The following is a 230686-nucleotide window of genomic DNA, read 5'->3' as shown; positions in this document are numbered from 1 at the left end:
AACGGCCCTCGATCCGGCTCTTGTCCACGCCCTCGACGAGAGCTTCCGGCGTCGCCTCGGTGGCGCCGGTGGTCTCGATAGGTGCCGTCATGTTGTGGGGACCCCTCTCGAGCGGCGGCGTCCCGCCGTCGTCTGCCGCGGTAGCGGCTCAATCGCTTCGCTGGTGCAAGTCATGCCGTGGTGCCGTGATCCGTGGTGCCGTCGTGCCTGGTGCCCGTACCGGGTGATCGTGAAGCCCTGCCGTCGCACAGGGGAACGACAGCTTCCTGCGGGGGGAGTCTTCAATGCGCCTGCGATCACTCGCCAGACCCCAAGGGGAATGGATGCGCAAACGTGATGCGAAGCAGTGGATAACCGTTATCCGGACATCCGACCGCCGCTGAGCGGATCTTCGCCGGGCCGATATCGGGATAGTGCGGATATAACGGAGTCGGACGGGAGGGCGGGGCGGGGCCGAAGGCTCAGAACTGCGGGGCGGGTCCCGGCTGCCAGCCGGACTGCGCGGCGCCGCCCGCGGAGTGCGGCGGCGGGTAGCCGTAGCCGGCGGGCGGGGCGGCCGGGCCGCCGCCGTAGGCGCCGCGGTCGAAGAACGGCCGGGAGTTCGCCCGCATCCACATCGCCACCGGGTCGTGGTCGTCGGCCAGCGCCACCGTGGAGACCGCGAGGCCCGGGGGCACGGCGGCCACGGACTCCTGCATCATCGACTGCGCCGCGGCGACGGACTGCGCGCCCGTGTCGTACAGGTCGATGCCGATGGCGAGGTACGGCTCGCCGAGCACCGGCTGCACCCAGGCGCGGCAGAGCGTGCGCACGGCGGGGGTGCGGTGGGCGGTCTGGCCCAGCAGGGCGTAGAACTGCGCGACGTCCACGACCGGTTCCGCGATCCGCAGCGGGCCCGCGGGCAGCCGGTCCAGGCCCGTGGCCACCCGGCGCAGGTCGAGCCAGGGGACGCCGACGCCGCCGCCCGCGGCGTGCGGGTCGAGCCAGAGGCCCCAGCGGTCGGGGTAGAGCGCGGCGGCGATCTCCGCCCCGGCGACGGGCTCGTGGGCACCGGCCCAGCCGCTGGCGGCCAGCTCGCGGTCGGAGCTGAAGCAGGGCGCGTAGGCGTGGCCCTCGATCTGCATGCTGCCGTACTGCGCGTCGGGCGAGTCGGGGCGGCCCTGCCAGAGCAGCATCCACACCTGCCCGGCGGCCAGCGCGGCGAGCAGCGCCTCGTACGCGTCGTACCTGCCGGGAGCCACCTGGCGGACCAACTGGTCCACCCCCGCTCCCGGCGCCCGCCCGCTCGCGCCCCCGTTCACCCTGGGCCCCAACCCTTCGTCTCGGCTCCCGCCGCTCCCGGGCACGCGTGTACGCCCGGAAAGGTCATCAAACCAGCTTAGAGCCTGACCGCGTCAGCCGACCCGGATGTAGAACGGCTCGACCTTGGCCCGCATCCAGGTGATCACCGGGTCCACCGCGGCGTCGAGGAAGACCAGTTGGACCTTCCACGGCACCGGCTGCGCGCCCAGCGCCCGGCCCAGCGCCTCCACCGTCGCCTGCCTGCTCTCGTCGTACGTGTCCAGCAGCTCCACCCCGATGTAGAGCTGCTCCGCACCGCCCTCGACGCTCGCGAGCCCCCGGCGCGCGCTGCGTACCACCCCGATCCGCTCGAACTCCTCCCGCGCGACCGCCAGGAAGTCCACCGGGTCGTCCTGCCAGTCCGGCGTGAACAGCCGCACCCGGCCGCCGCGCGCCTCCCCCGGCAGCCGCGCCGCCCCGCGGTCCCGGCACAGCTCGGCGACCGCCGCCGGCGGCAGCGGCACGCCGACCGTGCCGCCGGGGTTGACCGCGATGCCGACCTGCGGCGGCAGCCCGCGGGCGAACTCGCGGGCGGGCGCGACGGTGAACGACATGTGGGAGCCGCTCACCCGGAGGAACTCCTCCTGCGAGGAGAACACCGGCACGTACGGCGCGCCGCCTATCTCGGTCGTCGGCACGGGGAGCGAGGGGCTGTCGGGCCCGCCGCCCGCGGGCAGCGGCACCCAGAGGCTGCTGCGGCCCAGCACCTCCAGCAGCCGCGGGGCGGCCTGCGGGTTGCCGAGCGAGGCGGCGAGCACCTCCTCCAGCTCGTTGCCGGGGAAGCCGCCCGTGGCGGGGGGCTGCGGGGAGCGGTAGTCGAAGCTCATCGGGACCAGCCAACTCTCGGGGGATGAACGTCGGCACCCTAACGGCTGCGAGCGCTCGCGGGCGAAGCCCGCACCTGCCCACGGTGGAGTCCCCTCACCCTCACGACCTCGCGACAGGGAGCCCGTTTTCCATGCGTACGAACCGAATGGCCGGCCTCGCCGCCACCGTCGTCCCCGCCGTCGCCGGCGGCGCCCTCGTGCTCGGCATGGCCGGGCCCGTCGCCGCCGCCGGGGACGGAGCCGGGGGCGGGCACCCCGGCGGCAGGACCGCGGCCTCCGTCCCGGCCGCCACCGACGTCGACCCCTCGACGCTGCACCTGCTGGGGGAGCTCGGGCAGCTCACCGCCGCCACGGTGAGGACCGTCGAGCAGGTCCAGCAGGCGGTCGCCGACGGCGGCCGGCAGAACCCGCGCACGCTGCCCGACGTGCGCGCGCACCTGGACGCGGTGGGCGCGGCGGCGGGGGCCAAGGGCACGGTGAAGTCGATGAAGGCGCGGGAGACGACCGCCCTGGCACAGGCCGTCGGCTCGCTGCGGGAGGAGCTGGCCCGCCTGGTACGGGCCGGCCGGGCGGGCGACCGGGCGGCGGTGGCCGAGCGGTCCCCGGTGACCGTGACGGCGCTGGTACGGGTCCTCTCGGCGACGGCGGCCAGCGGGCTGGTGCCGGCGGGGCAGGTGCCGCAGACGCCGCCGAACGCGGCGGTGCCGCCGAAGCTGCCGGCGCGCTCCGGCGCGTAGCGGTCCGGTGCGCAGCGGTCTGGGCGCGGGACCGGTCCGGCGGGCAGCCGCCCGCCCGAGCTCAGCCGAAGCTGATCGAGCGCAGCGCCCCGGTCGCCTCGCCGTCCAGCACCAGTACCGAGTGGCAGCCCTCCGCCGGCTGCCCGGCGCTCGCCCAGTCCAGCAGCCTGCGGTGCGCCCACCGGTGGCGGGCGAAGGCGTACCGCGAGACGGCTCGCCCGCGCCGCGCCTGCCGCTCCCGCGCCACGTCCGCGGGCACGTCGAGCACCACGACGTGCATCCCGCGCCCGTGCCGCCTGGCCTGCCTGGTCAGCCACCACCGCACCCACGGCAGCGTGCCGCAGTCGTGCACGACGAGGCTGCCGCCCGCGCGGACCGCCAGGCGCAGCCGCGCGTAGTGGTCGATGCGGACTAACGGCCGGTAGAGGGCGTACGGCAGCCGCGTGCCCAGCTTGCGCGCCCAGCGCTCGCGCACGTACTGCGAGTCGATCAGCCGGACCGCGGCCGGCGGCTGCGTGCGGCGCATGAGCGTGCTCTTGCCGCTGCCCGGCAGCCCGGAGATCACGACGATGTCCCCCTCCGGATATCGAAGCCGTTCCCTGGAGGCCGCCTGCTCCACCGTCACGCTGCCTCCCACGCCCCGCACCGCCGCCTCTTGCCGTCCACAAGCCTCGCAACAGCGGCGGGGCTCGACAAGGACGCAACGGAAGGTGGCCTCCCACTTCTTCCCCTGTCCCGCGGTCGAGGGCGCGTGCAATGATGGGCCCCGCCAACTGCATACCGGCCGTTCGAACCCGCGCGGGAGAGTCCCGGTGCCTCGTCGCACCGGGCGCCGAAGGAGCAAGTCCTCCCTTGAATCTCTCAGGCACCAGTCACCGCGCGGGCGAGGCAGATCTGAAAAGCGGGCGTGCCCGGCCGAGCGCCGGCGCCGCCCCACCCAAGGTGCAAGCCACGCTCCCGCGGGGTCGTGGCGAACCTCTCAGGTTCCGATGACAGATGGGGAGGACACGACCACCCCCTGTCCGGGAGCCTGACGATGACCACTGAGAGCCCTGCACCGCGCCGTACCGCGCTCGACGCCACGCACCGCGCCCTCGGCGCCACCATGACCGACTTCGCCGGCTGGGACATGCCGCTGCGCTACGGCAGCGAGCGCGAGGAGCACGTCGCGGTGCGCACCCGCGCCGGCCTCTTCGACCTCTCCCACATGGGCGAGATCGCCGTCACCGGCCCGCAGGCCGCGGACCTGCTGGACTACGCCCTGGTGGGCCGGCTCTCCGCGGTGCGCCCGGGCCGCGCCCGGTACACGATGATCTGCCGCGAGGACGGCGGCATCCTCGACGACCTGATCGTCTACCGGCTCGCCGACGAGGAGTACATGATCGTCGCGAACGCCGCCAACGCCCAGGTCGTCCTGGACGCCCTCGCCGAACGGGCCGCCGGCTTCCCGGGCGCCGAGGTGCGGGACGACCGGGACGCGTACGCCCTCATCGCCGTGCAGGGCCCCAGGTCGCAGGAGATCCTGGGCCGGGTCACCGACGCGGACCTGGCCGGCCTGAAGTACTACGCGGGCCTGCCCGGCACCGTCGCCGGCGCGGACGCGCTCATCGCCCGTACCGGCTACACCGGCGAGGACGGCTTCGAGCTCTTCGTACGCCCCGCGGACGCGCCCGCCGTCTGGGCCGCGCTCACCGCGGCGGGCGCGGACGACGGCCTGGTGCCGTGCGGGCTCTCCTGCCGCGACACCCTGCGTCTGGAGGCCGGCATGCCGCTCTACGGGCACGAGCTGACCACCGCGCTCACGCCCTTCGACGCCGGGCTCGGCCGGGTCGTCAAGCTCGACAAGCCCGGCGACTTCGTCGGGCGCGAGGCGCTCGAAGAGGCCGCCGGGCGCGCCGCGGCGGAGCCGCCGCGGGTGCTGGTCGGCCTGGTCGCCGAGGGCCGGCGGGTGCCGCGCGCGGGGTACGAGGTGGTGGCCGGCGGCCGGCGCATCGGCGAGGTCACCTCCGGCGCCCCCTCCCCCACCCTGGGCAAGCCGATCGCGATGGCGTACGTGGACGCCGCGCACGCCGGTTCCGGGCCCTCGGCGGCCACCGGCGTGGGCGTCGACATCCGCGGCAGCCACGAGCCGTACGAGGTCGTCGCCCTGCCGTTCTACAAGCGCCCCTGACCGGCTCCGCGAGAGCCACCGGCCCCTTCCCGCGGCGGCCCTCGACCGCGCCACCAGCGCCCCTTTACGCCTCTGACGTCCCGATCCTGGAGAATCGCCTTATGAGCAACCCTGAGCACCTGCGCTACAGCAAGGAACACGAGTGGGTCGCGATCGCCGACGGCGTCGCCACCGTCGGCATCACCGCCCACGCCGCGAACGCGCTGGGCGACGTCGTCTTCGTCCAGTTGCCGGAGGTGGGCGCCGCGGTCAACGCGGGCGAGCCCTGCGGCGAGCTGGAGTCGACGAAGTCCGTCTCCGACCTCTACGCGCCGGTGACCGGGGAGGTCACCGAGACCAACCAGGACGTCGTGGACGACCCGGCGCTGGTGAACTCCGGGCCGTATCAGGACGGCTGGCTCTTCCGGGTGCGCGTCTCGGCCGAGGCCGCCGACCTGATGTCCGCCGCCGAGTACACCGAGTTCACCGCGGGCTGAGCTCCGCCGCCGCAGCCCCGCCCGACCGCGTCCCTCTTCTTTCCCGGAAGGTCCCATGTCCCTTCTGAACGGCTCGCTCCACGAGGTCGACCCCGAGGTCGCCGCCGCCGTGGACGCCGAGCTCAAGCGCCAGCAGTCCACCCTCGAAATGATCGCCTCGGAGAACTTCGCCCCGGTCGCCGTGCTGGAGGCGCAGGGCTCGGTCCTCACCAACAAGTACGCCGAGGGCTACCCCGGCCGCCGCTACTACGGCGGCTGCGAGTACGTCGACGTCGCCGAGGAGCTGGCCCGCGAGCGGGTCAAGGCGCTCTTCGGCGCCGAGGCGGCGAACGTCCAGCCGCACTCGGGCGCGTCGGCGAACGCGGCGGCGATGTTCGCGGTGCTGAAGCCCGGCGACACGATCCTGGGCCTGGACCTGGCCCACGGCGGGCACCTGACCCACGGCATGAAGATCAACTTCTCCGGCAAGCTGTACGACGTCGCCGCCTACCACGTCGACGCCGAGACCGGCCAGGTCGACATGGCCGAGGTCGAGCGGCTGGCCAAGGAGCGGCGGCCGAAGCTGATCATCGCCGGCTGGTCGGCGTACCCCCGGCAGCTCGACTTCGCCGGCTTCCGCCGGATCGCCGACGAGGTCGACGCGCTGCTGATGGTCGACATGGCGCACTTCGCCGGTCTCGTGGCCGCGGGCCTGCACCCCAACCCCGTGCCGTACGCGGACATCGTCACCACCACGACGCACAAGACCCTCGGCGGCCCGCGCGGCGGGGTCATCCTCTCCCGCCAGGCCCTCGCCAAGAAGATCAACTCGGCGGTCTTCCCCGGCCAGCAGGGCGGCCCGCTGGAGCACGTGATCGCGGCCAAGGCGGTGTCGTTCAAGATCGCCTCGTCCGAGGAGTTCCGCGAGCGGCAGCGGCGCACGCTGGACGGCGCCCGGATCCTGGCCGAGCGGCTGCTGCGGGACGACGCCCGCGCGGCCGGCGTCTCGGTGCTCTCCGGCGGTACGGACGTCCACCTGGTCCTGGTCGACCTGCGCGCGTCCGAGCTGGACGGCCAGCAGGCCGAGGACCGGCTCCACGAGATCGGCATCACCGTCAACCGCAACGCGGTCCCGGACGACCCCCGCCCGCCCATGGTCACCTCCGGCCTGCGCATCGGCTCGCCCGCGCTGGCCACCCGCGGCTTCGCCGCCGCGGACTTCGAGGAGGTCGCCGACGTCATCGCGGAAGCCCTCCAAGCACCCCTCACCCGCTGGGGTTCCGGCGATCCGAAGACGGCCGCACTAGCCGCCCGGGTCACCGCCCTGGCGCAGAAGCACCCGCTGTACCCCGGCCTGTAGCCCGTACGGCCCGGCGGCCCGCCGCAGCGACGCGGCGGGCCGCCGGGCCCCGGGGCCGTACGCGCAAGCCGTCACCACCCGCACCACACACGCGCACGCCCCACGCAAGGACAAGGGAGTCCCGAGTGGCCATCTCCGTCTTCGACCTCTTCTCGATCGGCATCGGCCCGTCGAGCTCGCACACGGTCGGCCCGATGCGGGCCTCCCGGATGTTCGCGCGCCGGCTGAAGAACGAGGGCCTGCTGGCCCACACCGCCGCCGTACGCGCCGAACTCTTCGGCTCCCTGGGCGCCACCGGCCACGGCCACGGCACCCCCAAGGCCGTGCTTCTCGGCCTGGAGGGCCACTCGCCGCGCACCGTCGACATCGAGTGGGCCGAGGGCGAGGTGGAGCGCATCCGCGCCACCGGGCGGCTGCACCTGCTGGGCGCCGAGATAGGGCGCGACCACGAGATCCCCTTCGACGCCTCCGCCGATCTCGTCCTGCACCGGCGCCGCTCGCTGCCGTACCACGCGAACGGCATGACGCTGGCCGCGTACGACGCGGACGGCGGGACGCTGCTGGAGAAGACGTACTACTCGGTGGGCGGCGGCTTCGTCGTCGACGAGGAGGCGGTCGGCGAGGACCGGATCAAGCTCGACGACACCGTGCTGAAGCACCCGTTCCGTACCGCGGACGAGATGCTGCGCCGCACCCGCGAGACCGGCCTGTCGCTCTCCTCGCTGATGCTGGAGAACGAGCGCGCCTGGCGCACCGAGGCGGAGATCCGCGCCGGGCTGCTGGAGATCTGGCGGGTCATGCGCGAGTGCGTCGCCCGCGGGACCGGCCGGGAGGGCATCCTCCCCGGCGGCCTGAAGGTCCGCCGCCGCGCCGCCGGCGAGGCCCGCCAGCTCCGCGCGGCGGGCGACCCGGCGGCGCACGCGATGGAGTGGGTCACCCTCTACGCGATGGCGGTCAACGAGGAGAACGCCGCCGGCGGCCGCGTCGTCACCGCCCCCACCAACGGCGCGGCGGGCATCATCCCCGCGGTCCTCCACTACGCGACGGAGTTCGTACCGGGCGGGGACAGCCGCGCCGGGGAGGAAGACACCGCGGTCCGCTTCCTCCTCGCGGCCGGCGCGATCGGCATGCTCTTCAAGGAGAACGCCTCCATCTCCGGCGCCGAGGTCGGCTGCCAGGGAGAGGTGGGCTCCGCCTGCTCCATGGCCGCGGGCGGCCTCGCCGAGATCCTCGGCGGCACCCCGGAACAGGTGGAGAACGCCGCCGAGATCGGCATCGAGCACAACCTGGGCCTGACCTGCGACCCGATCGGCGGCCTGGTCCAGATCCCGTGCATCGAACGCAACGGCATGGCGGCGGTCAAGGCCATCACGGCGGCCCGCATGGCACTGCGCGGCGACGGCCGGCACTTCGTCTCCCTCGACAAGGCCATCAAGACGATGAAGGAGACGGGTGCGGACATGAAGGTCAAGTACAAGGAAACCGCCCGCGGCGGCCTCGCGGTCAACGTGGTGGAGTGCTGAGGGAGTTGGCGAGAGCCTTTCCGGCCGCAGCCGCCAACTTCCCCTCCTCCGCCCGCAATCCGGCGGCGATCCGGAAGGCGTCCTTTTCCCTTGGCCAGTTGACGCCCCTTCGCCCTCATGGGCGAACGGGTTCCCCGCGATGAATTCGTGAATTCCCCTCGCGCATACGCGCCGCCGGACGGTCAAGAACAAACGGACTTGTCGGACATTCCCCGACGAGGCGATACGTACCATTTGAAGGATTCGCCCCCGATCGCCCCGCGCCTCTGACCGATTGGCCCCCTCCGTCCGGTGACGCGAATCACGTTCGGCCGCGGGCACCGGCGGGGGGAATTCACAGTTTCCGTGTTCCGAAAGCGAGTTGCGGACTTCTCCGCTTTCCGCGGCGGCGCCCATCCGGCCTCCGAGCCGGTCCCGTATTGGCCGGACGAGTTCCGCAGCTTGTCCGGACCGGAAAGACATGCTTAAGTCTCCGCCAGCCGGGTGGACGCCGAATCCTGCCGCCATCCGGAAACCGTTCCCTAATGACACACGGCAGGAGCGGGGGACCCATAGGTAAGTCGCCGGTCCGGATTCCGGAACGGCTTGGGGTGAAGTCGCACCGCGGTGCGGCCGGGCATCTCCAGCCCGAACCCGACAGCTCACCTCGCAGGCGCAGGAGGAGAAAGACCCATGCCCGCAAGAGGTAAGCACCGCCGTCCCAAGCTGCGTCTGATCGGCCGCGGCATCACCTTCGCCGGCGTCAGCGGCGTCGCGATCGCCGCCCCGCTGATCGGCGCGTCCTCGGCATCCGCCGCCGGCTCCGTCCCCGCGTCCGCCCCCCAGACCGGCGTACGCGCCGAGGCCCCCGCCGCGGCGACCGCCGGCGCGGCAGCGGCCACCTATGCCGTGGTCGCCGGAGATTCCCTGTCGAAGATCGCCGACAAGGAAGGCGTACGCGGCGGCTGGAAGAAGCTGTACAAGGACAACCGCGAGGCCGTCGGCGACAACCCGCACTTCATCCTCCCCGGCCTTGAACTCTCGCTCGGCGCCAAGGCCGACACGAGCGAGCCGAAGGAATCCGAGTCCGGCCTGAAGACCACGAGCGCGTCCGTCACGAGCTACCCGGACAACCTCGACGGCTGGATCCGGGAGTCGCTCGACATCATGGCCGAGCACGGCATCCCGGGGACCTACGACGGCATTTACCGCAACATCATGCGGGAGTCCGCGGGCGACCCGCAGGCCATCAACAACTGGGATATCAACGCCATCAACGGCACGCCCTCCAAGGGCCTGCTCCAGGTCATCGCTCCCACCTTCGAGGCCTACCACGTACCCGGCACCTCGACCGACAGCTTCGACCCGGTCGCCAACATCACCGCCGCGTGCAACTACGCGGCCGACCGGTACGGCTCGATCGACAACGTCTACGGTCCGTACTGACCCGCCGGAGAGCGCCGGTGTCCCCACCGGCGCTCTCCGCTCCGGCGGTGAAGACCGCGGTGCGTCCGGAGGGCACGGACGCGGGAATTCGCGGCCCGTTCACCCCGTGCTCGCCGGCCGGGAGCGTTTCGCTTCTACGGTCGCGCCATGTCCGCCACCTCTCTGTCCCGACGCGGTGTCCTCGCCGGCGCCGTGGCCGGCGCCCTCGCGTCACCGCTCGCCACCGTGCCCGCGCACGCCGCCCGCACGCGCAGCCTGCTGATCTTCGTCGCCCTCGACGGCTTCGGCATCGACTACCTCGACGGCCGTGCGCCGATGCCCCACCTGACGTCGCTGGTACGGGCCGGCTCGCTGACCACCAGCACCGGCGTGATGGCCAGCATCACCAACCAGTCGTGGACGGCCGTCTCCTGCGGCGCCCACCCGGACCGCACCCGCAACGCCGCCTACTACTACGACGAGGCGGCCGGCATCGCCCGCGGCCAGAGCCGCGACAGCGCGGTCGAGGGCCTCGCCCAGGCGTGGCGGCCGCAGGGCATCCGGATCGGGTCCGCGCAGTGGTTCATCCTCCAGGACAAGGGCACCTCGTACGGCGATCCCGACGGCCTCTACACCCAGCCCGGCGGGCGCATCGGCGCGCGCGTCGACGACGCGATCGCGATGCTCACCGGGCGGCCCGTCGACAGCGGCGGCACGGCGGTGACCCTCACCCGGCGACCGGACTTCCTCGCGGTCTACTCCAGCGACCTCGACGGCGACGGGCACGCGTTCGGGCCCGACGACCCCCGGATGCTCGACACCCTGCGCGAGACCGACGCCGGGATCGGGCGGCTGATCCGGACGGTGAAGGACCTCGGCCTCTACGGCCGGACGACCTGGGTGGTCACCGGCGACCACGGCATGACGGGCTGGAAGACGCCGATGGCGGCGCAGGCGGTCGCCGCCCTCGCCACCGCGGGCTTCACGCCCGAGGTGATCGTCTCCGGCGGCCGGCCGGCGCCGGAGACCGATGCCGTCCTGGTCTCCGGCGGCAGCATCGCCTCCGTGCACCTCCTCGGCGCGGGGACCGCCGCGATCGAGCGTGCCCGCGCGGCGCTCGCGGACACCGAAGGCGTCGCGGCGGTGTTCACCAAGGCGGACCAGGCGGCGCTGCGGATGGCACCGCAGTACGGCGAGCTGGTGCTCGAACTGGCGGCGCCGTACGCGCTCTCCTTCACCCCGCCGGCCGAGGGCTTCGACGGCCGCCACGGAAGCCGCGCGGAGACCGCGGTCCCGCTCATCCTGGCCGGCCACCGGATCCGGCGCGGCCGCGCGCCGCGCGACCCGCGCCACGTCGACCTCGCGGCGACCATGTCGGCGATCCTCGGGGTCGCCCCGCCCGCGCAGTCGGAGGGCCGGGTGCTGCGGGAGTCCCTGCTGCCCTGACCCGGGCCCCCCGGACCGCCGGGTTATTCGCTGGAGCGGCGCCGCCGGGCGCTTCTAGAGTGGCCGGACCCGACCGCGTCACGGAGCCGGACCCATGCGTGTGCACTATCCCCGTACGCCGCATCTTCCCTGGTCGCCGGGGGCGGCCTCGGACGACGTCCGCGCCGGTGACCTGGCCGGGCTGCGGGGGCGCGAGGTCGTGGTCACCGAGAAGCTCGACGGGGAGAACACCACCCTCTACGCCGACGGGCTGCACGCCCGGTCGCCGGACTCGGCGCACCACCCGTCGCGGGCGTGGGTGAAGGGGCTCCAGGGGCGCATCGGCGGGGAGATACCGCCAGGTTGGCGGGTGTGCGGAGAGAACGTCTTCGCGCGGCACTCGCTCGCGTACGAGGACCTGGAGAGCTGGTTCTACGGGTTCTCGGTCTGGGACGGCGACCGGTGCCTGGACTGGGACCGGACGGTCCGGTTCTTGCGGCGGCTGGGCGTGCCGGTGCCGCCGGTGCTGTGGCGCGGGGTGTTCGACGAGCGGGCGCTGCGGGCGCTGCGGCTGGACATCGCGCGCCAGGAGGGGTACGTCGTGCGGGCCGTCGAGGGGTTCGGGCTCGGGGAGTTCGGGCAGCGGGTCGCCAAGTGGGTGCGCCGGGGGCACGTCCAGACCGGCACCCACTGGATGCACGCCGCCGTCGTGGCGAACGGGCTGGGGCCGAAGGCCGCGCTGTGGGCGGTGCGCTCGGGCGGGACCGCCGGTGCCGCGGCGCTGTCGGCGGCGGTGGGCGTCGCGCCCGGAGAGCCGTCCGCGACCGGGGCAGCAGCCGGGAGCGGCGCCGACGCCGCGGAAGCCGCCGTCGCCGACGTGTCCGCGCGGCTGGACGGGCTCGGCCGCCACGGTGACGCGCGGCTGGCCGGGGTGCTGGCGGCCCTCCTGCACGGAGAGCGCCGGGCGTCGCTCGCGCCGCGGCTCGCGGGGCCTCTGGGCCTGCCCGCCGCGCGGCGGGTCGCCGATCTGGTGGGGCTCTTCGCCGCGTTGCAGCGCCCCTGCCCGGACGGCGACCGCCGGGCCGGTCTCGTACGCCTCGCGCAAGCCGCCGACCTCGGGGTGCTGCACGCGGTCGCGGGGGCACTCGCGCGGGACGCGGAGGCGCGGGAGCAGGTGGAGTGGTCGATGCTGCACGCCGAGGACGCCGGGCTGCTCGGCCCGGCGCCGCTGGCGCCGCTGCGGGCCGGGCTGCGGGAGGCGCTCGACGGCCTCGGCTCCGATGCCGCGGACAGGTGCTGGGCCGAGGCGCGGGAGGCGTACGCGGCCGGGCGGATCGCCACCGTCGCGGAGGCGGTGGCGGCGAGTTGGCGGTGGCGCCCGGGATCGTTCCCCCGGCTGGTCCATCTGGTCGGTCCTTCCGGCAGCGGCAAGAGCACGTTCGCCAAGAGCCTCGCCGGGACCGACGCGTACGTCAGCCTGGACGACCTGCGCGAGGCCCGCGGTTCGCGCGCCGGCCAGCGGGCCAACGGCGACGTCCTGCGGGCCGGCCTGGACCGGCTCGACGCGGCGCTGGCCGGCGGCGGGACCGCGGTCTGGGACGCCACCTCCCTCAACCGGCACCAGCGCGCCGCCGTGCACCGGGTCGCGGAGCGCCGCGACGCCCTGGTCACGCACGTGGTCGCGCTGGTCGGCGAGGCCGAGCTGGCACGGCGCAACCGGGAGCGGACGCACCCGGTGCCGCCGGAGGTACTGGCCGCCCAGCTACGCCGGTTCGCCCCGCCCTACCCGGGCGAGGCGCACCGCACCTGGTACGTCGGGGCGGACGGCACGGTCGCCGACGTGAGCGGCGCCCTGGCCGGGGCGGCGGACGGAGGCGAGGCGTGATGCGTACGAGCGACGAGATATACCACCGGGTCCGCTGGGACCCGCGGTTCGATCCGGCCAGGTTCGTGCTGGGGATCAACCAGCGCGGCGCGGCGCCCAAGCGGGTCCCGCTGCCCTCCTTCGTCCCCGGCGGAGACATCCCCTGGCACCGGGTCGTGTTCGTCGAGGCGGACGGCGAACTGCTCTGGGACCGCGCCACCGGGGTGGACCGCATCGACGCCTCCGAGGCCGGCAGGAGGCGCGGCTCGCGGCTGCTGCGCGCGCCCTTCTTCACCGCCAGGACACCCTTCCGGTGGGAACCGGGGGCCGGCTGGCGCCCCGCGGACGACCCGCCGTCCGCGGCGGCGGGGAGCACGGCGCGCGTCCGGGTCCTCACCTGGAACACGCTGTGGGACCGGTACGACGGCGGCCGCATCGAGACCGCCCGGCGCCGTCCGCTGCTGCTCGCCTCCCTGGCGGAGGCCGGCGCGGACGTCATCGCGCTCCAGGAGGTCGAGCCGGACCTGCTCACGCTGCTCATGCGGGCCCCCTGGGTCCGCGCCGGCTACACCCTGGGCACCGACCCGGGCGGCACGGACGTCGCCGACTGCGGGCTGCTGCTGCTCAGCCGGCTGCCCGTACGGGAGGCGGGGTGGCACGGGCTCGGCCCGCACAAGGCCGTCACCGCCCTCACGGTGGATACCGGCGGGGAACCGCTCGTCGTGGCCACGACCCATCTGACCAGCGACCACTCCGACGACGGCCCCGCCCGGCGGCGGGCCCAACTGGGCAGGATCGCCGAGGGACTCGGCGCCGTGGCCGGCGACCTCGTCCTGGCCGGCGACTTCAACGACGGCGGCGACGCGCCCGCCGCCGCGCTCGGGCTGCGGGACGTCTGGACGGAGGTCCGCGGCCCCGGCGACCGGACGCCCACGTTCGACCCGGGCGTCAATCCGCTGGCCGCCGTCTCCTCGCTCTCCGGCCGGGCCTCCCGGCTGGACCGCGTCTTCTTCCGCCCCGGGCGGCTGCGCGCGGCGGGGGCCGTCCTGCGGGGCGATTCGCCCGCGGCGGACGGGCTGTACGTCTCGGACCACTACGGCGTGCAGGCGGACCTGGAACCGGCCGCCGCCGGACCCGCCATCGGCGCCCTCTCCCCCGGACCCGCCGCCGCCGAAGCCACCGCCGGGCGCGCCCCCGTACCGGCCGCGGCGAGCGGGGCCGAGGACGCCCGGGCACGTGCGATCGTGCGGCGCCTCTCCGAGGCGCTGGGCGAGGGCGTCGTCCACCTCGCCGGATCGCGGCGCATGGGCTGCGCCCTGGCGGGCGCGGACCTGGACCTGGTCGCGGCGCTGCCCGGCGCCGTCGATCCCGCCGCCGTACGGGCCCGGGTGACCGCCGCGCTGCCGGACGCCACCCGGGTGCGGCAGGTGACCGGCGCCCGCGTGCCGGGCCTGCGGCTGCGCGAAGGTGACCTGGACGTCGACCTGGTGGTCGTCGCCACCGGAGCCGTCGACCCCGCCGAAGCGGTCGCCCGCCGCGCCGAGTCGGGCGAGTCGGCGGCGGTCGCGCTCAGCGCGGTGAGCGACGCGGACGCGGTACGGGCCGCGGTCGCCGGCCGGCACCCCGCCTTCGCCCGGCTGGCCACCGGGGTGAAGGCGTGGGCGAGGGCCCGCGGCCTCGACTCGGCGCCGTTCGGCGGACTGCCGGGCCTGGCCTGGTCGGTGCTGGCGGCCCGTACCGTACGCGAGGCCGAGGACCCGGCCGCGCCGGACCTGCCGGCGCACTTCTTCGGGACCTGGGCCGCGTGGGACTGGCGGATTCCGGTCGCCCTCGACGCCGCGGCCGCCGCACCGCAGGCGCCGGTGGCGGTCCTCACCCCCACGGAGCCGGTCCGCACCTGCACCGGGCAGGTGACCGCCGGCTTCCGCGACCTCCTGGCCGACGAGCTGTACCGCGCCTGGGCCCTCCTGGAGCAGGCGGCGGAGACCGGCGCGGACCCCTGGCCGGAGCTGCTGGCGCCGCCGCCGCCGCTGCACCGGCGGCACGCGGCGTGGGCGGTCCTGACCGTACGCCGTGGCAGTACAGGCGAGTTCGAGGAGACCCTGGGGCGCGTACGGGGGCGGCTGCCGGCGCTGCTCACGGCGCTGGCGGACGCGGGCGCGGCCGACGTGCACGCCTGGCCGCGGCCGTTCGAGACCGGGCCGGCCCTCGCCCGGTACGCGATCGGCCTCGGCCGCACCCCGCCGGGCCCCGCCCGGCTCGCGGAGATCGCCGGCGGGTGGTGCGGCGGGCTGCGCGGGGTGGGCGTCGACTGGGCGGCGGGCGGCACCGTACCGGCGCTGCGCTGATCGCCTCGGACGTGCCGGGACCGCTACCCGTTCGGCCGCCCGCGGCTACCGCTTGCGGCCGATCCGCGCTCCGCCACACCGTGCGATGTGTCTCGTACTCCCGTTCCCCTGCGGGCAGTTGGGAACACCGCGGGACGCGCGGGGAGAAGTCCCCTGACGTCCAGTTGACAAGATGTCCTGACAAACCCCTTGCCCCCGCTCCCGGTCTGGCTTAGAAAGGGTCGGTCGTGAGCCTCATCAAGCGGGGCTCACCACGTACGTCAAGGGGAGGCCATCGGTGACGAACTCGGCGCAGGGGGACAGAACGGAGCCCGTACGGGCACAGGACGGGGACCGGTCGGGACCGAGCCGGCGGCTCGTCTCGGCCGCGCTGGTGTCCGGCATCGTCGGTACGGCGCTGGGCGCGACCGCCCCGTCCGCGTGGGCGGACGACTGGAGCGTGCCGCGCCCGCGCAAGGCGCCGCCGGGAGGGCGGGACCGCGCCCACAACGACGTGCTCTTCGTCGGCGCGCACCCGGACGACGAGTGCGGCAACCTCGCGACCTTCGGGCAGTGGCGGGAGCAGTACGGGCTCAGCACCGGCGTGCTCACCGTCACCCGCGGCGAGGGCGGCGGCAACGCGGTCGGCCCGGAGGAGGGCCCGCCGCTCGGCCAGATGCGGGAGGACGAGGAGCGCGAGGCGGTCGGCCTCGCCGGCATCGACAACATCTACTACCTGGACAAGCCCGACTTCTGGTACACCCTCTCCGGCCCGCTGACGGCCGCGATCTGGGACGTGGACGACACGCTGGAGCGCGTCGTCCGGCTGATCCGCGCCACCACGCCCGACACGGTCGTGACGATGGACCCGCGCCCCTTCAACCAGCACGGCGGCCACCAGTTGTCCGCGCGGCTGGCGATCGAGGCGTTCTTCCTCGCCGGCGACCCGCGCGCGTTCCGCTCGCAGATCACCCAGGAGGGCTACCGCCCGCACAGCCCGCGGCTGCTGCTCGCGCAGAACTACGGCTTCGGCAGCCTCCTCGGCCCGGACGCCCCGAAGCAGCGGCGCACGGACCGCGCCAGCGGGCTGCCCGTCTTCGGCGTCTTCACCGGTACGCAGAGCGAGGAGCACGGCACGAGCTGGGCGCAGGTCGAGCGGAACGCCGCCCGCAAGTACGTCACGCAGGGCTGGGCCGCGCGGCCGCCGCAGGTGCCGACCGACCCCGAGCAGTTGGGCTCCGACTGGTACACGGTCCTGGCGGCGAACGGCAAGGCCGTGAAGTCGAAGGTGCGGCCCCAGGGCGAACTGCGCCCGCTCTACGCGGAGTTCCGCGAGTGGACGGAGCGCGTCGGCCTGCCGTGGCTGGCCAACGACACCCAGCCGGCGTACCCCGCCGCCCCGGCCACGACGATCCCCGAGGTCGCCACCGCCCCCGTGCTCGACGGGGTCGAGCGCCCCGGCGAGTACCCGGGCCCGGAGCTGCCGCTGGTGCACTGGGAGGGCGAGAAGACCGGCGCGGAGGACGTCTCCGCCACGGCGAAGCTGTCGCGGCACGGTGACGACCTGTACGTGTTCGTCAAGGTCACCGACGACCGCAGGGGCACGGCGCTGGAGGAGAGCGACGCCAAGCGCCACTGGCGGACGGACGCGGTCGAGATCACCCTCGACCCGCGTGGCACGGCAGACGACACCTCGACCACGTTCAAGACGGGCATCTTCCCGTATACCGCGAACGGCGGCGGTGCGGCGGCCGAGCGCGACGGCGACAACCGGCAGGGCCCGGCGGCCGCTACGGCGCCCGGGATGCGGGTGGTCTCGGCGGTCTCGGACCCGTACCGGGGCTACACGATCGAGGCGAAGATCGCGCTGGCCGACCTGCCGGCCGCGGCGGACCCGGAGAAGTTCGCGCTCAACGTCCTCGTGTACGACTCGGACACCGACGACAAGACGGGCCAGACCCGGCTGGCGTGGTCGCCGTTCGGCAGCGCCCAGGCCGACCCGTACGTCTGGGGCACCGCGACGCTGGAGGGCTACACCCCGCCGGCGGACCGGCCCACGGAGCCGGCCGAGCCGGAGATCCCGAGGGACGCGGCACGGAGCGAGGACTCGCCGGCGTCGGTGGCGCAGTCGCGGCGTACGGGCGTCCCGCTCGCGGTCGGCCCGCGCCCCCGCGGCTGACGCGGCAGGGCACGCCACGGCAGGCTCCGGCCCGCCGGAGCACCCGGCGGGCGCGCGCCCTTGACGCGCGCCCGCCGGGCGTACGCCCCGCGCCCCGCCCGCCCCGGCGGGGCGCGGACCGCGCTCCCCGGGCGCCCCGTTCGGCCCGGTCGTGGAGGTCCCCCGCCGGTATCGTGAGCCGCATGGTCACGGACACCAGGGACGCTCAGCGCGGCGAGGAGATACTCGCCGTCTTCGACTCCGCATTCGGCGAGCTCCTCGCCGCCGATCCCGCCGCCTTCCGGCTCAAGTTCCGCAAGATGGCGGCCTCGGCGTTCGCCTTCTACCGCGGGACCGCCGCCCTCTATTACCACGACCTGGAGGCCGGCGAGCGCGGCGATCCGTTCCTCACCGAGCAGACGAGCCGGGTCTGGATCCACGGTGATCTGCACGCCGAGAACTTCGGCACGTACATGGACGCCAACGGCCGGCTCGTCTTCAACGTCAACGACTTCGACGAGGCGTTCGTCGGCCCGTTCACCTGGGACGTCAAGCGGCTGGCCGGTTCGCTGGCGCTCATCGGCTACACCAAGGCGCTCAGCGACGGGCAGATCACCGGCCTCGTCCGCGCCTACGCCGACGCCTACCGCGAGCGCATCCGCGCCCTCGCCGCCGGGGCCAAGGACGACGAGGTGCCGCCCTTCACCCTCGACACCGCCACCGGGCCGCTCCTCGGCGCACTGCGCACCGCCCGCGCGCACACCCGCTTCGGGCTGCTGGAGTCGATGACGGAGGTGCGGGACTTCGAGCGCCGCTTCACCTCCGGCGGCGGCGCCATCGAGCTGGACGCGGCCACCCGCGCCCGGGTGCTCGACGCGTTCGAGGGCTATCTGGAGACGCTGCCCTCCGGCGGCCGGGAGCGCCGTCCGGACGCGTACCGGGTGAAGGACGTGGTGGGCCGCCGGGGCATCGGGATCGGCAGCGCGGGGCTGCCGTCGTACAACATCCTCCTCGAAGGGCACAGCGACGCCCTGGAGAACGACATCGTCATCTACATGAAGCGCGGCCAGACCCCGGCGGTAGCGCGGCACGTCACCGACCCGGCGATCCGCGGCTACTTCCACCACGAGGGCCACCGCACGGTCATCTCGCAGCGCGCGCTGCAGGCCGCCTCCGACCCGTGGCTGGGCTGGACCGAGCTGGACGGGGCGGGGCAGCTGGTCGCGGAGGTGTCGCCGTACGCGGTGGACCTGGACTGGTCGGACATCGACGACCCGGAGCAGGCCGCGGCCGTCGTGGGCGACCTGGGCAGGGCCACCGCCACCATGCACGCGGCGGCGGACGTGGCGGAGAGCGGGCACTCGCTGGTGCCGTTCTCGACGGAGCAGGCGATCGACGGGGCGATCTCGGCGGACGCCGACGGGTTCACGGAGATGCTGGTCGACTTCGCGCACGACTACGGGGCACGGGCGCGGGCGGACCACCAGATCTTCGTCGACCTCTTCCGCAACGGCCGGATCTCCGGCCTCTGAGCCGGTCCCCTCCCCCACGGCCTCCTCGACGGCGGCACATCAGCGGCGGCACAGGGCGCGTACGCGGACGGCGTACGCGCCCTGACGTGTACGCGTCCCCTTGACATCATTATTGGTCTGGACCAACCTGTCCCTCGCGCATCCCCCGCCAGGCCCCAACACCCCAAGCCGTGGAGGCAGTTGTGGACCGTTTCCTGCGCTTCTCCAGACACCGCTCCGGCCGCAGCGCCCCGCTCGCGGCCCTGCTCGCCGCGCTCGCCCTGCTGGCCGGCGCGCTCTCCGGCACCGCCGCAGGGGCCACCGCGCCCGAGGCCGCCGCCGAGCCCAACCTCGTCCGCAACGGCGGCATCGAGGCCGGACTCGACGGCTGGAGCTGCTCCGCCGGCAGCGGCTCCGCGGTCTCCAGCCCCGTGCGCAGCGGGACGTCCGCGCTCCGGGTCCAGCCGTCGGGCAACGACCAGGGCCAGTGCACCCAGACCGTGTCCGTGCGCCCCAACTCGCAGTACGCGCTCAGCGGCTGGGTGCAGGGCGCGTACGCCTACCTCGGCGCCCGGGGCACCGGCACCACCGACGTCGCGGACTGGACCCCAGCCGCGAGCACCTGGACCGAGCTGAACACGTCCTTCACCACCGGGCCGAACACCACCTCGGTGACGGTCTACACCCACGGCTGGTACGGCCAGCCCGCCTACCACGCCGACGACCTCACACTCACCGGACCCGGCGGCGACCCGGGCACCGTCCCCGCCGCCCCCACGGGGCTCGCGGCCGGCTCCACCACCGCCACCTCCGTCACGCTCTCCTGGGGCGCGGTGAGCGGTGCGACCGGCTACACCGTCTACCGCGACGGCACCCGCGCCACCTCCGTGACCGGCACCTCCGCCACGATCACGGGGCTGACGCCCGCGACCTCGTACCGCTTCGAGGTGACCGCCACCAACGCCGCCGGCGAGTCCCCGAGGTCGGCCACCGTCAGCGCCACCACCGGCGACGGCGGCGGCAACCCCGGCGGCACCCTGCCGCCGCACGCCCTCGTCGGCTATCTGCACACGAGCTTCGCCAACGGCTCGGGCTACACCCGGCTCGCGGACGTCCCGGCGAGCTGGGACGTCATCAACCTCGCCTTCGGCGAGCCCACTTCGTCGACCTCCGGCGACATCCGCTTCTCGCTCTGCCCGCAGACCGAATGCCCGAACGTGGAGCCGGTGGCGGACTTCAAGGCGGCCGTCAAGGCCAAGCAGGCCGCGGGGAAGAAGGTGCTGCTCTCCATCGGCGGCCAGAACGGGCAGGTCCAGCTCACCAGCACCGCCGCGCGCGACGCCTTCGTCCGGTCGGTCGGCGGCATCATCGACGAGTACGGGCTCGACGGCGTCGACATCGATTTCGAGGGCCACTCGCTCTCCCTCGCCAGCGGCGACACCGACTTCCGGAACCCCACCACCCCGTCGATCGTCAACCTGATCTCGGCGCTGAAGACGCTCAAGGCGAAGTACGGCGAGCGCTTCGTGCTCACCATGGCGCCGGAGACGTTCTTCGTGCAGATGGGCTACCAGTTCTACGGCACCGGGCAGTGGGGCGGCCAGGACCCGCGCTGCGGCGCGTACCTGCCGGTGATCCACGCGCTGCGCGACTCGCTGACGCTGCTGCACGTCCAGGACTACAACTCCGGGCCGATCATGGGCCTGGACAACCAGTACCACACCATGGGCGGCGCCGACTTCCACATCGCGATGACGGACATGCTCCTCACCGGCTTCCCGGTCGCGGGCAACGCCGAAAGGTTCTTCCCCGCGCTCCGCCCGGACCAGGTGGCCATCGGGATGCCGGCCAGCACCCAGGCGGGCAACGGGCACGTGCCGACCGCCGAGGTGAACAAGACGCTGGACTGCCTGACGAAGGGCAGCAACTGCGGCTCGTACAAGACCCACGGCACCTGGCCCGGCATGCGCGGGCTGATGACCTGGTCGATCAACTGGGACCGGTACAACAACTGGGAGTTCAGCAGGAACTTCGACGCCTACTGGCCGTAGGAGGCCCGTTGCCAGGGACGTGCGCCGGCCCCGGGCGGCCGGACGCGCGCCGCGCCCGCCCCGCGGTCTCGCGGGGCGGGCGCGGTCGGGCCGCCGGGCACTCGGCCCGCGGGCGGCGGCCCGCCGGTCCCGTGTGGGGCCGGGACCGGGCTCGGCCGGCGGCCGGTTCCGGGCGGGGCCGGAACCGGATCCGGCTCAGCCGAAGTTGCGGTCCACGCGGGCGGCTTCGTTCGCGTTCGGGTAGGCGTTGCGGCAGGAGGTGCCGGGGCCGCCGCCGGACATCAGTTCGCTGCACGGGCCGCTGTAGTTGTCGGGCAGGCCGAGGATGTGGCCGGTCTCGTGGGCGACGACGCGCAGCGAGTAGTACTGCTGCGTCTGGCGCAGGTCCAGGAAGACGTAGCCGTGGCCGCGGCCGTCGGTCACGGCGTGGCTGCCGCGCGGGTCGTTGCCCTGGCGGTAGCTGAAGTCACCGGAGCCGGAGGTCTCGGCGAGCGTGATGTTGTTGGTGGCGTTGTTCCAGATCTGGGTGCTCTGGGCTATGTCGCCCTGGTAGTTGGGCGCACTGGCGTCGTTGTACGTGATGGTGATGGCCTGGTAGCCGGGTTCCGCCGCCTGCTTCTCGCGCGCCTTCTCCCGGATCATCTCGAAGAAGGCCCGGTTCTCCTTCTGCTGTTCCTTGTCCTGCCCGACGTACGCCGCGGAGGCGGTGGCCCGCGTCGTCTGCCGGTCGTGGTGGTCGGCCGCGGGTGCCGGGGACGCGGCCAGGCCGGTGAGCGCCAGGCCGAGGCCCAAGGCGGTGGAGACCAGTCTTCCGGAGAGCTTCATGGGGGTTTCTCCTCACGAACGATTGGTCGGTCGGTCGGTGAGGAGTCTGCGGGCGAAGAGGTGGCCGGGGGCAGATCTCATCCGGTGATAGCGGCGTGCGATCCCACCCCCCGGCGGCGCCCGCCGGCGGGGCGGAACGGCGCATAGGTGTAGTGCCCCTGACAAAAAATTGCGGCTATGCTCCCCGCGTGGAGCTGGAGTTGAGGCATCTGCGCGCGCTGTGCGCGATCTCCGACGCCGGAAGTGTGCACGGGGCGGCCAGGTGGCTCGGAGTCTCCCAGCCCGCCCTGACGGCGCAGCTGAACCGCATCGAACGGGCCGTGGGCGGCCCGCTGTTCGTCCGCGACCGCTCGGGCTGCCGCCCGACCCCGCTCGGCCGCTCCGTGACCGCCCGCGCGCGGCCGATCATCGCCGAGATGTCCACCCTGGTCAGCGAGGCACGCGAGGAGGCCCGCGCGCTGGAGAGCGGGCCCCGGCTGCGGCTGGGCAGCACCGCGAACCGGGCGGTGGCCGGCTGGCTCTGCCGGCTGCGCGGACGGTTCCCGGACACGGACGTCTCCATCCGCGTCGACCCGTCGCCGAACTCGCTGCTGCGGATGGTGGCCGACGGCCAGCTCGACGTCGCCTTCGTGCACGAGGTCACCGGCTGCCCGCTGCGCGTACCCGACGGCGTCGGCCAGCGCACGCTGCTCTGGCGCGAGCCGCAGTTCGTCGCGCTGCCCGCGGCGCACCCCGCGGCCGCGGGCGAGGAGGTGGCGCTCGCCGACCTCTGCGGGCACCCGTGGGTCGTCGACCCGCACGTGGACGGCGAGTGGCACGGCATCCGCCGGATGTTCGCCAGCGCCGGGCTGGAGCTGCGGGTCATCCAGGGCGACTACCTGACGGGCGCCGACCTGGTACGGGCCGGGGTCGCCGTCACCCCGTGCCAGCCCACCTCGACGCCGCGCCCCGGCATGGCGATCAGGCCGCTGCGCGGCGACCCGCTCACCGTACGGCTGCTGCTCGCCGCCCGGGCGGCGTCGACCACCGACGGCGAGTTCCACGCCGTCTACACCGCGCTGGAGGACGCCTACCGCGAGGCGGCGAGATCCACCGAGACGTATCTGCGCTGGCTGCACCGGAACGACGACCCGCTGCTGCTCACCTGACGCCCGCCCGCGCGCCCCCGGGATCCGCCCTCCGCGCCTGGCCACGGGCGCGCAAGCCGGTTTACTATCCCTTTACCCTGGTGTCGGGGACACTCGACAGGAGACACCCCCGGCACCCCGCCGACGATGACGAAGGAGCAGCGGTCCCGCAATGGGCGAACCTCCCAGTACCAGCCGTGCCACAGCCCACCGGAGAACGAGCGACGGGGCGGGGGTGGCACGGTGACCGAGATCCTTCTGCTGCTCGCCGCCCTGGCCCTCACCCTGGCCTGCGCCATCTTCGTGGCGGCCGAGTTCTCCCTCACCACCGTCGAGCGCGGCGACCTGGAGCGGGCCGCCGCCGCGGGCGAGCGGGGCGCGGAAGGCGCCCTGAAGGCCGTCCGCCGGCTCACCTTCCAGCTCTCCGGCGCCCAGCTCGGCATCACCGTGACCTCCCTGGTCATCGGCATGCTGGCCGAGCCTTCGCTGGCCACGCTGCTGCGCGGCCCGCTGGAGGCGACGGGCCTGGGCGGCACGGCCGCGCCGGTCGCCACGCTGCTGGGCGTGGCGCTCTCCACGGTGGTCCTCATGGTGATCGGCGAGCTGGTGCCGAAGAACTGGGCGATCGCCCGGCCGCTGGCCGTGGCGAAGGCCGTGGCCGGGCCGCAGCGCGGCTTCACCGCCGCCTTCGGCCCGTTCATCCGCCATCTGAACAGCACCGCGAACCGCGTCGTGCGCCGCGTGGGGCTGGAGCCCGCCGAGGAGCTGGCCTCGGCCCGTACCCCCGACGAGCTGGTCTCGCTGGCCCGGCACTCCGCCGAGGGCGGCGCCCTGGAGCCGGACTCCGCCGAGCTGTTCGTCCGCACCCTGCACCTCCACGAGCTGACCGCGGAGAACGTCATGACGCCCCGCGTCGACGTCAAGGCGCTGGAGTCCGGCGCCACCGCCCTCGACGCCGCGAACCTCGCGCACGCCACCGGGCTGTCCCGCTTCCCCGTCTACGCCCACAGCCTGGACGAGGTCGTCGGCACGGTCCACATCCGCGACGTGCTCGCGCTCGAACCCCGCACCCGGGCCGCGACGCGGGTCACCGAGCTGGCCACCGAGCCGCTGCTGGTGCCCGAGACGCTGCCCGCCGACCGGCTGCTGGAGCAGTTGCGCGAGCGGCGCACGATGGCCGTGGTCATCGACGAGTACGGCGGCACCGCGGGCGTGGCCACGATGGAGGACATCGTGGAGGAGGTCGTCGGCGAGGTGCGCGACGAGCACGACCCGGTCGAGCTGCCCGACCTGCAGCCGGCGGGCGTCGGCGCGGACTCCAGGCCCACCTGGGACGCGGACGGCAGCGTCCGGCTGGACCAGCTCGCGGAGCTGGGCCTGGAGGCCCCCGAGGGCCCGTACGAGACGGTCGCGGGGCTGATCGCCACGCTGCTGGCCCGCATCCCCGCCAAGGGCGACGCGGTGCACCTCGCCGGCTGGCGGCTGGACGTCCTGGCCGTCGAGCACCACCGCGCCGACCGGGTCCGGATCACCGCGCCCGCCGAGTCCGCGGCCGGCGCCGCGCCGCCGCGCCGGACCGCCGCGCCCGACCAGCGCCGGCCCGCCGAGGAGGTGCGCCGGTGACCGCGCTGCAACTGTGGATCGGCGCCCTGACGCTGGTCACGAACGCCTTCTTCGTCGGCGCGGAGTTCGCGATGATCTCCGTACGGCGCAGCCAGATCGAGCCGCAGGCCCGCCGCGGGCACAAGCGCGCCCGCATCACGCTCTACGGCCTCGAACACCTCTCCGCGATGATGGCCACGGCCCAGCTCGGCATCACCGTCTCCTCGCTGGTGCTGGGCGCGGTCGCGGAACCGGCCATCGCGCATCTGCTGGAGCCCGGCTTCGAGGCGGCGCACGTGCCGTCCGCCGCGGTGCACCCGATCGCGTTCGTGATCGCGCTGACCGTGGCGACGTACCTGCACATGCTCGTCGGCGAGATGATCCCGAAGAACATCGCGCTGGCCGCCCCCGTGCCCACGGTGCTGCTGCTGGGCCCGCCGCTGGTCGCGGTCACCCGGGCGCTGCGCCCGGTGGTCTTCGGCATCAACGCCTTCGCGAACGGGCTGCTGAAGCTGCTGCGGGTGGAGCCGAAGGACGAGGTGGCCGCGGTCTTCACCGACGACCAGCTCGCCCGGATGGTCACCGACGCCAGCCAGGCCGGGCTGCTGGAGCCGGCCGACGGCGAGCGGCTGCGGGACGCGCTGGAGCTGGGCACCCGGCCGGTCGGCGAGATCCTGGTGCCCGCGGGCACCATGACGACCGTCGAGGACACCGTCACGCCGGCCCGCCTGGAGCGGCTGGCCGCCGAGGCGGGCTTCTCCCGCTTCCCGGTCACCGACCGGGGCGGCGCGCTCCTGGGTTACCTGCACATCAAGGACACCCTCGGGGTGACGGAGCGGGACGCGCCGTTCCCGCGTACGGCGCTGCACCCGATGACGCGGGTGGCCATCGACACCCCGCTGGACGACACGCTCACCGCGCTGCGCGCCGCCGGCAGCCATCTGGCGGCCGTCACCGGCGACCAGGGGCGGGTACTGGGCTTCGTCACCATGGAGGACGTCCTGTCGGAGCTGGTGGGCCCCGCGCCGGCCGCGGCGTGAGCGCCCGCCCGCCGGTCCCGGCCACCGGCTCCCGCCGGGGGTACGGTCCGGCGGGCGGCGGCGCCGCGCGGGAAAACCCCTCGTGCGCCGGGACCCGGCGCGGTACGGTCGCGCTCTCGGCGACGGCGGGAGGCGGCTCATGCACGGTCGGCCGTCCGGCGCGCCCGCGGACGCCCCCGTACCCCCGGCCCCCGGCACCGAGCTCTTCTGCGACGAGTCCGGCTACGAGGGCGAGAACCTCGTCGGCGGCATCACCGACGTCTTCGCCCACGCCGGTGTGACGGTCCCGGCCGCGGACGCGGCGGACTGCATCCGAGAGCTGCGGGACCGCATCCGCTCCCCCGCGACCGTCTACAAGGCGAACCATCTCCAGCGCGAGAAGCACCGCGGCACGCTGCTGTGGTTCCTCGGCCCCGGCGGGCCGCTCCCCGGCCGCGCCCGCGTGCACCTGACGGAGAAGTCCTTCTTCGCCGTCGCCCGGATCGTGGACCTGCTGGTGTCGGGGACGGACCCGGCGGACGCGGCGGCGATGCTGCGCGGCGCGCACGCGCGCGGCCCCGCGGGCGAGCTGTACCGCGCGGGCCCGCGCCTCTACGGCGGCGAGCGCTGGCGGGCGTTCCTCGCCGCGTTCAACGAGCTGATGTGGATCAACACCCGCCGGGGCGCGGAGACCTCGGCGGACGGCTTCTTCGGGCTGGCCGGCGAGCTGCACCGCGCGGGGGCGCCGGGCGAGGCCGGGCGGCTGCTGGGGCTCGTACGGCAGGCGCGGCCCCGGACCGAGGCGCTGCGTGCCGCGCTCCTCGAAGACCCGCGCACCGTGCCCGCGCTGGACTCGCTGCTGCCGGCGCTGGCCGCCGCGGTCGCGTACTGGGGACGGGACGGGGCGCCGGTGACCGTCGTGCACGACCGGCAGACGGCGCTCACCGACGAGCGGGTGGCGCGGCTGTACGAGGTGTGCCGGCCGCCCCGGGCGCACCTGCGCGGGCTGCGCTTCGTCGACGCCGAGACCGATCCGCGGGTGCAGCTCGCCGACTTCCTCGCGGGGATCGCCCGCAAGCGGGCCTCCGACGCGCTGGCCGGCCTCGCCGACCCCGAACTCGACGAGCTGCTGCGCCCGTACGTCGCCCCGGACTCGGCCTGGGGCGACGCGCGGAGCTGGGCGCTGCTGGGCCCCGAACCCGCGCCCCGGGCCGGCCTCGCCCCGGCGTGACGGCGCCCGGGCCCGGGGCTCCCGGGTGCGGGCTCAGCGGGGTGTGGCCGCCAGCCGTACGGCCAGGCCCGCGAAGACCGTGCCGCTGAAGATGTTGAGCCCGCGCGACAGCCGGCGGCTGCGGCGCAGCGCCCGCGACAGCCGGCCGGAGAGAAGGCCGACCGAGCCGTCGACGCAGAAGCCGACGACCACGCCGGTGATGCCGAGGAGGAGCAACTGCAGCGGCAGATGGCCGCGGCCGGGGTCCACGAACTGCGGCAGGAACGCGATGTTGAACATGATGACCTTGGGGTTCAGCAGGTTGGTGATCATTCCCTGCCAGAACGCGCGGCGCGGGCGCGGCCCGCCGCGCCTGCCGTCGGCGCCGGCCGCCGCGTCGTCCTCGTCGCCGGGCACGGAGCGGTCCCGGAAGGCGCGGATCGCGAGGTAGAGGAGGTAGGCGGCGCCGAGCCAGCGGAGCACGTGGTAGAGCACCGGCAGCGCGCCGAAGAGGGCGGAGAGCCCGAGGGCGGCGGCGCAGGCGTGCACGAGCATGCCGCAGGCCACGCCGGCCGCGGCCATCACGCCCATGCCGGAGCCGCCGCGCCCGCCCATGGCCACGATGAACATCATGTCGGGGCCCGGGGTGATGGAGAGCACGAAGATCGCCACGACGAAGGCGGCGAGGAGGGACAGGTCGACCATGGCGGCGATACTCGCACCGCGCCGCCGGGAGGGCGACCGAATTCCGGATGCCGGGACGGCCCGTCGCGGGAGCGTCGCCCGCCCCTCGTACGCGGCGGCCCGGAGGCGCCCGTACCGCCGCGGCATATGCCATCCGCGGTCCCGTACGACCGCGGAACGCTCGCTGAACGCCCGCCTCCGCGGGGTAGCTTCGCCCCCCGTGCCACAGCCGTCTAATGTGGTCTGCCACGACCACCCCGGACCCCGGTGGGCCGTCGCCGGAGCACGAGCGAACCGCCCATCACTGGGAGCAAGTCCCCGGTGCGCGCCCACGCTCGACCGGGAAGCACTCCCGAGTTCAGCCCCACGTACCCGGATGCGGGCAGCGGGTCGCGCGTGACCTCCGGCGGCACGTCCGGCCGCACATCCGGCCGGCACAGGAGCCGTGAAACGAGGTGACGACCCCATGCCCGAGGAGTCGCGAGAGGAAGGTCTGGCCGCCGCGTTCGTGGACCTGGCCGACACCCTCGACAGCGATTTCGACGTCGAGCAGCACGCGCGCAGGCTGGCGCTGCACTGCGCCGAGCTGGTCGACGTCAGCGCCGCGGGCGTCGTCCTCGCCGCCGACGACGGTGGCGCGTTCACCGCGTCGGCCTCCGACGAGCGCGCGCACGCCCTGGAGGAGGCGGAGGCGGAGTGGGGCGAGGGCCCCGCCGTGGACTGCCTCCGCACCGCGAGACCCATGCCCGCCGTCCCGCTCGCGCACGCGCGGGCCCGCGCGGACTGGCCCCGCTTCACCGGCCGGGCGCTGGAGCTGGGCTTCGCCCTCGTCGCCTCCGCGCCGATGCAGGCGCGGGGCACGACGGTCGGCGCACTCAATCTCTTCCGGGACCGGCCCGGCACCCTGCACGCCGCGCAACTGCGGCTGGGCCAGGCGCTCGCCGGCGTGGCCACCCTCGGCATCCTCCAGCAGCGCGCGCTGGCCCGGCAGACGGCGGTCGCGGCGCAGTTGCAGACCGCGCTCAACTCCCGCATCGTCATCGAGCAGGCCAAGGGCGCCCTCGCCCAGCGCCGGAGCATCGCCGTCGACGAGGCGTTCCGCCTGCTGCGCGGGCACGCCCGCAACAACCGCAGGCCGCTCGCCGAGGTGGCCCGCGAGGTGGTCGAGGAAGGGCTCGACCCGGCGCCGCAGGACGGCTGAATCCGGCCGGTGGGACGGCCGGTTCCGGTCGGCCGGCACGCGCGCGGAGGTGCGCGTGACCGGCGCGAGCGGCCGGCGGGCGGCGGGTGGGCGGCCGGTCAGGACAGGGCGAACGTGGGCGGCACGCTGGGCAGTTCCATCGCGGCGTCCAGGAACCGGTCCTCGCGCGGCGGCAGGAACTGCAGCGTGCTCGCGTGCGCCGGGCCTTCCGCCGTCATCGCCCACATGCACAGCATCGCCGCGGGCCGCCCGGCGGGGCCGGGCGACGCCTCCAGCGTGGCATAGCGCACCGGCGCCCCCAGCGGTGCCGTCACCAGCACGAAGTGCGCCTCCGGCGGCGCCACCGCGGGCGGCGGCGTGACGAGGACGGAGTCGTGCCGGACGAGCCGGCCCACGGGCCGGTCGTCCGACTGCTCCCCGGGGGGCAGCCCCGCCCCCGCCTGCCGCCACAGCGCCCGCAGCTCGGCGTCGAGCGAGCCGTCGAGCGCGGCGGCGAGCAGGCGCTCCGGTGCGGTCAGGGCGAGGTCGCGGAGCACGGCGTGGGCGAAGGCGTAGTGCTGGCGTCGGGCATCCGTAGCATTCATACATCAGTTCTATCCGAGCCCACTGACAACGCCCCGCCGCCCGGCGGCCGTTCGCCCTGGCACGGGGCGCGGGCGCCCGCCCGCCGGCTCAGGGCAGGGTGAGCCCGTACGCCTGGAGCGCGGGGACCACCGGCTGGTAGAACGTGGCCCCGCCGGAGCTGCACGAGCCGCCGGACACGATGAGACCGAGCGCGGTGCCGCCGGACCAGGCGGGCCCGGCGCCGTCGCCCGGCTCGACGCAGACGTGGGAGCGGAAGAGGCCGGAGACCGTGCCCTCGGGGTAGCTGACGGTGTCGTTGACCGAGACGACCGTGCCGCAGTGCACCCCGGTGGTCCGGCCGGCGTGGCAGACCTGCCGCCCGACCGAGGGCTGGGCGGCGCCGGTGATCCCGATCGCGCCGATTCCGGCCGAGACCTCGCTGGGATAGCCGAAGTCCGGGTTGGTGTAGCGGATCAGGGCGAAGTCGACGCCGGGGAAGTTCACCGCCTCGGTCCTGCCGACCTCCACCGTCCTGGCGGCGTCCGCGTACCAGACCGGCCCCGCGGCGGCTGCGCAGCGGCCCTGCATCAGGGCGTAACGCTCCCCGCCGCGGCCCGCGTTGAAGCCGACCGGGCAGGACGGCCCGGTGCTGCTGTAGAGCACGTCGCCGCCGCGGACTGCCTGGTCCTGCGCCCCTGCGGCGGGCGGGGCGAGTGCGGTGAGGACGGCGAGGAGCACGGCGGCCAGGACGGCCGCCGCCGGGGTGAGCCTCAGGGGGACGGTGTGCGGGGTGAGCGGAGCGCGACGTAAGTTCACGGATCCTCCCGTCGTGGGGTCGGCGACCGCATTGTCGCGCAGGGCCGACTGCCCCGTACAGCAGAGCCGTTCGGCCCTATTCGGGTGCGTATCACCCGCGGCATGCTGGTCCCGCCTCGGCGAGCCGTGGCGTGGGGGGTGAGAGCCGATGCGGCGCGGGCTTCCGCGCCGCATCGGCTCGCCTTCGTCTTCGCCGTCCCTCCCGCACGGCCGGCCGCCGCGCGGCGCCCGCCCGGCTACCGCTCGGAGGGCCCCGCGCTTCCCTGCCGCCAGTGCGGCTCCACGCGCGCCCAGTCGCGCTCCCACTCCTCGGCCCGCCTGCGGTCGAGCCGTACGCGCACCACCGTCCTGGACCCGAACACCAGGCACCCCACCACTCCGGCCGCCCCGCCGGCGGCCACGGCGCTCTGCACGCCGGTATCGCCCGGGGGCGGCGGCGGGTCCACGGCGTGCCGGCCCGAAGCATCCGTCCAGATCTCCGCCTCGGCGCCCCTGCGCAGCCCGGCGGACACCCGGGTACGTCCCGTGTGCGCCCGCCCGTCCGCGTCCCGCCAGCGCACCTTGGTGGCCACCTCGCCACCCGCCCACGCGTCGCCCCGCAGCATCGTCAGCGGGGGCGCGTCCTCCAGCAGCACGGCCGTCGTACGCTGCCGCTCCGCGCTGCGGCTGCTCAACTCCTCGTGGACGGCGGCCGCGGACGCCCAGGCGGCCGCCGTGCCGCCGAGGGCGAACACCGCGACGGCGCCGAACGTCACCCAGCCCTCCAGCACGTCCGTACGCCGTCGGAAGGGGTTGCGCCGGCTCCACACTCTGCGTACCGGGCGGTCCCCCTCGCGCCCCATGCCCGCTCCCGCGGCCATCGGCACCCCCCATCCGCTTCCCTCGCGCCCGGGTAAAGGCTCTCGCACCGACTGTCGCACTTCGGCCCCCGGTTCGGCGAGAACCGGGCGGAGGCCGGCCCGCGGGTCGTAGCATCCGGGTGCCCCCGACGTGCCGGTCATGGGCCCGTTCGGCCCTACCCCCGGGGCACGGCGGCCGAGGACGATCGAGCCAGCCGAGCAGGACTGAAAGGTGCCCGACGTGACAGTGGAAAGGAAATTCTCGGCGGCCCGCCCCATCAGGGTCTTCCTCGTCGACGACCACGAGGTGGTCCGGCGCGGCCTGCGCGACCTGCTGGAGGCCGAGCCCGGCATCGAAGTGACCGGCGAGGCGGGCACGTTCGCCCAGGCGCTCGCCCGCGGACCCGCGCTGCGGCCCGACGTCGCCGTGCTGGACGTCCGGCTGCCGGACGGCGACGGGATCGGGGTCTGCCGCGAGCTGCGCTCGCGGATGCCCGAGCTGGCGTGCCTGATGCTGACGTCCTTCGACGACGACGATGCCCTGCTGGACGCGATCATGGCGGGCGCCTCGGGGTACGTGCTCAAGCAGATCAAGGGCGGCGACCTGGTCTCCGCGGTACGGACCGTGGCCTCGGGGCAGTCCATGCTCGACCCCGCCACCACCGCCCGGCTGATGACGAACCTGCGCCGCGACGACGTCCCCTCCGCGCCGGAGAACGAGGTGCTCGCCGGTCTCTCGCCCCGCGAACTCGACGTGCTGGAGCTGATCGGCGAGGGCCTGACGAACCGGCAGATCGGCCAGCGGCTCTACCTGTCCGAGAAGACGGTGAAGAACCACATCTCCCGGCTGCTGGCCAAGCTGGGCGTGGAGCGCCGCATACAGGCGGCGGTGCTCGCCAGCAAGGCCCACCGCCCGCCGGGCGCGTGACGCCCGCCGTACGCGCCCGCCGCGGCCCGCGCGCCGCGCCGCTCACCCCCGGCCGGGGTCCTGCCCGCTCCCGTCCGTGCCGCCCCCGCCGCCCTCCGGCCCGTCCGCCTGCTCCCCCGGGCCGCCCCGCTCCTGCGCCGCCCGGAGGTCCAGCGGCACCCGCCACACCAGGCGCGTACCACCGCCGGCCGGCGGATCGAGCATCAGCTCGCCGCCGAGTTGCCGGGCCCGCTCCGCGATGTTCGCCAGCCCGCTGCGCCGACCGCCGTCCGGCAGGCCGCGCCCGTTGTCCGTCACGGTGAGCGCGACCAGGCCCTGCCCGGCGATCACCGTGATCTCGACCGACGACGCGCCCGCGTGCCGGGCGGCATTGGACAGCGCCTCCCCGAGCACCGCCACGAGGTGGTCGGCCACCGGCGCCGGCACGTCGGTGTCGAGCAGCCCCTCGGTGCGCAGCACCGGCGTGAACCCGAGCGTGGCGACCGAGTCCTTGACCTGGCTGAGCACGCGCAGCCGCAGGCCCTGCGCGGTCGGCCCGTGCTCGTGACTGCGCAGGCCGAAAATCGTGGTTCGGATGATCTTGATGGTCTCGTCCAGATCGTCCACGGCGCGCAGCAGCCGCTCGGTCCCCTCCTCGTGGGTCACGAAGCGCACCGCGCTCTGCAGCGTCATGCCGGTGGCGAAGAGCCGCTGGATGGCCAGGTCGTGCAGGTCCCGGGCGATGCGGTCGCGGTCCTCGAAGAGCGCGAGCTGCTCGGCGTCCCGGCGCCGCTGCGCCAGCTCCATGGCGACCGCCGCCTGGCCGGCGAAGCCCACCAGGGCGTCCGTCTCCTCGGGGCCGAAGCGCTCGCCCCCCGCCTCCCGGCCGACGAGCAGCACGCCGCGCAGCCCGTCGCTGGTGCCCAGCGGTACGGCGACCGCCGGGCCGATGCCGTTCTCCGGCAGCCCGCCGTCCCGTACCCGGGGGTCCTTCGTCACGTCGTCGCTGATCGCCAGCTCCACCCGGGTGAAGGCGGCGCCGGACAGCGTGCCCTTCATGGGCAGCGTGCGCCCGGCGAGCGCGTCGGCCGCGGTGCCCTGGGCGAGGACGATACGCAGCTCGTCGGCGCCCTCGGCGGGCAGCGCGACGGTGCCGAGGTCGGCCTTGAGGATGCTGCGGGCCCGGTCGAGCATGAGGCCCAGCACCTCCTCCTCCTGGGCGCCGGAGAGCAGGGTGTTGGTCACCTCGCCGCTGGCCTCGATCCACCGCTGCCGGCGGCGGGCCTCCTCGTACAGCCGGGCGTTCTCGATCGCCACGCCCGCGGCCACGGCGAGCGTCGACAGCACGGCCTCGTCCTCGCCGTCGAACTCCTTGGCGCCGCGCTTCTCGGTGAGGTAGAGGTTGCCGAAGACCTCGTCGCGGACCCGGATGGGCACGCCGAGGAAGGAGTGCATCGGCGGGTGGTTGGCCGGGAGGCCGTACGAGGACGGGTGGTCCTGCAGCTCCTGGATGCGCAGCGCCTCCGGGTGCCGGATCAGCTCGCCGAGCACGCCGTGCCCCTGCGGCAGCGGGCCGATCTCCTCGTACTCCTCGACGGAGATCCCCACGGGGATGAACTGCGCCAGCCGCTCGCCGTGTTCGATGACGCCGAGCGCACCGTACTCGGCGTCCACGAGCACCACCGCGGCCTCCACGATCCGCCGCAGGACCTGGCGCAGGTCCAGCTCCCTGCCGACCGTGAGCACCGCCTCCAGCAGGCTGTGCACCCGGTCGCGGGTGCCGCGCACCTCGTCGATGCGCAGTTGCAGCTCGTCCAGGAGCTGGTCGAGCTGGAGGCGGGGCAGGTGCCCGCCGCCGTGTCCGCTTGTCGCCATCGCATCCCCCCACAGGACCCAGGGTGGTCAGACAGCACCTCCCCGCACCACGGTAGCCACGTCGTCACGCTCCGGGAGCCGTTCCCGGTCACCCGAATGCACGAGGCGGCACGGGACTGCGGAAAGCCTCACGGAGTGTGGGCACCGGGGAGGCCCCCGGCCGCCGGGGCGGGCGGCGGGGGCACCGCTCGGCGGGCGGGCCGCCCGGGTGCGCCCTTACCGTGGGCATATGGCAGAGAACGAGACCCTGGCCCTGCACGCCGCCGCGCTCGATCAGTTCACCCGGCACGTCCACCAGGTCGGTCCCGACCAGTGGGGTGCGGCCACGCCGTGTACGGAGTGGAGTGTGCGGGATCTCGTCAACCACATGACGGTCGAACAGCTGTGGGTGCCGCCGCTGCTCGCCGGTGACCGGCCCGAGGGGGTGGGCGACGAATACGAGGGCGACCAGCTCGGCGACGATCCGGTGGAGGTCTGGGACGGCGCCTCCGCCGAGGCCCGCGCCGCCTTCGCGGAGCCGCTCGCCCTTTCCCGCACGGTGCACCTGAGCTACGGGGACAGCTCCGCGGAGTCGTACTGCACGGAGATGGCCGTGGACGCGATCGTGCACTCCTGGGACCTGGCCCGGGGCATCGACGCGGACGACGTACTCCCCGCGGAGCTGGCGGAGTTCGCGCTGGCCCAGGTGGAACCGCAGGCCCGGATGCTGGCGGCCAGCGGGCTCTTCGCCGCCCCGGTGCCGGTGCCGCCGGACGCGGACGCGCAGACGCGGCTGCTGGGGCTCACCGGGCGCCGCCCCTGAGCCCGAGGGGCCTGCGGGCTACGCGTCCGTGCGCTGCGGGGCCGTGAGGATCGTCCCCTGCGCCACCGCGCACAGCTCGGGGCCGCGCTCGCCGTCCCCGGCGGCCCCCCTGTCCGGGGTGCCCGGGGTGCCCGCGCCGTCCGGGGTGCCGGGACCGACCGCGTAGATGTCGCAGCGGCAGACGGCCTGGCGCCGGCCCGCGTGCACCACGTACGCCTCGGCCCGCAGGGTGCCGTCCCGCGCCGGGCGCAGGTACTGGACGGAGAAGCCGCCGGTGAGGACCGCGGGACCGAGGACCGTGCCGGCGGCGAACGTCAGCGCGTTGTCGGCGGCGTAGGCGAGCAGCCCGCCGTGCGCGTAGCCGAACTGCTGGCGCAGGTCGTCGCGGATGTCCACCTCCAGCGTCGCGGCGCCGTCCGCGAACGCGGTGATCCGGGCGCCGAGCAGCCGGCTGAACGGCTGCTCGTCGAGCACCTTCTGCGCGAAGTCGATCCCGAGGTCCGTCATGTGACCCCACGGTAACGGCTGTGGGACGCCTCTAGCCCCGCTCGGGTTCGCGCAGTTCGACCCAGGTGCACTTGCCGCGGGGCAGCAGGTCCACGCCCCAGCGGTCCGCGACCTGGTCGATGAGGAACAGCCCGCGGCCGCTGGTGTCCATGTCCCGTACGGGCATCAGGCACGGCAGCGCGCGCGAGGGGTCGCGCACCTCGATGCGGATCCGGCCGCGCCGCCGCGACATGCGCAGCCCGAACGTGCGCGCCCCGGTGTGCCGTACGGCGTTGCCGACGAGTTCGGAGACCAGCAGCACGGCGTGCTCGGCGAAGCCCGGCGACATCCCCCAGTGCCGGAGGACGACGGCCTCGGTCAGCCGGCGGGCGGTCCCGGCGGACTCGGGCCGCGACGGCAGCCGCACCTCGCCGACGGCGGGGTTGCCCCAGCGCTCCATCGGGTCGGGGTCGGCGGCACCGCCGGCGGGGGCCGCGGTGGGGAAGCGCCGGTAGGCGGGCGAGGGCAGCGGCCGCAGCAGCTTCCTGCGCGGCCGCCGTCCGGCGAGGGCCTCCGGATGCGCCGGCTCGTCCCGGTGGAGTTGCTGGATGTCCTCAAGGCCCGCCATGGCCTCATGATGGCGCGGGCGGACGTCTTTGGGAGCATTTCCGCGCCAACAAGTCCCGCGGAAGCCTACATTCCGTGAGCACGCACAGGCATATGCCAGAGCTACTTCGTCCCGCCCGTACCACGCTGAACTGCGTAAACTCCCCGGTGACCGGCGTACGCGGGACCTCAAAGCACCCGGATCACCGAAGTCTTGCTTCCGGCGCCCACTACCCCCGGGCGGGGGTAGTGGTCACGGAGCGTCGCCTGGCGCCCGGGGCGGCGGAACCCGCCCGGAGGGCGCCCGCGGACCGGCTCAGCGGAACTCCGCCTTCCCCGGCCCCTTCTCCACGAAGCTGCGCATCCCGCTCTCCCGGTCCTCCGTCGCGAACAGCCCCGCGAACCAGCTCCGCTCCAGCGCGAGCCCCGTCTCCAGGTCCGTCTCCAGGCCGTGGTCCACCGACTCCTTCGCCGCCCGCAGCGCCATCGCGGGCCCCTTGGCGAGCCGCGCCGCCCAGGCGTGCGCCTGCTCGTACACCTCCGCGTCCGGCACCACCCGGTCCACCAGGCCGATCGTCAGCGCCTCCGCGGCCTTGACCATCCGGCCCGTGAAGATCAGGTCCTTGGCCCGCGAGGGCCCCACCAGCCGGGCGAGCCGCTGCGTGCCGCCCGCGCCCGGGATGAGCCCGAGGAGGATCTCCGGCTGCCCCAGCTTCGCGCCCTCGCCCGCGATCCGGATGTCGGCGCAGAGCGCCAGCTCGCAGCCGCCGCCCAGGGCGTACCCGTTCACCGCCGCGACCACCGGCTTCGGCACCCGCGCCAGCGCCGTGAACGACTCCTGCAGACCGCGGCTCCGCGCGACCATGGCCGCGTGGTCCATCGCTTGCATCTCCTTGATGTCGGCGCCGGCGGCGAAGACCTTCTCGCCGCCCCACACCACCAGGGCGCGCACGTCGTCGCGGCCGGCCGCCTCGTCGGCGAGTTCGCGGATACGGTCCTGGACGGCGATGTCCAGGGCGTTCATGGGCGGGCGGTCCAGGCGCAGCGTACCGACGCCCTCGGCGACCTCCAGGTATGCAGTCATGCCACCACACGTTAGCGCTCATTAACGCGACGGGGCCCGGTGCGCTTGCTCACACACCGGGCCCCGTGTGCCGTCCGTCCGGATCATCCGGCGGAGGGACTGCCGTCTTGCGTCACTTCTCTGCCGTCACTGCGGTGCGGTCCACTCCTCCCAGGACATGTTCCAGCCGTTCAGGCCGTTGTCCGGGGCGATGACCTCGTCCTTGGCGTTCTTCACCTCGACCACGTCGCCGATGAGGGAGTTGCGGAAGAACCAGGAGCCGGGCGTCGACTTGTCGCCGCCGCCGCGGGCGTCGTACAGGCCGATGCAGCCGTGGCTGGCGTTGGCCGAGCCGAACGTGGCCTGTCCCGACCAGTAGTTGCCGTGGATGAAGGTGCCGGAGGTGGAGAGGCGCTGCGCGTGCGGTACGTCCTTGATGTCGTACTCGCCGCCGAAGCCGACCGTGTCGCCGTCCATCCTGGTGACCTCGAGCTGCTCGGTGATCACCATCTTGCCGTTCCAGGTCGGCGTGGACGGCGCGCCCGTCGTCACCGGGATGGTCTTGATGGTCTTGCCGTTCCGCTCGACCTTCATCTTCTTGCTGTCGGCGTCGACCGTGCTCACCTGGCGGCGGCCGATCTCGAAGCCGACGTCCTTGTGCTGCTCGCCGTAGACGCCGTCCGCGCCCTCGACGCCGTCGAGGCGCAGGCTGAGGGTCACCTCCGTGCCGGGCTCCCAGTACTCCTCGGGGCGGAAGTCCAGCCGCTGGTTGCCGAACCAGTGGCCCTCGATCTCCACGTCGGGGTCGGCGGTGACCTCGATGGCCTCCTCGACCTCCTTCATGTTCGAGATCGGCTGGTTGAAGTTGAGGGACACCGGCATGCCGACGCCGACGGTGCTGCCGTCCTCGGGCGTGAAGTGGCCGATGAAGGTGTTCTCCGGCACGACGGTGGTGAAGGTGGTGTCCTTGGCGGACTCCAGCCCCTCGGAGTCCTTCGCGACGGCGTGCACCTTGTACTTGGTCTGGGTGCGCAGGTGGCCGGACGGCTTCCACTCGGCGCCGTTCTCCGAGATCTCGCCCTCGACCTCGGTGCCCTTCTCGTCCGCCACCTTCACGGAGACGAGCTTGCCCTTGTCCGCGGTCACCTTCAGGTCGCCCTGGGTGCCGACCGCGTCGGCGCCGTCCTTCGGCGTGATCTCGACGACCGCCTGCGAGACCTTCTGCTCCTTGCCGCCGGAGCCGGGACCCCCGGAACCGCCCTTGCCCCCGTCGCCGTCCCCGCCGTCGGAGCCGCCGCACGCCGTCACCACGACGAGCACGGCGCCGGTCAGCAGCGCCGCCAGGCTGTGCCGGGTACGTCCCCTTCGTATCCGCTCCACCTTCAACGCCGTATTCTCCCCTCGGCCACACCGAGCCAGAAGTCCCCCGCGCGTGGTCACATGCGCGCCTTTGCGTTCAAGGTATCCCCAGCCATGGAGATGTGACGCCGCGCGATTGTCACCGTTCGGTCCCAACTGGTGGGCGCCGCGCAGGCGCTTGCGGCGCGGTAATCCGGTGGCGCCCCCGGAGCCGCCGGGTGACACTGCAACCCGATGACCTCCTCTTCCGCATCTTCCGCACCCTCGTCCCCCGCCCACGGGATCCGGCGCGGCGCGCCCGCCCGCCGGGGACCCCCGCCCCGCCGCAGGGCGGCCCGCCGGCGCTGCCGGAGCCGCCGCGACGGCCCCTGCGCAGCCGCGAGTTCGGCCTCTTCTTCGTCGCCCGCGGCATCGCCAGGCTCGGCGACATGATGGCGCCCGTCGCACTCGCCGCCGGGCTGATCATGCACGGCTACGGCGCCGGGGCGGTCGGCCTGGCGATGGCGTCGATGACGGCGTGCTTCGCCGGGTTCGTCCTCTTCGGCGGGGTGTTCGCGGACCGGTTCAACGCCCGTGCCGTGATGATCGGCGCCGATCTCGCCCGGGTCGGCACGCAACTGGCGACGGCCGGGCTCTTCCTCTCCGGTGACGTCGTGCTCTGGCAGGTCTGCGCGCTGTCCGCGCTGAACGGCACCGCGTCCGCGATGTTCCAGCCGGGGATCGCCGGCATCATCCCGCGGATCGCCGATGACGTGCAGGGCGCCAACGCCTCGATCCGTACGGCCGAGTCGGCGATGACGCTCGCCGGCCCCGCGGCGGCGGGAGCGCTGGTCGGCCTCACCTCGCCCGGCGGCGTCTACGCCGCGCACGCCGGGACGTACGCCGTGAGCGCCCTGTGCCTGGCGCTGCTGCGGCTGCCGCCGCGCCCGGCGGACGACGCGCCGCCCGAACCGCCGGCGAAGGGCGGGCGCGGGCGCGCGCTCCGGGCCGATCTGGCGGAGGGCTGGCGCGAGTTCTCGTCCCGCACCTGGATGTGGGCGGTCATCGTGGTGTGGATGGTCTTCATGATCGGCTCCTGGGGCCCGACGGTGCCGCTGGTGGCGGCGGAGGTGGTGAGGGAGTACGGGGCCGGGGCGTACGGCGTCGTCAACTCCGTGATGGGCGCCGGGATGGTCGTCGGCGGGCTGGTCGCGATGCGGCTGCGCCCGGCGCACCCGCTGCGCGCCGGGGCGATCGCGGCGCTCGGCTTCGGCGCCCAGCCGGCGGCGGTGGGGCTCGGGCTGCCGGTGCCGGCGATCGCGGGGGCGATGGCGGTGGCCGGGGCGGCGCTCGCGTTCTGGAGCGTGATGTGGGCGACGAGCGTCCAGACGCAGGTGCCGCCCGCGGCGCTGAGCCGCGTGAACGCGTACGAGATCGCCGGCTCCGTCGCCATGCTGCCGGTGGGCAACGCGCTCGCCGGGCCGGCCGCGGGGGCGTTCGGCGCGCACGCGGTGCTGGTGTTCAACGGCGGGCTGGCGGTGCTGACGGCGTGCACACTGCTCGCCGTACCGGCGATACGCAACCTGCGCAGGGTGGACGGCATACGCAAAGATCCCGTCAAAGCGGACACCCGGCGGACGGATGGGCGCATGACCGACAGGTCAGGGAAAGGGAAAACAGGGTGAGCGGTTAGCCTGCCCTTACGTAGGCTCGGGGGCGATGCCTGCAGCCGACACACGCACCGAAGAGCCCGAGCCCGCCGACTCCCCGACCACCGCCGGTACCGGCCCCGGCCTCGCGGGACCACCCGCGGGCGGCGAGGAGGACCGCTCCGCGGTGCGCTCGCTGCTGCGCCTGTGGCCGTACGTCCGCCCGGTGCGGGTGCGGCTGTTCTCCGCGGCCGGGGTGGCGATCGTCGCGTCCTGTATCGGCCTCGTGATTCCGCTGGTGCTCAAGTGGCTCGTGGACGGCCCGGTGGCCGACCGCGACTCGGCGGGCGTGTGGCTGGGCGGCCTGCTGATCCTCGCGCTCGGCATCGCGGAGGCGGCGCTGTTCGGCTTCCGCCGCTGGCTGGTGGCGCGCCCGCTGGCCGGCGTGGAGGCGGCGATGCGGGCGAGCCTGTACCGGCACCTCCAGCGGCTGCCGGTGTCCTTCCACGACCGCTGGGCCTCCGGCCAACTGCTCTCCCGCGGCACGACGGACCTCCAGCTCATCCGGATGTTCCTGGCCTTCCCGCTGACGTTCCTGGTCGTCAACGGCACGACCATCGCGGTCGGCTGCGCGGTCCTGCTGGTGCAGGAGTGGACGCTCGGGCTGGTGCTGCTGGCGCCGGTGATCCCGCTGGTCGCGCTCTGCTCGGCGTTCGAGCGGCGCTTCTTCGGCGCCGCCCGCCGGGCGCAGGACCAGGTCGGCGACCTGACGACGGTGGTCGAGGAGGCGGTGCTCGGCATCCGCATCGTCAAGGGCTTCGGCCGGCACCGCAGCCAGGCGCAGGCGTTCCGCCGGCTCACCCACGAGCTGCGCGGCACCGAGCTGCACAAGGCGCGGCTGCTGGCCGGGATCTGGGCGCTGATCATGACGCTGCCCGAGCTGGCGATCGGCGCGGCGCTGGTGCTGGGCACGGTGCAGGTCGCGGACGGCGACCTGTCGGCGGGGACGCTGGTGGCGTTCTTGTCGACGGCGATGGCGCTGCGCTGGCCGGTGGAGTCGATCGGGTTCCTGCTGGCGATGTGCAACGAGGCGGCGACCGCGGCGGACCGCTACTTCGAGGTGCTGGACGAGCCGGAGGCCGACGCGGCGGACCGCAAGACCGCCGCGGCACCCGCTGCCCCCTCCCCCGCCGTGCCCGCGCAGCGCACCGGGCCCCCGCCGGAAGCCGCGGACGGCATCCGCTTCACCGGCGTCGTCTTCCGCCACCCCGACGCCGGCCCCGGCACCGCGCCCGTACTCGACGGCGTCGACCTGCACGTGCGCTCCGGCGAGACCCTCGCCCTCGTCGGCGCCACCGGCTGCGGCAAGACGACGCTCACGGCGCTCGTCCCGCGGCTGTACGAACCGACCGCCGGCCGCATCAGCCTCGACGGCCGCGACATCACCGCCCTCCCCCGCGACGAGCTGCGGGCGCTGGTCGCCGTCGCGTTCGAGGAGCCGACGCTCTTCTCCGCGACCGCGGGCGAGAACGTGCTCATGGGCTCGTACGAGGCCGAAGAGCACGACCTGCTGCGGGCGTTGGACATCGCGCAGGCCGACTTCGTGCACCGGCTGCCGGACGGCCACCGCACGGAAGTCGGCGAGCAGGGGCTCAGCCTCTCCGGCGGCCAGCGGCAGCGCCTCGCGCTGGCGCGGGCGATCGTGGGCAGGCCGCGCTTCCTGGTGCTCGACGACCCGCTGTCGGCGCTCGACGTGCATACCGAGGCGCTGGTCGAGGCCGCCCTGCGGCGGGTGCTTGCGACGACCACGGCGCTGGTGGTCGCGCACCGGCCGTCGACGGTGCTGCTCGCCGACCGGGTGGCGCTCCTCTCCGGCGGCCGGATCGCGGCGGTCGGGACGCACGACGAACTGCTGCACGGCAGCGCGGAGTACCGCGCGCTGATGGCGGGCGTACCGGAGGAGCGGACGGACGGCGCGGCCGGGACCGCGCACGGCGACGAGGGGGAGCGGCGATGACGGCGACGGTCACCGAGAGACCCGGCGGCGAGGAGCCGGACGACGACCGCCCGCGCCCGCGGACCGACCCGTTCGACCAGGACCTGCTGCCCGCGCCCGACGGCGCGTCCCGCACCCTGCTGGGCTCGCTGCTCGCCCCGCACCGCCGCCGGGTCGCCGCCGCGACCGTGCTGATCCTGCTCCAGCAGGCCGCCGTGCAAGCCGGTCCGCTGCTGGTCGCGTACGCCATCGACCACGCCGTGCCCGCGCTGCGGCGCGACGACCACGGCCCGCTGATCGCCGTCGGCATCGCCTACGCGGTCTGCGCGCTGGCGTCCGGGCTGCTCCAGCACACCTTCGTACGGGCCGCCGCGCGCATCAACCAGGACGTGCTGCTCGACCTGCGCGGCCGCATCTTCCGCCACGCACAGGCCCTCGACGTCGACTTCCACGACCGCTACACCTCGGGCCGGCTCATCTCCCGCTCCACCAGCGACGTGGAGTCGCTGCGCGAGCTGCTCAGCGAGGGGCTGCAGGAGCTGATCGTCGTCGTGCTCCAGGTCGTGTACATCTCCGCGCTGCTGCTCTGGCTGGACCTGGGGCTCGGCGGGGCGGCGCTGCTGTCGTTCGTGCCGCTGTACTTGCTGATCCGCAACTTCCAGCGTCGTTCGATCAAGATCTACACCAAGAGGTCGACGGCGATCGCTCGGGTGATCGTGAAGTTCGTCGAAACGATGAACGGCATCCGGCCCGTCCAGGCGTTCCGCCGGGAGCGCGCGAACGACGAGGACTTCGACCGGCTCAACGGGCACCACGAGCGGGTCAACGGCGACTCCATCCTGGAGATGGCCCGTTACGTCGTCTGCTCCCGGCTGACCGCGAACGCCTTCGTGGCGGCGATCGTGCTCTGGGGCGCGTACCGGGTGGCGGAGGACGACCTCGCGCTGGGGGTGCTGGCCGCGGCGGTGCTCTATCTGCGGCGGCTGTACGACCCGATCGACCGGCTCGGGATGTTCCTCAACTCCTACCAGTCGGCGGCGGCGTCGCTGCAGAAGATCGCCGGGCTGCTGGCGCAGCGGCCCGGCGTGGCGGAGCCGGCGGAGCCGCGGCCGCTGCCGGCGCGGCGGGAGGGGCTGCCGGGCCGGGAGGTGCGCTTCGAGGGGGTCGGCTTCTCGTACCGTACGGGCGGCGAGGTGCTGCCCCGCTTCGACCTGACGGTGCCGGCGGGGCAGACGGTGGCGGTCGTCGGCTCGACGGGGGCGGGGAAGTCGACGCTGGCCAAGCTGCTGGCGCGGTTCTACGACCCGAGCGCGGGCCGGGTGCTGCTGGACGGCGTGGACCTGCGGGAGATCGCGAACGCGGAGCTGCGGCGCGGGGTGGTGATGGTCACGCAGGAGGCGTTCCTCTTCTCGGGCACGGTGGCGGAGAACATCGCGATCGGCCGCCCGGACGCGACCCGCGAGGAGATCGAGGCGGCGGCGGAGGCGCTGGGCGCCCACGAGTTCATCACGGCGCTCCCGGACGGCTACGACACGGACGTACGCAAACGCGGCGGCCGCATCTCGGCGGGCCAGCGCCAGTTGGTGGCGTTCGCCCGCGCGCTGCTGGCGGACCCGGCGGTGGTGATCCTGGACGAGGCGACGTCGTCGCTGGACATCCCGGGCGAACAGGCGGTGCAGGAGGCGATGCGGACGGTCCTGCACGGCCGCACCGCGGTGGTCATCGCCCACCGCCTGTCGACGGTGGAGATCGCGGACCGGGTGCTGGTGATGTCCCGGGGCCGCATCGTGGAAGACGGCCCCCCGGCCACCCTCATAGCCGACCGCGGCCGCTTCGCGGCCCTCCACCAGGCCTGGCAGGACAGCACCCTCTGACCCTCCGGGGGCGGCCACGGAGGAGGGCGCCCTGCGCTAGAGGCAGCGCAGCCGGGCGGGGCGTGGTCCGTCGACGTCTCGAAAGGGGCAGCGGACGTACGAAAACGATCACGCCCGCGCGTTGACGGCTACGGCATCGGGCGCATTCCGACGCGACCGGTGGGGTGGTGGGCGGTAACGGGGTGGGTGGGGGGTGGGGTTCGGGGTGGGGATGACCGTGGGGGTGCACAGCGTGTCTAGTCTGGCACGCTCCGTGACCGGAATGCTATTCTTCGTTTCGGCTTTCACACCATGAAAGTTGACGATTTCCGCTCCGGTAACCGCAGCTCAGCGCACGCGTCACTGGACTGGACCATAAAGGGTGGCGGTCCCCCCTTCTCAGGCAGGCGTTCCTATGCGTCACTCTTGTCGTGTACGCATCAGAATTCCGGTCTGTGCGTACAAGCAGCACCCCAGCACCGCCTCTCCCCACCCCCACAGAGCACACGAGTGCCAGGAGGCCGCGATGCACCTGCCCACATCACTCACCCACCGCCTCTTCTCCCGCCGTGCCGGCCGCACCCGCGCCGGCGCCGCCGTCGTCCTCGGCGCCTCCCTCGCCCTGGTCGCGGGGCTCACCGCCCCCTCGGCCGCGTCCTCACCCGCCGCCGACAGCGACGCCAGGAAGAAGAACCCCGTGCCGCTGGGCCACGCCTACATGGGCATGGGCGTGACCTCGGACCAGTCGTCCCCCGACGTCAGCCCGATGGACCACACCACCGGTGTGCAGGGAATCGACGTCTCGCACTGGCAGGGCAGCATCAACTGGTCGTCGGTGCGCAGCGCCGGCATCCAGTTCGCCTGGATGAAGGCGACCGAGGGCACCACCTACAAGGACCCCTCGTTCAACACCAACTACCCCGCCGCCTACCGCGCCGGCGTCATCCGCGGCGCGTACCACTTCGCCCGGCCGAACTCCTCCAGCGGCGCGACCCAGGCCAACTTCTTCGCCTCCAACGGCGGCGCCTGGTCCCGCGACAACCTGACCCTTCCCGGGGTGCTGGACATCGAGAACAACCCGTCGGGCGCCACCTGCTACGGGCTCTCCCAGACCGCGATGCGCAACTGGATCCTCGACTTCTACAACACGTACAAGGCGCGGACCAGCCGTGACGTCGTCATCTACACCAGCCCGAGCTGGTGGAACACCTGCACCGGAGGCTGGAACGGCATGGCCTCGCGCAGCCCGCTGTGGGTCGCGCACTGGACCTCCGCGCACAGCCCGTCGATCCCGAACGGCTTCCCCTTCTACACGGTGTGGCAGTACACCAGCACCGGTCGGGTCGCCGGCATCTCCGGCAACGTCGACCGCGACAAGTTCAACGGCAGCCGGGACCGGCTGCTGGCGCTGGCGAACAACACCGCGTAGCCCGGGGAGATCATGCGACGAAGGGGCCAGCCGGGCTACGGCCGGCCCCTTCCGCATGGGCCCCCGCGCCCGGGGGTCACAAAAGATGAAAGTTGCTCTACTCTTCCGCCATGTCGTGGACGCGTAAGGTCCGAACGGCCCTTCTCCCGCTCGTCGCGCTGGGCGCGCTGCTCCTCACCGCCGCCCCCGCCGCCGCGCACGAGGAGCGCCCCGTCGAGTTCCCCGACGGCACCGGCAGCGTGCCGGCCTACCGCGACGAGGAGCCCGACCTGCTGGTCTGCAAACCCGGCCGGGCGGACTTCGAGGACCGCATCGCGGACTTCCCCGCCGCGCTCCGCGAGCGCAACCTCCGGCTGTACGAGCGCTGCCGCGACCGCGGTTACGAGCATCTGCAGGAGGCCGTCGACGCCGTCGACGCACCCGGTATGACCATCGCCATACTCCCGGGCGTCTATCTGGAGGAGCCCAGCCGGCCGAAGCCCACCGGGTCCTGCGCCCGGCTGAAGGCGCCGCGGTCCGACTTCGGGTACCAGATCCTGTCGTACGCGCAGCAGGAGCGCTGCCCGCACAACCAGAACCTCGTCGCCATCATGGGCAAGCGGGACCTGCAGATCGAGGGCACCGGCGCCGACCGCGGCGACGTCGTCATCGACGGCCAGTACCGCAAGCTCAACGTCATCCGCGCGGACTCCGCCGACGGCGTCTACTTCCGCAACTTCACCGCCCAGCGCTCCACCTTCAACTCGCTGTACGTGCTGGCCGCCGACGGCTTCGTCATCGACGACGTGCTCACCCGGTGGAACGACGAGTACGGCTTCCTCACCTTCGCCTCCGACCACGGCCTGTACCGCGACTGCGAGTCGTACGGCAACGGCGACTCCGGCATCTACCCGGGCAGCGCCTCCGACATCAACGACGGCCGCGGCTACGACGTCCCCCGCTACGCCATCGAGATCACCGGCTGCCGCAGCCACCACAACATGGTCGGCTACTCCGGCACCGCGGGCGACTCGGTCTGGGTGCACGACAACGAGTTCGACCACAACATGGGCGGCGCCTCCATGGACAGCGCCTTCCCCGGCCATCCGGGACTGCCGCAGAACCACGCCAGGTTCGAGCGGAACCTCATCCACGACAACAACCAGAACTACTACCCGTACGTCGCCGACGGCACCTGCGCCGAACCGCCCGCGGAGCGCGGCTACGAGCAGGGCGTCGTCTGCCCGCAGATATCCATGCCACCCGGGACCGGCATCATCACCGCGGGCGGCAACTGGAACATCTACCGGGACAACTGGATCTACGGGCACCAGCGCGCGGCGTTCTACCTCAACGCCGTGCCCGCCTTCATCCGCGGCGAGGGATCCCCCGGCAAGCAGCTCGACACCTCGCACCACAACCGCTACGCCGGCAACCACCTCGGCGTCGACCGCGCGGGCAACGAGCGGCCCAACAAGACGGACGTGTGGTGGGACGGGCAGGGCGAGGGCAACTGCTGGCAGGGCGACGCGGGGGCGAGCAACCCGCGCACGCTGCCGGAGTGCGGCTCGCGGCCCGGCGACGTCTCCGGCGGTTCCGACCGGATCGTCGGCGAGCCGGTGAAGCTGGCGCAGTTGCTGGTGTGCGCGGAGTACGACGTGCGGGCGCGGAAGCTGCCCGCGGGGTGCGACTGGTACGGGGCGCGGGGCATCGAGCGGATCGAGGTGCAGATCGCGCTGGCCGTGGCGGTGGTGCTGGGGCTGGTCGGCGGGGTGCTGTGGTGGCGGCTGCTGCGGCGGGACGCGGTGGCCGGGGGCGCCGCGGTGGCGGGGGCGGCGGGGCTGGTGCTCGACGTGGTGGGGGCGGCGAGTTCGTACGCGCACACCTGGGTACCGGTCGTCGCGCTGGTGCTGCTGGGCGCCTGGTGGACGGCGACCGGACTGCGGCTGCGCGCCCGGCTGCCGGGCGGGCGGCCCGGGTTCACGGGGGTGACGGTGGCGATGGGCGTGCTGACGCTGCTGGACGCCTTCGACAAGTCGGTGCTGCTCATCCCGTGGACACCGCTGAGCCCGGCGTGGCTGCGGACGCTGCTGGGGCTGGTCTGGGTGATCTGGGCGGTGATAGCGGTGGCCAGGCGCGTCCCCGCGCCGGACCCGGCGGCGGACCGGGAGGCGGACCCGACGGCGGAGAAGGTGGCGGAACCGGCGGGTCCGGGACCGGAGCACGCGACGCCCGCGGCGGACCCCGAGTCCGGCCGCCCCGCGGCCGGTCCCGGACCCGCGGGCCCGGCGCCGGAGGCCGGCCTCGCATGAGCCGCCTGGCTCCCGCCCCCTCTCCCACCGCCCGTCTCGCCCTCCTCGGCCTCGTCGCCGCCGTGCTCCTGGCGCTCGCCGGCGCCGGCTGCTCGCGCGGCGACACCCACCACGAGCCCGGCACCGGCCACGAGGTCGCCACCGGATCCGTGCCGCCCGCCACCGACGTGCCCGACCGCGGTGCCGACGGCTCGGACGCGGACACCGGTACGGCCACCGGCACCGTCGTCGAGATCGCCGTACGGGACGGCGAGGTCGTTCCCGCGCCCGGACGCGTCGAGGTGGCACTCGGCGAGCGCGTGACCCTCCTCGTCACCGGCGACACCGACGACGAACTCCACGTCCACGGCTACGACAAGACCGCGGAACTGCGCGCGGGACGCCCCGCCGAGCTGGCGTTCACCGCGGACCGCGCCGGGGTGTTCGACGTCGAGACGCACGGCTCCGGTCTCGTCCTCACCCAGCTCATGGTGCGCTGATGCGCCTCGCCCACGGCGTCGGCGGCACCCAGGACCTGCCGATACCCGCCTTCTACGCCTACGCCGGCGGCTTCGCCGCGCTGCTCGTCTCCTTCCTCGCGCTCGGCCTCCTCTGGCCGGAACCCCGCTACGCCGGTGCCACCGCGGGCCGCCCCCTGCCCCGCGCCGTACAGCGCCTCGCCGCCGCGCCCGCGCTGCGCCGCACCGCCGCGGGCGCCGGACTCGCCGCCGCCGCGTTCGTCGCCGGCCACCTGCTCCTCGGCCCCGACGATCCCGCCCGCAACCCCGCGCCCGGCGCGGTCTACGTGCTCCTCTGGGTCGGCCTCGTCCCCGCCTCCCTCCTCCTCGGCCCCGTCTGGCGCCTGCTCAACCCGCTCCGTACGCTCCACGCCCTGGCCTGCCGCGCCCTGGGCCGCGACCCCGCCGCCGGCCGCCCGCTGCCCGCCCGGCTCGGCCACCGGCCCGCCGCGGCCGGGCTGCTGGCGTTCACCTGGCTGGAGCTGGCCGCCCCCGAACCGGCCGCCACCGCCGCCCTGTCGGCGTTCCTCGCCGCCCACGCGGCCGTCCAGCTCACCGGCGCGGCGGTCTACGGCGACCGCTGGTTCGCGCAGTGCGACCCCTTCGAGGCGTACAGCGCGCTGCTCGCCCGGCTCGCCCCCGTCGGCCGCCGCCCCGCCGACGGCGTGCTCGTCCTGCGCTCCCCCCTCGCCGGGCTCGACGCCACCCCCGCGCTCCCGGGGCTCACCGCCGTCCTGTGCGTGCTCCTCGGCTCCACCGCCTACGACGGCTTCTCCGCGGCGCCCTCCTGGATCGACACCCTGCAGACCTCCTCCCTCGGCCGCACCGCCACCGCCACGCTCGGCCTGCTCACCGCCGTCGCCCTCGTCGCCGTCCTGTACGCCGCCTGCGCGGCGGCCGTCCGCCTGGTCTCCGGCCGTCTCGCCCACCCGCTGTCCGCCTTCGCCCACTCCCTCCTGCCGATCGCCCTCGGCTACCTCGTCGCCCACTACTTCACGCTCTTCGTCACCGAAGGCCCGCGTACCGTCACGATCGCATCCGGCACCGACGACCCGGCCCCGAACGACCCCCCGCTCTCCCCCGGCGGCCTCGCCGCGCTCCAGGTCACCGCCGTCGTCACCGGCCACGTCCTGGGCGTCGTCGCCGCCCACGACCGCGCCGTCCGCCTCTTCCCGCCGGCCCGCGCGGTCGCGGGCCAACTGCCGCTGCTGGCACTGATGGTCTGCTACACCGTCGGCGGCCTGACCCTGCTGCTGGCCGCGTGACCGTGCGGCCCGGCGGCGCGGCGGCGGAGCGGTCCGGCACCATGGACGGCGTGAGCACCCCCTCCCTCCGCCGCACCCCCGTCCAGCAGCGCAGCGCCGAGCGGCTGGCCCGGATCCTCGACGCCTGCGCGGAACTCCTCGACGAGACCGGCTACGAGGAGCTGACGACCAGCGCCGTCGCCGACCGCGCGGGCGTGCCCATCGGCTCCGTGTACCGCTTCTTCCCCAACAAGCGCGCCCTCGCCGACGCGCTCGCCGCCCGCAACCTCGACGACTTCACCGGCCGCATCACCCGCCGGCTGGCCGCCGAGCCCGCACAGGCCGGCTGGCGGCGCATCCTGGACTCGATGCTGGCGGAGTACGTCGCGATGATGCGGACGGTCCCGGGCTTCGCGCAGGTGGACTTCGAGGCCAACGACCCGGTCGCGGCCCGGCTCTGCGCCATCCTCGCGGAGCGGCTCTCTCTGCCGGTGACGCCGTCGCTCCAGCGGTCGTGCCTGGTGGCGGTCGAGGCGGCCGACGCGCTGCTCCAACTCGCGTTCCGCGCCGACCCGGAGGGCGACGCGGCACTGCTGGCGGAGACCCGGACGCTGCTGCACGCGTACCTGTCGCGCACGCTGGACTGAGGGGGCGGGGGTCAGCCTCCCAGGGCCGCCTCCGCCTCCTTCCGGCGGCGCGGTGCCTCATGGCTCTCCACGTACCACTCGTACTCCCCGCCGACCAGCTCCCGCGCCAGCGCCAGGTCCGGGCCCGCCCCTTCCTCCCGCAGGTGGTACGGGGGCGGGTAGTAGCAGTCGCCGACGAAGAGCACGCCCTCCGACGGCACCCCGACCACCGTCGAGTCCGCGGCGTGTCCCCCGCCGACGTGCCGCAGCTCGGCCGTCACGCCCCCGAGCCGGATCTCGTGCCGGCCGGTGAACGTCTCGGCGGGCGGCACGATGCGCAACGAGTCCCAGCCGTCCTCCGCCATGGCGCGCAGCCGCGCCGTATAGCTCGGGACCAGCCGCGGGTCACGGGCCATCCCGGCCCGTACGTACGCCTCCGACCACGGCTTCTCCGCCTCCGCGCGGAGCGCTTCAGCCGTCAGCTCGTGCGCGGTCACCGGCACGGCCCACTCCTGCGCGCCCCAGACGTGGTCCCAGTGGTGGTGGGTGTAGACGAGGGCCCGCGCCTTCGGCAGGCCCGCGCCGCCGAGGGCGCCCGCGATCCGGCGGGCCAGCGCGGGGCTGTGACCGGCGTCGACGAGCAGGCAGCCGTCGTCGCCGGCGATCACCCCGACGCCCGCCTGCACCCGGTCCGGGTCCGGGTGGTGCGGCCACCACCACACCCGGTCCGTGATCCGCACCAGCCCCGGCACCGCTTCCGCCATGTGCCCGCCTCCCTCTCGCCGCCCGGCGCCGACAGGCCCGGGACCCGGACTATATGCCGGGCCGCGGCGCCCCCGGGGCCCCGGCGCTACGGAGCCTCCGCCGCCGCCAGCAGCGCCCCCGTCACCGCCGCGTACGCCGCACCCACCGGAAGCGACGGCTCCGCGGCGGCGGACTCCACGGGCCCCGCAAAGTCCCCGGCAGCCGGCTCCGGCACCAGCGTGTCCAGGTCCCCCACCACCCGGACCCCCGACTTCCTGATCCCCGCGACCATCTCCGCGCTCACCTCCGCCGCCGCCCGCCGCGCCCACGCGGGCGTGGCGATCCGCTCCGCGGGGTCCTTCGGCACGTGCGCCCCGCGCAGGCAGCGCACCAGGGCCTCGCGTACCAGCTTGCGTTCCGGCGCCGGGCGTTCGGCCCTGGCCAGCTCCCTGTTCACCAGGCGCAGCACCTCCACCTCCCCGGCGGTGAGCGAGCGGTTGGTGAACCCGTCCTGCTCCGGCTCCAGCAGCCCGTCCGGCAGCCCCAGCAGCCCCTCGAACGCGCGCAGGTGCGCCAGCGGTTCCGCCGGGTCGACGACGACCACCGTGAGCCGGTCGGCGCCGACGGCGTCCGCCCAGCGCGCCACCAGCTCGTCGTGCCGGTGCCGCCGCCAGAACGACGGCGTCGGCTTCCGGTACGGCGGCCTGCGCAGCATGCCGTCGAGCCACTTGTCGTACGTGTGCTGGTGGCCGGACTTGATGTACTCCTGCCACTGCGACGGCAGGATCTTCACCAGCGGCCGCAGCGTGACGACGACGTGCACCCGCTCCCCGCCGAGCCCGTCGACCACCGCGCGCACCGCAGCGGCGTCCGCGTTGGCGAAGCGCTCGCTGCTGACGACGACCCGGCGCCGCCGCCCCGCGCCCGCGACCTCCGCGCACAGCTTCTCCCAGTGCGCCATGCTCGGCGCCTCCAGGCTGTGCACGGGGGTCCCGCCGGCGATCGCGGCGGCGGCGTGCGCGGGCTGCCGGGAGGCGCCGGCGTACCGGACGCCGTGCGCGGCCAGCGCGCGCCGGCTGCGGTGGAACGCCCCCTGCAGCGTCGTGGTGCCGGTCTTGTGCGGCCCGATGTGCACCAGCCGGGTACCCGGCGGGAGCGCGCCCTGCCGCTGAGCCATCAGCCCCGCCCGCCCCGGCCCTTGAAGACCCCGCCGAGCCGCGCCATCGGCCGCTTGTCCATGGCCGCGACGCGCCGCTCGAGACCGGAGAGCCGCTTCTCCAGCCGCTCGACCTCGCCGGCCAGCTCGTCGTTGCGCTCCTTCAGCTCCGTGGCGCGGCGCACCGCGCCGTCCAGCCGCTTGCGGGCGATGTCCGCCCGCTCGTGCAGCCACGCGAAGCGGTAGGCGTACGCCCCGTCGTCGGAGCCGTCCCACATCCGGATCGAGGGCGGCAGGTCGAGATCGGCCATGCGCTTCTCGAAGGCGGCGCCGCCGTCGCCGTGGGTGTAGGTGTTCTTCAGGTCGTTGCGGTCGAGGAAGCGGACGAAGCGGTCCCAGCGCTCCTGGTGGCCGGTGTGCAGCCCGGAGAAGTCGGCGTTCTCGTACACCTTGGCCGGGTCCATGTCGGCGGGCTGGTCGGCCAGCATCTCGTGCGGGATGCCGAAGTAGCGGCAGAGTTCCAGGGTGCGCGAGTCGTGCACGAGCACGACGGCGGGGGTGCCGGCGAGCAGCGCGGCGATGTTGCCGTGGATGCGGGTGCCGAAGGCGAAGTCGCGCTCGCGCAGCTCGGCCATCCAGCCGTACGGGTCGGTGGGCACCCGCGTCTTGTCGTCGCGCAGCAGGCCGTGCGCGCCGGCGGTCGGCAGCTCCGGGTTCAGCCCCTTCTCCACCGACGTGTCGCCCCAGAAGAGCAGTTCCGCGTCGGTGAGGTTCTGGGCGTAGTACACGAGGTCGTCGAAGCGCTCGTACGCGCGCCGCGCGATCTCCGCGATCGGGCCGACGCGGGCGGCGTCCGGCGAGACGTTGATCGCGATCCGGGAGGCGTCGGTGATGCCGGCGTCGATCGTGCGGATCGCGGGGAAGGTGTCGCCGTGGAGGAACATCGACGGGCAGCCGATGATGTCGACGTCCTTGAAGCCGAGGTCGTTCAGGTAGCCGGCGGTCAGCTCGCCGCGTACGCCCACCGACGCGGACCGCTTGAGGACCGCCTTCATGAACTTCTTCACCGACGGCTCGATGGCCTTGAGCCGCTCGGTGTCGTAGTCGGCGGCGACCTGGGCACCGACGCCGATGACGACGACGGGGATGGTCAGTTGCTCGATGAGCCTGGTGAGCCGGTTGAGGGAGGCCTCGAACGACGGCCGGAAGGCGTTGGCGAGCGGGACGACGAAGGCGTCGTACTCCTCGTTGATCCGGGCGGCGCGCTCCTTGGAGTAGTCCGTCTTGATGCCGTTGGACGTGACGTCGGTGTCCGGGGTGAGGAGCAGTTTGTGGACGGCGTCGCTGAAGAGCAGGTTCCCGGAGTTGGTGCCGATGAGGTCCTGCTGGATGACCTCCGTCGTCGTCGGGACGTGGAAGGGGCTCTTACCTGAGCGGATGAGAAGGTGCTTCATGGTGGGGGCGGTTCCGTTCGTGTGGGGGTGCTGCGGAGTGGTACGGGACGGGGTTCAGAGCGCGGGACGGCCGATGGCGCGGAAGGTCCAGCCCGCGGCGCGCCAGGGCGCCGGGTCCAGGGTGTTGCGGCCGTCGATGAGGTGCGCGGTGGCTACGGCGCGGGCGAGCCGGCGCGGGTCGAGGTTGCGGAACTCGCTCCATTCGGTGAGATGCAGCACGACATCGGCGCTGCCGACCGCGTCCTCGGCGGAGTCCGCGTAGCGCAGCGTGGGGAACTCCCGGCGGGCGTTGTCCATGCCCTTCGGGTCGTAGACGGTGACCTGGCCGCCCTGGAGGTGGATCTGCCCGGCGACGTTGAGCGCGGGGGAATCGCGCACGTCGTCGGAGTCGGGCTTGAACGCGGCGCCCAGGACGGCGATCCGGCGGCCGAGGAAGGTGCCGCCGCAGGCTTCGCGGGCGAGTTCGACCATGTGGGCGCGGCGGCGCATGTTGATCGAGTCGACCTCGCGGAGGAACGTGAGCGCCTGGTCGACGCCGAGTTCACCGGCGCGGGCCATGAACGCGCGGATGTCCTTGGGCAGGCAGCCGCCGCCGAAGCCGATCCCGGCGCGCAGGAACTTCTTCCCGATCCGGTCGTCGTAGCCGATCGCCTCGGCCAGCTTCACCACGTCACCGCCCGCCGCCTCGCAGATCTCCGCCATCGCGTTGATGAACGAGATCTTCGTGGCGAGGAAGGAGTTGGCGGCCGTCTTCACCAGCTCGGCCGTGGGGTAGTCCGTGACCACGAACGGGGCGCCGTCGCCGACCGGACCCGCGTACACCTCGCGCAGCAGTTCCTCGGCGCGCTCGCTCGCCACCCCGACGACGACGCGGTCGGGGCGCAGGGTGTCCTCGACGGCGAAGCCCTCGCGCAGGAACTCCGGGTTCCAGGCCAGCTCGGCTTCCTCGCCCGCCGGGGCCAGCTCGGCCAGCCGGCGCGCCAGCCGGGCCGCGGAACCCACCGGCACCGTCGACTTCCCGACCACCAGGCACGGGCGGTCAAGCCGCGGCGCCAGGGTGTCGATCGCGGCGTCGACATAGCTCATGTCGCAGCCGTACTCGCCCTGCTTCTGCGGCGTGTTCACGCAGACGAAGTGCACGTCGCCGAAGGCGGCCACCTCGTCCCAGTCCGTGGTGAAGCGCAGCCGCCCGGTCGCGCCCTCGACCCCCGCGACGTGCTTGCGCAGCAGCTCTTCGAGACCCGGCTCGTACATCGGCACCCTGCCCGCCGACAGCAGCTCGACCTTCTCCTTGACGACGTCCAGGCCGAGCACCTCGAAGCCCAGCTCCGCCATCGCGGCGGCGTGCGTGGCACCGAGGTACCCGGTGCCGATCACAGTGATTCTCAACGACATCCGTGCAGGTCCTTCTGGTTATCGGCGGATACGGCGAAGGCCGCGCCTGGCGGCGCTCCGCAGCGGGTTGGTGGCGCCGCCCCGGCCTCCGGCGGAGGCGTCGGCGGGCGCCGGCTCGGGCGTGGGGGCGGCCGTCCCGGTGGCGGTGGACGCGCCGGACCCGGAGGAGTTCGGCCCGGTGGCGTCCTTCGCCGCCGCGGCGGCCTTGCTATCGTGCGCGGCCGCCTCGGCGGCGGCCCTGGTATCGAGCGAGGACTGCGCGAGCAGCGCGCCGATGACGGCCTGCGCCGCCGCGGCCGCGGGGATCGTCGCCTCGGCCGGCGGCGCGGCCGGTGCGCTCGGCCGCTTCGCCAGCGACGCCAGGTCGCCGACGACGTTGACGCCGAGCGCGGCGATGGCGGTCGTCATCTCCCCGGCCAGCTCCGTGGCCTCGGCCACCGCCCACTCCGGGGTGGTGACGCGGGCCTCGTCGCGGCCGGGCTGGTACTTGTCGCGCATCCGGCGCAGCGCCCCGGCGCGTACGACCTTGCCGTGCCGCTCCACGGACCAGCCGCGGCGGTGCGACTCCTCGTTGAGGAGCCGGACCAGCTCGGCCTCACCGTGGGTCATCGACCGGTTGTCGCGCTCGTCGTAGACGAGGAACCCGGAGGGCAGCCCGGCGAACTCCTCGAAGACGCGGAGCTGCATCTGCTGGTCGGACTCGTCCTGCACCAGGACGGTGAGGTTCTCCGGGCCGGCGGCCGCCGCCCAGCGGGCGATCAGCTCGTCGTGCCGGTGCCGACGCCAGAAGCTGGGCGTCGGCTCGATACACGGCTCCCGGTGGAACATGGCCTCCAGCCAGTCCTCGTACGACGAGCGCAGCCCGTTGCGCACGTACTGCTGCCACTGCGACGGCAGGATCTTCAGCAGCGGCCGCAGCGTGACGACCACGTGCACCCGCCCCCCGCCGCCGAGTTCCGCGACGACCTCGCGGGCGGCGTCGTCACCGGCGTTGGAGAAGTACTCGGTGCTGATGACCGTGCGCCGGTCGCCGGCCTCCTCGCACTGCCGGACCAGCCGCCGCCAGCGCTCCATGCCGGGGCGGTCGCGCTGCAGGAACACGTCCAGCTCTTCGCGTACGGGCGTGCCGGCGGGCCCCGGGAACTCCACCCCGATCTTGGCGAGCGCCGCCGCGACCGGCTGCCGCTTGCTGCCGGCGTAGACCACGTCGTACGCGGGCAGCCGGTCGCGGGCGCTGTGGAACGCGCCCTGCAGCGCGGTGGTGCCGGTCTTGTGCGGACCTATGTGGAGGAGGCGGCCGCCGCGTGGCACCGTGGGCACCAGCGACGGCGGCGTTGGCTGCGTCGGCATCAGAAGTCCTTCTCTCATCCGACGCTCTCCGGCAACTGGTCGTCCAGCCAGCCCGTGAGCGTCTGCATGTACGTCTCGGTGATGTGCTCACCGGCCCGGTAGACGATCACGTTGCCGATGACGGCCGGGCAGGTACCGTCCGGGCAGAGCTCGGGCCCGAGGTCGATGACGTCGACCCCGGTCCGCTTCGCCGCCTCCGTGGTGACCTGCTCGTAATCCAGCCCTTCGCGCAGCGGGAACGCGCAGTCGGTGAGTCGGTCGGTGGCTCCCGACACGCACGAGGGTATGTCCTGCGGCGGGTACGGGATGTCGGCGAACGCTGTGACGTCCGCCCCGTTCTCCTTCAGCTCGCGCAGCGTGGCCGCCATCCCGTCGCGCAGGGCGGCGGTGTTGTCGTCGCCGTCGAGCTTGTCGCCGCCGCGCATGGCCGCCTGGTCGTCGCGGTTGCCGACGAGGACGAGGTCGGCCTTCTCCGCCGCGATGCGCTCGACGGCGGAGGCGCGCCAGTCGTCGCACTCGGTGTAGTCGCGCTCGTACTGCCGGTTGTAGATGGTGACCTTGGCGGGCGTGCAGGCGGACTTGGTGAGGACCAGCAGCCGCCAGCCGCGCTCCTCGGCGATGGTGATGAGCGCCGGGGAGAACTGCGCGGCGTGCGAGTCGCCGAAGAGCGCGACGGTGGTGTCCGACTTCTTGTCGCCGTAGACGCAGCCCTCGGCCTCGGTGTCGCGCTGCCCGGCGTGGCAGCCGTTGCCGTACACCGCGCCCTCGTCGGCGTCGGCGTCCTCGGGCAGCGGGCTGAGCACGGAGGCGGACTCCTGGACCTTCGTGGAGTCCTGCAGCGCGGCGGCGCCGACGGCCTGCGAGGGGTCGGCGAGCTTCATGGTCGGTACGGTGGCCCAGGTGAGCCAGCCCAGCAGGGCGCCGGCGGCGGTGCAGGCGAGGCCGAGCACGAGGCCGCGGCCCACGGGCGCCAGCGCGCGCGAGACCCGTACCGGGTTCTCCACCAGCTTGTGGGTGAGCGCGGCGGGCACCCAGCTCGCCGCGACCACGACCGAGAGCTGTGCGGTGGTGATGCCGGGCCACTTGACGGTCGCGAAGGCGACGGCCGGCCAGTGCCACAGGTACCAGGAGTACGAGATGCGCCCCACGTACCGCATCGGCGCGGTGCCCAGCAGCTTCGCCCCGGCCGTGTCCTGCGCCGCGGCGCCGGCCGCGATGATCGCGGCGGCGCCCAGCACGGGCAGCGCGGCGGCGGAGCCGGGGAACGGGGTCTCGTCGGAGAAGCCGAAGGCGGCCACCGCGATGGCCGCGAGCCCGGCGAGGGCCAGCCCGCCGGCGAGCCGGCCCGGCAGCCGGCGCCAGGCGTCCGCGGGCACCAGCGCCACCAGCCCGCCGACGGCCAGCTCCCAGCCGCGGGTGAAGGTGGAGAAGTACGCGGCGCCGGCCTCCTGCTCCGTGAGGTGGACCGAGTACGCGAACGAGGCCACGGCGATGGCGCCGAGCGCGACGGCCAGCCGCGGGCGCACCGCCTTGCCGCCGCGGCGCGTGCACCACCAGCCGATGGCGATGATCAGCAGCGGCCAGACCAGGTAGAACTGCTCCTCGACCGCCAGCGACCAGAAGTGCTGTACGGGGCTGGCCTCGGCACCGAGCGCCGAGTAGTCGACGGCGAGCGACGCCTGCTGCCAGTTGACGACGTACAGCGCGGCCGCGGCCAGGTCCTTGGCGACCGTCTTCCGTTCCACCGGCGACATCAGCAGCCACGCCAGCAGCGCGACCGCCGCCAGCACGACGGCGGTCGACGGCAGCAGCCGGCGGGCGCGGCGCGCGTAGAACCCGGTGAGGGAGATCCGCCCGCTGCGCTCCAGCTCGCGCACCAGCAGCCCGGTGATGAGGAAGCCGGAGATGACGAAGAAGACGTCCACGCCGACGTAGCCGCCGGAGATGAGCGGGACGCCGGCGTGGTAGAGCAGCACCACCCCGACGGCGACGGCCCGCAGGCCCTCGACGTCGGGGCGGAACCCCCGGCCGGGGCCGGCCGCGCGCTGCGCGTCCGGCTGGGACCGGCGCTCGGTCGGATCGTGCGCTTCGAGCGCCGGGGCCTGCTGGCCGTGCATCAACCCTCCGGGTAACGGTGCTGGTGGTGTGGGGTACGCCTGCCGTGCCTTGCCGTCACTTGCGCGCGGCGAGCCGGCGCAGCACCGTGACGATGTTCCGGCCGGCCGGCGGTCCCGCGTCGGCCGGGGCGGGCTCGGCGGGGGTGACGGGCACGGTCCAGGCGAGGCTCCCGGCGCGTACGGTCACCCGCGGCGTGAAGTCGTCGCGGTGCTTGCGGGCCTCGCGCGGGAGCCGCAGCCGGGCGCGGTACTTCCGGGTGGCACCGGCGGCCTTGCCCGGGTGGGCGACGGCGGAGGCGACGACGCCGGCCGGGCCCTCGACGTCGAGCCGCACCGCGTCCGCGGGCAGCCCGGAGACGGTGGCGCGCACGTCGACGACGAGTTCGTCGCGGCGCGTCACGGGCTGGGCGGCGACGTCGAACCGCTTGGCCGCGTGGTGCTTGATCTCGCCCATCTCCAGGGTGAGGTGGCCGGTGGAGCGGATCGCGTAGAGGGTGACGACCTGGCCGGAGCCGGCGTGCTTGGGCGCGGCGTGCATCGCCGGCTGCTTGGCGAGGCCCTGGTTGTTCCGGTCGCCGAACCGGGTGACGTTGGCGTCGCCTGAGGCCAGCGAGAGGTCCCAGAGCGCCTCGGCCAGCGGCTCGCCGCCGCCCGCGGTCGCCGGGTCGATGTCCAGCCGGAAGTCCTGGTAGCCGGCGTCGTCGCGGGACTCGGCCACGGTGAGCGGCAGCCGGTGCTCGACGATGCCGCCGCGCTGCCTGAGCAGCATCTCCGGCGGGGCGCTCCAGCCGCCGGGCGCGGGCGCCTTGATCTTCCCGGCGAGGTGGACGACGCCGGTGGCGGGGTCCAGCTCCGCCCTGCCGACCCGGAACGGGATGGGCAGTTCGTCCGTGATGTCGTAGAACTCGTCGGGGATGTTCCTGGCCGGGTCGCGGAAGAACGGGAACCGGGCGTAGACCCGGCCGTTCTCCGTCAGGTGCTCCGCCTCGCGGTCGCCCAGCTTCTTGTGGTACTTCGACGCCGTGAGCAGGTCGTCGAGGTCGCCGCGGCGCACCAGCTCCATCAGCAGCCGCTCCACCGCCGACAGCCGGGCCGCCATGCCCTCGCTGTAGTACTCGTCGAAGAGCCGCCGCATGTCCTGGAACGCCTCGCGCTGGTCCGAGGCGTTCTTCTCGCGGCGCAACTGCCGGATGGTGTGCGGCAGGTCGATGGTGTAGTGCCGGGCCAGCAGGTGGTGGCGGCGCGGGCCCTCCGGCACGTACTCGCCGACCAGCTCGAACATCGCGCGCAGGAAGCGGATCCGCGGCGCGGTGCCCTTGGTGACGGAGGTGTTGTTGCCGCCGTCGTCGCGCTTGACCCAGTACACGCAGTCGTAGTCGGCGATCACGCTGATGCCGTCGGCGTTCAGGTACGCGGCGCTGGTGAACGGCTGGTCCTGGCCGACCCGCAGCTCGGGCCGGAAGCGGAGCCGGTGCTTCTCGACCAGCTCGCGCCGGAAGAGCTTCATCGGGTTCAGCGTCCAGTACACGCGGGAGCTGAACACGTCGGTGCGGGCCAGGTTCTGGTGGTACATGGACGTCGGGGCGTTGCGGCCGTTGACGCCGATCATCTTGCCGACGACCACGTCGGTGCCGTGGGTGTCCGCCAGGTGGACCATCCGCTCCAGCGTCTCGCGGCCGATGTAGTCGTCGGCGTCGAGGAAGAACACGTAGCGGCCGGTGGCCCGCTCCAGACCCACGTTGCGCGGGCCGGCCGGGCCGCCGGAGTTCTCCTGGTGGATGACGGTCAGCCCCGGGTTCTCGGCCGCGAGCCGGTCCAGTTCCGCGCCGGTGCCGTCGGTGGACCCGTCGTTGATGACGAGGATCTGGAGCCGGTCGGTGCCGATGGTCTGCTCCAGCACCGAGGTGACGCTGCGGGTGATGTAGGGCATCGAGTTGTACGCGCCCGTGATCACCGTCACGTCGGGTATGGGTCCGGCCGCGGCCGTGTCCGCAGGGGTGGTCATCGTGCGGGTCTCCTTCAGACGGCGCGCTCTAGATTGCGGCGCTCGGACTTCTCCGCCAGCGCGCGCACCGCCTCGCCGAAGCGGACGACGGAGGCGGGCTCGTCGGGTCCGAGCAGGTATTCCTTCAGCTCCTCGCGCGCACCGCGCAGCGGGTCGGCCGCGGGGTCGGGGACGGCGGCGAGCAGCTCGTCGATCCTCGCGGCGTCGGGGTCGAGGATGACCGCCGCCCGTACCGCGGTGTTCTGGCGCTTGAACTCCTGCTCCCCCAGGCCCGCCGAGTCGGTCACCGCGTACGGCTTGCCGCTGGCGATGAAGTCCGACACGACGCTGGAGATGTCCGAGACCATGCCGTGCGAGGCGTTGAAGCAGTCGTACAGCCGCGGCCGGTCGCCGGTGACGACGCGGTGCTCCCACCAGCCGAAGGAGCGCCAGTAGGCGTCGTTCCACTCCTCCTTCAGCCGGGCCGCCTCCGCCTCGCGGGCCGGGTCGACCACGGCGTCGCGGGAGGTCTGCGCCTCGTCCGCGCCGTCGTCGGTGAGCCGGCCGATCCGCTCCAACTGCGCCTCGATACGGGCCAGTTCGGCCCGCGCCGCCTCGCGCTCGCCCTGCTCGGCCGCGGCGGCGCGCACCCAGCGGGGGTCGGCGGCGCGTTCCGTCCGGGCCTGCTCGACCATGGCGACGATGCGCTCGTGGGCGGCCTTGGCGAGCGGGCTGACCATGCCGGTGAACGGGTGCGGCTTGTAGAGCACGCGCACCGGCGGGTCGGCGGCGAGCAGCCGGCGCACGATGTTCTCGCCGGCCAGGATGAGCGAGGTGTTGCCCGGGTCGTCGGTCCAGCCCTCCCACGTCGGCGCGTAGAGGATGGTGGGGATGCGGCCGGCGGCGGGCGCCTCGGCGGGGCGGATCGGCGCCAGTTGCGGGCGGCCGACCTCCACGATGGCGTCGTCGCGGACGCCGACGTCGGCCAGCGCGTAGCGGTCGCGCCCGGCCCGGCCCGCGGTCCACACCTCGTCGTAGACCTTGGCGTACGGGTTGATGCTGGCGACCTTGTCGCTGTCGCCGTGGCCGATGAAGACGTGCTTCATCGTGGGCACCCGCAGCAGGTGGATGTTCTTGCCGACGTTCGCCGGGTAGAGCGCGACCCGTACCGAGGCCAGGTCCATGTTCATCAGGTGCACCGCGGACGGCACGCAGGCCACCGGCACGGTGGTGGAGGCCAGCCCCGGCAGCGTGTGCTGCTCGCGCACGATGAGCAGCGGCCGCTCGTCCAGCTCCTCCAGCGTCTCCAGCCACATGTTGATCTGGTACGTGGACTCCTTGGTGCCGGAGAAGTAGAGCACCAGGGTCGGCCGGTAGGCGCGCAGCCACTCGTCGAACCACTCCAGCACCGCGTCCCGCTTCGGCGGCAGCGCGCCGGGCCGCAGGTGGTACGCCACCACGAGGATGTAGAGCAGCGTCAGGCCCAGCGTCACGCCCATGCCGGCGTAGCCGTACACGCCCCGCCCGGTCTCGGCGGCGACGAGCACGCCCGTGACGGCGAAGAGGTCGAGGTGCTGGACCTTCTCGGCGGCCCGGTGGGTGAGCACCCGCGGCGCGGCGTCGGAGATGCCGAGCGGCGCCAGGTCGATGTTGCGGGTGACGACGGGCAGCTTGCGGCGGTTGCGCAGCAGCGTCAGCAGCCCGCTGTGCGGCGCCTGGAGCGTCGCGATGAGGGCGAAGCAGGCGATGGCCTCGTAGCCGAGGGTGTCGCCCGTGACGCCCATCCGGGCCAGCAGCAGCACGAGCAGCAGTTGCCGCAGCATGAAGCGGAGCGTCAGGCCCGCGCGGGCCCGGGAGAGCCGGGTGAGCAGGTAGACGTTGCGGCGGTGCAGGAAGTGGTCGGAGAGGTAGCTCACGGCCGCCACCGCGGCGAACATGCCGAGGCTCGGGACCAGGGCGGCCACGAGCATCAGCGGGTACGAGACCAGCATCAGGGCGGCGGCGGCGAACTCCGCGGGGCTGCCGACCCGGACCAGGCGAAGGAGTGCTCCGGTCACCGCACACCCGCCTCTGCGCCGTCCTCGCTGCGGTCGAGCACGGCGGCCAGCGCGCGGTCCACGCGCGAGCCGCGGGTCGGATCCTGCTGTCGTACGTCGATGACGTGGCCGGTCATCTCCGAGAGCAGCACGTCGAGGGAGGTGCGGGCCACGGCCTCGGAGGCCAGCAGCGAACCGGCGGGCTCCTCGCCGAACGCCTTGGTGCGCATCGGGGTGGCGGTGCGCTCGGGGTTGATGCAGTTGACGCGGACGCCGTCGCCGGCCCACTCGTCGGCGAGCGCCTGGGTGAGGTTGACGACGGCGGCCTTGGTGGAGGAGTAGAGGCTGTACTCGGCGCGGCCGCGGGTGTAGCTGCTGGAGGTGTAGAGCAGGAGCTGGCCGCGGGTCTCGGCCAGGTACTTGTGGGCGATCCTGGCTATCTGCACCGGGGCGAGGTAGTTGACGCGCAGGGCCTCTTCGAGGGCGGCGTCGTCGGTCTCGGCGAGCCGGCCGATGCGGAGCACGCCGGCGGTGTTGACGACGTAGTCGACGCGGCCGGTCTCGTCGTAGGCGCGGCGCAGCGCCGCCTCGATGTCGGCGGGGTTCTCCACGTGGGTGCCGGTGGTGGAGCGGCCGAGCGGGTAGACGTGGGCGCCGTAGCCGCGGGCCAGCTCGCAGATGTCGCCGCCGATGCCGTACGAGCCGCCGAAGACGACGAGCGTGCGGCCCTCCAGCAGGCGGCGGTGGGCCTCCTCGTCGCTGTGCTCGGGGCGGAGGTGGAGGCGAGCTGGAAGAGCTTGTCGGCGATGAAGACGTCGACGGGGTGGGTGACCTTCATGTTGTACTCGTCGCCCGCGACCACGTGGATCGGCACGTCCGGCAGGTACTTCAGCACCACCGAGCAGTCGTCGGTGGCCTGGAAGTTCGGGTCGCCCGCGGCCACCTCGTACGCCCGCCGGATGGTGGAGAGCTTGAACGCCTGCGGGGTCTGCCCGCGGCGGAGCCGGGAGCGGTCGGGGACGTCGGTGATGAACTCGCCGTCCTCGCCGTGGCGCCGGGTGACGATGATCGTGTCGGCGGAGGGGATGGCGACGTCCACGGCCTGGTAGCGCTCCAGGGCGGTGACGCAGTCGGCGATGACGCGGGCCGAGAGCAGGGGGCGTACGGCGTCGTGGAAGAGGACGTTCGCGTCCTCGCCCTCGGCGAGGTCCGCGCCGATCTCGGCGATGGCGCGCTCGGTGGTCTCGTTGCGGGTGCCGCCGCCCTCCAGCACGCGGCGGACCTTCGTCAGCCCGGCCTTGGCGACGATCCGCTCGACGTCCTCGACGTAGCCGGGGGCCATGAGGACCAGGATCTCGTCGACGCCGTCGGCCTGCTCGAAGACCGTGAGCGTGTGCTCGATGACGGTCTTCCCGGCTATCTTCAGCAGTTGCTTGGGTATGGAGAGCCCCACGCGCTGCCCCGTACCGCCCGCGAGTACCACGGCGGTGGTTCGGATGGCCTGGCCGGACGTACTCTCTGTCGGCTCCGTGGGGGCGCCTGTCGACACTGCTGCTCCTGGTGGTGATCGTGAGCGTCAGCCGAATTCGGGGTGAATTCGGCTCGACTGGAAGACATCCGAATGATGCGCAAAGTTGTACCCGGTTACGAGCTGAGCACGAGATCGTCACCTCCCCGTGATCAGGAAGCCGGGTTGACCGCCCCCCGGCTGCCCCGGGCGAGCCATCCGAGGAGCGCCCGTGCGGGGTTCGCGCTCTCCACCCGTACGGCCTGCAAAGGCAGCTCCGACCTGCTGTTTCCCGCGATCCGCAGGGCGAGGTGCCAGGTGCCGGGCTGGGGCAGCCGGATACGGGCCGTGAACGCCGGCTTGCCGCCCGTGCCGGAGGCGGATGTGGCGGTGTTCACATGCTCGTTGGCGGGTGCGGGGACGGCGACCGTGACCGTACGCCCGTCGCTCTCGCGGGTCGCCGTCAGCTCCAGCGCCACCGCGGGCAGCCGGACGCGGCGCCGGCCGCGGACCGATAACACCCGGGAGTCCCGGCGGTCCTGGGCGACGGTGACGGACCCGGGCCGGATGAAGGAGCGGGCGCCGACCTGGCGGGTGACGTCGAAGACGTCGTCGGGCAGGCCGAGGCGGGAGTCGCGGAAGTACGGGTAGTGGGCGAAGACCCGGCCGCCCTCGACGGTGAAGTCGGCGGGCGCCAGCCAGCGCACCGGCTTCGCGCCGCCCGCGCGGTCGAGTGCGTCGCGGCGCTTGCCGATGTACCGGACGACCGCCACCGCCTCGTCGTACAGCCCGCGGCGCACCAGTTCGCCCTGGAGCCGCACGATCGCCGGGAGCTTGGCGATCGCCGTCTCGCTGTACCAGCGGGCGACGGGCTCGTGCAGCGCGGCGAACATCCGGCGGGAGCGCTCCGGGTCCTTCTCGCGCTGCACACCGCGCAGGGCACGCTGGAGGTTGACCCCGAAGAGGCGGGTGAGGAGGTGGTCGCGGCGGGGGCCCGCGGGGGTGTGCTCGCCGACGAGGGCGAACATCGCGGCGAGCGTGCCGGAGCCGCCGGGGCTGCCCGGGCCGCCCGGGGCGGTGCGGGGGGTCTTGCGGACGGTGGTGGTGAGGTTGCCGCCGTCGTCGCGGAGCACGTAGTACACGCAGTCGTACGAGGCGAGCACGGAGATCTTCGCCGCGTGCAGGTACGCCTTGGTGACGAAGATCTGGTCCTCGCCGGTGCGCAGTTCCTCGGGGAAGCGCAGCCCGTGCCGCTCGATCAGCTCGCGGCGGAAGAGCTTCATGGGGTTGAGCACCCAGAAGACCCGGGAGCTGTAGAGGTCGGCGTCGGGCTGGTCGCGCTTGAACATCGACGTCGGCGGCTTCCGGCCGCCGACGCCGACGAGCTTGCCGACGACGACGTCCGAGCCGTTCTCGTCGGCCATGGCGGACATCCGCTGGAGCGCCTCGGGGCCGAGGTAGTCGTCGGCGTCGAGGAAGAACACGTACCGGCCGCGGGCCAGCGCGATGCCGGCGTTGCGGGGGGCCGCGGGGCCGCCGGAGTTCTCCTGGTGCACGACGCGGACCCGCCCCGGGTGCAGCCGGGCGAAGCGGTCCAGCTCCTCGCCGGTGCCGTCGGTCGAGCCGTCGTCGACCGCGACGATCTCGACCGCCTCCGGCGGCAGGCTCTGCCCGAGCACCGATTCGACGCACCTGGTGAGGTACGGCATGGCGTTGTACGCGGCGATGACCACGCTGACGTGCGGCTGCTCCACTGGCCCCCCAGCCCGTTCTCGATGTCGTCCAAGGAGACCGGCCCGGGGGGCGAATGGTTGTCCTGTGTTTCCGTATTCGTAACGGGTTATTCAGACCTTGACGGGCTGCGACCCGGGCTCCAGCGGCGTGTCCGCGGGCTCTCCCGGCTGCTCCGCGGGCGCGGGCGCGTGGTCGTCCACCAGGGTCGCCTCGTCGAACGGCACCCGGCCGGCGAGGACCTGCTCGACGCGGTCCTTGTCGATCTCCTTGGTCCAGGTGCCGATGAGGACCGTGGCCACGGCGTTGCCCGCGAAGTTGGTCAGCGCCCGGGCCTCGCTCATGAACCGGTCGATGCCGACGATCAGGCCGACGCCGTCGACCAGTTCCGGCCGGTGCGACTGGAGCCCGCCGGCCAGGGTCGCCAGGCCCGCGCCGGTGACGCCCGCGGCGCCCTTGGAGGCGACGATCATGAAGACGAGCAGCGAGATCTGCTGGCCGATGGTGAGCGGGTCGCCCATCGCCTCGGCGATGAAGAGCGAGGCCATGGTGAGGTAGATGGCGGTGCCGTCGAGGTTGAAGGAGTAGCCGGTCGGCACGGTGATGCCGACGACGGGCTTGGAGACCCCGAGGTGCTCCATCTTCGCGATCAGCCGCGGCAGCGCCGACTCCGAGGAGGAGGTGGAGACGATCAGCAGGAACTCCCGGGCCAGGTACTTCAGCAGCCGGAAGATGTTGATGCCGGTGAAGAACTTCAGCACGAGGCCGAGCACCACGAAGACGAAGAGCGCGCAGGTGACGTAGAAGCCGATCATGATCATGGCCAGCGACTTCAGCGCGTCCACGCCGGTCTCGCCGACGACCGCGGCGATGGCGCCGAACGCGCCCACCGGGGCCACCCACATGATCATCGCGAGCACCCGGAAGACCAGCCGCTGGATGTGCCCGATGCCGGCCAGCACCGGCTCCCCGACCCGGCCCATGGCCTGCAGCGCGAAGCCGACGAGCAGCGCCACGAAGAGCGTCTGCAGCACCTCGCCCTCGGTGAACGCGGAGACCATGGTGTGCGGGATGATCCCGAGCAGGAACTCGGTGGTCGACTCCGCGTCGCCCGCGGCGGCCTGGTCGGCGCCCACGCTGCGGGTCTCGTCGGTGATGTGCAGGCCGTCGCCGGGCTGCACGATGTTGCCGACGACCAGGCCGATGGCCAGCGCGGCGGTGGACATCACCAGGAAGTAGCCGAGCGCCAGCCCGCCGACCGCGCCGACCTTGGCGGCCTTGCGGACCGAGCCGATGCCCAGCACGATCGTGCAGAAGATGATCGGCGAGATCATCATCTTGATCAGGTTGACGAAGCCCTCGCCGATCGGCTTGAGCTCCACGGCCGCGTCCGGCGCGGCGAAGCCGACGAGGACGCCGGCGAGCACGGCGACGATCACGGCGAGGTAGAGATAATGGGTGCGGTCCCGCTTCACGCGGCCCGCCACGGGGGTGGGTGCAGCCACGTCGCTGCCTCCTCACGGCTCGGTGTCCCTGCGGTCCCGGTGAATATGTCGGCCGCCGCGGACGGCGTCACCGTTGCGTTCATTTCGTTCACGTGACCGGTCCGGCGACACTGGAGCCATGCGCCTCCCCCGTCCCCGCAGCCTGGCCGGCCAGCTCTTCGCGATGCAGGTCGTGCTGGTCACGCTCATGGTGGCCGGGGCGGCGATCTTCATGTACGTGACGGCGCACGACCGCGCGGAGGAGGCGGCGGCCCGGCAGGCGGAGTCCACGGCGCGGTCGGTGGCGGCGGCGCCGGGGGTCGCCGAGGCGATCACCGGCGGCGGGAACCCGTCCGACGTCCTGCAGCCGTACACCGAGCGCGCCCGGCGGGACACGGCGGTGACGTTCATCACGATCATGGCCCCGGACGGCACCCGCTACACCCACCCCAACCCGGACGTGATCGGCGAGGCGTTCCTCGGCCACACCGCCCGCGCGCTGCGCGGCGAGACCTTCACCGAGACGTACACCGGCACGCTCGGCCCGTCGCTGCGCGTGGTCACGCCGGTACGGGCGGACGACGGGCGGATCGTCGGGCTGGTGAGCGCGGGGATCACCGTCAAGACGATCAGCGACGAGGTGCGGCGGCAGCTCATGCCCGTGCTGTACGTCGCGGTGGGCGCGCTGGCGCTGGCGGGGCTCGCCACGTACCTGATCAACGCCCGGCTGCGGCGGCACACGCACGGCATGAACGCCGGTGAGCTGAGCCGGCTGCACGACTACCACCAGGCGACGCTGCACGCGGTCCGCGAGGGCCTGCTCATGCTTGACGGCACCGGGCGGATCGCGCTGGTCAACGACGGCGCGCGGGAACTGCTCGGCGTGGGTTCCGGCGGCGAGGTCGTGGGCCGCCCGGTCGCGGACCTCGGGCTGCCGGCGCCGCTCACGGAGGCGCTGCTGTCGCCGGGGCCGCGGGTCGACGAGGTGCACCTGACCCGGGACCGGACCGTGGTCGTCAACACCTCGCCGGTCACGGGCGGCGAGCACCGCGGCACGGTCGTCACGCTGCGGGACGTCACGGAGCTGCAGACGCTCACGGGCGAGCTGGACTCGGCCCGGGGCTTCGCGGAGGCGCTGCGCTCGCAGGCGCACGAGTCGGCGAACCGGCTGCACGCGGTGGTCTCGCTGATCGAGCTGGGGCGGACGGAGCAGGCGGTGGAGTTCGCCACGGCGGAGCTGGAGCTGGCGCAGACGCTGACGGACCGGGTGACGGGCGCGGTGACGGAACCGGTGCTCGCGGCGCTGCTGCTGGGGAAGGCCGCGCAGGCGAACGAGCAGGGGGTGGAGCTGGTGCTGAGCCCGGAGAGCCGCATCGACGACGGCGTGCTCCCGCCGACGCTGCCGCCCCGGGACCTGGTGACGGTGCTGGGCAACCTGATCGACAACGCGGTGGACGCGGCGGCGGAGGGCGCGAGGACCCGGACGGCGTCCGGGATACGGGACACGGCGCAGCCGCAGGTACGGGTCACGGCGCTGGCGGCGGACGGGGAGCTGCTGCTGCGGGTGGCGGACGACGGCCCGGGGGTGGACCCGAGCCGCGCGGAGGAGGTCTTCGCCCGCGGCTGGACCACGAAACGCGCGGGCCCCGCAGGACGCGGCCTGGGCCTGGCCCTGGTCCGCCAGGCCGCCCGCCGCCACGGCGGCGAGGCGACGCTCACCGGCGCGGAGGCCGGCGGCGCGGAGTTCACCGTCCGCCTCCCGCTGGGCCCGCCGGACGCCCCGCGCCCGCCCGTGGGTCCGTCCGGCCCGCCGCCGCCTTCCGTGCCCCGCGCCCGTGCCGCGGAGCCGGATCCCACCGCACCCGCCCGGACCGCGAACCCGCCCGGACCACCCGAGCGTTCGGCTTCCCGGACCCGCGCCGGCCACCCGTACCCCCGCCGTCCCGCGGACGCCGACCGCCCGGGGGACCGGTGACCGCCCCCGGGCGCTCCGCGCCCATCCGGGTGCTCGTCGTCGAGGACGATCCCGTCGCCGCCGACGCGCACCGGCTCTACGTCGAGCGCGTGCCCGGCTTCGCCGTCGCCGGGGCGGCGCGATCGCGCGCCGAGGCAGCCAGGGTCCTCGACCAGGTGCCCGTCGACCTGATCCTCCTCGACCTCTACCTCCCCGACGGCCACGGCCTCGCCCTGCTCCGCTCGTTGCGTGCCGCGGGGCACGCCGCCGACGTCATCGCCGTCACCTCCGCCCGCGACCTGGCCGTGGTCCGCGAGGGGGTGTCCCTCGGCGTCGTGCAGTACGTGCTGAAGCCGTTCGCCTTCGCCACCCTGCGCGACCGCCTCGTCCGCTACGCCGAGTTCCACGCGGCCGTCGGCGAGGCCGGCGGCCAGGACGAGGTGGACCGCGCGCTCGCCGCGCTCCGCGCCCCGGCGCAGGCCGCGTTGCCCAAGGGGCTGTCGGGCCCCACCCTCGCCGCCGTCACCGACGCCCTGCGCCGGGCGGGCGACGACGGCCTCACGGCCACCGCCGCCGGCGAGGCCACCGGCACGTCGCGCATCACCGCCCGCCGCTACCTGGAGCACCTGGCGGAGACCGGCCACGCCGTCCGCGCCCCGCAGTACGGCCAAGTGGGCCGCCCCGAGCTGCGCTACCGCTGGTCCGGCTCCCGCCCCTGACGGCCCGTCACACGGCTCCACGCGAAAGCTTCCGGCCCGCCGGCGGCTGAAATCAGTCGGTACAGCACGGGAAACCGTCGGTACAACAACGTTGTCACCGATACGGGACAGCCCTTGTCAGAAGGATTGACCGGACATCCGGACAGCCGTACTTTCTCCGCATCCTCGCCCGAGCCGCAGGGAGGTCCCGCCGTGCACCGCCCCGTTTCCCCCATGCTCGCCACCGCGCTCACCGCCGTCCTCGCCGCCACCGCGCTCTCCGCCTGCGGAGACTCCGGCAGCGATCCGGACACGGTCAGAGTCCAGTTCAAGAAGTCCACCGACGCCAAGAACAAGATCTTCGACCGCGAGATCGAGGCGGTGAAGAAGGAGTTCGAGGAGAAGTTCCCCGGCAAGAAGGTCGAACTGATCCCCGTTCAAGTGCCGGACGAGCAGTACTACACCAAGGTCCAGCAGATGCTGCGGTCCCCCAAGACCGCCCCCGACCTGGTCTACGAGGACACCTTCCTCATCAACTCCGATATCGCCGCGGGGCTTCTCACCCCCCTCGACGACTACCTCAAGGACTGGAAGGACTGGGGCCAGTACATCGACACGGCGAAGACCGCCGCGCAGGGCCAGGACGGCAAGACGTACGGCGTCCCCGACGGCACCGACACCCGCGGGCTCTGGTACAACAAGGACCTCTTCGCCGAGGCCGGACTCCCCACCGACTGGCAGCCGAAGACCTGGGACGACGTCCTGGAGGCCGCCCGCACCATCAAGCGCGAGCTGCCCGGCGTCATCCCGCTGAACGTCTACACCGGCAAGCCCGCGGGTGAGGCGGCGTCCATGCAGGGCTTCGAGATGCTGCTGTACGGCACGGGCGAGGACCCGCTGTACGACCCGGGGTCGAAGAAGTGGGTCGCCGGCAGCCAGGGCTTCACCGACGCCCTCGACTTCGTGCACACCGTCTACAACGACGGCCTCGGCCCCGACCCGCAGGACGCCCTCGACCCCAACGTCGGCACCAAGGTCGGCACCGAGTGGCTGCCCGAGGGCAAGCTCGCCATCGACCTCGACGGCTCCTGGATGTCGAACAACTGGCTGGAGACCGGCCCCAAGCCGTGGCCGGAGTGGACCGAGGTGCTCGGCCAGGCCGCCATGCCCACCCAGAACGGCCAGGCGCCGGGACGGGTCAGCATGTCCGGCGGCTGGGCCTGGTCCATCCCCGCCAAGGCCAACAACCCCGACTTGGCCTTCGAGTTCATGAAGGTCGCCCAGTCGCGGAAGAACAACACCCGGCTGACCATCGCCAACGGCCAGATCGCCGTCCGCGAGGACGTCGCCGCCGACCCGGAGTACCAGGCGTACGTCCCGGGCGTCGAGTTCTTCACCGGCCTGGTCGAGGACACCCACTACCGCCCGGCGCTCCCGGTCTACCCGCAGGTCTCCACCGCCATCCAGGAGGCCATGGAGCAGGTGACCACCGGCGACGCCTCCGCCGAGGAGGCCGCCAAGGGCTATGACGAACAGCTCGATTCGATCACCGACGGCGAGGTGGTCGAGAAGTAGCCGCCCGAGCAGCCCGAGAGGCCATGGTGAGCAAGCACACCCCCGCCCCCGCCGGGCCCCGGGACGCCGCCGCCGGAGCGGCGCGCGTCCCCGGCCAGGCGGGCGGCGGCCGCCGCACCGGACCGGGGAAACACCCGCAGCCGCCCAGCTCCGTGCTGCGCGCGCTGCTGCGGGCGCTGCCCGTGGGTCCTTCCGTCGTCCTGATGCTGCTGTTCCTGGCGGGCCCGATCGCGTACTGCGTGTGGATCGCCTTCACCGACCTGCAGTTGTCGGGCCAGGCCGAGTCGTCGTTCGTCGGCCTGGAGAACTTCCGCACCGCCTTCGACGACGAGGGCTTCGTCAACGCCGTCTGGCTGACGCTGGTGTTCACGATCCTGTCGTCGATCGTCGGCCAGAACACGCTCGGCCTCGCGCTCGCGTCGCTGATGCAGCGGGCCTCGAAGACGGTACGCACCGTCACCGGGGCCATCGTCATCACCGCCTGGGTCGTGCCCGAGGTCGTCGCGGGCTTCCTGCTCTACGCCTTCTTCCGCCGCGAGGGCACGCTCAACTCCGTGCTGGACTGGCTCCATCTGCCCAGCCAGAACTGGCTGTACACGCTGCCGATCCTGGCCGTGTCGTTCGCCAACATCTGGCGCGGCACGGCGTTCTCGATGCTCGTCTACTCCGCCGCGCTCTCCGAGATCCCGAAGGAGATCACGGAGGCGGCGGAGGTGGACGGCGCGGGCGGCTGGCGGAAGCTGTGGCACGTCACGCTGCCGATGATCCGGCGCTCGATCGCCACCAACCTGATGCTCAACACCCTGCAGACGCTCTCGGTCTTCGGGCTGATCTGGGCGATGACCCGCGGCGGCCCGGGCGACCGCAGCCAGACGCTGCCGCTCTTCATGTACGAGCAGGCGTTCAAGAACAACCTGCTCGGCTACGGCACGGCGGTGGCCCTGCTCCTGCTGCTGGTGGGCGCCCTGTTCTCGCTGGTGTACATGCGGATGCTGCGTACGGAGGTATGAGCGATGCCCACGTCCACGCTCACCCGCGGCACCCCGCCGCCCGGCCCTCCGGCGCCCCGCGGGCGCCGTCCGCGCCGGGGACCCGGCGCGCGCCGGAACAGCCGGCGGCTGGCGGCCGACCTGTGCCTGCTGCTGGCGGCGCTGGCGTTCGTGCTGCCGCTGGCCTGGCTGCTCTTCTCGTCCGTCGACGCGGACTCGGGCCTCACCGCCCGGCCGCCCACGGACGTCACCTGGGAGAACTTCGACGCGGTGATGACCACGGACATCACCTTCCGCCCGCTGCTCAACAGCCTGATCCTGTGCGGTTCGGCGACGGCCATCACGGTCGTCGCGGCGGCCCTTGCGGCGTACCCGCTCTCGCGCTACAGCTCACGGCTGAACCGCCCGTTCATGCTGACGATCCTCTTCACCACCAGCCTGCCGATCACCGCCATCATGGTGCCGGTCTACGGCCTCTTCGTGCAGATCAACCTCATCGACACGATGTCCGGCACGGCGTTCTTCCTGGCCAGCTCGCAACTGCCGTTCGCGATCTGGCTGATGAAGAACTTCATGGACGGGGTGCCGAAGGTGCTGGAGGAGGCGGCCTGGACGGACGGCGCGTCGTCGATGCAGGCGCTGGTGCGGGTCATCCTGCCGCTGATGGGCCCGGGTGTCGTGGTGGTGACGGTCTTCTCGTTCATCATGATGTGGGGGAACTTCTTCGTCCCCTTCATGCTGCTGCTCAGCCCGGACCAGATGCCCGCTTCCGTCTCGATCTTCGAGCTCTTCGGCAACATGGGCTCCGTGGTCTACGGGGAGCTGGCCGCCTTCTCGATCATCTACTCGGCGCCCGCGGTGCTGCTGTACGTGCTCATCGCCCGCCGCCTCGGCGGCGGCTTCGCCCTGGGCGGTGCGGTGAAGGGCTGACGGTGCGGTGCGGGGGTGCGGTGAAGGGCGGGCCGGGGCCTGGCCCGCCCTCCACCGCCGCCCGCGGCGGCCGCGCGACGCGCCCGGCGGGAAACCCCGCCGGGCGCGTCCCGTACGGCCACGGGGACGGACCCGCGAGGCGGGTGTCAGCCGCCGATGTTGACGTCGATGCAGGCGTAGAAGGCGTTGCCGGTGTCGGCCACGTTCCACACGGCGAGCACCTTCTGCTTGCCGGTGATCCCGCCGAAGTTCACGGAGTGGCTGAACTCGGCCGGCGGCTGAGCGCCGCCGTCGTCGAACTCCGCGACCTTCTGGCCGCCGACGAAGTACTGCCAGGTGCTGGTGGAATGCCGGGCAGTGATCTTCCAGTTGAACGTCGTGGTGCTGCCGACGTCCGTGACCTTCCAGCCCTTGCTGTCGTCGTCCAGCTCGGCGAAGCCCTGGTTGCCGCCGCTGCAGCTCGTCAGGCCCTTCGGCCCCTCGACGCTCTGCGGCTCGTACTTGATGGCGCCGCACTCGACGACACCCTTCGCGCACTGCTCCTGGCGGCTCGGCGGGTTGGTGATCCAGCCGTGCGCGTTCGCCTGCTGGGTGGGCAGGGCGAGGAGCAGCAGCGGGGCCACGCCGGCGCCGACGAAGGCGGCACGGGTGGCGCGGGCGGCGCGTTTGCGGGCAGGCTTGGTGCTGCGGTGCATACAACACTCCTTGCGTGGGGGGTAATTGGTCTAGACTTTAGTCATTGGCCGTCCACCGTCAACCCCTCCGGCCCCACCCGTATCCCGGTGCAGCTTCGGCGGAACGCACGGTTGATAACGGGGTGCGCCACTACCTACGGTGACGGTGTGACGACACAGGTGCCCGGCCCCGGCGCCGGCCCGCCGGAACATCCGCCACCCTTCGACCCCGCGGCGGCCCGCCGATTACGCCGCGCCCTGGGCCTGGGTCACGACCACGTCGCGTACGGCATGCGCGCCGCGTACGGCCTGGCCGTACCCGCCGCCGCGGTCGCCGACTGGGAGAAGGGCCACGCCCGCCCCACCCGCGTCGAACTCGACGCCCTGGCGGGCGCCCTGTGGTGCACGCCGGCCGACCTGATGGACACCCCCACGTCGCTCCACGCCCACCGCCGCGCCCACGGCCTGCCCCTGGACGACGTGGCCCGCCACATCGGCATGGACCCCGCCACGTACCTCAGCGCGGAGCGCACCGGCCGCTGGCCCGGCACCGAGTCCCAGGCCACCCGGCTCGCCCACCTCCTCCGCCTCCCGCTGCCCGACCTGCTGGACCTCACCGGCCGCAGCGAACCCCTGGCCCGCCACCTCCGCGACGCCGCCACCACCCGCTGGCAGCCCCAGGTCCGCCCGGTGGCCCGCCTCACCCGGTTGCCCCGCCGCCCCCTGGAACGCGCCCTGAGCGCCCTCCACGAGGAGTACCAGACCCGCAGCGCCGCGGCCCGCAACTGGGGCGAGGACCCCCGCCGGAATCCGCGGCGGGAGTGACGACGTACCTGCAGCAGGTGCTCCCGCGCTTCTGGGAACTCCTCCGCAGCTGACGGCGGCCGGCCCGACCGCCTCCGGCCGCCTGACCTCGCGGGAGGCCCCGCGACCCCGGCGTGGCGTAGCCTCGGCGGGACGGCCGGGGTCCGCGCCGCGGGCGCCGGACCGGGCCGACCGCCCTCCTGCCGCATCCGCATCCCTGGGGGTTCCGACGGACACCGAACTGACCGCCGTCGCCGGAGAGACCCTCAGGACGGCGCGGCTCGACCTGCTGCCGCTCCGCGTCGGGCACGCCGACGAGATGGCCGGGGTGCTCTCCGACCCCGCGCTCTACGCGTTCACCGGCGGCTCGCCGCCCGCGCTCGGCGAACTGCGGGCGCGCTACGCGCGGTTGGCCGCCGGCGCGCCGGGGGGCGGGACCGTGTGGGGGAACTGGGTGCTGCGGGTGCGGGCGGACGGAGGGCTCTGCGGATACGTACAGGTGACGATCCGGGAGGAGGTCGCCGAGGTCGCCTGGGTGGTGGGGACGCCGTGGCAGGGCCGCGGCTACGCCGGTGAGGCCGCCCGGGGACTCGTCGCGCGGCTGCGGAGGCTGCCGTTGCGCGCCGTCGTCGCGCACGTCCACCCCGGCCACCGCGCCTCCGCCGCCGTCGCGGCGTCGGCGGGCCTGGTGCGCACGGATCTCGTCCAGGACGACGAGGCCGTCTGGCGCCTCGACCTCACCTCACCGCCCCCGCCCCCGGCCGCCGCCGGCTAGCGGCCGATCACGTCCAGCTCCGCCATGTCCGCCCCGGAGAGCGCGAGTCCGGCCCCCGCCGTGTTCTCGCGCAGGTGCGCCACCGACGACGTACCGGGAATGAGGAGGATGTTCGGCGACCGCCGCAGCAGCCACGCCAGCGCGACCGCCATCGGCGTCGCGCCCAGCCGCGTGGCCACGGCGGAGAGCGCCGTGGACTGCAACGGGGTGAAGCCGCCGAGCGGGAAGAAGGGCACGTAGGCGATGCCCTGGGCGGCGAGTTCGTCGATCAGGTCGTCGTCCTGGCGGTGGGCGAGGTTGTACATGTTCTGTACGCACACCACCGGCGCGATCGACCGGGCCTCGGCGACCTGCCCGGCCGTCGCGTTGCTCACCCCGAGGTGCCGGATCAGGCCCTGCCGTCGCAGCTCCGCCAGGGTCTCGAATGCCTCGGCGAGCGAGCCGGGCCTGGGCCCCTGCGCGTCGCCGAGGCGGAGGTTGACCACGTCGAGGGCGTCGAGGCCGAGGTCGTCCAGGTTCTCGCGGACTGACGCGCGCAGTTCCTCGGGGCGCCGGGCCGGCGGCCAGCCGCCCTGCGCGTCGCGGACCCCGCCGACTTTGGTCACGATGTGCAGGGACGCGGGGTAGGGGTGCAGGGCCTCGCGGATGAGCTGATTGGTGACGCGCGGCCCGTACGCGCCGGCGGTGTCGATGTGGGTGATCCCGAGGGCCACCGCCTCCCGCAGGACGGCGAGTGCGCCGTCGCGGTCGGCGGGCGGCCCCATGACCCCGGGTCCCGCGAGCTGCATGGCGCCGTAGCCGACGCGGGTGACGGTCAGATCGCCGAGGGTCCAGGTGCCGCCGGGAGGCGGGGCGGAGGGGGTGTGCATGGCTGTGCCTTCGCTGTCGGGGCGGTGGCGGGCCGTCCGGCCCGTCGCCGCTGATGCTCGCGCGCCTGCGAGCGGCGCGGCCAATACCGACACGACCGCCCCTCATACCCGGCGGGTATCACCGACGTAGCCTGGAGGCGTGGACACCCTGGAGACCCGCGAGCTGCGCTACTTCGTCGCCGTGGCGGAGGAACTGCACTTCGGCCGTGCCGCCGGGCGCCTCGGCATCGCCCAGCCGCCGCTGTCCCGGGCGATCCAGCGGCTCGAACGGCGCCTCGGCGTCCGTCTGCTGGAGCGCGACCGGCGCGGCGTCGCCCTCACCGCCGCCGGGGAGACGCTGCTGTCCGAGGGCCGCGCCGCCCTCGCCGCGACCACCGCCGCCGCCCGCCGCACCCGCCGCGCGGGCGGCGCCGAAGGACCGGGGGCTTCGCGTGACCGGCTGGTGCTCGCGGTGAAGGCCGCCGCGTCCCACGAACTGCTGCACAAGCTCCTCGACACCTACGCCGCGGAACCGGGCGCCGCCGACGTCGAGGTGCTGCCCAGCGGCACCTGCGAACAGGGGGAGATGCTGCGCGACGGCCGCGCCGACGTGGCGCTCATGCACGCGCCGTTCAACTCCCTCACCGGCTTCGACAGCGAGGAGCTGACGAGCGAGGGCCAGATCGCCATCCTGCCCGCCGCCCACCCCCTCGCGGCGCGTACGGCCCTCACCCTGGCCGACGTCGCCGACGTCCCCGGCCTCCCGCTCGCCCGCTGGTCCGGCTCCGCGCCGGGAGCGGGACCCCTGATCCACGACCAGACGCAACTCGCCCAGTTGATCGCCCTCGGCCGCACCGCCGCCGTCTTCCCCGACTCCGCCCGCGCGTGGCTCTGGGCCGAGCACGCCGCCGTCCCGCTGACGGACGCACCGCCGGTCGTCACGCACCTCGCGTGGCCCGCGCACAGCCGCTCGCTCGCCCTCGCGCGGCTGGTCCGTACCGCCACCCGGCTCTGACGCGCCGCCGCCGCGCCCTACTCCTCCACCTGCCCCCGCTGCCAGGCCAGATAGTCCGCCACCAGCTCCGGCGGGTTCGCCTCCGCCGTGAGCGGGATCTGCTCCTCCGGGTCGTCCATGTCGAAGAGCACCACCGGCACCGGCCGCCCCAGCACCTCCTCGACGCGCCCGGTCTCGTGCAGATGCCGCGCAACGTCCACGCAGTCCTCGGCGAAGTCCGCGCAGAGCAGGTCGTACGCCGCGGACCACCGGTCCGAGAACCGCTCCCCGTCCTCGAACCACAGCCCCTTCGCCGTCGCCTCCGCGCGGTGCAGCACGGTCCCCACGGGATCCTCCGGCACGTGCCCGACCCGCTCGAACCCGTCGAGGATCCAGTACGCGTACGACCACCGCACCTCGCCGTCCGGATCCAGCTCCCCGCGCGCGGCCTCGCACTCGCGGCGTATCTGCGCCTCGGTGTTGTAGCCGACCTGCACGTACGGATAGCGGGCGTCCTGGTCGACGCGGTACATCTGCAGGGCGACGACGTAGATCTCGGGTCTCAGCTCCACCGGAAACGTGTCGAGGATCCGGTACGCCTCCTGCTTCAGATGCTGCCGAAACGACATCTCCCGCCCGCCTTTCCCGGCACCGCCCCTCGCACACTCACCGCCGCCGGGATGCAGTCCGGCGTCGTCGGTGCCGGAACAGCCGCCGGGCCACCCGGCCGATCGCCCCGGCTCCGCACTCCGGCACGGTAGTAGCACTCGGTGCCGTCGCGTCAATCCCCCGTCCACGTACGCCTCGACTGATCACGTCAACCGCGCGGTCAGCATGGTTACCCGGACGTCCTCACGGTAGGGGGCCGATGGCAGCGCCCGGCGGATCCGTTCGGCGAAGGCCGGCCGCTCCTGCGGGCCGGGGAGGCGGTCGGCGGGAATCGCGGAGCAGACCGAGCCGAAGACCTCGTCGAAGGCCAGCTCGACGCTGTAGTCCAGGACGTCTTCCCGTACGTCGGCGAACCCGGCGTCCGCCAGCGCCTGCGCATACCGGCGCCGGTCGTCCGCGGCGGTCCCGCACGTGGCCTCCAGCCGGGTGCCGAAGCAGTCCTCCAGACACGATCGCAGCACGCGCGACCAGTCGCTGTCCTGCAACCACAAAGGCGCGCCGTTGGCCACCACCGCGACGCCCCCGCCCCGGCGGCACAGCGGGAACAACGCCTGGAACAGCTCCTCGTGCCGCATCCAGTGCAGGGCCTGCCCGATCACGGCCATCCCCAGCGACCGCCGTCCCATCAGCCCGGCCAGTGCGGGGAGATCGGAGTCGGCACCCAGCACCCACGTCACGTTCCGCAGCCCTTGTCCTGCTGCGGCCTGCCTGGCGAGCCGGAGCATGTCCGGCTCCGGATCCATGCCGATGACCGAACCGACCCGGGACGCGAGCGGGACGGCCAACTGCCCGGTGCCGCACCCGAGATCGAGAACGGCATCCTCGGCGGACAACGCGAAGCCCGCCTGCAAGACGTCGAGAACTCCGGACGGATACCCACGGCGATACCGCGCGTAGTACTCGGCTACGTCACCACTGAACCCCACGGTCACGCGCCCACCCTGACAGAGCGGACAGCGCCGGGGCACCTCGCTCGGCTACCAGCGAAGGAGAACCCGGACCCCCGGCCGGGCAAGAACGCGGCACCGATCGAGACGCCTTCCGAGGACACCGCGTCAGAAGACGACCTCCGCCTCGTCCATCCGGTGCGCCGGCACCCGCTTCAGCTCCCGCGTCGCCTCCGCCAGCGGTGCCATCACGATGTCCGTCCCCCGCAGCGCCGTCATCTGCCCGAAGTCGCCGCGGTGCACCGCCTCCACCGCGTGCCACCCGAAGCGCGTCGCCAGCACGCGGTCGTACGCCGTCGGCGTGCCGCCGCGCTGGACGTGGCCGAGGATGACCGGCTTGGCCTCCTTGCCCAGGCGGCGCTCCAGTTCGCCGGCCAGGCGGTTGCCGATGCCGGTGAAGCGCTCGTGGCCGTACTGGTCGATCTCGCCCTTCTTGTACTCCATCGTGCCCTCCGCCGGGTGCGCGCCCTCGGCGACGCAGATGACGGCGAACTTCTTGTGCCGGTCGAAGCGCTCCTCGACCATCTTGCAGAGGCCGGCGACCTCGAAGGGACGCTCCGGCAGGCAGATGCCGTGCGCGCCGCCCGCCATGCCCGACTCCAGCGCGATCCAGCCCGCGTGCCGGCCCATGACCTCGACGACCATGACCCGCTGGTGCGACTCGGCGGTGGTCTTCAGCCGGTCCATCGCCTCGGTGGCCACGCCGACGGCCGTGTCGAAGCCGAAGGTGCGGTCGGTGGCGGAGATGTCGTTGTCGATGGTCTTCGGTACGCCGACGACCGGCATCCCCGCGTCGGCGAGCATCGCCGACGCCGTGAGAGTGCCCTCGCCGCCGATCGGGATGAGCGCGTCGAGGCCCAGCTCGCGGCTGAGCTCCTCGGTGTTCTCGCAGGCTTCGCGGAGCCGGTCGCGCTCCAGCCGGGACGAGCCGAGGACGGTGCCGCCGCGGGCGAGGATGCCGCTGACCGCGTTGAGGTCGAGCTTGCTGTACCGCCCTTCGAGCAGTCCCTTGAAGCCGTCCTCGAATCCGATCACCTCGTCGCCGTGACCGGCCACGGCCCGGTGGACCACCGACCTGATCACCGCGTTCAGGCCGGGGCAGTCTCCGCCCGCCGTGAGTACTCCGATGCGCATGTCTCTCCTGCTCGGTGCCGTCGCATGCATGCTCGATGCCGATTCTCCCATGCTCCGGGGGTCACTCGTCCGAACAGCCGGTTAACCCTCTGTCACACCCGGCGGTCACCTCGCCGTCACCCGCGGTCCGCGGAATCGCGCCCGGCCGGCCGCCGCCCTTCGCGCGCCCCGTCCCCCCGCCCGACTGTATGGTCGAACAGGACCGCGACGGACGGGACGGATGGAGTGCAGGAGTGACCCGCAGCGTCTACGTCGCCGGCATCGGCCGCGGTGACGGCCGTCAGGTCGTCGAGCTGGGCATGATGGAACTGCTCTCCCGCCAGGTCGACCGGGTGGGGATCTTCCGCCCGCTGGCGCATGCCGGCGCCGATGCCCGCGACCCCGTCTTCGACCTGCTCCGCGCCCGTTACCGGCTGAGCCAGCCGCGCGCCGGGGTGCTCGGCATGACGTACGGGCAGGCTTCCGCGCTCCAGGCCGAGGAGGGTACGGACGCGCTGGTGGCCCGGCTCGTGGGGCGGTTCCACGAGGTCGCCGCCGGCTACGAGGCCGTGCTCATCTTCGGCAGCGACTTCGCCGACACCAACATCCCGGCCGAGCTGGCGCTCAACGCCCGCCTCGCCAACGAGTGCGGCGCCGCCGTGCTGCCCGTCGTCGGCGGTGCGGAGCAGTCCGCGGAGTCGGTGCTCGCCGAGGTGCGCAACGCGCACGACGCGTACACCTCCCTCGGCTGCGACGTCCTGGCGATGATCGCCAACCGGGTAGGCCCCGACGCCGCCCCCCGGGCCCGCGCCGCCGCCGCGGACATCGGCGCCCATCTGCCCGTGCCGGTGTACGTCATCCCCGAGGACGCCGGCCTCGCCGCCCCCACCGTCGCGCAGATACGGGACGCGCTCGGCGCCGGGCTGCTGGCCGGCGACGCCGGCGGGCTGGCCCGTGACGTACGCGACTTCGTCTTCGGCGGCGCGATGCTCCCGGCGTTCCTGCCGGCCCTCAGCGAGGGCTGCATGGTGATCACCCCCGGCGACCGCGCCGACCTCGTCGTCGGCGCGCTGGCCGCCCACTCCGCCGGCTCCCCCGCCATCGCCGGGGTGCTGCTGACGCTGGACGAGCGTCCCGGCCCGGACATCATGGCGCTGGCCGAGCGGCTGGCGCCGGGGACGCCGCTGCTCACGGTCGCCGAGGGCTCGTTCCCCACCGCCGCCGCGCTGGTCGGGCTCCGCGGCGAGCTGAACGCCGCGACGCCGCGCAAGGCGGACATCGCCCTCGGCCTCTTCGAGTCGCACGTCGACTCCGCGCAGCTCACCGGGCGGCTGGCGGGGGCGGCGAGCGGGCGCGTGACGCCGATGATGTTCGAGCACATGCTGATCGAGCGGGCGCAGGCCGACCGCAGGCACGTGGTGCTGCCGGAGGGCACCGAGGAGCGGGTGCTGCTGGCGGCGGAGGTGCTGGTACGCCGCGGGGTGTGCGACCTCACCCTCCTCGGCGAGGAGCAGACGATCCGCAAGCGCGCCGCGGAGCTGGGGCTGAGCCTGCCGCTGCTGAGCGCCGACGCCCCGGCGGCACGTCCTGACGGACCGGCCACGGCCCGGATCACCGACCCCCGCGTCTCGCCGCTGCGGGAGAGCTTCGCCGAGCTGTACGCGCAGTACCGCTCGCACCGCGGCGTCAGCGTGGAGCTGGCGTACGACGTCCTGGGCAACGTCAACTACTTCGGCACCCTGATGGTCCAGCAGGGCCTGGCCGACGCGATGGTCTCCGGCGCCGCGCACTCCACGGCCGCCACCGTGCGCCCGGCGTTCGAGGTCATCAAGACCGCACCCGGGGCGGCGATCGTCTCGTCCGTCTTCTTCATGTGCCTCGCGGACCGGGTCCTGGTGTACGGGGACTGCGCGGTCAACCCCGATCCGAACGCCGAGCAGCTCGCGGACATCGCCATCCAGTCGGCGGCGACGGCCGCGCAGTTCGGCGTCGAGCCGCGGGTGGCGATGCTGTCGTACTCCACCGGCACCTCGGGCTCCGGCTCGGGCGTCGACAAGGTGCGGCGCGCGACCGAGCTGGTACGGGCCCGCCGGCCGGACCTGGAGGTGGAGGGCCCGATCCAGTACGACGCCGCGGTGGACGCCACGGTCGCCGCCGCCAAGATGCCGGACTCGCGGGTCGCCGGGCAGGCCACGGTGCTGGTCTTCCCCGACCTCAACACCGGCAACAACACGTACAAGGCGGTGCAGCGCACGGCCGGCGCGATCGCCGTGGGGCCCGTGCTCCAGGGGCTCAAGAAGCCGGTGAACGACCTCTCCCGGGGCGCGCTCGTGCAGGACATCATCAACACGGTCGCCATCACCGCCGTACAGGCGCAGGGCACCGCCGCGCCCGCGAAGGGCGGCCGCCCGTGACCGGCCCCACCCGGATCCTGGTGCTCAACTCCGGCTCCTCGTCGCTGAAGTACCAGCTCATCGAGATGGCGGGGCCGACGCCCGGCGCCGACCGGCCGGCCCGCGGCATCGTCGAGCGGATCGGCGAGCCGCAGGCCCGCGGCGGCGTGCCGGACCACGCGGCGGCGCTGCGCGCCGTCGGCGACGAGCTGGCCGCCGCGGGGCACGGTCTCGACGCGCCCGGTCTGCTGGCCATCGGCCACCGCGCCGTCCACGGCGGCACCCGCTTCACCGAGCCGGTCCTCGTCGACGACGGGGTGCTGGAGGAGATGGAGAAGCTGGTCCCGCTCGCGCCGCTGCACAACCCGGCGAACATCGCCGGCATCCGCGTCGCCCGCGAGCTCCGCCCCGACCTGCCGCAGGTCGCCGTCTTCGACACCGCCTTCCACGCCACCCTCCCGGAGCACGCCTGGCGCTACGCGCTGGACACGGCCACCGCCGACGCCCACGCCATCCGCCGCTACGGCTTCCACGGCACCTCGCACGCCTACGTCTCCCGCGCCACCGCGCGGTTGCTCGGCCGCGACCCCGCGGACCCCGGGGACTTCCACGTCATCGTGCTCCACCTCGGCAACGGCGCCAGCGTCTCCGCGGTCGCCGGCGGCCGGTGCGTGGAGACGTCGATGGGGATGACCCCGCTGGAGGGCCTGGTGATGGGGACCCGCAGCGGGGACCTCGACCCGGCGGTGATCTTCCATCTCGCCCGCGAGGCCGGCATGGGCACGGACGCGATCGACGCGCTGCTGAACAAGCGGAGCGGTCTCGTCGGCCTCTGCGGCGACAACGACATGCGGGAGATCGGCCGCCGGATCGCCGAGGGCGACGAGCGCGCGCGGCTGGCCTTCGACGTGTACGTCCACCGCATCCGCAAGTACGTCGGCGCGTACACCGCCGTGCTGGGCCGGGTGGACGCCGTCGCGTTCACCGCCGGCGTCGGCGAGAACTCCGCCGCCGTACGGGAGGCATCGCTGCGGGGTCTCGGGGGACTCGGGATCGAGCTGGATTCCGTACGCAACGCGGTCCGCGGCTCCGCACCCCGCGTGATCTCCGCGCCCGGCTCCCGGGTGACGGTCGCCGTGGTGCCCACCGACGAGGAGCTGGAGATCGCCACGCAGACCCGCGACCTGGTCCGCGGCGGCGGCCCGGCGCTCCCCCCACCGGAATAATTCCGGTCGAGAACAAACCGATAGGATGCCGCCATGCGCCGAGCGAAAATCGTCTGCACCCTGGGTCCCGCCGTCGACTCCTTCGAGCAGCTCAAAGCGCTGATCGACGCCGGCATGTCCGTGGCCCGCTTCAACATGAGCCACGGCACCCAGGCCGAGCACCAGGAGCGCTACGACCGGCTGCGCAAGGCCGCCGAGGAGACCGGGCGGCCCATCGGCGTGCTGGCCGACCTCCAGGGCCCGAAGATCCGGCTGGAGACCTTCGCCCAGGGCCCGGTGGAGCTGGCGCGCGGCGACGAGTTCACCATCACCACCGAGGACGTGCCCGGCGACCGGTCCATCTGCGGCACCACGTACAAGGGCCTGCCCGGCGACGTCTCCCCCGGCGAGCGCATCCTCGTCAACGACGGCGCGGTGGCCCTGGAGGTGCTGGAGGTGCGCGGCCCGGAGGTGCGCACCATGGTCATCGAGGGCGGCGTGGTCTCCGACCACAAGGGCATCAACCTGCCCGGGGTGGCGGTGAACGTCCCGGCGCTCTCCGAGAAGGACGTGGACGACCTGCGCTTCGCCCTGCGCATGGGCTGCGACATGGTGGCGCTCTCCTTCGTCCGCGACGCCGGCGACATCGGCGACGTGCACCGGGTGATGGACGAGGTGGGGCGGCGGGTGCCGGTCATCGCCAAGGTCGAGAAGCCGCAGGCGATCGAGCACATGGAGGAGATCGTCCTCGCCTTCGACGGCGTGATGGTGGCCCGCGGCGACCTGGCGGTGGAGTACCCGCTGGAGAAGGTGCCGATGGTGCAGAAGCGGCTGATCGAGATGTGCCGCCGCAACGCCAAGCCGGTGATCGTCGCGACCCAGATGATGGAGTCGATGATCAGCTCCTCGCGTCCGACGCGCGCCGAGGCGTCCGACGTCGCGAACGCGATCCTGGACGGCGCGGACGCGGTGATGCTGTCCGCCGAGTCGTCGGTCGGCAAGTACCCGATCGAGACGGTGAAGACGATGTCGCGGATCGTCGTGGCGGCGGAGGACGAGCTGCTGTCGCGCGGGCTGCAGCCGCTGGTGCCGGGGAAGAAGCCGCGTACGCAGGGCGGTTCCGTGGCCCGGGCGGCGTGCGAGATCGCGGACTTCCTGGACGCCCGGACGCTGGTGGCGTTCACGCAGTCCGGGGACACCGCGCGGCGGCTCTCGCGCTACCGCGCGTGCCAGCCGATCCTTGCCTTCACCACCGACGAGCACACGCGCAACCAGCTCACGCTCAGCTGGGGCGTGGAGCCGGTGCTGGTGCCGCACGTGGACAACACCGACGCGATGGTGGACCTGGTGGACGCGGAGCTGCTGAAGCTCAACCGCTTCCGCGAGGGCGACACGATGGTCATGACCGCAGGGTCGCCGCCCGGGGTGGCCGGCACCACGAACATGGTCCGCGTGCACCACCTGGGCGGCGAGCGCTGAGCCGGGCGGCGCGGCCCTGCGCTACTCGATGGTGTTCTTCAGGCCCGGCACGGTGAGCGTGCCGCCGAACTGACCGGCCTGGACGACCTGGACGTCGGTGAAGAACGCGAACGGGAGGTCCACCGGCGGCGGGCTCTCGGGGCTGAACGTCATCGGGATCAGCCCGAAGAGATTGCCCTTCAGCTCCTCGGTGTACATGGTCACCGTGCCGTCACGGATCGTGGACGTGCTGCCTTCCTCGGCGCGTACGTGCGTCGTGTTCCTGCCGGGTCCGATGACGGTCTGGTGCAGGTCGCGGATGTCGACCCCGTCGTCCGCCGTGTACTTCAGCACCTTCTTCACCTGGCCGCTGTAGGTCTTCACCTCGACGATGCCGTGGTACTTGAGCCCCTTGAGGGTGAGCTTGGTGCTCTCCAGCCGCCAGGGGTCGTCGGGCAGCAGCGGCAGCCCGGGTTCGAGCACGGCGTTCGCCAGGGCCTCGGGGTCGGGGGTGGGGCAGGGGAACGGCTCCTTGCCGTCCCCGTCCGCGGCGGCGCCGTCCCCGGCGGCCGGCTTCTCGTCCGCGGGGTCCTCGGCCGTGTCCCGCACCTTGTCGTCCAGCTCTTCCACGGTGGCGCCCGCGTCCTCGGCGGCGTCGCGGACGGCCTTCTCCTTCGCGCGCCGCTCCTCGTCCGAGGCGGCGCCGGAGCCGGACTCCTCACCGCTGTCCGGGCCCGAGCCCGAACCGGACGTGCCGGCACCGGAGTCGGCACCGTCCGAACCGTCCGGCGGCTCGGCTCCCGGCTCGGGCTCAGCGCCGGGGTCGTCCGGATCGAGCAGGCCGTCCACCGCGTCGCCGAGGCCCAGCGGGTCGTACCAGGGGCGCGACTCCGAGGGCGAAGGACTCGGCTCCGTCTCGCCGGACTCCCCGGCTCCGTCTCCGTCCGACCCGCCGCCGGAGGCACCGCCCGACCCCGAGCCCGACCCCGAGCCGTCGCCGCCACCGCCGCCCGGCCGCTCCGCCGCCGATCCGCCGTCCGTCGCCGACGGACTCGGCGAGGCACCGCCGCCCGGCTCCGCCGACTCTCCGGCGCCCGGCGCCTCTTCGCCGTCCCGGGCCTCCCCGGCGTCCGCCGTCTCCTCGTCCTCCGGCTCGTCCGACTGCTCCGCGCACGGCCCCGGCCGCCAGCGGTCCGCCGGGTCGTCCTCGGCGATCGCGGGCCGCGGCGTGAGCCCCAGCCCCAGGAAGACCGCGGTGGGCATCGCCGCCAGGGCTATCGCCTTGCCCGCCGGCACCCGGCCGAGCAGCGATCTGCGCGGCGCCGCGTGCCGCGGCCCCCCGCGTGCCGCCCTCGCGTGGTCATCCGGCCGCACGGTGCCTCCCGCCGTCGATGTCCTCCAGCACGCCCACGCCCGGCTCGCCGGCGCCGGCTCTCTCCTCCGCCGCCGCACCGTCCCCGGTGTCGTCGGCCGCCTCGTCCGCGTCGTCCGCGGCACCGGAGTCATCGGCGGCCTCCGCGGCCCCCGGCACGCCCGGCACCCACGACACGGCCAGCGCCCCGCCGATCATCGACAGCAGGAAACCCACCAGCAGGCCGCCGAAGTTGGACACCGGAATCGACACCAGCGCCAGCACGATGGAGGCGACGCCCGCGAACACCCGGACGACGGCGTGGAACCACATGGTCAGCCCGAGCGTCACCAGCAGCACGCCGATGATCAGGCCGCCCGCCCCCGCCTGCGTCGCCATCTGCAGGCTGAGGTTGCCCAGCTTGATGTTGTAGTACGGCAGCGCGCCGATGGGCACGCCGCCCGCGATGGTCAGCAGACCCGCCCAGAACGGACGGGAGCCGCGCCAGCCGCGGAATCCCAGCCGCCAGGTGTTCAGACGGTGCAGCAGGTCCGGCAACTCGGCGCTCATGAATGCAGCTCCCCGGTACGGCGGTGCGGTTCGGTCAGTGGGGGGTCCGGCGGGGAGCGGTACGCGCCTCCCCGCCGGCCGAGTGCGTGGTCAGAAGCACTCTTTGACGCCCTTGTGCAGCTTCATGCTGAGCCCGCTCAGCTTGAAGGTGCCGGCGCTGGTGGCCCAGGCGGTCTGCTTCACGTCCGTGAGGACGGCCCTGTCGGCCTCCTGCGCGAACCCGTTCGGGTTCGCCTTGTCGCCCTTGCCGATGCCCGGTCCCTTGGTGCTGGACCCGGCGGCCACACCGATGTTGATGTTCTCGAACGTCGCGTCGGCGTCGAGCTGCGCGATGTCGATGTAGAGGTTCTTCGCCTCCACCGGCTTCTCGTCACCCGCCGTCAGCATCAGGCTCACCGAGCCGATGAGCGGGACGTCGGGCGTGACGACCGACTGGCACATGCCGTTGATCTCCGCTTCCTTGAACGCGGAGATCGCGACCGGCCGGGTCGCCTCGTTGCCCTCCAGGTCGTGACCGCTGTCGACGCCGCTGTACTGGACGAAGCCGACGCCCTCCAGCCGGTCCGCCGTGACCTTGAACTCCTGGCCCGACACGCTGAACGACGCCGCCAGCGCGCCCTGGCTCAGCGCCACGCCGATCGCGGCGGTCGCCGCCAGGCTCGGCACCATGACCACGGCGAACCGCTTCCACCTGGTCCCACCACGTGCCTGGGACTCCATGCCTCTCCTCCTTCTCGGACGTACGTCCTGGACCCGTGGGCCGGTCCTCGGGAGCGAGGAGGATCCGCACGCGCTCGCGGCGCGGCTCTGCGGGTCCGGGTACGGGCGCGGACGCGCTACGTCGAAGGGGGCGTTACCCCCGAGCGACTCGTTGTCCGGACAGGCTCCGGTCCGCGGGAACGGTCCGCGGAAACGGGGAACCCCCCTGTCCGGATGGCGATCGTGGTCCATCGGAAGGGGGGCGCACAAGGGGTTCGTTACCAACGGGTAACGCGAGGGGTGCGGCAGATCCGGCCGCGGTGGCCGGATCCTGCACCCTGGGTCGCCGCCGGCCGCGGACGTACCCGATGACAAGGCATGACAAAGACGGTCATCTGACAGCGCGTCAGTTACTCCGAGTAACAGCCCTGCCCTCAGTCAATTTTTGGCAAAGCGGCACGGGCTGTCACCCTACGTCAACCTCCGCTCAGAAGAGCACGCGGGCCAGCGCCTGCCTCCCCGCCACCACCCGCGGATCGTCGCCGCCGACGACCTCGAAGAGCTCCAGCAGCCGCACCCGCGCGGCCTGCCGGTCCTCGCCCGCGGTCCGCGCCACCGTGTCGACCAGCCGCCCGAACGCGTCCTCGACGTGCCCGCCGACCAGGTCCAGGTCCGCGACCCGGATCTGCGCCGCTACGTCCGCCGGGTTGTCCGCCGCCTCCTTGCGTACGGCCGCAGGGTCGAGCCCCTCCACCCGCCGCAGCAGCTCCGCCTGCGCGAGCCCCAGTTTGGCCTCCACGTTGCCCGGGTCGTCGGAGAGCACGTTCTGGTACGCCTGGATCGCGCCGCCGAGGTCGCCCCGGTCCAGCGCGTCACCGGCCGCCGCCAGCGCGCCGTCGTACGGACCCGCCGGCTCCTCCGGCGCCTCCCGCTCGCCCGCCTCCTCGCCGGCCGCGGCGTCCTCGCCGGCCACCGCCTGCCCGACGATGCCGAACTGCTGCTCGGCGACCTTGATCAGCTCGTCCAGCACCCCGCGGATCTGCGGCTCCGGGGCGGCGCCCTGGAAGAGCGGGATGGCCTGCCCGCCGACGACCGCAAAGACCGCCGGGATGGACTGGACGCCGAACTGCTGGAAGAGCATCTGGTTCGCGTCCACGTCGATCTCGGCCAGCACGAACCGCCCGGCGTACTCCTGTGCCAGCCGCTCCAGCAGCGGGCTGAGCTGCTTGCACGGCTGGCACCACTCGGCCCAGAAGTCGACGACGACCGGGACCTCGGTGGAGCGCTGCAGGACCTCCTGCTGGAAGCCGGCCTCGTCGACGTCGATGACGAGCGCACCGGCGCCGGGCGCGGGCACCCCGTCCCGGGCGGCCTGGGCGCGGGCCGCCTCCGCCTTCTCCTTGGCCTCCGCGGCCGCCTTCACCGCGGCCAGGTCGACCGCTCCGCTCATAGACATGTTGCGTGGCTGCATACGCCCTATCCTCCCCCCTTCGCACGGTGCATTGAACGGACGGGCCGCGGATGACTCGGCGAACCCGCCCGGAAGGGTTCGTCCCGGGCGGGTTCCCAGGTGCAGCAGAAGACACCGGTCGCTCGGGGGTGACTTACGCTACGGCCCGTAGCGTAACCTACCTGCGCCCGCGGGGAGAAGGGATAAGGTCCAGCTCATGAGCCACGAGACGCCCGCCGCACGGCGCGCGGGCCGGCCGCGCAGCGCGACCGCGGACCGGGCCATCCTGGACGCCGCCCGGGCCGCGATCGCCGAGACGGGCTGGGCCGGGGTGACGCTCGGCGGCGTCGCGGCCCGCGCGGGAGTGGCGAAGACCACGCTCTACCGGCGCTGGCCGGGCAAGAACGAACTCGTCCTGGACGCGCTCGCCGACCTCTTCGACTCGCTGCGGCTGCCGGACCACGGCAGCCTGGCGCGGGACGTGGAGGGCGTGGTGCTGCAGTTCGCCGAGCTGCTGCGGGAGCCGCGCACGCGCGGCGCGCTGATGGCGGTGCTGGCCGAGGCGACGCAGGACGCGGCGCTGCGCGAGCGGATCCGCGACACGATCGTCGACCGGCAGCGGCATCTGGTGCTGCTGGGCCGCGCCCGGGCGCAGGCGCGCGGGGAGTTGCCGGTGGAACCGGACGCGGCGGCGGCGGACCGCACCGCGGACATGATCTTCGACGTGATCGCCGGTTCCGTGCTGCACCGGCTGCTGGTGAGCGCGGAGCCGGTGACGGCGGCGTGGGCGACGGCGTTCGCCACCCTGCTGACCGGAGGGCTGGCCGCCCTGACGGATCCCGCACCCGTTCCTGCGCCGGACCCGGCCGCGGGCAACCGGGACCCGGCCGCGCAATAGGTCCTTCGGGCCTGTCCCGGCCGCGCCGGGAGCGGGATGCTGGCAGCCCGCCTCGAAGGAGGGCCCATGAAGGCGATCGTCCAGGACCGCTACGGCCCGGCCGGGGTGCTGCGGCAGGCCGAGGTCGCACGGCCGGAACCGGGTGCGGGCGAGATCGTCGTACGGGTACGCGCCGCGGGGTTCGACCCCAGCGTCTGGCACCTGATGACCGGACTGCCGTACATGATGCGCCTGATGGGCTTCGGCCTGCGCAGGCCGAAGGACCGGGTGCGCGGCTGGGACGCCGCGGGGACCGTCGCGGCGGTCGGTACCGGCGTCACCCGCTTCGCGCCCGGCGACGAGGTGTTCGGCGTCGGCAGCGGCGGGACCTTCGCGGAGTACTGCCGCGGCGCCGCGGAGATGTTCGCGGCCAAGCCCGCGGACGTGGACTTCACGGCCGCCGCGGCCGTGCCCACGTCGGCGATCACCGCGCTGCGCGCGCTGCGCGACGCGGGCGGGCTGCGGACGGGCGGGCGCGTGCTGGTCCTCGGCGCCGGCGGCGGCGTGGGCACGTTCGCCGTCCAGCTCGCCAAGGCGCGGCAGGCCGAGGTCACCGGCGTCTGCGGTACGGACAAGACGGAGCTGGTCCGCTCGCTCGGCGCGGACCACGTCGTCGACTACACCGAGCGGGACGTCACCGCGGGACCCGGCCGCTACGACCTCGTCCTCGACACCGCGGGCAACCGTCCGCTCGCCGCGCTGCGCCGCGTCCTCGCCCCGCGCGGCACCGTCGTCCTCGTCGGCGGCGAGGGCGGCGGCAGGTGGGTCGGCGACCTGCGGCGCTCGCTCGGCGGCTCGGTACGCTCCCTGTTCTCCGCCCGGAAGGTGAAGGCGCCCTACGTGCGCCCCCGTCCGGAGGACGTCGAGGAGGTGCGCGGCCTGCTGGAGTCCGGCACGATCACGCCGGTCGTCGGCCGGACGTACCCGCTCGCCGAAGCCGCGGAGGCGGTCAGGGACTGGGAGAAGGGCCACACGCGCGGCAAGTCCGTCCTCGTCGTGTGACCCCGCTCCCCGCGCGCGGGGAGGCCCGTGCGCGTACGGGTCAGAAGGCCGCCGGCTCGGTGTAGACGCCCCACTCGTCGCGCAGCGCGTCGCAGATCTCGCCGAGCGTGGCCTCGGCCCGTACCGCGGCGAGCATGGGCTCGATCATGTTGCCGCCGTCCCGGGCGGCCGTGAGCATGTCCGCCAGCGCGGCGCGCACCCGCGCGTCGTCGCGGGCGCCCTTGCGGACGGCCAGCGTGCGCACCTGCTCGCGCTCCACCTCGTGGCTCACCCGCAGGATCTCCAGGTCGCCGGTGACGGAGCCGGTGTGGCAGTTGACGCCGACGATCTTCTTGTCGCCCTTCTCCAGCGACCGCTGGTAGCGGAAGGCCGACTCGGCGATCTCGCCGGTGAACCAGCCGTCCTCGATGCCGCGGAGGATCCCGGACGTGATCGGCCCGATGGGGTGCTGCCCGTCGGGGTGGGCGCGCCGGCCGCGCTCGCGGATCTGCTCGAAGATCTTCTCCGCGTCGGCCTCGATCCGGTCGGTGAGCTGCTCGACGTACCAGGAGCCGCCGAGGGGGTCGGCGACGTTCGCGACGCCGGTCTCCTCCATCAGCACCTGCTGGGTGCGGAGCGCGATCTCCGCGGCCCGCTCGCTGGGCAGCGCCAGGGTCTCGTCCAGGGCGTTGGTGTGGAGCGAGTTGGTGCCGCCGAGGACCGCGGCGAGCGCCTCGACGGCGGTGCGCACGACGTTGTTGTACGGCTGCTGGGCGGTGAGCGAGACGCCCGCGGTCTGGGTGTGGAAGCGCAGCCACTGCGCCTTCTCGCTGCGCGCCCCGTACACGTCGCGCAGCCAGCGGGCCCAGATGCGGCGCGCGGCGCGGAACTTGGCGATCTCCTCGAAGAAGTCGACGTGGGCGTCGAAGAAGAAGGAGAGGCCGGGGGCGAAGGCGTCGACGTCGAGGCCGCGGGAGAGGCCCAGCTCCACGTAGCCGAAGCCGTCGGCGAGGGTGTACGCCAGCTCCTGCGCGGCCGTCGAGCCGGCCTCGCGGATGTGGTAGCCGGAGACGGAGAGCGGCTTGTACGCGGGGATGCGCTCGGCGCAGTACTCCATCAGGTCGCCGATGAGGCGCAGATGCGGCTCGGGCTGGAAGAGCCACTCCTTCTGCGCGATGTACTCCTTGAAGATGTCGGTCTGCAGCGTGCCGTTGAGGACGCCGGGGTCGACGCCCTGGCGCTCGGCGGCGACGAGGTACATGCAGAAGACCGGGACCGCGGGGCCGCTGATCGTCATCGAGGTGGTGATGTCGCCCAGCGGGATGTCCCGGAAGAGCACCTCCATGTCGGCGGCGGAGTCGATGGCCACGCCGCAGTGCCCGACCTCGCCCAGCGCGTGCGGGTCGTCGGAGTCGCGGCCCATGAGGGTGGGCATGTCGAACGCGACGGAGAGGCCGCCGCCGCCCGCGCCGAGGATGAGCTTGTAGCGCTCGTTGGTCTGCTCGGCGTTGCCGAAGCCGGCGAACTGGCGGATGGTCCACGTCCGGCCGCGGTAGCCGGTCGCGTACAGGCCGCGGGTGTACGGGAACTCGCCGGGCCAGCCGATGCGCTCGAAGCCCTCGTAGACGTCCCCGGGGCGCGGGCCGTAGACCGGCTCGACGTCGTCGCCGGAGAGCGTGGTGAAGTCCGCCTCGCGCTTGCGGGCCGCGTCGTAACGCGCCTGCCAGCGGCGCCGGCCCTCTTCCATGGCCGCAGCATCCATGCCCGTACCGCCTCTCTCTGCGCGCGGATCGCGCGGCGCATTTAATAGGACGTCCTACTAAGTGTTGCATGCCCCGGGCCCGCGCGCGGCATACGCGGCCGGGGAGTGGGGGTGGTCACGGCGTGTCTCCGGCGGGGTTTAGGCTCGATGCCATGAAGAAGAGCGTCCTCACCCGCTACCGCACGATGGCGTACGTGACCGGCGTGCTCCTCGTCCTGCTCACCCTGGGCATGATCGGCAAGTACGCCCTGGACCTCTCCGGCGCGGACGGCTTCACGAAGGTCGTGAGCATCGCCCACGGCTGGCTGTACATCCTCTATCTGGTCTTCGCCTTCGACCTCGGCTCCAAGGCGAAGCTCCCGGTCGGCAGGCTGATCTGGGTGCTGCTCGCGGGGACGGTGCCGACGGCGGCGTTCTTCGTGGAGCGGAAGCTCACCCGGCAGGTCGAGCCGCTGGTCGTCCGCGAGGGCGAGCCCGCGGCGGCGAAGGCGTAGCGGGCGCGGGCGCCGGGCCGGCAGGCGCGGCGAGGCGGAAGGGGCGCCGGCGCGCGGCGCGGCGGGCTACTGCTCGAAGTCGCCCGCGGCTATCCGCAGCGGGCGGAGCATGGCGAAGATCTCCGCGCACTGCTCCTCGTCGTACGCGCTGAGCCCGAAGTCCATCGCCATCAGATCGCGGGTCGCCTGCTCGACGACCTCGCGGCCCCGGTCGGTGATCGACGCGAGCGTGCCGCGGCCGTCGTTGGGGTTGGGCCGCTTGGCCACGTAGCCGGACTTCACCAGCCGGTCGACGGTGTTGGTCACCGACGTCGGGTGCACCATCAGCCGCTCGCCGATCTTCGACATCGCCAGCTCGCCGGCCTTGGAGAAGGTGAGCAGCACCAGTGCCTCGTAGCGCGCGAAGGTCAGCCCGTACGGCTTGACGACGGCGTCGACCTGCGCCAGCAGGATCTGGTGGGCGCGCATCACCGACGTGATGGCTCCCATCGCGGGCACGGCTCCCCAGCGCTGGCGCCAGAGTTCATCGGCGCGCGCGATGGGGTCGAACGACAGGCTCAGCGGCTTCGGCACGTCGCCGACCCTACCGCCCGGTCACGTCGCGGTCAGCCCGGTCTCACCCTTCGGCCGGGTCCTGCGCACTTCCAGGCAGACCAGCAGCGAGCACACCGTGCCCGTCACGCCGACCGCGGCGACGGCCAGGTGCACGGGGGCGAACTCCGCGACCGCGCCCGCGCCCGCCATGCCCACCCCCTGCAACGTCATCAGCCCGGCGGTCTGCAGCGTCATCGCCCGGCCGCGCATCTCCTCGGGCACGGCCGCGACGAACCACTGGTCGAGGCCGAGGGAGTACGAGATGCCGAAGCCGGTGAGCACCAGCAGCGGCAGCGCCCAGCCGAAGGAGGGATGCGTCACGAAGCCGATCGCGGGGACCGTGCACAGCACCGCCACCGGGAAGACGATCCGTTCCCGGCCGCGCGGGCCGAGCAGCGAGCCCGCCAGGATCTCGCTGGTGACCGCGCCGATCGGCATGCCGGTCATGAGCAGGCCGAGCCCGAGGGCGCCGATGCCGAGGTCGTCCGCGTACGCGGCGGCCAGCGCCTCGGGGGCGACGACGAAGGTCGGCGGGATCCAGGTGAGCAGCAGCAGCGCGCGGATGCGGCGGTCGCGCAGGAAGGTGCCGGCGGCGGCGAGCGAGGCGCCGACGGTGCTCGCGCGGCCGGGCGTCCCCGCGGCGGTACGGGCCGGGCGGGCGCGGGTGCCGAAGCGCAGCACCAGCGCCGAGCCGAGCATCCCCAGCGCCGTCAGGGTGAGCGTCGCGCGCGGGGAGAACGCCGCCAGCAGCCCGCCGAGGGCGAAGCCGGCGAGCTGCGCCGCCTGCGCGGTGAGCCGGATGACGGAGCGGCCGAGGACGAACCGGTCGCCGGTGCCGAGGATGTCGGCCAGCGTGGCGATCCGGGTGCCGGTGAAGACCGGCGAGATGACGCCCGCGACGCAGCGCAGCGCCAGCAGCGCGGCGACGGGCATCCCGGGCAGCACCATCAGCGCGAAGCAGACGGCGGCCAGCAGGTCGCAGGTCACCAGCACCCGGCGGGCCGGGAGGCGGTCGGCGATCGAGGACAGCAGGGTCCCGCCGACGAGGTACGGCAGCAGGCCGACGCCCAGGGTGAGCGCGCTCAGCAGCGGGGATCCGGTGCGGTCGTAGACGAGGACGGTGAGCGCGATGGCGGCGACGACCTCGCCGAGGATCGACATGACGTGCGCGGCGAAGACGAAGCGGAACTCGCGGACGCGGAAGACGTCGGCGTAGCGGGCGCGAGTGCCTGCGGGGATGCCGGGGGGCGCGGCGGCGGGCGCGTCCGCGGGTGCGTCGGCGCGTACGCCGGTGCCGTCCCGGCCGGACGGCGGGGCCGCGGGCACGGGTGCGGCCGCGCCGTCCGGGGCTGTGGTGTCGCTCATCCCCGGAGCCTCGCCCGCTGCCGGTGGCGGGCCGTAGTCTTTCGGCACCAGCCGAATCAGCCAGCCGCGAGGGGGACCCGCCGTGCCGATGTACATGCGCTTCGGCCCGGAGGACCTGCTGCGCTGCCGCTTCGCGATCTCCCCGGTCTTCGAGACCCACGAGGCGATACGGACGCTGCGCCGCACCGAGCGCCACGGCTACCACCGGCCGTGGCTGCGCAGCCTCGGCGACGCCGCCGCCGGGCTCGACCTCGCCCCGCTGTGGATCTTCATGCCGAACCCCGGCCCCTCCTACACCCCGGACTTCCTCGGCGGCCCGCCGCGGGACACGTACACCTCGGTGGCCGACGGCCTCGCCCGGCTGCGCGCCACCGACCCGGCCCTCGCGCACGCCGAGATGACCATGTCGTTCGGCACCATCCCCGGCGCCGCCGAGTCCCCGCTCGGCCGCAAGCTGCTCGCCGATCCCGCCGCCGCGATCAGCCTGATGGCCGACCTCACCGAGCGCGCCTGGCACGTACTGGTCGAGCCGTTCTGGCCGCGGCTGCGCGACCTGCTGGAGGCGGACATCGACTACCGCGCCCGGCAGCTCGCCTCCGCCGGTCTCGGCGAGCTGTTCGCGCTGCTGCACCACCGGCTGTCGTACGCGGACGGCCTGCTCACCGTGAGCACCAAGAGCCGCGACCGCTACGAGCGCGACCTCGCCGGCGACGGCCTGCTGCTGATGCCCAGCGCCTTCGTCTGGCCGGACGTGGTGACCGGCTTCCAGCCGCCCTGGCAGCCCACCGTCATCTACCCCGCCCGCGGCGTCGGCAGCCTGTGGGCGGAGCCGGGCACCGGGGCGGGGCAGGCGCTGGCGAAGCTGCTCGGCGCCGGCCGGGCCGCGGTCCTCGCCGCGCTCGACGAGCCGGCCTCCACCTCCGCGCTGGCCCGCCGCCTCGGCCTGGCTCCCTCCTCGGTCTCCGCGCACCTGACCGTGCTGAAGGCGGCCGGCCTGCTGACGTCCCACCGCGAGCGCCACCGCGTGCTCTACGAGCGCACGCCGCTCGGCGGCGCGCTGGCCGCGGGCGGCTGACGCCCATCCGGACGCCTCCGGACCGCGGCACAGGCCGCGCGGGCGCGGCGTTCCGCAGGGAAAGATCCGCTCATGTCACGATCGACGCGTTCTCTTTCGTCGCCTCCCGCGGGAGAAGTGCATGTCGGCGCGGATCCGTACGCTCATCAGCCTCCTGCTCCTGGGGGTCCTGCTCGGCTGCGCGCCCGACGGCGGCGAGGGGGACGGGGACGCGGCGCGGGACGGTGAGCGGGCGCGGCCGGCCACGGCGGCGAAGACGCCGTTCTGGGTGGACCCCGGCTCCCCGGCGGCCCGCCAGGTGCAGGCGTACAAGCAGCAGGGCCGGGCGGAGGACGCCGCGCTGCTGGAGCGGATCGCGAGCCGGCCGGTCGCCGAGTGGCCCGCGGGGCACGACCCCGGCGGCGACGTGCGCAACGCGGTGAGCGGCGCGGAGGCGGACGGGCGCACCGCGGTGCTCGTGGCGTACAACATCCCGCACCGCGACTGCGGCCAGCACTCCGCGGGCGGCGCCGCGGACGCCGCCGCGTACGAGCGGTGGATCGGCTCCTTCGCCGACGGCATCGGCGACGCGAAGGCGCTGGTGATCCTCGAACCCGACGCCATCCCGCACGTCGTGGACGGCTGCACCCCGCCGGAGCTGCACGAGGAGCGCTACCGGCTGATCTCCGGCGCCATCGCCCGGCTCAAGCAGCACCCGGGCGTCAAGGTCTACCTCGACGCCGGGAACTCCTCCTGGATCGCCGACCCGGGCAAACTCGCCCATGCGCTGCGGCAGGCCGGCATCGGCGCGGCCGACGGCTTCGCGCTCAACGTCTCCAACTTCCAGCGCACCGGAGAGCAGCTCGCCTACGGGCGCCGGCTCTCCGACCACCTGGACGGCGCCCACTTCGTCGTCGACACCAGCCGCAACGGCAACGGCCCGCTCTCCGGCGCCCCGGACGAGGTGTGGTGCAACCCGCCGGGCCGGGCGCTCGGCGAGCCGCCGACGACGCGGACGGGCGACGAGCGGGCCGACGCGTTCTTGTGGGTCAAGCGCCCCGGGGAGTCGGACGGGCCGTGCCGCGGGGGCCCCGAGGCCGGCGCCTGGTGGCCGGACTACGCGCTGGGCCTGGCCCGCCGCGCGGGCTGAGCGGACCGGCGCGTACGGGCGGACCGGCGCGTCCGGCGGCAGGACGCTCCCCGTACGAGCGGCAGGCGCCCCCGGACGACGGGAAGCGCCTGCCCGCGGGGTGGTACGCCGGCGGGGCCGAGGGGCAGCGGCCCCGCCGACGGGCTTGTCAGGGCACGTGCACCCACTTCGCCTCGGACGGCACGCCCTTGCCGTCGGTGACGAAGAGCATGTACCAGCCGGGCGGTACCAGGCTCGGGTCCGCCGGCACCGTCACCGTCACCTTCCCGGCGCTCTTCTTCACGTCGAGCTGGATCGAGCGCTGCTCGACGTCCGTGACGTGGGTGACGGAGCCCGGCCGGATCAGCCGCGCCTTCGCCACCCGCCCGGCCCCCTCGACCTCGTACGTCGCCTGCTGCCCGCGGCCCGGCCGCTCGGGACCCGCGCCGATCGACAGCCGCTCGCCGTCCTCGGCCTTGTGCAGATACGGCGGCGTGAAGATCTCGATGCGCTTCTCGAAGGTGCCGGGCAGGGTGTTGGCCTTGTCGCCGAAGAGGGAGTCGGAGCCGAAGGTGGCCACCCGGCCGTCGGGCAGCAGCACGGCCTCGGAGTGGTAGTTCCGGCCGACCTTCGGATCGGCGGCGCGGGTGAAGGAGTTGGTGCCCGGGTCGTAGAACTGGGCCTTGTGGATGTCGCTGTCGCCGCGTCCGCGGTAGTCGGCGGAGCCGCCGCTGGTGAAGACGGTGTCGTCGGGCATGATCACGCTGTTGAGGTACCGGGTGCCCTGCGGCAGGTCGGGGCCGTCCGCGTACGCCGGCCGGTCCTCGGTCAGGTCGATGATCGAGGTGCGCGGCGTCGACTTCGCCGACTCCCCCACCCCGCCGCCGCCGAGCACCATGACCTTCTGGTCCTGCGCGGGCGGCAGCAGCAGCGAGCCCGCGGTCTCCAGTTGGTCGGGGTCGGTCATGCCGGGCACGGTGGTGAAGGAGTTGTCCTTCAGGTCCCAGATCCCGGGCTTGCGGCCGCGGTCGGCCGGGCCGTAGCCGGCGTTGGCGCCGGAGTAGAAGAGCTTGCCGCCCGCGGTGAGGAAGAGCGCGGGGTACGTGGGGAAGTACCGGTTCGGCGCCTTGGACCACTTCTTGGTCTCCGGGTCGTAGACCTCGTTGTCGCCGTAGAGGATCTCGCCCGACTCGTCGAGTCCCGAGACCGAGAGGACCTTGCCGTCGGGCAGCGTCACGAGGGTGGGGTACCAGCGGGCCTTGTCCATCGGGTCGACGCGCACGTAGCGCTCCCGGACCGGGTCGAACTCGAAGGTGTCCTTGATCCCCTGGAAGTCCTGCTTGTCCATGGTGAGCTTCTGCGCCAGGCCGTAGACGTTGTCGGCCTGCTTGCCCGTCAGGCCCTCGACGGCGTACTGCGCCTGCCGGTCCTGGACGTAGCCGCGGCCCTCCTCCTCGGCCTCGACGAAGACGTTGGCCTCCGCGGCGGTGACGACCGCCTTGCCGCGCTTGGCGGTCTTCTTCTGGGCGGCCGGGACGGTGACGGCGGCGGTGGTGCGGTAGACGAGCCCGGAGGGGGCGATGAAGCCGGTGCCCTTCTTCAGCCTGACGGGCTTGTCCGGGTTCTCGTTCTTCACCAGCATCCGGCCGCCGGCGCGCTCGACGTCGCCGTCGAGGAGTTCGTAGCGGGCGGTGCCGCCGGCGACGAGCAGCCGGCCGTCGGCGAGCTGGGTGTGGCCGGCGCAGAAGAGGTCGGCGGGGGTGCGTATCTCCTCGTAGCTGTTCTTCTCCGGGTCCCACAGGACTGTGCGGAAGGTGCCGGCGTCGAACTGCTTCTGGTCGTTGCCCGAGCCGGCGATGAGCAGCACCTTGCCGGTGTGCAGCAGCGTGGCGTGGATGGCGTTGAGGTGGTACGAGTCCGGGGTCTCCTGCACCTGCCAGGAGCCGTACTGCCGCTGATACCCCGGCCGGGATATTCGGTACTCGTGGTACTGCTCCTCGGCGAAGCCGATGGCGGCGGGGGCGTTGAGTGCCGCCAGCACCATGACGACGCCCGTGCCCATCGCCGCCTTCTTCAACCGTTTGCCGGGCCGGTACCCCATGGATCAGCTCCTCCCGCTCGTCGTCGCAGTGGTGGTCGCCGTCGTCGCGGTGGCCGCCGTCGCCGTCGTCGCGGTGGCCGCCGTCGCCGTCGTCACGGTGGCCGCCGTCGCCGTCGTCACGGTGGCCGTCGTCGCGGTGGTGGCGGCGGTGGGCGGTGCCGCGGTGCCGCCGGCGCCGGCGCCGGCGCCCGCGGCCGCGTCCTCGGCCGCCGCGGCCGGCTTCCACGGCCTCGTCCGCAGCCCTCTGGCCCGGCCGCGTACGGCAGCGGTGGCGGCCACCGCCGCCCGGCGCCTGACGTCCTCGCGCCGGTGCGCGCTCCGTACCTGCCACGAGGACCAGAGCCAGATCGCCGCCGGCGCGAGGGCGAGGCACACCCCGAGGACCGTCCAGGTGCGCATCGCGACGTGCGTGTGGCCCAGGACCACCGACGCCAGGAACGAGACCCCCAGGACCCCCGCCCAGAAGAAGTGGATGCGGAACGTCGCCGGCCGGTCGGGGCTCGCGTCGCCGCCCTTGGGCGTGACCACGAAGCGGCACGGCCGGCGCAGCACCGCCGCCTTGAAGGAGGTGAAGTAGATCGGCGCCGACATCGCCGACATCAGCATCCCGGCGAGGCCGCCGGAGCCCTCGGGCTCGTGCGGCGAGACGTTGTGCCGCCGGTTCCACAGGTAGAGGCCGATCTGCAGGGCCGCCGCGTCGCTGTAGAGCATCAGCCAGATCGAGGCCGGCACCTGGGTGCCGGAGGAGCCGAGCCAGAGGAAGAGGACGCAGCTCAGCGCGCCGAGGAGCCAGTTGACCGCGGTCATCGGGTAGTAGACGAGCATGAGCGAGTAGTTGAGGAGCCGCGGCAGGGGGAAACGCCCCCTGCCGCGCCCGTACTGGCCGATGAGCGTCTCGTACGTGCCGCGCGACCAGCGCAGTTGCTGGGTGAAGAAGTCGGTCCAGGAGGTGGGCCCCTCGCCGACGGCCAGCACGTCCGGGGTGTAGACCGAGGACCAGTGGCGGCCGGTGGCCGGGTTGCGGGTGCGGTGCAGCTCGAAGCCGGTGGCCATGTCCTCGGTGATCGAGTCGTAGAGGCCGCCGATCTGCCGGAGCGCGGTGATCCGCACGGCGTTGTTGGTGCCGACGAACATCGGCGAGCCGTAGGCGTTGCCGGCGCGCTGGATCAGGGCGTGGAAGAGGTACTGCTGGCTCTCCGCGAACTTGGTGACGGCGGTGTCGTAGTTCCCGTAGACCTGCGGGCCGACGACGAAGGCGACGTCGGGGTCGCGGAAGTAGCCGAGCATCCGCTCCAGGTAGTTCGGCAGCGGCACGTGGTCGGTGTCGACCGAGGCGAAGAAGTCGTAGCCGTCGCCGTAGGCGGCGAGCCAGGCGTTGTAGTTGCCGTGCTTGGTCTTCGCGCGGTGGGGGCCCTCCTCGGCGTTCCACTGCGGCACGCCCTTGCGGCTGAAGTGCCGTACGCCCAGCTCCGCGCAGAGGGCCCGGGCCTCGGGGTCGTCGCCCTCGTCCAGCAGCCAGACGTCCAGCGGCCCGTCGTGCCGCAGCGCGACCGCGGCGGTGAGCGTGGCGCGCACCATGGCGAGGGGTTCCTTGCCGGGCACGTACGTGGTGAGGAACGCGACCCGGGTGCCGGGCTCCGCGGTGACCGGGACCGGGTCCCGGGCGACCATCGTGGCGTGCGCGATCGAGACGACGTTCACCAGCCGGAACGACTCGATCAGCCCGATCGATATGAGCATCACCGCGTCCGCGGTGAGCAGCCAGGGCGGGGCGCCGGTGCGCTCGGTCCAGTGCGAGGGCCAGACGAGGTAGAGCAGCAGGGCGCAGGAGAGCACCGGCGCGAGCGCCATGAGCAGGACCGCCCGGACGCGGTGGGGCTCGCGGGAGAGCAGGCGCGTGTAGCGCACCCGGTAGGGCCGGGACGGATCGGGATCCGTCAGCGGCCCCGCGAGGCGGCTGAACTTCTCGTAGTCATAGCCTTCCGGCCGCACGGTCCCTCCGCAGATACGACAACGCCGACATATCCCACCAAAAGCGGAAATTGACTGCGTGTCGAACCGGAGAGGGCCGTGCGGGGGTTTCCGTCCCGCGAAGGGGCCGGAAGGGGAGCCGGCGGGCGGCGGTCAGGTGCCGACGACGCCCTCGCGGCGGGCGCGGTCGGCGATGATCCCGGCCTCCAGCTCGCGGCGCAGCATGCGCTCGGCGACGAAGCCGCCGCCGGGCAGCACGGCGAGGACGAAGTACAGCGCCCCGCGCTTCAGCGGCCAGCGGGTGCGGTTCCAGGCGTCGGCGAGGAAGAGCACGTACCCGATGAAGAGCAGTCCGTGGATCATGCCCATGACCGGGACCGCGTCGAAGTCCGTGGTCCGCTTCAGCACGGAGCAGACGAGCAGCAGGAGGAAGGAGACCGCCTCGGGGGCCGAGATCAGCCGGAGCCGGCGGAGTGCGGATGCGGTGTCGATGTCCACGGGAGAGCCTTAGGATCGTCCGGAATCCGGGGGATCTCCCCGGGCAAACTGGACCCCATTGTGTCAGCCGCTCATACCCGGCCTTCCGGGAGGGGTGGCCGAGCCGCTAGCGTCGCCCCGTGGCTCAGTTTCGACTGCAAGGCAGCAAGGTGCTGGCCGTGGACATGGCCGGCGACGCGGTGAAGGCGAAGAACGGCTCGATGGTCGCCTACGACGGCCAGATGGCGTTCAAGAAGCTCACGGGGGGCGGCGAGGGGATACGGGGGATGGTGACGCGCCGGCTGACCGGCGAGTCCATGGAGCTGATGGAGGTGAAGGGGCAGGGCACCTGCTACTTCGCCGACCGGGCCAGCGTGATCAATCTGGTCGGCCTCCAGGCCGACAAGCTGTACGTGGAATCGAGCAACCTGCTGGCGACCGACGGCGGGCTGAAGACGGGGACGAGCTTCACCGGGATGCGCGGCGCGAGCACCGGCACCGGGCTCTTCACCACCACGGTGGAGGGCACGGGACAGGCGGCGATCATGTCGGACGGGCCCGCGGTGGTGCTGCGGGTCACCCCGGGCACGCCGCTGGTCGTCGACCCGGGCGCGTACGTCGCGCACACCGGGCACGTGCAGCAGCACTTCCAGTCCGGCGCCACGTTCCGCACCCTCATAGGCGAGGGGGGCGGCGAGGGGTTCCAGATCCGCTTCGAGGGGGACGGGCTGGTCTACGTACAGCCCAGCGAGCGCAACACGGTGGGGGGTGCGGTCTAGATGCCGTTCCGGATGCTCAATTCGAAGATCGCCGAGGCGCAGGTGCTGCCCGGCCAGACGATGTTCAGCCAGCGGGGGGCGATGCTCGCGTACACCGGGCAGGTGAGCTTCACGCCCAACATCCAGGGCGGCCAGGGCGGGCTGACGTCGATGATCGGCCGCCGGGTGGCGAACGAGGCGACGCCGCTGATGACCGTCGAGGGCTCGGGCACGGTGATGTTCGGGCACGGCGGCCACGAGGTGCACGTGATCGAGATGGCCGGCGACACCCTCTACGTGGAGGCCGACCGGCTGCTGGCCTTCGACGGCTCGCTCCAGCAGGGCACGATGTTCATGGGCTCGCAGGGCGGCGTCATGGGCATGGTCCGCGGCCAGGTCACCGGCCAGGGCCTCTTCACCACCACCCTCGCCGGCCACGGCGCGGTGGCGGTGATGGCCCACGGCGGCGTCCTGGAACTGCCGATCACCCCGCAGCGCCCGGTGCACGTCGACCCGCAGGCGTACGTCGCCCACCGCGGCCAGGTGCAGAACAAACTCTCCACCGCCCTCGGCTGGCGCGACATGGTGGGCCGCGGCTCGGGCGAGGCGTTCCAACTGGAACTGTCGGGCAACGGCACGGTCTACGTGCAGGCATCGGAGGAGAAACTGTGACCGCCGGACCCGTCGTCCACGACATGAACACGTTGCCGCGCAACGACAACGTCCACCCGTACGCCTTCAGCGTCGCGCTCAACGGGCAGTGGTTCCTGCAGAAGGGGAAGATGATCGCCTACTACGGGCAGATCTCCTTCGAGGGCGTCGGCCACGGGGCGTTCGACGGGCTGGTCGCCGGGAGCTTCCATTCGCCGCTGCACGCCGCGGACTGGGTGGTGGCGCGGGGCAACGGCGTGATGGTGCTCGCGGACCGGGCGTTCGACGTCAACTCCTTCGACCTGGACGACGGCAACCTCACCATCCGCTCCGGGAACCTGCTCGCCTTCGAGCCGGGTCTGGAGCTGAAGCAGTCCATCGTGCCGGGCTTCCTGACGCTCATCGGCACGGGCAAGTTCGTCGCCGTCTCCAACGGCGCCGTCGTCTTCGTCGAGCCGCCGATCCGGGTGGACCCGCAGGCGCTGGTGGGGTGGGCCGACTGCCCGTCGCCGTGCCACCACTACGACCACGGGTACATGCAGGGCCTCCTCGGCGGGATCCGGGCGATGACCGGCATCGGCGGTGCGTCCGGTGAGGAGCACCAGTTCCAGTTCACGGGCGCCGGGCAGGTGCTGCTGCAGTCGACGGAGACGATGCAGGCCGGGCTGGCGACGGGGGCCGTGCCGCATCAGCAGGGCGTGCCGGGCGGCACGCCCGCGGCGTACGGCAGGTAGCGGAGGCGGCTGAGCGCGTACGGGCCGGAGGCCCGGTCCGTACGCGCCGCGGAGGGCCCCGCGCCGTCAGCCGCCGGTGAGGCCCTCCAGCAGTTCGTCGGCGGCGGCGTACGGGTCCAGCTCGCCCGCGGTGATCCGCTCGGCGAGCGCCGACAGCCGCCGGTCGCCGTGCAGGTCGGCGATCCGCTCGCGCAGCGCCGTGACCGCGATCGTCTCGACCTCCCCCGCCGCCCGCCGCAGCCGGCGCGCGGCGAGCACGCCGTGCTCCTCCATCCAGGCCCGGTGCTTCTCCAGCGCCTCGACGACCTCGTCGGTGCCCTCGTCGCGGGCGGCGACGGCCTTGACGATGGGCGGGCGCCAGTCGCCGGGGGCGCGGGCCTCGCCGAGGCCGAGCATGTGGTTCAGCTCGCGGGCGGTGGCGTCGGCGCCGTCGCGGTCGGCCTTGTTCACCACGTACACGTCGCCGATCTCCAGGATCCCGGCCTTGGCCGCCTGGATGCCGTCGCCCATGCCGGGCGCCAGCAGCACCACGCAGGTGTCGGCCTGCCCGGCGATGTCCACCTCCGACTGCCCGACGCCGACGGTCTCCACCAGCACCACGTCGCAGCCGGCGGCGTCCAGCACGCGGATCGCCTGCGGCGCGGACCAGGCGAGCCCGCCGAGGTGGCCGCGGGTGGCCATGGAGCGGATGTAGACGCCCGGGTCGGAGGCGTGCACACCCATCCGCACCCGGTCGCCGAGGAGCGCCCCGCCGGAGAACGGCGAGGAGGGGTCGACGGCCAGCACGCCGACCCGCTTGCCGCGCCTGCGGTACGCGGTGACCAGGGCGGAGGTGGACGTGGACTTGCCGACGCCGGGCGCTCCGGTGAGCCCGACGACGTAGGCGCGGCCGGCCAGCGGGGCGAGGGCGGCCATCACCTCCCGCAGGTGCGGCGACGCGCCCTCGACCAGGGTGATGAGCCGGGCGACGGCCCGCGGGCCGCCCTCGCGGGCGGCGGCCACGAGCGCGGCTACGTCTGCGGCTGGCATGTGTGATCGCTCCTTGCGTCCGTACGGGGCCTGCTCCCCGGCCCCTCCCCTGCCCCGGTCACCGTACGGACCGGGGCCGCCGCGCCCGTGGCGCCGGGCCTCAGGCCCGCGGGACCCGCACCACCAGCGCGTCGCCCTGGCCGCCGCCGCCGCAGAGGGCGGCCGCGCCGGTGCCGCCGCCGCGGCGCTTCAGTTCGAGGGCGAGGTGGAGGACGAGCCGGGCGCCGGACATCCCGATCGGGTGACCCAGCGCGATGGCGCCGCCGTTGACGTTCACCTTTTCGGGGGTGACGCCGAGGTCCTTCATGGACTGCACGGCGACGGCGGCGAAGGCTTCGTTGATCTCGATGAGGTCGAGGTCGCCGACGTCGATGCCCTCCTTCTTCAGCGCGTGCAGGATGGCGTTCGAGGGCTGGGACTGCAGGGAGTTGTCCGGGCCCGCCACGTTCCCGTGGGCGCCGATCTCGGCCAGCCAGGTCAGCCCCAGCTCCTCGGCCTTGGCGCGGCTCATGACGACCACGGCGGCGGCGCCGTCGGAGATCTGCGAGGCGGTGCCCGCGGTGATCGTGCCGTCGGGCGCGAAGGCGGGGCGGAGCTTGGCCAGGCCCTCGGCGGTGGTGTCCGGGCGGATGCCCTCGTCGGTGTCGACGACGACGGCCGCGCCCCGGCGCGCGGGCAGCTCGACCGGCGTGATCTCCTCGGCGAAGATCCCGCGCTCCCGCGCGGCGGCGGCCCGCTGGTGGGAGGCGGCGGCGAAGGCGTCCTGCGGCTCGCGGGCGATGCCGAGGCGGGCGTTGTGCTTCTCGGTGGACTCGCCCATGGCGATGCCCTCGAAGGAGTCGGTGAGCCCGTCGTGCGCCATGGAGTCGAGCATCTGCAGGGCGCCGTACTTCACGCCCTCGCGGGACTTCGGCAGCACGTGCGGGGCGTTGGTCATGGACTCCTGGCCGCCGGCGACGACGATGTCGAACTCGCCGGCGCGGATGAGCTGGTCGGCCAGGGCGATGGCGTCGAGCCCGGAGAGGCAGACCTTGTTCACGGTCAGCGCGGGCACGGTCATCGGGATGCCCGCCTTCACCGCGGCCTGCCGCGCCGGGATCTGCCCGGCCCCGGCCTGGAGCACCTGCCCCATGATCACGTATTCCACCTGGTCGGCCGCGACGCCCGCACGCGCCAGGGCCGCCTCGATGGCGAAGCCGCCGAGATCCGCGCCGGAGAAGGCCCGCAGGGAGCCGAGGAGGCGCCCCATGGGGGTACGGGCGCCCGCGACGATCACGGACGTGGTGCCTGAAGTGCCGCTGCCGGTCATGCGCGTCCCCTTCGGGGAGGAGTGAATGAGGGTTAACTTCAGCGTACTGAGCGGTTCGCGCCCGGGTCACGGTTCGTTCGGTGTGACCGTGCGCACGTTGCGTAACCTTCCCCGCGGCGGTGGACTGTGCGCATGCTGACGCGCATCGACCACATCGGAATCGCCTGTCATGACCTTGACGCAACCGTCGAGTTCTACCGCGCCACCTACGGCTTCGAGGTGTTCCACACCGAGGTCAACGAGGAGCAGGGGGTCCGCGAGGCCATGTTGAAGATCAACGAGACGTCCGACGGCGGCGCCTCGTACCTGCAACTGCTCGAACCCATCCGCGAGGACTCCGCGGTCGGCAAGTGGCTGGCGAAGAACGGCGAGGGCGTCCACCACATCGCCTTCGGCACCGCGGACGTCGACGCCGACGCCGACGCCATCCGTGACAAGGGCGTTCGCGTCCTCTACGACGAGCCGCGGCGCGGCTCGATGGGCTCGCGGATCACCTTCCTGCACCCCAAGGACTGCCACGGCGTGCTGACGGAATTGGTCACTTCGGCATCGGCCCCCGGCGCACACTGACCTTTGATTCCCGTGGCCGGTAGAGTGCAGGGGGCCGCCCGCGTCCTGGGCGGCCCGATCATCTGACACCATCGATACCAGCACACGAAAAGCACACGACGCAGCACACGTCATCGCCATTGCCAGCAGGCAGAAACGACCCGGGGACGGATGGGACCGCGCAGTGCGGGGCTACGACCGCTACGAGCCTGACGCCGTCATGGACGGGCTCTCGCAGTTCGAGGCCGAGATCGAGCGGCTGAAGAAGGAGCGGGAGAAGGCCGTCCAGCACGCCGAGGACCTCGGCTACCAGGTCGAGGTCTTGCGCGCCAAGCTGCACGAGGCGCGCCGCGGGCTCGGCGCCCGCACCTCCTTCGACAGCGCCTCGCACCAGGCCGAGCAGTTGCTGCGCAACGCCCAGGCCCAGGCGGACCAGTTGCGCGCCGACGTCGAGCGCGAGCTGCGCGAGGCGCGCGCCCAGGCGCAGCGGCTGCTCCAGGAGCACGCCGAGCGCCAGGCGCGGATGGAGGCGGACCTGCACGCCGAGGCGATCGCCCGGCGGCAGCGGCTGGACGAGGAGCTGGCGGAGCGCCGCACCACCGTCGAGACCCACGTCAACGAGAACGTGGCGTGGGCCGAGCAGTTGCGCTCCCGTACGGAGGCGCAGGCCCGCCGGCTCATGGACGAGACCAGGACCGAGGCGGACCGGCTCATCGCCGCCGCCCGGGCCGAGGCGCAGCGCCAGGCGGAGCAGACCCGCCAGCGGGTCGGCAGCGAGGCGGAGGCCGCCCGCGCGGAGGCCGACGACCTGCTGCGGCGCGCCCGCGCCGACGCCGAGCGGCTGCTGAACGCCGCGTCCACCCAGGCCCAGGAGGCCACCACCCACGCCGAGCAGTTGCGCAGTTCCTCGGCCGGGGAGGCGGAGGAGGCCCGCCGGGAGGCGACCGAGGCGCAGCGCCGGGCCGAGGAGAAGCTGGCGGAGGCCGAGACCGCGCTGCGCGCCGCGCGCACCGAGGCGGACCGGCTGGTGGCGCAGGCCCAGGAGGCGGCGACCAAGAAAATCGCCGAGACCGAGGCGGGCGCGGACCAGCGGATGCGCACCACGCGCAACGAGATCGCGCGGCTGGTCGGCGAGGCCACCAAGGAGGCCGAGGCGATCAAGGCGGAGGCCGAGCAGGTGCGGGCCGATGCCCGTACCCAGGCCGAGGCCCTGATCGCGGAGGCCGAGGAGACGGCCCGTACGCGCTCCGCGGAGGACAGCGCGAACGCCATCGCCAAGGCCGCCAAGACCGCCGAGGACGTGCTCAACAAGGCGTCCAAGCAGGCCGAGGACACCACCGCGGCCGCCGGCGAGGAGGCCGACAGGATCCGCCGGGAGGCGGAGGCCGAGGCCGAGCGGCTGCGGGACGAGGCCGCGGCGGCGGCCGAGCAGCTCAAGGGCGCGGCCAAGGACGACACCGAGGAGTTCCGGGCCAAGACGGTCGAGCTGCAGGGCGAGGCGCGGCGGCTGCGCGACGAGGCCGAGCAGTTGCGCGCGGAGGCCACCGCCGAGGGCGAGCGGATCCGCGGCGAGGCCCGCAGGGACGCGGTCGCGCAGATCGAGGAGGCGGCGAAGTCCGCCGAGGAGCTGCTGGCGAAGGCCGGCACGGACGCCGAGGAGCTGCGCGAGGCCGCCACGGCCGAGGGCGAGCGGGTACGCGGCGAGGCCGCGGAGCGGGCCGCGACGCTGCGCGAGCGGGCCGAGGAGGCGCTGGCCAAGGCCCGTACCGAGGCCGACGAGCTGCGCGCCGAGGGCGAGGCGCAGGCCGCGAAGATCACCGAGGCGGCCGCGGAGGCCGCACGGAAGACCCGTACCGAGGCCGACGAGGCCGTCGCCGCCCGCCGGGCCGAGGTGCAGACGGAGCTGGACCGGCTCCAGCAGGAGGCTGCCGCCCGGGTCACGGCCGCCGACGAGGCGCTGGCCGCGGCCCGCGGCGAGGCGGAGCGGATCCGCCGGGAGGCCGCGGAGGAGACCGAGCGGCTGCGCGCGGAGGCCGCGGAGCGGCTCCGTACGCTCCAGCAGCAGGCGCAGGCCGAGGCGACCCGGATGCGCGAGGAGGCCGCCGCGGAGACGGCCGCGACCCGCGCCGAGGCCGAGGCCGCCGCCCAGCGGCTGCACGAGGACGCCACCGGCGAGTCCGAGCGGCTGCGCCGCGAGGCCCAGGAGGCGGCGGACCGGATCCGCTCGGAGGCGTCCGCCGCCGCCGAGCGGCTGGCGGCGGAGGCGCAGGAGGCGCTGACGGCGGCGCAGGAGGAGGCCGCGCGCCGGCGACGCGAGGCGGAGGAGATGCTCACCGCCGCCCGGGGCGAGGCGGAGCGCGAGCGTACGCAGGCGACCCGGCAGGCCGAGGAGCTGCTGGCCTCGGCGCGCAAGCGGGTCGAGGAGGCGCAGGCCGAAGCCGCCCGGGTGACCGAGGAGTCGGAGCGCCGGGCGCGCGAGCTGGTGACCGCGGCCGAGCAGACCGCCCAGCAGGTGCGGGACTCGGTGAGCGAGTTGCGGGCGCAGGCCGACGAGGAGATCGCGGGCCTGCGGTCGGCCGCGGAGCACGCCGCTGCCACGCTGCGCCGGGAGACCAAGGAAGAGACCGACGCCGCCAAGGAGTTGGCGGAATCGACCGTCAACGACGCGCTAGCAGAAGCCGAACGCCTGCGTACCGAGGCGGAAAGGGTCCGGGACGAGTCCCGCAGCGACGCCGCGAAGCGCCGTACGGAGGCCGCGGAACAGGCCGACAAGCTGGTCGAGAAGGCGCACGAGGAGGCCACCAGGGCCACCGCGGCGGCCGAGGAGCAGGCCGACGTGATGGTCGCCGCCGCCCGCAAGGAGTCCGACCGGCTGGTGCGCGACGCCACCTCGGAGGCGAGCGGTCTGGTGGAGAAGGCCCGCGCCGACGCCGACCGGATGCTGGAGGAGGCCCGCCGGGACTCCCACGCGATCCGCGAGCGGGCCGAGGAGTTGCGTACCCGCACGGAGGCCGAGACCGACGCGCTGCACGACCGCGCCAGGCGCGAGGCCGCCGAGGCCACCAAGGCCGCGGGCGAGCGCGTCGACAAGCTCGTCGCCGCAGCTCACGAGCAGCTCAACGCGGCCGAGGCGCGCGCCCAGCAGATGCTCGCCGACGCCAAGGGCGAGGCCGGCAAGGTCCGTATCGCCGCCGTGAAGAAGGCGGAGGGACTGCTCAACGAGGCCGAGCAGAAGCAGGCGGAGGCGTTCGACGCGGCCGAGCGGACGAAGGCCGAGGCGCGCGCCGAGGCCAAGCGGATGGTCGACGAGGGCCGCCGCGAGCTGGAGTTGATCACCCGCAGACGCGAGGACATCAACGCGGAGATCTCCCGCGTGCAGGACGTCCTCGAAGCCCTGGAGTCCTTCGAGAGCCCCGGCACCGCGGGGGCGAACGGCAAGGACGCCAGAGAGGGCAAGAACAGCCAGGTCAGCAAGGGGAAGGACGGCGGCGGGAAGGCCCCCGCCGCCGCCGCGGCCCGGTCGGGGGGCAAACAGTCCGGTGGCAGACCACTCGATTGAGCGGACATTCTCCAGATCAAACCTGGATTGACGCTGTGACACGCCGTCAGCACCCCTAGGATTCCCCTTATCACCTCACTCGGTCTCTTTCGACAGGAACCCCATGAGCGACACTGCCAACCCCTTCGGTTTCGAGTTCGCAAGGCGCGGATACGACCGCGAGCAGGTGGACGAACGGATCACCAAGCTCGTAGCCGACCGCGACAGTGCCCTCTCGCGCATCACCTCTCTTGAGAAGCGGATCGAGGAGCTTCACCTCGAGACGCAGAACGCACAGGCGCAGATCGCCGACTCCGAGCCGTCGTACGCCGGCCTCGGTGCCCGGGTGGAGAAGATCCTGCGGCTCGCCGAGGAAGAGGCCAAGGACCTGCGCGAGGAGGCCCGCCGCGCCGCCGACCAGCACCGCGAGCTCGCCGAGTCGGCCGCGCAGCAGGTGCGCAACGACGCCGAGGCGTTCGCCGCCGAGCGCAAGGCGAAGGCCGAGGAAGAGGGCGCCCGGATCGTCGAGAAGGCGAAGGGCGAGGCCAGCGGGCTGCGTGCCGAGGCGCAGAAGGACGCGCAGTCGAAGCGCGAGGAGGCGGACACCCTCTTCGAGGAGACCCGCGCCAAGGCCGCCCAGGCCGCCGCGGACTTCGAGACGAACCTCGCCAAGCGCCGGGAGCAGTCCGAGCGCGACCTCGCCTCCCGTCAGGCCAAGGCCGAGAAGCGGCTCGCGGAGATCGAGCACCGCGCCGAGCAGCTCCGCCTGGAGGCCGAGAAGCTGCGTACCGACGCCGAGCGCCGTGCCCGGCAGACGGTCGAGACCGCGCAGCGCCAGTCCGAGGACATCGTGGCGGACGCGAACGCCAAGGCCGAGCGGATCCGCAGCGAGTCGGAGCGCGAGCTGGCGGCGCTCACCAACCGCCGCGACAGCATCAACGCCCAGCTCACCAACGTCCGCGAGATGCTGGCGACGCTGACCGGCGCCCAGGTCGCCGCCCAGACCGGGGTGGACGACGTGGAGGACAAGCCGGGCGTGCCCGCCCAGCAGTCCCGCTGAGTCCGGTGCGGCCGGGCGGATCGCCCCGCCCGGCCGCACGGCACGTCTCCGGCGCCCTCCGCCCCACTGACGGAGGGCGCCAATCCGGTTGTGTCGATTGCTCCCAGGAGATGCATTCGACGACCTCGCCGCCTAGGGTTAGCGCATGATCGAACTGGAGGGGCTGACCAAGCGGTACGGCGACAAGCTCGCCGTCGACCACCTGACCTTCCAGGTGCGGCCGGGCATGATCACCGGATTCCTCGGCCCGAACGGCGCCGGCAAGTCGACGACGATGCGCATGATGCTCGACCTCGACAACCCCACGTCCGGTTCCGTGCGCATCGACGGCAAGCACTACCGCGAGCTCCAGGAGCCGCTGAAGTACATCGGCGCCCTGCTGGACGCGAAGAACATGCACGGCGGCCGCAGCGCGTACAACAACCTGCTCTGCCTGGCCCAGAGCAACCGCATCCCGGCCTCCCGGGTGAGCGAGGTGCTGGAGACCGTCGGCCTCACGGCGGTGGCGAAGAAGAAGTCCAAGGGCTTCTCGCTCGGCATGGGCCAGCGCCTCGGCATCGCGTACGCGCTGCTGGGCGACCCCGAGATCCTGATGTTCGACGAGCCGGTCAACGGGCTCGACCCCGAGGGCATCCACTGGATCCGCAACCTGATGAAGAGCCTGGCCGCCCAGGGCCGCACGGTCTTCGTCTCCAGCCACCTGATGAGCGAGATGGCGCTCACCGCCGACCACCTCATCGTCATCGGCCAGGGCAAGCTGCTCGCCGACACCTCGATGGCCGGCTTCATCCGGGAGAACTCGCGGTCGTACGTGCGCGTGCGCACCCCGCAGCCCGAGCAGTTCAAGGACGCCGCGAGCGCGGCGGGGATGACCGTGAGCCTCCGCGAGGACGGCGCCTTCGAGGTCGAGGGCGCCGACATGGCCGAGCCGGTCGGCGAGCTGGCCGCGCAGCACCGGGTGACGCTGCACGAGCTCAGCCCGCAACAGGCCTCCCTGGAGGAGGCGTTCATGCAGATGACCGCCCAGGCGGTCGAGTACCACGCGCACGATCTGAGCGACCCGAACGCCGCCGCGGCGGCCGGGGCCGCGCCCCCGGGGCCGCCCGCGCCGAACGCGCCGCCCGCACCGGGTCCGCAGTGGGGCAAGGGAGACTGACGGCCATGGCAGCACCCTCGGCAGTGCTCAAGTCGGAGTGGACCAAGATCCGCACGGTCAGCTCCACGATGTGGACGCTGGCCGCCGCGCTGGTCCTCACCGCCGCGGTGGGCGCGCTCCTCTCCGGCGTCATGAACGCCACCTTCGACGACCTCTCGGAGGCCGAGCGGCTCACCTTCGACCCGACCCTGGTGAGCTTCTTCGGCATGATGCTCGGCCAGCTCGCGATGGTCGTCTTCGGCGTGCTCGTGATCAGCACCGAGTACAGCTCCGGCATGATCAAGACCTCGCTGGCCGCGGTACCGCAGCGCGCCACGTTCTACGTCTCGAAGATCGCCGTCGCCACCCTGCTCGCCCTCATCGTCGGGCTGCTCACCAGCTTCCTCACGTTCTTCCTCGGCCAGTCCCTGCTCGGCGACCACGCGGCGTCGATCGGCGACGAGCACGTGCTGCGGGCCGTCATCGGCGCCGGCCTGTACATGGGCGTGATCGCGATGTTCTCCATGGGCGTCGCCGCGATGCTGCGCAGCACGGTGCTCTCGCTCGGCCTGCTGATGGCCTTCTTCTTCCTGATCTCCTCGATCCTGGCGGGCGTCCCGGCCACCAGGGACGTCGCGCGGTACCTGCCGGACCAGGCGGGATCGCGGGTCATGCAGGTGGTGCCCGGCGCGCTGAACAGCGACGAGACGCCGTACGGGCCGTGGGGCGGCTTCGGCATCATGTGCGCGTGGACGGCGGCGGCGCTCATCGGCGGGTACCTCGTGCTGAAGAAGCGCGACGCCTGACCCCCGGCCGTCGCCCCCCTGCCCCCCTCGCCGTCCCCCGGTGCCTCTTCCGGCAGCCCGGCGGCCTGCCCGCCGGGAACCGGAGGCTTCCCGATAGCCTCTTAGCCTGAAGGGGGACGGGAAGTCGCTGCGCCCCCGTGTCCGACGCAGGGGGCCACATGATCGAAGCACAGGGTCTGACGAAGACCTACGGCGGGAAGACCGCCGTCTACAACCTTTCCTTCACCGTCAAACCGGGCGTCATCACCGGCTTCGTGGGTCCCAACGGGGCGGGCAAGTCGACGACGATGCGCATGATCCTCGGACTCGACGAGCCGAGCAGCGGCAGCGTCACCGTGGGCGGCTACCCGTACCGCAAGCTGCCCAACGCCCCCCGCCAGGTCGGCGCCCTGCTCGACGCCAAGGCGGTGCACGGCGGCCGCAGCGCCCGCAACCACCTGCGCTGCGTCGCCCAGCTCTCCGGCATCCCGCAGCGCCGCGTCGACGAGGTGCTCGACGTGGTCGGGCTGCGCGAGGTCGCGGGGCGCCGCTCCAAGGGCTTCTCGCTCGGCATGGGCCAGCGCCTCGGCATCGCCGGCGCGCTCCTCGGCGACCCGCAGATCCTCCTCTTCGACGAGCCGGTCAACGGCCTCGACCCCGAGGGCATCCTGTGGATCCGCAACCTGATGAAGCGGCTGGCGAGCGAGGGCCGCACCATCTTCGTCTCCAGCCACCTGATGAGCGAGATGGCGCTCACCGCCGACCACCTCATCGTCATCGGCCGCGGCCAGCTCATGGCCGACATGAGCGTGCGGGACTTCATCAACACGCACTCGGCGAGCTTCGCCCGGGTCCGCGTCCCCGACCGGGAGCAGGGCCTGCGGGAGAAGCTGACCGCCCTGCTCACCGAGGAGGGCGCGCAGGTGCAGCAGGAGCAGGACGGGGCGCTGCGCGTGGGCGGGATGCCGCTGCCGCGGATCAGCGACCTGGCGCACGACGCGCGGATCCAGTTGTGGGAGCTGTCGCCGCACGAGGCGTCGCTGGAGGAGGCGTACATGCGGATGACGCAGGGCGCGGTGGACTTCCGCTCCACCGTCGACCACCGCGCCGGTCTGCAGCAGCCGGCGGGCCCGGTGCCCGCACAGGGCTACGCGCCCACCGGCCCCGGCTACGCGCCGCCCATGGGCGCCCCCGGGATGCCGCAGGGCGGCCCCGGCATGCCGCCGCCCGGCGTGCAGCCCGGCTACGCCCCGCCCCCGCCGCAGGGGTACGCCCCGCCGCCACCCCCGGCCGCGCCGCAGGGCCCGGCCGGCGCCGCCGCTCCCGCCCCGCGCGAAGGTGAGACCCCCCGATGAGCTACCCGCCGCAGCCCTCCGCCCCCGCCCCCGGCGCGCCCCCGGTGCCCGGCGCCCCTCCCGGTCCCGTCCCCGGCGCCGCGCCGCCGGCCGGCCCGCCCCCGGGCGGCGGCTACTCCTCGCCCATCCCGATCGTCAGGACGCACCTGGGCCACGCCTTCGCCTCCGAGTGGACCAAGATCCGCTCGGTGCGCTCCACCATGTGGACGCTGGGCGTCATGCTCCTGCTCGTCGTCGGCGTCGGCTTCCTCATCGCGCTGGCGATGAGCAGCGACGACTGGGTGGGCGCACCGCTGCTCTCCGGCGGCCTCTTCGGTCTGATGCTCGGCCAGATCTGCATCGTCACCCTCGGCGTGCTGGTGATCACCTCCGAGTACGGCACGGGCATGATCCGTACCACGCTCACCGCCTCGCCCCAGCGCTGGCGGGTGCTGGCGGCGAAGGCCGTGGTCTTCTTCGTGCTGGCCTTCGTGCTGACCACCGCGGCGTGCGCGATCACCGCGCTGGTCCACTCGGCGGTCCTCGGCGGCCAGACCGTGCCGGAGTACGAGATGAACGAGCCGATGTTCAAGGACTCGGTCTCCGACAGCGGCGAGCTGATCGCCACGAGCAGCCAGTGGTTCGACGCCACCGTGGGCGCGGCCCTGTACGTGTCGCTGCTGGGCCTGCTCGCGCTGGCCGTGGGCGCGATCCTGCGGCACTCCGCGGGCGCCATCACCACCATGGTCGGCTTCATCCTGCTGCCGCTGATCATCGCGCTCTTCATGCAGGCCGAGAGTCTGCGGGACGTCCAGCGCAAGCTGATCGAGTACTCCCCGCTCAGCGGTCTCGCCTCGCTCTACGGCATCCCGTTCTTCGACGACGGGGACATCGGCGGCTGGGGACTCCTCGGCCTGCTGGCCGCCGTCACCGGCGGGATGCTCCTCCTGGCGTTCGCACTGCTGTCGAAGCGCGACGTCTGACCGCACGCGGACGGCCGGGGGCGGAGACCGTACGGGAACGGCCGTACGGGATCCGCCCCCGGCCGCTCAGACGCCCAGTTCCTGCGCCAGCACCGCCGCCTGTACCCGGCTGCGCAGCCCCAGCTTCGCCAGCAGCCGGCTGACGTGCGTCTTCACCGTGGCCTCCGCCATGTCGAGCCGGGCCGCGACGTCCGCGTTGGACATGCCCTGCCCCAGGCAGGCCAGCACCTCCCGCTCGCGCCGCGTGAGGGCGTCGAGGACCGCCGGGTCGGGGCCGTCCGGCGACGGGGCCCGCCGGCCGCCCGCGAACTCGGCGATCAGCCGCCGCGTCACGGCCGGGGCGATCAGGCCCTCGCCGCGGGCGACGGTGCGTACCGCCTCCACCAGGGCGTCCGCCTCGGTGTTCTTCAGCAGGAAGCCGGCGGCGCCGGCGCGCAGCGCGCCGAAGACGTACTCGTCGAGGTCGAACGTCGTCAGCACCAGCACGTCCGCCAGCCCCTCGGCGCTGATCCGCCGGGTCGCGGCCACCCCGTCGAGCTTGGGCATCTGGATGTCCATCAGCACGACGTCCGGCCGCAGTTCGCGGGCCAGCGCCACGGCCTCCTCGCCGTCGGCGGCCTCGCCGACGACGGTGAGGCCGGCGGCGGAGCGCAGGATGAGCACGAGCCCGGCGCGTACGGCCTGCTGGTCCTCGGCGACGAGGATCCGGACGGGCGGGGCCTTCTCAGCCATGGGTCCTCCGTTGCGGTGCGGTGGTGTCCTCGCCGGTGGGCAGCCCGGCCCGGACGGCCCACTGCTTGCCGGCGCCTGGTCCGGCGCCGCCGTCCTCGGGTCCGGCGGTGAACGAGCCGCCCAGCAGGGCCACGCGCTCCTCCATGCCGATCAGCCCGGCACCCGAGCCGGGCGCCCGCGGCACGGGCCCGGCGCCCGGCCGGCCGTCCTGCTGCCGCCCCTCGCCCAGCGGGCTGGTCACCGCCACCGTCAGCGGCTCGGGCCCGGCGAGCGCGACCCGTACCTCACCGGGGGCGGCGTGCTTGAGCGCGTTCGTCAGCGACTCCTGCACGATGCGGTACGCGGCCAGCTCCACCGGCGCGGGCAGCGGCGCGCCCGGCTCACGGGCGTCGTCGAGGGCGAAGTCGAGGCCGCTGGCGGCGCCGTTGACGCGGGCCTGCTCCACCAGCGCGGCCAGCCCGGCCAGCGTCGGGGCCGCCGCCGGCGCGGCGTCCGCGCCGCCGGCGTCGGAGGCGGCGCGCAGCAGGCCGATGAGGCGGCGCATCTCCGCCAGCCCCTGCACGCTGTTCTCGCGGATGACGGACAGCGCCTCCCGGGACGCCGTCCGGTCGTCGATGGACTGGGCGGCGGTGGCGTGGATGGCGATGGCGGAGAGGTGGTTGGCCACCATGTCGTGCAGCTCGCGGGCCATCCGGGCGCGCTCGGCGCCGACGGCCTCGCGCCGGTCGAGCTCCGCGAGCAGCGCGGTCTGCTGCGCCCGCAGCCGGGCGGCGTCGGCGGCCTGGCGGTGCGAGCGTACGGCGACGCCGGTGGTGGCGGGGGCGAGCGTGATGAGGCCGACGGCGACGCCGATGAGGATCGCGGCCCGGTCCTGGAAGACGGCGAGCACGACGATGGTCGAGGCCACGGTGAGCCCGGCGGAGGCCCGCGGGATCCAGCGGGCCGCGGTCGCGGTGCCGTAGAGCACGGCCGCGTACATCAGGTCCGTGAACATCAGGATGGTGGCCAGCGTGCCCCACGTGAACTGGTCGGCGACGACGGCGACGAGTGCGATGCCCAGCGCGGTCACCGGCCGGCTCCGGCGCAGCAGTTCCGCGCCGCACATGACGGCGAGCGGGATCAGCGTGAGCCGCGAGTCGTGGAACGGCCGCCCGCCCTGGGTGTGCAGCCCGAGCGCCCACAGCGCCACCCCGCCGAGCAGGCCGGCGACCGCGATGAGTACGTCGTCGCGGTGCGGCCGGAGCGAGGGGCGTGCGCTGGTCACTCCCCCATCAAACACGGCCGGTGCCCCGGCGGCCTCCGTATCGCGGGCGGCTTCGGGCGGGCGGGGGCTACATCGAAGGATGCAGTCCGGGATCGTCGCGTACGACGACGTACCCGCGCGCGGCGGGCGGGAGCCTGGAAGGGAGGACGGGGAAGGGAGAGCACACCGTGGTCGTCACGCTCATCATCGTCTGCGAGGTCGCCTTCTGGGTGCTGCTCGCGGCCGGGCTCGCCCTGCGTTACCTGGCGCGGAAGCCGCGGCTGGGCGCCGCCGTGCTGCTGTGCGAGCCGCTGCTGGAGGTCGTGCTGCTGGTCGTCACGGCGATCGACCTGAAGAACGGCGCGGAGCCGGACTGGAAGCACGGTCTCGCCGCGGTGTACATCGGCTTCTCCGTCGCGCTCGGCCCGTCGACGATCCGCTGGGTCGACGCCCGCTTCGCGCACCGCTTCGCGGGCGGGCCGCCGCCGGTGAAGCCGCCGAGGTACGGGATGGCGCGGGCGCGCCACGAGTGGTCGGTCGCCGTCCGCTGGATCCTGGCGAGCGGCATCGCGATCGCGCTGCTGCAGGGCGCCGTCTGGTACGTGGGCGACGACGGCGGGACCGAGTCGCTGCGGGCGTGGCAGATGCGGATGCTCTTCGTCATCGGCATCAACCTGGTCATCGCCGTGAGCTACACGGTCTTCCCCAAGCAGCGTCCCGCGGGTGCGGTGGAACCGGAGGCCGGGCGGGACGGCTCAGCGTTCGCCGCCGGGCACCCACAGCACGTCCCCGACCGCCTTGTTGGCGGTGCGCGCAAGGATGAAGAGCAGATCCGATAGCCGGTTGAGGTACGTGGCCGTCAGCGGGTTCATGGTCTCGCCGTGGACCTCCAGGGCGGCCCACGTGGACCGCTCGGCCCGGCGCACCACCGTGCACGCCTGGTGCAGCAGCGCGGCGCCCGGGGTGCCGCCGGGGAGGATGAAGCTGCGCAGCTTCTCCAGGCCGGCGAGGAAGCGGTCGCAGTCGGCCTCCAGCCGGTCGACGTACTCCTGCTCGACGCGCAGCGGCGGGAACTCCGGGTCGGGCCGCACGGGCGTGGAGAGGTCGGCGCCGACGTCGAAGAGGTCGTTCTGCACCCGGGTGAGGACGCGGGCGACCTCCTCGGACAGCCCGCCGAGCGCGAGGGCGGTGCCGATGACGGCGTTGGCCTCGTTGGCGTCGGCGTACGCGGAGATCCGCGGGTCGGTCTTGGGCACCCGGCTCATGTCGCCGAGGGCGGTGGTGCCCTTGTCTCCGGTACGGGTGTAGATCCGCGTGAGGTTGACCATGCGCCCAGCGTATGCCCGCGACGCTACGCCCCGGCGGAGCGGAACACGCGTGTGCCCAGCGTCACCGCCCCGGCGGCGAACGCGGTGGCGACGAGCGCGCCCCACAGCATCTCGGCGCCCGCGTACTCGCCGGTGAAGGCGGCGCGCACGGCGTCGACGACGTAGCGGTACGGCACCGCGCGCGACAGCGCGTCCAGCCACCCGGGCGCCAGCGCCATCGGCAGCATCAGCCCGGACAGCAGCATCGACGGCAGGGTGACGGCGTTGACGACGGGACCGAACTCCTGCGGCGTACGCACCCGCAGGGCGAACGCGTACGACAGCGAGGCCATCGCCGTCGAGAGCAGCGCGACGAACACCAGCCCGATCAGCACCCCGGCCAACGGCGCGCGCAGCCCCATCGCCACCGCGGCGACGACGAGCAGCACGGCCTGGAAGAGCAGCAGCAGCACGTCGCGCAGCACCCGGCCGAGCAGCAGCGCGAGCCGGCTGACGGGGGTGGCGCGCATGCGGTCCAGTACGCCGAGGTTCTTCTCCACGATGATGCCGAAGCCGGCGAAGGAGGCGCTGAAGAGGCCGAGCATCATCAGCAGCCCGGGGACGAGGACTTGCCACGAGCTGCCCTCGGCGGCAAGCGGCAGGTCGCGCAGGAGCGGGCCGAAGAAGACGAGGTAGAGCAGGGGCGTGAGGATGCCGAAGAGCATCTGGAAGCGCGAGCGCAGGGTCTGGCGGGCGTAGCGGCCGAAGACGAGGGCGGTGTCGGCGGTGAGGGCGTGCACGGCGGTCTCCCGGGGCTTGGGGGCGTACGGAACGGGCGTGGCGAGCCCGGCGGACGGGCTCTCCGGCAGTCGGCATCGGTCTGTCGCGCTTGGGTCTGCCGGGCGGCTGCCGCCGTCAGACGGCGAGCGGGGCGGGGTCCGCACCGGCGGCGGGGCCGCGGCCGGTGAGGGCGAGGAAGGCGTCCTGCAGCGAGGCGTCGGCCGAGCCGGCATGGCGCTCCTTCAGCTCCCGCGGCGCGCCGTCGGCGACGACGACGCCCTGGTAGATGACCACGATCCGGTCGGCGAGGGCGTCGGCCTCGTCGAGGTAGTGCGTGGTGAGCACGACGGTGGTGCCGTGCCGGTCGCGCAGCCGGCGTACCAGGTCCCACAGGTCGGCGCGGCTGCCCGGGTCGAGTCCGGTGGTCGGCTCGTCCAGGAAGAGGAGTTCGGGCCGGTGGACGAGGCCGAGCGCGAGGTCGAGCCGGCGCCGCTGGCCGCCGGAGAGCGACGCGCAGGGCCGGTCCAGCAGGTCTTCGAGGCCCAGTTCGGCGGCGAGTCCGGCGGCCCGCGCGGCGGCCTCGTCCTTCGCCAGCCGGTAGAGGCGGCCCTGGGTGACCAGTTCCTCCCGTACGGAGACCTGCGGGTCGACGCCGCCGCTCTGGGCCACGTACCCGATCCGTTCGCGTACGCCGGCGGGGTCGGCGGCCAGGTCGCGGCCGGCGACGGTGGCGGCGCCGCCGGTGGGCGGCAGCAGCGTGGTGAGCATCTGCAGGGTGGTGGTCTTGCCGGCGCCGTTGGGCCCGAGCAGTCCGACGATCTCGCCGGGCTGGACGCGCAGGTCGATGCCGCGGACGGCTTCGACGGGCCCCTGCTTGGTCGTGAAGGTCCGGGCGAGGCCGGACGCGCTGAGGATGGGCATGACCTCAGAAAAACAGAGTCACTTAATTTTTGCAATGTCTCTAATTTTTCACTCACACCAGCATGGGTACCATGAGGGCATGGCCGAGGGACTCAGGGAGCGCAAGAAGCGGCAGACCAGACAGCTCATCTCCGACGTGGCCACCGGCCTGTTCCTGGAGCGCGGCTTCGACGCGGTCACGGTCGCCGAGGTCGCCGAGGCCGCCGACGTCTCGGTCAACACCGTGTACAACTACTTCCCGGCCAAGGAGGACCTCTTCCTCGACCGCAGCCGCGGCGTCACCGAGCGCCTCTCCCGCGACGTACGCGGCCGGGCGGCCGGCGAGTCCGCCGCCGAGGCCGTACTGCGCGGACTGCGCGAGGACGTGGAGGCGGTGTCCGCCCGGGTCGGGCTCAACCCGGGCATCGGCAAGTTCATGGTCGTCGTCCAGGGCGCCGACGGGCTCAAGGCCCGGCTCTGGCTCATGCAGCAGGAGGCCCTGCTGCACCTCGCCGCCACCCTCCGCGAGGAGACCGGCGCATCCGCCGACGACCCGCTCCCGGATCTGATCGCCGGTCAGCTCTCCTGGGTGAACAACACGCTCTACGCCCTCATCCGCCGCGAGATGACCGCCGGCCGCGACCCGGCGGCCGTCTCCCGCGACGCGCTCGGCCTGCTGGACGAGATGGAGGAGCTGTTGGGCGAAAAGGTGCTCAACTACGCACGCAGGACCGGAGACTGAGCCCCGCACGTGTGATGTCCGTCATCTGAGACGTGACGCGCATCTCTAAGCGCTCCGCGAACGGGCCAGGAGCGCTAGTGTCCGCTTCAGAGCACGTGAACGAGCCGTATAGCGAGGGAACCACCGTGGAATCCGCCGGAAAGCTCGCCGTCGTCGGAGCCGGACTCATGGGGTCCGGTATCGCCCAGGTCGCCGCCCAGGCCGGCTGGCACGTCGTGCTGCGCGACCTCACCGACGAGGCGCTGGCGCGCGGCACCGACGGCATCAAGGGCTCGTACGAGAAGTTCGTCGCGAAGGGCAAGCTGGACGCGGCCACCGCCGAGCAGGCGCTCGCCCGGATCACCACGACCACCGACCTCGACGCCGCCGCCGACGCGGACATCGTGGTCGAGGCGGTCTTCGAACGGCTCGACGTCAAGCAGGACATCTTCCGCACGCTCGACGGTCTGGTACGCGACGACGCGGTGCTCGCCTCCAACACCTCCGCGATCCCCCTCACCAAGATCGCGGCGGTGACCGCCCGCCCCGAACGCGTCGTCGGCACGCACTTCTTCTCGCCGGTCCCCATGATGGGGCTCTGCGAGCTGGTACGGGGCCTGAAGACCAGCGACGACACCCTCGCCCGCGCCCGGGCCTTCGCCGAATCCACCGGCAAGACCTGCATCGTCGCCAACCGCGACGTGGCCGGCTTCGTGACCACGCGGCTGATCACCGCGCTCGTCGTCGAGGCCGTCAAGCTCTACGAGTCGGGTGTCGCCACCGCGGAGGACATCGACGTCGCCTGCCGGCTCGGCTTCGGCCACGCCATGGGGCCGCTCGCCACCGCCGACCTGACCGGCGTCGACATCCTGCTGCACGCCGCCGAGAACATCTACACCGAGACCCAGGACGAGAAGTTCGCGCCGCCGGAGCTGATGCGCCGCATGGTCGACGCCGGCGACATCGGCCGCAAGAGCGGCCGCGGCTTCTACGAGCACTGACCCGGGCCGTCCGCCGCCCCCGGCCGCCCGGTGCGGCCGTGGGCGGGTACCGGCGTCCCCCGCAGGGGTGAAATCGGTACGGACACCCGTACAGAGGGCAACCCGGCACCGTCCGGGACAGTCATATCCATAGAGGAACCGGCACGGACTCGGCATCACGACAACGAGAACCCGCAGACGGGGAGCGCACATGTTTGAGGCGGAGGGCCGCGAAAGCGCCCCGCCCTACCACCACCCGGCCCGCCATCGCGCGGGCCCCGCACGCAGGACCGCCCGCCGCCCCGTCCGGGACGGCGCCGCGGACGGCACGGGCGCAGGGGCGCCCGCGTACATCAAAGGGGACTGCGCGGAACTGACCGTCGGGGGCTGCCTCGACGTGCGCAGCGCGGCCGACGCGCGCGTCGCCCTCCACCGCGCCGTCGACGAGGGCCGCGGCGACCTGGTCCTCGACCTCACCGACCTGGACTCCTGGGACGCCACCGGGCTCGGTGTCATCATGGGGGCACACCGCAGGGCGGGACGGGCCGATCGCCGGCTCGTGCTGCGCGGGGTGCCCCCGCAGATGCAGCGGCTGCTGGTGGCCACGCGACTCCACCGCATCCTCACGATTCAGTGAACAAACGGCGTCGTCGGGCCGTCCCCCCTCGGAGATCGCCCGGCGGAGGTCATAGGGTTTCCGGGCCGGGGAGCGGCACGGCGCAGGACGGCGGGCAGGGGGCTTCGCGATGGACCCGAACACGGGCCATGGACAGGACGACACACCCGAGGGCATATCCCCGCCCGCGGGCGCTTCCCCGGGTTCGTACCCCGGCGAGCCGGCGCACACGCACCCCGATCCGGAAGAACCGGGGGCCATGTACCCGGAAGACGACCACGGCGCGGGCGGGTTCGGGGACGACGGCACGGGGGCGTTCCCCGGCGAGGAGCCGGTGCGGCCGTACGCCGACGAGGTTCTCCGCCCCTACGTCGGGGAACCCGACGCGGCGGCCGGGCCGGACGGCCCGCCCGCCGGCTCCGCCCCCGGCTCCTTCCCCGGCCCGCTCCCCGGCTCCGGCGGCAAGGCCGCCGGGCGCGGGCGGCCGGGCGACGGCCTCACCCCCGCCGCCGGCGCCCGCCCGGGACCGGCCCGTACGGCCCGCGTCATCGCGGGCGAGTACCGGCTCACCGTCAACCCCGTCGACGGCACCCACGCCGAGCTGTGCCCGCCCGCGGAGCGCCCGGGGCCGCCGCGCCGGATGACCCCGGAGGAGCGCGCCGAGCACCGCCGGCCGCCGTCGCCGCCGCCGGGCCCCGCGGGGCCGCAACTGCCGCTGCTGGAGCGCGACGAGATCCGCGAGCGGCTGGTGCGCCTCCTCTCCCGCGGCCGGTCCGTCCGCCTCACCGGTCCCCCGGGCTCCGGCCGCACCGTGCTGCTCGAGGCCGTCGCCGCCGACTGCGCCGAGCTGGCGCCGGACGGCGTCATCCGGCTGAACGGCCGGGGCCGCACCCCCACCGATCTGCGGTACGAACTGTGCGCCGCCGTCTACGAGCTGACCGGCCGGCGCCCCGACCCCGGCCAACTGGCCGAGCTGCTGCCGCGGATCGGCGCGGTCGTGGTACTCGACGACGCCGAGTTCGGCGGCACCGCGCTCGAAGAGCTGCTGGACGCCACCCCCGAGTGCGCGTACCTGATCGCCGTCACCCCCGACGTGACCGCCCCGGCGGCCGCCTCGTACCTCGAAGAGGTCGCGCTGCCGGGCCTCGGCCGGGCCGCCTGCATGCAGTTGCTGGAGCGCGCCGGGCGGCTGCCGCTCGGCGACGAGGAGCGCACCTGGGCGGCGGACCTGTGGTTCGAGTCCGAGGGGCTGCCGCTGCGGTTCGTCCAGGCCGGCGCGGTGCTGCGGCTCGCCGGTCCGGGCGCGGGCGAGCCGCTGCCGACGCTGGCCGAGAGCGCCGCGCCGGCCGCGCTGCTGGCGTCGCGGCTCAGCGACGCGGCCCGTACCGCGCTGCGCTTCGCCGTGGCGCTGGGCGGCGTCTTCCCGCACCACGCGCAGTTGCCCGCGCTCGCCGGCGAGGCGCTGGCCGACACCGCGCTCGCCGAACTCGCCGGCTGCGGTCTGGTCTCCGGCGGCCTCGGCCGCTACCGGCTGGCCGCGGGCGTCTCCGCCCAGTTGACCGCCGCGGGCTACGACCGGCCCGCCGAGGGCGGCCAGGACCCGGCGCTCACCGCCGCGCAGCACTACGCCTGGTGGTCCGCGCACCGCTCGGTGACCCCCGAGACGGTCGCGGACGACGCGGACGCCATCCTCGCCGCGCTCGGCGGCCTCGTCGCCGACCGGGAGGGCGCCACCGCCTCCACCGCGGTGCTGCTCGCGCGCGCCGCCGCGCCCGCGTTCGCCGCGGCGCTGCGCTGGAGCGCCTGGGAGCGGGCGCTGCGGTACGGGCAGGAGGCCGCCCGGCGCGCGGGCGAGGTCGCGGCGGAGGCGTACTTCCACCACGAACTGGGCGTGCTGGCGCTCTGCACGGGCAACACCGCCCGGGCGCGGGCCGAGTTGGAGGCTGCCCTCGCGCTGCGCGGGGCGATCTCCGACCGCGGCGGCGAGATCGCCAGCAGGCGGGCGCTCGCGCTGGTCACGCACGGCGCCGGCAGCGAGGCCGTGACGGCGGCGCTGCCGGTGGTGCCGGCCGGCACCGGCCCCGTACCGGAGGGGGCGGCGGCGTTCGACGAGCCCGGCGCGGGCGCCGAGCGGCCCACCGTGCTCATCTCCCCGTCCTCCGGGGGCACGGAGACGACCGTGACGCCCACGGTCCGCGGGCCCGGCGCCGAGGCGGCGTCCGCGTCCAAGCGCAACCTGATCGCGGCGGGCGCGGGTGCGCTGCTCGTCGCGGTGCTCGGCACGGTGGTCACCCTGGGGATGACGGGCGGCGACGACCCGCCGGCCGACCGGGTCGAGGTGGAGCGCTCGGCCGCCGCGGACGACGACGGGCTGCCCACCGAGGAGCCGTCCCGCAGCCCGTCCTCGGAGTCGGCGCCGCCGTCGCCGGAGTCGTCGGCTCCGGAGCCGTCGGAGGCGTGGACGGACCCGGGCGACGAGACGAGCAGCGCGCCGCCGCAGAGCCCGTCGAGCAGTTCGCCGGGCACGCCGTCGGACAGCGGCTCGTCGGCGGACGGCGGGTCGTCGAAGGGCGGTTCGTCGAACGGCGGCGGTACGGACACGGGCGGCGCCGGCGGCACGCAGAACGGCGGCACGACGACCGACGGCGGGTCGACGACGGACGGCGGCGCGACCGGCGACGGGGGCACCACCGACGACGGCGGGACGACGACCGACGACGGGGGCACGACGGACGACGGCGGGACGACCGACGACGGCGGGACCACGGACGACGGCGGCACGACGACGGACGACGGGGGCACGACGCCCCAGGGCGGCACCACCACCGGCACCGACTCGGCGGCCTCCGGCGAAGCGGCCGGCACCCCGCCCGGCAAGACGGCCTGACACCCCCCGCGACGGCCCCGTGAGCCCGTAGCCCGGCGGCCCGGTACGCCAACGGCCCCGTACCGCCCGCGAAGCCGTACGGGGCCGCCGGCGGGCGCGGCGGGCGTTCCCCGCGTCAGAAGAGCTTCAGCTTGCCGTCGTCCGTGCCGCGCAGCGCGTCGTAGTCCAGCACCGCGCACTCGATCCCGCGGTCCGCCGCCAGCACCCGCGCCTGCGGCTTGATCTCCTGCGCCGCGAACACCCCCCGCACCGGCGCCAGCAGCGGGTCGCGGTTGAGCAGGTCCAGATAGCGGGTGAGCTGCTCCACCCCGTCGATCTCGCCGCGGCGCTTGATCTCCACCGCGACGGTCGTCCCCTTCTCGTCGCGGCCCAAGATGTCCACGGGGCCGATCGCCGTGGGGTACTCGCGCCGGATGAGCGTCCAGCCCTCGCCCAGCGCCTCCATGCGGTCCGCGAGCAGTTCCTGGAGGTGTGCCTCCACCCCGTCCTTCACCAGACCCGGGTCGACACCCAGCTCGTGGGACGAGTCGTGGAGCAACTCCTCGATCGTAATGATCAGTTTTTCGCCTGCCTTGTTCTCGACCGTCCACACGGCGACACCGTCCTGTTCACCTTCTTTCAGAGTGCACGGCGGTGACATCCAGTTGAGGGGCTTGTACGCACGGTCGTCGGCATGGACCGAGACGCTGCCGTCGGCTTTGACCAGGATCAGCCGGGGCGCGGAGGCGAGGTGGGCGGTGAGCCGCCCGGCGTAGTCGACGGAGCAGCGGGCGATGACGAGGCGCATGGCGCACCACGCTACTCGACTCCCGGCGCACACAGCGATCTGACCCCTGATGCACCTTTCGGTATTGGCCAGTTGTGTACGCGTTCTTGTGGTGGAGCCGCATCCTCCGCCCTACGGTGGAAGCAGGCGGTCGCCACATGGACACCGAGAGTGGTGATCGCCTTATCTGTCCGGTCAGGCCCCGCCCGAACCCCGCGGGGCTGCGAGAGGAGAATCCATGTCGCTGGACGTCCCACCTGCTCTGCTCGATCAGGCCGAGCGGGGCGAAGTCGACGAAAGGGAGTTTGTCGACTGCGTCCGGACCTCGCTTCCCTATGCCTGGGACATGATCAGTTCCCTGGTGGCACAACTCAAGGTCGACGGCGGAAACTTCGCCGACAACCAGGTACCGCCCCCGGACGAGCACGCCCGCGGCCAGCTCCTGCGCGCGCTCGCCAGCAATGCGATACGGGGGGCGCTGGAGCGCCACTTCGGCGTCCGGCTCGCTTTCCAGAACTGTCATCGCGTGGCGGTCTTCCCCCTGGAAGCCTCTTCCGAGGAGCCGCTGGCCCGCTTCACCTCCGTGCGGGCGCAGTTGCTCAACCAGTCACCGGAGCTGCGTGACTGCTGACGGGCCCCAGGACACCCCCCGCGCTGCCGCTCCCCACGCCGTCCGCTCGCGCCCCCCTCGGGTGGTCAGCGAGCGAGGAGCGGCAGCACCTCCGCACCGATACGCCGTACGTTCCGCTCGGTGGCGCCCAGCTCCCCCGAGCCCTCCACGAGCAGCGCGAAGCGCGTGATGCCGGTACGTTCCGCGGTCGCCGCCAGCCGGTCGGCGCAGAGCCGCGGCGGGCCCACCGGGTGCAGCGCGCACAGCAGTTCCGTGTACGCCTCCGGATCGCGCATCGGACGCCTTCTGCCGTCCACCGTCTCCATCGCCCCCACACCGCTGCGGAGGGCCCCCGGCAGGGCCGTGCGCAGCAGCTCCGCCGCGCCCTCGGGGGTGTCGTCGACCTGGGCGACGCCGGCCGAGACGTGGCCCGCCGCGTCGATCGCCTCCGGGCTCATCCCGGCCTCCCGCGCGGTGCGCCGCCACAGCCGTACCATCTCCGCCTTCTCCTCGTCGCCGCAGTGCATCCCGAGCAGCATCGGCAGCCCGCGGCCCGCGGCGAGCCGGACGGTGCCCGGCGAGGTGCAGGCGACGAGCACCGGTACGTCCGCCGCGCCGTGCAGCGCCTCGGCCGGCCGGGGCACGACGGCGACCTCGCGGAACGCGTAGCGGTCGCCGCCGGCCCCGACCCGCGGTTCGCGCAGCCAGCGCAGCAGCAGGTCCAGCGACTCGGGGAAGTCGCTCTCGTACGCCGCCAGCCCGGTGCCGAAGACCTCCAGGTCCACCCACGGCCCGCCGCGCCCGACGCCGAGGACGAAGCGCCCCTGCGCGGCGTGGTGCAGCAGCGCGGCCTGCTCGCCGAGGGCGACGGGGTGCTGGGTGGGCAGCACGCTGACGGCGGTGCCGACGCTGATGCGGCTGGTGCGGCCGAGGAGCAGCGCGGCGAGGGTGACGGCCGAGGGGCAGGTGCCGTACGGGATGAAGTGGTGCTCGGCGAGCCAGACGGAGTCGAGACCCGCCTCCTCCGCCGCGACGCCCGTCCGCACGGCGCGGTGCAGGGCGTCGCCCTGTCCCTGGCCGGGGAACTGGGCGCCGAGGACGAACGAGCCGATGTGCATCCTGCCCCCTGTGTACCGATGGTGCTGTCGTGCGCGGGGTACGGACGGCCCGTCACCTGCGGCGACGGGGCACAACCCCGAAGTCGTCTTCATTGTTGGCGATCGAGGGGTGAATCGTCATTCTTTGTGCCCGGGGCTGGACTTCGCGCCCCGTACCCTGGTAGAGACCTCCGTCACGACGATCTTCCGAGGTGCCGACGTGTCCCCCCGCCGGAACAAGCCGCGCTCCCGCGGCGCCGCCCGTCCGTCCGCGGACGACGACCTCGCCGGCCGCATCGGCACGCCCGACGCGGCGGACTACGGGGGCGAGGAGTTCCTCGTCCGCCGCGTCGCCGGCTCCGCGACCGACAAGAGCTACCGCTGCCCGGGCTGCGACCAGGAGATCCGCCCCGGCACGCCGCACGTGGTGGCCTGGCCCGAGCACCGCGGCGCGGACCTGCGCCGGCACTGGCACACGGCCTGCTGGAACGCGCGCGACCGCCGCGGCACCCGGCCGCAGCGCTCGCGGAACGCCCCGCGCCACTGACGGCCCGCGCCACCGGCACCGGCACCACCCGGCGCACCGCGCCGCTGACACCCCGCCCACCTGCCCGTACGGCACCGGTCGCGGCGGACCGCGCAATCCCCCCGTGGTCCAGACCTATTGACGATTGGTGCAGACCTTCCCTACGCTCCCCCCTCACTGCGGTGCGCATGACATTCACATGCCCACCGGGCGACGCAGGTCCCACCCCCACACGTATCCGGACCTAGCTCGAGGAGCACGCCCTTGAGATCCCCCCACGTACGCACCCGCACGCGCGTCATCGGCATCCTGCTGACCCTGGCGCTCGCGATCCCGCTCACCGTGCTGGCCACCCTGGCGCCGTCGAGCAGCGCCGGCGCCGCGACGACCCCCGCGGGCCCCAAGGCCGCCGGCGTGAAGATGGGCTACTTCACCGAGTGGGGCGTCTACGACCGCAACTACCACGTGAAGAACATGGACACCTCCGGCACGGCGGAGAAGATCAACACCATCAACTACGCCTTCGGCAACGTCCAGGGCGGCCGCTGCACCATGGGCGACTCCTTCGCGGCCACCGAGAAGAGCTACACCGCCGACCAGAGCGTCGACGGCGTGGCCGACACCTGGGACCAGCCCCTGCGCGGCAACTTCAACCAACTCCTCAAGCTGAAGAAGAAGCACCCGCACCTCAAGATCCTCTGGTCCTTCGGCGGCTGGACCTGGTCCGGCGGCTTCACCCAGGCCATGCAGAACCCCGCCGCCTTCGCCCAGTCCTGCTACGACCTGGTCAACGACCCGCGCTGGCAGGGCCTCTTCGACGGCATCGACCTGGACTGGGAGTACCCCAACGCCTGCGGGCTGAGCTGTGACAGCAGCGGCCCGGCCGTCGTGAAGGACATGATGCAGGCGTTCCGCGCGAAGTTCGGCGACCAGCTGGTGACGGCGGCCGTGACCGCCGACGCCTCCGAGGGCGGGAAGATCGAGGCGGCCGACTACGCCGGCGCGGCCCAGTACGTCGACTGGTACAACGTCATGACGTACGACTTCTTCGGCGCCTGGGACGCCCAGGGCCCCACCGCCCCCCACTCGCCGCTCTCCTCGTACGACGGCATCCCGAAGCAGGGCTTCGACTCCACCGCGGCGATCGAGAAGTTCAAGGCCGCCGGCGTCCCGGCGAACAAGCTGCTGCTCGGCATCGGCTTCTACGGCCGCGGCTGGACCGGCGTGACCCAGGCCGAGCCCGGCGGCACCGCTACGGGACCCGCACCCGGCACGTACGAGCAGGGCATCGACGACTACAAGGAGCTGAAGGGTAAGTGCCCCGCCACCGGCACGGTCGCCGGCACGGCGTACGCCCACTGCGGCAACCAGTGGTGGAGCTACGACACCCCGCAGACCATCGGCGGGAAGATGTCCTACGCCAAGGAGCAGGGCCTCGGCGGCGCGTTCATCTGGGAGCTGAGCGGTGACACCGCGAACGGCGAGCTGATGTCCGCCGTCAACAGCGGCCTCGGCTGAGGCCGTTCGGCCGGCCGCCGCGCCGGCCGGAGCCCGGGACGGTGGTGTCGCCCCCACCGGCCCGGGCTTCTTCCATTTGGTCCAGACCTCTTGACCACATTGGTATGTACCAATAGCCTCCCTGGCGAGTGAGTGTCATGGCATGAACAAAAACCCGGCTCATGTACGACGGGCGGCCGTACGCGCGGACGCGCCGCCCGCACCTGACGGAACGGCACTCGACGAGGGAGACACACCTTGAGATCCCCCACCGGCAGTCGCCTGCTGAGACGCGCCACGGCCATCGTGGCCGCCGTGGCCATCCCGCTCGCCGCCATGGTCGGACTCGCCAGCCCCGCCCAGGCGGCAGGAGCGACCGCGACGTACCAGAAGGCATCGGACTGGGGCACCGGCTTCGAGGGCAGGTGGACGGTGAAGAACACCGGCACCGCGCCCCTCAGCTCCTGGTCCATTTCCTGGGACTTCCCCGCCGGCACCAGCGTCACGTCCTCCTGGGACGCGGACGTCACCAACACCGGCACCCGCTGGACCGCCAAGAACAAGTCGTACAACGGCAGCCTCGCCCCCGGCGCCAGCGTCACCTTCGGCTTCAACGGCTCCGGCAGCGGCGGCGGCAACGTCACCAACTGCACCCTGAACGGCGACCCCTGCGACGGCGGCGGCATCCCCGGCGACAGCGCGCCCTCGGCTCCCGGCACGCCCAGCGCCGGGAACATCACCGACACCTCCATCGCGCTGAGCTGGACCGCGGCCACCGACGACAAGGGGATCAAGAACTACGACGTGTACCGCGGCAGCACCAAGGTCGCCACGGTCACCGGCACCACGTACACGGACACCGGCCTGAGCGCCGGCACCCCGTACACCTACAGCGTCCGCGCCCGCGACACCGCGGACCAGGTCGGCCCCGCCAGCGGCTCGCGGACCGTCACCACGACGGGCGGCGGCGGCCCCGGCGGCGGCAAGATCAAGATGGGGTACTTCACCGAGTGGGGCGTCTACCAGCGCAACTACCACGCGAAGAACCTCGACACCTCCGGCACGGCGCAGAAGATCAACACCATCAACTACGCCTTCGGCAACGTCCAGAACGGCCGCTGCACCATGGGCGACTCCTACGCCGCGATCGAGAAGGCGTACGGCGCCGGCGAGAGCGTCGACGGCGTGGCGGACACCTGGGACCAGCCGCTGCGGGGCAACTTCAACCAGCTCCTCAAGCTGAAGAAGAAGCACCCGCACCTCAAGATCCTCTGGTCCTTCGGCGGCTGGACCTGGTCCGGCGGCTTCACCCAGGCCATGCAGAACCCCGCCGCCTTCGCCCAGTCCTGCTACGACCTCGTGTACGACCCGCGCTGGCAGGGCCTCTTCGACGGCATCGACCTGGACTGGGAGTACCCCAACGCCTGCGGGCTCACCTGTGACAGCAGCGGCCCGGCCGTCATGAAGAACATGATGCAGGCGTTCCGCGCGAAGTTCGGCAACAAGCTCGTCACCGCCGCCATCACGGCCGACGCCTCCAGCGGCGGGAAGATCGACAAGGCCGACTACGCCGGCGCGGCCCAGTACGTCGACTGGTACAACGTCATGACGTACGACTTCTTCGGCGCCTGGGACGCCCAGGGCCCCACCGCCCCCCACTCGCCCCTCACCTCGTACAACGGCATCCCGATCGCCGCGTTCCACTCCGACGCCGCGATCCAGAAGCTGAAGGGCATGGGCATCCCGCCGGCCAAGCTGCTGCTCGGCGTCGGCTTCTACGGCCGCGGCTGGACCGGCGTGACGCAGAGCGCGCCCGGCGGCAGCGCGACGGGACCCGCACCCGGCAAGTACGAGCAGGGCATCGACGACTACAAGGAGCTGAAAGGCAGGTGCCCGACCACCGGAACGGTCGCGGGCACGGCGTACGCCCACTGCGGCAACCAGTGGTGGAGCTACGACACCCCGGCGACACTCACCGCCAAGATGACCTACGCCAAGAACCAGAACCTCGGCGGCGCGTTCATCTGGGAACTCAGCGGTGACACCGCCAACGGCGAGCTGATGACCGCGGTCCACAACGGTCTCGGCTAGGACCCCAGACGGCCTGAACCCGGGGTATCCGGCGTGCGCTCGCCTCCCCGCCCCGGGTTCAGGCCCTTTCCCGTTCCCACGGACGAGTGGCCGTACGCGCTACGCCACGTTGACGCGCTGCCCCGGAGGGGCCGCCTCCAGCCAGGCGAGAAAGCCGGTGAGCGCGTCCTCGCTCATCGCCAGCTCGATCCGGTCCTCGTCGTGCCGGCAGGCCAGCACGACGGCATCGGAGAGCAGGGCGAGTTCCTCCTCGCCCGCGGGGGCCCGGCGCTCCAGCACCTCGATGCCGTCCCGCCGCAGCACGCGGCGCGGCCTCGGTGCGTACGAGAAGACGCGGAACCACTCGATGACGTCACCGCTGTAGCGGGCGACGCCGTACGCCCAGCCCTTCCCGGGCCGGTCGGCGCGGGCGGACCAGCGCAGACTGCAGTCGAAGGTGCCGCCGGCCCGCTGGATGAGGCGGCGGCGCAAACCGAAGAGGAAGAGGCCGAGCAGCAGCAGGGCGACCGCCGCCCCGGCCAGCAGCAAAGCGAGGAACATCTCCACAGACCTCCTCGCCGCTCCTCTCGCGTGGCCTCAGCGACCCGCCACGGCCAGGAGCCGCACTTCCGCGCGCCGCTCCGCTCCCGCGTCCGCGTCGGCTTTGGCCCGCTCCAGGGCGCGCTCCGCGCGCTCCACGTCGATCTCGTCGGAGAGCTCGGCGATCTCGGCGAGCAGCGAGAGCTTGTTGTCCGCGAAGGAGATGAAGCCGCCGTGCACGGCCGCCAGGACCGTGCCCTCGCCGCTGGCGCCCGTCGTACGGATCGTCACGGGGCCGGACTCCAGCACCGTGAGCAGCGGCTGGTGTCCGGGCATGATGCCGATGTCACCGGACGGGGTGCGCGCGATGACCCGGGTGGCCTCGCCGGACCAGACGCTACGGTCCGCGGCGACCAACTCGACGTGCAGCTCGGCCACGATGGCTCCTCAACTGGGGTTTAGCAGAGAATAACGGGTTTGCGGGCCGGGGGCGGGGCGAACCCCGCCCCCGGGTGGCTCGGAGCCGGTGAGAACCGCGGGCGCATCCGTCAGGAGACGCCCAGCTCCTTCGCCTTGGCCTTCAGGTCCTCCAGGCCACCGCACATGAAGAACGCCTGCTCGGGGAAGTGGTCGTACTCGCCGTCGGCGATCGCGTTGAACGCGGCGATCGACTCGTCCAGCGGCACGTCGGATCCGTCGAGCCCGGTGAACTGCTTCGCCGCGTGGGTGTTCTGCGACAGGAAGCGCTCGATCCGGCGGGCGCGGGAGACGGTGAGCTTGTCCTCCTCGGAGAGCTCGTCCATACCCAGAATGGCGATGATGTCCTGCAGGTCCTTGTACTTCTGCAGGATCGCCTTCACGCGCGTGGCGCACTCGTAGTGGTCCTGCGCGATGTAGCGCGGGTCGAGCACCCGGGAGGTGGAGGCCAGCGGGTCCACCGCGGGGTAGATGCCCTTCTCCGAGATCGGACGGGAGAGCTCCGTCGTCGCGTCGAGGTGGGCGAAGGTGGTCGCCGGGGCCGGGTCGGTGTAGTCGTCCGCGGGCACGTAGATCGCCTGCATCGAGGTGATCGAGTGGCCGCGGGTCGAGGTGATCCGCTCCTGGAGCAGACCCATCTCGTCCGCCAGGTTCGGCTGGTAGCCCACCGCGGAGGGCATGCGGCCCAGCAGGGTGGAGACCTCGGAGCCGGCCTGGGTGAAGCGGAAGATGTTGTCGATGAAGAACAGCACGTCCTGCTTCTGCACATCGCGGAAGTACTCCGCCATCGTGAGACCGGCCAGGGCGACGCGCAGCCGGGTGCCCGGCGGCTCGTCCATCTGCCCGAAGACCAGCGCGGTCTGCGGCAGCACGCCGGACTCGGCCATCTCCGCGATCAGGTCGTTGCCCTCACGGGTGCGCTCGCCGACGCCCGCGAAGACCGAGACGCCCTCGTGCAGCTTGGCCACACGCATGATCATCTCTTGGATGAGCACGGTCTTGCCGACGCCCGCGCCGCCGAAGAGGCCGATCTTGCCGCCCTTGACGTACGGGGTGAGCAGGTCGACGACCTTCAGACCGGTCTCGAACATCTCGGTCTTGGCCTCGAGCTGGTCGAACGGGGGCGCCGTGCGGTGGATCGCCCAGCGCTCCTGGATCTCCGACTCGTCGACCTCGTCGTTGAGGATCTCACCGAGGGTGTTGAAGACGCGGCCCTTGGTGACGTCGCCGACGGGGACCGTCAGGCCCTCGCCGGTGTCGGTCACCGGGGCCTGGCGGACCAGGCCGTCGGTGGGCTGCATGGAGATGGCGCGGACCAGGCCCTCGCCGAGGTGCTGCGCGACCTCCAGGGTCAGCGCCTTGATCTCGCCCGCCTGGGCGGGGTCGGCGACCTCGACGGTGAGCGCGTTGTAGATGTCGGGCATCGCGTCGACGGGGAACTCCACGTCGACGACCGGGCCGATGACCCGCGCGACGCGGCCGGTCGCCGTGGCCTTCGCTTCGGTGGTCGTAGCAGTGGTCATGATTATCGGTCACTCCCCGCAGAGGCGTCGGCCAGGGCGTTCGCGCCACCGACGATCTCGCTGATTTCCTGGGTGATTTCGGCCTGGCGGGCCTGGTTGGCTAGCCGCGTGAGCGACTTGATGAGCTCCTCGGCGTTGTCCGTCGCCGACTTCATCGCACGGCGGGTGGCGGCGTGCTTGGAGGCGGCCGACTGCAGCAGCGCGTTGTAGATCCGGCTCTCGACGTACCGCGGCAGCAGCGCGTCGAGCACGCCGTCCGCGGACGGCTCGAAGTCGTACAGCGCGTGGTACTCCTGCTCCTTCTTCCGCGCCTCCTCGAAGACCTCCGCGGAGTCCGCGGCGGTCTTCTCGAAGACGATCGGGAGCAGCCGCCTGTCCACCGCGGTCTGCGTCATCATCGAGTGGAACTCGGTGTAGACGATGTGGATCTCGTCCACGCCGCCCTCCGAGGTCTCCTTGCTCAGCGCCTCGATGAGCGGCGCGGCCACCCGCTTCGCGTCCGCGTAGGTCGGGTTGTCGGTGAAGCCGGTCCAGGACTCGGCCACCGGCCGCTCGCGGAAGCCGAAGTACGAGACGCCCTTGCGGCCGACGATGAAGTGGTCGACCTGCCGGCCCGCACCGGTCAGCCGGTTCGTCAGCATCTCGGTCTGCTTGATGGCGTTGGAGTTGTAGCCGCCGGCCAGACCGCGGTCGCTGGTGATCATCAGCACCGCGGCCCGCACCGGCCGCTCCACCTCGGTGGTGAGCGGGTGCTTGGTCTCGGAGCCCGCGGCCACCGCCGTGACGGCGCTGGTCAGCTCGGTCGCGTACGGCGTGGAGGCCGCCACCTGGCGCTGCGCCTTGACGACGCGCGAGGCGGCGATCATCTCCATCGCCTTGGTGATCTTCTTGGTCGCAGAGACGCTACGGATCCGCCTCTTGTAGACCCGCATCTGGGCGCCCATGCTCAGCCCTCGCCCAGCAGCTTGCCGTCCGAGGTCTCGAACTGCCGCTTGAAGGACTCGACCGCCTCGCGGAGCGCCTCGATGGTCTCGTCGGGCATCTTGCCGCCCTCACGGATGCCCGTGAGCAGGTCCTTGTTCTCCCGGTGCAGGTGGTCGAGGAGCTCGCGCTCGAACCGCTTGACGTCCGCGACGGGCACGTCGTCCAGGATGCCGTTGGTGCCGGACCACACGGACACGACCTGGTCCTCGGTGGGGAAGGGCGCGTACTGCGGCTGCTTCATCAGCTCCATCATCCGCTGGCCCCGCTCCAGGGCCGCCTTGGAGGCGGCGTCCAGGTCGGAGCCGAAGGCGGCGAACGCCTCCAGCTCGCGGAACTGCGCCAGGTCCAGCTTCAGCCGTCCCGAGACCTGCCGGATCGCCCGGTGCTGGGCGGCACCGCCGACGCGGGAGACCGAGATACCGACATTCAGCGCCGGGCGCTGGCCCGAGTTGAACAGGTCGGACTCCAGGAAGCACTGGCCGTCGGTGATGGAGATCACGTTGGTCGGGATGTACGCCGACACGTCGTTCGCCTTGGTCTCGATGACCGGCAGGCCCGTCATCGAACCGGCGCCCAGGTCGTCGGAGAGCTTGGCGCAGCGCTCCAGCAGCCGGGAGTGCAGGTAGAAGACGTCACCGGGGTACGCCTCGCGGCCCGGCGGGCGGCGCAGCAGCAGCGACACGGCGCGGTACGCCTCGGCCTGCTTGGACAGGTCGTCGAAGATGATCAGGACGTGCTTGCCCTGGTACATCCAGTGCTGGCCGATGGCCGAGCCGGTGTAGGGGGCCAGGTACTTGAAGCCCGCCGGGTCGGACGCCGGGGCCGCCACGATCGTGGTGTACTCCAGCGCACCGGCCTCCTCCAGCGCGCCGCGCACGCCGGCGATGGTGGAGCCCTTCTGGCCGATCGCCACGTAGATGCAGCGGACCTGCTTGTTCGGGTCGCCGGAGCGCCAGTTGTCGCGCTGGTTGATGATCGTGTCGATGCCGAGGGCGGTCTTGCCCGTCTGCCGGTCACCGATGATCAACTGGCGCTGGCCGCGGCCGATGGGGGTCATCGCGTCGACGGCCTTGTAGCCCGTCTCCATCGGCTCGTGCACCGACTTGCGCTGCATGACCGTGGGAGCCTGCAGCTCCAGCGCACGGCGGCCCTCGGTCGCGATCTCGCCGAGGCCGTCCACCGGCTTGCCCAGGGGGTCGACGACCCGGCCCAGGTAGCCGTCGCCGACCGGCACGGAGAGGACCTCGCCGGTACGGGTGACCGGCTGCCCCTCCTCGATGCCCCTGAACTCGCCGAGGACGACCGCACCGATCTCCCGCTCCTCCAGGTTGAGGGCGAGGCCGAGGGTGCCGTCCTCGAACTTCAGCAGCTCGTTCGCCATCGCCGAGGGCAGCCCCTCGATCTTGGCGATGCCGTCCATGGCCTGCGATACCGTGCCGACCTCTTCGCGCGAGGCCGCGTCCGGCTGGTACGACTGGACATAGCTCTCCAGCGCGTCCCGGATCTCCTCCGGCCGGATCGTGAGCTCCGCCATCTGGGTTCCCTGCTCTCCTTGTTGGGCCCGTAAGTTCTTGCGTCCACGGCCCAACTCGGGCCGCTGGTGATGCTCTGGAGTTGGTGTGTGACGATCGGTGACCGTCAGCCCGCCATACCGCGCTTCACCTCGTCGAGGCGGTCGGCGACGGAGCCGTTGATGACCTCGTCGCCCACCCGCACCGAGATCCCGCCGAGGACCGCGGGGTCCACGTCCAGGTTCAGGTGCATGTCCCGGCCGTACAGCCGGGACAGCGCGGCGCCCAGGCGCTCCTTCTGCCCGTCGCTGAGCGGCACGGCGGTGGACACGACCGCGACCATCCGGTCCCGGCGCTCCGCGGCGAGCTTGGAGAGGGCCTCCAGGCCCCCTTCCAGGCTACGGCCCCGCGGCCGTTCGACGAGCCGCACGACCAGCCGCTCGGTGACCGGGTTGGCCCGGCCGCCCAGCAGCGTGTGCAGCAGCCCGGCTTTGGCGGCGCCGGTGCCCACCCGGTCGGTGAGCGCCCCGCGGAGCTGCTTGTCGCCCGTGACGATCCGGCCGAACCGGAACAGCTCGTCCTCCACCTCGTCGAGCTGCCCCGCCCGCTGCGCGGCGGTGAGGTCCGCGGTGTCGGCGAGCTCCTCCAGCACGTCGACCAGGTCACGCGCCCGCGACCAGCGGGCCCGTACCATCCCGGCGACCAGGTCGGCGGCCGCGCCGCCGATCTGCCCGCCGAGGACCCGGCCGGCCAGCTCGGCCTTGGCCTCGCCGGGCTGCGCCGGGTCGGTCAGCGCCCGCCGCAGCGTCACCTCGCGGTCCAGCAGGGCGGTCACGGCGGCCAGCTCCCCGGCCAGCTCCGCCGCGTCGACCGAGGTGCTGTCGGTCAGCGCGTCGAGCTGCTTCCGGGCGGCGGCCAGCGCCTCGCGGCTCGCTCCGTTCATCGGTCACGCTCCTCGTCTCGCTCGCTGACGCTCGCTCGACTCGTCGCCGTTCCGGCGTTCATGCCCCGGCCTCGGCCTTCGTCCCGGACTGGGCGGCGGCCTTGGCCTCCAGCTCGTCCAGGAACCGGTCGACGACACGGCTCTGCCGGGCGTGGTCCTCCAGGGACTCGCCGACCAGCCGGCCGGCCAGCTCGGTGGCGAGCGCGCCGACGTCCTGGCGCAGCGCCAGCGAAGCGGCCTTCTTGTCGGCCTCGACCTGGGCGTGACCGGCGGCGATGATCTCCTCACGCTGCCGCTGGCCCTCGGCCCGCATCTCGGCGATGAGGGCCGAACCCTGCTCGCGAGCCTCCTCGCGCAGCCGGTTGGCCTCGTGCCGGGCCTCGGCGAGCTGGGCCTTGTACTGGTCCAGCGTCTGCTCCGCCTCGATCTGGGCGGCCTCGGCCTTCTCCATGCCGCCCTCGATGGCCGCCTTGCGCTCCTCCAGCACCTCGTTGATACGCGGCAGGAGCTTCTTGGCCAGCAGGCCGAAGACGATGAGGAAGGCGATCAGGCCGATGACGAGTTCCGGCAACGGCGGGACGAGAGGGTTCTGCTCCTCTGATGCCGCGATCTGCAGGAGGTTCACATCGGTGCCTTTCGTCGTAAGGAGTCCGCTCAGGACGGGTAAACGAACGGCATGACGATGCCGATGAGGGCGAGCGCCTCACAGAAGGCGAAGCCCAGAATCATGTTCTGCCGGATCAGGCCGACGGCCTCGGGCTGGCGGGCCATGGCCTGCACACCGTTACCGAAGATGTAGCCGATGCCGACACCGGGGCCGATCGCGGCGAGGCCGTAGCCGATGGCGCCGAGGTTGCCCTTGATCTCGACGGCGGCGAGAGTCTCCATGACAGCCATGGGTGTTTCTTCCTTCTCTTCTACGGGCCGGTGGGGGTTGGCCACCGGACGATTCGGGGTGGTGCGGGTGGTGCGGTGGCTCAGTGCGCCTCTTCGAGCGCGCCCGAGATGTAGCTGGCGGTCAGCACGACGAACACGTACGCCTGGACGGCCTGGATGAAGAGCTCGAAGGCGATCATCACCATGACCATCACGAACGCCACGGGCGCGTAGGCGAAGCCCCAGCTGTTGAGGAAGAACCAGGTGGCGATGGTGAACATCACGAGCAGCAGGTGGCCGGCGAACATGTTCGCGAAGAGCCGCACCGCGTGCGTGAAGGGCCGCACGAGCACGTTGGAGAAGAACTCGATGAGCATGACCAGCGGGAGCACGCCGCCCAGCGACTTGTCGTAGCCGGTGAGGTTCTTGAACCCGCCGGCGAAGCCGTGCCGCTTGAAGGTCAGCGTCATCCAGGTCAGCCAGACCAGGATCGCCAGGGCGGCGGGGAAGGCGATGATCGAGGTCACCGGGAACTGCGCGAGCGGGATGATCGACCAGAGGTTCATCAGCCAGATGAAGAAGAAGAGGGAGACCAGCAGCGGCACCCACTTCTCGCCTTCCTTCTTGCCGATGGTCTCGTAGACGATGCCGCGGCGGACGAAGTCGTAGCCGGACTCGGCGACCATCTGCAGCTTGCCCGGGACGACCTTGGGGCTGGCGAACGCCTTCCAGAAGAAGACGCAGAGCACCAGCGTCGTCACCAGCGCCAGCAGGATCGGCTTGTTGAACTCGAAGCCGCCGATCGTGAACATCGGCTTGAAGACGAACGAGTGCAGGCCGGGGGACTGGAAGCCGCAACCACCTTCAACGAAGATCTTGCAACTCGCGTCGAAAGCGAGCGTCGTATCAGCAGCACTCACCGGCGAGCTCCTTCGGCGTGACGCATGGCTACGGCAACCTCAATGTGTCGGTGTTGTGCACCGCTGGAGAGCGGTACGTGACAGGACGGGATACGGCCGGCGGGGTGCGGTGCGGCCCAGCGGCCCACGGCGCACGCGCGCACCGGCGCGGCAGGGGGACCATAGCAGTCGCGGATCACTGCTCGGCCAGCGGGTGTCATCGCCCGGCCTCGGTGGCCGTACCGGAGCGCTGTTCACCCGCTCCGGTTTCTCGCTCCGGCTCCACGTACGGCAACTTCAGCCGGAAGTGGGTACGGCCCATGGCCGCGGTGAACACCAGGGCCGCGGCGAGCACCGTGAAGCCGAACGCCTTGGTGTCGAAGAGCGTCGTGTCCTTGAACAGCCCCATGACGACGGCGAGCAGCAGCACCTGGGAGGTGTAGGTGATCAGCGCGATTCCGAGGAAGAGCTCGGGGTTCTTGCGCGAGAAGTGCTGGAGTGCGAAGAGGCCGAGACAGAAGAAGGCAAGGACCACCACGGTGGCTGCGGCGGCTCCCACACCGCCCTTCACACCGGCCGCGAGTGAGCTGATGACCACTGCGACGACGCCGGCGAGGGCGGTCGGGATCGCGGCGCCACGGAGGATCCGGGCGTCGTTGACCTGCATATGAGGAGTCTCCGGCGGGAGTCGGGAGCAACTGGTCGACGGTGACGAGCATGTCCCCCGGTGCGGGTGCACCGCGTCGAGGGGCATCGCGCCAGAGAACCGTCGCACTACGGTCCTTCGGCTCTGCACCGGGTTCTCGTGAACGGTATCACAAGCATCTTGACCCGAGCTTTACTCAGGAAGTGTGCTGCCCGTCACACGAAAGGGCTACGTCGGCCACGTCGCTCCGCTCACCTGGAGATATGCCTGCTACGGCGTCAATGTCCAGCCCGGCGCCAGCGCGAGCGCTCCCCCACGGCCGTGGAACCACTGATGCCCGCGGGGATGAGCTCGTGCCCCTGTGAACCGGGCGCCCCCTTCGCGCCGTTCACCCCGTTTGCTGCCTCTGCCGCGTTTGCTGGATTTGCCCCGTTCACCGCGGCGCCGCCGGCCGGCGCCGGGTCGCCGCCGGTGCCGTCGCCGGCGTCCCCGGGGCGGCGGTAGCGCGGCGGTACGAGCCTGTTGGCCCAGGACGGCGTCTTCGGGGCGAACCGCGGCAGCAGCAACAGCACGAGTCCCGCGGCGCTCAGCCCGACCGCCACCAGCACCAGCCAGACGTTGTCGGCCTGCACCGAGAACGCCACCATCCCGAACGCGACCAGCGCCGACCAGAAGTACATGAGCAGCACGGCCCGCATGTGCGAGTGGCCCATCTCCAGCAGCCGGTGGTGCAGGTGCCCCCGGTCGGCCGCGAACGGCGACTGGCCGCGCCAGGTGCGCCGTACGACGGCCAGCACCAGGTCCAGCATCGGGATCGCCAGGATCGTCAGCGGCAGCACCAGCGGGATGAACACCGGCACCGTCGAGCGCACGGCCTCCTTCTCGCTGCCCGCGAAGACCTTCAGCGCGTCCGGATCCACCTGCCCGGTGATGGAGATCGCCCCGGCGGCCAGTACCAGGCCCAGGAGCATCGATCCCGAGTCGCCCATGAAGATCCGCGCCGGGTGCACGTTGTGCGGCAGGAAGCCGACGCACATGCCCAGCAGCACGGCGGAGAAGAGCGCGGCGGGGGCGGCAGCTTCGATCCCGTAGCCGAACCAGATGCGGTACGCGTAGATGAAGAACGCCGCCGAGGCGATGCCCACCATGCCGGCGGCCAGCCCGTCGAGGCCGTCCACGAAGTTGACGGCGTTGATCGAGATGACGACAAGGGCGACGGTGAGCAGCGTGCCCTGCATCGGCGTCAGCACGACCGTGCCCACGCCCGGGACCGGGATCCACAGGATCGTCAGGCCCTGCAGCACCATGACGCCCGCGGCGATCATCTGCGCGCCGAGCTTGAGCAGGGCGTCCACGCCCCACTTGTCGTCCAGGACGCCGATCAGCCAGATCAGCGCGGCGCCGGACAACAGCGCCTTCGGCTCGTTGAGCTCGAAGACCCGCTCGAAGGCCTGCAACTGCGACGCGACGAGCAGCGCGGCGCACATCCCGCCGAACATGGCGATGCCGCCGAGCCTCGGCGTCGGCTCGCTGTGCACGTCACGGTCCCGGATTTCCGGCATCGCGCCGGCCGCGATCGCGAACTTCCGCACCGGGCCGGTCAGCAGATACGTGACAGCGGCTGCGATGCACAGCGTCAGCAGGTATTCACGCACAAGCTGCCCCAGAGGTTTCGCTGTTCCGTTCAGCCACACACATTAGCCCGCTCCCGGCCCTCCATTCTCCGGGTACGGGCGCAAGGCCCGTCCGGGCCCGTAAAGAAATAGACCCCTCAGGCGCCCGACCGGTTGCATCCGGCCATCGTCAGGCGGCCGCCGGCACCCCTGTGAGCGCCGTCACCACCGGGTCCAGCGCCTGGCCGATCTCCTCGCCGATGCGCCGGAAGTACGGCACCGGCGCCCCGTACGGGTCGTACACCTCGTCCGCCGCCGGGCTGGGCGCCAGCAGCCAGCCGCGCAGCGCCGCCGCGGCCTGGACCAGCGCGTGCGCGCGCGCCACGGGGCCCTCGCGGGCCGGGGGCAGCGTGGCGGAATCTATGGCCCGTACCAGCCGGGCGAACTCCTTGAGCGTGAACGTGCGCAGCCCCGCGGAGTGGCCCATGGAGATCACCTGCGCCCGGTGGTCCCGGGTCGCGGTGAGCACCAGATCCGCCCGGATCACGTGCTCGTCGCGCAGCTCCCGGGCCGCAAACCCGTCCGGGTCCGCCCCCGACTCCCGCAGCACCGTCGCCGCGTGCGCCTCCATCGGCGCCCCCTCGTGCCCCCAGGTGCCCGCGCTCTCCACCGCGATGCCCGCCGCGGGCCGCGGGCCGAGGCGCACGTCGAGGGCATGCCGCGTCAGCCGCTCGGTGATCGGGGAGCGGCAGACGTTGCCGGTGCTGACGTGGAGGATCCGGAATCCCTGTATGTCCCCCGTGCGCCCTTCGGGCGCGGTCAACTGGCGACCTCGAGCCCGCCTGCGACCTCGCGCAGTTGCTCCGCGGTCACCGCGCCCTCGCGCAGCAGCACCGGCGTGCGGCCGGTGATGTCCACGATCGAGGACGGCACCGCGGCCGGCGTCGGGCCGCCGTCGAGATAGACCGAGACCGACTCGCCCAGCATCTCCTGGGCGGCGTCGCAGTCCTGGGGGGCGGGGTGGCCGGTGAGGTTGGCGCTGGAGACGGCCATCGGGCCGACCTCCTTGAGCAGTTCGAGCGCCACCGGGTGCAGCGGCATCCGCACCGCCACCGTGCCGCGGGTCTCGCCCAGGTCCCAGGTGAGCGACGGCTGGTGCTTGGCGACGACGGTCAGCGCGCCCGGCCAGAAGGCGTCGATCAGCTCCCACGCCTCCTCGCTGAGGTCCTTGACGAGCCCGTGCAGAGTGTTCGGCGAGCCGATGAGCACCGGGGTGGGCATGCTGCGCCCGCGGCCCTTGGCGTCCAGCAGCGCCGCCACCGCCTCGCCGGCGAAGGCGTCGGCGCCGATGCCGTAGACCGTGTCGGTGGGCAGGACGACCAGCTCGCCGCGGCGGACTGCGGACGCGGCCTCGCGCAGCCCGGTCCTGCGATCGGCCGCATCGCTGCAGTCGTAGCGCCGTGCCATGTCAATCTCCTTCTCAGGTACGGACCCTGCGGGCGGTCGCGAATCGAGGCCGGTTGTTGAGGTCGGGGTGGTCGGCGGCGTCCGCCCAGCCGCGTTCCTCGGTGAAGAGCCACGGCACCTGGCCGCCCTGGGTGTCGGCGTGCTCGACGACCAGCACCCCGCCGGGGCGCAGCAGCCGCCGGGCCGCGACCTCCAGACCGCGGATGAGGTCGAGGCCGTCCTCGCCCGAGAAGAGCGCGGCCTGCGGGTCGTGGTCGCGGGCTTCCGGGGCGACATGCTCCCACTCGGTCAGCGGGATGTAGGGCGGATTGCTGACGACCAGGTCGACCTGGCCGTTCAGCTCCGGCAGCGCGGTGCGCGCGTCTCCATGGTGCAGCACGACGCGGGCGCCGCCGTCGTTGTGCGCGGCGTTCTTGCGCGCCCAGTTGAGCGCCGTCTCCTCCAGCTCGACCGCGTGCACGGCGGCCCGCGGCACCTCCTGCGCCATGGCCAGCGCGATGGCGCCGGAGCCGGTGCACAGGTCGACGATGAGCGGCTCGACGACGTCCATGGCGCGGACGGCCGCTATGGCCCAGTCCACCACGGACTCGGTCTCCGGGCGGGGCACGAAGACGCCGGGACCGACCTGGAGTTCCAGATAGCGGAAGTAGGCGACGCCGGTGATGTGCTGCAGCGGCTCACGGGCCTCGCGGCGGGCGACGGCCTCCCAGTAGCGGGCGTCGAAGTCGGCGTCGGCGACGCGGTGCAACTCGCCGCGGGGCACGCCGTGCACGTACGCCGCCAGCTCCTCCGCGTCGAACCGCGGGGAGGGCACGCCCGCGTCGGCGAGCCGCCGCGTGGCCTGTGCCACTTCGACGAGCAGCAGGTTCACGTTCCCTCCGGTCCCTCGGCCGTATCCCGTGCGGTGCTCAGCCCGCGTCCGCGAGCTTGGCCGCGGCGTCCGCGTCCACGCATGCCTGGATCACCGCGTCCAGCTCCCCGTCGAGCACCTGGTCCAGGTTGTACGCCTTGAACCCGACCCGGTGGTCGGAGATGCGGTTCTCCGGGAAGTTGTACGTGCGGATGCGCTCCGAGCGGTCCACGGTACGCACCTGGCTGCGGCGCGCGTCCGCCGCCTCCTTCTCCGCCTCCTCCTGCGCCTCGGCGAGCAGCCTCGCCCGCAGGATACGCATCGCCTGCTCCCTGTTCTGAAGCTGGCTCTTCTCGTTCTGGCAGGAGACCACGATGCCGGTGGGCAGGTGCGTGATGCGTACCGCGGAGTCCGTCGTGTTGACGGACTGCCCGCCGGGGCCCGAGGAGCGGTAGACGTCGATGCGGAGGTCGCCCGGGCCGATCTCGACCTCGTCGACGTCCTCGGCCTCGGGCAGCACCAGCACGCCGGCGGCGGAGGTGTGGATCCGGCCCTGCGATTCGGTGGCCGGCACCCGCTGCACGCGGTGCACGCCGCCCTCGTACTTCAGCCGCGCCCACACGCCCTGGCCGGGCTCGGCGGCCCCCTGACCGGCGCCGCCCTTGAGCTTCACCGAGACGGAGACGTCCTTGTAGCCGCCGAGGTCGGACTCGTTGGCGTCGAGCAGCTCCGTCTTCCAGCCCTGCCGCTCGGCGTAGCGCAGGTACATCCGCAGCAGGTCGCCGGCGAAGAGCGCCGACTCCTCGCCGCCCTCGCCCGCCTTGACCTCCAGGATGACGTTCTTGTCGTCGCTGGGATCGCGCGGTACGAGCAGCAGCCGCAGCCGCTCCGTGAGCTCCTCGCGCTCCCGCTCCAGGCTCTTGGCCTCGGCGGCGAAGTCCGGGTCCTCCGCGGCCAGCTCGCGGGCCGCCGCGGCGTCCTCGCCGGCCCGCTCCCAGGCGCGGTAGGCGGCGATGATCGGGGTCAGCTCGGCGTAGCGCTTGTTGAGCCGGGTGGCGCGGCGCTGGTCGGCGTGCACGCCGGGGTCGGCGAGCTGCCGCTCGAGGGTGGCGTGCTCGCCGATGAGATCCTTGACGACCTCGAACATCGTGGGGCGCTCCGTAGGGGGAAGTAGCAGGACCAGGCGCGGGCGGCCGGGCGGGAGGCAGAGTGCCGGCCGCACGGGACGAAAAACGTGCGCCGGCCCGGTCCGCCCCTCTTCGGGGCGGCCGGCCCGGCGCACGCGGACGGGCTACTTCTTCGCCGCGGCCTGCTTGCCGAAGCGGGCCTCGAAGCGGGCCACGCGGCCACCGGTGTCGAGGATCTTCTGCTTGCCCGTGTAGAACGGGTGGCACGCGGAGCAGATGTCCGCGCGGATGGTGCCGGAGGTGACGGTGCTCCGGGTGGTGAAGGAGTTGCCACAGGTACAGCTCACCGTGGTCTCCACGTACTCCGGGTGGATGTCGCGCTTCAAGGGATTCTCCTAGGTTCGGGAGGGCTCCGGGTCGATCGGCGGGATGCGTCACGTGAACCGGGGCCGACGTACCAGTCTACGAGGACCGGTCGTGCTCGCCAAAACGGGTCCCGGGCCCGCTTTATTCCACGCCGGACGCCGCGGGCGGCGGCGCCCCGGCGGCCGCCGGGGCGCGGTACGGAGCCGGCAGAGGCGGGTCCGGGGGCGCTCACGCTCCGGGGTCAGTCCGCCGCCGCCTGTGCACCGCCGCCGGGCGCGACCTCCTCCAGGCCGTCGCCGGGGGCCGGCGGGGCGGCGACCACGTCGCGCTCCCCCTGTCCGCCCGCATCCCCCTTCAGCGCGGACTTCGGTATCGGCCGGTCCTCCCGCAGCGCCTTCCAGACCTGCGCGGCCTCCTTCTCCTTCGGCACCACGCGGTTGCTGTCCTGCTTGTCGGCCGTCACCGGCAGGGTGACCATCCGCATGTCGTTCGGGCCTATGTCGCCCAGGCTCTCGGCCAGCCGGCGCAGCTTGTTCACCGTGCCGAGACCGTCGTCCGTGGTGATCGACTTGGTGGCGGTGTCGGCGAGCCCGATGAGCTTGCCGGGGCTGGTGTGCAGGTCGACCTGGCCGACCTGCTGCACCAGCGCCTTGACGAACACCTGCTGCAGCTCTATCCGGCCCAGGTCGCTGCCGTCGCCGACGCCCTTGCGGGTACGGACCAGGCCGAGCGCCTCCTCGCCGTCCAGGGTGTGCGTGCCGGCCTTGAGGTCGAGGTGGCTGTCGGGGTCGTCGATGTCCTGGCGGGTGGTGATCTCCACCCCGCCGAGTTGGTCGATGAGCCGCTTGAAGCCGCTGAAGTCGACCTCGACGAAGTGGTCCATGCGCACCCCGGTCATCTTCTCCACGGTCTTGACCGTGCAGGCCGGGCCGCCGACGGAATACGACTCGTTGAACATCGCGCGCTTCGCGGCGGGGGCGGTGTCCCCGTCGTCGCGGCTGCACTCGGGGCGGTCGACGAGGGTGTCGCGGGGGATGCTGACGACGCTGGCGCGCTTCCGGTCCTCGTAGACGTGCACGATCATCGCGGTGTCGGAGCGGGCGCCGCCGCCGTCGCGGCCGTATTTCGCGTTGTCGCCGGCCCGGGAGTCGGAGCCGAGGACGAGGATGTCCGTGGAGCCGTTCGGCAGGTCCTCCGGCCGGTCGCCGCCGAGCTTGGCGTCGAGGTCGACGCTGGTCAGATTGCCGTTGAGACGAAAGTAGAGGTACGTGAAGCCGGCCCCGCCGAGGACCATCACCCCGACGAGCGTCCAGACCGCCACGAGCACCGCCTTGCGGCGGCGGCCGCGCGGCCGGTGGCCGGGATCCCCGTCGTCGTACGGTTCCGTCATCGGCTCCTCACCTCAGCCGCTCAGGTCCCTGGTTTGCCGCGGGTAAATCCGAACTTTTCCCCACATTCCCCGACAGGGATCACCTAAAAGGGTTACACACGTACTGCTGAACGCGCAAAAGCCTCCCCTCGTTCCAAGGGGAGGCTTTTGCCTACGAAAACTGTCCGACCTGCACCGGTTCGCGTGGAACCGGCGCCGGGTTGCGCGTCAGTCGCCGTTGGGCGTGGGCGTGGTCTTCTGGATCTGGAGCAGGAACTCCGCGTTGCTCTTGGTCTGCTTCATCTTGTCCAGCAGCAGCTCCATGGCCTGCTGCTGGTCCAGCGCGTGCAGCACCCGGCGGAGCTTCCAGACGATGGCCAGCTCGTCGCTGCCCATCAGGATCTCCTCCTTGCGGGTACCGGAGGCGTCCACGTCGACCGCGGGGAAGATCCGCTTGTCCGAGAGCTTCCGGTCGAGCCGCAGCTCCATGTTGCCGGTGCCCTTGAACTCCTCGAAGATCACCTCGTCCATCCGCGAGCCGGTCTCGACCAGCGCGGTGGCCAGGATGGTCAGCGAGCCGCCGTCCTCGATGTTGCGCGCGGCGCCGAAGAACTTCTTCGGCGGGTAGAGCGCCGTGGAGTCCACACCGCCGGAGAGGATGCGGCCGGAGGCGGGCGCCGCCAGGTTGTACGCGCGGCCGAGCCGGGTGATCGAGTCGAGGAGCACGACGACGTCGTGGCCCAGCTCGACGAGCCGCTTGGCCCGCTCGATGGAGAGCTCGGCGACGGTGGTGTGGTCCTCCGCCGGGCGGTCGAAGGTCGAGGAGATGACCTCGCCCTTCACCGACCGCTGCATGTCGGTGACCTCCTCGGGCCGCTCGTCGACGAGGACGACCATGAGGTGGCACTCGGGGTTGTTCGTGGTGATCGCGTTGGCGATCGACTGCAGGATCATGGTCTTGCCGGTCTTCGGCGGCGCCACGATCAGCCCGCGCTGCCCCTTGCCGATGGGCGAGACCAGGTCGATGATCCGCGGCGTCAGCGCGCCCGGGTCGCTCTCCAGGCGGAGCCTGTCCTGCGGGTAGAGCGGCGTGAGCTTGCCGAACTCCGCCCGGCCGCGGCTCTGTTCGGGACCCTGGCCGTTGACCGAGTCGAGCCGGACGAGCGCGTTGAACTTCTCCCGGCGCTCACCGTCGCGCGGCTGGCGCACCGCGCCCGTAACGTGGTCGCCCTTGCGCAGGCCGTTCTTGCGCACCTGGGCCAGCGAGACGTACACGTCGTTGGGGCCCGGCAGGTAGCCGGAGGTGCGGACGAAGGCGTAGTTGTCGAGGATGTCGAGGATGCCCGCGACCGGGATCAGGACGTCGTCCTCGGCGATCTGCGGCTCGCTGTAGTCCTCGCGGCCGCCCCGGCGCCCGCGGCGGTCGCGGTAGCGGCCCCTGCGGCCGCGCCGGCCGCCGTCGAAGTCGTCGTCCTGCTGCTGTTGCTGCTGCCGGCCGCCGCCCTGGTTCTGCTGGCCGCCGCCACCGCCCTGGCCGCCGCCGTCGTCGCCCTTGTTGCGGCGGTTCTGCCGGTCGCGGCGCCCGCCGCCCTGCCGGTCGCCGCCGCCCTGGCGGTCGCCCTTCTGCCGGCCGCCGTCGCCGGACTGCTTGGCGTCGCCGCCCTTCTCGCCGGACTTCTCGGCCTTCTCGGCCTTCTCCGCCTTGTCGGCCCGGTCGGCCTTCTCGCCGCCGTTCTGCTCGGCACCGGCGTCCTGCACCTTGACGGGCTGGCCGGGAATGTCGATCCGCGAGTCGCCGTCGTCGCCGCGGCCGTCGCCCTCGGCCTGCTCGGCCGCGTCGGTACGGGCCCGGGAGGTGGCCCGGCGCTTCGGCCGCGCCGCGCCGCCGTCGGCCTGCGCGTCCTTGCCCGCCTTGTCGGCGGCCTTCTCCGCCTTGGCCTCGGCGGGCTTGCCGCCGTCGGCGCCCTGCCTCTCCTTGATCACCTCGATGAGCTGGCTCTTGCGCATCCGAGCGGTGCCCCGGATCCCGAGGCCGGATGCGATCTGCTGGAGCTCCGCCAGGACCATGCCCTCCAGGCCGGCGCCGCGACGGCGCCTGGTCGAACCGGCGGTGGTTGCGGGAGCTCCCCCAGTCTCCTGCTGGGAGGCACCCCCAGAAGCTGGGCTGGCGGCGTTCTCTGCGTTGACGCCCATCAGATCGGTGGTGTCGCTCACGAAGGGTCCTTCCCTGGAGCGGTGCGTCGGCCTGTCTGGCTCGGCGACCGGTCGTGCTCTCCGGCTGCGGCCCGTGCGTTTGCGTCCGCGGGTCCGCGTCGGTGCGGTGGTCCGCCGTACGGCGGTGAAGACTGTGCAGGGTCGGCATGCTGGTGGCGCGAGGCACTCCGGTGGGTGTCACGCACGACAGCGGTGCCGATTCGGGAGCGTCACTGCACCGGCAGGCTGCTCAGGCAATGTGGAAGGCTCCCGGAAGAAAGGCTGCCCCGGTGGGGAATTCCCCTTGTGGGACCTGCCCCCGGGCCCTGCGGCCCGGAGAGACCCCAGCACACAGCACGGCCGTGTGGAACCTACGACTGAAGTGCGCTGGTGCTGCCTTGAGGTTAACACTATCGGATCCTGCAGACATTCCCCCTCTCCCGGCGCCGGGAGGCCGGTTCCGTGTTGTGCGGCCAGTGGTACGGGTCGTCGTGCGCGGGCCGTCCGCGCGGGCCGCTGACCTGCGCGATGTGCCCGCGTACGGCGCGTGGCACGGCCGCCGCGGCCCGTCAGGCCAGCGGCAGCACGCTCGCCCCCTCCCGGTCGAGGGCCAGCCGGTTGGCGGCCCAGCCCTCGCCCGCCGAACGGGCGACCTTCTCGGCCGCGCCGTCCTCGGCGAACGCCAGCACCGTCGGCCCCGCGCCGGAGATCACCGCGGGCACGCCGTCCGCGCGCAGCCGCGCCACCAGCGCCGTGCTCTCCGGCATCGCCGGCGCCCGGTAGTCCTGGTGCAGCCGGTCCTCGGTGGCGGTGAGCAGCAGCTCGGGACGCCTGGTCAGGGCCTCGACGAAGAGCGCCGCGCGGGCGGCGGTGAGCGCCGCGTCCGCGTGCGGCACCGTACGGGGCAGCAGGCCGCGGGCCTCCGCGGTGGAGAGCGGGTTGCCGGGCACGAAGACCACCGGGACCACGCCCCCGGCGGGCTCCAGCCGGATGGCCCGTACCGCCGCGGGAGCGTCCCCGGGGGCCGTGCCCGCGCCGCCCGTGCCGTCGTCCGTCCAGGCCAGGGTGAACCCGCCGAGCAGACAGGCCGCGACGTTGTCGGGGTGGCCCTCCAACTCCGTCGCCAGCTCCAGCAGCGCCGCCCGCTCGGGGGCGTCCAGGACGCCGGAACGCTCGGCGCCGCCTATCGTCACCGCCCGCGCCGCGATGATGCCGGCGCAGATCGCCGCGGCCGAGGAACCGAGCCCGCGGCCGTGCGGAATGCGGTTGGCGCACACCACCTCGAGGCCGCGCGGCTGGCCGCCCAGCGCCTCGAAGGCGCTGCGCATGGCCCGTACGAGCAGGTGGGACTCGTCCCGCGGCAGGTTCTCCGCGCCCTCGCCGGCGATGTCGACGTGCAGCCCGGACTCGGCGACCCGGACGACCACGTCGTCGTACAGCCCGAGGGCGAGGCCGAACGTGTCGAAGCCGGGGCCGAGGTTGGCGCTGGTCGCCGGCACGCGGACGCGTACGGGCGCGGCGCGGAAGGCTGGACCGGCCATCGCTTGCGTGACTCTCCTTGTGACTCTCACCCGGTCTCCCGGGCGGTGGGGGAAATCAGCTCGGTTACGACTCTGCCCGACCGGCGCCCCCGCGGCATGGCGTGCGCGCGCGGACGGGCGGTGCGGACGGCATACGGAAGGGGGTGCCCGGGACACTCGACCGGCGGGCTCAACGCCAGCTTATCGAAGGTGGGTTCCCCTGCGACATAGGGCGCACAGGAGGCGCTCGATGCGCGGCCCGCGCACGTCCCCGGCGCGCGGCGGAAGAGCCGGTACGGCGCGCGCTCCCGGCCCCGGCCGTACGCACGTCCGCCCAGGCCGGACGGGCTGCCGCCGGTGCCGTACGCCGGTGCGCCCGTGCCGTACGCGGGTACGCCGGCCGGTACGCGGACCGGTACGCGGGCCGCGGGACGCCCCGGTCAGGCCAGCCCCAGCCGCTCCGCCGCCCGGTCCGCGTCGACCGGCACGGCGACGGGCTGCGGGGCACCGGCGACCGCCCAGTCGGGGTCCTTCAGGCCGTTGCCGGTGACCGTGCAGACGATCCGCTGCCCCGGGTCGACCCGGCCCTGCTCGGCCGCCTGCAGCAGCCCCGCGACGCTCGCCGCCGAGGCCGGCTCGACGAACACGCCCTCCTCCGCGGCCAGCAGCTTGTACGCCCGCAGGATCTGCCGGTCCGTGACCGCCTCGATGTGCCCGCCGGACTCGTCGCGCGCCCGCTCGGCCAGCTCCCACGAGGCGGGGTTGCCGATGCGGATGGCGGTGGCCAGCGTGCTCGGGTCCTTCACCGGCTCGCCGTGCACGATCGGCGCCGCGCCCGCCGCCTGGTAGCCCCACATCCGGGGGGTGTGCGTGGCGAGACCGTCCCCGTGGTACTCGCGGTAGCCCTTCCAGTACGAGGTGATGTTCCCGGCGTTGCCGACGGGCAGGACGTGGATGTCGGGGGCGTCCCCGAGCGCGTCCACGACCTCGAAGGCGGCGGTCTTCTGGCCCTCGATCCGCACCGGGTTGACGGAGTTCACCAGCGCCACCGGGTACTGCTCGCTGAGCGCGCGCGCCAGCGTCAGGCAGTCGTCGAAGTTGCCGTCGACCTGGAGGATGCGCGCGCCGTGCACGAGCGCCTGGCCCATCTTGCCCAGCGCGATCTTGCCCTGCGGCACCAGCACGGCGCAGGTCAGCCCGGCCCGTACCGCATAGGCGGCCGCGGAGGCCGACGTGTTGCCGGTCGAGGCGCAGATGACGGCCTGGGCGCCGGACTCCTTGGCTACCGAGATCGCCATCGTCATGCCGCGGTCCTTGAAGGACCCGGTGGGGTTGGCGCCCTCCACCTTCAGGTGGACGTCGCACCCGGTGCGCGCGGAGAGCACCTGGGCCGGCACCAGCGGGGTCCCGCCCTCCCGGAGCGTCACCACCGGAGTCTCCGCGGTGACCGGCAGCCGGTCGCGGTACTCCTCGATGACGCCCCGCCACTGGCGGGTGCCGGACATTCGCGGTTCGTCGATCACTGCGTCCATTTCCTTACGTCACTCCCCTTCGACCCGCATGGTGCTCGCCACGCCGCGGACGGTCTCCAGCCGCCGGAGCGCCTCGACCGTCGCGGCCAGCGCGGCGTCCGTCGCCCGGTGCGTGACCACCACGAGCGACGCCTCGCCGTCCTTGCCCTGCTGCCTGACCGTGTCGATGGACACGTCGTGCTCGGCGAAGACCGCGGCCACGTGCGCGAGCACGCCCGCCCGGTCGGCCACGTCCAGGCTGATGTGGTACCGCGTCACGACGCCGTCGGGCGGCGCCACCGGCAGTTGCGCGTACGCGCTCTCCCCGGGACCGCTGCCGCCGCTCAGCCGGTGCCTGCCGACCGCGACCAGGTCGCCGAGCACGGCGCTCGCGGTCGGCGCGCCGCCGGCGCCAGGACCGTAGAACATGAGCTGCCCGGCGGCGCTGGCCTCGACGAAGACGGCGTTGTACGCCTCGCGCACGGAGGCCAGCGGGTGGGTCCTGGGGATCATCGCAGGGTGCACCCGCGCGGTGACGGACGTGCCGTCGGGCGTGCGCTCGCAGATGGCGAGCAGCTTGACCGTACAGCCCATGCGGGTCGCGGACGCCATGTCGGCGGCGGTGATCTCGGTGATCCCCTGCCGGTGCACGTCGTCGAGGCGGACCCGGGTGTGGAAGGCGATGCCGGCGAGGATCGCGGCCTTGGCGGCGGCGTCGTAGCCCTCGACGTCGGCGGTGGGATCGGCCTCGGCATAGCCGAGCGCGGTGGCCTCCTCCAGCGCCTCGGCGTAGCCGGCGCCGGAGGTGTCCATGCGGTCGAGGATGAAGTTGGTGGTGCCGTTGAGGATGCCGAGCACGCGGTTGACCTTGTCGCCTGCCAGCGACTCCCGCAGCGGGCGGACCAGCGGGATGGCGCCGGCGACGGCGGCCTCGTAGTAGAGGTCGACGCCCTGCCGGGCGGCGGCGGCGTGCAGGCTGGGGCCGTCCTCGGCGAGGAGGGCCTTGTTGCCCGTGACGACGCTGGCGCCGTGCTCGAAGGCGGTGGTGATGAGCGTACGGGCCGGCTCCAGGCCGCCGATCAGTTCGACGACGATGTCGATGTCGCCGCGTTTGACCAGCGCCGTGGCGTCCGTGGTGACGAGCTCGTCCGGGATCCCGGGCCGCGCCACCCCGGCGCGCCGCACCGCGACGCCCGCCAGCTCGACCGGGGCGCCGATCCGGGCGGCGAGGTCGGCGGCGTTCGCCGTCATGATGCGCGCGACCTCGGAGCCGACGGACCCGCAGCCCAGGAGCGCCACCTTCAGCGGACGCCTCTCGCTCATACGACCTCGTTCCTCGTTCCTCACGTGCACCGATGGGGCCGGTTCCAGTCTCACGCAGCGGCGGGCGATTGCGAGGCCCTGTCCGGATGGCGAGACGTACCGTTTAAGTCCTGAGATATGCCTGAGATATGACCGCGCTGCCGCTCAGCCCACGTCGAGCCGCAGCAGGTCCTCCTCCGTTTCGCGGCGCACGATCTCCCGCGCGGCGCCGTCCGCCACGGCCACCACGGGCGGGCGCAGCACGTGGTTGTAGTTGCTCGCCATGGCGCGGCAGTACGCCCCGGTGGCGGGCACCGCGAGCAGGTCGCCGGCCGCGAGGTCCGCCGGGAGGTAGGCGTCGCGTACGACGATGTCGCCGGACTCGCAGTGCTTGCCGACGACGCGGGCGAGCATCGGCTCCGCGGTGGACGCGCGGGAGGCCAGCGCCACCGAGTACTCGGCGTCGTAGAGCGCGGTGCGGATGTTGTCCGACATGCCGCCGTCCACGCTCACGTACGTGCGCAGCCCCGCCAGCTCCTTGACCGTGCCGACCTCGTAGAGCGTGAACGCCGTGGGGCCGACGATCGCGCGGCCCGGCTCGACGGAGAGCCGCGGCATGGCGAGACCGGCGGCGGTGCACTCGCGGGAGACGATGTCGCGCAGGGCCTTGGCGATCTCGTGCGGCTCGCGGGGGTCGTCCTCGGGCGTGTACGCGATGCCGAGGCCGCCGCCGAGGTCGATCTCGGGCAGCTCCACCCCGTGCTCGTCGCGGATCTCGGTGAGCAGCCCGACGACGCGGCGGGCGGAGACCTCGAAGCCGGCCATGTCGAAGATCTGCGAACCGATGTGGCTGTGGATGCCGACCAGTTCCAGGGAGTCGAGCTTCAGCACCCGCCGCACCGCCTCGGCCGCCTGTCCTTCGGCGAGCGCGAGGCCGAACTTCTGGTCCTCGTGGGCGGTGGCGATGAACTCGTGCGTGTGCGCCTCGACGCCGACCGTCACCCGGATCTGCACCCGCTGGCGCTTCCCGAGCCGCTCGGCGATGTGCGCGACGCGGACGATCTCCTGGAACGAGTCGAGCACGATCCGCCCGACGCCGGCCCCGACGGCCCGCTCGATCTCGGCGGGGCTCTTGTTGTTGCCGTGCATCGCGATCCGCTCGGCGGGCATCCCGGCGGCCAGCGCGGTCGCCAGCTCGCCGCCGGAGCACACATCGAGGTTGAGCCCCTCCTCGCGCAGCCAGCGGACGACGGCGCGGGAGAGGAACGCCTTGCCGGCGTAGAAGACGTCGGCGTCCTCGAAGGCGTCGGTCCAGGCGCGGCAGCGGGCGCGGAAGTCGTCCTCGTCGAGGAAGTAGGCGGGGGTGCCGAACTCCTCGGCGAGCCGGGTCACGGGCAGCCCGCCCACGGTGACGACGCCGTCGGCGCCGCGGGCGACGGTGCGGGCCCAGACGCGGGAGTCGAGGTCGTTGAGGTCGGCGGGCGGTGCGGCGTAGTGCCCTTCGGGCAGCACGTCGCCGTGCCGGGGGCCGGCGGGGTGGGCGGATCGGCTCACGGCGGGGTACTCCTTCGGTGGTGCGGGGTGTTCGCAGGTGGCTGTCGGGTGGCTGGGCGGTGGCTGTGGCTCAGAGGTGCCGGGGGGCCCGGATCCCGAGCAGGGTGAGCCCGTTGCGCAGGGCGACGCCGGCGGCGGCGGCCCGGCGCAGCCGGGCCCGGTGCACGGCGGTGGGCTCCTCGTCGCCGCTGGGCAGGGCGGGGTGGGCCGCCTCGGCACCGAGGAAGGCGCCGGCCAGGACGTCGAGGTGCCGGGCGAGCCGGTCGGGCGCGCGGCGGCGGGCGGCGGTCTCCACGACGGCGGGGAGCTCGCCGATGGCGGCGAGGAGGACGCCGTCGGAGCGAGTGTGCCGTACGGGGGCGGCGGGGGGCGCGGCGGGTGGTCCGTCGGCGCGGGTGCCGGTGCGGGTGTCGATCCGGAGCGCGGCGGCGGCGCGGGCGAGGGCGGCGGTACGGGAGTGGGCGTACTGGATACGGAAGAGGGGGTTGGCCTCGCGGCGGAGGAGCAGCTCGGGCGCGAGGCGGGGCCGCTGCCGGGCGGGGGCACGCAGGAAGGCCCACCGCAGCACGTCGGGGGGAAGCTCTCCGAGACCGCGACCGGCCCCGGCTCCGGTCGGGGCGGCGACACCCGTCACCCGTACGAGATCCCCCTGCTCGCCGAGGGAGGCACCGGCGGCGAGGAGGAGCCGCCGGAGGGAGTCGGCGAGGACGAGGGCCCGGGGATGCTCGTCGGCGACGAGCCGGAAGGAGCGCCCGCGGAGGAAGTCGCCGTGCCCGAAGGAATCACCCGCGGCGAGGGCGTCCTCGACGGGATCGCCTTCATGCAGAAGGGTGATGTTGAGGAACCCGGGCCCGGTGACGGTCACGGCGGCGATGCCGGGCTGGACGGCGAGCCGGTCGCGGAGCAGGGCGGCGACGTCGAGGGGGTCGCGGCCGGCGGCGCGGGCGAGCTGGAGGGCGGCGTTGGTGGCGTAGTCCCCGGACCCGCCAGGCCGCGGCCGCTCCACGACGACGCGCGCCGGCACGGGTGCGCCGAACTCACCCACCGCGGCGGATCGCACCGTACGCAGGACGGTGCCGGTGAGCTCTGCGGGGTCCACGGGACCAGCGTACGAGAGGGACGGGGTGGGAAGGCGAACCCTTTTACCGGACTCGTCCCCGGCTCAGCACACCGGGGACCCGGCGGGCTCCGCGTCATCGGCGGCATCCCCGGCGACGCCCCCGCCGACCCGCTGCGAGGCCCGCCGCGCGGCGAGCCGCCGCACGACCCGTACGAGATCGACCGGCTCGAAGGGCTTGGCCACGAACGCATCCACCCCGGCCGCCCGCCCCGCCTCGGCCTCCAGCTCACTGCACCCGCTGACCACCGCTATCGGCAGCCCCCGCGTCCGCGGATCGGCCCGCAACCGGGCCGCGGTCCGCAGCCCGTCGAGCCGGGGCATGACGATGTCGAGCGTCACCACATCGGGACGCACCCGATGGACGGCTTCCAGACACTCGGCACCATCGGCCGCGGTCACGACCTCGAAACCTTCAAGTTCGAGATTGACCCTGATCAACTGCCGGATCACCTTGTTGTCATCGACGACAAGGACCCGACCGGACAAGCCAGGCACATGGGAAAGGGTAGGCGCGCCCGCCCCCCTACGTCCGGCTTTTGGACACTTCCGCCCCTGACCAGCACACACACCCCGCCCCCACCCCCAAAACCCCGTACCCGACCACCCCCGCGAAGCTGGTAGGGTTCTACCCGTCACCGCACCACCACGCGGCGGACACGCCCCCGTAGCTCAGGGGATAGAGCAACGGCCTCCGGAGCCGTGTGCGCAGGTTCGAATCCTGCCGGGGGCACCCAGAACATGGGAACGGAATGGGGCGTCATCGCCCGATTTGCAGCTCTGGGTGCCACGATCATTCGAAGCTTCTTCGACGTGGCTCTGCGGCTCTTCGCGCCCCGTCCGAAGCTCATGTGCGAGATCCGTCAGCTCGTGAACCAGATGGCCTGGGATGACGACCCTGAGCCTGACGTCCTCTCGGGTCCGGCTGTAGTGAACCTCCAGACCAAAGGCTTCGTAGAGCTGGCGTTGTTTCTCTTCGGGGGCCTTGGTTACGTCCACGTTCAACATCGGTAGGGTGTCAAGCAGGGCAGCATCGCTGACTTGGCTGGAGGGCTCGGGTGCACCCATCCGGTCAAGTTGGTCGGAGAGCGCTTTCCGCTGCCTCCCCAGGTTCGTGTGTTCCTTCCGGACGCCGTCACGGAACGCCTTCTCAAGATCGGGATCTGGTTCTCCACCGGGCACTTCGCTATCGATGCCCTCCGCAAGGGTCTGAATCAGACGGTCCTGGCGGCTGCCGATGGCAGCAATGGCTTGCTCCAGCGCGTCTCGCTCGTCTGACTCTCGTTCAGACGCACCTCGGGACTTTGGTGCGGATTCAAGAGCCGCATTTAGGTGGACATGTCGATTGGGGCCGAAGACGCGTGTAGCGAAGAAGTCAGACACGGATTCGAGCAGGATCTCCTCTCGGATCCATAGGCTCTTGGGATGCGCGGCGAACCAAGATCTGTCTCGGTGCTCGTTCGTATCCAACTCGCAGGCGTAGTACGGGATCCGATGTCGGGTCTTGCCGAACATACGCCGCTCACACAGATCACAGACGACATACGAACGCAGGACGTAGGAGCGTTTGGCGGCTGGGTGCCGATTTACACCGCAGGCAGTGCGCGAGCCTTGGCGTTTGCGGGGCATGGCGGAAACAGCGTCGAACAACTCGCGAGTGACCAGCGGCTCGTGAGTGGGCTGGGGCGACCACACCCAGTCCTTGGGATCGTTGTTGCGTCCCCCCTTTTTGGTCGCACGGCGGTTCCAGACTTGGTAACCGGTGTACTTGGGGTTCATCAGAATCTCACGCACGGCGGACCCACTCCAGCGTCCGAGCGCAGCCTGGGCTCTTGTGGGCGCCGGGGGCGGGTGTGCTACCCGGTCAAGGTTGAGCTGGTCAGCGATAGCGTCGTAACCGAGCCTAGCCAGGCCGCGGAGTTGGAAGATTTTGGTTACTGCCGGGCCCCGGGCGGGATCGGGGATGAGTCGGTGTTTGGTGCGGCCTTCAGCGCGCCGGGCAGGAACGGGGTGAGGGACCTTTTCGGCTAGGTATCCGTACGGCGGCTTTCCGGTGTTCCAGCCTTGTTGAGTGTGCTCGACGAAGCCGTCCCAGGAAAGCTCCAGCATCTGGAGTACGTACCATTCAGATACCGCTTGCTTGACACGTCGCGTGAGGGTTGGCGTGGCTCGCTTGGCGTGGCGCCCGGTGACAATGGGCTCGTCAGCAGCACATAGGGCGACTCCAGTTTGCTCAAGCTCGTACTCGATTTTAGTTCCGAAGTAGGTGCGCCGGGCGACCCGCTCGATGGACTCACAGATGACGGCTGCGAAGCGGCGATCGGGTCGCTGGGCCTCTTCTAGAAGGTCCGAGATGCCCCCGTCCCGGGGGATGGAGATGTTGAAGTTCCGGTGGGCGAGGGAACGACCCCGCTCATCCAACTCTTTGCGTCCGGACTCCACGTCGTAGAAGTGGGCGACAATGACCCAGCCGGGTGGCAAGGCAGCTCTGGCATTGCGGAGCTGCCGCGGTAGGGACAGGGTCGGGTCCTGTGAGTCCTCCGTGGATGTGCGCCCGAGCCAAGCGACCGGGACGCTGACGGGCGGCGCGCCCGGTGCTGGGGCATTGCTGGTGGACCAGGGCCGGTCCGCCATCGGAGGTGACCAGGTCGTGCTAGATGGGTTCTCCGGCATATGCGCGCTTCCCTCCTGGGACCTGGGCGCCGGGACTCATCCGCGTTGCTCACGCCGGTGGGCGTATATCCACTCCAGCACCTCGCGGATCGCAGCCCCTTGGCGCTGGGCCACAGCCTCGGCGTCCTTGCCATCAACGACGATGTACTCCACGATCACCGGCTGCCGATCCGCCGAGCAGGGCAGTTCTTGGCGCGTGCCGGTATCCGGCGACCATGGACGCTCCGCCTCGGTGAGCTTGTCAAGACCGTGATCTTGGGTGTTGACGCGGGGGTGCTGTGGGCCAGTCACTCCTCGTGCCGCCCGACGGTGGGGCCACACAAAGGTCGGCATCCCTCAGCACAGGTACGTGAGCGGAACCCCTCGGTGGCGCTCCCTTGCCGCGGGCGTGTAGCGGTGGCTGCGGTCGGGCAAGCGTGACGTCCGGGGCGGGTGAAGGCCAAGACGTCCTCGTGCTGGACGACGGCGAGTGGGATGCCCTGGCGGCGGGCGTCTTGGACATTCTTCATCTGGAAGAACGAGGGGCGGGTGATCAGGCGGCTGTCGCGGATGCCAGCGAGGAGGGCAACGCAGCGTTCGGTGGGGATGAGTCCGGCGGCCTGGCCGGCGGCCAGGACGGCGGACGGTAGGTCGATGAGTTCGCCGCGTTCGCGCCAGGGGCGGGTGGTGACGACCACGGTGCCGCCGGGGCGTAGGAGGTGTCGGCACTGGGTGAGGATCTGGGTGAAGGCTTCCAGGAGCTGGTCGGTGGAGACGTGGGCGAGGTTGGAGGGGTCGTGGCTGTAGCGGTAGTCCTTCTTGAGCACTCCTCGTTTGCCGGTCTCGCGGGTGGAGCGGACTTGCCCGTGCACCGAGTGCCCGTAGGGCGGCGAGGTGATGACGAGGTCGACCTCGCCATGGTGCTCGGCGTGGATGAGCTGGGTGAGTCGGCGGGCGTCGCCGCAACGCACATCACCAGAGCCTCTGCCGCCTTGGTGGGTGGCGTAGGCGACGTTGCGGCGGGCGAGGTTGGCCCACTTGGATTCGTACTCGACGCCGAGGGCGTGCCTGCCGAGGTGGATCGCTTCGACGAGGGTGGTGCCGATGCCGCACATCGGATCCAGGACCCGGTCGCCGGGGCGGGTGTAGGTGGCGATCGCGTGGGCGGCGACGCACGGGAGCATCTTGGCGGGGTGGACGGCCGAGCCGGACACGTAGCGGTTCTTGCGCTGCTGCGGGGCGGAGGTGGGTGCGGTGTTCCACACCGAGAGAGGGGAAGGCACGAGCGTTCTCCTTGGCTGGTCTAGGCGTGGCGGATCGCGGACAGGGCGATCAGGTCGCAGTGCGCGACGCCTGGTGAGGTGTCGGCGGGGAGGGCGGGTGCCAGTCGGTCGCCGGCCGGGTGGCCGTAGGCGACCACGATGTGCTGGAGGTAGCGGAATCCGGCGGTGCGGGCGGATGCGATCAGGGTGCCGAGCGGGTCGGTGAGTCGGCCAGCGTCCCGACGCTGGCGGGTGGCCAGCAGCAGAAGACCGTCCGTGGGCAGGAGCCGGTGGGCCCGGTGGAAGAAGCCGGGCCAGCCGTCTCCGGCTGCGCCGTGTACCTCGCTTCCGCCGAGGGCCAGATCTGCGGTGGCAGCAGTGGGGATGGCGTCGGGGTGGAGCTCGGCCAGGAGGATGGACATGTCTGCGCTGTCCCCGTCGTCAGCCGGGGTGGTGAAGGGCGTGGTGGGGATCCGGGCGTCCATACCGGGTGCCGTGTCCCGGATCGCGATCTTGAGCAGGTGAGCAGGCTGGTGGGCGGGGCGGTCGACGAAGTCGGTGCGGATCTTGTCGATTGCCCAGGCGGGCAGTACGGCGCCGGGGATCGGACGAGCCGGGTCGTCCGGGCCGGGGAGCCAGATGGTCGTCGGCAGCGGCCGAGAGGTACGGGAGCGGGGAGCGGTGGGGTTCGGCATGCGATGAGCGGCGCCCGGGACGGAGGGGTCCGGCCGTACTCGTGCTGACGTGGCTAATAGAGACTCGCCGGTTGATCTTTGCCATCGCGTTGCGACTGTTCGATCCCCTCGACAGCGACTCTGCGCGCGCCGAGTGACTCCCGGCTCTCCTTGTCGTGAACCGTATTTGTGCACTTCGTTGTGGGTGCGAGCCAGTCGTATGCCACCTGCGAGCCACCCGCGAACCACTTCGGCGAACCCCCCAGCGAGTGGCGCAGAGGAGTGTTGAGAATTTCTGTGTTCGATTCACTTTGCTCCGTCTGAGGCGTCACTCCAGACCATCGAGGGTGAACCAGGGCAGGGCTGTCGCACATGCCGGGCAACTCGGTCGGCGGTGACGCGGCACTGGCTTGCGGGTGGGCCGGTGGTGGCACGGGGCCTTGGGAGGTGTGGCGGCGGAAGTTGTCCACGTCGTCACAGGAGATGCGCCATGCACCACCACCAAGCTCACCGTCCCGCGCCCCGTTCGCACGACAGCCTTCGTTCCCCGCTCGGGGAGCTGGAGCAAGCGTTCCTCGCCCTCGCCCGGGGAATCGAGCCGCTCACCTTCCCCGCGCACCTGGTATGCGACGACCCTGACCGTGCGGCATGGACGGTCGACCAGGTACGCACGCACCTGGCACACCCCTCCACCCGAGCCGAGCTGCGCGAGCAGACGTGGCGTGAGGTGGTCCGGCGTGCTCGCGATCTGGGTGAGCCGTGGGGCGTGGTCGCTGTGGCCATGACCGTTCCGGTGCTGCGCCGGATGCTCGCCCGGCTGCCCCGCCCCGCCCACATGGAGCGCGCTGAAGTCGAGCAGGAGGCCCTGGCCGCCGTCGCTGTAGCCCTGCGCACGGTGGATCTGCGCTCGGAGCGGCTGGATAGGGAGCTCTTCAACGCAGCCGACCGGGCCGTGCACCGAGTGGTGTACGCCGCACATCGCCGCGCGAACCGCGAGGCCGGCCCGGCAACAGCGCGCCTCGACCTCCTGTGCGCCTCGCCGCAGGCGGACCCGGATGAGGCGGTGGACGAGTTCACGGTGCTCGCCCAAGCCGTAAAGGCCCGGGTGGTCGACGTGGCCGAGGCACGGCTGATCGCCCGCACCCGCCTCGGCGGCGAGCCCATGAGCCTCCTTGCGGCCGAGCGCGGAGTGAGTGTGCGTCAGCTCTACCGGCACCGCAACGCAGCGGAGCAGCACTTGGCCGCGCATCTGCGGAACCGGCTACAGGAGGTGTAGGGCGTCCGAACGGGGGATCTCCGGCGGCGGGATGTCAATTCACGCCACCGGCATCTCTATTCACGGTGAACAGCGGCCCGGTCCGTGAGTCGGACCAGGCCGCCCGTTCCGGTCCGGGGCATCGGCCGACGTCCCGGACCGGAATGCCGCCTGGTGCGGGGTGAGCACGACCGTCTCGTGCTGACACCCGAGAACCCATCCCGCCGCATCCCGTAGGGAGGCCGGCTCCCGGGCCCAGGGTTCTGCTCACCCCGCTCCTGCTGCCCCCATGCCCCGGCCAGGGGCGCTCCCGTCTCTGTCCCGTCTTGCCGTGTGCCCGATGGAGGTGTACTGCCATGCTCGCGCGTCGTCGGCAGTCTCGGCCTGAGCCCCTCGGCCGCTGGTTCGTCCGCCCGGGGGCCACCGTGGCTATCACCGCGGTGGCACTGCTGGCCCAGCCGCCGCACGTGTGGGCGGTGGCCGACATCCCGACCGTCATCGACAACCTGCGGAACTGGATCGTCGGCATCCTCGCCGGCCTGGCCACCCTCTTCCTCACCTTCGGCGGGCTGCGCTACCTGATGGCCGGTGGTGATCCCGGTGAGGTCGAGGCCGCCAAGCGGGCGTTGAAGGCCGCGGGCATCGGCTACGGACTGGCCATCCTCGCTCCGGTCATCGTCACGGTGCTCCAGGGCATCGTCGGGGTGGGCGGGGGCGGCCAGTGACCAGCCCCCGGTATGTGGGCCGCTTCCTGCCTCTGCTGTTCCTGGCGGCCCTCGTACTGGTTCCGCTCGTCCACTCAGACTCTGCGCAGGCCGTAAGTACAGCCGCGCTGGCTCCCGCCGCTCCCGATCCGCCCGAACCCGAACCGCAGCCCGCGCCCACTCCGGAACCCGAGTCCGGGACGAGGCCGGATCCTACGCCCGGCCCGACCCCCACTCCGGGACGCCCCGAGGCCGAGCCGGAGGCGCCGTCCTCGCCGGAGCCGACGCCGAGTCAGACGCCGCAGGCGTGCGAGTTGGACGGCGATCCGAGCGACTGCAATAACGGAGGCAGCGCTTTCGGCTTCCTCGACGTTCCCGGAATGATCGTGGACGCGATCACCTCGTTCCTGGGCATGCTGGTCGAGCAGATCATGAGGCCGGTCCGGGAATTTCTCGCCGACACTCTGCTGGCGACGCCTGATGTCACCAAGCACGCGGACATCAAGCGGCTGTGGACGGCGACGCTGGGCATCACGGCCGGTATCTATGTGCTGTTCGTGACCGCGGGCGGTATCACGGTCATGGGATACGAGACGGTCCAGACCCGCTACGCCCTGCAGCAGATCGTGCCGCGGCTGCTGCTGGGGATGGTCGCGGCAGCGACATCGCTGACGGTGATGGGCAAGGCGATCAGCCTGTCCAATGCCCTGGCCCACGCGATCATGGCCACCGACATGTCGGACGCCGGGAAGGGCATGGTCGAGCAAGTCCTCCCCTTCGCCCTGTTCGGCACCGCGGGGTTGAAGCTGTATCTGTTGATCCTGGCGATCGTGATGATCGCGCTGGTCCTCGCGGTATTGATCGGGTTCCTGGTCCGGGTCGCGGTGATGGCGCTGTTGGCGGTGGCCGCACCGTTGATGCTGGCGTGTCATGCTCACCCGCTGACCGATCCGGTCGCTCGGCTGTGGTGGCGGGCCTTGGGCGGATGCCTGGTTATTCAGATCGCGCAGTCGATGACGTTCGTTCTGGCCCTGAAGCTGTTCTTCTCTCCCGGCGCCAAGACTCTGGGCATCCCGAAGTCCGATCAGCTAGGTACGACGCTCGCCGGCGTGGCCCTGTTCTGGGTGCTGTTCAAGATTCCCGGCTGGACCTTGCAGGTTGTCCTGCGCGGCTCCCCGGTCAGCAATCCGCACGCGCCGACCGGAGTGCGGATGCTCAAGCACCTGGCGATGTACCGGCTCATGGACCACTACTTGCCCGGCGCGAGCCTGCTCCGCAGACGCAGCGGACCGCGTGGCCGCGGCGGAGGCGCCGCCGGGCTCGGCCTTGGCCGCGGCGGGCCCAACGGTGGCGGCGGTGGCCGGCCGGGAGGGGGCGGGGGCGGGCCCGGTAGGGGCCGACCGCCCACCGGGCCCGGGCGAGGTGGTGCCCGAGGTCGGGGACGGGATTCGTCTGGCCGTGGGCCAGCAGCTTTCGCCCGTCCCCGTGGGCGGCGAGGGGCAGCAGATCAACCAGCCTCCGGCGCCCCAGCCGGGCAGCAAGGAGGACATCGCACTGGCGCCGCCGGCGCGCATCAAGCGCCCACCCCGGCGATCGCTCCTGGCGCCGCTGGCCGACCGGGCAGCGCTCCCCGACGCCACAGACCAGGGGCAGCTCCCGTCCCCCGTACGCCGAGAGGCCCCCGCGCCGTGATCCACCCTGCCCAGGCCCGCCGGACACGGCAACTGGCCCTGCCCGTCACCGCCCCGCGCAGCCCCCGGTCAGGAACATCCACTCAGCTATGGCTGCCGATCCGCGCCGAGCGCATCCCTGCCACGCCCCCAGCAGTCCGCGCCGCAGCAGCGCCAGGCTCTCCGCCGCGGATCGCCCGAGCGGGCCCGGCACCCAGGACACGCCAAATGCCCCTGCCCGTACCAGCCCGCCGCGTCCGCCTCCGCCCACCACGCCCCATGCAGTTGCGGCTGCCCCTCGAACCGCCCCGGAGGTAACTCCCGCATGAACCCACCCGACGAGGCAACCGATGCCTCGTACTCCACCCGCATCCCGGCCGACATCTCACGCCCCGACCGCATCTTCGGACCCTTCACCGCCAGGCAGACCGGGGCCCTCGCTCTTGCCGGAGTCGTAATGTACGCCGGCTGGTGGGCCACGCGCCTCTTCATGGCACCGCTCACCTACGTGGTCCTGGTCATCCCGATCGCCGGGGCTCTAGCCGCCCTTGCGGTCGGCCGGCGGGAAGGAATCGGCCTGGACCGCTTCCTGCTCGCCGCGCTCACCCATGCCCGCGCCCGGGGGCGCCGGGTGCAGGCCGCCGAAGGCGTGCCGCCGCTGCCGACCGCCATCCCCGACCAGTGGGCCCGTGCCGCAGGTCCGCCTCCGACCGCGATGCGCATGCCGTATGACGGCATCACCCCCAACGGAGTGCTCGACCTGGGCGGTGAAGGTAAGGCGGCCCTGGCGACGTGCTCCACCGTCAACTTCGAGCTCCGCTCGGGCGCCGAGCAGCAGGGCCTGACCGCGGCGTTCGCCCGATGGCTCAACTCCCTGACCGGTCCCACCCAACTGCTGGTGCGCTGCCACCGCATCGACCTCGCCCCGCTCGCCGCTGACCTCCAGCACCAGGCAGCCGCGCTGCCGCACCCCGAGTTGGAACGGGCCGCCCGTGCCCACGCAGACTTCCTCGCCGACCTCGCCGCGGACGGCAACCTGCTCGGGCGGCAGATCGTGCTGGTTTCCAGGGAAGAAGAGGCCGGGCCCGGCAGGCGGCACCACGCCGGCGAGGGACGGGTGCTGCAGCGCGTGGCCGAGGCAGCCCGCGCACTCAGCGCCGCCGAGGTCACGGTCACCGGGCTGGACAGCGAGCAGAGCGCCGAGTTGGTCAGCGCGGCTTGCAACCCCGACACCCCCACCGCGCCTGAGGACGGACCGGAAGGAGATCACGCATGACCTGGATCCGCTTCACCCGCCGCCACGCGAAGCGCGACACGTCGGTCGTCGACGCCGCCCGCCTGCTGGACGTCCATGGACCCGAGGCCATCGAAGTGCACGCCCGCACCCTCGCCATCGGTGAACACCTGGCCACCACACTGGTGGTCAGCGGCTACCCGGCCGAAGTCACCTCCGGCTGGCTGGCCCCGCTACTGAACTTCCCCGGCCACCTCGACATCGCCCTGCACATCGAGCCGGTCCCCAACCCCGTGGCGGCGGCCGGGCTGAAGAAGCAACGGGCCCGACTGGAGTCCGGCCGCCGCACCGGCTTCGACAAAGGGCACCTGGACGATCCGGAGGTAGAAGCCGCCGCAGCGGACGCCGCCGACCTCGCCTACCGCATCGCCCGCGGCGAGGGAAAACTCTTCCACGTCGCGATGTACCTGACCGTGCACGCCCCAGACGAGGAAAGTCTGGCCGAGCAGGCCGCCGCCGTCCGGGCGATCGCCGAGTCGCTGCTGATGACCGTAGCTCCGACGACCTACCGGGCACTGCCAGGCTGGCTGGCCACCCTCCCGCTCGGTATCGACACCCTCAAGATCCGCCGCACCTTCGACACCGCCGCGCTCGCCGCATGCTTCCCCTTCACCAGTCCCGACCTACCGATCACCGCAGGCGAAGACGGTACGGCGTCCGGAGTCCTGTACGGGTTGAACGCCGTCTCCGCAGCCCCGGTGATGTGGGACCGCTTCGCGCAGGACAACTACAACTCCATCGCCCTGGCCCGCTCCGGGGCCGGCAAGTCCTATCTGACCAAACTGGAGCTTCTGCGCCTGCTGTTCACCGGCGTCACGGCCTCGGTGATCGACCCGGAAGACGAGTACGTCCGCCTCGCCGAAACCGTCGGCGGGAACGTCGTCGCCCTGGGCGCTGACGGCGTACGCCTCAACCCCTTCGACCTCCCGGCCGCGATGGACAGCGGCGAGGACCTCCTGACCAGGCGGGTGCTGTTCCTGCACACGTTCCTCGCCGTTCTGCTGGGCAGCGACCTGGCCGCGGCTCAGAAAGCGGTGCTGGACCGGGCCATCCTCGCCGCCTACACGCGTGCCGGGATCACCTCAGACCCACGCACGTGGCAACGCACCCCGCCCACCCTCGCGGACCTCGCCACGGTCCTGGCCGACGACGACGGCCAGACGGCAGCCGATCTCGTCGACCGGCTCATTCCCTTCACCACCGGCTCGCACGCGCGGCTGTTCAATGGCACGAGCACCGTCTCCACCAACGGTCATCTCGTCGTGTTCGCCCTGCGCCAGCTCCCCGAAGAGGTCAAGGCACCAGCCATGCTGCTCGCGCTGGACGCGATCTGGCGGCAGGTCACCGACCGCGCACAGCCCGGCCGTCACCTGGTCGTGGTGGACGAGGCGTGGCTGCTAATGCGCGACGGTGCCGGGGCGCGCTTCCTGTTCCGCTTGGCGAAGGCGGCGCGCAAGTACTGGACCGGTCTTGCGATGGTCACCCAGGACGCCGACGACGTCCTCGCCTCCCCCCTCGGGCGGGCCATCGTCTCCAACGCAGCCACCCAGATCCTGCTCCGCCAGGCACCTCAGGCCATCGACGTGATCAGTGAGAACTTCCACCTCTGCCACGGCGAGCGGGAGTTCCTGCTCTCCGCGACCCGCGGCGAGGCCCTGCTGCTGACCGGCGACCGCCGGCACAAGGTCGCCTTCATCAGTGTCGCCGCTCCCGGCGAACACGGGGTGATCACCACAGACCCGAGCGAACTCACCACCGATCAACCGGGAGGCGAAGAACCCGACAGCGATGGCCTCATCGGCTCCTACGCGGCAGAGGACTTCTGATGGCGCACCCGGCGTACGCCGCATCCCAGCCCAGCGGGCCACTCGTGGACTTCCTCACCAACCCAGGCTGCCTCTGGGCCACGATCAGTGCCCAGGGCATCGGCTGGCTCGCCGCGCATGCACCCGTCCTCGCCCCTTGCAGTGCTGTCGCCGTGGCCAGCGGCTATGCGCTCAAGACCCGTCTGCGGCGGTGGCGCGAGCAGCAATTCGCCCAGGGCGCGCGCTGCGTGGAAATCCTCTCACCACCCACCGTCGCGCCCAGGGGCGGTGAAGTCCTGTGGGCCCAGCTCGCCGGCCTCCTGCGCCCCTGGTGGCGCCGGATCACCACTGGCCAGCCGCACCTCGCCTTCGAGTACAACTGGTCCTACACCGGGCTGTCCATCCGCCTGTGGCTGCCCGGCACCGTACCGCTGGGCCTGGTGCGCAGTGCCGTCGAGGCCGCCTGGCCCGGCGCCCACACCCGCGTCACCGAACCTGCCGCACTCCTCACCCCAGGCCATGCCGTATCCGCTGGACAACTACGTCCAGCTCGCCACGATGTCCTGCCGCTGCGCACTGACCACGCCACCGACCCGCTCCGCGCGTTGCTCCAGGCCGCCAGCGGCATGGGCGAGGACGAGTCCGCGTGCGTGCAGATCCTGGCCCGCCCCGCCACCGGCAGCGCACTGCGCCGAGCCCGCCGCCACGCCCGCAGGCTCAAAGCCGGAAGCGCTCCAGCCCGGCTCCCCGCCCTGGCCGCACTGCTCTTCCACCGCGCCCAGCCCGCCGCAACCGGCAAACAGGACCCCGGGTACGGAGCCGCAGTACGGCAGTCGGCGACCAAGCTCTCCGGCCCGCAGTGGCAGTGCTCCCTCACCTATGCCGCCACCTGCTCGACCAACACTGAACGGTCCGAGGACGTGGCGCGTGGCCGGGCCCACGCTCTCGCCTCGGCCTTCGGCCTCTACGCCGACCGCAACTACCTCGCCCGCGCCCGGCTACGCCATCCCGAACCGTGGCTGAGCACCCGGTGCTTCCCGCTCTCCCGGCCAGGGCTGCTGTCGGTCGCTGAGCTTGCCGCCATCGCGCACCTGCCCGTCGACCCGGATGCTCCTGGCGTGCAACGGGCCGGCGCCCGCTCGGTCCTGCCGCCCCCGAAGGTCCCCGAACCCTCACCCGGCAACAGCGTCAAGCCTCTCGGGCGCTCCGATACCGGCGCGCGCCGCGGTGTCGGCCTCGCGGTCACCGATGCCCGCCACCACCTCCATGTCATGGGCGCGACGGGATCCGGCAAGTCCACCCTCATCGCGAACCTCGCCCTGGACGACGTACGCCACCACCGGGGCGTCATCGTCATCGACCCCAAAGGCGACCTGGTCACCGACCTCCTGAACCGGCTCCCCGACACCTGCGCCGACCGCCTGGTCCTCATCGATCCCGACGACCCGCACCCCCCGCCCTGTCTGAACGTCCTCGACGGCACGGACATCGACGTCGTCGTCGACAACATCACCGGCATCTTCCGCCGCATTTTCAGCGCCTTCTGGGGGCCGCGGACCGACGACGTGATGCGGGCCGCCTGCCTGACCCTCCTCAAGCACCGCGAACGCACCCGCCAACTGGTCACCCTCGCCGACGTCCCCCGCCTGCTCGGCGAATCCGCCTACCGGCTGCGCATCATCCCCGCCCTCAAGGACCCGGTACTGCGCGGCTTCTGGGCCTGGTACGAATCCATGTCCGAACCCTCCCGCGCCGCCGTCATCGGCCCGGTGATGAACAAGCTGCGCGCCTTCCTGCTGCGCGACTTCGCCCGCCGCGCCATCTCCGCCGGCCCCTCCACCTTCGACCTCGGCCAGGTCCTCGACGGCGGCATCCTCCTCGCCCGCCTCCCCAAAGGAGCCCTCGGCGAGGAGACCGCACGGCTGCTGGGCTCGTTCATCGTCGCCGGGACCTGGCAGGCCGCAGCAGCCCGCGCCCGCGTCCCCGAGCACACCCGCATCGACGCCACGCTGAGTATCGACGAAGCCCACAACTTCCTCACCTTGCCGTATCCGCTGGAGGACATGCTCGCCGAGGCGCGTGGCTACCGCCTGTCCATGCTCCTCGCCCACCAACACCTCGCCCAGCTCCCGCGCGACCTGCGCGAAGGCATCTCCGCCAACGCCCGCAACAAGGTCTTCTTCAACGCCTCTCCGGAAGATGCCAACGCCCTGGAACGGCACACGCTCCCCACCCTGGCCGCGCATGACCTCGCCCACCTCGGCCCCTACCAGGCCGCTGCGCACCTGCTGACCGGCGGCGCAGAATCCGCCGCCTTCACCCTCATTACCCGGCCCCTCCCGCCCACAGTGCCCGGCCGGGCCAAAGACCTGCGCGCGGCGGCCGGCGGACGCACCGGCCCCCGCCCGGCCACCCGCCCCTGACACCCCTCCCGCACCGCCCCTCTGGTGGAGACTCCCATGCCCGCACTCCCGCGCCCTGCCTCCGGCCCCGGCTCGCGCTACACCGCCCGCGCCGCCACCACCCGCAGGCGCCCCTCCCGGCACACCGACATCGCCGCCCTATCCCGCGTCCTCACCGCCCGCGACCTGTGGCTGGCCCGGATGCTGAACGAACACCGCGTCCTGACCACCCACCAGATCGCCAGCCTGGCCTACACCTCCCTGCGCGCCGCCCAGCGCCGCCTGCGCACCCTGCACCACCACGGCGTGCTCGACTCCTTCCGCCCCCTCACCCAGACCGGATCCGCCCCCGAGCACTACACCCTCGGCCCCGCCGGCGCCGCCGTACTCGCCGCCCATGCCGGATGCGACCTCGCCGACCTCGGCTGGCGCCCCAGCCACACCGGCCGCATCGCCTACTCGCCCTGGCTGGGCCACGATCTCGGCGTCAACGAACTCCTGGTACGCCTCGCCGCCCGCAGCCGTACCACCGCAGGAACCGGGTTGCCACTCTGGCTGTCCGAGCGGTCCTGCGCCCGCCGTTGGGGCGACATCGTCCGCCCCGACGCCTACGCCCACTACGGCGCCGGCGACCTGGTGTTGCCGTTCTTCCTCGAATACGACACCGGCAGCCAGCCCCTGTCGCGCGTCGAAGCGAAACTCACCGGCTACGCCGCCTTCACCACCACGGCGAACGCCCGGCCAGCCCTGCTCATCCACACCCGCACCGCCTCCCGCGACCAGGCACTGCGCCGCCGCCTCACCGCCCCCGCACGCGAACTGGACCTGAACATCGCCACCTCCTCCGCGGACTTCACCACCACCGAACCCTGGGGCCCCTGGTGGAGCCCCCTGGCACCCGGAGACACGCGCCGCACCACCCTCACCCACCTCGCCACCCGCTGGTCCCCCCTCTGCCCCGCATGCGAACTGGAGCCCACCGACGCCGACACCGCCCTCACCCTCCCCGTGCCGCCGCTCCCACCGCCTGCCGGGCCCGGGGCAGGCTCGTGAACTCGCTGCTCACCAAGACCACCGGAGGCATCGGCTGCGCCATCCTCGCCCTACCGCTGCTGGCCGCTGCCATCATCGCCGCACTGCTAGGCGGGCTGTCGCCGAACAAGTACGCGCGGATGGACATCCCCGCCCACCTGCTCGCCCTCTACCAGCGCGCCGCACCCGAGTGCCCGGGCCTGCACTGGACGATCCTCGCCGCCATCGGCAAGGTCGAGACCGACCACTCGCGCGACCCCACCATGATTTCCTCGGCGGGCGCGGTCGGGCCGATGCAGTTCCTCCCCTCCACCTTCAAGATGTACGCCTATCCGGTACCGCCGGGCGGGAAGAACCCGCCAACACCTTGGGACCCCGTCAACGCCGTCTACGCTGCCGCCCGGCTGCTGTGCGCCAACGGCGCAAAGAACGGCCAGAACCTACGGCGTGCTATCTGGCACTACAATCACTCCGACTCCTACGTGAACCGCGTCCTGGCCATCGCCGACGGGTACGACTCCGCCGCACCGACCCCAAACAAGCCCGCTGCCAAAGCGGTTGCCTTCGCCCGCACGCACCTTGGCGCCCCCTACGTGTGGGGTGGCGACGGCCCAGCCGAGGGCGGCTTCGACTGCTCCGGACTGACCAAAGCTGCCTACGCCTCCGCCGGCATCACACTGCCCCGCGTGGCCCAGGACCAGTTCCGCCACGGCCCGCGCGTACAGCGTGATGCTCCGCTGCTTTCGGGGGACTTGCTGTTCTTCGGCACCAGCGCGGAGCACATCACCCACGTCGCCCTTTACATCGGCTCCCGTCGAGCAATCGACGCTCCGAGGCCGGGAGCCGTCGTACGTGAAGGCCCGGCGGACACCGACAGTGCTTCTTTCCAGGGCGCTACCCGCCCCGCGGTACGCAAGGGGCGCCAATGAGCGGGCCGCCACAAACTGAGGCTGCTCGGATGCTCCGGGCGCTTACCGCAGTGCTGTGCGCGGTCGGGGTTCTCGCCCTGGTGTTCACGGCGGTCAACGTCACCGGCTTCGCCACCAGCCGCGGCATCCCTCTGCCGATCGCCATCCTGCTAGACCCGATGATCAGCCTTGCTCTGGCAGGCACCCTGTACGCCGACGCCCGCCTCGCCGGCTGGGGCCTTGCCCCGCCAGCCTGGTCGACCACCATGCGCTGGGGTGCCGGCTTGTGCGCGGCGCTGATGAACACCTGGGCCTCCTTGTGGCCCGACGGACGCATCGGGCTCCCGCGTCAGGCAGACCCGGCCGCGGTGCTACTCCACCTCACGCCCCCGCTACTGCTGATCGCCCTGGCCGAGACCATCGCCGCCTACCGCCGCTTGCTGACCGAGGTGCACCACCGCACCCCGCCCGCGCCCGCCAGTGCACCCGCGCCACACCACCGAACCCTCGCGCATCCCTCCACGCTGCCGCACGAGGCCACTGCCACAGCAGCACCACCTGCCACGGCCACACATGCGGCAGACGGCACCGACTGGGAGGAGGCGCACCCCGACCCGACCAGCTCCCGCCCCCGCTCCCGTCACGTGCGCCCCTCAGACACCGACCTCTTCGCGCGCGCTCTGGCGTTGGACACCGCGTGGCGGGCACGAACGGGCCAGCCGATCTCCATCCGCCAACTCCGTCGCCAACTGCACCTCGGACAGCAACGCGCCCGCACCCTGCGCACCCGTCTGAACAACGCGCACCCGACGGGTGCACTCGCTCCCGATACCGCACCCCAACATCTCTTTGACCAGGAGCGATGCGGCGCTTGACGAACACACAAGAGTCGAGCGTCCATGGTCGCGGGACGACCGGAACCACCCGCGATGCGCACGCACCGGCCGTCCTACACGGCCACCCAGTGGCGGCCGCACCCCGGCCGGGGTCCACCCACCGAACCACCACGGGAGAGACCCATGACGAAGAAGACACCCCCCCACCACGACCCCAGCCCCGATTCCGAAACCGGAGACGAGACCGTACTCACCGGCTCCACCGTCGACGTGTTCACCGCCCTGACGGGCAAGACCGACTGCACCGCCGCGGATCTGGCCCGCGCCACCGGACTGGGCCGCTCCACCGCCACCAGGGCCCTGGCATACCTGGAACAGCACGGTCTCGCCGTACGCACCCGAGGCCAGCTCGAAGGCGGCCGCCGCACCCCCGACCGCTGGGAACCCGCCCCCGAACAAGCAACCCAACCGCACACCACAGAACACACCGAGACCACCCCCGAGCCGGACCCCAACCCCGCACTCGCCAAGGAAGACACGGAGCAGGACAAGGCCGATGCACCTCTCGCCGACACCGCGCAGCCCGTCGAGAACACGGCTGCTGCGGCCACGGATGGTCACAACGCCACCCACCCCACGCCGGACGGGACTCGCCCTCACGCCGACGGCGCTCCGGCAACTTCGCCGACACCCGGCAGGCCAACGGCCGCCCCGGAGTCGGACACGCCGCCCACACCCGCACCCGCTGCCGGTCGGCTGGCCCCCGGAGCCCTGCGCGAGCAGGTACTCAGGCACCTCCAAACACACCCCACTGAGGAATTCACGGCGACGCAGATCAGCCGGGTGATCGAAAGGAGTTCCGGGGCAATCGCAAACGCCCTAGCCACGCTGACCACCAAGGGGCTGGCTGAGCGGGTAACCGACACCCCCCGCCGTTACCGGCTGACCGACGCCACGGAGACTAACGGCCACTGACCCGTTCCCTCACCGGCCCGTGCCCACCGCAGACGCGGCGGGCACGGGCCGGTGCGAACTCCGTCGTGGCCTGGCCGCCGCCGTGCCTTCGCCGCCTCCGGGGCCGCCGTCGCCGTCGCGCTCGGCATCGCCGGTTGCACAACCACACCCTCACCGAGTGACGACGAGCAGGCAGGTCACCACACACGCCATAGATCATTCACGGGAAACGTAGGCAGGGCGCGGCCGACAGCACCGACCAACCAGCATTTCATTAGTACTTCTGATAGAGATCTGCGCAGTTGAAGATGACCCATCCCCGGCGCTTCTCGCCGGCCTTCCGGAACTGGATCTTGAGGTGCGAGAAGCCGCGCTTGGGCAGCTTGCGCTTCAGACCGCCCAGGACCTTCACCTTCTCGCCGCGGTACACCACCCCGACCAAGCGCGCGGACTTCCTCGGAGCTGAACGGACGTTGGCTGCCTGGCACGTCACCTTGACCACCGGCCTGGAGTACCCGTCTGCCGTGGTCGAGGATGGCGCGGCGGTGGCGGGCGCGAGACCGGCGAGCACAGCGCTGGCGACGGCCGCCACGACAGATGTAGAGATCAATTTTCGCATGCCCGGCCAACAGCGGCAGGCACCGCAGGTCACGGCTCCCCGACGAATATCACCATGTTCGGTGATCGCCGCTGTGTGTCATCGACCGGATGCCAGGGAAATTCGTCCGGTTCTCAGCGCGCGCAGCGACGACAGTGGTTGGGACTCCGAAGGCAACGAGTTCGACGTGAAGGAACAACCGAGCATCTGAACTGACCGTGGTGCACCCGCCATGCCGTTCTTGAAGGCGTCTCCCACGACACCACACGGCAGGCCTGGCTTCGTTGATCTAACGGAACAGCGTTTGTTGACGGCTTCCGGAGGCGTTTGGTGATCAACAGGCTCGTCAATGTTGAGGAGAAATGACGGCACCAGGCCCTGCGACCTCAGCCACTAGGGTCTGGGCATGGTCAGACATGTGCCGTTCACCGGCGGCGAGAAGGAAAGCCTGCACATCGCCCTAGATCGACACCGCGATGCGATGCTTTGGAAGCTCGAGGGCCTCGACGACGACCAACTGCGCCGCCCGGTAGCCCCGTCGGGCACGAGTCTCCTTGGGCTGCTCAAGCATCTCGCCGGCGCTGAACTCGTCTGGTTCTGCCTGACGTTCGGTCGCGAGTGCGATCCGCTTCCCTTCGAAGTCGAAGGCGACGAGGCATCCGACTGGCACGTAGCCGCTGACGAGCCGACCAAGGACATCTTGGACTTCTATGCCCGTGCCCGGGCCGCTGCGGACGAAGCGATCGAGAGCCTAGACATCGACGCCACCGGCACCGCATATGCGTTCTTCGACGGCGCCACCGTGTCACTGCGCTGGGCACTGATCCATATGCTTGAGGAAGTCGCTCGGCACGCGGGTCACGCGGACATCCTGCGCGAGTCCATCGACGGCTTCACTGGAGATCACAACTGGGGCTGACGCAGAGAACCTCATTCCTCCTGTCGAAAACAGGTGTGGAGACCCATCGAGCAGATGGGGGATCACTCCCGAGCAAGAGTGGTCGCGACGAGTGTCGTCAGTGGGACGGCCAGCCGCCCGTCAGGGCGGCTGGCCGTCGAGGCGGGTGGCTGGTAGCAGTCAGCCGGCCTTGGCGGGCTCCTCGGCCCGTGCCCGGGTGCTGGCCAGGCGGTAGGAGTCGGTGCCGGTTTCGATGATGGTGCCGTTGAAGGTCAGGCGATCGACGATGGCCGCGCAGAGCCGGGGGTCGGTGAAGGTCTTGGTCCAGCCGCCGAAGGACTCGTTGGAGGCGATGGCGACGCTGTTCTTCTCCTCGCGTTCGGTCAGGACCTGGAAGAGGAGTTCGGCGCCGTGCCGGTCGAGTTCCATGTAGCCCAGCTCGTCGATGCACAAAAGATCAACACGCCCGTAGCGGGCGATGGTCTTGTTCAGCTGCTTCTCGTCGGCGGCCTCGACCAGCTCGTTCACGAGTTTCGTGGCGAGGGTGTAGCGGACTCGGTAGCCCTTCATCGCTGCTTCGGTGCCCAGCGCGATGAGCATGTGGGACTTGCCGGTGCCGGAGTCGCCGATCAGGCAGAGCGGCTGCCCGTTCTTGATCCATTCGCAGCTTGCGAGGGTGTGGACGGTGGCCGCGTCGATGTTGGGGTTGGCCTCGAAGTCGAACGCCCGGATCGACTTCTCCCGCGGGAAGTTCGCCGCTTTGATCCGCCGTTCCGAACGGCGTCGGGCCCGGTCGTCGCACTCGGCCATCAGCAGCTCGGCGAGGAAGCCCCGGTAGGTCATCTGCTCCTTCAGCGCCCGGTCGGCGATGTCGGAGAACTCCTTGCGGATCGACGGCAGCCGCAGCATGCGGCAGGCGGTGTCGATGGCGGCGTCGGCGGCCTGCTCGGTCAAGCCTCGCTGGCGGGGAACGGTCACTGGGCTTCTCCCTCACGGTGGTCACCGCCGCTGTCGCGACGGCGTCGGAGCAACTGGTCATAGGGGGTCACCGAGGGCAGCGGCCTGGTGTCCGGCGGAAGATGAGCAAGGCGCCACTCGTGCAGGGACGTCACCGTCGCCGGCGGCTTGCCCGAGGCCGGTGCATTCGCGGTGGTGCCGGGTTCGGTCTCGGCCTGGGCGGCCTTGCGGGCCTCCAGTGCGACGGCGTCCGCGGTCATGGCCCCGGCCCGCAGGGCCGCGGCCAGGCCGGCGACGACATGCTCGTGGGGCAGATGCCGGCCCAGCAGCAGGACCTCGATCAGGGCCCGGGTGCCGTCCCGCTCGCCGTGGATCTTCTTGGCCTGGTCCCACCAGGCGTCATGGACCGGGGTGAACTTGCCGGCCGAGCGGGCCTGTTCGAGGGCGGTGGAGCCGGGAAAGGCACCGGGCTTGCGGACCAGGACCTCCAGATAGTGGTCCAGATCCAGGCGGACGGCGCCTTTGGCGATCAGCCGCTCGTGCCGGGCCACTTCCACGTTCCTGTCGTAGACCACCAGGTGAGAAGCGTGCAGCACGACCCGGACCCGTTTCCCGATCAGCCTGGTCGGGACCGAGTAGCGGTTGGTGCGGACAGGGATCTGGCTGTAGCGGTCGACCCGCGGCGTGAAGAGCCGGCCCGTCTTGAACGATTCGTCGGGCAACGGCCGCAGCAGCGGCTGTTCGAGCGCGAAGCACTCCGAGACCGTCTTCGCTCTCGATCCGATGCGGCGGGCGTCGTCCTGCCGGTCCCACTGCTCGACCATCCCGTTCAGCTCGGCGAGCGAGGAGACCTCGGGGACGGGAACCAAGTGGTTGCGGCGGAAGTAGCCGATCTGGCCCTCGACCCCGCCCTTCTCGTGAGCGCCTTCGATACCGGGCCGGCAGTAGAAGCTCTCGATGCCGAAGTGCGACTTGAACGCGATCCACCGATCCGTCTCCACCCTCGCCCGGCTCAGCCCCAGCACCTGGGCAACGGCGGCCTTGAGGTTGTCGTAGCGGATCTTGCTCCGTGGGACGCCGCCCAGCGTCCGCAGCGCGTGGACGTGGCCTTCGAAGAAGGCTTCCTGACCGGCCGAGGCGAACACGCGGTGGACCGCCTTGCCCGAAAACGACAGACGGAAAGAGAACAAGTAGCAGGTCACCAACTCACCTGCCAGCCGCACACTCACGTCGCCGAAGTCGACCTCCGCCTCATGACCGGGCTGATGGTTCTGCGGGACGAACGCCTCCAACGGTGCCTTGCCGGACTCGACCAGGATCTCCGGCTTCCGTCCGGCGACGTAGTAGCGGACCATCCCGTAGGAGACATCCGCCCCGTGCTCCTCGACCAGCCGGTGAAAGATCCTGGTGATCGTGTGCCGCTGCTTGCGCGGCGCATCCAGATCCGCCCGCAGGATCTCGTCGATCACAGGCTTGAACGGGCCCAGAGCAGTGGCCCGGGGCGGGAGCTTCTTACGCGGCTCCGGCCAGGCCGAATCCAACGCCTTCCGCACCGTCCGCCAGGTCACACCGTGCTTGCGCTCAAGCTCGCGCATCGACATGCCGCCGCGGTGGTCACGCCGGATCGCCGCGTACAGCTCGACCTTCGACATCGGCGGCATGACCAGCACCTTTCACCAGGAGCATGCCGATGCTCCCCTGGCAAGAGACCTGGCGCCTCCCGAACTCATCAACATCACCCGACCGTGGTTCGGGGTGCCTCCCAAACCCATCGACAAGTGACGTCACTACTGCTCGATAAAGCCAGCAGGCCATAGCCCTCACGGCCCCACAAGAGGTGGATCAGAGCTCAAGAGTTGACAGCGAATCTCCCTCCGGTAGACATCTGTGCCCGCTCCGGAATCGAACCTGCCCCGCACCGCGGCGTCCCTTGCGGAAGCTAGCTGGGGGTCCCGTTTGACTCGAAGCCGAGGGGTATGCGATTGCTGCCCCTGGCTAGGTGCTTTCCATCTCGTACGTGGCGACCACGGGCTTCCTGCCGGGCGGGACGTTGCCACACCGAGTCCGTGCTCGGGGCGTGGTCCGCGGTCCGGTCAGGGACGGGTGCGTTGCCACGGCCATCGACGTCGTTCGGTATACGCGGCTGCGGCCCGTGCCTCTGCCAGGTTGTTGCGGCTGGCGAGGGTGTCGGGGTGATCCGGGCCCAGAACGCGCTCGCGGTCGGTAAGGGTCTGCCGATCGAGGTCGGCGGCCTCCCGGCACCGGCCGAGCGCATACAAGGAGGTGGCGAGATTGTTCCAACTAGCGAGGGTGCGGGGGTGGTCCCGGCCCAGAAAGCGCTCGTAGTCGGCGAGGGTCTGCCGACGGAGGTCGGCGGCCTCCTGGCACCGGCCGAGCTCGCGCAGGGAACTGGCGAGATTGTTCCGACTAGCGAGGGCGTCGGGATGATCCGGACCCAGAACGCGCTCGCGGTCGGTGAGGGTCTGCCGATCGAGGTCGGCGGCCTCCCGGCACCGGCCGAGCTCGCGCAGGGAACTGGCGAGATTGTTCCGACTAGCGAGGGCGTCGGGATGATCCGGACCCAGAACGCGCTCGCGGTCGGTGAAGGTTTGCTGATCGAGGTCGGCGGCCTCCCGGCACCGGCCGAGCTCGCGCAGGGAACTGGCGAGATTGTTCCGACTAGCGAGGGCGTCGGGATGATCCGGACCCAGAACGCGCTCGCGGTCGGTGAAGGTTTGCTGATCGAGGTCGGCGGCCTCCCGGCACCGGCCGAGCTCGCGCAGGGAACTGGCGAGATTGTTCCGGCTGTTGAGGGCGTCGGGATGACCCCGGCCCAGCACGCGTTCGTAGTCGGTGAGGGTCTGCCGATGAAGGTCGGCGGCCTCCTCGTGACGACCTAGCGCGTTCAAGGAGGTGGCGGAGTTGTTGCGACTGGCGAGGGTGTCGGGGTGATCAGGGCCGTGCTGGTGGGTCTCGGCGTCCAGGACGCACCGGCGCAGGAGGTGTTCTTCAGTTGCGGCACCCGCGTTGCGAAGGGTGTAGGCGAGGCTGTCGAGCAAGTCGCGGGTGGTGGTGAAGTCGGCGTCGGATGTGCGGTCGAGGAGGGGCGGGAGGTGGGCGGCGAGGAGGCGGGCGGTGGGCCAGCCGGCGCGGCCCGCGGCGGTGGTGTCGTGCACGGTTTGGGTGAGATGGGCGTCGAGGGCCGCGTAGCAGGTGGTGCGGTCGGTGCCGGGGGGCGCGGTGAGCGCGATGACGTCGTGGACCACGGGGTGCAGCACAACCTGCCCGACCGCAAGGGTCTCCCCCGGGGTGTTGATCAGGCCGTACTGGTGGAGCCCTGCGAGGGCGGCGTCGAGTTCGGCTGCGGTGACCCTGCGGCCGGTGGCGTCGGTGAGCAGGGCGGGGGTGAGAAGAGTGCGCGGAACGGGTGCGGGCGCCAGGAGCGCGAGGAGATACAGCGTGGGGCGGGCGAGGGTGTAGCCCTCGCTGTGGAGTTGTGTGAGGGAGAGGTCGAAGGTGTGCCGCACCACTGTGCGCGCGACTTCCGGATCGGCCGCCTGCGGATGTTCGGCGCCGACGAGGTCACCGAACTCTTCGTCAAGGGCGTGCCGGTAGGCGGTGAAGGTGCGGAAGCGGCTGGTGGGGTTGGCGAGGTAGCGGCCCGCCGTCTCCAGAGCAAGGGGCAGCCCGCCGAGGCGTTCCCCGAGCGCGGCGGCTTCCTCCGCGGTACCGGCGCGGGGTGCGGCGTCACGTAGCACCTGGCCGGAAGCGTCGTCGGCCAGGGGTTCGAGGGGGACCAGGCGGGCTCTCGGCCCCCAGGTGTCGGGCGCCCCGTCGCGGGTGGTGACCACCAGGAGACCGGCTCCGTCAGGGCGTACCCACCCCCGGTAAGAACCAGGCGGCTCGCTGCCTGGGCCGAGACGGTTGGGGGTGTCGACGTTGTCGATCACGATCATCCACCCCCGTACCGCCGCCAGGTGCTCCCACACCACATCGACGAGCGCGGCCTGACCGCTCTGGGCGTCCTGAAGGCGGCTTTCGGCGAGGCCGAGTTCCTTGACGATGCGGGTGAGGTCGTGGGCGAGACGCGCGGCATCGTCCTGCCACCGCACCCAGAACACCGCCCGCCCCTGCGCCTCGGCCTGTTGGGCGGCCTGAGCGGCAAGGGTGGTCTTGCCCAGCCCGCCCGTACCGCAGACCACGACCAGTCCGCCGTCCCGACCGGCCGCCATCTGCTCGATGTCGGCGAGCTGGCTGTCGCGGCCCCGTACAGGGGCCGGAACGGCGGGAGCGCGGTACGAGTCGTGAGCAGCGGCGTCCCGCACCCAACGCCCACCCTCCCCACCGCCACCCGCGGCCGCGGCCGCGGGACGGGCGGGAGCGGGAGAGCGAAGGGTGAGCAACGATACCGCGAGACCGACCAGGCCGGCCGCCCCGCCGATCACACTCGAGAGCTGATCCGCCGTCTCCAGCCCGACCCGTACGACCGCCCACGCAATCCCACCCGCCACAAGGCCGCACACCGGCGCCCACACCAGCCGGGCGAGCATCCACCGCCACCGGCCCCGCCCCACATGCCTCGCCACGCCCGCAGCCCTCTCTACGCCCGTCCCGTACGCCGAGGATGCCCGCCGCCTCAGATCAGCGGGTATGGCCGGGGACTTCGGTATGCAGCCGTGACAGCACCAGCCACAGAAAGGCCACACGCCCACCCCGCTGAGAGGCGTGCCCCGCTGAAGGCACCAGATACAGCCGCCAGACCTGACCAGATGTTCAATCTCGACCAAGACGCAACGGAGGGAGTGGTTGGTCGTTTCACCTGGGATTCTTGCGTGCACTGCTGAGGATTTTGGTCCAGGTGCTGTAGCTGCTTGATGGTGCTGCGGAGAGCGCCAGTTCCTCGATCAGCTCGGCGTTGGTGGCACCGGGGCGCTCGGCGAGGAGCTTGCGAGCGAGCGTGAGCCGAGGGTCGCCTGCATACGGGTATCGGGCGTTACGGCTGCCTGCTCGGCGGCCTCTGCGGATGGGTTGGTCTGCGCGGCGGTCGCGGTACGCCAGGGCGCGTTGGCGCCGCCATTTCGGGCGCTTGCGGCCGCTGGGGAGGTCTTCCCATTCATCCGGTTGGGGCCAGCCGGGCGGCGGCGTCTTGACGGCCTTGCTGACGGTGCTGGTGTCCGCGTGTCCGAGGATGCGCGAGAACTCCGCGGGTCCGATGAGGTAGTCCTCGTCACCGGTTTTCCCCTCGACGGTCGGCTCGATGTCCTCGATCCGCAGTCGCTGCCGGTTCCAGTCGTCCCATGCCTGTCGGTTCCAGCGAAGGCGGCCTCCGATGCGCATTCCCAGAGGATGTTTGTTGGCGTTGCGCGCACGCCAGAGCGATTCGAGGTAGCGGACGGTGTAGCCGGTCTTCTCGGCGAGCTCGGGCCGGGTGAGCATGCCCTCGGGGTTCAGTCGCTGCTTATCCCACGCTTTCCATTCGTCCTCGTACCAGTAGAGGGTGCCATGGAGCCCTACGGCGTCGGGATATCCGTTGGTGTCGCGTTCGGCCCACCAGCGCTCCAGGGTGCTGATGGCGTAGCCGAACTGCTCGCGGATATCACGGCGGGAGAGGACACGCCTCCCGTCGATGGTGATCATGTGCGGTTCCCGTATCCTGGTGGTGCTCCTCGTGAAGGGAGCCGACGCCCGGCGCGGTTGCCCACTTGCGCCGGGCGTCACTCATGCCTGCGGTAGTGGTTCGGCTCCTCGCATAGATCACCTTAGACGCCGGAGGCGGCGTCGGACGGGTTGTGCACTTCGATGCGCTCTCCTAAGCGCAGGCGCATGGGTCGGCCCGCCGCGGATATTGCGGCGGGCCGCCAGGTTCGGAACTATGCGCGGTGGCTGAGCTCGTACAGCTCGTTCTGCAGGCGTGTGGCGTGCTGTTGGCGCTGTTCGAAGTCGGCTGCGAGTCCGGCGGCGGCATCGGCGGTGATGCGTGCGTTGCCGCCCTTGGCTGCCAGGTCGCGGAGGTCGACTGCGTTGTCTCCCATCCGCTCGCTGTAGAAGCGCAGTACGGCGGCAAGGGTGGAGTTGTTGGCGTGCAGCCAGGCCGCGGCGTTCTTCATGGCCTGCGTGTCGGTGTTCATGTGGCGCTCCTCGGTGTGAAGGGGTTTGTCGCGGCTCAGCGGGTTGCCCTCCGCCGAGTCCGTGCAGGGTGCCGGAATCCGGGTCGCGCAAGGGCTTGGCTTGCCAGCCCGACGCCCGGCTCCTCGCGGTTGGGCGTGGCCGGTGCCCGGGGCGGTATTCCCGCCCCGGGCACCGGCTAGGGGCTACAGGTACCGGCGGGAGTACGCGGCGATTCGCCCGATGAGCCGCACCGCATCGGCCTGGAAGGTGGTTTCGTCGCGGTCGCCACGCCGATCGTCGAGTCGCTGGGCCTCGCGCAGGATGCTGCGCGTGAGGACCTCCGGAACCCTGATGGCACGGACGACTTCGGTGCGGCTGCCGTCAAGGGAACGGCGGGCAATGACCAACTTCTCCCTTCTCAAGTCCCCTTTGTGGAAGATCCCGAAGCGGTAGACCCAACCGCCGATTCGCCGGTCCCAGATCTCTTCGACTGCGGTGCGCACGTGATAGTCACGTGCACCGATCACGAACCGGTCAGATGCGTCGGCGGGGGGTGTTGCCGCCCGGGCTTGGAGGTCGGCCTGTCGCCGCTGGCGTGGAATGCGCGGGATGGCGGGCTCATTCAGGTCGTCCATGCGGTGGCGCTCCTTGCTGTGAAGGGATTCTCCGGGCTGACTCGCCCAAGGGGTTCGGTTGAGGGTTGCCCTCCCCTTCCGAACACTTTTATTGAACCATGTTCTAGTCCGGGGTCAAGCATTTGCCGGGGAGCGATTAAGCGTGCCGTCATCGCCATGTATCTCGAATTGCTGGATTGGCGGCAACGGCACCGTCTACTAGAAGGTCAGCCGACATCCCGCGTGGGTGATCTTCGCGGGGCCGCCGTGACCATCCCGCCAGGCCGGAGTTTGCCCGGCATGAATTGGATTCCTCGTGTGGCGGTATCTGCAGTGGGCGGCGCACGTCTGGCCGGTATGGCTCCTGCAGTCAGCGCGGCACCGTCCTCTGTCACCGCGGATAGGTACTCTCGGCCGGTGGTGAAGGTGACGTGTGATGCAGCCAATGTCCGTTCGAAACCGCGGAAGAACTCGCGGCTGGCAGGGGTTGTGTACCGCGGTGAGAAGGTGCGGATCCTGGGGGTCTGAAGCGCAAGCACGGATTCTCACACTGGAAGACTAGATTTCGTGAGGGAGGCGAGACTCGCACGGGTTGGATCATCTTCGACTGTGCTGACTGGTACAGGCAGTGATCTCCGTACGAGGGCAGGCGTCTGTACGAGCACGACTGCTGGGTCCGGCGGTCGTGGTTGCTGGCATGGTATTTCTGACCACCGTCGGATGTATGTCGGTGACCGGTTCTTCTCCCACGCCCGCGCCGCGGTCGGCCGCGCCAACCGGTTTACACCGCCCGGGGGCGGTGCCGCTGAGCGAAGAGATCGCGACCCTCGGATCCAGCCCGTCGCCCCGTTCGCCGCGGCGTGGGGATGCCCGTGTAGTTCAGCGTGGTGAGACGGATCGGCCCCTGCGGGCGGGGCAGTCGGGCATGGGTCCGTCCACTCCAGCGACGGTCGACTCCCCGGCCGAGGCGACTGATGTTCGCCGGCAGCCGCGGGCTACAGAGGCTGCCAGGGCCCCAGAGCGGGGCGGGGCCGCGCGCCGCCCGCGGACGCAGGCCGGTCAAGGTGCGTCGGCAACGCCGTCATACGACATGCAGGCGGCCTGCGCGGCGGCTGACCGGGTGCTGGATCCGGCGATCGTCGAGTTGTGCCGGGCGAAGTACGGGTGAGGCTCCCGGCCACCGGGGCGGTCATGGATCGGGCGGCCGGGATCCGGGAGGGTGGACTCGCTGGCGAGGCGGGGGCCGGTGTAGCCCAGGAGGCAGATCAGGTCTCTACCGGCCCTCCGCAGCCCGCGTGTCCGCAGCCGCCGCAGAAGCCACCGCTGTTGCACGGGCACGGGCAGGCCACGCTACGGCCCCGGGTGGCTGTCGGCACTCCCGAGGCGAGGGTGTTCTCGTTTGGCGGCGAGGCACTGCAGGGGGTGGGTGCCGTGTATCGGATGGCCGCGGTGAGCAGGCCGGTACGGGCGCTACGCGGGAGCCGGTCGAGTGCCTGCAGGCAGTGCGTCACGTTCGGATCGCCGGCGGTGATGGGGATCTTGCACCGGGCGAGCAGTTGCGCGGCGGCCTCTGCCACGGCCCAGGCGAGGGCGAGGGCGTCCAGGTGTTCGCGCTCCTCGGCCGACACGCACTCCAACGCGCGGTTCAGGAGTTGGGCCGTGGGGGGATCTTCGTCATCGTCGGAGGCGGTGAGGAGAGCGTGGGCGTGCTGGAGGATCTGGTGCACGGTTGCGGGGTTGTGTGGTGGGTCGGGAGCGGGCATGGACGAGGTCCTTCCGTAGCGGGCCGCCGAGTGTGCTTAGTGCTGGTCCGCGTGCAGCGGGCGGGGGCCCCGGTGGGGCCCTGCGTGGTCAACGACGCGTGGTCACATCCCGGTGTGCCGTACGAAGGTCAAAGGGCCTCTCGTTGAGCTGGCCGGCCCGGTTCGATGTCCGGTAGACGGGGTGCCGCCCCGGCCGGGACCGGGGCGGCACCGGGGGGTTAAGGGTTGGTGGCGGCGAGGGCGGTGGTGGCGGCTTTGCCGATCGCGGCGGCTGCCTGGGCGGGGTCGGTGAGTTCCAGGAGGGTGGCGCCGGGCAGGGGGCAGGGGTCGGGGTCGAAGGCGAGCCATAGCACCGCGCATCCGGTCGTGCGCAGGGCGGCGACGCGCCCGGCTGCCTGGTCGGCTTCCTTGGCGCCGTAGATACCGTCGGAGGCGATCACGAGCAGGCGGCCCGCCCCGGGCTGGGTGAGACCTGCCCCCACTTCCAGGGCGTCGATGGCCTCGCCGAGGCTGTGGCCGAGCCCGGTGGCGTCGAACTCGGTTACCCGCGCCGGGGTCCGTCCCGGCGTGGTGATGGCGGTGATCGACTTGTCGTAGGCGACGGTCGCGCTGCTGGAGTCGGGGTCGGTGAGGGCGGCAGCCTTGGCCACGATCCAGGCGGCCGAGGCGATCGGCGCGGCGGCGATGCTCATGGAACCTGAGACGTCCACGGCGATGCCCACCCTTAGCGGCGGGGTCACCCCGGCACGGTGCATGGTGTGCACCCAGGGGGTCGCTGTCGGGATCGCTCCTGCGGCCTTCTGCGCGTCGCGGGCGAGTGCTTGGCGCATGTTCAGCCGTCCGGGCGGGGCCGCTGAGGTGGTCTGTGTGGTGGTGCGTTCCCGGTAGGCGGCGGCCCGCAGTGCCCGGGCAAGTTGTCCGGCCGCTGCCTTCTCGGCGCTGGTAGGCTGGCGGGTGCCGGTCACCGGCGAGCGGCGGCTTCGGGAGTTCGGCTTGCCGGGGGTGTAGGGGCGTCCGCCGGGGGCGAAGACCTTCTCGGCGGTCTGCGCGGCTTGCCGTGCGTGGGCGGCCTGGGCGGCCTTCTTACGTGTCCGGGCCGATCGGGCGGCTGCCGCCTGCGCCTGGGCTGCGGCCTGGGCGGCGTCGTTCGCGGCTGCCGCAGCGGTCACTTTGCCGATGCCCTCGGCCAGTTCGCCCCTGTGCCCGGCGGCGGGGTCGGGGGTGGGTTCCGGGGCGGCCGGGTCGGCGCCGAGGGCCTGGCACCAGGCCCTGGCGTGTTCCAGCATCGCCTGGCTGTCCTCGTCGGCGGTGGTGTGGGCGGCTGTCCAGATCGCTGCGAGGGCGTTGAGGAGGTTCGGACCGAGGGTGGCTGCGACGGTGATCTCCAACGCGGCGGTTTCGTCCTCGTCGAGGATTCCGGCGTCCCGGCGGGCGAGGATCAGTCCGGCTGCAGCTGCCGCCTGCCACCGGTCGGTGGGCGTCTGGTTGGAGAAGCCGTCGATAACCAGGGAGTGGACGGCAGCACGTAGGAACCTCCTGTCACCGGGACGGCGGGAAAGTTGGGCGTTCTCGGCGCGGGACTCGTCCAGTAGCTGGGCTGCTGCGTCCAGGGCCGTGCCGCGCAGCGGGGGCGGGGTCGTCCAGCGGGTGTGGGCGGCGTGTGCGGCTTCGTGGGTGAGGACGCCCCAGGCGACCGGGTAGTTTTCCTCGTCGCCGACCCGGGTGGGATCGATCGTGGCGGGTGCCAGCGGGGCGAACAAGGCCGCGTCGATCTCCAGGTCGGCCGTTGCGGGGAAGAAAGCGCCTGGGGAACCGGAGCGGGTCCCTTGCTCGCAGGTGACGATAACGTCCTCGCGTCCGGCGAGCTCCGGGAGGCGTTCGGTCAGGGCCGCAGCGATTCGCAGCCACTGTCCGGCCTGCGGTGCAGGCGGAGGTTCGATGGCGGGGCCGCCGTCGTCCTCCCAGCGGACCAGGGCCTGTTCGGTTTCGGACAGAGCGGGCCGGGTGTTCTGCACGTGGGTCTGGGCGTGGGGCGACATGACGGATACGGGTTCCTTCCAGGAGGGGTCGGTCGTGGGTTGAGGGCCGGGCCCAGCGCTCGGCTGGGCCCGGGCGGGGGATTAGAGTTGGCGGCCGAGGGCCAGGGCGGTGACCGGGCTGCCGAGGGCTTTGGTGACGATCTCGGTGACCGTGTCCCGGTCCTCCAGCGGGGCGATGCCGACCAGGTTGGCGAAGGCCGCCTCGGTGCCGAGGACTTCGGCGATCTTCTGAAAGGCGATCAGTTCCCGTAGTTGGGGCGCCCAGCCGACGTCGCCCGCCTGTCGCAAGGTTGCCAGGTTGCGGGCGATCCGCACCGCCGTCCGGTTGATCTTCAGGGAGGCGGCTAGGTCGTAGTCGGAGCCGACCTGGATCTGCACGCTGAACCGGGAGGCGAGGGCTTCGGTGAGGACGGCTCCGTGAACACCCGGGTTATGACCGGCGATCACGTAGAAGCCGTCGGCAGCCTTGATCGTCTCGCCCTTGTGCGCCTTGACTTGGATCTGCCTACGTCCGTCCATCGCCGGATACAAGGCCGCAAGTACCTTCGGGGAGATCAGCGTGGCGTCGTCCAGTAGGAGGGCCCGGCCCTCGGTCATGGCGGTCACCAGCGGCCCGTAGACGAACTCGTATCCGCCATTGGAGTCCTGGGTGTATTCACCGATCAGGTCGCCGACCGTGGTGTCCCCGTCCCCGGCCACCGTGATGAGGTCCGGGAAGGCTGCCTCGATCAACGAGGTCTTCCCCGTCCCCGGTGGCCCGTACAGCAACACCGCCACCTGTGCCTCGCGCAACCGCCGCAGCGCCTCCACGTCCGGAAGCTTCGCCAACGCCCGGGGGTGATACTGCTGCCCGTTTGGGCGGACGATCGGCACCGGTCGCCCGCCCGGCGGCGGGGACGCGGGCGCCTGCTGGGGGTGCTGCCGCGATGCCTGGGGGGTTGCGCCCGAGGCGGGCCGGGATGGCGGTACGACCTTGCGGGCTGCGGCTACCGTGGCCGATGTCGCCTGGTACGTACGAGGTTTGGAGCCGGACTGGACCGCCTCGCCCCGGCTGACGAGGGTTTCACAGGCGTTGCCGACCGCGCCGCCCGAGTGTCCCAGCCGCCGTGCCAGATCCGTGACCGTGAACGCCGTCCCCGGGCTCGCTGCGAGCACTTGGGCAACCCATGCGCGTAGTTCGCCCGGGCGCGCCTTGCTAGCCGTTCCGGGCGGAGGAGGCGCGGGTGCCGTGGGGGGTTGCGGCGCGGTAGGGGTGGCCTTCCGCCCTGCGGGACCAGAAGGCGGGGATGCGGGCGCGGCGGTGCTGGTCATCGAGACTTTCCTTTCACCGGGAAACAGGGGTGGCGTAGCCGATTCGAAAAACACTTGAACTTTTGGGCAAACTTCACCCGTCACGCGTTTTCGGGCGCACCCCATTGAAGGGATTTCCATTCCCGGCCCTTTCCGGGAACAATTCAAATATAGCTCGACCTGCACCCTAACCAAAGCCGCTTTCGGCCTGGGAAATGCTGGAGTTCTCGTGAATTCGCGACCGCATTTCAGGGATTTCCCGCATGGCGCGACGTAAAGTGTCGTGGCCGGTGGCCTGCACGACCGATTCCCAGGCGTCCGGCAGCTGACATTCCGGGAACCGGCGTGCCGACGTTCCGGGAACCGGCGTGCCGACGTTCAGGGGATTCGATGAGCGCATGAGTGGGCTGCCCCGGCGCGGCGGCGCCCCTGTTGACTGCCCTTCTGGTGCTGCCGTGTCGCGCGGGGAAGCTAGTCCAGGTCAGTGCAGGCTGGTTGTGAGAAATTGGATGGCCGGGAGGAGGAGGCTGGATGTACGACTGGCAGCCCGGGCCTCGTGGATGTGCAGAGGATGCGAGAGGCAGCCGGCGCAGGCTGTTGGTGGATCGGGATGCGTTGCTGCACCGATATACAGTCGCCGCCGTCTGCTACTGGCACGCAGAGGGCCTGGCCTGCGCCTTCAGGGGTAGCGGGGGTGTCGTGTCCAAGGGCGAACACGGAAGCGGTGTCAGAAACGACATCGGATGCGACGGGGTGAACGCCAGCAGGTCAACTCGTCGAGCGATGAGGTGCGCATTGGGCGGTGAACTGCGACTTCACCGAGTCTGGCGCGAGTGGCTCCGAGGTGTGATGAGAGCCTGGGTGGCCGCCTCGGGTTCGAGGCCGAGGTCGGCAAGGCACCTGGTCAGGCGGGTGTGGACGTGCCGCGCGGCGTCGTGGCGGCCGGCGGCTTGATAGAGGCGGATGGAGTGCTGGGCCAGGCGTTCGTGGTCGGGATGGATGGTGCCCAGGTGTTCCAGCAGTGTCAGGACGGCGTCCCGCTCGCTTGGCGCGGCCTTGGCGTGCTCGGCGTTGTGAGCCAGGCGGAGGGTTGCGTCGATTGCCTTGATGGCGAGGTGTTCGCGGATCGTGTCAGCCCAGAGGTAGTCACTGCCGTGGGCGAAGGGGCCGCGGTAGTGACCCAGAGCGGCGCGTACAGCTGCCAGGGGAGCGTCTTCGTCTTCATTACTGCCGGAGGCGGGGAATGCCTCTTTCAAGGCGCCATTGAAATCTTTAAGGTCGGTTTCTACGAGTTCGGGGTGGAGTTTGTGGAGTTCCCCTTGGAGCAGGATAAATTCTTGTGCGGTGATCTCGGTCGCAGCGCGTAGGGCCCGCCTTACGGCCCGGCGGAGATTTTTCAGGCCGCTCTGGTCGGTGCCGGGGGCGAGGTGGAGTTTGTCTGCGATGTCGGCGGCGAGGAGTCCGGTGGGGTGGGCGGCGAGAAGAGCAAGGAATTCGCGGACCTCTCCGCGTAGGTTGGTGCCGATGGGATCCTGGTGGCCGCGGGCGTAGAGGGTGACGGGGCCGAGGACGTTGAGGCGTACGGGCTTGGTCTGCTTCGGCTGCGGGACTTCCACCGTGTGTCGGCGTACCGGTGCTTCTTCCGCCTGGGGCGCTGGAGCGGGATCGGGAGGATCGCTGTCGGAGTGCGGGCGCGGGGCGGGGGTGGGGGGATGGTGAGGGCGGGGGTGCTGCCCGTTAGCGGTGAGGAGGACGTCGACCATGTCGCGGCCGGCCTCGGGGGTGAGGTGGAAGAGCCTGAGCCGTTTGGCTTGTTGGCGATGGCTTTTCGTGGTGACGGTGCCGTCGTCGGCGATGTGCCAGGAGGCGGCGCCCGGTAGTGCCGTACCGAGGGTGAGGACGACCAGTGTGCCAGGGCTGCTGTGGGCGGCCAGGGCCTGTAGCTGTCCGGTGTGGGCGGCGTCCGGCACGGTGAGCAGGAGGAGGGTCCCCGGCTCGGTGTCCGCGGCGGAGTCGGCGCTGGGCTGGAGGGTTGCAGCAGGCGTGGTGTCGTGCTCGTCGTGGTTGCGGGCGTGGGCGATGAGGTGCTGTTCTGCGGCTCGGACAGCATCGGCGAGGTTGGGGCTCTGGGTCAGGGCGGTGAACTGGTCGGGCAGCGAGGGCAGCAGGGTCTCGCCCAGGTTGCGAGGGATGACCGCCGTGACGCGCGAAGGCCCGGGGCGTTGGCGTTCGGCGGCGGTGAGGACGCCGACCAGCAGGGCTCGGGCCGTGCCTTGGGCGCCGGAGCCGGTCCAAGCACAGCCTCCGGGGATGGCCAGCTCATCGAGGGGGATTTCGGCGTCGTGCCGGACACCGATGGTGACCGTGCCGGGCGCGCGGGGTGGCTGCGGCGGGTTGCTGCGGGGCGCCAGAAGTTCGGGGTCGGCTGGAGGTAGAGGTCGGGTGGCCGCATGGGCGGCCTGTGCGGCCTTGTCCACCAGCGGGCTCAAGGCGGGTGGTTCCGTCTCCCGGCCGGGCTCGCGTCGGCGGTGTTGGTGCCAGTGCCAGTAGCGGCGTGCGGCCAGCAGGCCGGCTGCCGTGGTGATGCCGATGAGGCTCGCGTGTCCAAGGCTGATCGCGACCGGGCGTGCCTGTGTGCCAGTCGGCTGAGCCGTTGTCTCGTGACGCTGGCCGGACTGCGCAGGCGTACCGCTCCCCTGCTGGGCGGCGTCCTTGTGGTGGCCGGGGGCTGACTGCGTCGGGGCAGGCTCGGCGGCCTTGGTGGGTGGTGCATCCGGCTCGGGGGTCGTCTCGGTGGTGGAAGGTTTCGGCGCTGGGGTGGCGGCCCGGGCGACGGGGATGGTCAGTTGCCAGCCGGGCAGGATCAGGTCCGGTTCGGTGAGCCGGGCTCCGTCGCTTTGGACACGGTCCTTGTTCAGCGCGTAGATGCGCGGCCATGTGAGCGCGTCGCCCAGGTACGTGTGGGCGATCGTCCACAAGGTGTCGCCCTCGATGACCGTGTGCTCGATGTTCCGGGTTGCCTCCGAGGTGCCGGACACGCCGTGACGTTCCGAACCGGGCCCGGCTGTCGTGGTCGCCCCCATGGCCCTCATGGACACGGCACAGGACGTTGACGGCCGACTAGGGGCAGTGACGAAAGTCGCCGTTGCAGCGGTGTGTGCCCGACTCTCTCCCGATGACGGGAGCTGCTGCTGGGCGCTGACCGTGTCCGGGCGCCACAGGCCGATCAGGGCGATGACGAGGGTGCCGATGCACAGCGCAGCCAGCGAGCCCTTCACGGACAGGGAGGCGACGTGCTCATGGTGGGCGTGGCGGTCGCGCAGCAGCTGAGGGAGGTGGGTGGCGTACCAGATGGTCTCGCGGACCACGGTGAACGCGAAGGCAGCCCAGCACAACCAGCCGACCATCGCCAGGAGGTCGATCATCAAGGGGTCGCTGATCGGCTGCGTCAGCCGCTGGCTGAACTCGCCGACGGAGGAGACGTGCTCAGGCCAGGGGAGGCCAGTGGCGCGCCACAGGATGTAGGGCATCCCGGCCAGCAGGGCGAGAGTGACGGCCAGGGTGCCGCCGACCGTGGTGGCCGCTGTCAGGCGCAGGCGCGTCTGTGGGGGGTGGTTCATCGCCGGTTTGCTCTTTTCGGCCGAACGGTCTTATGGGGCGGCGCGTTCGGCGTGCGCGGTGCCCTTCGCATGGACGGTGAGGGTGGGCAGGCGGATCAGCCGCAGGATCTGGGTGTGCTGGTGGTGGGTGACGTGGACGGTGACGGCATCGCCCTTGACGGAGACGGTGGCGCTGTCTCCTGTGGAGGCGACGTAGGCGCGGGCCTCCGCTGCGGCCTTGCCTTGTACCAGGCGGACTTCCCCACCGCGCCTTAGCCGGCCGATGTCCAGTTGCTGGGCGCCGGTGCGGGCGGCTTCCTGCGCCACGTCCAGCGCCCGGGCCTTGCCGGCCAGGGCGAGGCCGCCGTCGATGACGATCCCGGCAAAGAGCCACAGTGCGGCGAAGACGCCGACGACGAACACTGTGACCTGCCCTCGGTCGTCCCCCGCCGTCCGCAGCAGGGGCGCGTACGTCATACGCGTTCGCGCTCCTGGCTTCACGGGGTACTCCTGAAGGTGTCGACGACGGAGAAGGCTGTGTCGGTCAGTTGGATGTGGCCGGGCAGTCCGGTGTGGGTGAGGCCGGCCAGGTCAGCGGTGCAGGAGACACGTGCGCTCACCGTGGCGCCAGGTGCGAGACCACCGGCGGCGAGGCGGACGCTTGGACGCGTGCAGGCCGCTCCCGCCTCGCGTAGCGCCGTGCTGGCCGCCCGTTGGGCCTGGGCGCGGGCGTTCTTCTCGGTGCGGGCCAGGGAGGCGGCGCGGGCGGCCTGGTGGGCTGCGTCCGCCACGACCAGGCGGGCATCGGCCAGCAGCCCGAAGGCCACCACCACCAAGAGCAGCAGGACGAGCAGCGGAGTGGCGAGCACCAACTCCACCGGCGCCGAACCCCTTTCTCCGTCGTCACGGGCCGAGTGCACTCGCCGGGTCATGGCTGGCCTCCGGTGGGGGTCGTGATGCGTTCGGTGGGGCCGGAGGCCGTGCCGGAGGCGTGCAACTCAAGGCCCGGGACTGGGAGCACGCGGGTCACGGTTCCCTGGACGCGCACGGTGGTCTTCGCGGTGGCACGCTCGGCCGTCACGGACGGGGCGGTCAGGACCCGGCTGCCCAGCGCAGCGAGGCTGCGCCGCGCCTGTGCCTGGCCACCCGCCGCGGTGCCGTCCTGGACACGAGCGGCGGCCAGGCCGCGTTGGGCAGCATGCTGGGCGACGTGGCGGGCGTGCCATACAAGCGCGAACTGCACCACCAGAAGGGCGATCAGCAGTAGAGCCGGGAAGACCAGCACGAGCTGGGTGCTCGCGGCCCCGCGGTCGCTGCGCAGCCGGCGAAGGAGGATGGTCACGCGCTACCCCAGGTCGATGCCGTTCGCCCTGGCGGTGACCTTGGCGACGATGATGCCCACCACGGTCAGGCCCAAGACCGCCAGGAGAGCGGTGACCACGATGGTCTCGGTGGTGTAGCCGGCGTCCCCGCGGGCGTGTCGGCGTACTTCGGCCAGGTGCGCGCGTGCCGGGCGGACCAGGTTGTCGAGTCGGAACATGGGGTGCTCTTTCTATGGGTCTCGTTGAGCCGGAACTCAGGTGATCGACATGACGTGGGCGAGGGCCGGGTAGCCGATCAGCAGCAAGAACGCGCCGAACAGGCCGACCACGGGCAGCGACATCCGCTCGGTGGCCGCCTGGGCTGCCCCGTCGGCCTCGGAGATCCTGCGCCGCCGCATCGCCCGCGCCTTCGCCGCGAGTGAGCCGCGGATCTTGGCGCCTTCGCTGCCCGCGAGGTTCAGCGTCGAGGCCAGCTCGCTCAGGTCCCCAACGGACACCTGCTGGCCGAGGTCGCCCAGGTGGGCCCAGGGGCTGGTGCGGGTGAGCTGGGCGACGTGCAGGGCGTGCCGCAGTCTGGCCGCCGCCCATCCCTCAGGCGCGGCCACGGCCTGTGTGAGGGCCTGCTGGACGCCTGCGCCGCCCGCGAGCGCGATCACCGTCAGGTCCAGGACGAGGCTGAGGGTATGACGCATCTCGCGCCGTCGCCGCGCAGCTTCTTGACGCACCGACACGTCGGGGATGAAGAACAGCACGACGGCCAGTGCGAGTGCCCCCGCCGACGGCACCCACCAGCCAGCCTCGATACCAGCGCCCAGGCGCAGCACGAGCACGGCGGTCCACGGGGCGAGGAGGCCAGCCGCGGCACAGATCGCCTTGCCCGCCAGGTGCTGCTCCTCGTCCTTGCCGCATACAGCCAGGTCCGCGCGCAACGAGGCGGTAGGGAATCCCAGCGCGCGCACCAGCGGCACGGCGCGCTGGCCCAGGCGGGTGGCCCACTCTGCCTCCGGCCCGCCCGTGGGGGAGCCCGCAGAAGGGACAGGAGTGTTGAGGGCGGAGAGGACGTCGGCGAGGGCGGGCCTGGGTGGGCGCAGCCCGTAGACGAGCGTGGTCGCCCCGGCGCCGAACAGCGCACCCAGCAGCATGACGATCACCGCGTACCTCCCGGTTCAGTACCCGTAGCGCGGGGAGCGGCCGGGGAGACGAGGCGGACCGGATCCTCGATGCGGCCGATGGCGTTGAGGTAGGTGAAGCTCACGGCGAACAGGGACCCGACCAGCGCAAGTACCGCCTGCCCGGTGAAGGTGTTGAAGGGGTCCAGGTAGGGCCGGTTGAAGACCACCAGCCCGACTGCCATGCCCAGGGTGACGAGCACCGTGACCCGCACTCCGGCACGCACACTCGCCCGGCCGGCCTCGATGCGCTGCCGCATGGCGACCTGCTCACGCACCGACTCCGCCAGCTCACCCAGCAGCGGCGCGAGCTGGCTCGCCTGCTGCTCGGCCGCCATCACCAACGCGGCCACCACAACGTCGGCCAGCGGGTCATCGACGTCCTCGGCGAAGGCCCGTAGCGCGGCCGGCAACGGCCGTCCGGAACGGATCGCGGCGGACAACGCCCGCAACTCTTGCTCAAGCGCGGCCGGGGCGATGTCCGAGGTCGCCAGAACCGCCTGCTCCAAACCGGCCGCGGCGGAGAGCGTGTCACGCAGCATCTCCGTCCACGTGGCCAGCGCCTCCATCCGCTCCGTCCGCCGTGCGGCCTGCCGGTCGGGGCCCAACAAGCCAGGCAGGGTAAGCAGGGCGACCGTGGTCAGCACCGCCGCCACCGGCCACCTCGTCAACGCCCCCGTGACCGCTCCGGCCACCAGCGCGATCAGCACGCGCCGCGTGGTCCACTCCCTCGGGAGCCGCGCCACCAGGCCATGCCACAGACCGGTGCGCTCCTCGCGCGCCGCGCGCCGCACCGTGCCATAACCGATGGCCACCAGACCGAGGCCGAATACCGTCCCGCACGCCACCGCGCCCGCCGTCCAGGAGCCGGAGACCGCCATGATCATGATGCAGCCCCCCACCACTGCGAGGACGCCTGCTGGGCATCCCACCCAGCTGCGACAAGGTCATGGAAGGTCTCGACGCATAGAGGGGTCGCCGCGACGGCGCGCCCATCCGGGCCAGGGCGGTAGACCTCGTTGGAGACGATCTGCGCACCGTCTGCGTCGATGACCTCGCGCACCGAGTCGATGACCCTCCGGCCAGCCACGTCCCAGCCCAGGTGGACGACGAAGTGGACTGCAGAGGCCACCATCAGGTTCGTCGCCTCCAGCGTGAGCCGTTCTGGGGCCTGCGCGGCGTAGGAGGCGAGTTTGGTGAACACCCCGCGCGAGGTGGAGGCGTGGATCGTGGACAGCGAGCCGTCGTTGCCCTGGCTCATCGCGTTGCACATCGGGATGACCTCGGCTCCGCGGATCTCCCCGACGATGACCCGATCAGGGGACATCCGCAGCGCCCACCGCACCAGTTCGGCCTGGTCGATGCCCCCCTGTCCCTCGATGTTCGGCTCCCGTGCCTGCATGGCCACGACGTTCGGATGCACCGACGCATCGGTGTCCAGGCCGAGCTCGAAGGTGTCCTCGACCGTCACCAGCCGCTCTTCGCAGGGGATCTCGTGGGCGAAGGCCCGCAGTACCGTGGTCTTCCCGACGTTGGTGCCGCCGCCGATCACGATGTTCTTCCGCGCCTGCACCAGCGCCTTCAAGAAGGCGGCGAGTTGCTCATCGCACACACCCAGCCGCACCAGCTCCGCCATGGAGGCAGCGGGGAAGCGGTGGCGGCGTACCGTCAGGGACACCCGGCCCGTCACCGCCATCACGGCGAACAACCGAGACCCGTCCGGCAACTGCAGGTTCAGGCGGGGCATACCCCGATCGAAGCGTCGCTCCTCCCCGCCGGCCCGGGCTGCGAGCGTGCGGACAAGTTTCACCAGCTCCTCATCCGAGGCGGCCACTGGTGCTTCGCGCCGCCATTCGCCGGCCCCGTTCTTGACCCACACCGCGTCGGCCCCGTTGACGCAGATGTTCTCGATCGCCTCATCGGCAAGCAACCGCTCCAGGCCGCCGGTGCCGAACAGCTCGTCCCTGACCGTCTGCGCGACCTGCTCCTGCACCGCGGCGCCGATCACCGGGCCGCCCTGAGCAAGGGCCAGCCGTCGCTGCTCCCCCAATTCCTCGGCCAGCAGCATGGTCACGGTGGCTCGTCGCGCCTGCTCATCCTCCACCGGCAGACCCGCCGCCTCGCGCTCGCCCGCGTACGCGGCCAGCCGGGCCGCCACCCGCTGCCGCACCACCTGCGCCAGAGCCAGCTCGCCACCACCGGGCGCCACTCCGGGTGGCATCAGCTGCTCACTCATGATCCACTCTCCTCGACTCCGGGTCCCCGAACCAGGCCCGTACTGCTCCGGGCCACCATCGGAGCCGCACTGCCCGTGCTTCCGCAGCCACCGTCCGCGGTTCCCGCCCCAGCGCCCTCCTCGGGCAGGACGGCCAATTGGCGGGCCACTTTCCGGGCGGCGGTCATCAACGGCGACGGCCGAAACCCATCCGTGCGCAACGCCCCGTGATGGGCACTGCTCATCACGGTCACACCCTTGGCATCCCAGGGCAGGAAAGACACCTGCTCGATGCCGAGAGCCTTGGTGATCTCCTCTGCCCTATAGGGGCACGGCCCGACCACAGCGAGAGTCAGCCGTCCTGCGTACACACAAGCGTCGAAGCCGTAGGCGGACACGTGGGTCAGCGGCTCCGCCCCTCCGCGGGCCACGAGCACCACCTGGTCGGCGCCCTCCAGCAGCGGCTCCACGTCCTCACCCAGGCGCCCGACATCCAGCAGCACCGTGCCCCGGTCATGGTCATCCCCCAGCAGCACACGCCGCCCGCCCTCACCGGCCAGCAGCCGCACCGCCTCCCGGCACGGACCACGGCCCGGCACCGCGACCACCGCCCGTACCCCGAAGGGCAATTCACACGCCGCACCCAACAAGGAGCCCGGATACTGCTGCCCCGCCGCCGCCGCCACATCCAGCAACGAGGGAGCCGACGGCAAACCGAAGCGGATCATCAAGTCACCACCGGAGGCATCCGCCTCCACCACCACCGGCCGCACCCCACCATCCGCCTCCGGCCACACAGCAGCCAACGCCAGCCCGGTCGTCGTCACCCCCGGCGCACCCGTCACCGAACCAAGAACGACCAGCCGCCTCACGGAGCCTCACGCCCCTGAGCAGGAAGGACCACAACCCGCGGATGCTCCAACTGCGCCGCTTGCCGAGCCGCACCCGTCTCAACCAGCACCGTCACCACCCGCGGCCCACCCGCAGACTCCGGCTCCCGCACCCCCGTCACCGTCCCCACCACCGCCGAAGACGCCTCCCCCTCCTCATCGCCCACCGCTTCCGCACCAACCGGACTGGGAAGAACCGCGACGCGCTCCCCCCGAGCGAGATCCGGCGGCGCACCGCCAGACTCAACAGCAAGCGCCACCTTCGAAAACCCCTTCGCCGGGAAGGCGGCACTGCTGCCCACCTGGCCCGGCGCGAGCAACGCCCCGGCCACCAGCGGCACCTTCGCCCGCCGCCCCAGCACCGTGCCCCGATCCTCAAGACGCACCACACCCACATCCGCCGCTACCTCCACCAGACGCAGATCGCCCGCCTTCAGCACCCCTCCAGCCGGCACATCCCGGGCAAGCACCAGGACCTCATCGCGCTCCCCCACCACCTGAGCAACCAGCGTGAAACCGACCGCCGAGACCACCACCGCCCCCACCCCGCCCCACACCCAGCCCAGCCTCCGCCGCCGCGCCCCCGTCACCACCGGCTGCTGCTCTGGACCAGACAGGCGCGCTCTCGGCACCCGCAACCCGCCGCCCTTCAGACCCGAAGAAGGCATGGAGGTACCCATCAACTCACCTCACGATCAAAAGAAACCCACATCCATCGCCCGGCCCAGAAGCCCGGGGCGGGCGCCAACTACTCCAAGCCGTCAGCGCGTGACAACGGCCTGCACCTCATCCACCACCAGCTCCCGCTGCGAATCCATCACCAGCCCCGGCACCACACCGGCCTGGCCGCCCCCCTGCCACTGGACATCCCAGACAACCCGCACAGACACCTGATATGCCTGGCCCGGCGCGGAAAACGACGCCCGCCGGTAGGTGTAACCGCAGTCCGGCGACGACGCCTTGGGGCTGTACGCACCCGAATACGGAGTCCCCGGCCCACGGCAGACAACCTGACCACCCTCACCCATCGACCACACCGCCCTCCGCGGACGAGCGACCGCCGTCACCCGCACACCCTCCACCGCAGCTGACGTCGACACCGGCCCCCACGAGGAATGCTCCACCCACATCCACGTGGGCACCCGCACCACCTGCACAAAGTCCTCATCCGGACTCGTACGAATCACCGGCTCCGGCAACTTCAACTGCTCCACCGCCCGCTGGACGACGACCCCCACCGGAACCTGCCGCCGCCCACGGCCCGACTTCCGCTTCTCCGCCTGCTCACCATCGAAACGCGGCAGAATACCCAAGCCACCCAGCTCGAACTCCCAGCCAGTTGACGTAACCGTCGGCGGCTCCGTTACCTTTCCACCACCGCCAGGCTTAACCTCGCCTCGATGAGGGGCCGACCTCCTCTTCGCCGGGCTGCCCAGCTTCCGAGTGATAATGCTCGCCTCGGCCTCGCACACACCGGGTACACACGTCAATCCGGCGCCAGTGCTCAGCCCGTCGTCAGCCGCCGCTTCCTGCGCCACTAGCACCACTGCGATGCACACCGCCGTCATTGCAATCGGCAGAGCGGACTCGCACCTCAGCATGATCCCACCTGATCGATATACAGACGCTCCACTCGCCAGCTTCCGCTGTACGGCCGGACCGTTGCATCGACGCGGTGATGGCCGCCGGGTACATCGTCCTCAAGCGCGCCATCATGGGTGTAATGCAACCAGTCAGAGGCATCAGCGCAATCCCGGACCACTACTCGCGTCGCATCGCCGATTTCAACGGTGGGGCTAAGACGAAGACGCCCCTTGGTGACGACGCCCTTCTTGCGATCCTCCGTCATCATGTAGCGCAGCAGTTCCAACGCCTCGCCCCAAGCGTGCGCTTTCAGCCTTGAGTGCTTGGCGTCCGAAGTCGCTGCTGCGGCAGCAAGATCACCCCACATCGCCCGGTAAGCGCGGAGTGCCTCCGCGTGGTCCACTCCGGGTCGAAGTGAGGCCGCCGTCTCAGCGGACTTCCCCTCGGGTAACGGTCGGAGATCAGACGAATTTTCACCAGCACAGCCAGCGAGCAGCACCCCGGCGATGACTGCACTCGCACTCGGCAGATGCACGTTGGCCCACCGTCGCGCCACCACAACCTCCCGCTTCATCACTATCGGTAGGCAGAGTACAACAATGAGTAACACGCCCCAGACGGAGACGCCTCCCACCCGAGCCTCTTACCGTCAGTTGACGCCGCTATGTTGCGAGAACTCCACGCGCCAAAGGTGGCACTGTCGCTCGTACGAGTGACAGTGCCACCTTTTAAGGGCCCATCCGTAGGTCGAATAACCGATTCTTCGGACGGCGATTTGCGCACCCATCCGAGTGGGCACAGCAGCCAGGATTGACCTCACGACGGTACTGACATCCACGCGACCTTCTTCCAGACGTCACGGCCGCTCCCACCCACGAGACGGAAACCCCAGGAACCACCTGTCAACGCCTCTACTACTAGCAATCCTCGACCCCGCTCAGCGTCCAGACCCAACGCCCTGGGAAGCGGTCCGCCCTCTCGGGCAGCGGCGGCTACCGCTGCCCGGAGAAAGGAAGCCGGAATGCACGGTAGTGAAGCATCTCGGTCGTGCATCTCCACAATCAGATCTCGTCCCGTTTGCCGAAGCCACAACTCGTACGGTCCGATTGCGTGCTCCACCGCATTGCCAACCAACTCCGAAGCAGCCAGGACCGCATCATCAACGGCCGAACTCCTTACACCGTGGAATGTCAGTGCGTCTCGCAGCGCTGACCGTGCCGCCGAAGCCGCGTGAGTCGCACCGTCATTCCAGCACAGCAGCAGGCGACGCAACGGCTGCGCCGGGGGCGTCACCGCAGCCCCCCACACTTCGCGTGACGACGCGGCGCAACCCGGCGATGGCGACCGGTTGGCGCCAACCAGGCGCACATATCACGCATCACCATAACCGCCGTGATCACCATGGCGAGGGCGAGAAGAATAGCGGAGGGGAGGAAGATCATGACGCTCCTAGTTGTGTGATTGAAGTTTCCGCCACACAACGACACCGTCGCCCTCACCAAGAGCGGAACCCCTCTGAAAGACCTTCACCGAATCGGGTCGAAGATTCTTCAGAAATTCTGCGCTGGGCCAGCTAACTCTAACATCCCCTAGGTAGACTCGATCAGTAAGGAAGCCGAAAAGGGCCACGGGATAGGTTGACACCGCCGAAAGCAATTACGTGCTCACCGAAGGCGGGGATGGAGTTGCGGCTGTTTAGTGCGCTTTTATGCAAGTAGATGAGGCAGGCCAATACCCCGGGTTCAGACTTAGAAGGGGGCTGCCCGCGGGCGGCCCCCTTCGGCGTGCCGGGTCTTCATCCTGCGTCGGCTGAGTGTTCCGGGGTGTTCGGGGGGCCGTAACGGGGGCGCCCATGGCGTGGTAGCCGCCGTCGACGTGCAGGATGGTGCCGGTCATGCCCCGGGACAGGTCGCTGAACAGAAAGGTGGCGGTGCCGGCGACCACGTCGGGGTCCCGGACGTCCCAACCGAGGGGTGCTTGTTCCTGCCAGGGGCCGGCCAGGGTGTCGAAGCCGGGGATGGACTTGCCGGCCATGGTGAAGAGGGGGCCGGCGGAAATGGTGTTGACGCGGATGCGGGAGGGGCCGAGGTCGCGGGCGAGGTAGCGGTTCACGGATTCGAGTGCGGCCTTCGTCGGGCCCATCCAGTCGTAGATCGGCCAGGCGACTTGGGCGTCGAAGTCGAGCGAGACCACTGAGCCGCCTGACGGCGCTTTCTCCATGAGGGGCTTGAGGGCTACGGCCATGGCTTTGAGGCTGTAGGCCGAGACGTGCATGGCGGTGGCGACGGACTCGAAGGGGGTGTTGAGGAAGTTGCCGCCGAGGGCATCGCCGGGTGCGAAGGCGATGGCGTGCAGCATGCCGTCGACGTGGTCCCACTGGGCGGCGGTCTCGGCGGCGAGCCGGTCCATTTCGTCCGGCTGGGTGACGTCGGCCGACACTAGGGCGACCGGAGTGCGGGGGAGCCGCTTGGCGATGCGGCCCATGATCGATGAAGGCCGTCCCGGCGCGTTCGTCAGGATGACCTCGGCGCCGTGTTCCATAGCCTGACTGGCGATGGCGAAGGCGATGGAATCGCTGGTCAAAACGCCGGAGATGACGAGTCGTTTGCCATCGAGCAGCAAGGGCTCTCCTAGGTGAGGTGGTCGGTGCCGGCCAGGTACGTGTCCAGGCGGGCGGCCTCAACATAGCGGCCGTCGGGGGTGGCAAGTGGCAAAGCGAGGTCGGGCCGCAGGACGCAGCCGGCGGCCTTGAGGTCGGGGGTGATGCGGATGCCGCAGCCCATCCATCCCTCCAGGCAGGCGTCCTTGACGCGGCATCTCTGGCAGACGGGCGCGGTGTGCTGGGTGCGCGGGTGGTTGAGGTTCGTCTCGACCGACGCGCCGCCGTGCAGCCACCACACGATGTTGACGCGGCCGGGCAGTCCGTAGGTCCACACGGTGATCCGCTCGGTCCGGTCGGCCCACAGGTGAGTGATCTCCTGCCAGGAGATGTGGTTGCGCAGCCATTGGGCGTCCTGGCGGGGCATCCACATGACGTCGTAGAGGCGGACCCGGAGCCGGCGGTGGTCGATCCAGTCGAGGCAGCCGGGAATGTCCTGGTGGAAGCCTCGTAGGAGTACGCGGTTGATCGCGATCGGCATGCCGATGGTGGCGGCGTGGTCGATGACCTGGAGGACGTTGGGGAAGGCGTCGTGACCCATGATGTCGGCGTACGCCTGCCGCTCGAACGCCTGCACACTCAGGACGACGTCGGACAGGCCCGCGTCCTTGAGCCGGTCGAGCCAGGGCAGCAGTTTCAGGCCGTGGCTGACGAGCGAGACCTTCTCGATGCCGTCCGCACGCAGGTGGGCGATGAACCGTACGAAGTCGTCGTTCAGCCGGGGTTCGAGTCCGGCGAGGGTGACTTGGGTGATGTCGCGGTCGTGCCGGATGCGGGCGACCGTGGCCCGCATCGCGTCGAGGTCGGCGTCCTGCACTCCGTTGCGGTCCAGGCCCTCGTTGTGGCACCACATGGTGTCGTCGCCCGGGTAGCCGCAGCGCATCGCGCACGTGGCCGTGGTCAGGACCCGGAGGTTCTGGAAGTGGCCCGGAGCCGGGATCTCCTCGACGGGGAGGCCGGGGAAGGCGGCGCGGATGTCGTCGACGGTTTGCAGCGGGAGCGAGTGCAGCCGCTCCACGACGGCCGGCGCGGGGGCGGTGGAGCCGGTGCCCTGCACGGGCAGCAGCGGCAGCGTACGGCGGGGGCTCATCGGACCGGCTCCTTCGTCCATAGACCGCACAGGCCGTCGTCGGGGGTGCCGTAGAAGGTATGGACGCTGGTGTGGAGGCCCCACGCCTGGAGCTGGGTGCGGGTGACGGCGTGTACGTGGTCGCTGTCCATGGCGAGCACGTCGACCACGGCGGGGTTCGGAGTCGTCAGCACGAAGCCGCGGCCCGCGCGCTTCATCACCTCGATGAGCCGCTGCGGGTCCTGGAGGTGCTCCACGATCTCCAAGGCTGCGAACCAGGCGGGGGGACGAGCGGGTGTCCACGTCTCCAGGTCGGTGCCGTCGATCCAGCCGTCCACCGGAACATATCGGCCGCGCCAGTCGTGTTCGCGCCGCAGGCAGTAGTCCAGCTCGGTACCGCCGGCGCCGAGATCCATCAGGGTGTCTTCGTTGTTGAGACCGCTGCGGTGGAGCTGTTCGGCGGCGACCTGGTATCGCGCCTTCCGTTCGTCGTAGGGGCGTCGGCCTTCCGAGTTGTAGGCCGTGCAGTGGTCCATCAGGGCCTTCGAGGCGGATAACACAGGATCTCCTTCGGGGTGAGGTCCTCGAACAGCGGTTCAGGGGCAGGGGGCTCGGCCACGCGCACGGCTGAGGCGGTCGTGGCCGGCCTGGTCGGTGGGTTCACGGGATCCGGGCGATTCCGCCGTAGGCGATCCACCCGGTGGGCGGGACGGTGGCGTGGTGCTGGGGTGAGTACCAGGTGGTGACGTCGCCGAGGGGTCTGGTGCGCTTCAGTCCGGTGAGGAAGCCGGCGACGTGCCCGGGGGGCCGTACGCGGCCTCCGGTGGGCACGAGTTCGTTCAGCAGGGCGGTGGCCCTGCGGCAGAATTGCTGGTCGGCGCTGACGAGGCTGTAGAGGACGAGGTAGCTGCCGGAGGCGAGGCGGGCGCGGACGTCGCCGACGAGTCGGTCGGCGTCCGCGTCGTCGAGCTCGTCGAGGATGAAGCCGAGCAGGGCCGCGCCCGGCTGGTCGAGGTGGTAGAAGCCGCCCTCCTCGGCGCCGGTGAAGACGCCGGCGGCGCCGTCGCGCAGATCGGCCTTGATCACCCGGGTGTGGTCGTTGGTCTCCAGCATCATGCCGCCGTGTGCGAGGACCATCGGGTCTCGGTCGACGTAGACGAACCGCGTGTTGCGGCGGACCTTTTGCGCGGCCTCGTGCAGCTGTACTCCGACGTCGGGTAGCCCGCACCCGAGATCGAGGAACTGGCCGATCCGGTGATGGCGAGCCAGGTGGCGGACCGTGCGCAAGGCCACCCGGCGAGCGCCCCGAAGTACCTCCTCGGTGGTGGAGGCGAGCCGGTGGATCCTCAACGCGGCGATCTGGTCCGACTCGTAGTTGTCCGTCCCGCCGCGGAAGAGATCGTGGATGCGGGCGGTACTGGGCTGGCTGACGTCAACCACGTGTCAGGCCCTGCCGGCGTCCGGCCCGGCGCCGGGGTCGAGGCGGCGCCGGTGTCCGTCGACGCGTTCCGCGTGCGGGAGGGCGCCGAGTGTGCGGTAGACCTCCTCGGCCTGGTCGTAGTGGTCCCGGGCCGAAGCCGGATCCGCGTCCTGCTCGGCGACCTCGCCGAGGAGTTCGTGCAGGGTGCCCCGGTCGAAGACCGTACCGGCGTCCGAAAGCGCCTCCAGCGCGGTTTCGAGGTGGGTGCGCGCCGCGGGGCGGTCGCCGGCGCGCAGGTACGCCTGTCCGAGGCGGCGGCGGACCGGGATCTCGGTGCTGAGGTCCCCTGTCCCCTCGATCATGTCCATGGCCCGGGTGAGATGGCGGATGGCGTCCTCATGGTGTCCGAGGCGGCTTTCCACCTCTCCGATAGCGGAGTGCTCCCGCGCGATCCCGCGGGTGTCCGACACCTGTTCCCGGATGTCCAGCGCCTCCCGGAACCAGTGGCCTGCCCGGTTCGGTTCGTCGTCTCGTTGCAGGCACAGCAGGCCCATGTTGTGCAGGACCAGAGCCTCACCCCGGAGGTCGCCGAGCTCCATGCGTAGCAGCAGGGCACACCCGAAGGCGCCGTGGGCCTCTGCGTATCGGCCGGCCTCTCGCAGGGCCACCCCGAGGCCGTTACGCAGCCTGGCCTCGCCGAGGTGGTGGCCGCAAGCCTTGGCGGCTGACACGCCGAGCTCGTAGCTGGTGATCCACTCCTGGTAGTAGCGCTTGTGGATGAACAGGCCCCACATGGCATCCGCGAGCTGCCATGCGGCTGACTGGTGCCCGTACTCCGCGGCGAGCCGCTGGACGCCCATCAAGTTGCCCAGCTCGTCATCGAGCCAGCCGAGTGCGGTGGCGAAGTCCGCGAACGTACGGGGCTCCTGCGGCGGGAGCAGGTACTCGGGCTCCGGGCGCCGGCGTTGCGGGTAGACGACGTGATCGGCGCTGTTCGCGGTGGCGAGGTAGTGGTTGATGATCCGCTGTACCACCCGGTCGCGTTCATTGACATCGTCGTCCGCTTCGCCGCGTTGCCTGGCGTGCTCGTGGACGAGGTCGTGGAAGCGGTACCGGCCGGGGCTGTCCGTGCCGAGGAGGTTGGCGTGCACCAGAGCCTCCAGGCTGTCGGCCGGCGCGGGGATCTCGGGGGGCGCGGCGGCTGCGGCCTCGGCGACGCCGGTATCGAACTCGCTGCCGGGGTGCAGGCTCATCCGGCAGTACAGCCGCGCGGCGTCCTCGGGCAGCGTCCTGTACACCTCGTCAAACCTGGTCTCCATGGAGACCTCCTCTGTTTGTGTGAGATACGGGTGGGCGGCAGGGCCGGTGAGCGCCGTGGAGAGGCTCCACCCGGGCCTGTCGGTGAACAGCGCCGCGCTGACGACCACCGCCAGCGGGAAGCGCCCGCAGGAGGTGACCAGGGCGCGGGCGGTAGCAGGGTCGGCCGCGACGCGATCGTGGCCGGCCAGGTTGCCCAGCAGCTCCATGGCCGAGTCGGTATCCAGTGGATCGAGCTGGACGACCTCCGCCCCGTCGAGCACCAGGGACCGCAGATACCAGCGGCTGGTCACCACGCAGACGCCGCCCGCGGACGCCGGCATCAGCGGCCGGACCTGGGCGGCCGACAACGCGTTGTCACACAGCACGGCGATACGCCGGCCGGCCGTGACCGTGCGGAAGTGGGCCACCTGGCCGGCGAGGTCGACGGGCACGTGCTCCGGATGCACGCCGAGCGCCTGGAGGAAGCGGGGGAGCACCTGGTCGGGGCCGGTCGGCTGGTCCCGGTGACCTTCCAGCTCGGCGTAGAGCTGGCCGTCTGGGAAGTCCTCGCTGCGGCTGTGTAACCAGGAGAGTGCCAGAGACGTCTTCCCCACCCCCGGCAAACCGCTGATCGCAACGAGCGCGGAGGAGTCTTCGCTGCGCGCCCTCACCAGCGCGCGGTCCAGGACGCTCAGCCCTGCCTCACGGTTGGTGAAGTGCCGCGGCCTTGGGGGAAGCTGCCTGGGGACCGGGAGGCGCGGCGGGGCCTCGGCGCCGAAGTACACGTCCCCGCGGATGGTGGCCGCCTGAAGGCTGGGCCCGTGGACGGTCCCCCGGAGGTCGTTGCGCGTATCGCTCCGCCCCGGCGCGTGACCTTCGGACTGGCCCATGCGGGTACCTCCCGGACTCTCATGATCAAATCTGGCTCAGGTGCTCGGGCCCGGCCCGGGGCCAGGCCGCCCGCGGACCGCAGTGCACCTGTGCGGGCCGCGGGCCGTTCAGTCCGCCGTGGCGATGCCGATGGTGAGGAGCACGAGCACGCCGATGAGGATGCCGACGTAGAGCAGCTCGGGGATGCGGTCGTTCACGAGTCCTCCTGGGGCACGTCGAGTTCGGCCCATACGCGCTTGCCCCAGGGCAATGGGTCGGCGCCCCACGCGGCGGACAAGTCAGCGAGCGCGGCCATGCCCCGTCCCGTTTCGTCGTCCACGCCGGCGGTGATCAGGGTCGGAAGGGTTCGGGAGAGGTCGACGACCGCCACCCGGACGCGCCGCGGCCCGGGGCGGGAGACCCGGACGAGTACGGTCGGACCGCGGGCGTGCTTTACCGAGTTCGTCGCCAGCTCGCTGACGATGAGGCACGCTGCCGCCACGCCTGCGTCCAGCGACCAGACGCGCAGCGATGCGGAGATGAGCCTGCGGGCCTTGGCCACCGATGGGGCCGTGCGCGGCAGAGTCTCGCAGTAGGCCGGTACGGCCGTGGCGGCCAGCGCCGGTACGGTGCCGCCTCTCGGGCTGTTCCACTTCGAGGGGCCGCCGGTCCGGGCGGGCACGTAGCACGCCGGTGTCGTTCCGTCCGGAGGGGGTTGGTCACGGGTCATAGGCATGGGGGGAGTCCTTTCTGCACGGTGCCCTCCGCAGGGCCCCGGCTATGAGGGAGGAGAGCAGCGCGGGGGAGCCGAGGGCGCCCGGCCCAGACATCGGGAGCACCCACCGGGGGGAACCGCCCCTCTGCCCTGCTCCCGGTGCTGGCACCCAATAGGGTTCGCCTCTCGAAACGGTCGTCGGCGGCACATTCCATGCCGTCTGCACGCTGGGCGGCAGCAAAGCCGTGTACCAGGGCTCTTGGTCGGCGGTGAAGAACACCGACGTCCTGAGTACCTGCAACTTCGCGGCCACTGCGGCGGGGTCGTCCGTCTCGAAAAGTGAATGCAGCAGATCGGCGGGTATTGCCACCGCCGCGAAATGACGGCCGGTGTGCAGCCATGCCGCGCCCGTGGTCCTCCACTCGTCCATGGCCCGCGACGCCTTCCGCGCTGACAGTGCCAGCCACTCCGCTATGTGAAGATCCCGTTCCTGAGATCCCAGCCGAAGACCAGTGGTGTTGGGCTTACCCTGCCCTTGCGGATTCCTGAGGCTGGCCTCAGAGGCTACTGAGTGAAGAAGTTCGCGGCTGACACCTTGAAACTTCTCGACAACACTCGGGGACGCACCGAGAATACCTGCGAAGCGGCCGTACCCGATCAGTGCGCGGAGCGCATCATCCGTCTGGGACGGGCTAGGCATCCAATCACTGTGCGGCCTAATGGGAATGTACGCGGGACCCGCTCCGCTGCCGCTTTTCGCGACCAATCCGCGTGAGACGAGGGTGCGGAGGTAGCCTCCCACTCGGATAACCTTTAGGTCCAGGCATCGGGCCAGTGCGGGCGCCGTTGGCGGGTATCCGCGCCGGTCGATAAAGTCGTATAGCGCATCGATGACCTGATGTTCATGTGGTGTCAGATCCACAAGATTGCTGCACATGTTGCTTGGCTCCAGTGGACGTCAGACGGGGGTCTGGGTTTCGCTGTCGGCCGGGTTTGGGCGGTTCAGCCCTTCCCAGGGGTCCGCCTTTTCCGCCAGCAAAACGAATAGTCTCGCGGTGATGAGCGCCTTGTAAGTGGCCCGCCGCGGTTTCAGCCCTTCCGGCAGATCGGCGGTAAGCTCGAAGGCGTCAGCCAGCGTATCGAGGCGAAAGCCTCTTTGCTCCGGAGCAAAGATCCGGGCCATGGGCATTGTGCTCAGCACTACCGAAGGATTCCACCCTGTAAGCTTGCGCTGCAAAAGGTTACGGTCCATCTCGGCACTGTGGCCTACGAATACGGACCCTTCCAGGGCCCCGCGGATCTCGTTCTCGAACCGGGCGAACGGCGGAGCGTCGGTCACATCTCGGTTACCGATCCCGTGCATTCGCGTCGCCATGTGGGTGATGGAAAGAGTCGGAGAGATAAGCCAGGTCTTCGGCTCTCCGATCTTCCCCCCACGATGGGCACAATCGCCATCTCGACCACGTCCGGTGGGAACTGGCCATTGCGCTCAATGTCCACCACTGCGTATGCCTGGTCCGCCCAGTTGGCCGACTTGGGGCTTCCGTTGCTAGACGTCATGAATCGTCAGCTCCTCTTCAGTTGAACGGCGGATGCACTTCAGCAGGTTGAGGCTGCTCCTCTCCATGGCGAGCTGAGTGACGAGGTCTTTCACCCTCGTTCCATTGCCGGAGAAATTCCCGCCGCGCTTGGGTTAACTGAGTGGCGAAGGAGGCCGGGCTCTTGCCGAGCGAGCGAGCTGCTTTCTCACGGTCGCCGTACAATGCGATGGCCAGGAAGATTTCTCGGTGGGCGGTCGACAGCGCTGGCCAGATCTGCGACAGAGCGACGTTTTCAACAACGGAATCGGATTCATCGTGCTGAACCCAGGAACCGAGTGAGGGCCAGTCAACTCCGGGAATGTGCCCGGCTGTGGTGTCGCCGTGGCAGCAGTCGCCGTGTACGACCTGGACATGGTCGGCGATAGCCCGGCACGCCACCCCTAGTACCGTTTCGACATCGGGTGCCTCGTCGCTGGCGTAGAGGTGTTCAGCAATGGCTGACCGAGCCACGTCTACGCGTGCGGGAAAATCACGGTGCTGCTGCCAGATTTGCATGGTGACCGCGAGCATCGCCATTCGTGTAAGCCTGTTGACCGTGTAGCCATGCACAAGGTCAGCGTCCCCACCGCGCCGCATTTCCCTCATAGCGTCTCCAGCCGAACGCCGACTAGGCGGTTCAGTAGAAGTTTTGGAGTGTGAGGTGGGCGGGCCGCCGGCGCCGTCCTCCGGCGACCCACCCCGCCCCTTCCCTCTGCCGCGAGGATCTCGGCAGAGGGAAGGGGAGTTGGCATTTAGTTGTGCGGATACATCCGCCGGCGGGCTGTTACCAGAAGGGTGCCGATATGGCCCGGCTGCGGGGCATCGATGATGACCGCCTTCGATTGCGTAAACCCTGCCCGCTTACACCACGCCTCCCAGCGTTCCGGGGTATAGGCATAGCGGTAGGCGTACCTCGCCGGGCCGATGTAGCTTCCTTCGTACATCCCTTGCGGGCCAGTCGTACCCGGGATCGCCGGAGCGTGGGAGAAAACGAAGACCCCCCTGGGCTTGAGGCGCTGCTCCACCCAGTGAAACAAAATTGCAGGGTCGGAGAACCACGCAGCGCCGAAACTGCTGTAAATGGCGTCGTAAGAGCGTGGCCAGTACGTGAGGTGGTCGGTCGCATCCGCGCAGGAGAAAGTGGCACCGCTGTGCGTCCACCATTCCTGGGCCTTCTTGACCATCAGCGGAGCGATATCCACTCCGTATGCCTCGATGCCCTGCTGCGCCAGGTACGCCACGGCGCCGCCGGCGCCGCAGCCCAGGTCCAGGGTGCGCTTCGGCTCGCCGAGGAGTTCGACTCCCGGTCCGTGACCGGGGTACTGCGTCCAGCAGAAGCCCGGCTCGGCGCTCGGCCTCACAGTGGCCGCCGCGTACCGGTTCCACATCTCCCGTTCGTGGTCGAGGGCGTGCGGAGGGTACCCCGGCTGGCTCCTCGGCACCGGGGCGGCGTGGGGTCGGCGGTTGGTCACAGGTCCGTGTCTCCCTCGGCGAGGATGCGCACCACCGTGTCCACCATGATCTGACCGCTCTCGTCGCGGCCGTAGTTGGTGCTCACGTCCGTGACCGACACGAGGTGACCGTGAACCCCGATCCGGTCCCCGAAGCAGGGAATCGGCAGGATGCCGGTCACGTGCATACGCACCAGCTCCCTGTCGCCATCCTGGGTGACGAACGTCATCGCGTGCGAGGCTGCAACGCTCTCGGGTCCGGTGGGCGCCTCGCCCTCGGCGTCGTGGATGTCGTCGTAGGTCGTCGTCATGCGGTTCTCGCTCACGTGCGGAGATTCGGGTGGGGGGTCACGGCGGTCACCGCCGTCAGGGCGTGCGGTTGGAGCCCGCCGCCCGTCCGGGTCGTGCATCGGGAGCCCTGCACGGAACCGTCGTGCAAGGGACAGAGGTCTCCCGGGCACCCGGGCGGGCGGCGGGGGTCTACTGGGGGCGGCCGGCGGGCTGTGGCTGGTGGATCTCCCGCGCGTCGTTGAGGCTGCCCGCGAAGGCCGCCGCCTCTGCGGCCGACAGGTGACGCGCCGGCCGGGCGATGCCGTCCACGCGCTGAGAGGCGATGCAGCCGGAGACGCTGTCCATCACGTAGTACCCGATACCGTTCGGCTCACAGCGCACCTGGTAGTCCCCCTCGGGCTGGACGTAGGTGATCCAGCGGCGAAGGAGGGCCTCGCAATCCGCGGCCAGCGACATCACGTATCGCCACCGATAGGCATCTGGCTCACCGGGTTGAGGGACGCCCGCCAACGACTCCTTCGCGTTGTGGAGCATGACATAGCGCTGCGCGTCCTCGGGGCCGAGAGGCTCCACCAACAGCAGCCCGATGTGACCGCATACGCGGTCCATCAGCGCGGTCACCGCCTCGCCCTCGGGCGGGTAGAGCCGTGAACGGATGGACTGAAGGGTGTCGTCGATGGAGGCGACGTCGATCGGACTGTCAATCGCACAAGCTTGCGAGTCAGAACGGCTTGGCGATGCGGCAGGTGTGGAGGTCGGCATGGGGGACTCCGCGAAGGTAAGCGCTGGGACCTCTTACCTTCGCGGTCTGATCTCGCACGGAACAGGACAGAGCCACCTTGGTTTACTTCACGACAACCGGACACTTCTCTTCGGTCGCGGTGAACCACCTTCTACTGTGATGAGCATCACCAGCGGAAGACGGATGCCCATGCCCTTACAGCCGAACGAGACCCTGCGCCGTGCCATCAAGGAATCCGGCTACACGCAGAGCGGGTTGGCCGACGCCGTCAACGACGCGCACGAGCTGCTCTACGGCGAGCGTGGCGAGTGCAGCGATCGCCACATCCGCAGGCTGCTCCAAGGTGCAGTCTCCTGGCCCAAGGACTCAACGCGGCTCTCTTTACAGGCAGTTCTCGGGCTGACTCCCTACGAACTCGGTTTCCGGCCTCCCCTTCCGGCCACGCGCAGGGTTACCGTTCGGAGAGTAGACCTCCCCCAGGATCAGGACTCGCCTGTGTACCGCCGAAAGTTCGTCCTCAACGTTGGCACGCTCGTCGCGCTCCCCGCCCTGCCTGCATCCGGCCGCATCGGCATGAGCGACGTGGAGCGTATCCACGGTGCGGAGGCCCGTCTCGTCCAGCTCGATGAGGAGCATGGAGGCGCCGGGCTTGTCAGCATCGCCGGCCGATACGTCGAACACATCGAACACGCCATCCGACACTGCACGTACGGTGGCCGGGTGCAAACTGCTCTCTACCGCGCCGTCGGCGAGATCAGTGCGGAGGCAGGTTGGCTCGCTTACGACTCCCAGAAGCATCAAGAGGCCCGGGCGCACTGGCGTACGGCGCTGCAGTACGCCCGTCTGGGTAGGGCGACGGAGTTGGAAGCTCGTATCTGGTCCAAGATGGCTCGACAGGCGGTTGACCTGGGGCACGGTTCCGAGGCTGTGGGCATCGCTCGTGCTGCACTGGACGCCACCAGGGGCCGGCGGGATCCACGGCTGTCCGCGCTGCTCCATTCCCGAGTCGCTCTCGGGCATGCCGCTGCGGGCCAGGCCGGACGCTGCGCACAGTCCTTGCACCGCGCTGAACAGGAGCTGGACCGTGCCACGGACGAGCCCCCCGCGTGGCTCGCCTTCTGCGGCCCAGACGAGATCGCGGCGCAGAACGCCCTATGTCACTCCAGCCTTGGTGACCACGCCCGTGCTGCTCAGGCCGCGTACGATGCTGTCGCCCGCACTCCGCCGAACGAGTACCGCCGTAACTCCTTCGCCACACGAGTCAGCCTCGCACGAAGCACCTTCGCAGCAGGCGCTGCCGACGAAGCCTTGGTTGCTGGGCACAGCGCGCTGGATCTGTTGCCCGAGGTGCGTAGCCAACGCTGGGTCCATGAACTTGCCAGGTTCCAACGCGATGTCCAAAGGGACTGGCCTGCCGGAGCGGCCGACTTCACCGAGCGCTACCGGGCGGTGGTCGCATGAGGAGGAACGAACTGACGATCAGCTCGCACAGCCACGGCGACGCCGCCGCGTTGCGGACGCTGCTGCTCGATGTGCACGACGACTGCTATGCCGACCAGATGGATGACCCCTTTCACACGCGGGATCGGTTCGAGTGGTTCGTCGACCACTGGTCGTCGAACCCGGGCTGGGCCTGCGTGGTCGGGTACGACGCCGCTGATCCCGTCGGTTTTGCGTACGGTGCTCCACTTGCCCCCGAAACGGAGTGGTGGCGCGGTCATCTCGACCCCGAGCCCGAGCAGCAAGCCACGTTCGGTCTGTCCGAGCTGATGGTGCGGCCGAAGTGGCGCAAGACCGGCGTCTCCCGGCATCTGCACGACGCTCTCCTCAAGGACCGCACAGAGGACCTTGTGGTGCTCAGCGTGGACCGTGAGCACGAGAAGGTTCAAGCCCTCTACGAGTCCTGGGGGTACGAGAAGGTCGGCGAAGACAAGCCGTTCGATGATTCGCCTACATTCGCGGTCATGCTTCTGCGCCTGCGGTGAGCCCGCCCCGCATGCTGGGGATTCGATCGCCTGTGAAATATCCGCGGGCACTGCCGAGTTGCTTCCCCGTCTGCCTCGGCTTCCTCCGGAGCGGCGGCCAAGCGGTCGACCTCGGCTCGTGCCTCTCCGCACGTTCCTCGACAGAGGTGACTTCGCACAGTCGGCGACTGCAGAGGCGTCCAGCGCTTCGAGCGCTGACCCGCCGGCTGGAGCACGAACAGGGTCGTCGCCGGCTCGCGAACACCCAGCTAGCCACGGCCCTCACCGTGGACGGCGGTCGCCTTCGCGCAGAGAGCAGCCTCTGTTCAGGCCCGCCGCTTCTTCGTCTCCAAGGGCGGCAGCGAATGGTCCGAGCACTCGGTGACGAACTGCGACATGGGCACTGCGCGGCCACTACGACGGCGAGCTTCCTTGGCCAATTGCTCGATCACGTGACGCGCCAGAGGGTCAGCTGGAAGCTGGATCCGCCGCACCGGTAACCGGCACGAGGGGTCAACGGCCAGGACTAAGCACGTGTCAGCATGGCGCGAGTCAGGTGCAACAGCTCCACGCGGGAGTCTCCGTGGTTATGACGGTGGGTTTGGAGAACGTCTGTCGCTCAGCGCCGGGAACACCGCGGTTCTTGTGAGGGTGATGTCGGTGAGTTCGGGAACACGTGACACCCGGTGGTGGAAGCATCGTGATGCTCCAGCGTGGGGGATCGTCGTTACCGTCGGAACTCCAGGCTCGATCTGTACGCTGCTATCCGCCGGGATCACCGGGCCGGCCTGGGCACGCGCGCCTTTATGAGCACGTACGGCATCGGGCACGAGACGATCCCGCGGACCTGCGTGACAGCCCGTCTGCGGCCCGTTGAGGGCCGCAGGAGGCGAGTATCGATGCCGCGCCGCCGTGCACGGACCGGTGCGCTGATGGATGCGCAGACTGGTGCAACACCCCTCGGCGGCACGAGGCATTTCGCCAGTTCAGCGGCCGGATGCGAGCAGGGTACAGCCATCGACACCTCTTAGCTGCCCTGGGTGGGAGGCTGGGCATGCCGCCAGCCCTTGCCGTGGATCTGTTCAGGGTTGCTGTTGTGCGAGGTGGCGTTGCAGGTCGATGTGCCGGAACTGGTAGACCGGCCCAACCTGTCGCAGCACGCCGCGGTGCTCGTGCGCGTCCTTAAGGAACGCCATCAGGTCCTGCGGGACCTTCCGGCGCATCGACAGATAGGCCACAGCCACCACGAAGCGCGGCCACGCTGTCCGCGGGAGCCAGAACACGAATCCATTCGCGAGTCCGAACACGAGCCCGAACACGAGCCCGGCCGTGAGCCCAATCGTGAGCCCGAACAGGAGCCCGATCTTGAGCCCGAAGGTGAGCCCGGTCGCGAGCCCGATGGCGGTGTAGGTGCGGCGGTCTGATACGGCAGCTGTAGATCGTTATCGGCTGCCTTTGTGATCATGGTGGGGTTTCTGCGTAGGTGTGCCAGGCCTGGTGGCAGGTGCGGGCTCGGTGTTGGTGGCGGCGTCTCCAGCGGGACCAGGCGTGGCGGTGGGCGGGGTCGCGGCGGGGTGGTGGGATGACGGGGTCGCGGAGCAGGCGTAGGAGTTCGGGGATGCTGATCGGTTCGAGGTCGGGGTCGTGGTGGTCGGCGCGTTCCAGGGCGGTGCCGACGGTGAGGAAGGTGTAGGCGAGCAGGGTGAGGACGGTCCAGCGGTGCCAGCTGGTCCAGGTGCGAGTCTGGCCCTTGTCCAGGCCGGAGGTGTGTTTGGCGAGTTGGTGGTCTTCTTCGAGTTTCCAGCGGAAGGTCGCGACCTTGACCAGGGTCGAGAGCGGGACGGGCCGAGGGCTCCAGCAGCGGTAGAACGACAGTTTGCGGGTGTAGCGGTGCCGCCGGACCAGCAGCGCGTTGTGGCCGGTGGCGTGTTGGTCGGTGGTGTCGTCGGGGTCGATCGCCAGGATCGCCCAGTCGTAGGAGCGGATCCCTTTCGTGCCGGCGCCGGTCTTGAGGCGCTGCCAGCCCTCATCGGGGATCAACCGGACTGTTTTGCGGGCGGTGGTCGAGATTCCGGCGAGGGCGACGGTGTGGTCGTGCCGGACGGCCATCACGTAGCCCATGCCGAGCTCACGGATACTTCGGCGCAGGTCACGGCTGCCGTAGACCTCGTCGCCCGTGACGAAGCCGGCGGCCACGCCGCGGCTGTGCGCGGCCCTCAACATGACGGCGGCCTGCTCGGGCTTGGTCGCGAACTCGATGTCGTCGGGTATCCCTGCCAGTTCGCGTCGTTGGAGTCGAACGTCCAGGCGGCAGGGAGGTAGAGGGCCCGGTCGATGATGGTGTGGCCGCGTCGGGTCGCGAAGGTCAGGTTGACCGTGACCTGGCACAACGCGACCTTGCCGAGCGTGCCGGAGTACTGGCGGGCCGCCCCGACGCAGTCCGTGGAGGACTTCCGGTCGCCGGTCTCGTCCACGATCAGCACCGCGTCACCGTCATCCAGGTGCTCGATCGCCCACGCCGAGGTCTCGGAAAGAACTCGCTGTTCGTCCCATACCGCCCGTGACAGGAGGTTCTGCAGTTCCCGCAGGAGATGGGCGTTGCAGCGAGCGTGCGTGGCCTGGGTGTAGGTGTCGTAGGGCGCCCAGCCATCGTGCACCGCGATGCCGGTGAAGGCGGGCAGGACTCCGGCGGCGTCCATCGCCTCGACCCCGCGCCGCTCGTGCACGGTGATCAGGACGTACTTGCCGGTGGAGGCCGAGTGCACCCAGTGCAGCTTCCCGGCGACCCGCAGCGCGGTCTCATCGAAGTGCGCCATCTCGGCCTCGGCGAGCCGGGCACGCACCCCGGCGGTGAAATCATCGAGCCCGGCGGCGGCCCGCGCGGTCATCGCCGCGACCGTCCCCGCCGACATCGGGGTGCCGAACAACTCGGCCAGCGCTTTGGCGGTGCGGTCCTTGGGCAGGAACTGCCCCACATACAGATAGACCACGATCGCGGCGCACCGGTGCCTCCACCCCCGCCGGGGCGTCCGCGGTAGTGACCGTCCCGCACCCGCACTGCCGCTTGACCAGCTGATACTCGGTCACCTTCACCGAGATCGGCGGAATGTCGAACACCTGCCGCCGCTCCACCCCGACCTCGGGCGCCCCGCTCAGCCCTCCGCCACAACCCCGGCAGCAACGGGGCACACGCCTGCGACAACGATCGGGATTGGCCACCTGGCACAGCGTCTGCCCACGATGCCCGGCCTGCCCACCAGGCCGCCGGCCGCTCTTCCCGCGCAGTGACCTGGGCGCCGGCTTGGCCAGCCCATCCAACGACGGCGGCCTGGAGGAGTTCGAGGAGTCCTTGCCCACCCGCGCCCGCAACTCGGCGTTCTCCGCACGCAACGCAGCCACCTCAGCCCGCAACTCCACCACCAGCGCGGCCAGTTCCTCATACGACGGCGGCTCGGCGGACACCCCACCATGATCGACAGTCAGGACACCAAGATCAAATCGGACACGCCCCTTGGACCTGACCAGTCACCTTTTCTTCCGCCGGGCTGACGCTAACTCTTTAGCTCGTTGGCGCGGCACACGATCGAGTGCGTGGTGTCGGCATCGTAGAAGAGACTGGGAGCTTCAATGTCCTTCTGCGTCGTCCAGACATTGCCTTCCACCCAGAGGCCGGTTCCTAGCTCGGCGCGAATGCTGCCGCGCATCTTCTCCGCAACCGGCGCCTCCTCGAGATTCGTCACGAAGTTGTTCCTGATCACCAGGTTCTTGAACGAGGAGGCTTTTACTGCGGGGCCCGACATTTCTGTAAATTCGTTCTCCTCAAGCAACACTCCATCGAGCAGAGGATACGCAGTGCTGGCGCCGCGGACCGTCGCGCCTAGCTCAATGACTGGTCCATCGTCGGCTCCGATGGAATTGGATGACACGAACTCGTTCCCCCGGATGATGACGTTACGCGCGCCGAAGCCCTCTGCCCAGAGGCCCGGGGACACGTCTGGTTTCAGAAGCATGGCGGCGAACTGGTTATGAAAGAAACGGTTATCTTCGACGAGCCAGTCGGCGCTGTTGCACAAGACGCCTCGCGCCCGATTCTCGTGGAAGTAGCAATTGCGAACAATAACATTGTGTGAACCATAGCGTCGATTGAAGAGAATGGCGTCATTGGCGATGCGCCTGGGAAGCTTCTGGCTGAAGATCAGTGTGACTTCGCTCTTCTCGGAGTCCACGGCGGCAGATTTCAGCTTGGCGGTAAAGCCGGCCGGCGATAGATCAGCGTTGCGGAGCTCGACTGGATCGCCAGCCGAGAAAGGACTTTGCCAGACGACGATGTTAGTTGCGACCAGGGTGTAGTCATCCACGCGGCGGACACCCATGTGGATGTTGTCGTGAATGTTCACGCAGTCGTCGCCCATGAAACTGAACTCGCATTGCTCCAGCCGGATGAAACCTTGCGACTGCATGACATGAAATCCGTCGGCCGTGGTGGTGATGGGGCGGCGCTCGTTTGCTGGAGGAGCGATGCGGCAGTTGACCAGCTCGAAGTGATGCTGATCGCCGCCAGTGACGAATCCCTCGCCAGGAAACGTGTAGATGTTCACGTTGCGGAACGAGAGATGGGAATTGCCGCCCATGACAACGGCGTGCTTTTCGTAGGTGTAATGGCGCAGTAGGTAAAGGTGGCCTACGATGGGGTTGATGCGATCGGTTGGCCACACGCGCACCGTTTGCGCATCGAGCTTCTCAATCTTGGTGGGTGCGAAGCCGTCGAACTCCGTGCCGGCGCCCGGCGCACGCAGCTCTTCATCGAGCGGGTTCATCGTGACCCAAACCTTGGGATCGAGCGGCGCATCCGTCTCGAAGCGCATCACGAAATTCGATTGATCGTGGGCCAGTTCGGTAACTCTGCCTACCCAAGCCGGCGGATCGATCGCGCAATCCCAGTCCAGATTGAAGTTGGAGAACACCGATCGTTGGCAGTTCTTGATCGATACACCTTCGCCACCTTCGATCAGGTGGAAGAGAAACGTCGCCCCGCCGCCATCGAAGGTGAAGTCGGCAAGAGAGTCGAAGACAATCGTTTGGCCGGAGGCGATGCGATATACTCCCTTGTCGGCGACGAGTTTGGAGGCCTTCACTTTGCGGCACTGGTGGAGTGCAGCTTTGAGCGCGGCCAGGTTGCGGTCCGGACCACTGGAAGGCGGCGCCGCTCCATCCGCCACCGCGCCGAAGTCCCGGAGGTGGACGACCGGGCCATTCGGGTTCCTTGGCGCGTCGATAGTGAAGGGCTGCGCTCCACTGGGCAACGGCGGCTCCGCTGCGCCTCCCGATCTGCGCATCGCGCCTTGCAGGAAGGACCACGGAATTGCCACGGACACCGCGGCGAGAATGCTATTTCGTATAAACCGCCGGCGCTGCATTATAGGTCTCCCATTCTGAATCCTAATTCTGGCATGCCGTTGCGATGTCAGGTTGATATTCACGCAGGCGTCTATTCACTCACAGTCGCCCAACGCCTGCCGTTGCCGGCCTGGCTCACAGGCAGGCAGCCGCGGTATGCGCCCGGTATCGCCAGATATTGCAACACTCGCGTCGCACCGGGCTGCGAAGTGAAGAACGCCAGCAAGGCCAGTTCTCTCGTTGCCAGGATAAATGACTGTTGGTGCGCGTCTGTCGAGGGCCTAGTTCGTTGCTCCAGCAGTGCGGCCGCGCGAACTCTCTGTACGAGGTCCTTCTGCTTCCGCGAGACGAGTGCGCGTTCCTCCGCGATGGCCTCATCCTGAAACCGCTGCACCAGCGCCCTTTGCTGTCCCCGCTCCAGGCTCACGAACGGCTTGTGATGCACTTGCTGCGCGACCGTAGCGAAATGACGCAGCCCATTGAGGTAGTCATCTCGGCCTTCCTTCGAATAGACCTCTTTCAACATCCTATCAACAAAGGCAGGTACACCGACGTCGAGCGCCCCCGGTGTGTCGGTCGCAACAAAATACGAGGGAAGCGCACGGATACAGCAGCTGTAGATCGTGATCTCCTGGGTGTTGCTGCTGGTCGGCGTCTTGATCACGGTGTGGTGGAGTCCGGGACATGCGGGACGGCCGCCGTGATCGTTGCTTCTTGTGAGAAAAGACATGATCCCGACGGCCGTCGGGGGAACGATAACGCATGCCCGTCATCAGGGGCTGTGGGATGGGTTGATGGCCCGGATAGCGGGTTGTTTCCGCAGGTGGGAGCCTCGGCGGGTGGCCGGGGAGTTCGCGGCGGGGTTGCTGATGGAGTTGGAGGACAAGAACTGCTGGACCCTGGCCGAGGCGGTCGGGCACTCGGGTCCGCACCGGCTGCAGAACCTCCTGTCACGGGCGGTATGGGACGAACAGCGAGTTCTTTCCGAGACCTCGGCGTGGGCGATCGAGCACCTGGATGACGGTGACGCGGTGCTGATCGTGGACGAGACCGGCGACCGGAAGTCCTCCACGGACTGCGTCGGGGCGGCCCGCCAGTACTCCGGCACGCTCGGCAAGGTCGCGTTGTGCCAGGTCACGGTCAACCTGACCTTCGCGACCCGACGCGGCCACACCATCATCGACCGGGCCCTCTACCTCCCTGCCGCCTGGACGTTCGACTCCAACGACGCGAACTGGCAGGGATACCCGACGACATCGAGTTCGCGACCAAGCCCGAGCAGGCCGCCGTCATGTTGAGGGCCGCGCACAGCCGCGGCGTGGCCGCCGGCTTCGTCACGGGCGACGAGGTCTACGGCAGCCGTGACCTGCGCCGAAGTATCCGTGAGCTCGGCATGGGCTACGTGATGGCCGTCCGGCACGACCACACCGTCGCCCTCGCCGGAATCTCGACCACCGCCCGCAAAACAGTCCGGTTGATCCCCGATGAGGGCTGGCAGCGCCTCAAGACCGGCGCCGGCACGAAAGGGATCCGCTCCTACGACTGGGCGATCCTGGCGATCGACCCCGACGACACCACCGACCAACACGCCACCGGCCACAACGCGCTGCTGGTCCGGCGGCACCGCTACACCCGCAAACTGTCGTTCTACCGCTGCTGGAGCCCTCGGCCCGTCCCGCTCTCGACCCTGGTCAAGGTCGCGACCTTCCGCTGGAAACTCGAAGAAGACCACCAACTCGCCAAACACACCTCCGGCCTGGCCCGGCGCCATCTGCAGCCGCTGGAGGACATGGTGGAGACGGCGTCGGCGATCTCCGAAGGCGACCTGTCACGCCGGGTCGACACCTCGCCAGCGGGCGGCAGCGAGGTCGAGCAGCTCCGCGAGGCGCTCAACGCAATGCTGCAGCAGATCGAGGACGCCATGGCCAGCCGCGAACACGCGGCGGCCCGGCATCGCCAGTTCCTCGCGGACGCCTCCCACGAGCTGCGCACCCCCCTGGCCACCGTGCAGGGCTACCTCCAGCTCTACGAGAAGGGCATCCTGGACGACGCCGAGGCCGAGCGGGCGCTGGCCCGCGTCGGCGCGGAGGCGGACCGCATGGGCCGGCTCGTCGACGAGCTGCTGGCCCTGGCGCGGCTGGAACAGCAGCCGGCCAGTGTCCGCGCCCCCGTCGATCTGGCCGTCCTCGTCCGCGACGCCGCCGCCGACCTGGGCGCCCAGCAACCCGGGCGGCCCGTCGACGTGGACGCGCCCGAGCCGGTGGTGGTCATCGGCGACGACGCCCGGCTGCGCCAGGTGCTCGGGAACCTCCTGGCGAACGTACGCACCCACACTCCCGAGGACGCCGCCTGCACGCTGTCCGCCCGCGCCGAGGACGGCGCCGCGGTGCTGCGGATCGCCGACACCGGGCCCGGCATGCGGCCGGAGGACGCGGCGCGGATCTTCGACGGGTTCTTCCGCGCCGACCCCGACCGCGCTCGGGTCCCCGGCGGCAGCGGCCTGGGCATGTCGATCGTCCAGGCGGTGGTCGAGAGCCACGACGGAGAAATCGAGCTGGACACGGCACCGGATGCCGGCATGAAGGTCACCATCCGGCTCCCCCTGCGAGGCGAGACCCCACGGAACATCACCGCGACCAGTGCTCACGGCGGGGCGCGATGAACCGGGGTGTCTCCCCGCCCGACGAACACTCCAGCAGCGTTCACCCGGATGGGCCGGTCCGCGTCGACGGAGCCCGCGCCGCCCCCGTCGAGCCGCAGGGGGCGGCGGGCCGCTCCTCCACCGGGTCCGGAGGCTTCGCGAGGGCATGCGCGGGCACCGGGATGACGCCTCACCCTCCGCCCGGCGGGTGCACCTGGACCTCCGCGAGCGAGAGCGGGTCCGAGCCGGCGAGCTGGACGCGCACGTGGCGTGCCCCGGTGCCCGGCGGCAGGTCCACGGTCGTCGGACGGCCGGCCTGGCCTTCCACGTGGACGGCTGTCACGCCGGGCGCCGAGCGGGCTTCGGCGAGACCGTCCGCGGTGATGGGGGCCTTCGAGGCGAGGACCCAGAAGTCCGTCAGGCGGTCGGCGCAGCAGTCGGTGCGGTTCCAGACGTTGACGCTGTCCACGGCCTGCATCTCGCCGAGGTCGACCTGCCACCAGGGCTGGGCCGAGCCGTCCTCCGCGGTGTGGGTGACGGAGCCCGCGGCGAACCCGCCTTCGGTGTCGCCGTCCACGGCGCGCTCGGCCGGGGCGTCCCAGGCGGTGCTCTTCTGCTGCGCCGGCTTGCCCCGGGCGAGGTTCTCCGGCGCGACGGTGATCGGTACGGCGGTGGTAGTGGCCTGCCGTCCGTGGCGCAGGGTGAGACGCAGCTCGTAGTCGCCCGGCGCGGTGCCGGACGCCGGCGTGACCTTCAGCGGGATGCGGGCGTCGGCGCCGCCGGCGAGCGGGCCGGTGCGGATGGCCGCGGGCGAGACGGTCCAGCCGGCTGGCGCGTCGACGTCGACCCGGGCGGCGGCCTCGCGCCTGCCGGTGTTGGTGACGGTGAGCGTGCCCTCGGCGGTGCGGCCGGGGTTGAGCTCGTCGGGCAGTTCGGTGTGCGTGCGCATCAGGCCGTTGACGCCCGGGGTGCGGATCTTGAAGACGTAGGCGTGCTCGCTGCCGGTGGCCGCCGGGCCCGCGGCCGGGGTGTCGACGACGACGCGCCCGTCGGCGTCCCGGTGCCAGTCGAGGTCGCGGCCGTCGGACCCGAGCAGCGTGACCTCGGTGCCGCGTCCGGTGGGCACGTCGGCGCCGAGGGTGAGCTGTTCGCCCGGCCAGCTGAGCGCGGTGGCGTAGAGGGTGCCGTCCTTGACGGTGTAGCGGACGTCGTCGCCGCCGGCGGGCTCCTCGGCATGGTGCCAGTACGTGGTCCCGTAGACGGCCTCGCCGTTGACGTCCAGCCAGGTGCCGATGTCGAGCAGCCGGTTCCGCATGATCTCCGGGATGGTGCCGTCGGCGCGCGGGCCGATGTTGAGCAGCAGATTGCCGTTCTTGCTGACGATGTCGGCGAGGGAGTCGATCAGCTGGTCGGAGGTGAGGTAGTCGGACTCCGGCTCGTTCTGGTTGAAGCCGTAGGAGTGGCCGATGCCGCGGCTGGACTCCCACTTGTCCGGGTCGATGTCTTCCTTGACCGTGTACTCGGGGGTCTGGAAGTCGAGTTCCGTGCTGGCCAGTGCCCCGGTCTCGATCTTGCACCGGTTGGCGACCGCGACATCCTTGGGACGCTCGCGGTTCTTGGCCTGGTTGTAGTAGTCGGCGATCACCGGGGCGGTGTTCCAGTAGTCGACGGGCTTCTCCCACTGCCCGTCGCACCAGAGGATGTCGGGGTCGTAGCGCTCGACGAGTTCGCGCATCTGCGGAGCCATGTAGTCGCCGGCGTAGTCGTCGACCACGGGGGCGCCGGTGTACGGCACGGGCTCGCCGGTGTACGGGTTGGTGGCGGGGCGGCCGGTGTAGGAGGGGTTGGACCACTCGTAGAGCGAGTAGTAGAAGCCGGCCCGCAGGCCGCCGGCCTCGCGCGCGGCGTCGAACAGATCGCCGGCGAGGTCACGCCGCGGGCCCATGTCGACCGTGTCACGGCCGCTGACGGCGCTGTCGTAGAGCGCGACCCCCTCGTGGTGCTTGGAGGTCAGCACGAAGTACTTCGCGCCCGCGTCCTTGAACAACTTCACCCAGGCGTCCGGGTCGTACTTCTCGGCCTGCCAGCGGTCGATGAACTCGTCGTATTCGAAGTCCGTTCCGTACGTGTCCCGGTGGTGGGCGTTCGTTGCGTGACCGCCCTGGTTCATGTAGTTCCAGTACCACTCGGCATAGGTGCCGCGCGGGCCCCAGGCGGGCACGGAGTACGCCCCCCAGTGGATGAAGATGCCGAACTTGTCGTCGTCGAACCACTCGGGTGTCGGGTGGCTGTTGAGGGACTCGACGGTGGGTTCGTAGTCGGGGACCGGCTCCCGCCCGCCGCCCTGCCCGGCCGCGCCGGCCGATCCCGGCGCGCCGCCGAGCAGCGCGCCGACGGCGGACAACAGGGCGGCGGCCGCCACGAGCGTCCGCCCGCTGCGCCCGCGGGGGCGCCGGCCTCTGCCGCGAACTCCGGTGCTGTGGACCTTCGTCATGCCTCTCCATCCCGTTCGCCTGCGCGGACAAGACATCCGATCTCCACACCCCTCCGGATGCGGCGTTGTGCGGCACAAGGGGACACGCGGGAGTGATTCATCGGATGATAGATCGGTTGTAGCGCCGTGGCGTGGCCGCGTCAACCAGAGCGGGGCGCTCGTCCGCGGCCGGACGGGCTGCCGGGGGCCCGCCTCCCGTCCGGCCCGGCACGCGGAGCACGGTCACCCGCGCTTCGGCGTCACCCATGTGTCACGGCCGTTGACGCGGACTTTCACCTTGCGCCGGTTCGGTGCCCGGTCAGCGACCACGGAGTACGACGTGACCTTGCCCCCGCGCCACCTGGCACTGACCTCGTAGCCGCCGCGTGCCCGAAGCCCGGTGAACGACCCGTCGGCCCACTCGTCCGGGCAGGCCGGCAGGATCGAGAGGAATCCCTCGTGGCTCTGCAGCAGCATTTCGGTGACCGCGCCGGGGAGCCCGAAGTTGCCGTCCATCTGGAACGGCGGGTGGTCGCAGAACAGGTTCGGCAGAGTGTTGTACGCCAGCAGACCGCGGATCATGATCCGGGCCCGGTGACCGTCACCGAGCCGGGCGAACAGGGCACACCGCCACGGCCAGGTCCAGGACCGGCGGCTGTCACCCGAGACGGTCTCGGCGGTGAACGGGACGCCGTCCTTCTCACCGCACCGGGCCTTCAGCGACACCAGGGCCGCGTCCGCGAAGTCCGGCGTACCCGCCCGGGTGATCTGCCGGCCCGGGTACACCGCGAACAGGTGCGAGGTGTGCCGGTGGATGTTCTCCGGGTCGTCCCGGTCGGTCTGCCACTCCTGCAGTTGGCCCCAGCGGCCGACCTTGTTGGGTGCCAGCCGGTCGCGGAGGTCGGCGATCCGGCTCTGGTAGTCCCGGTCGGTGTCCAGCGCCCGTGCCATTTCGAGGTAGTTGGAGAACAGATCCCAGATGATCTGCTGGTCGTACATCACGCCGTCCTCGTGCGGCCCGTGCTCGGGCGACCAGCCGTTCGGCGAGACGAGCAGCCCGTCCGGCCGCTCGACCAGACGGTCCTCCCAGAACTGACAGATCTCCTTGACCATCGGATAGGCGCGGCTGCGGAGGAACTCGCGGTCCTGGGTGAAGGCGTAGTGCTCGAACACGTGCTGCATGTACCAGGCGCTGGCAACGGTGTTCCACTGCCAGGCATTGCCGCCGAAGATGCTCTGGCTGGTGCGGGCGGTCCAGCCGCGGGTGTCGGCTCCGAAGGCGTTCCGCGTCGCCACGCGGCTCGGCACCGCCACCTGCTCGACGAAGTCGACCAGCGGCAGGTGGGTCTCCGAGAGGTTCGTGGTCTCCGCCGCCCAGTAGTTCATCTGAACGTTGATGTTGGTGTGGTAGCCCGAGGCCCACGGCGGCTCGTTGCTGTCGTTCCACACACCCTGCAGATTGGCCGGCAGCCCGCCGGGCCGGGAGGAACTGGCCAGCAGGTAGCGGCCGTAGTCGAACATCGTCTGCTCAAGCTCCGGGTCCTCGCCGCCACCCGCGTACTTCGCGCGCCGCAGGTCGGTGGGGAGGTTCGCCGTGGCCTGGTCGGTACTGCCCCACGTCACGTTCGCCCGGGACATCACCGAGCCGATCCGGCGCACGTGCTGCTCGCGCAGTTTCCCGTAGTCCTTCCTCACGGCCGCCGCCAGGGTGGCCGCCACCACCGGCGCGGGATCGACACCGCGCCACCCGGCGGCGGCGTCCATGGCGTAGTCGGTCCGGGCATCCAGGTACAGCGTCAGCGCGCGGCAGCCGTCGAACCCGATCTCGTCGCCGGCCCGGGAGAGGGTGCCGCCGGCTGGAACCACCCGTACCGCGCAGGCGAACCGCAGATCGTTGGCCATCGTTCCGGCGAACCCGAGACGGCCCGCATCGGCGTCCACCGTGGTGGGGGCACCGGACTGCGCCGAGGTCAGCGAGATCGTGCCCGAGAAGCCGGCGGGGTCGTCGGTGCGGTAACGGAGCACCAGGCAGTCGGCATCCCGGCTGGCGAACACCTCGCGCAGCACCCGGTGGCCGCGCTCGGCGTAGCGCGTGACCTGGACGCCGGCGGTCGGGTCGAGCGCCCGCCGGTAGTCGGTGAGCACCGTGGCGGTCCCGGTGTCGAAGCCGGAGCCCACCAGGGCGATCCCGCCGACCTGCAACCGGCCGGAGTCGGCGCGGGGATGCAGCGTCAGCCGGTACGACGAGTAGGTTTTGGCGTCGTCCACCGTGAACGACCTGGTCGCGCCGTTGCCGTCGAACGTCTCATCGGCGCGCTCGTCGAGCACCTCCCAGGTGAGCCCGTCCGCGGAGCCGGCGAGTGTCCAGCGGGCGGGGTCGTGGCCGCGCTCCCCGCTCCCGCTCGTGATCCGGTACGACGCCACGGCCGCGGCCGTGGTGAGGTCGGCCTGCCACACGACGTCCTTCCCACGGTGCACCACCTGCCAGGCGGTCCCGTCGTCGTGGTCGACGGTCGCCGCGATGCTCTGCGGACCCGCGTGTCCGGAGGCGTCGCCTTTGGCGTGTCCGCTCGGCGAGGAAACGTACACGAACCCGCCGCCGCGCAGGTCGATCCCCGCCAGGCCCACCTCGGCCATCTGGAAGTGGCTGACACCGGACTTCGGCGCGAACGTGAAGCGGTAGTGGGAGTAAGGAGTCGGGTTGCCGACCTCGAACGTCTTGGTCTGGAAGCGCTCCTCGAACGGCGCGGGCAGGTCGCGGCCGTCCAGGACGGCCCAGGTCTCGCCGTCGTCGGAGCCGGCGAGTGTCCACTGCTGCGGGTCCCGCTCGGGCACATCGTTGGCGCTGGTGAGCGAGTAGGTGCCGACCGCCACCGGGTCGGGCAGGCTGACCTGCCAGAGCACCTCGGCGGGCGGCCCCACGATGCACCACTTGGTGCGCGGGTTGCCGTCGTAGCTCTGCGCGACCGTCTCGCCGGGGCCCGAGTCCCGGTAGGGACCGCCGGGGGCGGTCACCTTCACCGTGCCTCCGAACGCCACCCGCAGATCGCCGCAGTTCCGGTACGAGCCGAACCCGGTGACGCTGGTGTCGAAGGCGTTGTCGGGCTCGCCCATGAGGGCGTTGTCGTAGTCGTTGACGCCGCCCCACAGGCTCTGCTCGTTGAACTGCACGCGCTCCTGGACCGGGCCGCCGAACAGCATCGCACCGAGCCGTCCGTTCCCGACGGGCAGGGCTTCGCGCTGCCAGTCGGTGGCCGGCCTGCCGTACCAGAGCGACCGCCGGGAGAGCTCCGGCCACGTGACGGATGCCGTACCGGCGGCGGGCGCGGCCGGGTGGGCAGCGGCCACCGCGGGTGCCGGCAGCGCCATCTCCACCATGGAGGCGACGGCGATTGCGGCCCCCGCCTTGAGCACGCTGCGTCTCTGTGGACTGGGCTCAGCGCTCATGGACCCTCACTTCCTATTCATGGGATGAATCATGGTGAAGAAGGGCTGTAATGCCCGGCACTCGCTGAATATGCAGGAGGAGTTATCGGATGTCTAGGCTGCGCGCAGGACTGTGTGACGGCCTGTGTGCCGCTACGCCGAGTCGAGCAGGGCGTCCTCCCCGGACTGGGCTCAGGCGGCGGCGCACCGCCTCACACGTCATCACTTTGCTTGAAGTTGCTCGAAAGCAGCATCATTCGCGCACGTCTTGACACCTCGTCCCGCCTCCGGGAGATTCACGGGCACCAGAGATGTCCGAGCCAGGGAGGACGCATGCAGGAAGCATCTGGAGTCTCAAGAAGGGCCGTACTGGGAGGAGCAGCGGCCACGGGAGCCATGGCCGCGCTGGGGACTGCGGGCACCGCGAGGGCCGCCGAAACGGCCGGGACGGCCGGGACGCCCGGTCGGCCGGCGGGGCAGACCTCGATGGTGAAGCAGCCCTTCGACGTGTACCCGACCGTGCGGGTCGGGGTGATAGGAATCGGCAACCGCGGAAGCGGGGATGGCCAACGGGTGGGCCGCGGTACCCGGATGCGTGGTGCGGGCGGTCTGCGATGTGCGGGCCCCGCGCGCGAAGGCGAAGGCCGATCAGCTCGCGGCGGACGGCAAGCCGCGGCCCCTGGAGTTCGGCGGTTCGCCGGATGCGTACAAGGAGATGCTCAAGCGCGACGACATCGACCTCGTCTACATAGCCACCCCCTGGGAGTTCCACTACGAGCAGGGCAAGGGCGCGTTGCTGGCCGGCAAGCACGTGCTGGTCGAGCTGCCCGTCGCCACCGAGCTGGACGAGCTGTGGGATCTGGTCAACACCTCGGAGCGGACCCGTCGTCACCTGCTGCTCGCGGAGAACGTCTCCTACGGCCGCAACGAACTGGCCATGCTGCGCATGGCCCATGACGGCGTGTTCGGCGACATCACCAACGGCCACGGTGGCTACCTTCACGACTTGCGGGAACTGCTGTTCTCCACCACGTACTACACCGACTCCTGGCGGCGGCTGTGGCACACGCGCTCGACCGCCTCCTTCTACCCGATGCACGGCCTGGCCCCCATCGCGGCGGCGATGGACATCAACCGCGGGGACCGGATGGTCACCCTGCGCGCCACGGCCACCGAGCCCAGGGGACTGGCCGACTACCGGGCCCGGTTCGTGCCCGAGGGGCACCCGGCGTGGAAGGAGACGTACGTCAACGGCGATCTCGTCACCTGCTTGATCGACACCGCCGACGGCCGCGTCATCCGGGCCGAGCACGACGTCAGCTCGCCTCGGCCCTACAGCAGGATCAACACGATCGCCGGCAGCCGCGGCATCTTCGAGGACTACGCCGGTGCGTCTCCCACCGGTGGCCGGGTCTACCTTGAGCCCGACCACGGCGGCCACTCCTGGCGGGACTTCACCTCCTACCGGAACGAGTACGACCACTGGCTGTGGAAGAAGATCGGCGACGACGCCGCGAACAACGGCGGGCACGGCGGCATGGACTACGTGCTGCAGTGGCGCACGGTCCAGTGCATGCGTGCCGGCCTGGTGCCGGACATGGACGTGTACGACGCGGCGGCCTGGTGCTCACCGGTGCCGCTCAGCGTGATGTCGCTGGAGAACAAGGGGCGTCCGGTCCAGGTGCCCGACTTCACCCGCGGATCCTGGGTGAACATCCGTCTCGGTCTCGACACGCGTGAGTCGGACATGCCGCCCGTGGCCTGAGCAGGGCTCGCCCACGCCGTCCCGGATCAACCCCACCCCACCTCAGACCGCCCTTCGGCCCAGTCTTCCCGGAGAAGAGGAAACGCTCATGCCGATCGAGCCATCCCGCGCCGCCCTGTCCCGAAGATCCTTCGCCGTGGCCGGAGCGGGGGCCGTGCTGCTGCCCGCCACCGTCCTCGCTGGCGCGGCCCGCGCCGCCGACGCCGCGCAGACCGAGGTCACCGTCTCGCCCATCGACCTCGAAGGGCCGGCCGTCACCACCGTCACCGTCACCGTCCGCAACACCGCTCCCCAGCGACTGCGTGATCTGCGGGTGAGCTTCTCCGGGCCGGTCGGCTGGGTGGTGGAGCCGGAGGTACGGACCGTCAGGAACGGCATCGCCCCGAACGCCCACGCCACCGTGACCTTCGAACTGCTGGTCCCGGCACCGAGCTCCGGCTTCCGGCTGCTCAACTTCACCGCGACCGCGCTGTACGAGGGCGGCGACGGCCTCGCCCGCGCCACCGCCACCCGCACGGAGCGACGCGGCGAGCCGCTGCCCACCCTCGCGGCGGCATACAACAGCGTCGGCGTCACCGACGAATCGAACACCGCGCCGGGCGACTTCGACGGCGGCGGCAACAGCTTCTCGGCCCAGAAGCTCGCCGACGTGGGCCTGAGCCCGGGCGCTGCCGTCACCGCTCTCGGCGCCGAGCTGACCTGGCCGGATGTCCCGCCGGGAGTCAAGGACAACGTGTCCAGTCGGCACGAGCAGCAGCGGCGGCTTCGGCTTCCCCAACTGGTCGTTCCAGAACGTCACCGACCACGGCGCGACCCAGGTGGCCGCCGCCAACGGCCGCAACCGTCAGGACGGGTACGGCAACGCGGGTACCACGTACAGCATCTTCGCCCATTCCGTTCCACTCCAGGCAGGCAAGACGGTGGAACTCGTGGTGCTGCCGAGGCACGGCGGCATCCACGTCTTCGCCATGGCCATCGCCCCCTGAAGCGCCACGAGCAGCGGCCGTGCGGCTGCTGAAGCGGGACGTGTCCTGTCCACCAAGCGGCGGACAGGACACGTCCGAGCCTCTCAACCCGGCCTCCGCTCGGTTCCCGCCCCTCCCTGGATTGCTGCTTCCAAGGGACTAGACCACTTCGAGCGCACCTCGGTAAGGTGCTTGAAATTGCGAAAAATGAGCGCTCCATAAGCATGATCGTGCAGTGACTCCGGCCATCAGGGAGCCCCCATGCAGGTGCAGAAGCGGGAGAGACGTGCGTTGCTCTCCCCACGTGGCAAGCCATATCTGCTGCTCGCGGCGTTCGTGACAGTCCTGGGCGGGCTGGCGGGCATGCCGTCGGCCGGTGCCGAGCCGGACTCGTCCGCACAGCCGGACGGCAGCGCTCTCATCCCCCGCCCCGCCGTCGTTCAACAGGACTCCGGTCAGGACCCGTTCGTCCTGCGCCCCTCCGTCAAGGTCGTTGCCCGTGGCGAGGCGGTCGGCGTCGGGAAGCAGCTCGCGGTGCAGTTGCGCCGTGCGACCGGGTTCCGGGTGCCGGTGCGCGACAAGGGCGCCGGCATCCGCATCACGGTGAACCCGAAGGCCGAGTACACCGTCAAGGGCGCCGCGCCCACCCCGGAGTCGTACGTCCTGGACGTGGACCGCGGCGGTGTCGCCATCACCGCCCGCACCGCGCACGGCGCGTTCAACGGCGTGCAGAGTCTGCGTCAGCTCCTGCCGGCGTGGGCCAACTCGCCGCGCCCGGTCGTCACCGACTGGCGCGTACCCGCCACGCATATCGAGGACGCACCGCGCTTCTCCTACCGCGGTGTCATGCTCGACGTGG

Annotated in this window: 194 protein-coding genes, 1 tRNA gene, 5 pseudogenes and 2 riboswitches (2 of these 202 cut by a window edge); of the genes and pseudogenes, 83 read left to right on the top strand and 117 right to left on the bottom strand. The window is 71.8% G+C overall.

The window, feature by feature from the left end; genetic code table 11:
• The 3 genes from DMB38_RS26865 to DMB38_RS26855 all read right to left on the bottom strand — a co-directional run.
• A protein-coding gene (locus DMB38_RS26865) for an ABC transporter permease (RefSeq protein WP_125937313.1) crosses the window boundary here: on the bottom strand, positions 1-91 show its 5' end (the start). It extends 908 nt beyond the left edge of the window; the window shows 91 of its 999 coding nt (coding positions 1-91); its start codon is at positions 89-91; its stop codon lies beyond the left edge, outside the window.
• A 370-nt stretch (positions 92-461) separates the two neighbouring features.
• On the bottom strand, positions 462-1262 hold the full coding sequence (locus DMB38_RS26860) for an enhanced serine sensitivity protein SseB C-terminal domain-containing protein (RefSeq protein WP_125937312.1): 801 nt from the start codon (positions 1260-1262) through the stop codon (positions 462-464).
• A 132-nt stretch (positions 1263-1394) separates the two neighbouring features.
• A complete protein-coding gene (locus DMB38_RS26855; protein ID WP_125937311.1) occupies positions 1395-2168 on the bottom strand; it encodes an enhanced serine sensitivity protein SseB in 774 nt (257 codons plus the stop codon).
• A gap of 131 nt (positions 2169-2299) precedes the next feature.
• On the opposite strand from DMB38_RS26855, the gene DMB38_RS26850 reads away from it, so the two are divergent.
• Positions 2300-2905 (top strand): hypothetical protein, encoded by a 606-nt coding sequence (locus tag DMB38_RS26850; protein WP_240662492.1) that lies wholly within the window; start codon positions 2300-2302, stop codon positions 2903-2905.
• A gap of 61 nt (positions 2906-2966) precedes the next feature.
• On the opposite strand, the gene DMB38_RS26845 is transcribed toward DMB38_RS26850, so the two are convergent.
• Positions 2967-3530, bottom strand: coding sequence for an AAA family ATPase (locus DMB38_RS26845; RefSeq protein ID WP_240662491.1), 564 nt, complete (start codon positions 3528-3530; stop codon positions 2967-2969).
• Between the two features lie 164 nt (positions 3531-3694).
• A riboswitch (glycine riboswitch) is annotated at positions 3695-3793 on the top strand.
• 148 nt (positions 3794-3941) lie between these two features.
• On the opposite strand from DMB38_RS26845, the gene gcvT reads away from it, so the two are divergent.
• The 11 genes from gcvT (at position 3942) to DMB38_RS26790 (ending at position 21153) form a co-directional block, all read left to right on the top strand.
• A complete protein-coding gene (gene gcvT, locus DMB38_RS26840; protein WP_125937310.1) occupies positions 3942-5075 on the top strand; it encodes a glycine cleavage system aminomethyltransferase GcvT in 1134 nt (377 codons plus the stop codon).
• Positions 5076-5176: 101 nt separating this feature from the next.
• Positions 5177-5551 carry a glycine cleavage system protein GcvH gene (gcvH, locus tag DMB38_RS26835; RefSeq protein ID WP_125937309.1) on the top strand — a complete coding sequence of 125 codons (375 nt, stop codon included), beginning with the start codon at positions 5177-5179 and terminating at the stop codon, positions 5549-5551.
• Between the two features lie 55 nt (positions 5552-5606).
• Positions 5607-6890 carry a serine hydroxymethyltransferase gene (glyA, locus tag DMB38_RS26830; protein WP_125937308.1) on the top strand — a complete coding sequence of 428 codons (1284 nt, stop codon included), beginning with the start codon at positions 5607-5609 and terminating at the stop codon, positions 6888-6890.
• A 125-nt stretch (positions 6891-7015) separates the two neighbouring features.
• Positions 7016-8413, top strand: a complete 1398-nt coding sequence (locus DMB38_RS26825; RefSeq protein ID WP_125937307.1) for an L-serine ammonia-lyase — start codon at positions 7016-7018, stop codon at positions 8411-8413.
• Between the two features lie 478 nt (positions 8414-8891).
• Positions 8892-9082, top strand: a riboswitch (cyclic di-AMP (ydaO/yuaA leader).
• 3 nt (positions 9083-9085) lie between these two features.
• Positions 9086-9838, top strand: a complete 753-nt coding sequence (locus tag DMB38_RS26820) for a transglycosylase SLT domain-containing protein (RefSeq protein ID WP_125937306.1) — start codon at positions 9086-9088, stop codon at positions 9836-9838.
• A gap of 147 nt (positions 9839-9985) precedes the next feature.
• On the top strand, positions 9986-11263 hold the full coding sequence (locus DMB38_RS26815; RefSeq protein ID WP_125937305.1) for an alkaline phosphatase family protein: 1278 nt from the start codon (positions 9986-9988) through the stop codon (positions 11261-11263).
• Positions 11264-11357: 94 nt separating this feature from the next.
• Positions 11358-13127, top strand: coding sequence for an RNA ligase family protein (locus tag DMB38_RS26810; RefSeq protein ID WP_125937304.1), 1770 nt, complete (start codon positions 11358-11360; stop codon positions 13125-13127).
• The gene (locus tag DMB38_RS26805) at positions 13127-15454 is read left to right on the top strand and encodes a poly(A) polymerase (protein ID WP_125937303.1); all 2328 of its coding nucleotides are present in this window, start codon (positions 13127-13129) and stop codon (positions 15452-15454) included. Before DMB38_RS26810 ends, DMB38_RS26805 begins: the two co-directional genes overlap by 1 nt.
• 277 nt (positions 15455-15731) lie before the next feature.
• Complete coding sequence (locus DMB38_RS26800; RefSeq protein WP_125937302.1) at positions 15732-17612, top strand: sugar-binding protein; 1881 nt, start codon at positions 15732-15734, stop codon at positions 17610-17612.
• Positions 17613-17794: 182 nt separating this feature from the next.
• Positions 17795-19123, top strand: coding sequence for a DUF2252 domain-containing protein (locus DMB38_RS26795; protein WP_047018237.1), 1329 nt, complete (start codon positions 17795-17797; stop codon positions 19121-19123).
• A 182-nt stretch (positions 19124-19305) separates the two neighbouring features.
• On the top strand, positions 19306-21153 hold the full coding sequence (locus DMB38_RS26790) for a glycoside hydrolase family 18 protein (RefSeq protein ID WP_125937301.1): 1848 nt from the start codon (positions 19306-19308) through the stop codon (positions 21151-21153).
• Positions 21154-21348: 195 nt separating this feature from the next.
• Here the strand turns inward: DMB38_RS26790 and DMB38_RS26785 are convergent, their stop codons facing one another.
• Positions 21349-21978 (bottom strand): snapalysin family zinc-dependent metalloprotease, encoded by a 630-nt coding sequence (locus DMB38_RS26785; protein ID WP_125937300.1) that lies wholly within the window; start codon positions 21976-21978, stop codon positions 21349-21351.
• A 200-nt stretch (positions 21979-22178) separates the two neighbouring features.
• On the opposite strand from DMB38_RS26785, the gene DMB38_RS26780 reads away from it, so the two are divergent.
• The 4 genes from DMB38_RS26780 to DMB38_RS26765 all read left to right on the top strand — a co-directional run bounded on the left by DMB38_RS26780 (position 22179) and on the right by DMB38_RS26765 (position 26957).
• On the top strand, positions 22179-23126 hold the full coding sequence (locus tag DMB38_RS26780) for a LysR family transcriptional regulator (RefSeq protein WP_125939302.1): 948 nt from the start codon (positions 22179-22181) through the stop codon (positions 23124-23126).
• Between the two features lie 222 nt (positions 23127-23348).
• A complete protein-coding gene (locus tag DMB38_RS26775; RefSeq protein WP_125937299.1) occupies positions 23349-24728 on the top strand; it encodes a hemolysin family protein in 1380 nt (459 codons plus the stop codon).
• Positions 24725-25747, top strand: a complete 1023-nt coding sequence (locus DMB38_RS26770; protein WP_125937298.1) for a hemolysin family protein — start codon at positions 24725-24727, stop codon at positions 25745-25747. Before DMB38_RS26775 ends, DMB38_RS26770 begins: the two co-directional genes overlap by 4 nt.
• A gap of 139 nt (positions 25748-25886) precedes the next feature.
• Positions 25887-26957 (top strand): hypothetical protein, encoded by a 1071-nt coding sequence (locus tag DMB38_RS26765; protein ID WP_125937297.1) that lies wholly within the window; start codon positions 25887-25889, stop codon positions 26955-26957.
• 33 nt (positions 26958-26990) lie between these two features.
• On the opposite strand, the gene DMB38_RS26760 is transcribed toward DMB38_RS26765, so the two are convergent.
• Positions 26991-27641 (bottom strand): LysE family translocator, encoded by a 651-nt coding sequence (locus tag DMB38_RS26760; RefSeq protein ID WP_125937296.1) that lies wholly within the window; start codon positions 27639-27641, stop codon positions 26991-26993.
• Positions 27642-28065: 424 nt separating this feature from the next.
• Here DMB38_RS26760 and DMB38_RS26755 point away from each other — a divergent pair, with 424 nt between their 5' ends.
• Positions 28066-28821 (top strand): GAF and ANTAR domain-containing protein, encoded by a 756-nt coding sequence (locus tag DMB38_RS26755; protein WP_240662490.1) that lies wholly within the window; start codon positions 28066-28068, stop codon positions 28819-28821.
• A gap of 98 nt (positions 28822-28919) precedes the next feature.
• Here DMB38_RS26755 and DMB38_RS26750 read toward each other — a convergent pair whose 3' ends face one another.
• The 3 genes from DMB38_RS26750 to DMB38_RS26740 all read right to left on the bottom strand — a co-directional run bounded on the left by DMB38_RS26750 (position 28920) and on the right by DMB38_RS26740 (position 31043).
• A complete protein-coding gene (locus DMB38_RS26750) occupies positions 28920-29405 on the bottom strand; it encodes a hypothetical protein (RefSeq protein WP_240662489.1) in 486 nt (161 codons plus the stop codon).
• Positions 29406-29493: 88 nt separating this feature from the next.
• Entirely contained in the window at positions 29494-30201 is a 708-nt protein-coding gene (locus DMB38_RS26745) for a S1 family peptidase (RefSeq protein WP_125937295.1), read from the bottom strand.
• A 236-nt stretch (positions 30202-30437) separates the two neighbouring features.
• Positions 30438-31043 carry a hypothetical protein gene (locus DMB38_RS26740; protein ID WP_240662488.1) on the bottom strand — a complete coding sequence of 202 codons (606 nt, stop codon included), beginning with the start codon at positions 31041-31043 and terminating at the stop codon, positions 30438-30440.
• Between the two features lie 229 nt (positions 31044-31272).
• Between DMB38_RS26740 and DMB38_RS26735 the strand changes: the two genes are divergently transcribed.
• The gene (locus DMB38_RS26735; protein ID WP_101421329.1) at positions 31273-31968 is read left to right on the top strand and encodes a response regulator transcription factor; all 696 of its coding nucleotides are present in this window, start codon (positions 31273-31275) and stop codon (positions 31966-31968) included.
• 42 nt (positions 31969-32010) lie between these two features.
• On the opposite strand, the gene DMB38_RS26730 is transcribed toward DMB38_RS26735, so the two are convergent.
• On the bottom strand, positions 32011-33822 hold the full coding sequence (locus tag DMB38_RS26730) for a GAF domain-containing protein (protein WP_240662487.1): 1812 nt from the start codon (positions 33820-33822) through the stop codon (positions 32011-32013).
• A gap of 229 nt (positions 33823-34051) precedes the next feature.
• Here DMB38_RS26730 and DMB38_RS26725 point away from each other — a divergent pair, with 229 nt between their 5' ends.
• Positions 34052-34624 carry a TIGR03086 family metal-binding protein gene (locus DMB38_RS26725; protein WP_125937293.1) on the top strand — a complete coding sequence of 191 codons (573 nt, stop codon included), beginning with the start codon at positions 34052-34054 and terminating at the stop codon, positions 34622-34624.
• Positions 34625-34642: 18 nt separating this feature from the next.
• Here DMB38_RS26725 and DMB38_RS26720 read toward each other — a convergent pair whose 3' ends face one another.
• From DMB38_RS26720 to DMB38_RS26705, 4 genes are all read right to left on the bottom strand, one after another.
• Positions 34643-35131, bottom strand: a complete 489-nt coding sequence (locus tag DMB38_RS26720) for a PaaI family thioesterase (RefSeq protein WP_125937292.1) — start codon at positions 35129-35131, stop codon at positions 34643-34645.
• A 31-nt stretch (positions 35132-35162) separates the two neighbouring features.
• Positions 35163-35738, bottom strand: coding sequence for an ATP-binding protein (locus DMB38_RS26715; RefSeq protein ID WP_125937291.1), 576 nt, complete (start codon positions 35736-35738; stop codon positions 35163-35165).
• A 294-nt stretch (positions 35739-36032) separates the two neighbouring features.
• Positions 36033-36800: an enoyl-CoA hydratase-related protein gene (locus DMB38_RS26710; RefSeq protein ID WP_125937290.1), complete on the bottom strand. Its 768-nt coding sequence runs from the start codon at positions 36798-36800 to the stop codon at positions 36033-36035.
• A gap of 126 nt (positions 36801-36926) precedes the next feature.
• On the bottom strand, positions 36927-38165 hold the full coding sequence (locus DMB38_RS26705; protein WP_125937289.1) for an Ig-like domain-containing protein: 1239 nt from the start codon (positions 38163-38165) through the stop codon (positions 36927-36929).
• A 341-nt stretch (positions 38166-38506) separates the two neighbouring features.
• Between DMB38_RS26705 and DMB38_RS26700 the strand changes: the two genes are divergently transcribed.
• The 8 genes from DMB38_RS26700 to DMB38_RS26665 all read left to right on the top strand — a co-directional run bounded on the left by DMB38_RS26700 (position 38507) and on the right by DMB38_RS26665 (position 49723).
• Complete coding sequence (locus tag DMB38_RS26700; protein ID WP_125939298.1) at positions 38507-39802, top strand: MFS transporter; 1296 nt, start codon at positions 38507-38509, stop codon at positions 39800-39802.
• Positions 39803-39836: 34 nt separating this feature from the next.
• Complete coding sequence (locus tag DMB38_RS26695) at positions 39837-41783, top strand: ABC transporter ATP-binding protein (protein ID WP_125937288.1); 1947 nt, start codon at positions 39837-39839, stop codon at positions 41781-41783.
• Complete coding sequence (locus DMB38_RS26690; protein WP_125937287.1) at positions 41780-43636, top strand: ABC transporter ATP-binding protein; 1857 nt, start codon at positions 41780-41782, stop codon at positions 43634-43636. The genes DMB38_RS26695 and DMB38_RS26690 overlap by 4 nt, the downstream gene beginning before the upstream one ends.
• 505 nt (positions 43637-44141) lie before the next feature.
• Positions 44142-45044 carry a lysozyme gene (locus DMB38_RS26685; protein WP_125937286.1) on the top strand — a complete coding sequence of 301 codons (903 nt, stop codon included), beginning with the start codon at positions 44142-44144 and terminating at the stop codon, positions 45042-45044.
• Positions 45045-45154: 110 nt separating this feature from the next.
• Positions 45155-47335, top strand: a complete 2181-nt coding sequence (locus DMB38_RS26680) for a right-handed parallel beta-helix repeat-containing protein (protein WP_125937285.1) — start codon at positions 45155-45157, stop codon at positions 47333-47335.
• Complete coding sequence (locus DMB38_RS26675) at positions 47332-47814, top strand: hypothetical protein (protein WP_125937284.1); 483 nt, start codon at positions 47332-47334, stop codon at positions 47812-47814. The genes DMB38_RS26680 and DMB38_RS26675 overlap by 4 nt, the downstream gene beginning before the upstream one ends.
• On the top strand, positions 47814-49097 hold the full coding sequence (locus DMB38_RS26670) for a hypothetical protein (RefSeq protein ID WP_125937283.1): 1284 nt from the start codon (positions 47814-47816) through the stop codon (positions 49095-49097). Before DMB38_RS26675 ends, DMB38_RS26670 begins: the two co-directional genes overlap by 1 nt.
• 41 nt (positions 49098-49138) lie before the next feature.
• Positions 49139-49723 (top strand): TetR/AcrR family transcriptional regulator, encoded by a 585-nt coding sequence (locus tag DMB38_RS26665; protein ID WP_125939297.1) that lies wholly within the window; start codon positions 49139-49141, stop codon positions 49721-49723.
• 11 nt (positions 49724-49734) lie between these two features.
• On the opposite strand, the gene DMB38_RS26660 is transcribed toward DMB38_RS26665, so the two are convergent.
• From DMB38_RS26660 to DMB38_RS26610, 11 genes and pseudogenes are all read right to left on the bottom strand, one after another.
• A complete protein-coding gene (locus DMB38_RS26660; protein ID WP_125937282.1) occupies positions 49735-50466 on the bottom strand; it encodes an MBL fold metallo-hydrolase in 732 nt (243 codons plus the stop codon).
• An 86-nt stretch (positions 50467-50552) separates the two neighbouring features.
• Positions 50553-51623: a hypothetical protein gene (locus DMB38_RS26655; RefSeq protein ID WP_125937281.1), complete on the bottom strand. Its 1071-nt coding sequence runs from the start codon at positions 51621-51623 to the stop codon at positions 50553-50555.
• Positions 51623-53056, bottom strand: coding sequence for a polysaccharide pyruvyl transferase family protein (locus DMB38_RS26650; RefSeq protein WP_125937280.1), 1434 nt, complete (start codon positions 53054-53056; stop codon positions 51623-51625). The genes DMB38_RS26655 and DMB38_RS26650 overlap by 1 nt, the downstream gene beginning before the upstream one ends.
• Positions 53057-53110: 54 nt before the next feature.
• The gene (locus DMB38_RS26645) at positions 53111-54451 is read right to left on the bottom strand and encodes a UDP-glucose/GDP-mannose dehydrogenase family protein (protein WP_125937279.1); all 1341 of its coding nucleotides are present in this window, start codon (positions 54449-54451) and stop codon (positions 53111-53113) included.
• Positions 54452-54469: 18 nt separating this feature from the next.
• On the bottom strand, positions 54470-55801 hold the full coding sequence (locus DMB38_RS26640; RefSeq protein ID WP_125937278.1) for a hypothetical protein: 1332 nt from the start codon (positions 55799-55801) through the stop codon (positions 54470-54472).
• Positions 55802-55815: 14 nt separating this feature from the next.
• Positions 55816-57918 carry an acyltransferase family protein gene (locus DMB38_RS26635; protein ID WP_125937277.1) on the bottom strand — a complete coding sequence of 701 codons (2103 nt, stop codon included), beginning with the start codon at positions 57916-57918 and terminating at the stop codon, positions 55816-55818.
• Between the two features lie 55 nt (positions 57919-57973).
• The gene (locus DMB38_RS26630) at positions 57974-59923 is read right to left on the bottom strand and encodes a glycosyltransferase family 2 protein (protein WP_125937276.1); all 1950 of its coding nucleotides are present in this window, start codon (positions 59921-59923) and stop codon (positions 57974-57976) included.
• A gap of 14 nt (positions 59924-59937) precedes the next feature.
• Complete coding sequence (locus DMB38_RS26625; RefSeq protein ID WP_125937275.1) at positions 59938-61959, bottom strand: hypothetical protein; 2022 nt, start codon at positions 61957-61959, stop codon at positions 59938-59940.
• A pseudogene (locus DMB38_RS26620) lies at positions 61956-63436 on the bottom strand (bifunctional cytidylyltransferase/SDR family oxidoreductase). Before DMB38_RS26620 ends, DMB38_RS26625 begins: the two are co-directional and overlap by 4 nt.
• Positions 63437-63618: 182 nt before the next feature.
• Positions 63619-65199, bottom strand: a complete 1581-nt coding sequence (locus DMB38_RS26615; protein ID WP_240662486.1) for a glycosyltransferase family A protein — start codon at positions 65197-65199, stop codon at positions 63619-63621.
• Between the two features lie 90 nt (positions 65200-65289).
• Positions 65290-66663 carry a cation:dicarboxylase symporter family transporter gene (locus tag DMB38_RS26610; RefSeq protein ID WP_125939295.1) on the bottom strand — a complete coding sequence of 458 codons (1374 nt, stop codon included), beginning with the start codon at positions 66661-66663 and terminating at the stop codon, positions 65290-65292.
• Positions 66664-66799: 136 nt separating this feature from the next.
• On the opposite strand from DMB38_RS26610, the gene DMB38_RS26605 reads away from it, so the two are divergent.
• The 5 genes from DMB38_RS26605 (at position 66800) to DMB38_RS26585 (ending at position 72806) form a co-directional block, all read left to right on the top strand.
• Positions 66800-68635 carry a sensor histidine kinase gene (locus DMB38_RS26605; RefSeq protein ID WP_240662485.1) on the top strand — a complete coding sequence of 612 codons (1836 nt, stop codon included), beginning with the start codon at positions 66800-66802 and terminating at the stop codon, positions 68633-68635.
• Entirely contained in the window at positions 68632-69333 is a 702-nt protein-coding gene (locus DMB38_RS26600) for a response regulator (protein WP_125937274.1), read from the top strand. The genes DMB38_RS26605 and DMB38_RS26600 overlap by 4 nt, the downstream gene beginning before the upstream one ends.
• Before the next feature lie 213 nt (positions 69334-69546).
• Positions 69547-70887, top strand: a complete 1341-nt coding sequence (locus tag DMB38_RS26595) for an ABC transporter substrate-binding protein (RefSeq protein WP_125939294.1) — start codon at positions 69547-69549, stop codon at positions 70885-70887.
• 203 nt (positions 70888-71090) lie between these two features.
• Positions 71091-71897 carry a sugar ABC transporter permease gene (locus DMB38_RS26590; protein ID WP_240662756.1) on the top strand — a complete coding sequence of 269 codons (807 nt, stop codon included), beginning with the start codon at positions 71091-71093 and terminating at the stop codon, positions 71895-71897.
• Positions 71898-71900: 3 nt separating this feature from the next.
• Positions 71901-72806 (top strand): carbohydrate ABC transporter permease, encoded by a 906-nt coding sequence (locus DMB38_RS26585; RefSeq protein ID WP_125937272.1) that lies wholly within the window; start codon positions 71901-71903, stop codon positions 72804-72806.
• A gap of 146 nt (positions 72807-72952) precedes the next feature.
• Here DMB38_RS26585 and DMB38_RS26580 read toward each other — a convergent pair whose 3' ends face one another.
• Positions 72953-73501 (bottom strand): lytic polysaccharide monooxygenase auxiliary activity family 9 protein, encoded by a 549-nt coding sequence (locus tag DMB38_RS26580; protein ID WP_125937271.1) that lies wholly within the window; start codon positions 73499-73501, stop codon positions 72953-72955.
• A gap of 147 nt (positions 73502-73648) precedes the next feature.
• On the opposite strand from DMB38_RS26580, the gene DMB38_RS26575 reads away from it, so the two are divergent.
• Both DMB38_RS26575 and DMB38_RS26570 read left to right on the top strand, forming a co-directional pair.
• Positions 73649-74305 (top strand): helix-turn-helix domain-containing protein, encoded by a 657-nt coding sequence (locus tag DMB38_RS26575; RefSeq protein WP_240662484.1) that lies wholly within the window; start codon positions 73649-73651, stop codon positions 74303-74305.
• Between the two features lie 220 nt (positions 74306-74525).
• Positions 74526-75059, top strand: a complete 534-nt coding sequence (locus DMB38_RS26570; RefSeq protein WP_125939293.1) for a GNAT family N-acetyltransferase — start codon at positions 74526-74528, stop codon at positions 75057-75059.
• On the opposite strand, the gene DMB38_RS26565 is transcribed toward DMB38_RS26570, so the two are convergent.
• Entirely contained in the window at positions 75056-75928 is an 873-nt protein-coding gene (locus DMB38_RS26565; protein ID WP_125937270.1) for an aldo/keto reductase family oxidoreductase, read from the bottom strand. The two genes, DMB38_RS26570 and DMB38_RS26565, sit on opposite strands and share 4 nt — an antisense overlap.
• A 139-nt stretch (positions 75929-76067) precedes the next feature.
• Here DMB38_RS26565 and DMB38_RS26560 point away from each other — a divergent pair, with 139 nt between their 5' ends.
• Positions 76068-76922 (top strand): LysR family transcriptional regulator, encoded by an 855-nt coding sequence (locus DMB38_RS26560; protein WP_125937269.1) that lies wholly within the window; start codon positions 76068-76070, stop codon positions 76920-76922.
• 17 nt (positions 76923-76939) lie between these two features.
• Here the strand turns inward: DMB38_RS26560 and DMB38_RS26555 are convergent, their stop codons facing one another.
• The 3 genes from DMB38_RS26555 to DMB38_RS26545 form a co-directional block, all read right to left on the bottom strand.
• Positions 76940-77530, bottom strand: a complete 591-nt coding sequence (locus DMB38_RS26555; RefSeq protein ID WP_240662483.1) for a hypothetical protein — start codon at positions 77528-77530, stop codon at positions 76940-76942.
• Between the two features lie 183 nt (positions 77531-77713).
• Entirely contained in the window at positions 77714-78403 is a 690-nt protein-coding gene (locus DMB38_RS26550) for a class I SAM-dependent methyltransferase (protein WP_240662482.1), read from the bottom strand.
• Between the two features lie 222 nt (positions 78404-78625).
• Positions 78626-79651 (bottom strand): 6-phosphofructokinase, encoded by a 1026-nt coding sequence (locus tag DMB38_RS26545; RefSeq protein ID WP_125937267.1) that lies wholly within the window; start codon positions 79649-79651, stop codon positions 78626-78628.
• Positions 79652-79884: 233 nt separating this feature from the next.
• On the opposite strand from DMB38_RS26545, the gene pta reads away from it, so the two are divergent.
• Genes pta through pyk form a run of 3 tightly spaced genes read left to right on the top strand, consistent with a single transcriptional unit; the run spans position 79885 to position 84707 of the window.
• Entirely contained in the window at positions 79885-82044 is a 2160-nt protein-coding gene (pta, locus tag DMB38_RS26540) for a phosphate acetyltransferase (protein ID WP_125937266.1), read from the top strand.
• The gene (locus DMB38_RS26535) at positions 82041-83249 is read left to right on the top strand and encodes an acetate kinase (protein WP_125937265.1); all 1209 of its coding nucleotides are present in this window, start codon (positions 82041-82043) and stop codon (positions 83247-83249) included. Before pta ends, DMB38_RS26535 begins: the two co-directional genes overlap by 4 nt.
• A gap of 33 nt (positions 83250-83282) precedes the next feature.
• Positions 83283-84707, top strand: a complete 1425-nt coding sequence (gene pyk, locus DMB38_RS26530) for a pyruvate kinase (protein WP_125937264.1) — start codon at positions 83283-83285, stop codon at positions 84705-84707.
• A gap of 21 nt (positions 84708-84728) precedes the next feature.
• Here the strand turns inward: pyk and DMB38_RS26525 are convergent, their stop codons facing one another.
• The 4 genes from DMB38_RS26525 to DMB38_RS26510 form a co-directional block, all read right to left on the bottom strand.
• Entirely contained in the window at positions 84729-86060 is a 1332-nt protein-coding gene (locus tag DMB38_RS26525; RefSeq protein ID WP_125937263.1) for a hypothetical protein, read from the bottom strand.
• The gene (locus DMB38_RS26520; RefSeq protein WP_125937262.1) at positions 86047-86607 is read right to left on the bottom strand and encodes a DUF6114 domain-containing protein; all 561 of its coding nucleotides are present in this window, start codon (positions 86605-86607) and stop codon (positions 86047-86049) included. The genes DMB38_RS26525 and DMB38_RS26520 overlap by 14 nt, the downstream gene beginning before the upstream one ends.
• A gap of 90 nt (positions 86608-86697) precedes the next feature.
• Positions 86698-87327, bottom strand: a complete 630-nt coding sequence (locus tag DMB38_RS26515) for a DUF6230 family protein (protein ID WP_047018190.1) — start codon at positions 87325-87327, stop codon at positions 86698-86700.
• 466 nt (positions 87328-87793) lie between these two features.
• Positions 87794-88777, bottom strand: coding sequence for a tetratricopeptide repeat protein (locus tag DMB38_RS26510; RefSeq protein WP_125937261.1), 984 nt, complete (start codon positions 88775-88777; stop codon positions 87794-87796).
• A gap of 196 nt (positions 88778-88973) precedes the next feature.
• On the opposite strand from DMB38_RS26510, the gene DMB38_RS26505 reads away from it, so the two are divergent.
• The gene (locus tag DMB38_RS26505) at positions 88974-89654 is read left to right on the top strand and encodes a TetR/AcrR family transcriptional regulator (RefSeq protein WP_125937260.1); all 681 of its coding nucleotides are present in this window, start codon (positions 88974-88976) and stop codon (positions 89652-89654) included.
• A 66-nt stretch (positions 89655-89720) separates the two neighbouring features.
• Positions 89721-90695 (top strand): NAD(P)-dependent alcohol dehydrogenase, encoded by a 975-nt coding sequence (locus DMB38_RS26500; protein ID WP_125937259.1) that lies wholly within the window; start codon positions 89721-89723, stop codon positions 90693-90695.
• Between the two features lie 40 nt (positions 90696-90735).
• Here the strand turns inward: DMB38_RS26500 and DMB38_RS26495 are convergent, their stop codons facing one another.
• A complete protein-coding gene (locus DMB38_RS26495) occupies positions 90736-92436 on the bottom strand; it encodes a methylmalonyl-CoA mutase family protein (protein WP_125937258.1) in 1701 nt (566 codons plus the stop codon).
• Positions 92437-92588: 152 nt separating this feature from the next.
• On the opposite strand from DMB38_RS26495, the gene DMB38_RS26490 reads away from it, so the two are divergent.
• The gene (locus tag DMB38_RS26490) at positions 92589-92930 is read left to right on the top strand and encodes a DUF3817 domain-containing protein (RefSeq protein ID WP_047018186.1); all 342 of its coding nucleotides are present in this window, start codon (positions 92589-92591) and stop codon (positions 92928-92930) included.
• A 66-nt stretch (positions 92931-92996) separates the two neighbouring features.
• On the opposite strand, the gene DMB38_RS26485 is transcribed toward DMB38_RS26490, so the two are convergent.
• Positions 92997-93503, bottom strand: a complete 507-nt coding sequence (locus tag DMB38_RS26485) for a MarR family transcriptional regulator (RefSeq protein ID WP_047018185.1) — start codon at positions 93501-93503, stop codon at positions 92997-92999.
• Positions 93504-93524: 21 nt separating this feature from the next.
• Entirely contained in the window at positions 93525-94889 is a 1365-nt protein-coding gene (locus DMB38_RS26480) for an MFS transporter (RefSeq protein WP_240662481.1), read from the bottom strand.
• A gap of 82 nt (positions 94890-94971) precedes the next feature.
• On the opposite strand from DMB38_RS26480, the gene DMB38_RS26475 reads away from it, so the two are divergent.
• Together DMB38_RS26475 and DMB38_RS26470 are read left to right on the top strand one after the other, a co-directional pair.
• Positions 94972-95964: a DUF5937 family protein gene (locus DMB38_RS26475; RefSeq protein WP_125937256.1), complete on the top strand. Its 993-nt coding sequence runs from the start codon at positions 94972-94974 to the stop codon at positions 95962-95964.
• A 121-nt stretch (positions 95965-96085) separates the two neighbouring features.
• Positions 96086-97093 (top strand): glycoside hydrolase family 6 protein, encoded by a 1008-nt coding sequence (locus DMB38_RS26470; RefSeq protein ID WP_125937255.1) that lies wholly within the window; start codon positions 96086-96088, stop codon positions 97091-97093.
• Between the two features lie 148 nt (positions 97094-97241).
• Here the strand turns inward: DMB38_RS26470 and DMB38_RS26465 are convergent, their stop codons facing one another.
• The 3 genes from DMB38_RS26465 to DMB38_RS26455 all read right to left on the bottom strand — a co-directional run bounded on the left by DMB38_RS26465 (position 97242) and on the right by DMB38_RS26455 (position 101642).
• Positions 97242-99173 (bottom strand): kelch motif-containing protein, encoded by a 1932-nt coding sequence (locus DMB38_RS26465; protein ID WP_125937254.1) that lies wholly within the window; start codon positions 99171-99173, stop codon positions 97242-97244.
• A gap of 3 nt (positions 99174-99176) precedes the next feature.
• Positions 99177-101165 carry a cellulose synthase catalytic subunit gene (locus DMB38_RS26460; RefSeq protein ID WP_125937253.1) on the bottom strand — a complete coding sequence of 663 codons (1989 nt, stop codon included), beginning with the start codon at positions 101163-101165 and terminating at the stop codon, positions 99177-99179.
• A gap of 132 nt (positions 101166-101297) precedes the next feature.
• Positions 101298-101642 (bottom strand): DUF3817 domain-containing protein, encoded by a 345-nt coding sequence (locus DMB38_RS26455; RefSeq protein ID WP_125937252.1) that lies wholly within the window; start codon positions 101640-101642, stop codon positions 101298-101300.
• Between the two features lie 119 nt (positions 101643-101761).
• Here DMB38_RS26455 and DMB38_RS26450 point away from each other — a divergent pair, with 119 nt between their 5' ends.
• Genes DMB38_RS26450 through DMB38_RS26440 form a run of 3 tightly spaced genes read left to right on the top strand, consistent with a single transcriptional unit; the run spans position 101762 to position 103764 of the window.
• Entirely contained in the window at positions 101762-102400 is a 639-nt protein-coding gene (locus tag DMB38_RS26450) for an AIM24 family protein (RefSeq protein WP_078898453.1), read from the top strand.
• The gene (locus tag DMB38_RS26445; protein ID WP_125937251.1) at positions 102401-103051 is read left to right on the top strand and encodes an AIM24 family protein; all 651 of its coding nucleotides are present in this window, start codon (positions 102401-102403) and stop codon (positions 103049-103051) included. It begins immediately after the preceding gene.
• A gap of 23 nt (positions 103052-103074) precedes the next feature.
• Entirely contained in the window at positions 103075-103764 is a 690-nt protein-coding gene (locus tag DMB38_RS26440) for an AIM24 family protein (protein WP_125939291.1), read from the top strand.
• Between the two features lie 66 nt (positions 103765-103830).
• Here the strand turns inward: DMB38_RS26440 and meaB are convergent, their stop codons facing one another.
• Positions 103831-104793, bottom strand: coding sequence for a methylmalonyl Co-A mutase-associated GTPase MeaB (gene meaB / locus DMB38_RS26435; RefSeq protein ID WP_125937250.1), 963 nt, complete (start codon positions 104791-104793; stop codon positions 103831-103833).
• A 100-nt stretch (positions 104794-104893) separates the two neighbouring features.
• Positions 104894-106102: an acetyl-CoA C-acetyltransferase gene (locus DMB38_RS26430; protein WP_047018174.1), complete on the bottom strand. Its 1209-nt coding sequence runs from the start codon at positions 106100-106102 to the stop codon at positions 104894-104896.
• 132 nt (positions 106103-106234) lie between these two features.
• Here DMB38_RS26430 and mce point away from each other — a divergent pair, with 132 nt between their 5' ends.
• The 7 genes from mce (at position 106235) to DMB38_RS26395 (ending at position 115486) form a co-directional block, all read left to right on the top strand.
• Positions 106235-106672, top strand: coding sequence for a methylmalonyl-CoA epimerase (mce, locus tag DMB38_RS26425; protein ID WP_125937249.1), 438 nt, complete (start codon positions 106235-106237; stop codon positions 106670-106672).
• A 163-nt stretch (positions 106673-106835) separates the two neighbouring features.
• Positions 106836-110210, top strand: coding sequence for a polarized growth protein Scy (gene scy, locus DMB38_RS26420; protein WP_125937248.1), 3375 nt, complete (start codon positions 106836-106838; stop codon positions 110208-110210).
• A 103-nt stretch (positions 110211-110313) separates the two neighbouring features.
• Positions 110314-111249 carry a cellulose-binding protein gene (locus DMB38_RS26415; RefSeq protein WP_125937247.1) on the top strand — a complete coding sequence of 312 codons (936 nt, stop codon included), beginning with the start codon at positions 110314-110316 and terminating at the stop codon, positions 111247-111249.
• A gap of 145 nt (positions 111250-111394) precedes the next feature.
• Positions 111395-112405, top strand: coding sequence for an ABC transporter ATP-binding protein (locus DMB38_RS26410; protein WP_125937246.1), 1011 nt, complete (start codon positions 111395-111397; stop codon positions 112403-112405).
• 5 nt (positions 112406-112410) lie between these two features.
• Positions 112411-113190, top strand: coding sequence for an ABC transporter permease subunit (locus DMB38_RS26405; protein ID WP_125937245.1), 780 nt, complete (start codon positions 112411-112413; stop codon positions 113188-113190).
• A 158-nt stretch (positions 113191-113348) separates the two neighbouring features.
• Positions 113349-114524, top strand: coding sequence for an ABC transporter ATP-binding protein (locus DMB38_RS26400; protein ID WP_125937244.1), 1176 nt, complete (start codon positions 113349-113351; stop codon positions 114522-114524).
• Positions 114521-115486, top strand: coding sequence for an ABC transporter permease (locus DMB38_RS26395; protein WP_125937243.1), 966 nt, complete (start codon positions 114521-114523; stop codon positions 115484-115486). The genes DMB38_RS26400 and DMB38_RS26395 overlap by 4 nt, the downstream gene beginning before the upstream one ends.
• Before the next feature lie 66 nt (positions 115487-115552).
• On the opposite strand, the gene DMB38_RS26390 is transcribed toward DMB38_RS26395, so the two are convergent.
• Both DMB38_RS26390 and DMB38_RS26385 read right to left on the bottom strand, forming a co-directional pair.
• Positions 115553-116218: a response regulator transcription factor gene (locus tag DMB38_RS26390; protein WP_125937242.1), complete on the bottom strand. Its 666-nt coding sequence runs from the start codon at positions 116216-116218 to the stop codon at positions 115553-115555.
• Complete coding sequence (locus DMB38_RS26385; RefSeq protein WP_125937241.1) at positions 116211-117482, bottom strand: histidine kinase; 1272 nt, start codon at positions 117480-117482, stop codon at positions 116211-116213. The genes DMB38_RS26390 and DMB38_RS26385 overlap by 8 nt, the downstream gene beginning before the upstream one ends.
• A 167-nt stretch (positions 117483-117649) precedes the next feature.
• Between DMB38_RS26385 and DMB38_RS26380 the strand changes: the two genes are divergently transcribed.
• Complete coding sequence (locus tag DMB38_RS26380; protein WP_125937240.1) at positions 117650-118300, top strand: hypothetical protein; 651 nt, start codon at positions 117650-117652, stop codon at positions 118298-118300.
• Here the strand turns inward: DMB38_RS26380 and DMB38_RS26375 are convergent.
• From DMB38_RS26375 to DMB38_RS26365, 3 genes are all read right to left on the bottom strand, one after another.
• Positions 118217-118789 carry a cob(I)yrinic acid a,c-diamide adenosyltransferase gene (locus DMB38_RS26375; protein WP_047018163.1) on the bottom strand — a complete coding sequence of 191 codons (573 nt, stop codon included), beginning with the start codon at positions 118787-118789 and terminating at the stop codon, positions 118217-118219. The two genes, DMB38_RS26380 and DMB38_RS26375, sit on opposite strands and share 84 nt — an antisense overlap.
• A 23-nt stretch (positions 118790-118812) precedes the next feature.
• Positions 118813-119568 carry an ABC transporter permease gene (locus tag DMB38_RS26370; protein WP_125937239.1) on the bottom strand — a complete coding sequence of 252 codons (756 nt, stop codon included), beginning with the start codon at positions 119566-119568 and terminating at the stop codon, positions 118813-118815.
• Between the two features lie 115 nt (positions 119569-119683).
• Complete coding sequence (locus DMB38_RS26365) at positions 119684-120469, bottom strand: ATP-binding cassette domain-containing protein (protein WP_125937238.1); 786 nt, start codon at positions 120467-120469, stop codon at positions 119684-119686.
• Positions 120470-120548: 79 nt separating this feature from the next.
• Between DMB38_RS26365 and DMB38_RS26360 the strand changes: the two genes are divergently transcribed.
• From DMB38_RS26360 to DMB38_RS26345, 4 genes are all read left to right on the top strand, one after another.
• Complete coding sequence (locus tag DMB38_RS26360) at positions 120549-121190, top strand: TetR/AcrR family transcriptional regulator (RefSeq protein WP_125937237.1); 642 nt, start codon at positions 120549-120551, stop codon at positions 121188-121190.
• Positions 121191-121315: 125 nt separating this feature from the next.
• On the top strand, positions 121316-122170 hold the full coding sequence (locus tag DMB38_RS26355; protein WP_125937236.1) for a 3-hydroxyacyl-CoA dehydrogenase family protein: 855 nt from the start codon (positions 121316-121318) through the stop codon (positions 122168-122170).
• 331 nt (positions 122171-122501) lie between these two features.
• A complete protein-coding gene (locus tag DMB38_RS26350) occupies positions 122502-122786 on the top strand; it encodes an STAS domain-containing protein (RefSeq protein WP_047020398.1) in 285 nt (94 codons plus the stop codon).
• A gap of 109 nt (positions 122787-122895) precedes the next feature.
• The gene (locus DMB38_RS26345; RefSeq protein ID WP_206337749.1) at positions 122896-125652 is read left to right on the top strand and encodes an ATP-binding protein; all 2757 of its coding nucleotides are present in this window, start codon (positions 122896-122898) and stop codon (positions 125650-125652) included.
• Between the two features lie 115 nt (positions 125653-125767).
• Here the strand turns inward: DMB38_RS26345 and nucS are convergent, their stop codons facing one another.
• Entirely contained in the window at positions 125768-126439 is a 672-nt protein-coding gene (nucS, locus tag DMB38_RS26340) for an endonuclease NucS (protein ID WP_047018161.1), read from the bottom strand.
• Positions 126440-126656: 217 nt separating this feature from the next.
• Here nucS and DMB38_RS26335 point away from each other — a divergent pair, with 217 nt between their 5' ends.
• Positions 126657-127049 carry an SCO5389 family protein gene (locus DMB38_RS26335; RefSeq protein WP_125937235.1) on the top strand — a complete coding sequence of 131 codons (393 nt, stop codon included), beginning with the start codon at positions 126657-126659 and terminating at the stop codon, positions 127047-127049.
• A 65-nt stretch (positions 127050-127114) separates the two neighbouring features.
• Here the strand turns inward: DMB38_RS26335 and DMB38_RS26330 are convergent, their stop codons facing one another.
• Positions 127115-128146, bottom strand: a complete 1032-nt coding sequence (locus DMB38_RS26330) for an LLM class flavin-dependent oxidoreductase (protein WP_125937234.1) — start codon at positions 128144-128146, stop codon at positions 127115-127117.
• A 199-nt stretch (positions 128147-128345) separates the two neighbouring features.
• Here DMB38_RS26330 and DMB38_RS26325 point away from each other — a divergent pair, with 199 nt between their 5' ends.
• The 3 genes from DMB38_RS26325 to DMB38_RS26315 all read left to right on the top strand — a co-directional run bounded on the left by DMB38_RS26325 (position 128346) and on the right by DMB38_RS26315 (position 132239).
• Positions 128346-128672, top strand: coding sequence for an ATP/GTP-binding protein (locus tag DMB38_RS26325; protein ID WP_125937233.1), 327 nt, complete (start codon positions 128346-128348; stop codon positions 128670-128672).
• Positions 128673-128951: 279 nt separating this feature from the next.
• A complete protein-coding gene (locus tag DMB38_RS26320; protein ID WP_240662753.1) occupies positions 128952-130169 on the top strand; it encodes a glycoside hydrolase family 18 protein in 1218 nt (405 codons plus the stop codon).
• A gap of 315 nt (positions 130170-130484) precedes the next feature.
• On the top strand, positions 130485-132239 hold the full coding sequence (locus DMB38_RS26315; protein ID WP_240662752.1) for a glycoside hydrolase family 18 chitinase: 1755 nt from the start codon (positions 130485-130487) through the stop codon (positions 132237-132239).
• Positions 132240-132338: 99 nt separating this feature from the next.
• Here the strand turns inward: DMB38_RS26315 and DMB38_RS26310 are convergent, their stop codons facing one another.
• The 24 genes from DMB38_RS26310 to DMB38_RS26195 form a co-directional block, all read right to left on the bottom strand.
• Complete coding sequence (locus DMB38_RS26310; protein WP_125937231.1) at positions 132339-132779, bottom strand: DUF2550 domain-containing protein; 441 nt, start codon at positions 132777-132779, stop codon at positions 132339-132341.
• 36 nt (positions 132780-132815) lie between these two features.
• On the bottom strand, positions 132816-133199 hold the full coding sequence (locus DMB38_RS26305; RefSeq protein WP_047018154.1) for a F0F1 ATP synthase subunit epsilon: 384 nt from the start codon (positions 133197-133199) through the stop codon (positions 132816-132818).
• 107 nt (positions 133200-133306) lie between these two features.
• Complete coding sequence (atpD, locus tag DMB38_RS26300; RefSeq protein ID WP_125937230.1) at positions 133307-134758, bottom strand: F0F1 ATP synthase subunit beta; 1452 nt, start codon at positions 134756-134758, stop codon at positions 133307-133309.
• Positions 134759-134760: 2 nt separating this feature from the next.
• Positions 134761-135702, bottom strand: a complete 942-nt coding sequence (locus DMB38_RS26295; protein WP_125937229.1) for a F0F1 ATP synthase subunit gamma — start codon at positions 135700-135702, stop codon at positions 134761-134763.
• A 2-nt stretch (positions 135703-135704) separates the two neighbouring features.
• On the bottom strand, positions 135705-137276 hold the full coding sequence (gene atpA / locus DMB38_RS26290) for a F0F1 ATP synthase subunit alpha (protein WP_047018151.1): 1572 nt from the start codon (positions 137274-137276) through the stop codon (positions 135705-135707).
• Between the two features lie 104 nt (positions 137277-137380).
• Positions 137381-138196 carry a F0F1 ATP synthase subunit delta gene (locus DMB38_RS26285; RefSeq protein WP_125937228.1) on the bottom strand — a complete coding sequence of 272 codons (816 nt, stop codon included), beginning with the start codon at positions 138194-138196 and terminating at the stop codon, positions 137381-137383.
• Positions 138197-138254: 58 nt separating this feature from the next.
• Entirely contained in the window at positions 138255-138821 is a 567-nt protein-coding gene (locus DMB38_RS26280) for a F0F1 ATP synthase subunit B (RefSeq protein WP_125937227.1), read from the bottom strand.
• Positions 138822-138850: 29 nt separating this feature from the next.
• Positions 138851-139093, bottom strand: coding sequence for an ATP synthase F0 subunit C (gene atpE, locus DMB38_RS26275; RefSeq protein WP_026276655.1), 243 nt, complete (start codon positions 139091-139093; stop codon positions 138851-138853).
• Positions 139094-139173: 80 nt separating this feature from the next.
• Positions 139174-139884, bottom strand: a complete 711-nt coding sequence (gene atpB, locus DMB38_RS26270) for a F0F1 ATP synthase subunit A (protein ID WP_125939289.1) — start codon at positions 139882-139884, stop codon at positions 139174-139176.
• 304 nt (positions 139885-140188) lie between these two features.
• Entirely contained in the window at positions 140189-140638 is a 450-nt protein-coding gene (locus DMB38_RS26265; RefSeq protein ID WP_125937226.1) for a hypothetical protein, read from the bottom strand.
• Between the two features lie 257 nt (positions 140639-140895).
• A complete protein-coding gene (locus DMB38_RS26260) occupies positions 140896-142272 on the bottom strand; it encodes an MraY family glycosyltransferase (RefSeq protein WP_125937225.1) in 1377 nt (458 codons plus the stop codon).
• Positions 142273-142420: 148 nt separating this feature from the next.
• On the bottom strand, positions 142421-143053 hold the full coding sequence (locus DMB38_RS26255) for a low molecular weight phosphatase family protein (protein WP_047018146.1): 633 nt from the start codon (positions 143051-143053) through the stop codon (positions 142421-142423).
• Complete coding sequence (locus tag DMB38_RS26250) at positions 143050-143697, bottom strand: L-threonylcarbamoyladenylate synthase (RefSeq protein WP_047018145.1); 648 nt, start codon at positions 143695-143697, stop codon at positions 143050-143052. The genes DMB38_RS26255 and DMB38_RS26250 overlap by 4 nt, the downstream gene beginning before the upstream one ends.
• A gap of 13 nt (positions 143698-143710) precedes the next feature.
• On the bottom strand, positions 143711-144568 hold the full coding sequence (prmC, locus tag DMB38_RS26245) for a peptide chain release factor N(5)-glutamine methyltransferase (RefSeq protein ID WP_125937224.1): 858 nt from the start codon (positions 144566-144568) through the stop codon (positions 143711-143713).
• Positions 144569-144605: 37 nt separating this feature from the next.
• The gene (gene prfA / locus DMB38_RS26240) at positions 144606-145694 is read right to left on the bottom strand and encodes a peptide chain release factor 1 (protein ID WP_125937223.1); all 1089 of its coding nucleotides are present in this window, start codon (positions 145692-145694) and stop codon (positions 144606-144608) included.
• A gap of 144 nt (positions 145695-145838) precedes the next feature.
• Positions 145839-146060 carry a 50S ribosomal protein L31 gene (rpmE, locus tag DMB38_RS26235; RefSeq protein WP_047018142.1) on the bottom strand — a complete coding sequence of 74 codons (222 nt, stop codon included), beginning with the start codon at positions 146058-146060 and terminating at the stop codon, positions 145839-145841.
• A 221-nt stretch (positions 146061-146281) separates the two neighbouring features.
• Positions 146282-147430, bottom strand: coding sequence for an LCP family protein (locus tag DMB38_RS26230; RefSeq protein ID WP_125937222.1), 1149 nt, complete (start codon positions 147428-147430; stop codon positions 146282-146284).
• Positions 147431-147637: 207 nt separating this feature from the next.
• Complete coding sequence (gene rho, locus DMB38_RS26225) at positions 147638-149623, bottom strand: transcription termination factor Rho (RefSeq protein ID WP_125937221.1); 1986 nt, start codon at positions 149621-149623, stop codon at positions 147638-147640.
• 548 nt (positions 149624-150171) lie between these two features.
• The gene (thrB, locus tag DMB38_RS26220) at positions 150172-151143 is read right to left on the bottom strand and encodes a homoserine kinase (protein ID WP_047018139.1); all 972 of its coding nucleotides are present in this window, start codon (positions 151141-151143) and stop codon (positions 150172-150174) included.
• 419 nt (positions 151144-151562) lie between these two features.
• A complete protein-coding gene (thrC, locus tag DMB38_RS26215; RefSeq protein ID WP_125939288.1) occupies positions 151563-152627 on the bottom strand; it encodes a threonine synthase in 1065 nt (354 codons plus the stop codon).
• Positions 152628-152663: 36 nt separating this feature from the next.
• Entirely contained in the window at positions 152664-153956 is a 1293-nt protein-coding gene (locus DMB38_RS26210; protein WP_125937220.1) for a homoserine dehydrogenase, read from the bottom strand.
• 144 nt (positions 153957-154100) lie between these two features.
• Complete coding sequence (gene lysA, locus DMB38_RS26205) at positions 154101-155489, bottom strand: diaminopimelate decarboxylase (protein ID WP_125937219.1); 1389 nt, start codon at positions 155487-155489, stop codon at positions 154101-154103.
• 70 nt (positions 155490-155559) lie between these two features.
• Positions 155560-156588: a DALR anticodon-binding domain-containing protein gene (locus tag DMB38_RS26200; RefSeq protein ID WP_125937218.1), complete on the bottom strand. Its 1029-nt coding sequence runs from the start codon at positions 156586-156588 to the stop codon at positions 155560-155562.
• Positions 156589-156651: 63 nt separating this feature from the next.
• Complete coding sequence (locus DMB38_RS26195) at positions 156652-157104, bottom strand: response regulator (RefSeq protein ID WP_047018133.1); 453 nt, start codon at positions 157102-157104, stop codon at positions 156652-156654.
• 163 nt (positions 157105-157267) lie between these two features.
• On the opposite strand from DMB38_RS26195, the gene DMB38_RS26190 reads away from it, so the two are divergent.
• Positions 157268-157339: transfer RNA gene (locus DMB38_RS26190), tRNA-Arg, on the top strand.
• Between the two features lie 308 nt (positions 157340-157647).
• The gene (locus DMB38_RS26185; protein ID WP_125937217.1) at positions 157648-157884 is read left to right on the top strand and encodes a hypothetical protein; all 237 of its coding nucleotides are present in this window, start codon (positions 157648-157650) and stop codon (positions 157882-157884) included.
• 396 nt (positions 157885-158280) lie between these two features.
• Here the strand turns inward: DMB38_RS26185 and DMB38_RS37715 are convergent.
• The 4 genes and pseudogenes from DMB38_RS37715 to DMB38_RS26165 all read right to left on the bottom strand — a co-directional run.
• A pseudogene (locus tag DMB38_RS37715) lies at positions 158281-158715 on the bottom strand (recombinase family protein); the annotation flags it as partial.
• Between the two features lie 600 nt (positions 158716-159315).
• Positions 159316-159570 (bottom strand): hypothetical protein, encoded by a 255-nt coding sequence (locus tag DMB38_RS26175; RefSeq protein ID WP_125937216.1) that lies wholly within the window; start codon positions 159568-159570, stop codon positions 159316-159318.
• Positions 159567-160541 (bottom strand): DNA methyltransferase, encoded by a 975-nt coding sequence (locus DMB38_RS26170; protein WP_240662480.1) that lies wholly within the window; start codon positions 160539-160541, stop codon positions 159567-159569. Before DMB38_RS26170 ends, DMB38_RS26175 begins: the two co-directional genes overlap by 4 nt.
• A 20-nt stretch (positions 160542-160561) precedes the next feature.
• The gene (locus DMB38_RS26165) at positions 160562-161215 is read right to left on the bottom strand and encodes a hypothetical protein (protein WP_125937215.1); all 654 of its coding nucleotides are present in this window, start codon (positions 161213-161215) and stop codon (positions 160562-160564) included.
• Positions 161216-161684: 469 nt separating this feature from the next.
• Between DMB38_RS26165 and DMB38_RS26160 the strand changes: the two genes are divergently transcribed.
• From DMB38_RS26160 to DMB38_RS26115, 10 genes are all read left to right on the top strand, one after another.
• Positions 161685-162470 carry a hypothetical protein gene (locus tag DMB38_RS26160; RefSeq protein WP_125937214.1) on the top strand — a complete coding sequence of 262 codons (786 nt, stop codon included), beginning with the start codon at positions 161685-161687 and terminating at the stop codon, positions 162468-162470.
• 335 nt (positions 162471-162805) lie between these two features.
• The gene (locus DMB38_RS26155; protein WP_125937213.1) at positions 162806-163174 is read left to right on the top strand and encodes a pilin; all 369 of its coding nucleotides are present in this window, start codon (positions 162806-162808) and stop codon (positions 163172-163174) included.
• 293 nt (positions 163175-163467) lie between these two features.
• Complete coding sequence (locus DMB38_RS26150) at positions 163468-165141, top strand: hypothetical protein (RefSeq protein WP_240662479.1); 1674 nt, start codon at positions 163468-163470, stop codon at positions 165139-165141.
• Positions 165142-165148: 7 nt separating this feature from the next.
• Positions 165149-166099 carry a PrgI family protein gene (locus DMB38_RS26145; protein WP_125937212.1) on the top strand — a complete coding sequence of 317 codons (951 nt, stop codon included), beginning with the start codon at positions 165149-165151 and terminating at the stop codon, positions 166097-166099.
• On the top strand, positions 166096-167943 hold the full coding sequence (locus DMB38_RS26140; RefSeq protein WP_206337748.1) for a DUF87 domain-containing protein: 1848 nt from the start codon (positions 166096-166098) through the stop codon (positions 167941-167943). Before DMB38_RS26145 ends, DMB38_RS26140 begins: the two co-directional genes overlap by 4 nt.
• Complete coding sequence (locus DMB38_RS26135) at positions 167943-170345, top strand: DUF87 domain-containing protein (RefSeq protein WP_125937211.1); 2403 nt, start codon at positions 167943-167945, stop codon at positions 170343-170345. Before DMB38_RS26140 ends, DMB38_RS26135 begins: the two co-directional genes overlap by 1 nt.
• Positions 170346-170381: 36 nt before the next feature.
• Positions 170382-171377: a replication-relaxation family protein gene (locus DMB38_RS26130; RefSeq protein WP_125937210.1), complete on the top strand. Its 996-nt coding sequence runs from the start codon at positions 170382-170384 to the stop codon at positions 171375-171377.
• Positions 171374-172285, top strand: coding sequence for a bifunctional lytic transglycosylase/C40 family peptidase (locus tag DMB38_RS26125; RefSeq protein WP_125937209.1), 912 nt, complete (start codon positions 171374-171376; stop codon positions 172283-172285). Before DMB38_RS26130 ends, DMB38_RS26125 begins: the two co-directional genes overlap by 4 nt.
• Before the next feature lie 29 nt (positions 172286-172314).
• On the top strand, positions 172315-173139 hold the full coding sequence (locus DMB38_RS26120; RefSeq protein ID WP_125937208.1) for a hypothetical protein: 825 nt from the start codon (positions 172315-172317) through the stop codon (positions 173137-173139).
• Between the two features lie 144 nt (positions 173140-173283).
• Entirely contained in the window at positions 173284-174075 is a 792-nt protein-coding gene (locus DMB38_RS26115; protein WP_164716122.1) for a MarR family transcriptional regulator, read from the top strand.
• 253 nt (positions 174076-174328) lie between these two features.
• On the opposite strand, the gene DMB38_RS26110 is transcribed toward DMB38_RS26115, so the two are convergent.
• Positions 174329-174646 (bottom strand): SH3 domain-containing protein, encoded by a 318-nt coding sequence (locus DMB38_RS26110; protein WP_240662478.1) that lies wholly within the window; start codon positions 174644-174646, stop codon positions 174329-174331.
• A 412-nt stretch (positions 174647-175058) separates the two neighbouring features.
• On the opposite strand from DMB38_RS26110, the gene DMB38_RS26105 reads away from it, so the two are divergent.
• On the top strand, positions 175059-175571 hold the full coding sequence (locus DMB38_RS26105; protein ID WP_125937205.1) for a DinB family protein: 513 nt from the start codon (positions 175059-175061) through the stop codon (positions 175569-175571).
• A gap of 159 nt (positions 175572-175730) precedes the next feature.
• Here the strand turns inward: DMB38_RS26105 and istB are convergent, their stop codons facing one another.
• The 33 genes and pseudogenes from istB to DMB38_RS25935 all read right to left on the bottom strand — a co-directional run bounded on the left by istB (position 175731) and on the right by DMB38_RS25935 (position 211216).
• Complete coding sequence (gene istB / locus DMB38_RS26100) at positions 175731-176528, bottom strand: IS21-like element helper ATPase IstB (protein WP_125937204.1); 798 nt, start codon at positions 176526-176528, stop codon at positions 175731-175733.
• Positions 176525-178159: an IS21 family transposase gene (gene istA, locus DMB38_RS26095; protein WP_206337844.1), complete on the bottom strand. Its 1635-nt coding sequence runs from the start codon at positions 178157-178159 to the stop codon at positions 176525-176527. The genes istB and istA overlap by 4 nt, the downstream gene beginning before the upstream one ends.
• 441 nt (positions 178160-178600) lie before the next feature.
• The gene (locus DMB38_RS26090) at positions 178601-181057 is read right to left on the bottom strand and encodes a tetratricopeptide repeat protein (RefSeq protein WP_125937202.1); all 2457 of its coding nucleotides are present in this window, start codon (positions 181055-181057) and stop codon (positions 178601-178603) included.
• Between the two features lie 265 nt (positions 181058-181322).
• Positions 181323-182144 carry a hypothetical protein gene (locus DMB38_RS26085; RefSeq protein WP_125937201.1) on the bottom strand — a complete coding sequence of 274 codons (822 nt, stop codon included), beginning with the start codon at positions 182142-182144 and terminating at the stop codon, positions 181323-181325.
• Between the two features lie 233 nt (positions 182145-182377).
• Positions 182378-182635 carry a hypothetical protein gene (locus DMB38_RS26080; protein ID WP_018851602.1) on the bottom strand — a complete coding sequence of 86 codons (258 nt, stop codon included), beginning with the start codon at positions 182633-182635 and terminating at the stop codon, positions 182378-182380.
• 183 nt (positions 182636-182818) lie between these two features.
• Positions 182819-183250 carry a hypothetical protein gene (locus DMB38_RS26075; protein WP_125937200.1) on the bottom strand — a complete coding sequence of 144 codons (432 nt, stop codon included), beginning with the start codon at positions 183248-183250 and terminating at the stop codon, positions 182819-182821.
• Between the two features lie 1244 nt (positions 183251-184494).
• Positions 184495-184992, bottom strand: a complete 498-nt coding sequence (locus tag DMB38_RS26065; RefSeq protein ID WP_125937199.1) for a hypothetical protein — start codon at positions 184990-184992, stop codon at positions 184495-184497.
• Between the two features lie 218 nt (positions 184993-185210).
• Positions 185211-187031: a hypothetical protein gene (locus tag DMB38_RS26060; RefSeq protein ID WP_125937198.1), complete on the bottom strand. Its 1821-nt coding sequence runs from the start codon at positions 187029-187031 to the stop codon at positions 185211-185213.
• Between the two features lie 81 nt (positions 187032-187112).
• Entirely contained in the window at positions 187113-188186 is a 1074-nt protein-coding gene (locus DMB38_RS26055; protein WP_164716219.1) for an AAA family ATPase, read from the bottom strand.
• Positions 188187-189136: 950 nt separating this feature from the next.
• Positions 189137-191941 (bottom strand): BTAD domain-containing putative transcriptional regulator, encoded by a 2805-nt coding sequence (locus tag DMB38_RS26050; protein WP_125937196.1) that lies wholly within the window; start codon positions 191939-191941, stop codon positions 189137-189139.
• Between the two features lie 30 nt (positions 191942-191971).
• Complete coding sequence (locus DMB38_RS26045) at positions 191972-192397, bottom strand: pilus assembly protein TadG-related protein (protein ID WP_125937195.1); 426 nt, start codon at positions 192395-192397, stop codon at positions 191972-191974.
• A 20-nt stretch (positions 192398-192417) separates the two neighbouring features.
• A complete protein-coding gene (locus DMB38_RS26040) occupies positions 192418-192798 on the bottom strand; it encodes a TadE/TadG family type IV pilus assembly protein (RefSeq protein WP_125939285.1) in 381 nt (126 codons plus the stop codon).
• Positions 192799-192848: 50 nt separating this feature from the next.
• Positions 192849-193262, bottom strand: a complete 414-nt coding sequence (locus tag DMB38_RS26035) for a TadE/TadG family type IV pilus assembly protein (protein ID WP_125937194.1) — start codon at positions 193260-193262, stop codon at positions 192849-192851.
• 3 nt (positions 193263-193265) lie between these two features.
• Entirely contained in the window at positions 193266-193460 is a 195-nt protein-coding gene (locus DMB38_RS26030) for a hypothetical protein (protein ID WP_125937193.1), read from the bottom strand.
• A gap of 36 nt (positions 193461-193496) precedes the next feature.
• On the bottom strand, positions 193497-194393 hold the full coding sequence (locus tag DMB38_RS26025; RefSeq protein WP_125937192.1) for a type II secretion system F family protein: 897 nt from the start codon (positions 194391-194393) through the stop codon (positions 193497-193499).
• Positions 194390-195298 carry a type II secretion system F family protein gene (locus DMB38_RS26020; RefSeq protein ID WP_125937191.1) on the bottom strand — a complete coding sequence of 303 codons (909 nt, stop codon included), beginning with the start codon at positions 195296-195298 and terminating at the stop codon, positions 194390-194392. Before DMB38_RS26020 ends, DMB38_RS26025 begins: the two co-directional genes overlap by 4 nt.
• A complete protein-coding gene (locus DMB38_RS26015; RefSeq protein ID WP_125937190.1) occupies positions 195295-196647 on the bottom strand; it encodes an ATPase, T2SS/T4P/T4SS family in 1353 nt (450 codons plus the stop codon). Before DMB38_RS26015 ends, DMB38_RS26020 begins: the two co-directional genes overlap by 4 nt.
• On the bottom strand, positions 196644-197453 hold the full coding sequence (locus DMB38_RS26010; protein WP_346429524.1) for a hypothetical protein: 810 nt from the start codon (positions 197451-197453) through the stop codon (positions 196644-196646). Before DMB38_RS26010 ends, DMB38_RS26015 begins: the two co-directional genes overlap by 4 nt.
• A gap of 41 nt (positions 197454-197494) precedes the next feature.
• Positions 197495-198196 (bottom strand): SAF domain-containing protein, encoded by a 702-nt coding sequence (locus tag DMB38_RS26005; protein ID WP_346429523.1) that lies wholly within the window; start codon positions 198194-198196, stop codon positions 197495-197497.
• An 81-nt stretch (positions 198197-198277) separates the two neighbouring features.
• A complete protein-coding gene (locus DMB38_RS26000; RefSeq protein WP_346429522.1) occupies positions 198278-198829 on the bottom strand; it encodes a hypothetical protein in 552 nt (183 codons plus the stop codon).
• A gap of 281 nt (positions 198830-199110) precedes the next feature.
• The gene (locus DMB38_RS25995) at positions 199111-199386 is read right to left on the bottom strand and encodes a hypothetical protein (RefSeq protein ID WP_125937188.1); all 276 of its coding nucleotides are present in this window, start codon (positions 199384-199386) and stop codon (positions 199111-199113) included.
• Positions 199387-199916: 530 nt separating this feature from the next.
• Complete coding sequence (locus DMB38_RS37710; RefSeq protein WP_346429521.1) at positions 199917-200393, bottom strand: ATP-binding protein; 477 nt, start codon at positions 200391-200393, stop codon at positions 199917-199919.
• 552 nt (positions 200394-200945) lie between these two features.
• Positions 200946-201722 (bottom strand): annotated as a pseudogene (gene fabI / locus DMB38_RS25985) (enoyl-ACP reductase FabI); the annotation flags it as partial.
• A gap of 8 nt (positions 201723-201730) precedes the next feature.
• On the bottom strand, positions 201731-202849 hold the full coding sequence (locus DMB38_RS25980) for a radical SAM protein (RefSeq protein WP_164716121.1): 1119 nt from the start codon (positions 202847-202849) through the stop codon (positions 201731-201733).
• Positions 202846-203388, bottom strand: a complete 543-nt coding sequence (locus tag DMB38_RS25975) for a hypothetical protein (protein WP_125937185.1) — start codon at positions 203386-203388, stop codon at positions 202846-202848. The genes DMB38_RS25980 and DMB38_RS25975 overlap by 4 nt, the downstream gene beginning before the upstream one ends.
• Positions 203389-203488: 100 nt before the next feature.
• Positions 203489-204268: an SAM-dependent methyltransferase gene (locus DMB38_RS25970; protein WP_125937184.1), complete on the bottom strand. Its 780-nt coding sequence runs from the start codon at positions 204266-204268 to the stop codon at positions 203489-203491.
• Positions 204269-204271: 3 nt separating this feature from the next.
• Positions 204272-206161: a tetratricopeptide repeat protein gene (locus DMB38_RS25965; RefSeq protein WP_164716120.1), complete on the bottom strand. Its 1890-nt coding sequence runs from the start codon at positions 206159-206161 to the stop codon at positions 204272-204274.
• A 470-nt stretch (positions 206162-206631) separates the two neighbouring features.
• Entirely contained in the window at positions 206632-207153 is a 522-nt protein-coding gene (locus tag DMB38_RS25960; RefSeq protein ID WP_240662477.1) for an ATP-binding protein, read from the bottom strand.
• Between the two features lie 937 nt (positions 207154-208090).
• A complete protein-coding gene (locus DMB38_RS25955; RefSeq protein WP_125937182.1) occupies positions 208091-208507 on the bottom strand; it encodes a hypothetical protein in 417 nt (138 codons plus the stop codon).
• A gap of 202 nt (positions 208508-208709) precedes the next feature.
• On the bottom strand, positions 208710-209249 hold the full coding sequence (locus tag DMB38_RS25950; RefSeq protein ID WP_125937181.1) for a hypothetical protein: 540 nt from the start codon (positions 209247-209249) through the stop codon (positions 208710-208712).
• A gap of 215 nt (positions 209250-209464) precedes the next feature.
• The gene (locus DMB38_RS25945) at positions 209465-210100 is read right to left on the bottom strand and encodes a class I SAM-dependent methyltransferase (protein WP_125939280.1); all 636 of its coding nucleotides are present in this window, start codon (positions 210098-210100) and stop codon (positions 209465-209467) included.
• 80 nt (positions 210101-210180) lie between these two features.
• Positions 210181-210489 (bottom strand): hypothetical protein, encoded by a 309-nt coding sequence (locus tag DMB38_RS25940; RefSeq protein ID WP_125937180.1) that lies wholly within the window; start codon positions 210487-210489, stop codon positions 210181-210183.
• Positions 210490-210643: 154 nt separating this feature from the next.
• Positions 210644-211216: a hypothetical protein gene (locus DMB38_RS25935; protein WP_125937179.1), complete on the bottom strand. Its 573-nt coding sequence runs from the start codon at positions 211214-211216 to the stop codon at positions 210644-210646.
• 139 nt (positions 211217-211355) lie between these two features.
• Between DMB38_RS25935 and DMB38_RS25930 the strand changes: the two genes are divergently transcribed.
• Positions 211356-212657, top strand: a complete 1302-nt coding sequence (locus DMB38_RS25930) for a hypothetical protein (RefSeq protein WP_125937178.1) — start codon at positions 211356-211358, stop codon at positions 212655-212657.
• Positions 212654-213181, top strand: coding sequence for a GNAT family N-acetyltransferase (locus tag DMB38_RS25925; protein WP_125937177.1), 528 nt, complete (start codon positions 212654-212656; stop codon positions 213179-213181). The genes DMB38_RS25930 and DMB38_RS25925 overlap by 4 nt, the downstream gene beginning before the upstream one ends.
• Before the next feature lie 1061 nt (positions 213182-214242).
• Here the strand turns inward: DMB38_RS25925 and DMB38_RS25920 are convergent.
• Entirely contained in the window at positions 214243-214479 is a 237-nt protein-coding gene (locus DMB38_RS25920; RefSeq protein ID WP_125937176.1) for a hypothetical protein, read from the bottom strand.
• Between the two features lie 142 nt (positions 214480-214621).
• Positions 214622-216153: pseudogene (locus tag DMB38_RS37195) on the bottom strand (IS701 family transposase).
• Positions 216154-216461: 308 nt separating this feature from the next.
• Here DMB38_RS37195 and DMB38_RS37190 point away from each other — a divergent pair.
• The gene (locus tag DMB38_RS37190) at positions 216462-216632 is read left to right on the top strand and encodes a hypothetical protein (RefSeq protein WP_240662476.1); all 171 of its coding nucleotides are present in this window, start codon (positions 216462-216464) and stop codon (positions 216630-216632) included.
• A 79-nt stretch (positions 216633-216711) separates the two neighbouring features.
• Here the strand turns inward: DMB38_RS37190 and DMB38_RS25900 are convergent, their stop codons facing one another.
• Both DMB38_RS25900 and DMB38_RS25895 read right to left on the bottom strand, forming a co-directional pair.
• On the bottom strand, positions 216712-218535 hold the full coding sequence (locus DMB38_RS25900; protein WP_164716118.1) for a right-handed parallel beta-helix repeat-containing protein: 1824 nt from the start codon (positions 218533-218535) through the stop codon (positions 216712-216714).
• Between the two features lie 113 nt (positions 218536-218648).
• On the bottom strand, positions 218649-219221 hold the full coding sequence (locus tag DMB38_RS25895; RefSeq protein ID WP_206337747.1) for a gluconate 2-dehydrogenase subunit 3 family protein: 573 nt from the start codon (positions 219219-219221) through the stop codon (positions 218649-218651).
• A gap of 64 nt (positions 219222-219285) precedes the next feature.
• Here DMB38_RS25895 and DMB38_RS37185 point away from each other — a divergent pair, with 64 nt between their 5' ends.
• Positions 219286-219855: a transposase gene (locus tag DMB38_RS37185; protein ID WP_346429520.1), complete on the top strand. Its 570-nt coding sequence runs from the start codon at positions 219286-219288 to the stop codon at positions 219853-219855.
• A complete protein-coding gene (locus DMB38_RS25885) occupies positions 219765-221219 on the top strand; it encodes an ATP-binding protein (protein WP_240662751.1) in 1455 nt (484 codons plus the stop codon). The genes DMB38_RS37185 and DMB38_RS25885 overlap by 91 nt, the downstream gene beginning before the upstream one ends.
• 169 nt (positions 221220-221388) lie before the next feature.
• On the opposite strand, the gene DMB38_RS25880 is transcribed toward DMB38_RS25885, so the two are convergent.
• Positions 221389-223692, bottom strand: coding sequence for an alpha-L-fucosidase (locus tag DMB38_RS25880; RefSeq protein WP_125937169.1), 2304 nt, complete (start codon positions 223690-223692; stop codon positions 221389-221391).
• 222 nt (positions 223693-223914) lie between these two features.
• Positions 223915-227118: a glycoside hydrolase N-terminal domain-containing protein gene (locus DMB38_RS25875; protein ID WP_125937168.1), complete on the bottom strand. Its 3204-nt coding sequence runs from the start codon at positions 227116-227118 to the stop codon at positions 223915-223917.
• 312 nt (positions 227119-227430) lie between these two features.
• Here DMB38_RS25875 and DMB38_RS25870 point away from each other — a divergent pair.
• The 3 genes and pseudogenes from DMB38_RS25870 to DMB38_RS25860 all read left to right on the top strand — a co-directional run.
• Positions 227431-228862 (top strand): annotated as a pseudogene (locus DMB38_RS25870) (Gfo/Idh/MocA family oxidoreductase).
• Positions 228863-229016: 154 nt separating this feature from the next.
• Entirely contained in the window at positions 229017-229880 is an 864-nt protein-coding gene (locus tag DMB38_RS25865) for an NEW3 domain-containing protein (protein ID WP_240662475.1), read from the top strand.
• Positions 229881-230088: 208 nt separating this feature from the next.
• Positions 230089-230686, top strand: partial view of a family 20 glycosylhydrolase gene (locus DMB38_RS25860; protein WP_125937167.1) — the beginning only. It continues 2219 nt past the right edge of the window; 598 of the gene's 2817 nt are visible here — the first part of the coding sequence; the start codon lies at positions 230089-230091; the stop codon falls past the right edge of the window.

It is taken from the genome of Streptomyces sp. WAC 06738 (assembly GCF_003945505.1).
GTDB lineage: Bacteria > Actinomycetota > Actinomycetes > Streptomycetales > Streptomycetaceae > Streptomyces.
Note: the sequence above shows the minus strand (reverse complement) of the source record. Positions and strands in the feature narration are given on the sequence as shown.

What these genes read in the sequence shown, in the direction of transcription:
- DMB38_RS26855 (WP_125937311.1), bottom strand. Translation starts at nt 2,168, where the DNA reads ATGAGCTTCGACTACCGCTCCCCGCAGCCCCCCGCCACGGGCGGCTTC.
- DMB38_RS26850 (WP_240662492.1), top strand. Translation starts at nt 2,300, where the DNA reads ATGCGTACGAACCGAATGGCCGGCCTCGCCGCCACCGTCGTCCCCGCC.
- gcvT (WP_125937310.1), top strand. Translation starts at nt 3,942, where the DNA reads ATGACCACTGAGAGCCCTGCACCGCGCCGTACCGCGCTCGACGCCACG.
- gcvH (WP_125937309.1), top strand. Translation starts at nt 5,177, where the DNA reads ATGAGCAACCCTGAGCACCTGCGCTACAGCAAGGAACACGAGTGGGTC.
- glyA (WP_125937308.1), top strand. Translation starts at nt 5,607, where the DNA reads ATGTCCCTTCTGAACGGCTCGCTCCACGAGGTCGACCCCGAGGTCGCC.
- DMB38_RS26820 (WP_125937306.1), top strand. Translation starts at nt 9,086, where the DNA reads ATGCCCGCAAGAGGTAAGCACCGCCGTCCCAAGCTGCGTCTGATCGGC.
- DMB38_RS26815 (WP_125937305.1), top strand. Translation starts at nt 9,986, where the DNA reads ATGTCCGCCACCTCTCTGTCCCGACGCGGTGTCCTCGCCGGCGCCGTG.
- DMB38_RS26810 (WP_125937304.1), top strand. Translation starts at nt 11,358, where the DNA reads ATGCGTGTGCACTATCCCCGTACGCCGCATCTTCCCTGGTCGCCGGGG.
- DMB38_RS26805 (WP_125937303.1), top strand. Translation starts at nt 13,127, where the DNA reads ATGCGTACGAGCGACGAGATATACCACCGGGTCCGCTGGGACCCGCGG.
- DMB38_RS26795 (WP_047018237.1), top strand. Translation starts at nt 17,795, where the DNA reads ATGGTCACGGACACCAGGGACGCTCAGCGCGGCGAGGAGATACTCGCC.
- DMB38_RS26785 (WP_125937300.1), bottom strand. Translation starts at nt 21,978, where the DNA reads ATGAAGCTCTCCGGAAGACTGGTCTCCACCGCCTTGGGCCTCGGCCTG.
- DMB38_RS26765 (WP_125937297.1), top strand. Translation starts at nt 25,887, where the DNA reads ATGCACGGTCGGCCGTCCGGCGCGCCCGCGGACGCCCCCGTACCCCCG.
- DMB38_RS26760 (WP_125937296.1), bottom strand. Translation starts at nt 27,641, where the DNA reads ATGGTCGACCTGTCCCTCCTCGCCGCCTTCGTCGTGGCGATCTTCGTG.
- DMB38_RS26750 (WP_240662489.1), bottom strand. Translation starts at nt 29,405, where the DNA reads ATGAATGCTACGGATGCCCGACGCCAGCACTACGCCTTCGCCCACGCC.
- DMB38_RS26740 (WP_240662488.1), bottom strand. Translation starts at nt 31,043, where the DNA reads ATGGGGCGCGAGGGGGACCGCCCGGTACGCAGAGTGTGGAGCCGGCGC.
- DMB38_RS26730 (WP_240662487.1), bottom strand. Translation starts at nt 33,822, where the DNA reads ATGGCGACAAGCGGACACGGCGGCGGGCACCTGCCCCGCCTCCAGCTC.
- DMB38_RS26725 (WP_125937293.1), top strand. Translation starts at nt 34,052, where the DNA reads ATGGCAGAGAACGAGACCCTGGCCCTGCACGCCGCCGCGCTCGATCAG.
- DMB38_RS26720 (WP_125937292.1), bottom strand. Translation starts at nt 35,131, where the DNA reads ATGACGGACCTCGGGATCGACTTCGCGCAGAAGGTGCTCGACGAGCAG.
- DMB38_RS26715 (WP_125937291.1), bottom strand. Translation starts at nt 35,738, where the DNA reads ATGGCGGGCCTTGAGGACATCCAGCAACTCCACCGGGACGAGCCGGCG.
- DMB38_RS26710 (WP_125937290.1), bottom strand. Translation starts at nt 36,800, where the DNA reads ATGACTGCATACCTGGAGGTCGCCGAGGGCGTCGGTACGCTGCGCCTG.
- DMB38_RS26695 (WP_125937288.1), top strand. Translation starts at nt 39,837, where the DNA reads ATGCCTGCAGCCGACACACGCACCGAAGAGCCCGAGCCCGCCGACTCC.
- DMB38_RS26690 (WP_125937287.1), top strand. Translation starts at nt 41,780, where the DNA reads ATGACGGCGACGGTCACCGAGAGACCCGGCGGCGAGGAGCCGGACGAC.
- DMB38_RS26685 (WP_125937286.1), top strand. Translation starts at nt 44,142, where the DNA reads ATGCACCTGCCCACATCACTCACCCACCGCCTCTTCTCCCGCCGTGCC.
- DMB38_RS26680 (WP_125937285.1), top strand. Translation starts at nt 45,155, where the DNA reads ATGTCGTGGACGCGTAAGGTCCGAACGGCCCTTCTCCCGCTCGTCGCG.
- DMB38_RS26675 (WP_125937284.1), top strand. Translation starts at nt 47,332, where the DNA reads ATGAGCCGCCTGGCTCCCGCCCCCTCTCCCACCGCCCGTCTCGCCCTC.
- DMB38_RS26670 (WP_125937283.1), top strand. Translation starts at nt 47,814, where the DNA reads ATGCGCCTCGCCCACGGCGTCGGCGGCACCCAGGACCTGCCGATACCC.
- DMB38_RS26665 (WP_125939297.1), top strand. Translation starts at nt 49,139, where the DNA reads ATGGACGGCGTGAGCACCCCCTCCCTCCGCCGCACCCCCGTCCAGCAG.
- DMB38_RS26660 (WP_125937282.1), bottom strand. Translation starts at nt 50,466, where the DNA reads ATGGCGGAAGCGGTGCCGGGGCTGGTGCGGATCACGGACCGGGTGTGG.
- DMB38_RS26655 (WP_125937281.1), bottom strand. Translation starts at nt 51,623, where the DNA reads ATGGCTCAGCGGCAGGGCGCGCTCCCGCCGGGTACCCGGCTGGTGCAC.
- DMB38_RS26650 (WP_125937280.1), bottom strand. Translation starts at nt 53,056, where the DNA reads ATGAAGCACCTTCTCATCCGCTCAGGTAAGAGCCCCTTCCACGTCCCG.
- DMB38_RS26645 (WP_125937279.1), bottom strand. Translation starts at nt 54,451, where the DNA reads ATGTCGTTGAGAATCACTGTGATCGGCACCGGGTACCTCGGTGCCACG.
- DMB38_RS26640 (WP_125937278.1), bottom strand. Translation starts at nt 55,801, where the DNA reads ATGCCGACGCAGCCAACGCCGCCGTCGCTGGTGCCCACGGTGCCACGC.
- DMB38_RS26635 (WP_125937277.1), bottom strand. Translation starts at nt 57,918, where the DNA reads ATGCACGGCCAGCAGGCCCCGGCGCTCGAAGCGCACGATCCGACCGAG.
- DMB38_RS26630 (WP_125937276.1), bottom strand. Translation starts at nt 59,923, where the DNA reads ATGACCACCCCTGCGGACACGGCCGCGGCCGGACCCATACCCGACGTG.
- DMB38_RS26605 (WP_240662485.1), top strand. Translation starts at nt 66,800, where the DNA reads ATGCGCCTCCCCCGTCCCCGCAGCCTGGCCGGCCAGCTCTTCGCGATG.
- DMB38_RS26595 (WP_125939294.1), top strand. Translation starts at nt 69,547, where the DNA reads ATGCTCGCCACCGCGCTCACCGCCGTCCTCGCCGCCACCGCGCTCTCC.
- DMB38_RS26590 (WP_240662756.1), top strand. Translation starts at nt 71,091, where the DNA reads ATGCTGCTGTTCCTGGCGGGCCCGATCGCGTACTGCGTGTGGATCGCC.
- DMB38_RS26585 (WP_125937272.1), top strand. Translation starts at nt 71,901, where the DNA reads ATGCCCACGTCCACGCTCACCCGCGGCACCCCGCCGCCCGGCCCTCCG.
- DMB38_RS26580 (WP_125937271.1), bottom strand. Translation starts at nt 73,501, where the DNA reads ATGCACCGCAGCACCAAGCCTGCCCGCAAACGCGCCGCCCGCGCCACC.
- DMB38_RS26565 (WP_125937270.1), bottom strand. Translation starts at nt 75,928, where the DNA reads ATGCACACCCCCTCCGCCCCGCCTCCCGGCGGCACCTGGACCCTCGGC.
- DMB38_RS26555 (WP_240662483.1), bottom strand. Translation starts at nt 77,530, where the DNA reads ATGTCGTTTCGGCAGCATCTGAAGCAGGAGGCGTACCGGATCCTCGAC.
- DMB38_RS26545 (WP_125937267.1), bottom strand. Translation starts at nt 79,651, where the DNA reads ATGCGCATCGGAGTACTCACGGCGGGCGGAGACTGCCCCGGCCTGAAC.
- pyk (WP_125937264.1), top strand. Translation starts at nt 83,283, where the DNA reads ATGCGCCGAGCGAAAATCGTCTGCACCCTGGGTCCCGCCGTCGACTCC.
- DMB38_RS26520 (WP_125937262.1), bottom strand. Translation starts at nt 86,607, where the DNA reads ATGAGCGCCGAGTTGCCGGACCTGCTGCACCGTCTGAACACCTGGCGG.
- DMB38_RS26515 (WP_047018190.1), bottom strand. Translation starts at nt 87,327, where the DNA reads ATGGAGTCCCAGGCACGTGGTGGGACCAGGTGGAAGCGGTTCGCCGTG.
- DMB38_RS26510 (WP_125937261.1), bottom strand. Translation starts at nt 88,777, where the DNA reads ATGCAGCCACGCAACATGTCTATGAGCGGAGCGGTCGACCTGGCCGCG.
- DMB38_RS26505 (WP_125937260.1), top strand. Translation starts at nt 88,974, where the DNA reads ATGAGCCACGAGACGCCCGCCGCACGGCGCGCGGGCCGGCCGCGCAGC.
- DMB38_RS26500 (WP_125937259.1), top strand. Translation starts at nt 89,721, where the DNA reads ATGAAGGCGATCGTCCAGGACCGCTACGGCCCGGCCGGGGTGCTGCGG.
- DMB38_RS26495 (WP_125937258.1), bottom strand. Translation starts at nt 92,436, where the DNA reads ATGGATGCTGCGGCCATGGAAGAGGGCCGGCGCCGCTGGCAGGCGCGT.
- DMB38_RS26490 (WP_047018186.1), top strand. Translation starts at nt 92,589, where the DNA reads ATGAAGAAGAGCGTCCTCACCCGCTACCGCACGATGGCGTACGTGACC.
- DMB38_RS26480 (WP_240662481.1), bottom strand. Translation starts at nt 94,889, where the DNA reads ATGAGCGACACCACAGCCCCGGACGGCGCGGCCGCACCCGTGCCCGCG.
- DMB38_RS26470 (WP_125937255.1), top strand. Translation starts at nt 96,086, where the DNA reads ATGTCGGCGCGGATCCGTACGCTCATCAGCCTCCTGCTCCTGGGGGTC.
- DMB38_RS26465 (WP_125937254.1), bottom strand. Translation starts at nt 99,173, where the DNA reads ATGGGGTACCGGCCCGGCAAACGGTTGAAGAAGGCGGCGATGGGCACG.
- DMB38_RS26445 (WP_125937251.1), top strand. Translation starts at nt 102,401, where the DNA reads ATGCCGTTCCGGATGCTCAATTCGAAGATCGCCGAGGCGCAGGTGCTG.
- DMB38_RS26440 (WP_125939291.1), top strand. Translation starts at nt 103,075, where the DNA reads ATGAACACGTTGCCGCGCAACGACAACGTCCACCCGTACGCCTTCAGC.
- meaB (WP_125937250.1), bottom strand. Translation starts at nt 104,793, where the DNA reads ATGCCAGCCGCAGACGTAGCCGCGCTCGTGGCCGCCGCCCGCGAGGGC.
- DMB38_RS26430 (WP_047018174.1), bottom strand. Translation starts at nt 106,102, where the DNA reads ATGACCGGCAGCGGCACTTCAGGCACCACGTCCGTGATCGTCGCGGGC.
- mce (WP_125937249.1), top strand. Translation starts at nt 106,235, where the DNA reads ATGCTGACGCGCATCGACCACATCGGAATCGCCTGTCATGACCTTGAC.
- DMB38_RS26415 (WP_125937247.1), top strand. Translation starts at nt 110,314, where the DNA reads ATGAGCGACACTGCCAACCCCTTCGGTTTCGAGTTCGCAAGGCGCGGA.
- DMB38_RS26410 (WP_125937246.1), top strand. Translation starts at nt 111,395, where the DNA reads ATGATCGAACTGGAGGGGCTGACCAAGCGGTACGGCGACAAGCTCGCC.
- DMB38_RS26405 (WP_125937245.1), top strand. Translation starts at nt 112,411, where the DNA reads ATGGCAGCACCCTCGGCAGTGCTCAAGTCGGAGTGGACCAAGATCCGC.
- DMB38_RS26400 (WP_125937244.1), top strand. Translation starts at nt 113,349, where the DNA reads ATGATCGAAGCACAGGGTCTGACGAAGACCTACGGCGGGAAGACCGCC.
- DMB38_RS26395 (WP_125937243.1), top strand. Translation starts at nt 114,521, where the DNA reads ATGAGCTACCCGCCGCAGCCCTCCGCCCCCGCCCCCGGCGCGCCCCCG.
- DMB38_RS26390 (WP_125937242.1), bottom strand. Translation starts at nt 116,218, where the DNA reads ATGGCTGAGAAGGCCCCGCCCGTCCGGATCCTCGTCGCCGAGGACCAG.
- DMB38_RS26375 (WP_047018163.1), bottom strand. Translation starts at nt 118,789, where the DNA reads ATGGTCAACCTCACGCGGATCTACACCCGTACCGGAGACAAGGGCACC.
- DMB38_RS26365 (WP_125937238.1), bottom strand. Translation starts at nt 120,469, where the DNA reads ATGCCCATCCTCAGCGCGTCCGGCCTCGCCCGGACCTTCACGACCAAG.
- DMB38_RS26360 (WP_125937237.1), top strand. Translation starts at nt 120,549, where the DNA reads ATGGCCGAGGGACTCAGGGAGCGCAAGAAGCGGCAGACCAGACAGCTC.
- DMB38_RS26345 (WP_206337749.1), top strand. Translation starts at nt 122,896, where the DNA reads ATGGACCCGAACACGGGCCATGGACAGGACGACACACCCGAGGGCATA.
- nucS (WP_047018161.1), bottom strand. Translation starts at nt 126,439, where the DNA reads ATGCGCCTCGTCATCGCCCGCTGCTCCGTCGACTACGCCGGGCGGCTC.
- DMB38_RS26335 (WP_125937235.1), top strand. Translation starts at nt 126,657, where the DNA reads ATGTCGCTGGACGTCCCACCTGCTCTGCTCGATCAGGCCGAGCGGGGC.
- DMB38_RS26330 (WP_125937234.1), bottom strand. Translation starts at nt 128,146, where the DNA reads ATGCACATCGGCTCGTTCGTCCTCGGCGCCCAGTTCCCCGGCCAGGGA.
- DMB38_RS26315 (WP_240662752.1), top strand. Translation starts at nt 130,485, where the DNA reads ATGGTCGGACTCGCCAGCCCCGCCCAGGCGGCAGGAGCGACCGCGACG.
- DMB38_RS26310 (WP_125937231.1), bottom strand. Translation starts at nt 132,779, where the DNA reads ATGTTCCTCGCTTTGCTGCTGGCCGGGGCGGCGGTCGCCCTGCTGCTG.
- atpD (WP_125937230.1), bottom strand. Translation starts at nt 134,758, where the DNA reads ATGACCACTGCTACGACCACCGAAGCGAAGGCCACGGCGACCGGCCGC.
- DMB38_RS26295 (WP_125937229.1), bottom strand. Translation starts at nt 135,702, where the DNA reads ATGGGCGCCCAGATGCGGGTCTACAAGAGGCGGATCCGTAGCGTCTCT.
- atpA (WP_047018151.1), bottom strand. Translation starts at nt 137,276, where the DNA reads ATGGCGGAGCTCACGATCCGGCCGGAGGAGATCCGGGACGCGCTGGAG.
- DMB38_RS26285 (WP_125937228.1), bottom strand. Translation starts at nt 138,196, where the DNA reads ATGAACGGAGCGAGCCGCGAGGCGCTGGCCGCCGCCCGGAAGCAGCTC.
- atpE (WP_026276655.1), bottom strand. Translation starts at nt 139,093, where the DNA reads ATGGCTGTCATGGAGACTCTCGCCGCCGTCGAGATCAAGGGCAACCTC.
- atpB (WP_125939289.1), bottom strand. Translation starts at nt 139,884, where the DNA reads ATGTTCACGATCGGCGGCTTCGAGTTCAACAAGCCGATCCTGCTGGCG.
- DMB38_RS26265 (WP_125937226.1), bottom strand. Translation starts at nt 140,638, where the DNA reads ATGCAGGTCAACGACGCCCGGATCCTCCGTGGCGCCGCGATCCCGACC.
- DMB38_RS26250 (WP_047018145.1), bottom strand. Translation starts at nt 143,697, where the DNA reads ATGGCACGGCGCTACGACTGCAGCGATGCGGCCGATCGCAGGACCGGG.
- prfA (WP_125937223.1), bottom strand. Translation starts at nt 145,694, where the DNA reads ATGTTCGAGGTCGTCAAGGATCTCATCGGCGAGCACGCCACCCTCGAG.
- DMB38_RS26230 (WP_125937222.1), bottom strand. Translation starts at nt 147,430, where the DNA reads ATGACGGAACCGTACGACGACGGGGATCCCGGCCACCGGCCGCGCGGC.
- thrB (WP_047018139.1), bottom strand. Translation starts at nt 151,143, where the DNA reads ATGGCCGGTCCAGCCTTCCGCGCCGCGCCCGTACGCGTCCGCGTGCCG.
- thrC (WP_125939288.1), bottom strand. Translation starts at nt 152,627, where the DNA reads ATGTCCGGCACCCGCCAGTGGCGGGGCGTCATCGAGGAGTACCGCGAC.
- DMB38_RS26210 (WP_125937220.1), bottom strand. Translation starts at nt 153,956, where the DNA reads ATGAGCGAGAGGCGTCCGCTGAAGGTGGCGCTCCTGGGCTGCGGGTCC.
- DMB38_RS26165 (WP_125937215.1), bottom strand. Translation starts at nt 161,215, where the DNA reads ATGCCGAACCCCACCGCTCCCCGCTCCCGTACCTCTCGGCCGCTGCCG.
- DMB38_RS26160 (WP_125937214.1), top strand. Translation starts at nt 161,685, where the DNA reads ATGCACCACCACCAAGCTCACCGTCCCGCGCCCCGTTCGCACGACAGC.
- DMB38_RS26155 (WP_125937213.1), top strand. Translation starts at nt 162,806, where the DNA reads ATGCTCGCGCGTCGTCGGCAGTCTCGGCCTGAGCCCCTCGGCCGCTGG.
- DMB38_RS26145 (WP_125937212.1), top strand. Translation starts at nt 165,149, where the DNA reads ATGAACCCACCCGACGAGGCAACCGATGCCTCGTACTCCACCCGCATC.
- DMB38_RS26140 (WP_206337748.1), top strand. Translation starts at nt 166,096, where the DNA reads ATGACCTGGATCCGCTTCACCCGCCGCCACGCGAAGCGCGACACGTCG.
- DMB38_RS26135 (WP_125937211.1), top strand. Translation starts at nt 167,943, where the DNA reads ATGGCGCACCCGGCGTACGCCGCATCCCAGCCCAGCGGGCCACTCGTG.
- DMB38_RS26130 (WP_125937210.1), top strand. Translation starts at nt 170,382, where the DNA reads ATGCCCGCACTCCCGCGCCCTGCCTCCGGCCCCGGCTCGCGCTACACC.
- DMB38_RS26120 (WP_125937208.1), top strand. Translation starts at nt 172,315, where the DNA reads ATGCTCCGGGCGCTTACCGCAGTGCTGTGCGCGGTCGGGGTTCTCGCC.
- DMB38_RS26115 (WP_164716122.1), top strand. Translation starts at nt 173,284, where the DNA reads ATGACGAAGAAGACACCCCCCCACCACGACCCCAGCCCCGATTCCGAA.
- DMB38_RS26105 (WP_125937205.1), top strand. Translation starts at nt 175,059, where the DNA reads ATGGTCAGACATGTGCCGTTCACCGGCGGCGAGAAGGAAAGCCTGCAC.
- istA (WP_206337844.1), bottom strand. Translation starts at nt 178,159, where the DNA reads ATGTCGAAGGTCGAGCTGTACGCGGCGATCCGGCGTGACCACCGCGGC.
- DMB38_RS26090 (WP_125937202.1), bottom strand. Translation starts at nt 181,057, where the DNA reads ATGCTCGCCCGGCTGGTGTGGGCGCCGGTGTGCGGCCTTGTGGCGGGT.
- DMB38_RS26085 (WP_125937201.1), bottom strand. Translation starts at nt 182,144, where the DNA reads ATGATCACCATCGACGGGAGGCGTGTCCTCTCCCGCCGTGATATCCGC.
- DMB38_RS26080 (WP_018851602.1), bottom strand. Translation starts at nt 182,635, where the DNA reads ATGAACACCGACACGCAGGCCATGAAGAACGCCGCGGCCTGGCTGCAC.
- DMB38_RS26075 (WP_125937200.1), bottom strand. Translation starts at nt 183,250, where the DNA reads ATGGACGACCTGAATGAGCCCGCCATCCCGCGCATTCCACGCCAGCGG.
- DMB38_RS26065 (WP_125937199.1), bottom strand. Translation starts at nt 184,992, where the DNA reads ATGCCCGCTCCCGACCCACCACACAACCCCGCAACCGTGCACCAGATC.
- DMB38_RS26060 (WP_125937198.1), bottom strand. Translation starts at nt 187,031, where the DNA reads ATGTCGCCCCACGCCCAGACCCACGTGCAGAACACCCGGCCCGCTCTG.
- DMB38_RS26050 (WP_125937196.1), bottom strand. Translation starts at nt 191,941, where the DNA reads ATGAACCACCCCCCACAGACGCGCCTGCGCCTGACAGCGGCCACCACG.
- DMB38_RS26045 (WP_125937195.1), bottom strand. Translation starts at nt 192,397, where the DNA reads ATGACGTACGCGCCCCTGCTGCGGACGGCGGGGGACGACCGAGGGCAG.
- DMB38_RS26030 (WP_125937193.1), bottom strand. Translation starts at nt 193,460, where the DNA reads ATGTTCCGACTCGACAACCTGGTCCGCCCGGCACGCGCGCACCTGGCC.
- DMB38_RS26020 (WP_125937191.1), bottom strand. Translation starts at nt 195,298, where the DNA reads ATGATCATGGCGGTCTCCGGCTCCTGGACGGCGGGCGCGGTGGCGTGC.
- DMB38_RS26015 (WP_125937190.1), bottom strand. Translation starts at nt 196,647, where the DNA reads ATGAGTGAGCAGCTGATGCCACCCGGAGTGGCGCCCGGTGGTGGCGAG.
- DMB38_RS26005 (WP_346429523.1), bottom strand. Translation starts at nt 198,196, where the DNA reads ATGGGTACCTCCATGCCTTCTTCGGGTCTGAAGGGCGGCGGGTTGCGG.
- DMB38_RS25980 (WP_164716121.1), bottom strand. Translation starts at nt 202,849, where the DNA reads ATGAGCCCCCGCCGTACGCTGCCGCTGCTGCCCGTGCAGGGCACCGGC.
- DMB38_RS25960 (WP_240662477.1), bottom strand. Translation starts at nt 207,153, where the DNA reads ATGCCTATGACCCGTGACCAACCCCCTCCGGACGGAACGACACCGGCG.
- DMB38_RS25955 (WP_125937182.1), bottom strand. Translation starts at nt 208,507, where the DNA reads ATGGCGACGCGAATGCACGGGATCGGTAACCGAGATGTGACCGACGCT.
- DMB38_RS25950 (WP_125937181.1), bottom strand. Translation starts at nt 209,249, where the DNA reads ATGGCGATGCTCGCGGTCACCATGCAAATCTGGCAGCAGCACCGTGAT.
- DMB38_RS25945 (WP_125939280.1), bottom strand. Translation starts at nt 210,100, where the DNA reads ATGTGGAACCGGTACGCGGCGGCCACTGTGAGGCCGAGCGCCGAGCCG.
- DMB38_RS25935 (WP_125937179.1), bottom strand. Translation starts at nt 211,216, where the DNA reads ATGCCGACCTCCACACCTGCCGCATCGCCAAGCCGTTCTGACTCGCAA.
- DMB38_RS25930 (WP_125937178.1), top strand. Translation starts at nt 211,356, where the DNA reads ATGAGCATCACCAGCGGAAGACGGATGCCCATGCCCTTACAGCCGAAC.
- DMB38_RS25925 (WP_125937177.1), top strand. Translation starts at nt 212,654, where the DNA reads ATGAGGAGGAACGAACTGACGATCAGCTCGCACAGCCACGGCGACGCC.
- DMB38_RS37185 (WP_346429520.1), top strand. Translation starts at nt 219,286, where the DNA reads ATGATCCCGACGGCCGTCGGGGGAACGATAACGCATGCCCGTCATCAG.
- DMB38_RS25880 (WP_125937169.1), bottom strand. Translation starts at nt 223,692, where the DNA reads ATGACGAAGGTCCACAGCACCGGAGTTCGCGGCAGAGGCCGGCGCCCC.
- DMB38_RS25875 (WP_125937168.1), bottom strand. Translation starts at nt 227,118, where the DNA reads ATGAGCGCTGAGCCCAGTCCACAGAGACGCAGCGTGCTCAAGGCGGGG.